The organism is Cryobacterium sp. AP27 (assembly GCF_056680495.1).
In genome coordinates this window covers 1,825,666-2,052,990 of the sequence record NZ_CM155285.1, presented here as the reverse complement: position 1 = coordinate 2,052,990, position 227,325 = coordinate 1,825,666, and the positions used below count along the sequence as shown (strand labels likewise).

216 protein-coding genes, 5 tRNA genes and 1 riboswitch (2 of these 222 cut by a window edge) are annotated in these 227,325 nt (G+C 67.0%); of the genes, 149 read left to right on the top strand and 72 right to left on the bottom strand.

Translation table 11 applies throughout. The annotated features are described in order from the left end of the window. The 4 genes in view from murA to AC1MB9_RS09790 are tightly spaced (at most 7 nt apart) and all read left to right on the top strand, a layout consistent with a single transcriptional unit that may run on beyond the window. Window positions 1-1,104, top strand: the 3' portion of a protein-coding gene (murA, locus tag AC1MB9_RS09805) for a UDP-N-acetylglucosamine 1-carboxyvinyltransferase (RefSeq protein ID WP_479964618.1). It extends 225 nt beyond the left edge of the window; only the last 1,104 of its 1,329 coding nucleotides appear in the window; its start codon lies beyond the left edge, outside the window; it ends in the stop codon at window positions 1,102-1,104. Window positions 1,105-1,111: 7 nt separating this feature from the next. After that, a complete protein-coding gene (locus AC1MB9_RS09800) occupies window positions 1,112-1,921 on the top strand; it encodes a lysophospholipid acyltransferase family protein (protein ID WP_479961774.1) in 810 nt (269 codons plus the stop codon). After that, entirely contained in the window at window positions 1,911-3,035 is a 1,125-nt protein-coding gene (locus AC1MB9_RS09795; RefSeq protein WP_479961773.1) for an NAD(P)H-dependent glycerol-3-phosphate dehydrogenase, read from the top strand. The genes AC1MB9_RS09800 and AC1MB9_RS09795 overlap by 11 nt, the downstream gene beginning before the upstream one ends. Further along, entirely contained in the window at window positions 2,938-4,038 is a 1,101-nt protein-coding gene (locus tag AC1MB9_RS09790; protein WP_479961772.1) for a D-alanine--D-alanine ligase family protein, read from the top strand. The genes AC1MB9_RS09795 and AC1MB9_RS09790 overlap by 98 nt, the downstream gene beginning before the upstream one ends. A gap of 24 nt (window positions 4,039-4,062) precedes the next feature. On the opposite strand, the gene AC1MB9_RS09785 is transcribed toward AC1MB9_RS09790, so the two are convergent. After that, window positions 4,063-4,716: an IMPACT family protein gene (locus AC1MB9_RS09785; protein ID WP_479961771.1), complete on the bottom strand. Its 654-nt coding sequence runs from the start codon at window positions 4,714-4,716 to the stop codon at window positions 4,063-4,065. A 133-nt stretch (window positions 4,717-4,849) separates the two neighbouring features. Further along, window positions 4,850-5,353 carry a DUF3515 family protein gene (locus tag AC1MB9_RS09780; protein ID WP_479961770.1) on the bottom strand — a complete coding sequence of 168 codons (504 nt, stop codon included), beginning with the start codon at window positions 5,351-5,353 and terminating at the stop codon, window positions 4,850-4,852. Window positions 5,354-5,377: 24 nt separating this feature from the next. On the opposite strand from AC1MB9_RS09780, the gene thiL reads away from it, so the two are divergent. Beyond that, window positions 5,378-6,385: a thiamine-phosphate kinase gene (gene thiL, locus AC1MB9_RS09775; protein ID WP_479961769.1), complete on the top strand. Its 1,008-nt coding sequence runs from the start codon at window positions 5,378-5,380 to the stop codon at window positions 6,383-6,385. 153 nt (window positions 6,386-6,538) lie between these two features. Beyond that, complete coding sequence (locus AC1MB9_RS09770) at window positions 6,539-8,017, top strand: DUF222 domain-containing protein (RefSeq protein WP_479961768.1); 1,479 nt, start codon at window positions 6,539-6,541, stop codon at window positions 8,015-8,017. Window positions 8,018-8,118: 101 nt separating this feature from the next. Here AC1MB9_RS09770 and rsmD read toward each other — a convergent pair whose 3' ends face one another. Beyond that, window positions 8,119-8,700 (bottom strand): 16S rRNA (guanine(966)-N(2))-methyltransferase RsmD, encoded by a 582-nt coding sequence (gene rsmD / locus AC1MB9_RS09765; RefSeq protein WP_479961767.1) that lies wholly within the window; start codon window positions 8,698-8,700, stop codon window positions 8,119-8,121. A 67-nt stretch (window positions 8,701-8,767) separates the two neighbouring features. Here rsmD and AC1MB9_RS09760 point away from each other — a divergent pair, with 67 nt between their 5' ends. The 9 genes from AC1MB9_RS09760 (at window position 8,768) to mutM (ending at window position 18,835) form a co-directional block, all read left to right on the top strand. Beyond that, window positions 8,768-10,966, top strand: a complete 2,199-nt coding sequence (locus AC1MB9_RS09760; RefSeq protein WP_479961766.1) for an ATP-dependent DNA helicase RecG — start codon at window positions 8,768-8,770, stop codon at window positions 10,964-10,966. 75 nt (window positions 10,967-11,041) lie between these two features. Next, a complete protein-coding gene (coaD, locus tag AC1MB9_RS09755; protein ID WP_479961765.1) occupies window positions 11,042-11,530 on the top strand; it encodes a pantetheine-phosphate adenylyltransferase in 489 nt (162 codons plus the stop codon). Continuing rightward, complete coding sequence (locus AC1MB9_RS09750) at window positions 11,527-12,606, top strand: AAA family ATPase (protein ID WP_479961764.1); 1,080 nt, start codon at window positions 11,527-11,529, stop codon at window positions 12,604-12,606. Before coaD ends, AC1MB9_RS09750 begins: the two co-directional genes overlap by 4 nt. A gap of 8 nt (window positions 12,607-12,614) precedes the next feature. Next, window positions 12,615-13,955, top strand: a complete 1,341-nt coding sequence (locus tag AC1MB9_RS09745; protein WP_479961763.1) for a DUF58 domain-containing protein — start codon at window positions 12,615-12,617, stop codon at window positions 13,953-13,955. Next, window positions 13,948-16,374 carry a transglutaminase TgpA family protein gene (locus AC1MB9_RS09740; RefSeq protein WP_479961762.1) on the top strand — a complete coding sequence of 809 codons (2,427 nt, stop codon included), beginning with the start codon at window positions 13,948-13,950 and terminating at the stop codon, window positions 16,372-16,374. Before AC1MB9_RS09745 ends, AC1MB9_RS09740 begins: the two co-directional genes overlap by 8 nt. 10 nt (window positions 16,375-16,384) lie before the next feature. Beyond that, window positions 16,385-16,957 (top strand): YceD family protein, encoded by a 573-nt coding sequence (locus AC1MB9_RS09735; protein ID WP_479961761.1) that lies wholly within the window; start codon window positions 16,385-16,387, stop codon window positions 16,955-16,957. A gap of 2 nt (window positions 16,958-16,959) precedes the next feature. After that, complete coding sequence (gene rpmF / locus AC1MB9_RS09730; protein ID WP_479961760.1) at window positions 16,960-17,163, top strand: 50S ribosomal protein L32; 204 nt, start codon at window positions 16,960-16,962, stop codon at window positions 17,161-17,163. Window positions 17,164-17,190: 27 nt separating this feature from the next. Then, window positions 17,191-17,883 (top strand): ribonuclease III, encoded by a 693-nt coding sequence (rnc, locus tag AC1MB9_RS09725; protein ID WP_479961759.1) that lies wholly within the window; start codon window positions 17,191-17,193, stop codon window positions 17,881-17,883. A 4-nt stretch (window positions 17,884-17,887) separates the two neighbouring features. Then, a complete protein-coding gene (gene mutM / locus AC1MB9_RS09720; protein ID WP_479961758.1) occupies window positions 17,888-18,835 on the top strand; it encodes a bifunctional DNA-formamidopyrimidine glycosylase/DNA-(apurinic or apyrimidinic site) lyase in 948 nt (315 codons plus the stop codon). On the opposite strand, the gene AC1MB9_RS09715 is transcribed toward mutM, so the two are convergent. Then, the gene (locus AC1MB9_RS09715; RefSeq protein WP_479961757.1) at window positions 18,830-19,912 is read right to left on the bottom strand and encodes a GNAT family N-acetyltransferase; all 1,083 of its coding nucleotides are present in this window, start codon (window positions 19,910-19,912) and stop codon (window positions 18,830-18,832) included. The genes mutM and AC1MB9_RS09715 overlap by 6 nt on opposite strands. A gap of 148 nt (window positions 19,913-20,060) precedes the next feature. Here AC1MB9_RS09715 and smc point away from each other — a divergent pair, with 148 nt between their 5' ends. Both smc and AC1MB9_RS09705 read left to right on the top strand, forming a co-directional pair. Further along, window positions 20,061-23,645, top strand: coding sequence for a chromosome segregation protein SMC (gene smc / locus AC1MB9_RS09710; protein WP_479961756.1), 3,585 nt, complete (start codon window positions 20,061-20,063; stop codon window positions 23,643-23,645). Between the two features lie 39 nt (window positions 23,646-23,684). After that, on the top strand, window positions 23,685-24,254 hold the full coding sequence (locus AC1MB9_RS09705; protein ID WP_479961755.1) for a HutD/Ves family protein: 570 nt from the start codon (window positions 23,685-23,687) through the stop codon (window positions 24,252-24,254). 31 nt (window positions 24,255-24,285) lie between these two features. On the opposite strand, the gene AC1MB9_RS09700 is transcribed toward AC1MB9_RS09705, so the two are convergent. The 11 genes from AC1MB9_RS09700 to AC1MB9_RS09650 form a co-directional block, all read right to left on the bottom strand. After that, on the bottom strand, window positions 24,286-25,260 hold the full coding sequence (locus tag AC1MB9_RS09700; protein ID WP_479961754.1) for an NAD(P)/FAD-dependent oxidoreductase: 975 nt from the start codon (window positions 25,258-25,260) through the stop codon (window positions 24,286-24,288). Beyond that, entirely contained in the window at window positions 25,253-25,582 is a 330-nt protein-coding gene (gene fdxA, locus AC1MB9_RS09695; RefSeq protein WP_479961753.1) for a ferredoxin, read from the bottom strand. Before fdxA ends, AC1MB9_RS09700 begins: the two co-directional genes overlap by 8 nt. Beyond that, entirely contained in the window at window positions 25,579-26,985 is a 1,407-nt protein-coding gene (locus tag AC1MB9_RS09690; protein ID WP_479964617.1) for an FAD-dependent oxidoreductase, read from the bottom strand. The genes fdxA and AC1MB9_RS09690 overlap by 4 nt, the downstream gene beginning before the upstream one ends. Window positions 26,986-27,035: 50 nt before the next feature. Then, window positions 27,036-27,977 (bottom strand): ABC transporter permease, encoded by a 942-nt coding sequence (locus AC1MB9_RS09685; protein ID WP_479961752.1) that lies wholly within the window; start codon window positions 27,975-27,977, stop codon window positions 27,036-27,038. Then, on the bottom strand, window positions 27,967-28,713 hold the full coding sequence (locus AC1MB9_RS09680; protein ID WP_479961751.1) for an ABC transporter ATP-binding protein: 747 nt from the start codon (window positions 28,711-28,713) through the stop codon (window positions 27,967-27,969). The genes AC1MB9_RS09685 and AC1MB9_RS09680 overlap by 11 nt, the downstream gene beginning before the upstream one ends. Further along, window positions 28,713-30,029: a sulfate adenylyltransferase subunit 1 gene (locus tag AC1MB9_RS09675; protein WP_479961750.1), complete on the bottom strand. Its 1,317-nt coding sequence runs from the start codon at window positions 30,027-30,029 to the stop codon at window positions 28,713-28,715. The genes AC1MB9_RS09680 and AC1MB9_RS09675 overlap by 1 nt, the downstream gene beginning before the upstream one ends. 104 nt (window positions 30,030-30,133) lie before the next feature. Next, complete coding sequence (locus tag AC1MB9_RS09670; protein ID WP_479961749.1) at window positions 30,134-31,189, bottom strand: ABC transporter substrate-binding protein; 1,056 nt, start codon at window positions 31,187-31,189, stop codon at window positions 30,134-30,136. Further along, a complete protein-coding gene (cysD, locus tag AC1MB9_RS09665) occupies window positions 31,189-32,154 on the bottom strand; it encodes a sulfate adenylyltransferase subunit CysD (protein ID WP_479961748.1) in 966 nt (321 codons plus the stop codon). The genes AC1MB9_RS09670 and cysD overlap by 1 nt, the downstream gene beginning before the upstream one ends. Then, on the bottom strand, window positions 32,151-32,933 hold the full coding sequence (locus AC1MB9_RS09660; RefSeq protein ID WP_479961747.1) for a phosphoadenylyl-sulfate reductase: 783 nt from the start codon (window positions 32,931-32,933) through the stop codon (window positions 32,151-32,153). Before AC1MB9_RS09660 ends, cysD begins: the two co-directional genes overlap by 4 nt. Continuing rightward, window positions 32,930-34,636: a nitrite/sulfite reductase gene (locus AC1MB9_RS09655; RefSeq protein ID WP_479961746.1), complete on the bottom strand. Its 1,707-nt coding sequence runs from the start codon at window positions 34,634-34,636 to the stop codon at window positions 32,930-32,932. The genes AC1MB9_RS09660 and AC1MB9_RS09655 overlap by 4 nt, the downstream gene beginning before the upstream one ends. Window positions 34,637-34,841: 205 nt before the next feature. Further along, window positions 34,842-35,561 carry a sirohydrochlorin chelatase gene (locus AC1MB9_RS09650; RefSeq protein WP_479961745.1) on the bottom strand — a complete coding sequence of 240 codons (720 nt, stop codon included), beginning with the start codon at window positions 35,559-35,561 and terminating at the stop codon, window positions 34,842-34,844. Window positions 35,562-35,639: 78 nt separating this feature from the next. Here AC1MB9_RS09650 and ftsY point away from each other — a divergent pair, with 78 nt between their 5' ends. Together ftsY and AC1MB9_RS09640 are read left to right on the top strand one after the other, a co-directional pair. Continuing rightward, complete coding sequence (gene ftsY / locus AC1MB9_RS09645; RefSeq protein WP_479961744.1) at window positions 35,640-36,515, top strand: signal recognition particle-docking protein FtsY; 876 nt, start codon at window positions 35,640-35,642, stop codon at window positions 36,513-36,515. 49 nt (window positions 36,516-36,564) lie between these two features. Beyond that, a complete protein-coding gene (locus AC1MB9_RS09640) occupies window positions 36,565-37,068 on the top strand; it encodes a DUF2004 domain-containing protein (RefSeq protein ID WP_479961743.1) in 504 nt (167 codons plus the stop codon). A 98-nt stretch (window positions 37,069-37,166) separates the two neighbouring features. Here AC1MB9_RS09640 and AC1MB9_RS09635 read toward each other — a convergent pair whose 3' ends face one another. Continuing rightward, the gene (locus AC1MB9_RS09635; protein ID WP_479961742.1) at window positions 37,167-37,478 is read right to left on the bottom strand and encodes a putative quinol monooxygenase; all 312 of its coding nucleotides are present in this window, start codon (window positions 37,476-37,478) and stop codon (window positions 37,167-37,169) included. 94 nt (window positions 37,479-37,572) lie between these two features. Between AC1MB9_RS09635 and ffh the strand changes: the two genes are divergently transcribed. The 3 genes from ffh (at window position 37,573) to AC1MB9_RS09620 (ending at window position 40,529) form a co-directional block, all read left to right on the top strand. Beyond that, on the top strand, window positions 37,573-39,162 hold the full coding sequence (ffh, locus tag AC1MB9_RS09630; RefSeq protein ID WP_479961741.1) for a signal recognition particle protein: 1,590 nt from the start codon (window positions 37,573-37,575) through the stop codon (window positions 39,160-39,162). A 66-nt stretch (window positions 39,163-39,228) separates the two neighbouring features. After that, window positions 39,229-39,711, top strand: a complete 483-nt coding sequence (locus AC1MB9_RS09625; RefSeq protein WP_479961740.1) for an META domain-containing protein — start codon at window positions 39,229-39,231, stop codon at window positions 39,709-39,711. Between the two features lie 8 nt (window positions 39,712-39,719). Then, window positions 39,720-40,529 carry an LLM class F420-dependent oxidoreductase gene (locus AC1MB9_RS09620; protein WP_479961739.1) on the top strand — a complete coding sequence of 270 codons (810 nt, stop codon included), beginning with the start codon at window positions 39,720-39,722 and terminating at the stop codon, window positions 40,527-40,529. A 159-nt stretch (window positions 40,530-40,688) separates the two neighbouring features. Here AC1MB9_RS09620 and AC1MB9_RS09615 read toward each other — a convergent pair whose 3' ends face one another. Next, a complete protein-coding gene (locus AC1MB9_RS09615) occupies window positions 40,689-41,822 on the bottom strand; it encodes a glutamate--cysteine ligase (protein WP_479961738.1) in 1,134 nt (377 codons plus the stop codon). Window positions 41,823-42,025: 203 nt separating this feature from the next. On the opposite strand from AC1MB9_RS09615, the gene rpsP reads away from it, so the two are divergent. The 3 genes from rpsP to rimM are packed head-to-tail and all read left to right on the top strand — an operon-like array spanning window position 42,026 to window position 43,350. After that, window positions 42,026-42,445: a 30S ribosomal protein S16 gene (rpsP, locus tag AC1MB9_RS09610; RefSeq protein WP_479961737.1), complete on the top strand. Its 420-nt coding sequence runs from the start codon at window positions 42,026-42,028 to the stop codon at window positions 42,443-42,445. Window positions 42,446-42,448: 3 nt separating this feature from the next. Next, a complete protein-coding gene (locus AC1MB9_RS09605; RefSeq protein ID WP_479961736.1) occupies window positions 42,449-42,685 on the top strand; it encodes an RNA-binding protein in 237 nt (78 codons plus the stop codon). A gap of 8 nt (window positions 42,686-42,693) precedes the next feature. After that, window positions 42,694-43,350, top strand: coding sequence for a ribosome maturation factor RimM (rimM, locus tag AC1MB9_RS09600; protein ID WP_479961735.1), 657 nt, complete (start codon window positions 42,694-42,696; stop codon window positions 43,348-43,350). Between the two features lie 76 nt (window positions 43,351-43,426). Here rimM and AC1MB9_RS09595 read toward each other — a convergent pair whose 3' ends face one another. The 3 genes from AC1MB9_RS09595 to nirB are packed head-to-tail and all read right to left on the bottom strand — an operon-like array spanning window position 43,427 to window position 48,009. Next, the gene (locus AC1MB9_RS09595) at window positions 43,427-44,608 is read right to left on the bottom strand and encodes a uroporphyrinogen-III synthase (RefSeq protein WP_479961734.1); all 1,182 of its coding nucleotides are present in this window, start codon (window positions 44,606-44,608) and stop codon (window positions 43,427-43,429) included. Further along, window positions 44,608-45,396: a uroporphyrinogen-III C-methyltransferase gene (gene cobA, locus AC1MB9_RS09590; RefSeq protein WP_479961733.1), complete on the bottom strand. Its 789-nt coding sequence runs from the start codon at window positions 45,394-45,396 to the stop codon at window positions 44,608-44,610. Before cobA ends, AC1MB9_RS09595 begins: the two co-directional genes overlap by 1 nt. Before the next feature lie 3 nt (window positions 45,397-45,399). Then, window positions 45,400-48,009, bottom strand: coding sequence for a nitrite reductase large subunit NirB (gene nirB, locus AC1MB9_RS09585; protein WP_479961732.1), 2,610 nt, complete (start codon window positions 48,007-48,009; stop codon window positions 45,400-45,402). 221 nt (window positions 48,010-48,230) lie between these two features. Here nirB and nirD point away from each other — a divergent pair, with 221 nt between their 5' ends. Then, on the top strand, window positions 48,231-48,593 hold the full coding sequence (gene nirD / locus AC1MB9_RS09580) for a nitrite reductase small subunit NirD (protein ID WP_479961731.1): 363 nt from the start codon (window positions 48,231-48,233) through the stop codon (window positions 48,591-48,593). 25 nt (window positions 48,594-48,618) lie between these two features. Beyond that, a complete protein-coding gene (trmD, locus tag AC1MB9_RS09575; protein WP_479961730.1) occupies window positions 48,619-49,353 on the top strand; it encodes a tRNA (guanosine(37)-N1)-methyltransferase TrmD in 735 nt (244 codons plus the stop codon). Window positions 49,354-49,375: 22 nt separating this feature from the next. On the opposite strand, the gene AC1MB9_RS09570 is transcribed toward trmD, so the two are convergent. The 4 genes from AC1MB9_RS09570 to AC1MB9_RS09555 form a co-directional block, all read right to left on the bottom strand. Continuing rightward, window positions 49,376-50,032 carry an amino acid ABC transporter permease gene (locus AC1MB9_RS09570; protein WP_479961729.1) on the bottom strand — a complete coding sequence of 219 codons (657 nt, stop codon included), beginning with the start codon at window positions 50,030-50,032 and terminating at the stop codon, window positions 49,376-49,378. Further along, on the bottom strand, window positions 50,029-50,661 hold the full coding sequence (locus tag AC1MB9_RS09565) for an amino acid ABC transporter permease (RefSeq protein WP_479964616.1): 633 nt from the start codon (window positions 50,659-50,661) through the stop codon (window positions 50,029-50,031). The genes AC1MB9_RS09570 and AC1MB9_RS09565 overlap by 4 nt, the downstream gene beginning before the upstream one ends. 9 nt (window positions 50,662-50,670) lie before the next feature. Next, window positions 50,671-51,444 carry an amino acid ABC transporter ATP-binding protein gene (locus AC1MB9_RS09560; RefSeq protein ID WP_479961728.1) on the bottom strand — a complete coding sequence of 258 codons (774 nt, stop codon included), beginning with the start codon at window positions 51,442-51,444 and terminating at the stop codon, window positions 50,671-50,673. Between the two features lie 139 nt (window positions 51,445-51,583). Further along, the gene (locus tag AC1MB9_RS09555) at window positions 51,584-52,432 is read right to left on the bottom strand and encodes a substrate-binding periplasmic protein (protein WP_479961727.1); all 849 of its coding nucleotides are present in this window, start codon (window positions 52,430-52,432) and stop codon (window positions 51,584-51,586) included. 213 nt (window positions 52,433-52,645) lie between these two features. On the opposite strand from AC1MB9_RS09555, the gene AC1MB9_RS09550 reads away from it, so the two are divergent. The 12 genes from AC1MB9_RS09550 (at window position 52,646) to AC1MB9_RS09495 (ending at window position 64,336) form a co-directional block, all read left to right on the top strand. After that, window positions 52,646-53,311 carry a GntR family transcriptional regulator gene (locus tag AC1MB9_RS09550; RefSeq protein ID WP_479961726.1) on the top strand — a complete coding sequence of 222 codons (666 nt, stop codon included), beginning with the start codon at window positions 52,646-52,648 and terminating at the stop codon, window positions 53,309-53,311. Between the two features lie 248 nt (window positions 53,312-53,559). Then, window positions 53,560-54,750: an NAD(P)/FAD-dependent oxidoreductase gene (locus AC1MB9_RS09545; protein WP_479961725.1), complete on the top strand. Its 1,191-nt coding sequence runs from the start codon at window positions 53,560-53,562 to the stop codon at window positions 54,748-54,750. A gap of 55 nt (window positions 54,751-54,805) precedes the next feature. Beyond that, window positions 54,806-56,206 carry a 2-oxoadipate dioxygenase/decarboxylase gene (hglS, locus tag AC1MB9_RS09540; protein WP_479961724.1) on the top strand — a complete coding sequence of 467 codons (1,401 nt, stop codon included), beginning with the start codon at window positions 54,806-54,808 and terminating at the stop codon, window positions 56,204-56,206. 52 nt (window positions 56,207-56,258) lie between these two features. Beyond that, window positions 56,259-57,788 (top strand): L-piperidine-6-carboxylate dehydrogenase, encoded by a 1,530-nt coding sequence (gene amaB, locus AC1MB9_RS09535; protein WP_479961723.1) that lies wholly within the window; start codon window positions 56,259-56,261, stop codon window positions 57,786-57,788. Between the two features lie 92 nt (window positions 57,789-57,880). Beyond that, the gene (locus AC1MB9_RS09530; protein ID WP_479961722.1) at window positions 57,881-59,020 is read left to right on the top strand and encodes a Glu/Leu/Phe/Val family dehydrogenase; all 1,140 of its coding nucleotides are present in this window, start codon (window positions 57,881-57,883) and stop codon (window positions 59,018-59,020) included. 132 nt (window positions 59,021-59,152) lie between these two features. Continuing rightward, entirely contained in the window at window positions 59,153-59,746 is a 594-nt protein-coding gene (locus AC1MB9_RS09525) for a short chain dehydrogenase (protein ID WP_479961721.1), read from the top strand. A 121-nt stretch (window positions 59,747-59,867) separates the two neighbouring features. Then, window positions 59,868-60,416, top strand: coding sequence for an MFS transporter (locus tag AC1MB9_RS09520; RefSeq protein WP_479961720.1), 549 nt, complete (start codon window positions 59,868-59,870; stop codon window positions 60,414-60,416). A gap of 198 nt (window positions 60,417-60,614) precedes the next feature. Continuing rightward, window positions 60,615-60,956, top strand: a complete 342-nt coding sequence (gene rplS, locus AC1MB9_RS09515) for a 50S ribosomal protein L19 (protein ID WP_479961719.1) — start codon at window positions 60,615-60,617, stop codon at window positions 60,954-60,956. 82 nt (window positions 60,957-61,038) lie between these two features. Further along, window positions 61,039-61,809, top strand: a complete 771-nt coding sequence (gene lepB / locus AC1MB9_RS09510; RefSeq protein WP_479961718.1) for a signal peptidase I — start codon at window positions 61,039-61,041, stop codon at window positions 61,807-61,809. Further along, the gene (locus tag AC1MB9_RS09505; protein WP_479961717.1) at window positions 61,809-62,453 is read left to right on the top strand and encodes a ribonuclease HII; all 645 of its coding nucleotides are present in this window, start codon (window positions 61,809-61,811) and stop codon (window positions 62,451-62,453) included. Before lepB ends, AC1MB9_RS09505 begins: the two co-directional genes overlap by 1 nt. Before the next feature lie 12 nt (window positions 62,454-62,465). Continuing rightward, window positions 62,466-62,789, top strand: coding sequence for a DUF2469 family protein (locus tag AC1MB9_RS09500; protein ID WP_479961716.1), 324 nt, complete (start codon window positions 62,466-62,468; stop codon window positions 62,787-62,789). Between the two features lie 74 nt (window positions 62,790-62,863). Then, entirely contained in the window at window positions 62,864-64,336 is a 1,473-nt protein-coding gene (locus tag AC1MB9_RS09495; protein WP_479961715.1) for a glyceraldehyde-3-phosphate dehydrogenase, read from the top strand. 49 nt (window positions 64,337-64,385) lie between these two features. On the opposite strand, the gene AC1MB9_RS09490 is transcribed toward AC1MB9_RS09495, so the two are convergent. Next, on the bottom strand, window positions 64,386-64,826 hold the full coding sequence (locus tag AC1MB9_RS09490) for a nitroreductase family deazaflavin-dependent oxidoreductase (protein WP_479961714.1): 441 nt from the start codon (window positions 64,824-64,826) through the stop codon (window positions 64,386-64,388). Between the two features lie 68 nt (window positions 64,827-64,894). Between AC1MB9_RS09490 and AC1MB9_RS09485 the strand changes: the two genes are divergently transcribed. From AC1MB9_RS09485 to AC1MB9_RS09455, 7 genes are all read left to right on the top strand, one after another. Next, window positions 64,895-66,028 (top strand): zinc-binding dehydrogenase, encoded by a 1,134-nt coding sequence (locus AC1MB9_RS09485; protein ID WP_479961713.1) that lies wholly within the window; start codon window positions 64,895-64,897, stop codon window positions 66,026-66,028. A 71-nt stretch (window positions 66,029-66,099) separates the two neighbouring features. Beyond that, window positions 66,100-66,780: an SGNH/GDSL hydrolase family protein gene (locus AC1MB9_RS09480; protein WP_479961712.1), complete on the top strand. Its 681-nt coding sequence runs from the start codon at window positions 66,100-66,102 to the stop codon at window positions 66,778-66,780. A 127-nt stretch (window positions 66,781-66,907) separates the two neighbouring features. Beyond that, the gene (locus AC1MB9_RS09475) at window positions 66,908-67,264 is read left to right on the top strand and encodes a YraN family protein (protein ID WP_134174314.1); all 357 of its coding nucleotides are present in this window, start codon (window positions 66,908-66,910) and stop codon (window positions 67,262-67,264) included. Beyond that, complete coding sequence (locus AC1MB9_RS09470) at window positions 67,264-68,799, top strand: YifB family Mg chelatase-like AAA ATPase (protein ID WP_479961711.1); 1,536 nt, start codon at window positions 67,264-67,266, stop codon at window positions 68,797-68,799. The genes AC1MB9_RS09475 and AC1MB9_RS09470 overlap by 1 nt, the downstream gene beginning before the upstream one ends. After that, on the top strand, window positions 68,796-70,124 hold the full coding sequence (gene dprA, locus AC1MB9_RS09465) for a DNA-processing protein DprA (RefSeq protein ID WP_479961710.1): 1,329 nt from the start codon (window positions 68,796-68,798) through the stop codon (window positions 70,122-70,124). The genes AC1MB9_RS09470 and dprA overlap by 4 nt, the downstream gene beginning before the upstream one ends. A gap of 77 nt (window positions 70,125-70,201) precedes the next feature. Further along, window positions 70,202-71,122, top strand: coding sequence for a metallophosphoesterase (locus AC1MB9_RS09460; protein ID WP_479961709.1), 921 nt, complete (start codon window positions 70,202-70,204; stop codon window positions 71,120-71,122). Between the two features lie 24 nt (window positions 71,123-71,146). Next, the gene (locus AC1MB9_RS09455; protein ID WP_479964615.1) at window positions 71,147-72,079 is read left to right on the top strand and encodes a tyrosine recombinase XerC; all 933 of its coding nucleotides are present in this window, start codon (window positions 71,147-71,149) and stop codon (window positions 72,077-72,079) included. Here AC1MB9_RS09455 and AC1MB9_RS09450 read toward each other — a convergent pair. Beyond that, window positions 72,052-72,573 carry a M23 family metallopeptidase gene (locus AC1MB9_RS09450; RefSeq protein WP_479961708.1) on the bottom strand — a complete coding sequence of 174 codons (522 nt, stop codon included), beginning with the start codon at window positions 72,571-72,573 and terminating at the stop codon, window positions 72,052-72,054. The two genes, AC1MB9_RS09455 and AC1MB9_RS09450, sit on opposite strands and share 28 nt — an antisense overlap. Before the next feature lie 341 nt (window positions 72,574-72,914). On the opposite strand from AC1MB9_RS09450, the gene rpsB reads away from it, so the two are divergent. The 9 genes from rpsB (at window position 72,915) to AC1MB9_RS09405 (ending at window position 79,645) form a co-directional block, all read left to right on the top strand. Then, window positions 72,915-73,880, top strand: coding sequence for a 30S ribosomal protein S2 (rpsB, locus tag AC1MB9_RS09445; protein ID WP_479961707.1), 966 nt, complete (start codon window positions 72,915-72,917; stop codon window positions 73,878-73,880). A gap of 10 nt (window positions 73,881-73,890) precedes the next feature. Beyond that, entirely contained in the window at window positions 73,891-74,718 is an 828-nt protein-coding gene (gene tsf, locus AC1MB9_RS09440) for a translation elongation factor Ts (protein WP_479961706.1), read from the top strand. A gap of 111 nt (window positions 74,719-74,829) precedes the next feature. After that, the gene (gene pyrH, locus AC1MB9_RS09435) at window positions 74,830-75,546 is read left to right on the top strand and encodes a UMP kinase (protein ID WP_479961705.1); all 717 of its coding nucleotides are present in this window, start codon (window positions 74,830-74,832) and stop codon (window positions 75,544-75,546) included. Window positions 75,547-75,577: 31 nt separating this feature from the next. Beyond that, window positions 75,578-76,132: a ribosome recycling factor gene (gene frr / locus AC1MB9_RS09430; RefSeq protein WP_479961704.1), complete on the top strand. Its 555-nt coding sequence runs from the start codon at window positions 75,578-75,580 to the stop codon at window positions 76,130-76,132. Window positions 76,133-76,144: 12 nt separating this feature from the next. After that, window positions 76,145-77,158 carry a phosphatidate cytidylyltransferase gene (locus AC1MB9_RS09425; RefSeq protein WP_479961703.1) on the top strand — a complete coding sequence of 338 codons (1,014 nt, stop codon included), beginning with the start codon at window positions 76,145-76,147 and terminating at the stop codon, window positions 77,156-77,158. Between the two features lie 44 nt (window positions 77,159-77,202). Beyond that, entirely contained in the window at window positions 77,203-77,751 is a 549-nt protein-coding gene (locus AC1MB9_RS09420; RefSeq protein WP_479961702.1) for a DivIVA domain-containing protein, read from the top strand. Window positions 77,752-77,891: 140 nt separating this feature from the next. Beyond that, a complete protein-coding gene (locus AC1MB9_RS09415; RefSeq protein ID WP_479961701.1) occupies window positions 77,892-78,503 on the top strand; it encodes an aggregation-promoting factor C-terminal-like domain-containing protein in 612 nt (203 codons plus the stop codon). Window positions 78,504-78,550: 47 nt separating this feature from the next. Next, window positions 78,551-78,850 (top strand): hypothetical protein, encoded by a 300-nt coding sequence (locus AC1MB9_RS09410; protein WP_479961700.1) that lies wholly within the window; start codon window positions 78,551-78,553, stop codon window positions 78,848-78,850. 27 nt (window positions 78,851-78,877) lie between these two features. Then, window positions 78,878-79,645, top strand: a complete 768-nt coding sequence (locus AC1MB9_RS09405) for an alpha/beta hydrolase (protein ID WP_479961699.1) — start codon at window positions 78,878-78,880, stop codon at window positions 79,643-79,645. 5 nt (window positions 79,646-79,650) lie between these two features. Here AC1MB9_RS09405 and AC1MB9_RS09400 read toward each other — a convergent pair whose 3' ends face one another. Further along, complete coding sequence (locus tag AC1MB9_RS09400) at window positions 79,651-80,700, bottom strand: AI-2E family transporter (RefSeq protein ID WP_479961698.1); 1,050 nt, start codon at window positions 80,698-80,700, stop codon at window positions 79,651-79,653. Window positions 80,701-80,735: 35 nt separating this feature from the next. Then, window positions 80,736-82,151, bottom strand: coding sequence for a coiled-coil domain-containing protein (locus AC1MB9_RS09395; RefSeq protein ID WP_479961697.1), 1,416 nt, complete (start codon window positions 82,149-82,151; stop codon window positions 80,736-80,738). 248 nt (window positions 82,152-82,399) lie between these two features. Here AC1MB9_RS09395 and AC1MB9_RS09390 point away from each other — a divergent pair, with 248 nt between their 5' ends. Continuing rightward, window positions 82,400-84,226, top strand: coding sequence for a DUF8094 domain-containing protein (locus tag AC1MB9_RS09390; RefSeq protein ID WP_479961696.1), 1,827 nt, complete (start codon window positions 82,400-82,402; stop codon window positions 84,224-84,226). Beyond that, on the top strand, window positions 84,223-85,191 hold the full coding sequence (locus AC1MB9_RS09385; RefSeq protein WP_479961695.1) for a tetratricopeptide repeat protein: 969 nt from the start codon (window positions 84,223-84,225) through the stop codon (window positions 85,189-85,191). The genes AC1MB9_RS09390 and AC1MB9_RS09385 overlap by 4 nt, the downstream gene beginning before the upstream one ends. 88 nt (window positions 85,192-85,279) lie before the next feature. Here AC1MB9_RS09385 and glgB read toward each other — a convergent pair whose 3' ends face one another. Together glgB and AC1MB9_RS09375 are read right to left on the bottom strand one after the other, a co-directional pair. Further along, a complete protein-coding gene (gene glgB, locus AC1MB9_RS09380) occupies window positions 85,280-87,559 on the bottom strand; it encodes a 1,4-alpha-glucan branching protein GlgB (RefSeq protein ID WP_479961694.1) in 2,280 nt (759 codons plus the stop codon). Next, window positions 87,556-89,520 (bottom strand): alpha-1,4-glucan--maltose-1-phosphate maltosyltransferase, encoded by a 1,965-nt coding sequence (locus AC1MB9_RS09375; protein ID WP_479964614.1) that lies wholly within the window; start codon window positions 89,518-89,520, stop codon window positions 87,556-87,558. Before AC1MB9_RS09375 ends, glgB begins: the two co-directional genes overlap by 4 nt. Window positions 89,521-89,705: 185 nt before the next feature. Between AC1MB9_RS09375 and glgP the strand changes: the two genes are divergently transcribed. Next, complete coding sequence (gene glgP / locus AC1MB9_RS09370) at window positions 89,706-92,291, top strand: alpha-glucan family phosphorylase (RefSeq protein WP_479961693.1); 2,586 nt, start codon at window positions 89,706-89,708, stop codon at window positions 92,289-92,291. Window positions 92,292-92,327: 36 nt separating this feature from the next. On the opposite strand, the gene glgX (AC1MB9_RS09365) is transcribed toward glgP, so the two are convergent. Then, window positions 92,328-94,421, bottom strand: a complete 2,094-nt coding sequence (gene glgX / locus AC1MB9_RS09365; protein WP_479961692.1) for a glycogen debranching protein GlgX — start codon at window positions 94,419-94,421, stop codon at window positions 92,328-92,330. A gap of 92 nt (window positions 94,422-94,513) precedes the next feature. Here glgX (AC1MB9_RS09365) and AC1MB9_RS09360 point away from each other — a divergent pair, with 92 nt between their 5' ends. From AC1MB9_RS09360 to AC1MB9_RS09285, 16 genes are all read left to right on the top strand, one after another. After that, window positions 94,514-95,701: a cysteine desulfurase family protein gene (locus AC1MB9_RS09360; RefSeq protein WP_479961691.1), complete on the top strand. Its 1,188-nt coding sequence runs from the start codon at window positions 94,514-94,516 to the stop codon at window positions 95,699-95,701. A 35-nt stretch (window positions 95,702-95,736) separates the two neighbouring features. Further along, on the top strand, window positions 95,737-96,912 hold the full coding sequence (gene mnmA / locus AC1MB9_RS09355; protein WP_479961690.1) for a tRNA 2-thiouridine(34) synthase MnmA: 1,176 nt from the start codon (window positions 95,737-95,739) through the stop codon (window positions 96,910-96,912). 24 nt (window positions 96,913-96,936) lie between these two features. Then, the gene (gene ligA, locus AC1MB9_RS09350; protein ID WP_479961689.1) at window positions 96,937-99,180 is read left to right on the top strand and encodes an NAD-dependent DNA ligase LigA; all 2,244 of its coding nucleotides are present in this window, start codon (window positions 96,937-96,939) and stop codon (window positions 99,178-99,180) included. 148 nt (window positions 99,181-99,328) lie between these two features. Then, window positions 99,329-100,696 carry an alpha/beta hydrolase gene (locus tag AC1MB9_RS09345; RefSeq protein WP_479961688.1) on the top strand — a complete coding sequence of 456 codons (1,368 nt, stop codon included), beginning with the start codon at window positions 99,329-99,331 and terminating at the stop codon, window positions 100,694-100,696. Between the two features lie 36 nt (window positions 100,697-100,732). Next, window positions 100,733-101,029 carry an Asp-tRNA(Asn)/Glu-tRNA(Gln) amidotransferase subunit GatC gene (gatC, locus tag AC1MB9_RS09340; RefSeq protein ID WP_479961687.1) on the top strand — a complete coding sequence of 99 codons (297 nt, stop codon included), beginning with the start codon at window positions 100,733-100,735 and terminating at the stop codon, window positions 101,027-101,029. 2 nt (window positions 101,030-101,031) lie between these two features. Beyond that, window positions 101,032-102,570, top strand: a complete 1,539-nt coding sequence (gene gatA / locus AC1MB9_RS09335) for an Asp-tRNA(Asn)/Glu-tRNA(Gln) amidotransferase subunit GatA (RefSeq protein WP_479961686.1) — start codon at window positions 101,032-101,034, stop codon at window positions 102,568-102,570. After that, window positions 102,570-104,090, top strand: coding sequence for an Asp-tRNA(Asn)/Glu-tRNA(Gln) amidotransferase subunit GatB (gene gatB / locus AC1MB9_RS09330; RefSeq protein ID WP_479961685.1), 1,521 nt, complete (start codon window positions 102,570-102,572; stop codon window positions 104,088-104,090). Before gatA ends, gatB begins: the two co-directional genes overlap by 1 nt. A gap of 9 nt (window positions 104,091-104,099) precedes the next feature. Next, window positions 104,100-104,390, top strand: a complete 291-nt coding sequence (locus AC1MB9_RS09325) for a hypothetical protein (protein ID WP_479961684.1) — start codon at window positions 104,100-104,102, stop codon at window positions 104,388-104,390. Beyond that, window positions 104,387-105,508: a VIT1/CCC1 transporter family protein gene (locus AC1MB9_RS09320; RefSeq protein WP_479961683.1), complete on the top strand. Its 1,122-nt coding sequence runs from the start codon at window positions 104,387-104,389 to the stop codon at window positions 105,506-105,508. The genes AC1MB9_RS09325 and AC1MB9_RS09320 overlap by 4 nt, the downstream gene beginning before the upstream one ends. Before the next feature lies 1 nt (window position 105,509). Continuing rightward, window positions 105,510-106,013 carry a dihydrofolate reductase gene (locus AC1MB9_RS09315; RefSeq protein WP_479961682.1) on the top strand — a complete coding sequence of 168 codons (504 nt, stop codon included), beginning with the start codon at window positions 105,510-105,512 and terminating at the stop codon, window positions 106,011-106,013. Window positions 106,014-106,022: 9 nt separating this feature from the next. Beyond that, window positions 106,023-107,255, top strand: a complete 1,233-nt coding sequence (dinB, locus tag AC1MB9_RS09310) for a DNA polymerase IV (RefSeq protein ID WP_479961681.1) — start codon at window positions 106,023-106,025, stop codon at window positions 107,253-107,255. A 9-nt stretch (window positions 107,256-107,264) separates the two neighbouring features. After that, on the top strand, window positions 107,265-107,585 hold the full coding sequence (locus AC1MB9_RS09305) for a hypothetical protein (RefSeq protein WP_479961680.1): 321 nt from the start codon (window positions 107,265-107,267) through the stop codon (window positions 107,583-107,585). A gap of 199 nt (window positions 107,586-107,784) precedes the next feature. Beyond that, window positions 107,785-107,893, top strand: a riboswitch (TPP riboswitch). Window positions 107,894-107,941: 48 nt separating this feature from the next. Then, window positions 107,942-108,595, top strand: a complete 654-nt coding sequence (locus AC1MB9_RS09300) for an ECF transporter S component (RefSeq protein WP_479961679.1) — start codon at window positions 107,942-107,944, stop codon at window positions 108,593-108,595. Between the two features lie 3 nt (window positions 108,596-108,598). Then, complete coding sequence (locus AC1MB9_RS09295; RefSeq protein WP_479961678.1) at window positions 108,599-110,122, top strand: ABC transporter ATP-binding protein; 1,524 nt, start codon at window positions 108,599-108,601, stop codon at window positions 110,120-110,122. Beyond that, window positions 110,119-110,910: an energy-coupling factor transporter transmembrane component T family protein gene (locus tag AC1MB9_RS09290; RefSeq protein WP_479961677.1), complete on the top strand. Its 792-nt coding sequence runs from the start codon at window positions 110,119-110,121 to the stop codon at window positions 110,908-110,910. Before AC1MB9_RS09295 ends, AC1MB9_RS09290 begins: the two co-directional genes overlap by 4 nt. After that, on the top strand, window positions 110,900-111,460 hold the full coding sequence (locus AC1MB9_RS09285) for a nucleoside/nucleotide kinase family protein (protein WP_479961676.1): 561 nt from the start codon (window positions 110,900-110,902) through the stop codon (window positions 111,458-111,460). The genes AC1MB9_RS09290 and AC1MB9_RS09285 overlap by 11 nt, the downstream gene beginning before the upstream one ends. 8 nt (window positions 111,461-111,468) lie before the next feature. Here the strand turns inward: AC1MB9_RS09285 and AC1MB9_RS09280 are convergent, their stop codons facing one another. The 4 genes from AC1MB9_RS09280 to orn form a co-directional block, all read right to left on the bottom strand. Beyond that, window positions 111,469-112,743, bottom strand: coding sequence for a D-alanyl-D-alanine carboxypeptidase family protein (locus AC1MB9_RS09280; RefSeq protein ID WP_479961675.1), 1,275 nt, complete (start codon window positions 112,741-112,743; stop codon window positions 111,469-111,471). Between the two features lie 24 nt (window positions 112,744-112,767). Further along, window positions 112,768-113,118 carry a metallopeptidase family protein gene (locus tag AC1MB9_RS09275; protein ID WP_479961674.1) on the bottom strand — a complete coding sequence of 117 codons (351 nt, stop codon included), beginning with the start codon at window positions 113,116-113,118 and terminating at the stop codon, window positions 112,768-112,770. Window positions 113,119-113,153: 35 nt separating this feature from the next. After that, window positions 113,154-113,229: transfer RNA gene (locus AC1MB9_RS09270), tRNA-His, on the bottom strand. Window positions 113,230-113,271: 42 nt separating this feature from the next. Next, window positions 113,272-113,895, bottom strand: a complete 624-nt coding sequence (gene orn, locus AC1MB9_RS09265; protein ID WP_479961673.1) for an oligoribonuclease — start codon at window positions 113,893-113,895, stop codon at window positions 113,272-113,274. A gap of 105 nt (window positions 113,896-114,000) precedes the next feature. On the opposite strand from orn, the gene AC1MB9_RS09260 reads away from it, so the two are divergent. Beyond that, window positions 114,001-114,261, top strand: coding sequence for a thioredoxin family protein (locus tag AC1MB9_RS09260; RefSeq protein ID WP_479961672.1), 261 nt, complete (start codon window positions 114,001-114,003; stop codon window positions 114,259-114,261). Here AC1MB9_RS09260 and AC1MB9_RS09255 read toward each other — a convergent pair. Further along, window positions 114,258-114,848, bottom strand: coding sequence for a TetR/AcrR family transcriptional regulator (locus tag AC1MB9_RS09255; RefSeq protein ID WP_479961671.1), 591 nt, complete (start codon window positions 114,846-114,848; stop codon window positions 114,258-114,260). The two genes, AC1MB9_RS09260 and AC1MB9_RS09255, sit on opposite strands and share 4 nt — an antisense overlap. A gap of 136 nt (window positions 114,849-114,984) precedes the next feature. Between AC1MB9_RS09255 and AC1MB9_RS09250 the strand changes: the two genes are divergently transcribed. Continuing rightward, window positions 114,985-115,060: transfer RNA gene (locus AC1MB9_RS09250), tRNA-Arg, on the top strand. 82 nt (window positions 115,061-115,142) lie between these two features. On the opposite strand, the gene AC1MB9_RS09245 is transcribed toward AC1MB9_RS09250, so the two are convergent. After that, window positions 115,143-116,639: an HNH endonuclease signature motif containing protein gene (locus tag AC1MB9_RS09245; RefSeq protein WP_479961670.1), complete on the bottom strand. Its 1,497-nt coding sequence runs from the start codon at window positions 116,637-116,639 to the stop codon at window positions 115,143-115,145. Window positions 116,640-116,812: 173 nt separating this feature from the next. Then, the gene (locus AC1MB9_RS09240) at window positions 116,813-117,022 is read right to left on the bottom strand and encodes a hypothetical protein (RefSeq protein WP_479961669.1); all 210 of its coding nucleotides are present in this window, start codon (window positions 117,020-117,022) and stop codon (window positions 116,813-116,815) included. 180 nt (window positions 117,023-117,202) lie between these two features. Here AC1MB9_RS09240 and AC1MB9_RS09235 point away from each other — a divergent pair, with 180 nt between their 5' ends. The 10 genes from AC1MB9_RS09235 to nadE all read left to right on the top strand — a co-directional run bounded on the left by AC1MB9_RS09235 (window position 117,203) and on the right by nadE (window position 127,985). Further along, the gene (locus AC1MB9_RS09235) at window positions 117,203-118,705 is read left to right on the top strand and encodes a CoA-acylating methylmalonate-semialdehyde dehydrogenase (protein ID WP_479961668.1); all 1,503 of its coding nucleotides are present in this window, start codon (window positions 117,203-117,205) and stop codon (window positions 118,703-118,705) included. Further along, on the top strand, window positions 118,705-119,847 hold the full coding sequence (locus AC1MB9_RS09230; RefSeq protein WP_479961667.1) for an acyl-CoA dehydrogenase family protein: 1,143 nt from the start codon (window positions 118,705-118,707) through the stop codon (window positions 119,845-119,847). The genes AC1MB9_RS09235 and AC1MB9_RS09230 overlap by 1 nt, the downstream gene beginning before the upstream one ends. After that, a complete protein-coding gene (locus tag AC1MB9_RS09225) occupies window positions 119,844-120,950 on the top strand; it encodes an enoyl-CoA hydratase/isomerase family protein (protein WP_479961666.1) in 1,107 nt (368 codons plus the stop codon). Before AC1MB9_RS09230 ends, AC1MB9_RS09225 begins: the two co-directional genes overlap by 4 nt. Continuing rightward, window positions 120,947-121,867: a 3-hydroxyisobutyrate dehydrogenase gene (mmsB, locus tag AC1MB9_RS09220; protein WP_479961665.1), complete on the top strand. Its 921-nt coding sequence runs from the start codon at window positions 120,947-120,949 to the stop codon at window positions 121,865-121,867. Before AC1MB9_RS09225 ends, mmsB begins: the two co-directional genes overlap by 4 nt. A 72-nt stretch (window positions 121,868-121,939) precedes the next feature. Then, entirely contained in the window at window positions 121,940-122,722 is a 783-nt protein-coding gene (locus AC1MB9_RS09215; RefSeq protein ID WP_479961664.1) for an electron transfer flavoprotein subunit beta/FixA family protein, read from the top strand. Window positions 122,723-122,737: 15 nt separating this feature from the next. After that, window positions 122,738-123,709, top strand: a complete 972-nt coding sequence (locus AC1MB9_RS09210) for an electron transfer flavoprotein subunit alpha/FixB family protein (protein ID WP_479961663.1) — start codon at window positions 122,738-122,740, stop codon at window positions 123,707-123,709. A gap of 114 nt (window positions 123,710-123,823) precedes the next feature. Continuing rightward, a complete protein-coding gene (locus AC1MB9_RS09205) occupies window positions 123,824-124,699 on the top strand; it encodes a cytochrome b/b6 domain-containing protein (RefSeq protein WP_479964613.1) in 876 nt (291 codons plus the stop codon). Window positions 124,700-124,739: 40 nt separating this feature from the next. Beyond that, a complete protein-coding gene (locus AC1MB9_RS09200) occupies window positions 124,740-125,276 on the top strand; it encodes a MarR family winged helix-turn-helix transcriptional regulator (protein WP_479964612.1) in 537 nt (178 codons plus the stop codon). A gap of 109 nt (window positions 125,277-125,385) precedes the next feature. Further along, entirely contained in the window at window positions 125,386-127,128 is a 1,743-nt protein-coding gene (locus AC1MB9_RS09195) for an AMP-binding protein (RefSeq protein ID WP_479961662.1), read from the top strand. A gap of 35 nt (window positions 127,129-127,163) precedes the next feature. After that, window positions 127,164-127,985: an ammonia-dependent NAD(+) synthetase gene (gene nadE / locus AC1MB9_RS09190; protein WP_479961661.1), complete on the top strand. Its 822-nt coding sequence runs from the start codon at window positions 127,164-127,166 to the stop codon at window positions 127,983-127,985. A gap of 100 nt (window positions 127,986-128,085) precedes the next feature. Here the strand turns inward: nadE and AC1MB9_RS09185 are convergent, their stop codons facing one another. Next, complete coding sequence (locus AC1MB9_RS09185; RefSeq protein ID WP_479961660.1) at window positions 128,086-128,886, bottom strand: hypothetical protein; 801 nt, start codon at window positions 128,884-128,886, stop codon at window positions 128,086-128,088. 71 nt (window positions 128,887-128,957) lie between these two features. Further along, window positions 128,958-129,182, bottom strand: a complete 225-nt coding sequence (locus AC1MB9_RS09180; RefSeq protein WP_479961659.1) for a DNA mismatch repair protein — start codon at window positions 129,180-129,182, stop codon at window positions 128,958-128,960. 76 nt (window positions 129,183-129,258) lie between these two features. Between AC1MB9_RS09180 and AC1MB9_RS09175 the strand changes: the two genes are divergently transcribed. Genes AC1MB9_RS09175 through AC1MB9_RS09165 form a run of 3 tightly spaced genes read left to right on the top strand, consistent with a single transcriptional unit; the run spans window position 129,259 to window position 131,593 of the window. After that, window positions 129,259-129,420 carry a DUF6993 domain-containing protein gene (locus tag AC1MB9_RS09175; protein WP_479961658.1) on the top strand — a complete coding sequence of 54 codons (162 nt, stop codon included), beginning with the start codon at window positions 129,259-129,261 and terminating at the stop codon, window positions 129,418-129,420. Between the two features lie 5 nt (window positions 129,421-129,425). Continuing rightward, entirely contained in the window at window positions 129,426-131,108 is a 1,683-nt protein-coding gene (gene ettA, locus AC1MB9_RS09170; protein WP_479961657.1) for an energy-dependent translational throttle protein EttA, read from the top strand. An 8-nt stretch (window positions 131,109-131,116) separates the two neighbouring features. Next, window positions 131,117-131,593: an acyl-CoA thioesterase gene (locus AC1MB9_RS09165; protein WP_479961656.1), complete on the top strand. Its 477-nt coding sequence runs from the start codon at window positions 131,117-131,119 to the stop codon at window positions 131,591-131,593. 47 nt (window positions 131,594-131,640) lie between these two features. On the opposite strand, the gene AC1MB9_RS09160 is transcribed toward AC1MB9_RS09165, so the two are convergent. Together AC1MB9_RS09160 and AC1MB9_RS09155 are read right to left on the bottom strand one after the other, a co-directional pair. Further along, window positions 131,641-132,078 carry a Rieske (2Fe-2S) protein gene (locus tag AC1MB9_RS09160; RefSeq protein ID WP_479961655.1) on the bottom strand — a complete coding sequence of 146 codons (438 nt, stop codon included), beginning with the start codon at window positions 132,076-132,078 and terminating at the stop codon, window positions 131,641-131,643. Between the two features lie 8 nt (window positions 132,079-132,086). Next, window positions 132,087-132,950 carry an acyl-CoA thioesterase gene (locus AC1MB9_RS09155; RefSeq protein WP_479964611.1) on the bottom strand — a complete coding sequence of 288 codons (864 nt, stop codon included), beginning with the start codon at window positions 132,948-132,950 and terminating at the stop codon, window positions 132,087-132,089. 81 nt (window positions 132,951-133,031) lie between these two features. On the opposite strand from AC1MB9_RS09155, the gene AC1MB9_RS09150 reads away from it, so the two are divergent. Further along, the gene (locus AC1MB9_RS09150) at window positions 133,032-133,691 is read left to right on the top strand and encodes a DUF8185 domain-containing protein (protein ID WP_479961654.1); all 660 of its coding nucleotides are present in this window, start codon (window positions 133,032-133,034) and stop codon (window positions 133,689-133,691) included. A 26-nt stretch (window positions 133,692-133,717) separates the two neighbouring features. Here AC1MB9_RS09150 and AC1MB9_RS09145 read toward each other — a convergent pair whose 3' ends face one another. Beyond that, window positions 133,718-135,313, bottom strand: a complete 1,596-nt coding sequence (locus tag AC1MB9_RS09145; protein ID WP_479961653.1) for a PucR family transcriptional regulator — start codon at window positions 135,311-135,313, stop codon at window positions 133,718-133,720. A gap of 145 nt (window positions 135,314-135,458) precedes the next feature. Here AC1MB9_RS09145 and gabT point away from each other — a divergent pair, with 145 nt between their 5' ends. Next, on the top strand, window positions 135,459-136,829 hold the full coding sequence (gabT, locus tag AC1MB9_RS09140; RefSeq protein WP_479961652.1) for a 4-aminobutyrate--2-oxoglutarate transaminase: 1,371 nt from the start codon (window positions 135,459-135,461) through the stop codon (window positions 136,827-136,829). A gap of 74 nt (window positions 136,830-136,903) precedes the next feature. Here gabT and AC1MB9_RS09135 read toward each other — a convergent pair whose 3' ends face one another. From AC1MB9_RS09135 to pepN, 3 genes are all read right to left on the bottom strand, one after another. Next, the gene (locus tag AC1MB9_RS09135) at window positions 136,904-137,338 is read right to left on the bottom strand and encodes a globin (protein WP_479961651.1); all 435 of its coding nucleotides are present in this window, start codon (window positions 137,336-137,338) and stop codon (window positions 136,904-136,906) included. Next, the gene (locus tag AC1MB9_RS09130; RefSeq protein WP_479961650.1) at window positions 137,328-138,479 is read right to left on the bottom strand and encodes a mechanosensitive ion channel family protein; all 1,152 of its coding nucleotides are present in this window, start codon (window positions 138,477-138,479) and stop codon (window positions 137,328-137,330) included. Before AC1MB9_RS09130 ends, AC1MB9_RS09135 begins: the two co-directional genes overlap by 11 nt. A gap of 145 nt (window positions 138,480-138,624) precedes the next feature. After that, complete coding sequence (gene pepN / locus AC1MB9_RS09125; protein ID WP_479964610.1) at window positions 138,625-141,171, bottom strand: aminopeptidase N; 2,547 nt, start codon at window positions 141,169-141,171, stop codon at window positions 138,625-138,627. 100 nt (window positions 141,172-141,271) lie between these two features. Here pepN and AC1MB9_RS09120 point away from each other — a divergent pair, with 100 nt between their 5' ends. The 3 genes from AC1MB9_RS09120 (at window position 141,272) to AC1MB9_RS09110 (ending at window position 144,908) form a co-directional block, all read left to right on the top strand. Continuing rightward, window positions 141,272-142,267 (top strand): DUF2332 domain-containing protein, encoded by a 996-nt coding sequence (locus tag AC1MB9_RS09120; protein ID WP_479961649.1) that lies wholly within the window; start codon window positions 141,272-141,274, stop codon window positions 142,265-142,267. Between the two features lie 120 nt (window positions 142,268-142,387). After that, window positions 142,388-144,376 carry a putative bifunctional diguanylate cyclase/phosphodiesterase gene (locus AC1MB9_RS09115; protein WP_479961648.1) on the top strand — a complete coding sequence of 663 codons (1,989 nt, stop codon included), beginning with the start codon at window positions 142,388-142,390 and terminating at the stop codon, window positions 144,374-144,376. Window positions 144,377-144,488: 112 nt separating this feature from the next. Continuing rightward, entirely contained in the window at window positions 144,489-144,908 is a 420-nt protein-coding gene (locus AC1MB9_RS09110) for a nitroreductase family deazaflavin-dependent oxidoreductase (protein WP_479961647.1), read from the top strand. A 12-nt stretch (window positions 144,909-144,920) separates the two neighbouring features. Here the strand turns inward: AC1MB9_RS09110 and AC1MB9_RS09105 are convergent, their stop codons facing one another. After that, window positions 144,921-146,408, bottom strand: a complete 1,488-nt coding sequence (locus tag AC1MB9_RS09105; protein ID WP_479964609.1) for an SDR family NAD(P)-dependent oxidoreductase — start codon at window positions 146,406-146,408, stop codon at window positions 144,921-144,923. Between the two features lie 158 nt (window positions 146,409-146,566). On the opposite strand from AC1MB9_RS09105, the gene AC1MB9_RS09100 reads away from it, so the two are divergent. The 5 genes from AC1MB9_RS09100 to AC1MB9_RS09080 are packed head-to-tail and all read left to right on the top strand — an operon-like array spanning window position 146,567 to window position 151,766. Next, the gene (locus AC1MB9_RS09100) at window positions 146,567-147,199 is read left to right on the top strand and encodes a mycothiol-dependent nitroreductase Rv2466c family protein (protein WP_479961646.1); all 633 of its coding nucleotides are present in this window, start codon (window positions 146,567-146,569) and stop codon (window positions 147,197-147,199) included. 9 nt (window positions 147,200-147,208) lie between these two features. Continuing rightward, window positions 147,209-147,697 carry a ribose-5-phosphate isomerase gene (locus AC1MB9_RS09095; RefSeq protein ID WP_479961645.1) on the top strand — a complete coding sequence of 163 codons (489 nt, stop codon included), beginning with the start codon at window positions 147,209-147,211 and terminating at the stop codon, window positions 147,695-147,697. A 2-nt stretch (window positions 147,698-147,699) separates the two neighbouring features. Next, window positions 147,700-148,701, top strand: coding sequence for an Fpg/Nei family DNA glycosylase (locus AC1MB9_RS09090; protein ID WP_479961644.1), 1,002 nt, complete (start codon window positions 147,700-147,702; stop codon window positions 148,699-148,701). Beyond that, window positions 148,689-150,179, top strand: coding sequence for an amidohydrolase (locus AC1MB9_RS09085; protein WP_479961643.1), 1,491 nt, complete (start codon window positions 148,689-148,691; stop codon window positions 150,177-150,179). Before AC1MB9_RS09090 ends, AC1MB9_RS09085 begins: the two co-directional genes overlap by 13 nt. Window positions 150,180-150,215: 36 nt before the next feature. Beyond that, a complete protein-coding gene (locus tag AC1MB9_RS09080; protein WP_479961642.1) occupies window positions 150,216-151,766 on the top strand; it encodes a multicopper oxidase family protein in 1,551 nt (516 codons plus the stop codon). A gap of 45 nt (window positions 151,767-151,811) precedes the next feature. Here the strand turns inward: AC1MB9_RS09080 and AC1MB9_RS09075 are convergent. After that, window positions 151,812-151,882, bottom strand: a tRNA-Gly gene (locus AC1MB9_RS09075). 167 nt (window positions 151,883-152,049) lie between these two features. Here AC1MB9_RS09075 and AC1MB9_RS09070 point away from each other — a divergent pair. From AC1MB9_RS09070 to clpX, 5 genes are all read left to right on the top strand, one after another. Further along, a tRNA-Pro gene (locus AC1MB9_RS09070) sits at window positions 152,050-152,124 on the top strand. Between the two features lie 43 nt (window positions 152,125-152,167). Continuing rightward, window positions 152,168-153,523 (top strand): trigger factor, encoded by a 1,356-nt coding sequence (gene tig, locus AC1MB9_RS09065; RefSeq protein WP_479961641.1) that lies wholly within the window; start codon window positions 152,168-152,170, stop codon window positions 153,521-153,523. A gap of 228 nt (window positions 153,524-153,751) precedes the next feature. After that, on the top strand, window positions 153,752-154,348 hold the full coding sequence (locus AC1MB9_RS09060; protein ID WP_479961640.1) for an ATP-dependent Clp protease proteolytic subunit: 597 nt from the start codon (window positions 153,752-153,754) through the stop codon (window positions 154,346-154,348). Between the two features lie 27 nt (window positions 154,349-154,375). Further along, window positions 154,376-155,059 (top strand): ATP-dependent Clp protease proteolytic subunit, encoded by a 684-nt coding sequence (locus AC1MB9_RS09055; RefSeq protein WP_479961639.1) that lies wholly within the window; start codon window positions 154,376-154,378, stop codon window positions 155,057-155,059. A 148-nt stretch (window positions 155,060-155,207) separates the two neighbouring features. Further along, on the top strand, window positions 155,208-156,488 hold the full coding sequence (clpX, locus tag AC1MB9_RS09050) for an ATP-dependent Clp protease ATP-binding subunit ClpX (RefSeq protein WP_479961638.1): 1,281 nt from the start codon (window positions 155,208-155,210) through the stop codon (window positions 156,486-156,488). 242 nt (window positions 156,489-156,730) lie between these two features. Here the strand turns inward: clpX and AC1MB9_RS09045 are convergent, their stop codons facing one another. Beyond that, window positions 156,731-156,889: a hypothetical protein gene (locus AC1MB9_RS09045; protein WP_479961637.1), complete on the bottom strand. Its 159-nt coding sequence runs from the start codon at window positions 156,887-156,889 to the stop codon at window positions 156,731-156,733. Between the two features lie 176 nt (window positions 156,890-157,065). On the opposite strand from AC1MB9_RS09045, the gene AC1MB9_RS09040 reads away from it, so the two are divergent. Next, entirely contained in the window at window positions 157,066-157,500 is a 435-nt protein-coding gene (locus tag AC1MB9_RS09040; protein WP_479961636.1) for a nuclear transport factor 2 family protein, read from the top strand. A 54-nt stretch (window positions 157,501-157,554) separates the two neighbouring features. Next, window positions 157,555-158,238 carry a CG0192-related protein gene (locus AC1MB9_RS09035; protein WP_479961635.1) on the top strand — a complete coding sequence of 228 codons (684 nt, stop codon included), beginning with the start codon at window positions 157,555-157,557 and terminating at the stop codon, window positions 158,236-158,238. Between the two features lie 240 nt (window positions 158,239-158,478). On the opposite strand, the gene AC1MB9_RS09030 is transcribed toward AC1MB9_RS09035, so the two are convergent. Together AC1MB9_RS09030 and AC1MB9_RS09025 are read right to left on the bottom strand one after the other, a co-directional pair. After that, entirely contained in the window at window positions 158,479-159,024 is a 546-nt protein-coding gene (locus tag AC1MB9_RS09030) for an HNH endonuclease signature motif containing protein (protein WP_479961634.1), read from the bottom strand. A 201-nt stretch (window positions 159,025-159,225) separates the two neighbouring features. Further along, window positions 159,226-161,298, bottom strand: a complete 2,073-nt coding sequence (locus AC1MB9_RS09025; RefSeq protein ID WP_479961633.1) for a M3 family metallopeptidase — start codon at window positions 161,296-161,298, stop codon at window positions 159,226-159,228. Window positions 161,299-161,339: 41 nt separating this feature from the next. On the opposite strand from AC1MB9_RS09025, the gene AC1MB9_RS09020 reads away from it, so the two are divergent. The 3 genes from AC1MB9_RS09020 to AC1MB9_RS09010 are packed head-to-tail and all read left to right on the top strand — an operon-like array spanning window position 161,340 to window position 164,843. Next, window positions 161,340-162,209, top strand: coding sequence for a methyltransferase domain-containing protein (locus AC1MB9_RS09020; protein ID WP_479961632.1), 870 nt, complete (start codon window positions 161,340-161,342; stop codon window positions 162,207-162,209). A 14-nt stretch (window positions 162,210-162,223) separates the two neighbouring features. After that, complete coding sequence (locus AC1MB9_RS09015) at window positions 162,224-163,624, top strand: class I adenylate-forming enzyme family protein (protein WP_479961631.1); 1,401 nt, start codon at window positions 162,224-162,226, stop codon at window positions 163,622-163,624. Beyond that, complete coding sequence (locus tag AC1MB9_RS09010) at window positions 163,605-164,843, top strand: thiolase family protein (RefSeq protein ID WP_479961630.1); 1,239 nt, start codon at window positions 163,605-163,607, stop codon at window positions 164,841-164,843. Before AC1MB9_RS09015 ends, AC1MB9_RS09010 begins: the two co-directional genes overlap by 20 nt. On the opposite strand, the gene AC1MB9_RS09005 is transcribed toward AC1MB9_RS09010, so the two are convergent. The 7 genes from AC1MB9_RS09005 to AC1MB9_RS08975 all read right to left on the bottom strand — a co-directional run bounded on the left by AC1MB9_RS09005 (window position 164,840) and on the right by AC1MB9_RS08975 (window position 173,625). After that, window positions 164,840-165,106 carry a hypothetical protein gene (locus AC1MB9_RS09005; RefSeq protein WP_479961629.1) on the bottom strand — a complete coding sequence of 89 codons (267 nt, stop codon included), beginning with the start codon at window positions 165,104-165,106 and terminating at the stop codon, window positions 164,840-164,842. The genes AC1MB9_RS09010 and AC1MB9_RS09005 overlap by 4 nt on opposite strands. 3 nt (window positions 165,107-165,109) lie before the next feature. Then, complete coding sequence (locus AC1MB9_RS09000) at window positions 165,110-165,556, bottom strand: GNAT family N-acetyltransferase (protein ID WP_479961628.1); 447 nt, start codon at window positions 165,554-165,556, stop codon at window positions 165,110-165,112. Between the two features lie 9 nt (window positions 165,557-165,565). Continuing rightward, window positions 165,566-168,163 carry a valine--tRNA ligase gene (gene valS, locus AC1MB9_RS08995; RefSeq protein WP_479961627.1) on the bottom strand — a complete coding sequence of 866 codons (2,598 nt, stop codon included), beginning with the start codon at window positions 168,161-168,163 and terminating at the stop codon, window positions 165,566-165,568. A 283-nt stretch (window positions 168,164-168,446) separates the two neighbouring features. After that, the gene (locus tag AC1MB9_RS08990) at window positions 168,447-170,117 is read right to left on the bottom strand and encodes a dipeptide ABC transporter ATP-binding protein (RefSeq protein ID WP_479961626.1); all 1,671 of its coding nucleotides are present in this window, start codon (window positions 170,115-170,117) and stop codon (window positions 168,447-168,449) included. A 5-nt stretch (window positions 170,118-170,122) separates the two neighbouring features. Further along, window positions 170,123-170,986, bottom strand: a complete 864-nt coding sequence (locus AC1MB9_RS08985) for an ABC transporter permease (RefSeq protein WP_479961625.1) — start codon at window positions 170,984-170,986, stop codon at window positions 170,123-170,125. Further along, the gene (locus AC1MB9_RS08980; RefSeq protein WP_479961624.1) at window positions 170,983-171,969 is read right to left on the bottom strand and encodes an ABC transporter permease; all 987 of its coding nucleotides are present in this window, start codon (window positions 171,967-171,969) and stop codon (window positions 170,983-170,985) included. Before AC1MB9_RS08980 ends, AC1MB9_RS08985 begins: the two co-directional genes overlap by 4 nt. 3 nt (window positions 171,970-171,972) lie before the next feature. Then, window positions 171,973-173,625, bottom strand: a complete 1,653-nt coding sequence (locus AC1MB9_RS08975; protein ID WP_479961623.1) for an ABC transporter substrate-binding protein — start codon at window positions 173,623-173,625, stop codon at window positions 171,973-171,975. A 425-nt stretch (window positions 173,626-174,050) separates the two neighbouring features. Here AC1MB9_RS08975 and ileS point away from each other — a divergent pair, with 425 nt between their 5' ends. Genes ileS through ndk form a run of 4 tightly spaced genes read left to right on the top strand, consistent with a single transcriptional unit; the run spans window position 174,051 to window position 179,785 of the window. Then, complete coding sequence (gene ileS, locus AC1MB9_RS08970; protein WP_479961622.1) at window positions 174,051-177,476, top strand: isoleucine--tRNA ligase; 3,426 nt, start codon at window positions 174,051-174,053, stop codon at window positions 177,474-177,476. Next, window positions 177,469-178,950: a bifunctional folylpolyglutamate synthase/dihydrofolate synthase gene (locus tag AC1MB9_RS08965; protein ID WP_479961621.1), complete on the top strand. Its 1,482-nt coding sequence runs from the start codon at window positions 177,469-177,471 to the stop codon at window positions 178,948-178,950. The genes ileS and AC1MB9_RS08965 overlap by 8 nt, the downstream gene beginning before the upstream one ends. Further along, a complete protein-coding gene (locus AC1MB9_RS08960; protein WP_479961620.1) occupies window positions 178,947-179,366 on the top strand; it encodes a DUF4233 domain-containing protein in 420 nt (139 codons plus the stop codon). Before AC1MB9_RS08965 ends, AC1MB9_RS08960 begins: the two co-directional genes overlap by 4 nt. Further along, the gene (gene ndk, locus AC1MB9_RS08955; protein WP_479961619.1) at window positions 179,363-179,785 is read left to right on the top strand and encodes a nucleoside-diphosphate kinase; all 423 of its coding nucleotides are present in this window, start codon (window positions 179,363-179,365) and stop codon (window positions 179,783-179,785) included. Before AC1MB9_RS08960 ends, ndk begins: the two co-directional genes overlap by 4 nt. An 88-nt stretch (window positions 179,786-179,873) precedes the next feature. Here ndk and AC1MB9_RS08950 read toward each other — a convergent pair whose 3' ends face one another. Then, on the bottom strand, window positions 179,874-180,473 hold the full coding sequence (locus AC1MB9_RS08950) for a vitamin K epoxide reductase family protein (protein WP_479961618.1): 600 nt from the start codon (window positions 180,471-180,473) through the stop codon (window positions 179,874-179,876). 285 nt (window positions 180,474-180,758) lie between these two features. Here AC1MB9_RS08950 and AC1MB9_RS08945 point away from each other — a divergent pair, with 285 nt between their 5' ends. Next, window positions 180,759-183,578, top strand: a complete 2,820-nt coding sequence (locus AC1MB9_RS08945; protein WP_479961617.1) for an Rne/Rng family ribonuclease — start codon at window positions 180,759-180,761, stop codon at window positions 183,576-183,578. A 111-nt stretch (window positions 183,579-183,689) separates the two neighbouring features. On the opposite strand, the gene AC1MB9_RS08940 is transcribed toward AC1MB9_RS08945, so the two are convergent. Next, window positions 183,690-183,962: a DUF4031 domain-containing protein gene (locus tag AC1MB9_RS08940; protein ID WP_479961616.1), complete on the bottom strand. Its 273-nt coding sequence runs from the start codon at window positions 183,960-183,962 to the stop codon at window positions 183,690-183,692. Window positions 183,963-184,223: 261 nt separating this feature from the next. Here AC1MB9_RS08940 and rplU point away from each other — a divergent pair, with 261 nt between their 5' ends. From rplU to treZ, 16 genes are all read left to right on the top strand, one after another. Then, the gene (rplU, locus tag AC1MB9_RS08935) at window positions 184,224-184,532 is read left to right on the top strand and encodes a 50S ribosomal protein L21 (protein WP_479961615.1); all 309 of its coding nucleotides are present in this window, start codon (window positions 184,224-184,226) and stop codon (window positions 184,530-184,532) included. 19 nt (window positions 184,533-184,551) lie between these two features. Further along, entirely contained in the window at window positions 184,552-184,809 is a 258-nt protein-coding gene (gene rpmA, locus AC1MB9_RS08930; RefSeq protein WP_479961614.1) for a 50S ribosomal protein L27, read from the top strand. 83 nt (window positions 184,810-184,892) lie between these two features. Further along, a complete protein-coding gene (obgE, locus tag AC1MB9_RS08925) occupies window positions 184,893-186,467 on the top strand; it encodes a GTPase ObgE (protein WP_479961613.1) in 1,575 nt (524 codons plus the stop codon). Window positions 186,468-186,469: 2 nt separating this feature from the next. Continuing rightward, on the top strand, window positions 186,470-187,276 hold the full coding sequence (gene proB, locus AC1MB9_RS08920; RefSeq protein WP_479961612.1) for a glutamate 5-kinase: 807 nt from the start codon (window positions 186,470-186,472) through the stop codon (window positions 187,274-187,276). Window positions 187,277-187,390: 114 nt separating this feature from the next. Then, a complete protein-coding gene (gene proB, locus AC1MB9_RS08915) occupies window positions 187,391-188,194 on the top strand; it encodes a glutamate 5-kinase (protein ID WP_479961611.1) in 804 nt (267 codons plus the stop codon). A 9-nt stretch (window positions 188,195-188,203) separates the two neighbouring features. Beyond that, the gene (locus AC1MB9_RS08910; RefSeq protein WP_479961610.1) at window positions 188,204-189,472 is read left to right on the top strand and encodes a glutamate-5-semialdehyde dehydrogenase; all 1,269 of its coding nucleotides are present in this window, start codon (window positions 188,204-188,206) and stop codon (window positions 189,470-189,472) included. Window positions 189,473-189,535: 63 nt separating this feature from the next. Continuing rightward, a complete protein-coding gene (locus AC1MB9_RS08905) occupies window positions 189,536-189,784 on the top strand; it encodes a hypothetical protein (protein ID WP_479961609.1) in 249 nt (82 codons plus the stop codon). 15 nt (window positions 189,785-189,799) lie between these two features. After that, the gene (nadD, locus tag AC1MB9_RS08900; protein ID WP_479961608.1) at window positions 189,800-190,405 is read left to right on the top strand and encodes a nicotinate-nucleotide adenylyltransferase; all 606 of its coding nucleotides are present in this window, start codon (window positions 189,800-189,802) and stop codon (window positions 190,403-190,405) included. After that, window positions 190,402-191,550, top strand: a complete 1,149-nt coding sequence (locus AC1MB9_RS08895) for a hypothetical protein (RefSeq protein WP_479961607.1) — start codon at window positions 190,402-190,404, stop codon at window positions 191,548-191,550. The genes nadD and AC1MB9_RS08895 overlap by 4 nt, the downstream gene beginning before the upstream one ends. Before the next feature lie 61 nt (window positions 191,551-191,611). Next, window positions 191,612-192,010, top strand: coding sequence for a ribosome silencing factor (gene rsfS, locus AC1MB9_RS08890; RefSeq protein WP_479961606.1), 399 nt, complete (start codon window positions 191,612-191,614; stop codon window positions 192,008-192,010). A 72-nt stretch (window positions 192,011-192,082) separates the two neighbouring features. Further along, window positions 192,083-192,159, top strand: a tRNA-Ala gene (locus tag AC1MB9_RS08885). An 88-nt stretch (window positions 192,160-192,247) separates the two neighbouring features. Beyond that, window positions 192,248-192,661, top strand: a complete 414-nt coding sequence (locus AC1MB9_RS08880; protein WP_479961605.1) for a YchJ family protein — start codon at window positions 192,248-192,250, stop codon at window positions 192,659-192,661. A 34-nt stretch (window positions 192,662-192,695) separates the two neighbouring features. Further along, a complete protein-coding gene (locus tag AC1MB9_RS08875; protein ID WP_479961604.1) occupies window positions 192,696-193,037 on the top strand; it encodes a TIGR02611 family protein in 342 nt (113 codons plus the stop codon). A 115-nt stretch (window positions 193,038-193,152) separates the two neighbouring features. Further along, window positions 193,153-195,372: a glycogen debranching protein GlgX gene (gene glgX, locus AC1MB9_RS08870; RefSeq protein WP_479961603.1), complete on the top strand. Its 2,220-nt coding sequence runs from the start codon at window positions 193,153-193,155 to the stop codon at window positions 195,370-195,372. Continuing rightward, a complete protein-coding gene (gene treY / locus AC1MB9_RS08865; protein WP_479961602.1) occupies window positions 195,372-197,684 on the top strand; it encodes a malto-oligosyltrehalose synthase in 2,313 nt (770 codons plus the stop codon). The genes glgX (AC1MB9_RS08870) and treY overlap by 1 nt, the downstream gene beginning before the upstream one ends. Further along, window positions 197,681-199,450, top strand: coding sequence for a malto-oligosyltrehalose trehalohydrolase (gene treZ / locus AC1MB9_RS08860; protein WP_479961601.1), 1,770 nt, complete (start codon window positions 197,681-197,683; stop codon window positions 199,448-199,450). Before treY ends, treZ begins: the two co-directional genes overlap by 4 nt. Window positions 199,451-199,457: 7 nt before the next feature. On the opposite strand, the gene AC1MB9_RS08855 is transcribed toward treZ, so the two are convergent. Together AC1MB9_RS08855 and AC1MB9_RS08850 are read right to left on the bottom strand one after the other, a co-directional pair. After that, window positions 199,458-200,099: a LysE family translocator gene (locus tag AC1MB9_RS08855; RefSeq protein WP_479964608.1), complete on the bottom strand. Its 642-nt coding sequence runs from the start codon at window positions 200,097-200,099 to the stop codon at window positions 199,458-199,460. Window positions 200,100-200,278: 179 nt separating this feature from the next. Then, window positions 200,279-201,100 carry an alpha/beta fold hydrolase gene (locus tag AC1MB9_RS08850; RefSeq protein ID WP_479961600.1) on the bottom strand — a complete coding sequence of 274 codons (822 nt, stop codon included), beginning with the start codon at window positions 201,098-201,100 and terminating at the stop codon, window positions 200,279-200,281. 313 nt (window positions 201,101-201,413) lie between these two features. Here AC1MB9_RS08850 and AC1MB9_RS08845 point away from each other — a divergent pair, with 313 nt between their 5' ends. The 11 genes from AC1MB9_RS08845 to AC1MB9_RS08795 all read left to right on the top strand — a co-directional run bounded on the left by AC1MB9_RS08845 (window position 201,414) and on the right by AC1MB9_RS08795 (window position 210,814). Further along, window positions 201,414-202,010 carry a hypothetical protein gene (locus AC1MB9_RS08845; protein ID WP_479961599.1) on the top strand — a complete coding sequence of 199 codons (597 nt, stop codon included), beginning with the start codon at window positions 201,414-201,416 and terminating at the stop codon, window positions 202,008-202,010. Window positions 202,011-202,083: 73 nt separating this feature from the next. Continuing rightward, window positions 202,084-202,299, top strand: a complete 216-nt coding sequence (locus AC1MB9_RS08840) for a PLDc N-terminal domain-containing protein (protein WP_479961598.1) — start codon at window positions 202,084-202,086, stop codon at window positions 202,297-202,299. 414 nt (window positions 202,300-202,713) lie between these two features. After that, entirely contained in the window at window positions 202,714-203,217 is a 504-nt protein-coding gene (locus tag AC1MB9_RS08835) for a hypothetical protein (RefSeq protein WP_479961597.1), read from the top strand. Window positions 203,218-203,385: 168 nt separating this feature from the next. Then, window positions 203,386-203,925 carry a VTC domain-containing protein gene (locus tag AC1MB9_RS08830; protein ID WP_479961596.1) on the top strand — a complete coding sequence of 180 codons (540 nt, stop codon included), beginning with the start codon at window positions 203,386-203,388 and terminating at the stop codon, window positions 203,923-203,925. Between the two features lie 12 nt (window positions 203,926-203,937). Further along, window positions 203,938-204,069 carry a hypothetical protein gene (locus AC1MB9_RS08825; RefSeq protein ID WP_479961595.1) on the top strand — a complete coding sequence of 44 codons (132 nt, stop codon included), beginning with the start codon at window positions 203,938-203,940 and terminating at the stop codon, window positions 204,067-204,069. After that, on the top strand, window positions 204,066-204,569 hold the full coding sequence (locus AC1MB9_RS08820; protein ID WP_479961594.1) for a hypothetical protein: 504 nt from the start codon (window positions 204,066-204,068) through the stop codon (window positions 204,567-204,569). The genes AC1MB9_RS08825 and AC1MB9_RS08820 overlap by 4 nt, the downstream gene beginning before the upstream one ends. 60 nt (window positions 204,570-204,629) lie before the next feature. Then, window positions 204,630-205,241: a hypothetical protein gene (locus tag AC1MB9_RS08815; RefSeq protein WP_479961593.1), complete on the top strand. Its 612-nt coding sequence runs from the start codon at window positions 204,630-204,632 to the stop codon at window positions 205,239-205,241. Then, window positions 205,228-206,013, top strand: a complete 786-nt coding sequence (locus AC1MB9_RS08810) for an enoyl-CoA hydratase/isomerase family protein (RefSeq protein WP_479961592.1) — start codon at window positions 205,228-205,230, stop codon at window positions 206,011-206,013. The genes AC1MB9_RS08815 and AC1MB9_RS08810 overlap by 14 nt, the downstream gene beginning before the upstream one ends. 341 nt (window positions 206,014-206,354) lie before the next feature. Continuing rightward, a complete protein-coding gene (locus AC1MB9_RS08805) occupies window positions 206,355-208,160 on the top strand; it encodes a GAF domain-containing sensor histidine kinase (protein WP_479961591.1) in 1,806 nt (601 codons plus the stop codon). Window positions 208,161-208,494: 334 nt separating this feature from the next. Continuing rightward, on the top strand, window positions 208,495-209,982 hold the full coding sequence (locus AC1MB9_RS08800; protein WP_479961590.1) for an HNH endonuclease signature motif containing protein: 1,488 nt from the start codon (window positions 208,495-208,497) through the stop codon (window positions 209,980-209,982). Window positions 209,983-210,106: 124 nt separating this feature from the next. After that, complete coding sequence (locus AC1MB9_RS08795) at window positions 210,107-210,814, top strand: M50 family metallopeptidase (protein WP_479961589.1); 708 nt, start codon at window positions 210,107-210,109, stop codon at window positions 210,812-210,814. An 11-nt stretch (window positions 210,815-210,825) separates the two neighbouring features. On the opposite strand, the gene AC1MB9_RS08790 is transcribed toward AC1MB9_RS08795, so the two are convergent. From AC1MB9_RS08790 to AC1MB9_RS08770, 5 genes are all read right to left on the bottom strand, one after another. Then, a complete protein-coding gene (locus AC1MB9_RS08790; protein ID WP_479961588.1) occupies window positions 210,826-212,289 on the bottom strand; it encodes a dihydrolipoamide acetyltransferase family protein in 1,464 nt (487 codons plus the stop codon). After that, window positions 212,289-213,299 (bottom strand): alpha-ketoacid dehydrogenase subunit beta, encoded by a 1,011-nt coding sequence (locus AC1MB9_RS08785; protein WP_479961587.1) that lies wholly within the window; start codon window positions 213,297-213,299, stop codon window positions 212,289-212,291. Before AC1MB9_RS08785 ends, AC1MB9_RS08790 begins: the two co-directional genes overlap by 1 nt. After that, on the bottom strand, window positions 213,296-214,447 hold the full coding sequence (gene pdhA / locus AC1MB9_RS08780; protein WP_479961586.1) for a pyruvate dehydrogenase (acetyl-transferring) E1 component subunit alpha: 1,152 nt from the start codon (window positions 214,445-214,447) through the stop codon (window positions 213,296-213,298). The genes AC1MB9_RS08785 and pdhA overlap by 4 nt, the downstream gene beginning before the upstream one ends. A gap of 111 nt (window positions 214,448-214,558) precedes the next feature. Further along, a complete protein-coding gene (locus AC1MB9_RS08775) occupies window positions 214,559-215,053 on the bottom strand; it encodes an Lrp/AsnC family transcriptional regulator (RefSeq protein WP_479961585.1) in 495 nt (164 codons plus the stop codon). Between the two features lie 30 nt (window positions 215,054-215,083). Continuing rightward, the gene (locus AC1MB9_RS08770; RefSeq protein WP_479961584.1) at window positions 215,084-215,884 is read right to left on the bottom strand and encodes an oxygenase MpaB family protein; all 801 of its coding nucleotides are present in this window, start codon (window positions 215,882-215,884) and stop codon (window positions 215,084-215,086) included. Between the two features lie 145 nt (window positions 215,885-216,029). Between AC1MB9_RS08770 and AC1MB9_RS08765 the strand changes: the two genes are divergently transcribed. From AC1MB9_RS08765 to AC1MB9_RS08755, 3 genes are all read left to right on the top strand, one after another. Then, window positions 216,030-216,590: a YceI family protein gene (locus AC1MB9_RS08765; protein ID WP_479961583.1), complete on the top strand. Its 561-nt coding sequence runs from the start codon at window positions 216,030-216,032 to the stop codon at window positions 216,588-216,590. Between the two features lie 170 nt (window positions 216,591-216,760). Continuing rightward, window positions 216,761-218,242 carry an amino acid ABC transporter substrate-binding protein/permease gene (locus tag AC1MB9_RS08760; protein ID WP_479961582.1) on the top strand — a complete coding sequence of 494 codons (1,482 nt, stop codon included), beginning with the start codon at window positions 216,761-216,763 and terminating at the stop codon, window positions 218,240-218,242. Further along, window positions 218,239-218,976 (top strand): amino acid ABC transporter ATP-binding protein, encoded by a 738-nt coding sequence (locus AC1MB9_RS08755; RefSeq protein ID WP_479961581.1) that lies wholly within the window; start codon window positions 218,239-218,241, stop codon window positions 218,974-218,976. Before AC1MB9_RS08760 ends, AC1MB9_RS08755 begins: the two co-directional genes overlap by 4 nt. A gap of 10 nt (window positions 218,977-218,986) precedes the next feature. Here AC1MB9_RS08755 and AC1MB9_RS08750 read toward each other — a convergent pair whose 3' ends face one another. The 4 genes from AC1MB9_RS08750 to sepH form a co-directional block, all read right to left on the bottom strand. Continuing rightward, window positions 218,987-220,024 carry an FUSC family protein gene (locus AC1MB9_RS08750; RefSeq protein ID WP_479961580.1) on the bottom strand — a complete coding sequence of 346 codons (1,038 nt, stop codon included), beginning with the start codon at window positions 220,022-220,024 and terminating at the stop codon, window positions 218,987-218,989. A gap of 31 nt (window positions 220,025-220,055) precedes the next feature. Further along, entirely contained in the window at window positions 220,056-221,204 is a 1,149-nt protein-coding gene (locus AC1MB9_RS08745) for a winged helix DNA-binding domain-containing protein (protein ID WP_479961579.1), read from the bottom strand. A 14-nt stretch (window positions 221,205-221,218) separates the two neighbouring features. After that, entirely contained in the window at window positions 221,219-221,545 is a 327-nt protein-coding gene (locus AC1MB9_RS08740) for a DUF6504 family protein (protein WP_479961578.1), read from the bottom strand. Window positions 221,546-221,624: 79 nt separating this feature from the next. Then, window positions 221,625-222,812 (bottom strand): septation protein SepH, encoded by a 1,188-nt coding sequence (gene sepH, locus AC1MB9_RS08735; protein ID WP_479961577.1) that lies wholly within the window; start codon window positions 222,810-222,812, stop codon window positions 221,625-221,627. Window positions 222,813-223,008: 196 nt separating this feature from the next. On the opposite strand from sepH, the gene AC1MB9_RS08730 reads away from it, so the two are divergent. Beyond that, window positions 223,009-223,302: a DUF4193 domain-containing protein gene (locus AC1MB9_RS08730; protein WP_479961576.1), complete on the top strand. Its 294-nt coding sequence runs from the start codon at window positions 223,009-223,011 to the stop codon at window positions 223,300-223,302. Here AC1MB9_RS08730 and AC1MB9_RS08725 read toward each other — a convergent pair. Continuing rightward, window positions 223,299-223,754 carry a DUF3093 domain-containing protein gene (locus tag AC1MB9_RS08725; RefSeq protein WP_479961575.1) on the bottom strand — a complete coding sequence of 152 codons (456 nt, stop codon included), beginning with the start codon at window positions 223,752-223,754 and terminating at the stop codon, window positions 223,299-223,301. The genes AC1MB9_RS08730 and AC1MB9_RS08725 overlap by 4 nt on opposite strands. A 38-nt stretch (window positions 223,755-223,792) precedes the next feature. Here AC1MB9_RS08725 and dut point away from each other — a divergent pair, with 38 nt between their 5' ends. The 4 genes from dut to acnA all read left to right on the top strand — a co-directional run. After that, a complete protein-coding gene (gene dut / locus AC1MB9_RS08720; RefSeq protein WP_479961574.1) occupies window positions 223,793-224,272 on the top strand; it encodes a dUTP diphosphatase in 480 nt (159 codons plus the stop codon). Beyond that, on the top strand, window positions 224,269-224,913 hold the full coding sequence (locus tag AC1MB9_RS08715; RefSeq protein WP_479961573.1) for a DUF3710 domain-containing protein: 645 nt from the start codon (window positions 224,269-224,271) through the stop codon (window positions 224,911-224,913). The genes dut and AC1MB9_RS08715 overlap by 4 nt, the downstream gene beginning before the upstream one ends. Window positions 224,914-224,927: 14 nt before the next feature. Further along, a complete protein-coding gene (locus AC1MB9_RS08710) occupies window positions 224,928-225,734 on the top strand; it encodes a DUF3159 domain-containing protein (RefSeq protein WP_479961572.1) in 807 nt (268 codons plus the stop codon). Between the two features lie 175 nt (window positions 225,735-225,909). Next, a protein-coding gene (gene acnA / locus AC1MB9_RS08705) for an aconitate hydratase AcnA (RefSeq protein WP_479961571.1) crosses the window boundary here: on the top strand, window positions 225,910-227,325 show its start. 1,419 nt of this gene lie beyond the right edge of the window; only the first 1,416 of its 2,835 coding nucleotides appear in the window; its start codon is at window positions 225,910-225,912; its stop codon lies off the right edge, out of view.

Below are 227,325 nucleotides of genomic sequence, written 5' to 3'. Positions count from 1 at the left end.
GACCTGATCCTCGACCCGGTCGACGTGGAAAGCGCGCACTTCGCCGCCATCGACGCCCACGCCGGTTCCTCCCGCATTCCGATTCTGTTCTGCGGACCGCTGCTGCACCGTCTGGGTGAGGCATTCATCCCCGACCTCGGTGGCTGCCGCATCGGCGACCGCCCGATCGACTTCCACCTCGACGTGCTGCGCACGTTCGGTGCCGTCGTGGAGAAGCAGCCCAACGGCATCCGCATGTCGGCGCCCAACGGGCTCAAGGGCGCCAAGGTCGAACTTCCTTACCCGAGCGTCGGCGCCACGGAGCAGGTGCTGCTCACCGCGGTGCGTGCCGAGGGCATCACCGAGCTCAAGAACGCCGCCATTGAGCCCGAGATCATGGATCTCATCCACATCTTGCAGAAGATGGGCGCCATCATCACGGTCGACACCGACCGGGTCATCCGCATCGAGGGTGTCGAACGGCTCGACGGGTTCACGCACCGTGCCCTGTTCGACCGCAACGAGGCCGCGAGCTGGGCCGCCGCGGCCCTGGCAACCGAGGGTGACATCTTCGTCGGCGGCGCCCGCCAGCCCGAGATGCTCACGTTTCTCAACGTGTTCCGCAAGGTCGGCGGTGCCTTCGACATTCACGACGATGGCATCCGCTTCTACCACCCGGGCGGAAACCTCAAGCCCGTCATCATCGAAACGGATGTTCACCCCGGCTTCATGACGGACTGGCAGCAGCCGCTCGTCATCGCTCTTACCAAGGCGCATGGCACGTCGATCGTGCACGAGACCGTGTACGAGCAGCGGTTCGGTTTCGTCGACGCGCTGCAGGACATGGGCGCCACGATCCAGATTCACCGCGAATGCCTCGGGGCGCACCCGTGCCGCTTCGGCCAGCGCAACTTCAACCACTCGGCCGTCATCACCGGCCCGACGAAGCTTCACGGCGCCGACATTGTGGTTCCCGACCTTCGCGGCGGCTTCAGCCACCTGATCGCGGCGCTCAGCGCCGACGGCACATCGACGGTCAGCAACGTGGGCATCATCAGCCGCGGGTACGAGAATTTCATCGCCAAGCTGCAGCTTTTGGGGGCGGACTTCGATCTCGAAGGATAATGGGTCTGTGCCAGACGACAACCCCGACCACAACCCAGCCGAGAAGAGAGCCGCAGTTTCACCGTCACCGAGTTTTTTCCGATCGGAAAAGAGCCGCCCCTCGGCGTTTTGGATCCTCGCCGGAATTCTGCTGCCCACGATGAACGCGGCCGCGCGCTTCAGAATCGTCGACGGCGATAAGTTCCCCCGCACCGGAGCGTTCGTGCTCGCGCCCAACCACTACAGCGAAATCGACCCCGTGGTCATGGGCGTTGTGTCGTGGAAGCTCGGACGCCAGCCTCGGTTCCTGGCGAAGGCATCCGTCTTCAACATCCCCATCGTGGGACGGATCCTGCGCAGCTCGGGCCAGATTCCCGTGCAGCGCGGCGGGTCGGTGCGCGGCAGCGAACCGGTCAAGGCCGCGCAGCGGCTCGTGGAACGCGGCCAGATGGTGGTCGTGTACCCCGAGGGCACGCTCACGCGTGACCCGGAGCTGTGGCCCATGCGCGGCAAAACCGGTGCTGTACGGATCGCCCTCGAGCAGGGCATCCCCATCGTGCCGGCCGCGCACTGGGGAACCCAGCATGTGATGGAGCGATACTCCAAGAAGATCAGCTTCTTTCCACGCAAGACCATCTCGGTGAAGATCGGCGACCCGGTCGACCTGAGCGCGTTCCGCGAACGCAGCCTCGACACGGCAACGCTCAACGAGGCCACGGCCGTGGTGATGAGCGCCATCACCGGTCTGCTCGAAGACCTGCGGAGTGAGAAGGCCCCGGTCAAGCGCTGGAACCCGGCCGAACACAATCAGAAAGAGACCGGCCGTTTTGAAGCCTAAGATTCTACCCGGCACCCGCGTTGCCGTACTCGGAGCGGGCAGCTGGGGCACCACCTTCGCGAAGATCCTCGCCGACGGCGGAGCCGATGTCGTGCTGTGGGCCCGCCGGCCCGAACTCGCGAAGGAGATTTCCGAGGCGCGTCGCAACAGCGACTACCTGGCCGGAATCAACCTCCCGATCGGGCTGCGCGCGACCTCCCGACTCGACCTGGCTCTCGCCGGCGCCGAGTACGTGTTCGTCTCGGTGCCAAGCCAGTCCCTGCGCGAGAACCTGATCCTCGCCGAGCCGTTCCTGGCGCCCACCGCCGTGATCGTGTCGCTCATGAAGGGCGTCGAACGCAGCACCGGCATGCGGATGAGTACGGTGATCGAGGAGGTGCTCCCGATCGCGCCGGAACGCATCGCCGTGATTTCCGGGCCGAACCTGGCCCTCGAAATCGCCAAGGAACAGCCGACCGGCGCCGTGGTGTCGTCGATCAGCCTCGAAACGGCGCAGGCCGTGGCGAAGCTCGCCACCAACAAGTATTTTCGTTCGTATGTGAACACCGACGTCATCGGCACCGAATTCGGCGGGGTGTTGAAGAATCTCATCGCCGTCGCCATCGGAATCGTCGACGGCGTCGGGTTCGGGGAGAACACCAAGGCCTCGATCATCACGAGAGGACTCGTGGAGATGACCGATTTCGCGGTGGCGTACGGCGCGCACCCGGAAACACTGTCCGGCCTGGCCGGGCTCGGTGACCTCATCGCCACCTGCCAGTCCCCGCTGTCGCGCAACAACACGGCCGGGCGGCTTCTGGGGCAGGGGTACAGCATCAACGATGTGGTCAAGCAGATGCAACAAACCACGGAGGGGCTCGCGTCGGTCAAACCGGTCCTGGAGCTCGCCGCGGCCAAGGGGGTCGCCATGCCGATCGTCGAACAGGTTCGCCAGGTGCTCGACGGCACGCTGAACCCGCGGGACATCGCCCCGCACCTCACCACAGATTCCAGCGAACCGCAGGGCGAAAGGACGAATGATGGACAAGCTCACGGTAGTGCTGCTCTTTGGGGGGCGTTCAAGCGAACATTCGATCAGCTGCGCAACGGCGGGCGGGGTCCTGGCAGCGATTGATCGCGATCGCTACCGTGTCATCCCCGTGGGCATCACGCGCGCGGGTGCCTTCGTTCTCGAAGAAGACGACCCGACGAGGTTCGTCCTCGACGGCTCGGCACTTCCCGAGGTCGTCGACAACGGCAGCCGGGTGCAGTGGCCGGACAGCACGAGCAGCCGGGAACTGACCGTCACGGATACCGACGGCTCACGCTCGCTCGGCACCATCGACCTGGTCTTCCCCATCATGCACGGACCGTTCGGTGAGGACGGCACCATCCAGGGCATGCTCGAACTCCTGGGCCTGCCCTATGTGGGCTCCGGCGTGCTGGCCTCGGCGCTCGGCATGGACAAGCACTTCACCAAGACCGTGTTTCAGCAGGCCTCCCTGCCGGTTGCACCATGGCGCACCATCACGGCTGACGATTGGGCCGACGCCCCCGGCATGGCTTACGCGGCGCTCGAAGAACTCGGCGCACCCGTGTTCGTCAAACCCGCCCGCGCCGGGTCAAGCGTGGGGGTCAGCCGGGTGTCCTCGGCCGAGCAACTCGCCGACGCGATGGCCGTTGGTCTCGCCGAAGACACCAAGGTGCTCATCGAGGCGGGCCTCAGCGGCCGCGAACTCGAGGTCGCGGTGCTGCAGGACCGACCGGGGGAACCGGCCAGGGCATCCGTCGCGGGAGAGGTGGTCGTGACCGGCCGCGACTTCTACGACTTCGAAGCCAAATACCTGGGCGCGGGGGGCGTCGAGCTCGTGTGCCCCGCCGTTCTCAGCCACGACGAACTCGCCGAGATGCAGCGGATGGCCATTCGCGCGTTCGACGCGATCGACGGCGCCGGACTCGCCCGGGTGGATTTCTTCCTCACGAGCGACGGCTGGGTGATCAATGAGATCAACACCATGCCCGGATTCACGCCGATCTCGATGTTTCCGAGCTGCTGGCTGGCAAGCGGCTACACCTACCCGCAGCTGATTGACGAGCTCATCGCCGTCGCTCTCGCGCACGACAGGCACGGCTCCTAAACGCCGCAACGCCGGCCGGGCCGACTACCGTTCGACGTCGACCCATTCGTGACCCTGCGTCTCCAGCTCGGCGCCTCCGGCCGTGACGGCGGCCACGATGGCGGCGAGCCGCGCGGAGTCGTCGTCGGCCAGATGCAGCACCGCCTCGGGCCCGTAATCGGTGCCGAGGACGAGGACCCCGCGTTGGCGCAGCTCGGCCTCGATGCGACCGGCATCCGCGTGGGACAGGGCGAGCGTGAACCGTTCCCGGCGTTCGCGTTCCACGACGAGGCCCAGAGCCTGGGCCTTGTCGATTGTGGTCAGAACGGCATCCGAGTAGGCGCGCGCGAGGCCGCCGGCGCCGAGAAGGGTGCCCCCGAAATAGCGCGTGACCACAGCCACGCAGTCGACGAAGCCGCGTCCGGACAGCGCCTCGAGCATGGGGCGACCCGCGGTTCCCGACGGCTCGCCGTCATCGTTGGAGCGGCGCACCTGGTCGGGCGAGCCGGTGGGTCCGAGCACGAATGCCGAGCAGTGATGGCGGGCGCCCCAGTGCTCCTTGCGTGCCCCGTCGATCGCCGCGCGCGCGGCATCTTCTGTCTCGGCTCTGACCAGGCGGCACAGAAATCTGGATCGCTTCACCTCGATCTCGGCGTCAACTCGGCTGCCGGCGCCGCCGTGCACAGTGAGATCGGGCATACGCCCAGTCTCCCGCATCCGCTCGAGGCGCGCGCACCCGGCAGGGCCGCGTGACCATAGGCGGCCCTCGGCCGGACGGTGCGTGCGGCCCGGACGGCTGGTCACGCAGGACGGCCGGCGACGCCGGCGTCCGCTACGGGGCTGTGGTCGGGGTGGGAACGGCCACATCTTCGGCGCCGACACATGCCGCCGTGGCCGCGATGCCGGAGACGGCGCTGGCCAGGTCGACGAGCGTGTTGGTGCCGCTGACGGCGGTCGAATCGATCACGACTTCCACGGCGGGGTCGCGGCCGTAGGTCGTGTACCGGTACCGGGGCGCGTCCGAGTCATCTTCGATCCAGTCGATGCCGTTGACGCTCAGGCAGGGCAGCGTTGTCGGCCCGGGAACCGGCACGCCACAGTGGAGCAGCACCGTTGCCGGGTCGCCCCAGGCGCCTGTTGCCTGCGCGTTCGTCTCGCGTTCGGGCTGATCGGATACCGCCTCCGGCAGGTGCACGATGACATCAGCGCAGGCCGGATTCGCGGCGTCGGCCGCCGGCTCCAGGGGAACGGCGGCCGCGCACCCGGCTAGCAGGAGCGTGCCGAGGACCAGGGTAGCGGCGGCGGCGGAGCGCACGGCCGTGGATCGGGGAATCATCACATTCAGGCTACCGTTTGAAGCATGATAATTGCTGCCGACGAGAGTGCACGTTCGACCGAGACGCTCAACGATGTGAGCGAGATCGCAGTGCTGGAGCGCATCTTTCCCCGGCTCCCCGCCTCCTCCGCCGAGCTGCTCGGCCCGGGAGATGATGCCGCGGTCGTCGCGGCCCCCGACGGCCGTTTCGTCGTGACGACGGACATGATGATCCAGGGCCCGGACTTTCGGCTCGCCTGGTCAACGCCTCGCGATCTCGGGTGGAAGGTGGCGGCCACGAACCTGTCCGATGTTGCGGCCATGGGCGCGCGACCGACCGCCCTCGTCGTGGCGATCGCCGCCCCGCCGTCGACGCCCGTCTCGGTGCTCGAGGGGATCGCCGACGGGCTGCGGGAATGCTGCGAGGCGCTCGCTCCCGGCTGCGGTGTCGTGGGCGGCGACCTGTCCGCCTCCGACGCCCTCACCCTCGCCGTGACGGCGTTCGGCGACCTGGAGGGGCGTGCGCCCGTCCGACGATCCGGCGCGCGCGTCGGCGATGTCGTGGCGCTGGCCGGACGACTGGGGGAGGCGGGGCTGGGCCTCGAGATCCTGTTTCGCTTCGGCGTGGACGATACCGGTGTTCCCGACGCCGACCGGGCCCGAGCAGCGAAGCTGCAATACCCCGAACAGATCGCCGCGCAGCTCACTCCCGTACCGCCGCTGGAATGCGGCCCCGCCGCGGCTCGCGCCGGGGCGACGGCGATGCTCGACGTCTCCGATGGCCTGGCGATCGATGCCGGCCGTATCGCTCGCGCGAGCAACGTCGGCATCGACTTTGCGTCCAGCGCCCTCGGTGCACGCGTGGAGGTTGCCCTCGGCGGAGGCGAAGACCACGGTCTGCTCGCGACGTTCCCCCCGCAGGTGAGCCTCCCCGACGGATTCCGCGCCCTCGGTTCCGTCACCGCGGCCGCGGGTGAGGTGCTGGTGGACGGCGAACCGCACACCCAGGGCGGGTGGGACCCCTACCGCGGCTGGGACGGCCAGGCCGGGTGACTCGCCGAACCCGGCCAGAACGATTGTGGCGTAGCCCCTGGCCGGGTGCGTATCGATGAGGCCGGGGCGTCCGTATGACTCTGATGCACCACCGAAGGCGAGCACATCCATCGGGCCCCGGCCAATGTCGGTGGCTGCTGTCACACTTGTTTCATGACCACCATTGACGGTGTTTTCGTTGGTTTGACCGGGTCGCTGGCCCGATCGAACATATCCGCGGCGTCGTTCGCGGAGCTCTCCGATGATCAGTCGGAGACCACCCATCGGGCCATCGCCCGGCTCTCCCGCGAGGTCGCCGCCTACCTCTCCCTGTCGGCGGCGAACGTCGCCGCCCGCTCCGACTGGCAGCTCGGCCGTGAGGGCCTTGCCCGCAAGAAGGGCTACCCCAGCGCAGAGGACTACGTTCAGTCCCTGGGCGGAGGGGGCGGCACCACGAAAGCCGACGCCCGCCGCCTGATCGAGGCCGGCACCATGGCCACCCAAGCCGAAACCGCCCGGGAACGCCAGAAGCAGGCCGATCTGCTGGCTCTCGCTCACCCTGAGGCCCCGCCACTCGAGGTGCATGTGCCGTGGTTCGCTCCGCTCGGCGCCGCCGTGACCGACGGAACCCTCAGCACCGAATCCGCGACGGCGATTCGTCGGGGCCTCGGTGAACCGGCGATCGGGGTGACCGAAGCGATGCTCGCCGACGCGGTCGTTGCCCTGATCGCCCAGTGCCGCACCGGGAACGCCGACCAGGCCGCGAAGGCCGCGCGGCAGTGCCGGGACTCGATTGATGCCGCGGGTGTCGCGTCCCGGGCCGACGCCATGCGCGCCCGGCAATACCTGCGGGTGTGGGACAAGCCCGACGGCATGTTGCACGGCACCTTCGAACTGGACCCGGAAAGCGGCGCCTATTTCAAGGACTTCCTGCTGCAGATGACCGGCCCCCGCACCGGCGGACCGAGGTTTGTGGAGAAGGGCGAGAAGGAACGCGCGCACCGCATCATCGACGACCCCCGCTCCACGGACCAGATTGCGGCCGAGGCACTGATCGAGGTGATCAAGGTCGCCGCGGCCGCCGACCCCGGCACCCTCTTCGGCCGCATTCGCCCGTCGGTGAAGCTCATTGTCACTGCGACAGACTCTCCGGCACCGACACCCTCGCGTGGTGCCTCGGGCCACCTGGATCTGACGGACGGGTTCATCGAAGGAACCCCGGACGCGATCCCAACGACCACCATCGACCGGTCGATCTGCAACGCCGGTTTCATCCCGGTGCTGTTCAGCAGGGCCGGCACCGTGCTCGACGTCGGACGGGAACAGCGGCTCTTCACGCAGGCGCAACGCGCGGCCCTGGCACTTCGACACGGCGGGTGCAGGTGGCCGGACTGTCACCGTCCACCCAGCCACTGCGAGGCCCATCACCTGCATGGGTGGAACGCTGAGGGCGGACTCACCAACCTCGATGACGGCATTCTGCTCTGCGCCCGAGACCACCTCCGGTTGCACAACGACGGGTGGGAGATCACCCGAATCGGCCCCGAGTATTGGCTGACCCCACCCGAGGCGGCCGACCCCACCCGCACGCCGATCCGGCTGGCCGGCAGGTCACCACTGACATCGGGGTCGCCGCTGCACCGACAGGCCTGAACCAGCACCAGACGCGGTCGTTGACCCGGTCTCCAGTTTGCTCGGTGCCTGGCGGCCGAATGCGCCCGGTTCCATCGCCGCGTGGCCACCTGCGCGGAGGGCTAGTCGTGGGCGGGCTCGATCGGGCCGGCGTACCAAACCGTGGTGTCGCCGTAGTCCTTGCGCCGCTCGAATTCGAGGCCGGGACCCCACTCGGGCTCGGGGGAGCGGGAGCTGCGTTCAACAATGACGAGCGCATCCTCCGACAGGAGCGGTGCGAGAGCGGACAGGTTGTGCGTGAGTTCGGTCTCGCCCAGGTCGTACGGCGGGTCGATGAACACCACGTCGAACCCGTCGGGCGTCGCGGCCAGAAAGGACTGCACGGACTGTGCGGCCACCTTGACCGTGAGATCAGTGCCCTTGGGTGCCGCGCGCTTGACCGCGTCGCTGTTCTTGCGGCACATTTGCGCGGCGCCGAAGCCGTTCTCCACGAGCGTCACCGCGCGAGCCCCGCGGCTGGCGGCCTCAAGGCCGAGGGCTCCCGACCCGGCGTACAGATCGGCCACGCGGGTGCCGGCCAGGGCATCGCGGGCGTCGAGGGCCGAGAAAATCGCCTCCCGAACGCGGTCGCTGGTGGGGCGCGTACCGGACTTGGGAACCGACAGGGTGAGGGAGCCGGCAAACCCGGAGATGATTCGCGTCATAATGCGCTAAGCCTACGTTGCACGTGCCGTCGAGGAGGCTGTCGGCGGTCACGCCTACGATTGAGTCATGACCGGATCGAGTGAGTCCACCTTCACCCTCGACACCTCTCTCGTGCTTGCCCTGGGCAAACCGACCGCCACCGCCCTCACCAAGGCCTTCGGCATGCTCACCGTGGCCGACCTGCTCGGGCACTACCCGCGTCGCTACGTGCACCGCGGTCAGGTCGACCCGGCCAGCGGGCTGTTGCCGCTGAACGAGTACGTCACCATCACCGCCGAAGTGGTCTCGTCCACGCAGAGCGAGATGAAGAACCGCAAGGGCTGGATCGTGTCCGTCAAGATTCGGAACGGTCAGGGAACGCTGTCGCTCACCTTTTTCGGCAAGACCCGAATGGACTGGCGCACCCGGGAGCTCGCCCCCGGCGTGAAGGGAATCTTCTCCGGCCGGGTCTCCGAATACAACGGCGCCCGGCAGCTCGCACACCCCGTGTACCGCACATTTGACGGTGAGCGTGAGGAAGCCGAAAAAGACCCGGAAAACCAGCGGCTGCAGCGACCACTCATCCCCATCTACGCCGCCACGGCCTCGGTCACCAGCCTCATCCTCGAGCGCTCCATCGACCTCGTGCTGCCGCACCTGGGCGATATCGACGACCCGGTGCCCGACGCGCTTCGGCTCCAACGCGGCCTGCTTGGTCACAAGCAGGCGCTGCAACTCATTCACCGCCCGGAGCTCCCCGAGGAGTGGCAGGCCGCCAGGGACACGCTGCGCTTCACCGAGGCGTGGGTACTTCAGGCGGCCCTCGCGCAGAAGCACACGAAAGCGCGAGAGCAGCACACCACCCCGCGACTACCGGCGCCGGGTGGTTTTCTGGAACGCTTCGACGCTTCGCTTCCGTTCGTGCTCAGCGTGGACCAGGAGATCGCGGCGGCCGAAATCGCCGTCGAGCTCTCCGACACGGCGCCGATGAACCGGCTGCTCCAGGGCGAGGTTGGATCCGGCAAGACGGTGGTTGCCCTGCGGGCGATGCTCGCCGTGGCCGAAAGTGGCGGCCAGGCCGCACTGCTCGCCCCCACCGAGGTGCTCGCCGGGCAACACCTTCGCTCCATCACGGCGATGCTCGGGCCCGAACTCGCTGCCGAGCTGATGCCGACGCTGCTCACGGGCAAGCTGCCGGTCGCCGAGAAACGCAAGGCGCTGCTTCGGGTGGTGTCCGGGCGCTCACGCATCGTCATCGGCACGCACGCGCTGCTGAGCGACAACGTCACTTTCTGTGACCTGGGCCTCGTCGTCATCGACGAGCAGCACCGCTTCGGCGTCGATCAGCGGGAAACCCTGCGGCTCAAGGGCAGCCTGCCGCCGCATGTTTTGGTGCTGACCGCCACACCCATTCCGCGCACCATTGCGATGACCGTCTTCGGCGACCTGGACGTGAGCGTCATCCGTATTCTGCCCACCGGGCGCCAGGGCATCACGACTGTTGTTGTGCCGCTCGCCGAGCACCCCGACTGGTTCTGGAACATTTGGAAGCGCATCGGAGAAGAACTGGCCCTCGGGCGTCAGGCTTTCGTGGTGTGCCCGGCCATCGCTCCGAAGGAGGTGGAGGAGGGAGCCGAGAGCGTTGCCCTTCCTCCGGAGGACGCGCCGAAGGCCCTCACCAATGTGGAGACCACGCTGGCCGGTCTGCGCGGCACCACCCTGCTGCGGGGCCACCGCATCGAGGCGCTGCACGGTCGCATGACGAGCGAGGAGAAGGACCAGACCATGCGCGCCTTCGCGGCCGGGGAGATCGACGTTCTCGTTGCCACGACCGTGATCGAAGTGGGTGTGGACGTGCCCAACGCCTCGGCGATGGTGGTGATGGACGCCGATCGATTCGGTGTGTCGCAATTGCACCAGCTGCGGGGGCGTGTGGGGCGCGGGGCGGTGCCGGGTCTCTGCCTGCTGGTGACCGACGCGGCCCTCGGCGGGGTGTCGCGGGAACGCGTGGACGCCGTGCAAAGCACCCTCGATGGCTTCGAACTGGCGGACCTGGACCTGCGGCTGCGGCAGGAGGGCGACGTGCTCGGCGACACCCAGTCCGGCGTGAACTCAAGTCTGCGGTTCCTGCGCGTCGCCGTCGACCGGGACATCATCGAGGCGGCCCGTGACGCTGCGTTCGAGCTCGTCCGCGGCGATCCCGAGCTGCGCACGCACCCCGCGCTGCGCGATGCCGTCGGCCGCCGCCTCGATGAGTCGGAACGCACCTGGCTGAGCAAGAGCTGAGGCTCCGGACGCTGTGATCGGCCTCCCTTCACGGCCCCGCTTACGGCCACCCTCGAGGGGCGCTAGGGTATTTATATGCGCAGGATCGCCGTCGTACCTGGTTCATTTGACCCCGTCACCCTTGGTCACCTGGATGTGATTGATCGCGCCGCCGGCCTCTTCGATGAACTCCACGTTCTCGTCGTGCACAATCCCGACAAATCGGCCTTGCTCCCCATCAGCCAGCGGGTCGCGCTGTTGGAGCAGGCGATCAAAGAAGCCGGGCTTCCCACCAACATCGTCGTCGCGTCGTGGAGCGTCGGCCTGCTCGTCGACTACTGCATGGATGTGGGGGCGAGCGTGCTCGTTAAGGGTGTGCGCTCCCAGATCGACGTGACCTACGAAACACCCATGGCGATCGTGAACCGCAACCTCGCTTCGGTGGAAACCGTGTTCCTGCTGCCCAACCCGGCCAACGCGTACGTCTCCAGTTCGCTTGTGCGCCAGGTGGCCGCCCTCGGCGGGGATGTCGCCCCTTATGTGCCCCGGGCCGTCGCCGACTACCTCCAAAAAGCCACCGTATGACCCCTTCCTCATCCCAGGTGCCCACCCCGACCGTCGCCGGATCGCGCGTCGTGGTGGGCCACGGTCGTGAGGAAATCGCATCCGCTCCCGAGGAGCCCCCGCTCTCGCTGCGCGAACTGCAGTCCGCGGGCGAAGCGATCAGGCGCAACGTGGAGCGCGTCATCGACGGTAAGAACGCCGCCGTGTTCACCGCGCTCACCGTTCTCCTCGCCGAGGGGCACCTGCTCATCGAGGATGTGCCCGGCGTCGGCAAGACCATGCTCGCCAAGGCGCTCGCCCGCTCCGTCGACTGCACGGTCAGCCGCATCCAGTTCACGCCGGACCTGCTGCCCTCCGATGTCACCGGCGTCTCCGTGTACAACCAGGCCGATCGCCACTTCGAATTCAAACCGGGGCCGGTCTTCGCCAACATCGTCATCGGTGACGAGATCAACCGGGCGAGCCCCAAGACACAGTCCGCTCTGCTGGAATGCATGGAGGAACGCCAGGTCACGGTCGATGGCACGACGTATCCGCTCGCGCTGCCCTTCACCGTGATGGCCACACAGAATCCCCTCGAAATGGAGGGCACCTACGCCCTCCCCGAGGCCCAACGGGACCGCTTCATGGCACGCATCTCCATGGGGTACCCCGACACGGAGTCCGAACTCGCGATGCTGGATTCCCGAGACACCAGCAGCCCGCTGACCCTCATCGGTGCCGTCGTCTCCGGAGCGGAACTCCGTGCCATGATGCACGCGGCGCGGGGCGTGTTCGCCTCGGCCGCAGTGAAGGAATACGCCGTGGGTATCGTTCGGGCCACTCGAGACGATCGGGACCTGCGGCTGGGAGCAAGCCCCCGGGCCACCCTTCAGCTTATTCGCGCCGCCAAGGCCCAGGCGGCACTGTTCGGGCGCGGCTATGTGCTTCCCGACGATGTCGACTCCCTGGCCGTGGCGGTGCTTGGCCATCGGCTCGTGCCCACGAGCCGTGCCCTCGGCCATCACCACCAGGACAGCGGGCCCCTCATCGAGGAGGTCATCCGCCGGATCCTGGCGGCGACCGTTGTGCCGGTCGGCACCCCCGAGCGTCCCTGACGGCCCGCATGCGCCAGTTCGTGCTTCCGTCCTGGTCCCCGCGGCTCACTCGCCGCGGGTGGATCTTTCTGGTGTTGGGCGCGGTGCTGGGGCTGTACGCGGTCCTGATCGACCAGCGTGACCTGCTTTTCATCGGCGCCCTGCTCGTGAGTGTTCCCGTGGTGGGACTGGGCTACGTGATGATTCGGCCGCGACAGGTGCAGGTCAGGCGCACCTTCCGCCCGCCGATCCTGCCGGCCGGCGGAGACACGGTCGTATCCTTGCGGCTGCGCAACCTGTCATTCCGGCCGCTGGACGGTGCAAGCTGGCGTGACCCGATACCGCCCGGCATGGGCATAACGGGCGTGCCCGCATCCACAGACCAGTTGCTCCCCGCCCTTGAACGGTATCGGCCGGGGCCGGAGACCGGGCCGGACAGCGTGCGGCTCGAATACGCGCTGACTCCCCGCCTCCGCGGCGTATACGCCTTCGGGCCGTTGCTGCTCGCTCGCAAGGACCCCTTCGGGCTCGCCGTGCGCGAACACCCCGCCGGCCATCGGAACGACCTCATCGTCACGCCGCGCGTGACCCCCCTGGAGACAAGGGGTGTCTCCGTCACCCGCAGTGACGGGTCGGTTCGGGATCTGCTTCGCTCGCTCAACCCGATGTCCGACGAACTCATCGCTCGCGAGTATCGGCCCGGCGATCCGCTCCGCCGCGTGAATTGGCCGGCCACCGCCCGCCACGGTGAAATCATGGTGCGTCAGGAAGAGCAGCGCAGCAACCCGGAGGCGCGCATCATCCTCGACACCACGCTCAACAACAACAGCGCGGCCGAACGCGCCAGACGCCTGGACCAGGCCTTCGAGCTTGCGATCGAGTTCGTCGCATCCATCGGGGTGTATCTGCTCGACGCCGGTCTCAAGGTGCAGCTCCTCGAGACCGGTCCCAGTCAACTCGTACCCGGATCCGGGCAAAACCTCGGGGGACTCGGCGGCGATGCTCCGCTCGTGTGCAGCGCACCGGGCGGGGACCGCGAACTGCTTGAGGGACTCGCGAATCTTGTGCCCGTTGCGCCGGCCGCCGACGCCGGTGCAGGGGTGGGCCTCAGCGGCTCCCTGCCGACCTTTGCGGTTATCGTCGCCCTGTCCGAAGCGGATGCCCTTGTCTTAGCCGGCATACGAGGCCGTTGCGAGCCGGCGGTCGCTTTTGTGCTCGACCCGGTGAGCGCCGTGGCCCGGGCCGTGCTGCGGGACGCCGGGTGGCGCTGCGTCGACTTGGGTGCCGCTCGGGACATCCCGTCCGCGTGGGCGAGCGGTCTGAGCGGCCGAGTCGACGCGGGGGAGACGTCGGGGGCCGACCGTGACTGACACAGGCAACGCGGCCGTCGTCGGTCGCGGGAGAATCCCGTTCCGCCGCGCGGCAGGTGAGATGCCCCGGGTTCGCGGAGACGCCAACTGGCCGATCGTGCTGACCCTGCTCGCCCTGCTGGTCGTGTCGTGCGGGGCGCTCGGGCCGCTGCTGCGGGGAACGGCCTGGTGGTGGGTGATGGTTGCCGTGGCGATCATCGTGCTTCTTTTGAGCGCCCTGCTCCCCACCCTGCGGATGCCTCGAACCATGGTGCCGCTCGGACTGCTCGGCGGTCTCCTGCTCACCCTCACACTGTTCTTCGGTGCGGGCACCGGACTGCTGTGGATCCTGCCGACGCCCGCGACCCTCGGCGTGTTCTCCGGGCTCGTGGCGACCGGGGTGGAGTCCATCGTGCAGCAGAGCGTGCCGGCCCAGGTGACCGACGGCATCCTCTTCCTGCTCGCCGCCGGCGCCGGCCTCATCGCCGTGCTGATGCACGCGCTGGCCGTGACGCTGCGCACCCCGGCGCTCGCCGGGGTGCCGGTGCTGGTGCCGCTGCTGGCTCCCGGCATGATCGACGCCGGCCCGCCCAACATCATGGCCCTCGTTCTGACATCCGCGGTGTACCTCGGTCTGCTCCGCGTGGACGTGCGGCAACGCCGAGCCGCCGCCACCACCAGTACCGCGGGCGGTGGCTTGGTCGCCCGGGTCTTCGTCTCACCCGGCCACCGGCGAGTCGTGCCGGTGTGGGGAACCCTGTCCGCGGGCGCCGTGACGCTTGCCGGCGCGCTGGTCCTCGGGGCGGCCGTGCCGTCCGTGACCGGCATCGAACCGCGCCCCGGCGTGAACTCGCTCCTCTTCGGAAGCGGGGTCAGCCCGATGATCAACCTCGGTCAGGACCTTCGACGCCCTGAACCCGGGCCCGTTCTGCACTACACGAGCACGGCCGAGAAGCGTTCGAACTTCACGCTGCTGACACTCGACTCCCTGATGGGAGACACGTGGACCGCGCGGATTGACGGAGTCCAGGGCGGCAACAGTGACAACAGCGTCGAGAACATCGACCGCCCCCACGGGTTGTCCGATGAGATCGAAACGACCCGCGCCGAGACATCCGTCGTCATCGACAGCGTCAACACGCGGTGGCTCCCGGTGCCGGCACGGACCGTGAAGGTGACCGGGCTCACCGGCGATTGGTATTGGGACACCCGCACGCGGGCTATCGCGACCACCGACTCGAGCACCCTCGGACAGAAATACATCGCCGAGGCCCTCGAGGTGCAACCGACCGCCGCACAGATGCGTCAGGCCGGCAGCGCCTTCTCGTCGGAGCTTGCTCGCAACCTGGACGTGCCGAGCGACATGCCCGTGATCATCGAGGAGCGGGCCAGAGAAGTGACCGCCGGGACCACATCGTCCTATGACGCCGCGGTGGCGCTGCAGAACTACCTCAACGGCGACACCTTCACCTACGACACGGAGGCGCCGGTCGAGGAGGGCTACGACGGAGGGGCGCTCGACGTGGTCGCGGTGTTCCTGGAAAAGAAGCGCGGGTACTGCGTGCACTTCGCCTCCGCGATGGCGAGCATGGCGCGTGCGCTGGAGATTCCCTCCCGGATCGCCCTCGGGTACCTCCCCGGAGTCGCCTCACAGGACCTCCAACAGGGACGCGGCCGCTACAACGTGGATTCACATGACCTGCACGCGTGGCCGGAACTGTACTTCACCGACGTGGGTTGGGTGCCGTTCGAGCCCACGCCGGGGCGTGGAACCGTGCCGAATTACGAAGAATCCGCCGCGACCGACGCGATTCCCGGCGCGACGAACGAAACCGTGCCGGTGCCATTGTCGCGAGATCAGATGGACCCCGGCTCCGTCGACGTGTCCATGTCCGGTTCAGAGTCCGTGTCGACGCTTACGACGAGCAACGTGGTGTTGCAGTTGGTGGCCGTCGCCCTCGGGCTCCTGCTGCTGCTTCTGGTGCCCGCCGGGGTGCGAGCGGCACAGCATCGGGCGCGTCGTCGTCGCATCCGTTCGGGCGCCCTCGCCCGCCGGCAAGCCCTGGAGACGGCGTGGGGAGAAGTCTGCGACACGGCCCTCGACCATGGGATCGAGGTCAGTGTGACGGAGACGCCCCGGACTCTCCGGGACCGTCTGTGCGCGACTCTGGGGGAGGAGGCCGTGGCGGCGGCGGTGCTGGCCCGTCTCTGTGAGGCCGTGGAACGCGCCCGGTACGACCGGGGGAGCGACACGGGGGGCCGGGATGAGCCCGGCACGGTGGGCGAGGCCGTCGTTCTCAGTCGGGAACTGGGCGAGCTCACCCGAATGATTCACGTGTCGGCCCGGCGCGGCGCCCGATGGCGTGCTGTTCTCCTGCCCCGATCGTTGTTTCTCGTGCTCGTGCTGCAATTGAACGGACGCTCGCTGCGGAACGCGTAGAATGGGGCTGGTGACCAAGTTCAAAAAAACGCCGTACACGGTAGATGTGCGAGACCTCATTAACCGCCCGGGCACCATGCACGAGCGTCATCTCGACATTGTCGTGCCCGAAGAACTCGGTGCCGGCCTCGTTTCGGTGAAAGCCGGCTCTGCTCTCGGCGCCGATCTTCGCCTCGAAGCCATGCACGAGGGCATTCTGGCGACGACCACCGTTGTCGTACCAGCCTCCGGCGAATGCGGACGATGCCTCACTGACATCGAATTCCGCGTCCGAGTCGAGTTTACGGAGCTTTTCGGTTATCCTCAGGAAGAAGCTTTTGAGTTTGAGGTTGTCGACGACCATATCGACATTGAATCTCTCGTCAGGGACGCAGTGGTTATGTCACTGCCGTTCCAGCCATTATGTCGGCGTGACTGCGCGGGTCTTGATAGTGAGACCGGCCAGCGCCTGACTGAACCACCGGAACTCGAACCGATAGAGGCGCCTGATCCCCGGTGGTCTGCGCTTGCGGGATTCCAGGCTTCCACAGACATCAGCACGGATGACGACATCCAGGCTGAAACGCATAGAGAAGAGAAGTAGTCATGGCAGTTCCGAAGCGCAAGATGTCGCGATCCAACACCCACTCCCGTCGTGCACAGTGGAAGGCCACCGCGCCGACCCTGGTGAAGACCATGGAAAACGGCAAGGTCACCTACAGCCTTCCCCACCGCGCAAAGGTCGTCACCGACTCCGCCGGAACCGCGCTGTTCATGGAGTACAAGGGCCGCAAGGTCGCCGACGTTTAAGTCGTTCCACCCGGACAGAGTCGAACAATGACGAATCCAGGAGCCGAGCGGTCGTCACTCGTGGCGACCCTCGGCGTAGAACTGCGTGCGGACCTGCTTGAGCTGGCGCTGACGCACCGCTCATTCGCGTACGAAAACGGTGCCATCCCCACCAATGAACGCCTGGAATTCCTGGGCGATTCCATTCTGGGGCAGGCGGTGACCGTGATGCTGTACCGAACCTACCCGCACCTCGACGAGGGAAACCTGGCCAAGCGCCGGGCCAGCCTCGTCTCGACGGTCGCCCTCGCAGAAATTGCCAGGGGTCTCGGGCTGGGCGAGTACGTGCGGCTCGGCAAGGGAGAAATCCTCACCGGCGGGCACGACAAGTCGTCGATTCTGGCCGACACGGTCGAGGCGCTCATCGGTGCCGTGTATCTCGATCGCGGCGGCGACGTGGCGACGGCTTTCGTGCTGCGTCTCATCGAACCGCTGCTGGCGAACCCCGACCACTTCGGTGCCTTGATGGACCCCAAGACGAGCCTGCAGGAACTTGCCGCGGCTCGTGGCGTCGGCGCGCCGTCGTACACGGTGACCGAAAGCGGTCCCGATCACGCGAAGGAATTCATCGCTCGCGTCGACCTGGGTGATGCTTTGTCCGCCCGGGGCACCGGTACGAGCAAGAAGTACGCCGAGATGGCCGCCGCGCGCGAGGCCGTCACCCTGCTCACCGCGCGCTGACGTCGTGCCGGAACTTCCCGAAGTCGAGGTGGTTCGGGCCGGTGTCGAACCGGCCGTGACCGGTGCCGTCGTCGCCGGAGTCGAGGTCTTTGACGCACGGTCCCTGCGCCGGCACGATCCGCGCCCCGGCTCGTTCACGGAGCAGCTCGTCGGCCGGCGTATCCTCGGCGCCGTGCGCCGAGGCAAATTCCTGTGGCTGCCGCTCGACAGCGGGCGCGCGCTCGTCGTGCATCTGGGAATGAGCGGGCAGGTGCTGCTGCGCACACCGGGCTCCATGGTCGACCGTCACCTGCGCATCCGTCTGTTCCTGGAATCGGTACCACCGCGGGTCGTGCCGCCCACAGCGGTTTCCGAGGGCGCGGCCGGTGAATTATGGTTCGACTTCGTCGACCAACGCATATTCGGCAGCCTCGTCGTCGACGCCATGGTTCCCACCGCGGACGGCGCCGCCGGGGGCTTCGCCGGCGCGGGGACCGGGCCGTGGACCGATCTGGTTCCCACTCAGGTGGCCCACATCGGCCGGGATCCGATCGATCCGGCCTTCTCCGACCAGGCCTTCATCGCCGGCCTCGCACGGAGGAAGACCGGGCTCAAGCGGGCGCTGCTGGACCAGACTCTCATCAGCGGAATCGGCAACATCTACGCCGACGAGGCCCTCTTCGCCGCTCGGCTGCACTACGACAGCCCGACCGCCTCGTTGTCTATCGTGCAGGCGACCGAGCTGCTGGCCGCACTACGCGCGATCCTGCACCGCGCCCTCGGTGAAGGCGGAACGAGTTTCGACGCGCAGTACGTGAACGTGAACGGGCAGTCCGGGTATTTTGCGCACAGCCTCGAGGTCTACGGTCGGCAGGGAACGCCGTGCTCCCGCTGCGGAACCACGCTGGTGCGGGAGTCGTTCATGAACCGCGGGTCGCACCTGTGCCCGAACTGCCAGGTGGTCGCGTCATAGTGTGACGCGCTTCCACGCGCCCTCGTAACCCAAGGGCGTGAAGCCGAGGGTCTCATTCACCGCCAGCATGTGTCGGTTCTCCTCGGCGTTGAACGTGATGACCGACGGATGCCCGGGGTACAGGCGGGCAAGATTCTGCAGGTTCGCGACCTTCAGCAGCATGCCCAGCCGATGCCCGCGATGTTCCCGCAGCACCAGAGTGTCTTCCTGGCCCACCGCGCGGTCGGGTTCGACCGGAACCGAGAGCTGGCTGAAACCGGCGAGTCGACCGGTGGGTTCATGCAGCGCGGCGGCGGTGAGCATGGTGCGCGGCCCGGCGGCCGACAGGTTCTCCAACGCGACCAGTCGCTCCTCGGACCAGATATCTTCGGGTTCCTCCAGCCCGGCGGTCGGGGCATCCGTGCTCATGCGCGTGTGCAGCAGCGCCATGTCGTGCTGCCAGGCCGTGGGGGTCTGCTCGGTCCACAGCTGCACCGTGTAATCGGGGCCGGCGTGCGCGGCCGCGTCCTCGGCGAGGTCGGTGAGCGCGCGGGCACTCACCGGCAGCGTGAGCCGGCTGGCGCGTTCGACCTGTTCGAGGGCGAAACCACGGCGCAACAGAAACTGCACCTCCGGGTTGTGCAGCGGAACCGACCCCAGGCGCGTCGGCGCGGTCAGCTTTTCGCCCGGCGCGTTTCGAGACACCGCATAGGTGACCTGCACGGAACGATGTTCGCCGCGGGCCATCGCGTCGAGGTGATTCACGAGTGCGGTGCCGATGCCGCGGCGCCGAAACGGCGGCAAGACCTGCACGGTGAACCACGAGAAGCGTTCCGCCGGGTCCGAGAGTGTCTCGTAGACGCCCCGCCCCACGACCCGCCCCTCAACCCGCACCACGAACAAGCGCATGGGATCGTGCGCCTGGTTGAGCCAGGCCGGCAGGTCTTCCTCGGCCGACGTTTTCAGGTCTGTTGTGCCGTACCCCTCCGCCTCGCTCACATTGCGCACCTCGGCGGCCGCCGCGAAATCGTCCCACCCCGCGTCCCCGGGGAACTTCGGAACGGGCACCTCGTCAATGGTCGGTCGAACGTCGCTCATGCCGCACAGAATAACCGGGCTCGACCCCGCCGTCGAGCCTCACGGCTTGTGTCGGTGGCGTCGAGTACCGTTTATACGGGACGCCCTGCTCACAGGCAGGGGCGGTACCGACAGCGTCAAGACACGACAAATCGCGGGAGGTGGAACGGTGTATCTGAAGAGTCTCACCCTCAAGGGCTTCAAGTCCTTCGCCCAGTCCACCACGTTCGCGTTTGAACCCGGCGTCACCTGTGTGGTCGGGCCCAACGGTTCGGGCAAGTCGAACGTCGTCGACGCCCTCGCCTGGGTCATGGGGGAGCAGGGCGTCAAAACGCTCCGCGGCGGCAAGATGGAAGACGTGATCTTCGCCGGCACGTCGACGCGCGGACCGCTCGGCCGCGCGGCCGTGATCCTCACGATCGACAACTCCGACGGCGCTCTGCCGATCGACTACTCCGAAGTGACCATTTCGCGCACCCTGTTTCGCAACGGCGCGAGCGAGTACGCGATCAACGGCCGCAACTGCCGCCTGCTCGACGTGCAGGAGCTGCTCAGCGACTCCGGGCTCGGCCGGGAGATGCACGTCATTGTGGGACAGGGGCAACTTGATGCCGTGCTGCGGGCGACCCCCGAGGAACGGCGCGGGTTCATCGAGGAGGCTGCGGGGATTCTGAAACACCGCCGCCGCAAAGAGAAGACCCTGCGCAAGCTTGACGCCATGCAGACCAACCTCACCCGGTTGAGCGACCTGGCCGGGGAAATTCGACGCCAGCTCAAACCACTCGGACGCCAGGCCGAAATCGCCCGCCAGGCACAATCCATTGCCGCGATCGTGCGCGACGCCCGGGCTCGCCTGCTCGCGGACGAGGTCGTCACGCTGCGCACCGCCCTCGACCAGCATGGGCGCACCGAAAAGGAACGCCACTCGGAACGCCTCGTTCTGCAGGAACAGCTCTCGCAGACCGGGAACCGGGTGCAACGACTCGAAGCCGCTCAGATCGGCGATGCCGTCGACCGGGCTCGCAGCACGAGTTTCGCACTTGAATCGGCGCAGGAACGCCTGCGCGGACTGTTCACCCTCGCCAACCAGCGGCTGGCCCTGCTCGGTTCACAGGGCGAAGTCGGCAGCACCACTCCCAGCGTCACTCCGCGTGACCTCGAGGCTGCGGCCGCCGACACCGTGCGCCTGCGCGGGAGGATCGAGACCGCGGATGCGGCATGGCTCGCGGCGAAGGCCGCCAGCGCACACGCTCGCGCCCGACTCGATGCCCTCGACGAGCACATCGCCGCCCAGGCTCTGCTCGTGTCGAGCCATGACCTTGAGGTGTCCCGGCGAGCCGGCAACACGGAGACCGCCGCCTCCCGGCTCACGGCGGTGCGCGGTGAGGTTCTGCGGCAAAACAACGCACTCGACGCCGCACGGGAACGCCGCGTGCAGGCCGAGGCGCAGCTGGCCGAACTCGGTGCCGCCGACGACGACGGTGCCTCGGACGACGCCGCCGCGGAGGGGAGCGCCGAGGCACTCGAACTCGCGCAGGGCGCGGTACAGGTCACCCAGGCGGAGGTGGAGCGGCTGCGCGCCGACCTGCACGGACACGAGCGGGAGCGCGACGCGCAGGAGGCTCGCCGGGACGCATTCACCCTGGCCCTCGACCAGACGGACGGGTCGTCGGCGCTTCTCGAGGCCGGCCTCCCGGGCATCCGCGGCCTGGTCGCCGAGCACGTTCGCGTGCAGCCGGGCTACGAGGCAGCCATTGCGGCCGCGCTCGGTTCGCTCACCGAGGCGGTGCTCGCGGACACGTGGGAAGCAGCCGTTGACGCCATCGCACTCGCGTCTACCCGGGAGCTCGGGCGGGTGGAGCTCATCGTGGCCGGTGCCCCCGGTGCCCCCGGTGCCCCCGGTGCCGATGGTGACCCCGGTGCCGACGGTGACGCCGAGCACCCGACCGCGCCGCCCGCCGACCACCCCGGGCTGGTCGCGGCCGCGGCTGTCGTCGACGCGCCGGCCGGCGTGCGGCGCCTGCTCGCCACCACCGTCATCGCCGACGACCTCGGCACGGCCCGAGGGGCCCGCGCGGCCCGGACAGAACCGGGTGCCCCCGAAATCACCGTGATCACGCGAGCGGGCGAGGTGCTGTCCGCCTGGGTTCTCCGCGGCGGAAGCGGCGCGGCGCGCAGCCGGATTGAACTGGTCGCCGATCGCGACACCGCCGCGGACAAACTCGACGCGGTGACGGCACACATTCCTCGGGTGACATTCGAACTCGCCGAGCAACGTACGCTCCTCAAGACCCGGCAAGACCAGGTGGCGGCCGCACGCGCCGCCCTGCGCACCCGCGAAACCGCCCAGGCCAAACACGCGGAACGAGTGAACCGGGCGACCGTGCAGGTTGAGGCGTCCCGGGCCGACTTCGATCGCTTGCATTCCGCCCGCGACGTCGCGTCCCGTTCCGTCGCCGCCGCCGAATCCGCCGCCGAGCATGCGGCGGCCGAACTCGCGACGGCGCAGGCCCGGCCCCGACCGGTGCTGGACGCATCGGCGCGGGATGCGCTCTATCGCGAACTCGAGGCCGCGCGTGAAACCGAGGTGGAGGCGCGCCTCACCGTGGACACGGCCCGGGAACGGGTGCGGTCGAGCGAGGCGCGGGCCGCTTCGCTCGCGCGCCAGTTCGACGCAGACCAGATCGCGGCCGAGGCCGCCGCGCGGCGCGCGGTGATCCGTCGACGCCAGCTGGATGCCGCGTCGGCCGTCGCCGCCGAACTGCCCGCCGTTCTCAGCGCCGTCGACCGCTCGGTCGACGAGTCCCGGCAACGACTCACCGCCGCGGAGGCCGAGCGCACCAGCCAGAGCACGGAGCTGTCTGCCCTGCGCCAGAGCGAGAACGCTCTGCGTGAGCGCCTTCAGTCCGTCACCGAGAACGTGCACGGCCTCGAACTGCAGATCTATGAGAAGAAGCTCCAACTCACCGGACTTCTGCAGCGGGCGGGAAGCGAGCTGGGTCTCGTCGAGTCGGTGCTGGTGGGCGAATACGGGCCGGCCGAGCTCATTCCGGCCGATGACGGCGAGGGCGACCCCGCGCCCTTCGACCGCGGCGAGCAGCAGACCCGGTTCGCGGCCGCCGAGCGCCGGCTCGGACAGCTGGGGCGCGTGAACCCCCTCGCCCTTGAGGAATTCGCCGCCCTCGAGCAACGGCATCGTTTTCTCACCGAGCAACTCACCGACCTCACCAACACGCGCACCGACCTGCTCACGATCATCGCGGAGATCGACGGAAAAATGGAGACCATCTTCGCCGATGCCTTCGAGGACACCAGGGCGGCCTTCGCAGAGGTGTTCCCGGTGCTCTTCCCCGGCGGCAGCGGCAGCATCTGGCTGACCGACCCGGACGCGCTGCTCACGACCGGAATCGAGGTGTCGGTGAAGCCCGCCGGCAAGAAGATCGAGCGGTTGTCGCTGCTCTCCGGCGGCGAGCGGTCGCTCGCCGCTGTCGCGCTGCTCATCGCGATCTTCAAGGCCAGGCCGAGCCCGTTCTACATCATGGACGAGGTGGAGGCGGCCCTCGACGACGCGAACCTGGGCCGCCTGCTCACCATCTTCGAAGACCTGCGTGAGAGCAGCCAGCTCATCGTCATCACGCATCAGAAACGCACGATGGAAATAGCGGATGCCCTCTACGGCGTCTCCATGCGCCAGGACGGCGTCTCGGCGGTCGTCGGCCAGCGCGTCGGGCGCGAAGCGGTCCCCGTCGCCTGATCTCGGCCGCCGCCAAGGCGCACGAAGTAGCGTGGCACCATGGACATCATTCGGTATCGCGACCTCTCATCCACGCCCTGGCGCAACGGGGGCGGCTCCACGCGTGAGGTCGCGTCGTTCCCGATCGGGGCGGACGACTTCGACTGGAGAGTCAGCATTGCCGAGGTGCGCGCGGCGGGTGACTTCTCGGTGTTCCCCGGCGCCGATCGAATCCTGACCCTCATCGAGGGAGAGCTTCTCGTTCTGACCGTCGACGGTGTCGAGCATGCCATGGAGAAGAACCGTCCGTTCCGGTTTTCCGGCGACAGCGCCACCAGCTGCGTGCTTCCCGTCGGGTCGGCAACGGCCCTGAACGTGATGGCGCGGCGAGGCACGGTCAAGGCGTACCTGTCAATCGTGGAACTGTCCAAGACACGCGCCCACCCCGTCTTCGACGACCAGTTCGGACTGCTGCTGCAGGGAAACGCGGTGGCGACGGCGGATGCGGCCGACGGCGTCGTGAGCGAGAAACTGGGAACGCTCGACACCGTGCGCGGAGGCGACCCCGCCCCCGAGGTGCTCGGCCGGGGATTCCTCGCCGTTGTCACCCTGGAATCCGAACCCGCCTGACCAGCCACACCCGCGCGCGGAATCGACCCGGTCAGCGCGAGGCGACGCCGAGCAGGTCGTGCGTGATGCTGGCCGCCGAGCGAGCGCCCGCTCCGGCCGCGATGATGAGCTGTTGCGGGCCGGGAGCCGTCACGTCCCCGGCCGCGTAAATGCCCGGCAGGCTCGTGCGGCCGTCTCGATCCGTGACGAGGTGGCCGGAGGCATCCATATCGGGATTCAGGTTCGCCAGAAAATCCACTATCGGGTGCCACACGGGACGCACGAAGCCTCCCGTCACGAGAACGCGGTCTCCGCCCTCGAGCCGCACCGCGGTGAGGCTTCCGCGATCACCCTCGAGTTCGTCGATCGCGCGTCGCTCCACCCGGATGCCGCGACGGCCGAGGTCAGTCTCCTCTGACGAAGTCAGGCGGGCGACGGCGTTCGTGAACACGGTCACCGCGGGACTCCACTGCGCCACGAGCAGCGCGCGCCGATACAGGTCATCGGTTTCGCCGATGAGCGCGAGCGGCCGGCTGCCCATTTCATACCCGTCGCAGGCGACGCAGCTGAACAGACTCATGCCGTAGAAACCGCGGATCCCGGGGACTCCCGGCAGGGTCTCCCGCAGCCCCGTTGCCACGAGAACCGAGCGGCTGTGCACGGTGCGTGACAGTGCGGGCGTACGGCCCGCGACTCGGGTGAGAAAACGTACAGCGGAGTGATCGACATCCGTTTCGGTCTCGACGGACGCAACGGAGGAGCGCCGCAGCACCTCGGCCTCCGGGTAGCGTTCCACCTCCTCGCGGGCGAGGCGACGCAGTTCGTGCGGGGGCACGCCGTCGCGGGTGAGAAAACCGTGCGACACCATCGTGGCAGCGTGCCGCGGGCGGTCACTGTCCACAACGAGAACCCGCATGCGAGCCCGGGTGAGGTTGAGGGCGGCCGACAACCCGGCCGGGCCGGCACCGATGACGACAACGTCGTACGGCTCGTCGGAGGCGCCGGCGTCGGCGCGCGCCTCACTCACCGGTTGCACCCTGGGGCGGGAGTGCGGAGATGACCGGGTGGTCCTTGGCGATTACGCCGACCTTGGCCGCGCCGCCGGGCGATCCCACGTCGTCGAAGAATTCGACGTTGGCCTTGTAGTAGCCGGCCCACTGCTCGGGGAGGTCGTCTTCGTAGTAGATGGCCTCGACCGGGCACACCGGTTCGCAGGCACCGCAATCGACGCATTCGTCGGGGTGGATGTAGAGCGAGCGTTCGCCCTCATAGATGCAGTCCACCGGGCATTCGTCGATGCAGGCACGGTCTTTCACATCGACGCACGGCAGCGCAATCACATACGTCACGAGAAGACCGCGGCATCGGCGCGGGCAATGTGCACCTGCTCCTCGCGTTCGACGACCTTCACACGGTCGCGCGCGGCCGCGTGATTGTCGCCGAGGGCCTTCTCGTGCGCGTCGAGGATGAGCCACCCCGGCCACGTTGTGACGGGCACGCCGCGCTCGGCGAGCAGGCGCAGGATCCCGTCGCCGTCCGTCTGGCCGGCCGGTTCCGCCAGAGCGGGGGCGTCCTCCATGAGCCGGGTGATGGTTTCCAGCGCATCGCCCTTGGTGTGGCCGATGAGACCGACCGGGCCGCGCTTGATCCATCCGGTGGCATAGAGGCCGGCCATCGGGGTGCCGTCCGCGTCCAGCACGCGCCCGCCGTCGTTCGGGATCACACCCCTGGCCTCGTCGAAGGGAAGCTCGGGCAGCGCGCTGCCCCGGTAGCCGACCGCGCGATACACCGCCTGCACCGGGTAATCCACGACAACGCCGGTGCCGCGCACGCCACCGTCGCCGGTGGGTTCCGTGCGTTCGAAGCGGATGCCCTCAACCCGACCGTCGCCGTACACCGCGAGCGGAGCCTGCAGGAAGTGCAGGTGCAGTCGACGCGAGGCGCCGGTCGGCTGCCGGGTGAGCCAGCTCTCGAGCGTGCGCGTCATCACCTTCACCTGGTTGTTCGTGGTGGCGAGCGCCCGGGTGTGCTCATCGAAGACGAAGTCCTCCTCGTAGACGATCACGTCGACGTCGGGTACCTGCGCGAGTTCGCGCAGTTCGATGGGGGTGAATTTCACCTGGGACGGTCCGCGACGCCCGAAGATGTGCACATCCGTCACCGGCGAACCGGCGAGACCGGCGTACACGTTGTCGGGAATGTCCGTGCTGAGCAGATCCTTCGGGTGCTTGGCGAGCACCCGGGCCACGTCGAGGGCCACATTGCCGTTGCCGATCACGGCCACGTCGGTGGCGTCGAGCGGCCAGCTGCGGGCCACGTCGGGGTGTCCGTCGTACCAGGACACGAAGTCGGCGGCACCGTAGGAGCCGGGCAGGTCGATGCCCGGCACGGTCAACGGGGCATCACGAATGGCGCCGGTGGCGAAGATCACGGCGTGGTACTGCTTGCGCAGGTCGTGGAGGGACACGTCGACGCCGTAGGTGACGTTGCCGATGAAGCGGATGCTGCCCGAGTCGAGCATTTCATGCAGGGACGTGACGATGCCCTTGATGCGTGGGTGGTCGGGCGCGACACCGTAGCGGATCAGGCCGTATGGGGCGGGAAGCGCGTCGAAGAGGTCGATGGCGACGGACCCGCCGGCATCGTGCACGGCCTTGTTGAGGATGTTGCCGGCGTAGATGCCGGCCGGGCCGGCGCCGATGATGGCGACGCGGAAACGGAGCGGGGAGGTTATGGGGGCGCTTTGCATGATGGCCTTTCAGGTGACGGCAGGAGGAGCGTGGGGGTGGGGCGCCCGGGGCGTCAGCGCTTCCCTGCGGGGGCGAGGCCGCGCCGGCGCAGCAGGTGACGCTCCAGCGGGGCGAAGAGCACGAGCTCTACGAGGATGCCGACGAACAGGATCACCACGATGGTCGCGAGTACGCCGGGCAGGTTGGCCAGTTCGCGGCTCTGGTCGAGCATCGAGCCGAGCCCGAACCCGAGCGTGCCGCCCGTGGCGATGATTTCGGCGGCCATGAGCGAGCGCCAGGCGAAGGCCCAGCCCTGTTTGAGGCCGGAGAAATACCCGGGCAGGGCCGCGGGAAGAATCACGAGCGTGGCCAGTTGCACGCGGTTCGCGCCGAGCACGGTGCCCACGCGGCGCAGCTGCGGCGGAACGTGATCGATCCCGGCGACCAGGCCGTTGGCGATCGACGGGACGGCGCCCATCAGCACCACGAAGTACACGGTGGCGTCGGTGAGACCGAACCAGATGATCGCTGCGGGAACCCAGGCGACGGAGGGCAACACCTGCAGTCCCGAGAGCAGCGGGCCCAGGGCGCGGCGCACCGGGCGGCATTCGGCCAGAAGCAGCCCGATGGGGGTGCCGATCGCGACCGCGATCAGGAACCCTATGCCGCCGCGTTCGAGGCTCGTCAGCACGGCGAGCTGCAGCCGCCCGTCCGCCCAAAAATCGCCGACCGATCCGAGCACGTCGAGGGGACCGGGAATGAGATCGGGTCGTGGCCGGGCGATGAGGATGTAGGCCTGCCAGGCCACGATGAGTCCGAGGATCAGCAGAACGGGGGGAAGCACACCGTCGACGGCCTGCCTGATGCGGCCGCGGGGCACGACGGGCACGGCCTGTAACGCGTCCAGCCCGGAGGTGAGACGGCGCTCGTCGGCGTCGGCGCGCTGCGCTCCCCCCGCAGAACTGCCGGCACCCTGCGTCGGCAGGGAGGGCGGGGCCTCTGTCTTAAGCGACATTGCGTCGAATCTCCTGTCGCAATTGGGTGGTGATCTCTTCCCCGAGGCGGGCGACGTCGGGGGATTCGATGCGGCGGTCGGCGCGGTCATCGATGTGCCATTCGTTCACGATGCGTCCGGGCCGGCTCGACATGAGCAGCACCCGCTGTCCGAGTCGGGCCGCCTCGCGCACGTTGTGCGTGACGAACACGATGGTGCGGCCGGTTTCGCGCCACACGCGTTCGAGTTCGTCGTGCAGCAGGTCGCGGGTGATGGCGTCGAGGGCGGCGAAGGGCTCGTCCATGAGCAGCACCTTGCGGTCCTGCGCGAGGGAGCGGGCGAGGGCCACCCGCTGGCGCATGCCGCCGGACAGCTCGTGCGGACGTTTGTGGCCGGCATCCGCGAGATTCACCAGGTCGAGCAGCTCGAGCGCGTCGCCCCTCCGGCGCTGTCGGGGCACGCCGCGCAGCTTGAGCGCGAGCTCCACATTGCGAGAGGCGGTGAGCCACGGGAACAGGGCGGACTCCTGGAACATCACGGCCGCGTTCCCGCTGTCGACCGTCACGGAGCCGGAGGTGGGACGTTCGAGCCCCGCGATGATGTCGAGCAGTGTGGATTTGCCGCACCCGGATGCCCCGAGCAGGCACACGAATTCGCCCGCCTCGATCGTGAGGTTGATGTCGTCCAGCACGAGCGGTGCGGTCGGGCCGAACCGTTTGCCGAGCGAGTCGATCCGGATGGCGGGGGGCGCGTTCATCAGGCCGCCGTCACAATTCCGGCGGCGAGGGTCGCGCCGTCCTGCGGGTGGATTACGAGGAACGCGCCGGAGCGACGGTTGACGGCGTAGTCCTCAATGGGAAGCTCGCTCGCCAGCCGCAGCACGGCGCGGCCGATGTCGTTGATCTCCAGGCCGTGATCCGCGTCTCCGGCCGATTCGAGGGCGAGCGTGTCCAGGTTCAGGCGCCCGGTGATCTCGGGAATCATCGCCTGCACGAGCGCCGTTCCGAATTTCACCAAGACGCGGGCTCCGGGGCGCAATGCTCTCGGGTCGAGCCAGAACAGGTCCGCGGTGATGTTGCGGCCGAGCGCGGGGAGCGTGTCGACCGCGGCGATGACGGCTCCGCGGGCCACATCGAGATCATCGTGCAGTCGCAGGGCCACCGATTGCGGGGCGAAGGCGACGTCGAGCTCGGTGCCGGCGAAATCGATGCCGGTCACGACGCTCGTGCCGCCGCCGGGAACCACGGTGACGGACTCGCCCACGCGAATCGTGCCGGAGGCGATCTGGCCGGCGTAGGCACGGTAGTCGCGGAACGAGTCGTCGACCCCGGGGGCGACGGCGCCCTGGGGACGCAACACGAGCTGCACCGGAAGGCGGAAGTCTTCCACCTCGCTCTCCACCTCGTCGGCGGCCGGCAGGGTTTCCAGCAGTTCGAGCAGGCTCGGCCCGGCGTACCAGGGCGTGCGCGCCGAACGATCCACGACGTTGTCGCCCTCGAGTGCGGACACCGGGATGACGTGCACGGCGGCGACGCCGAGTTCGCTCGTCACGGCGAGCACGGAGCGTTCCACCTCGCGGTATGCGGCCTCGTCATAGCCCAGCAGGTCGATCTTGTTCACGGCCACGATCACATGCGGTACTCGCAGCAGCGCCACCACGGAGAGGTGTCGGCGGGTCTGCTCGAGCACTCCCTTGCGGGCGTCGATGAGCATGATCACGGCATCCGCCGTGGTGGCGCCGGTCACCATGTTGCGCGTGTACTGCACGTGCCCGGGGCAGTCGGCCAGGATGAACGAACGGTCGGCGGTGGCGAAGTAGCGGTAGGCCACGTCGATGGTGATGCCCTGCTCGCGTTCGGCGCGCAGGCCGTCGGTGAGCAGCGCGAAGTCGATTCCGCCGGCGGTCCCGCCGAAGCCGCGCTCCGTGGAGGTGCGGGTGACGGCGTCGAGCTGATCGGCGAGGATCGCCTTCGAGTCGTGCAGCAACCGGCCGACGAGAGTGGATTTGCCGTCGTCCACGGAGCCGGCGGTGGCGAAGCGGAACAGCGTCGCGTCGGGAGTCTGGGTGGTCATGCGAAACCTCAAGCCTGTCGTGGAGGGGCGAGCCGTGGAGGGCGCCGCCGGGATTGTGGAGCTGTCGTGGGTGGGAGCCTGCGGCCCGGGCGACTGTGTCATCGTCATTGTTTGCCGAGCCCGCCGGCAGAGACGGGGGCGCCGCCGGCTTCGGCGATCACGGCGTTGAGCAGGCTCAGGTCGAAGAGTCCGTCGAGATCGCCGTCTTTTCCGATTCCGGCGGCCAGAGCGGCCCGGAGCGACATCGGGAATGTGGCGGCCAGCGGGTCGATGCTGAAGCGCACATGCTCGAGAGCCCGGTCGATCACCGGGTCGGGCAAGGCCTTACCGGTATCGGCGAGCAACTCCGCGTTGATCGCCGCGGCCGCCTCGGCGGGGTTGGCGTTCAACCAGGCCACGGATGCCGTGTGGCCGGCGAGCAGCGCGCTGACGGTCTCGGGGTGGTCGCGCAGAAAATCCTTGCGCACGAGCAGCACGGTGGTGGGGAAGTCCCCGTCGTCCCAGAGGCTCGCCTCGTCGACGAGAACGTGGGCTCCCGCTTCCAGCACGAGGCGGGACACCCACGGTTCGGGCAGCCAGGCTCCGTCGATTTTGCCGGCCTGGAACAGGGACAGCGTGACGGAACTGTCGGTGGGGGACACGTTCACGTCGCCCCCGCCGGTCGTGCTGGTCGTGTACCCCTCGTCTGCCAGCCAGGAACGCAGCGCCACGTCCTGCGTGTTGCCGAGCTGCGGGCTGGCGAGCGTGGCGCCGGAAAGGTCGTCCGCATTCGTGATGCCCTCCCGCACGACGAGGGCGGCGCCGCCGGTCGTGGCGCCGGCCACGATCGTCGCCGAGGCGCCCCGGCTCTGAATGAACGTGTTCACGGCGGGGCTCGGGCCGATGTAGGCGGCATCGATCGCGCCGGCGCTCAAAGCCTCCACCGCCGCGGGTCCGGCGCCGAAGATCTGGGTGGAGAGCGTCGTGTCCCCGAGGGCCTCGGTGAAGAAGTGCTTCTGCATTCCCACGAGGGCCGGCGCGTGGGTGACGTTGTCGAAGTAGCCCAGGCGCAGGTCCGCGGCCGGACCCGGCGCGGGGACCGGGGTCGCGGCGCATCCGCTGAGCAGCAGGGCGCTCGCGGCCAGCAGCCCGGCGGCGCGGCGGGTGATCGTCGGCGTCACTAGAAGTACCCTTCCTTTTTTCGGTCCTCCATGGCTGCCTCGGAGATGCGGTCGTCGGCGCGGGTGGCGCCGCGTTCCGTGATGGTGCTCACGGCGACCTCGCGCACCACGTCTCCCACGTGGGCGGCGTCGGAGTCGACGGCGCCGGTGCAGCTCATGTCGCCGACCGTGCGGTAGCGCACCGTGCGCCGCTCCACCGTTTCGGTGGGGCGGGGTTCGCTGACGGGACCGACCGCGCGCCACATGCCGTCGCGACGGTACACCTCACGTTCGTGGGCGTAGTACAGCGGCGGCAGGGCGATGTTCTCCCGCTCGATGTAGCGCCAGACGTTGAGCTCGGTCCAGTTGCTGATCGGGAACGCGCGCACGTGCTGGCCGACGGTGTGACGGCCGTTGTAGAGGTTCCACAGTTCGGGGCGCTGGTTGCGCGGGTCCCACTGGCCGAACTCGTCGCGCAGCGAGAGGATGCGTTCCTTCGCCCTGGCCTTGTCTTCGTCCCGGCGGGCACCGCCGAAGACGGCGTCGTGGCGACCGGCGGCGATGGCGTCGAGCAGCGGCAGCGTCTGCAGCGGGTTGCGGGTGCCGTCGGCGCGCTCGGCCAGCCGGCCGTCCGCAATGTAGGCCTCGACCCGGGCGACCTCGAGGCGTACGCCGAGACGTTCCACGGTGGCGTCGCGGAAGGCGAGCACCTCCGGAAAGTTGTGCCCGGTATCGACGTGCAGCAGCGAGAACGGCACCTTGCCGGGCCAGAACGCCTTCGCGGCGAGGTGCAGCACGACGACGGAGTCCTTGCCGCCCGAGAACAGCAGCACGGGGCGTTCGAACTCGGCGACGACCTCCCGGATGATGTGGATCGCCTCGCTCTCGAGCACGTCGAGTTCGGAGAGTCGGTGGGCGGATGCCGGCGGGGTCGCGTCGGGAGTCGGCGTGCCTGGCGTCTGAATGACGGTGGCTGAGGTGCTCATAGGTGGAGTCCGCATTCTGTCTTCTCGAGGGTGGCCCAGCGCCCGGAGCGCGGGTCGGCGCCAGCAGCGACGGGTTGGGTGCAGGGTGCGCAGCCGATGGACGGGTATCCCTGGGACAGGAGCACGTTCACCGGGACGCGGTGTTCGGCGGCGTAACCGAGAAGTTCGTCATAGGTCCACGCGGCGACGGGGTTCACCTTCACGAGGCCGTTGCGTTCGTCCCACGTGATCAGGGGCGTGCCGGCGCGGGTGGGCGCCTCGTCGCGGCGGACACCGGTGAACCAGAGTTCGTACCCGGCGAGCGTGCGCTGCAGCGGCTCGACCTTGCGCATGGCGCAGCAGAGGTTCGGGTCGCGGGCGAAGAGTTCCGCGCCGTGTTCGGCGTTCTGCTCGGGGACGGTGCTGAGCGGCAGCACATCCACGATCGTCACGTCGAGGGCCGCGTCGACCGCGTCGCGGGTGGCGTAGGTCTCACCGAAGTGGTACCCGGTGTCAAGGAACAGCACGTCGACGCCGGGGACCTGCACAGACACGAGCTGGGGGAGAACGGCGTCGGCCATGGAGCAGGCGACGGCGACGGAGTCGGCGCCGAAGTTGCGGGCGACCCAGGCGATGACCTCGGTGGCGCTCGCCTCGGTGCCGTCGGTGCGCGCCAGGTCAGCGGAACCCTGCTCGGCGAGGGCCTTCAGGAGCTCGGTCGATCGACGTTGCGGCAGCACGCGCGCGGGGGCGGGCGGCGGAGTGGATGCGGGGGTGTTGAGGTTCACGGCAGGGCTCATTTCAGGGCCTCCTCGTCGGCGCGGTGTGACCATTCGGCGAAGGTTTCGTCGGTGTCGCGGTCGGCGAGGAAGCGCAGCACGATGCGTTCGACGTAGTCGGCGAGATCGTCGGCCGTCACCTTGAGTCCGCGCACGGTGCGGCCGAGGCCCGCCTCTTCGCGCTCGGGGGAGGAGAGGCCGCCGCCGAGGTGCACCTGGAAGCCGGGGGTCTGGCCGCCGTTGCCGTCGGGGAGCAGCTGCCCCTTGAGGCCGATGTCCGCGGTCTGGATACGGGCGCAGGAGTTCGGGCATCCGTTCACGTGCAGGCTGATCGGCTGCGGCACGTCGATTCCGGCGAGCCGTGTCTCGAGCGAGGCGATGGCGTCCGTTGCGGTCTGCTTCGTCTCCACGATCGCGAGCTTGCAGAACTCGATGCCGGTGCAGGCGATCGTGGACCGGCGGAACAGGCTGGGCCGGGCGGCGAGGCCGAACTCGTCGAGGGCCGTGATGAGCGGCTCCACGTGCTCTTCGGCAACGTCGAGCAGCACGAGCTTCTGGTGCGGTGTCGTGCGCAGCCGGAAGGATCCGTGCTCTTCGAGCAGGTCGGCGAGGCCGGTGAGGAGTGGGCCGGCGACCCGGCCGACGAAGGGGGCGACACCGATGTAGAAGCGGCCGTCCTTCTGCTTGTGCACGCCGATGTGGTCGCCCTGGGCCGTGGGGCGCGGGGCGGCGGGACCGTCGGGCAGGGCGTACCCGAGGTATTCGTCTTCGAGCACGCGACGAAACTTCTCGGTTCCCCACTCGTTCAGCAGGAATTTGAGGCGGGCCTTGCCGCGCAGGCGGCGGTAGCCGTAGTCGCGGAAGATGGATACGACGCCGCGCCACACCTCCGTGACCTGCTCGGGTGCGACGAAGGTGCCCAGGCGTTCGGCGAGGCGGGGTGTGGTGGACAGGGCGCCGCCGACCCAGAGGTCGTAGCCCACGCCGAGCTCGGGGTGCTCGAGCGCGATGAGGCCGATGTCGTTGATTTCGTGCACGACGTCCTGGCTGGGGTGGCCGGTGATGGCGGTCTTGAACTTGCGCGGCAGGTTCGCGAACTCGTCGGTGCCGAGGAACTTGTGAGCCAGTTCGGCGATGGCGTCGGTCGGGTCGATGAGTTCGTCGGCGGCGATGCCGGCGACGGGGGAGCCGAGGAAGACGCGCGGCACATCGCCGCAGGCCTGGGTGGTCTCCAGTCCCACGGCTTCGAGGCGGCGCCAGATTTCGGGCATGTTTTCGACCTGGATCCAGTGGAACTGCACGTTCTGGCGGTCGGTGAGGTCGGCGGTGTCCCGGGCGAAGTCGCGGGAGATGTTGCCGATCACGCGCAGCTGGGCGGTGGTGAGCTGGCCGCCGTCGATGCGCACCCGCAGCATGAAGTATCGGTCTTCGAGTTCGTGCGGCTCGAGCGTCGCCGTCTTGCCGCCGTCGATGCCCGGTTTGCGCTGCGTGTACAGGCCCCACCAGCGGAACCGGCCGTGCAGGTCGGTGGGGTCGATGGAATCGAAGCCCTCTTTCGAGTAGATCCGTTCGATGCGTTCCCGCACGGCGATGCCGTTGTCGATCTGCTTCCACTCTTCGTTGCCGTTGAGCGGTGCGGTGCCGTCGATCTTCCACTGGCCGTTCGGGCGTGACGCCGGACGTGGTGCTCGTACCTTTTCGGTCTCGGTCACGTTCTGCGACACGGTGGCTCCTTTCGATGGGTGCCCCGACGTGCAGAATCTGTGCACAGAGCGCCCGGGTTGCGATAGATGAAAGCTACCGAGGCCGCCGCGCTCGCGCCACGCGTCCGGTCACGCCCGGTCACGCAAGGTAGTGCGGCGTCACACTCGGGCGTCGCGCGCCGGCCCGGCGTACGCTGGCGTCACGATCTCTGCGCGAAAAAGGTCTCTACAGCGCGGTTACCGCGTCCGTGTACCGGCTCGCGACCACGTCGACGAGCTGCACCGGCGCCGGACCGAGGGCCGACAACAGGGGCTGCGTCACGGCATCCGCCCCCGCCGCCTCGGCCAGCGACTGAAAGTAGCCGGGCGCGAGCAGGTAGCTGCTCACGACAATGCGCCGACCCGGATGTGCGGCGCGTGCCTCGGCGACGGCGTCGGGCAGCCGAGGACTCGCCGCCGAGAGAAAACCCACCGCCACGTCGCGGGCGAGCAGCGCCGCCAACTGCGCGCGCACGTCATGGCAGTCGGCCACGGCGCGAGCGTCACTGGAACCGGCCACGGCGAGAACGATCACGTCGTCGTCGGTGATGCCGGCCTCGCCGAGGCGCAGCCGCAGCAGGTCGATGAGGCGGGCATCCGGGCCGAGGGCAACGGTGAGCGTGACAGGCCGGTCGGTCTCCGCCTGCACGGCCTCGGTGAGGTCGACATGCACGTGGTAGCCGGCGGACAGGAGCAACGGTACGACGACGACCGCGCGGCCGGGTTCGATCGCGCCGAGGGTCGCGGCCGGGTCGGGCTGCTGCACGTCGACGTACCCGAGCCGCACGTCGAAGGCCGGGTGCGCGTCGGCGACGGCGCGCATGAGCAGGGCGGTGGCGGCCTGCCCCTCAGTCGACGAGGTGCCGTGGGCGAAACCGGCCAGCACGGGCGAATTCGAAATGGTCACGCCTCCATTGTGCCGGGTGACCGCCCCGTTTCGGGTGTCCTCGGTAACGCGAGGCCGTGCGCGCCGTAGGCTAGAGGCATGGCAGAACGCACCCCTTGGTCACTTTCCGGCGCTCTGCGCGGCATGTTCGCGAAGAAGACGATCGATGCCGAGACCTGGGATGACCTTGAAGACGCGCTGATCCAGGCCGATTTCGGCCCGGACGTCACCGAGGTGGTCGTCGCCGATCTGCGCGCCAAGGTCGCCAAGTACAACACGACCGACCCGAAAGACCTGCAGCGGATGCTCCGGGAAGGCATCGAGGAACGGCTCTCCCGTCTCGACTCCACCCTCACCCTCAGCGAACGCCCCGCGGTTGTTCTCGTCGTGGGCGTCAACGGCGTCGGCAAAACCACGACCATCGGCAAGTTCGCCAAATTTCTGAACACCTACGGGCGCAGCGTCGTCGTCGGCGCAGCGGACACGTTCCGCGCGGGTGCCGTCGATCAGCTGGCGACGTGGGCGGACCGTGCGGGGGCGCAGATCGTGCGGCCGCAAGCGGTGGGCCAGGACCCGGCATCCGTTGCCTTTCAAACGGTCGAGAAGGCCAAGAACGAAGGCATCGAGATCGTCATCATCGATACCGCCGGACGGTTGCACACCAAGGGCGGCCTCATGGATGAGCTCACCAAGATTCGCCGCGTCGTGGAGAAGCAGGCGCCGATCGCCGAGGTTCTGCTGGTTCTCGACGCGACGACGGGCCAGAACGGGCTCGCCCAGGCCGAGGCGTTCATCCAGCACGCCGGCGTGACCGGGCTCGTGCTCACCAAACTTGACGGTTCCGCTCGCGGCGGCTTCGTGCTTGCCGTGCAGGAGCGCACCGGGATCCCCATCAAACTCGTGGGGCAGGGTGAGGGCATCAACGACCTCACCGGATTCACTCCGCACGTTTTCGCCCAGAAACTCATCGGCTAGCGTGATGGCCCGGCCCCTGACCTTGCAGACAATCTAGAAAGCGGACGACATGACTATTGAGCACGATTTCTTCGGAATTCTCGGCAGCGACGATGCGGGCGAGGTGTACTGGTCGGAGACGGCCGAACTCGGCGACCAGGACATTGAGGTCGACCTCAGCTCGCCGACCGAGGACGACGTGGCGGCCGAGGCGCTCGACATCGCCGCCGCGATGATCAACAACATCGAGGACCTCGACTCCGCCGCGCGAGAGTCGCTCGTGGCGGAGCTCACCACGAAGGCCACGCCCACCTCCACCTACATCGACCAGCACGTCGACGAGATGGACCCGGAGGCGCTCGCCGACGCGATCATCTGGGACTCCGGTGACCAGCAGATCGACTTCCTGCGTTCGCTCCGCCTGCAGCGGGTGGGATTCCACCCGCACCACACCGGCACCGACGAGCACTTCGCGCTGCTGGAGTACTCGATCAGCCCCGATGACACCGACTCGCTGCTCATCGTGGCGATCGATGTCAACGGAGACACGGTGCAGATCGCGATCGAAAACTAGCCGGCACACCGCCGCTCACGAGGTCGTGCGCGGCAAACCTGCACCTGCGCCCGCGATACCGGCCGCGCCTGCAGTTTTGGCCCGCGTGACGCGCCGCGTTACTGGATGGTGCCTTTGGCCGGGTCGCCGAGGGGCACGTTGCCGGCGATCGTCACCTCGGGCGGGGCGGTGAGGGCGTCGCCCATGAGCCGGTTGAGCTCGGCTATCGCCTCACCGGCAGCGTGGGCGGCGAGATCGTCGGGTGTGCTCCACCGTTCCACCACGATCAGCCTGGTCTGATCGGTGTGCAGGGCGTAGAGCTCACAGCCCGCTTCCTCGTGCACGAGGGGCGACGCACCGGCGAATGCGTCGAGGGCGTCCTGAACGCGGCCGGCCTTGGGAACGAGGGTGGCGATAACGACAACCGACATGCAATCTCCTGACGTGTGCTGATCCCGGTGAGGGCTGCAATCAGCATGCCACGCTGATTTAGGAGGCCACTCCATCCCGTAAACTGAATGCATCATGGCTACTTTTGGAAACCTCTCAGATCGCCTGGCCGAGACGTTCAAGAATCTCCGCACCAAGGGCAAGCTCAGTGCCGCGGATGTTGACGGCACGGTTCGTGAAATTCGACGCGCGCTGCTCGACGCCGACGTTGCCCTCGAAGTCGTCAAGGACTTCACCGGACGCGTGCGTGAGCGCGCCCTCGGTGACGAGGTCAGCAAGGCGCTCAACCCGGCGCAGCAGGTCGTGCAGATCGTCAACGACGAACTGGTCACGATTCTCGGCGGCCAGCAGCGTCGCCTCGAATTCGCCAAGAAGCCGCCGACGATCATCATGCTCGCCGGCCTGCAGGGTGCGGGTAAGACCACCCTCGCCGGCAAGCTTGCGAAGTGGCTCGCCAAAGACGGGCACACCCCCGTTCTCGTCGCCGCCGACCTGCAGCGCCCCAACGCCGTCACCCAGCTCGAGGTCGTCGCGGGGCAGGCCGGAGTGGCCGTCTACGCGCCGCAGCCCGGCAACGGCGTCGGCGACCCGGTCAAGGTCGCCCGCGACGGCGTGAAGTTCGCCCAGCAGAAGCTGCACGACGTCGTCATCATCGACACGGCCGGACGCCTCGGAGTCGACGCCGAGCTGATGAAGCAGGCCGCAGACATCCGTCGCGCGACCGATCCCGACGAAGTGCTGTTTGTGATCGACGCCATGATCGGTCAGGACGCCGTCGCCACCGCGAAGGCCTTCCAGGACGGCGTGGACTTCACGGGCGTGGTGCTCACCAAGCTCGATGGCGATGCCCGCGGTGGTGCCGCTCTCTCGGTTGCGTCCCTCACCGGCCGACCGATCATGTTCGCGTCCACCGGCGAGGGCCTCGACGACTTCGAACCGTTCCACCCCGATCGCATGGCCGGCCGAATCCTCGACCTCGGTGACATCCTCACCCTGATCGAGCAGGCGCAGGGCGCATTTGACGAGGACGAGGCCCGCAAGGTCGCCGAGAAGTTCGCCACGGACACCTTCACCCTCGACGACTTCCTCAGCCAGATGCAGCAGCTGCGCAACATGGGCTCGATCAAGAAGATGATGAGCATGCTTCCCGGCGCCGGTGCCATGAAGCAGCAGCTCGATAATTTCGACGAGGGCGAGATCGTGCGCACCGAGGCGATCATTCAGTCGATGACCAAAATGGAGCGCACCATGCCCAAGCTCCTCAACGGGTCGCGGCGGATGCGTATCGCCAAGGGTTCCGGGTCCACCGTCACCGAGGTCAACCAGCTCGTTCAGCGCTTCGAGCAGGCCGCGAAGATGATGAAGACCGTGGCCAAGGGCGGAACGCCCAACATTCCCGGCATGGGACCGATTCCCGGCGCCGGGTACGGGGGCAAGCCCAAGGCGCAGCAGAAGAAAAAGGGCTCAAAGTCGGGAAACCCGGCCAAGCGCGCGGCCGAAAACGCCGCGATCGCCGCGGGCGAGAAACCTGCCGCACCCGGCTCGACGTCCGGCGGCTCCGGATTCGGCCTCGCCGGCGGCGCCACCGCGCAGCCGGGCAAGGGTAAGGCCGGCGGGCCGAGCGAAGAAGAAATGGCCGCCTTGCAGAAGATGCTCGGGCGCTAAACTCGCACCACGTCAGCTCTGCCCTACCAGGGAGGTCAGCTCATGCCCGTGCACTCGAGACTCACCATGACTGGGACGTCGCGACAACGTCGCGGCGTGGGCGGAACCTTCCTATTGGGCATGAGCCTGATCGCGTTCCTGGCGGCCTGTGCATCACCGACGTCCTCCGACGCGGGGCAGACTCCGACTCCCACGGCCCCGCAGAGCATTGTGGGCACCTGGGTCGTGAACCCCGACCAGACGCTGGCGACGACGCCGTTTCTCACGATCGCGGAAGACGGCACGTGGACCGGGTCCGACGGATGCAATGTGGTGCGCGGCACATGGGAGGTCGCCGCGGACGGCACCCTTGTGACAACATCCGGGCCGAGCACGCTGATCGGTTGCGACGGCAAACCGCTGCCGGCACTGTTCTCCAACGCCACGAGGGCCACCGTCGACGGTGACAGTCTCGTGCTGCAAGATGAGTCCGGCGAGGTTGCGACGCTCGTGGCCGGCCGGGAGCCCCTCAAACACGTCGTCACTCCCACCGATACACCGACAAACTAGGCGAGTTCATGACCCCCACAACACCACGTCCTGTGCGCCTCGGAGTGCAGATTGCTCCGCAGCACGCCACCTACTCGAAGATCCGCGACACGGTCGAAGCCGTCGAAGGACTCGGCGCCGATGTCGCCTTCAACTGGGACCATTTCTTCCCGCTGAGCGGCGACCGGGACGGCCTGCACTTCGAGTCGTGGACGATTCTCGCCGCCTGGGCGGAGCAGACGTCGACCATCGAGATCGGCGCGCTCGTGAACTGCAACAGCTACCGCAACGCGGACCTGCAGGCCGACATGGCCCGCACCATCGATCACATCAGCGGCGGACGTTTCCTGTTCGGCACCGGTGCCGGCTGGTTCGAGCGTGACTACGACGAGTACGGCTACGAGTTCGGCACCCCGGGCACCCGCCTCAATGCCCTCGACGACAGCCTCAACCGCATCGAGGCGCGCTGGGCGAAGATCAACCCGGCGCCCACCCGCCAGATTCCCGTGCTGATCGGGGGCGGTGGCGAGAGGAAGACCCTGCGCATCGTGGCCCAGCATGCGGACATCTGGCATTCCTTCGCCGATCCGACCGTGCTCGAGCACAAGCTCGGGGTGCTTGGCGAGTGGTGCGAGAAGGTCGGCCGCGACCTGTCGGAGATCGAGATCTCCACCGAGCTGCGCGGCCGCACGGTGGCGCAGGCCGAAGAGCTGTACGAGCTGGGTGCGCGCCTGTTCACGATCGGCGTCTCCGGTCCCGATTACGACCTCGCGCACGCCGTGGACTGGCTGGCCTGGCGCGACTCGAAGAACGCCCAGGCGCCCGCCACCCCGAGCTGACGCCGCGCTGGTCGAGGCGCGAGCCGACGCCGCGTTGGTCGAGGCGCGACGGAGGAGCGATCGAGGCCGCGTGAGGTGGTCCTCGGGCGTGGCTGGGCTGGGTGTCTCGCTTGGTCTCGATCGCTCGCGCCTCGACCGGCGGTTCCCCCGAGACGCGCCTCAGCGCAGGCCGTGCTCGAGTTCGCGGCTGAGCGCGGCCACGACGGCCGGCAGGCGGCCGCCGGCCTCCGCCGCCACACGGAGCTGGCGCTGATAACTGCCGCCGTTGTCGATGATCTCATGCAGATCCAGGAGCTCGCCCAGGCAGCCCAGACGCTCGGCGACGGGGGAGAGCGTGTCGATGAGGAGGCGCACGTCGTCGGTCACGAGCCGTTCGGCCCCGGCGGCGTCGAGGATGATCTCGGCGTCGAGCCCGTAGCGGGCGGCGCGCCACTTGTTTTCGCGCACGAACCACGGCTGCATGGTAGGTACCGTCTCGCCGGCGTCGAGCCTCGTCGACATCCACTCGACCAGGCACTGGATGAGGGCCGCGATCGCGCCGAGTTCCTGCGTCGTTGACACGCCGTCACAGACCCGCACCTCGATCGTGCCCCAGCGCGGAGCCGGTCGGATGTCCCAGCGCACCTCCGTGACGTCGTCGATGATTCCCGTCGTGGTCATGTCGTCGACGTAACTTTCCCAGGCCGCCCAGTCGGGCAGGTCCCATGGCAGGCCGGCGGTGGGCAGCTGCTGGAACATCTGCGCGCGGTTTGAGGCGAAACCGGTGTCCACGCCCGCCCAGTACGGGCTCGACGCGGCGAGGGCCTGCAGGTGCGGAATGTAGGTGAGCATGCCGTTGAGAATGGGCATGACCTTGTTCTTGTCTTCGATGCCCACGTGCACGTGAATGCCCCAGATCATCATGTTGCGCCCCCACCACTGCGTACGATCAATGAGCTTGTGGTACCGCGGCTTGTCGGTGATCGCCTGGTCGTACCATTGCCCGAACGGATGCGAACCACTGCAGATGAGGTCAACGCCGCGGGGAGCAACGACCGCGCGCACCTCGGCGACCTGGCCGGCCACATCCGCTACCGCGCCGCCGACGCTCTGGTGCACTCCCGACACGACCTCGATCGTGTTGAGCAGCAGCTCGCCGGTGATGGTCGGGTGCCGGGACCCGTCGGGGCGGCGCAGGGCGTCGAGCACGTCGTCGGCTATCGACACGAGGTCGCCCGTGGTGCGGTCGACGAGGGCAATCTCCCATTCGATGCCCACAGACGATCGGCCCGATCGGGCGAATTCAAGTGCCACTCTTGCTCCTTCAGACGCGCGCGAAATGTACCCGCCATCATACGATTATCACAAAGGGTAAAAGTCTGGCAGAATGATCAGTCGAGATCACTATGCCCCGCCCTCTATCCCGGTGTAGGAAGATCCTCTAGAAGCTTATGCCGAGTGTGCCCCCACGCTCACGGCCTCAGGTTCGCCAAACATCGAGATAACACTGGAGAATTGTGGCTGTCAAAATCCGTCTGAAGCGCATGGGCAAGATCCGTGCACCGTTTTACCGCATCGTCGTTGCCGACTCGCGCACCAAGCGCGATGGTCGTGTCATCGAAGAGATCGGCGTCTACCACCCCACGCAGGAGCCCTCGGTCATCGAGGTCAAGTCTGAGCGTGCACAGTACTGGCTGAGTGTCGGCGCACAGCCGACCGAGCAGGTTGCGGCCTTGCTTCGTCTCACCGGCGACTGGGGCATCTTCAAGGGTGACAAGGACGCCAAGAGCACCGTCAAGATCAAGGAGCCCAAGGCTGCCTTCGTCGCCGACGAGAAGAAGAAGCCCGTCCTGCGCCCCAAGGCCGAGAAGCCCGCGGTCAAGGCCGACGAGTCCACCGAGGCTGCCGCAGAGGCAACCGACGAGACCAAGGCGTAAATCTTGCTCGCTCCCGCACTTGAGCACCTCGTCAAGGGGATCGTTGATCACCCGGACGATGTGCACGTTGCTGAGAAGAACTCTCCCCGTGGTGAGGTTCTTGAGGTTCGTGTGAACCCCGAGGATCTCGGCCGGGTCATCGGCCGTGCGGGTCGCACGGCCAAGGCCCTGCGCACTCTCGTAGCTGCGCTGGCCGATGGCCGCCGCGTTCGCGTTGACGTCGTCGACACCGATTCCTAGGGTCTCCCATGAATTCGGTCGACGACAGTACGCAGACGCGCAACCAGCTTCGGGTGGGGCGACTCACGAAGGCCCACGGGCTCAAGGGAGCGATCAAGCTTGAACTGTTCACGGACGACCCGGGACGACGTTTCGTCCCGGGTGCTGTGTTCACCCTCCAGGTGCCCACCGGTACGCCGTGGCACGGGAAAACCCTTGAACTGGTCGAACTTCGCTGGTACAACCAGCAGGCCGTCGGTTTCTTCAAGGATGTTCCGGACCGCACCACCGCGGAGACCCTCGCCAAGGCGATTCTCTGGATCGAGTCCGACGCGGCTGAGCAGTCCGACGAAGAAGATGCCTGGTACGACCACCAGCTCATCGGCCTCGCCGTGATGCGCGACGATGTGAAGATCGGCACGATCTCCCGCCTTGAGCACATGCCCGCGCAGGACCTGCTCATCGTCAAGACCCCCACCGGCGACGTGATGATCCCCTTTGTGAAGGCGATCGTTCCCGCCGTCGATGTGAAGGCCGGAACCGTCACGATCACCCCGCCTCCCGGACTGCTCGAAGAGCTTCCCGAGCAGGCGGATGTTGCTCACACCGAGGCCGCACCGGAAACGGATGCCGACGCATCCGTCGACGAGCCGGCCTCTGATGAGCCGGAAGCCGAGAAAGACTGACCGGCACCGACCTGTCACCGATCGCCCATCCCCACCGGGGGTGGGCGTTTTGTGTATGCACCGCCACGCGGCGTCGCTACACGTTGAGTCGGTAGCCGCGCTTCACGACCGTGGCCACGAGCCCTGGAACGCCGAGCGTTTGGCGCAGGCGGCTGAGCGAGACCTCCATGGCATGGTCGTCGACCGGGCCGGGAAGCGCCAGGGTGAGATCGTCACGGGACACCACGGCGCCGCGCGCGGCAACGAGCGCACGCATGATGGCGAGGGCCGTCGGCGGCAGCTGCACCCGCTCGTCGCCGATCTCGATGACGCACCCGCGCAAGGCCAGCGGGCCGTGCTGCGTTTGCACCCGCAGGATCGCGTTCTGCTCCAGATGCTCGCAGACCAGCCGGATCAGGGCACCCATGCGAAAGCGCGTGGGCTGAATGGGAATGATTCCGGCGGCCTTCAGCGGGGCGGCCGTCACCGGGCCGACGGCGGCGGCGCACACCTGGCTTTGCAAAGCCAACACGAGTTGCGGGTACATGCTCATGCCCTCCGCGGCGCCGAACAGGGCGTGCACCGACGGTGCGCTCGTGAACGTGACGCAGTCCAATTGGCGGGCGCAGATGGCTTCGACGAGTTTGTAGACCCGATCGTCGGTGTCATCCACGGCGATCCAGCGGTACGGGGCGACGATCAGCACGTTCCGGTGCACGGCCCGGAGTCGGTCGAGTTGTTCCTCGTCGGTGAACCCGTGTACCTGAATCCCAATGGTGAGCCCGGCCGGGTAGTCCTCCAGAACCTTGGTGACCAGGGACGCGGTGGTCTCGGAATCGCTCATTCCCGCATCGTTGAGGCCCGCCGCGCGGATTCCTCCGCGTGCCTTGGGACCGCGGACGAGGATCTTCGTGTCGGAGAGTGCCTCGGTGAGGGCGTCGCCGAGCCCGTCGGCCTCCGCCACCTCGAACCAACGCCGCACGCCGTAGCCGGTCGTTGCGAGGAGCACGTCCGGCCGGGCCGCGATCATGGCCCGGGTGTCGCCCTGAAGCGGGCCGTCTTCCTGCGAGTGCGCAATCCGCAGCGTCGGCGCATGCACGACGCGGGCGCCGCGGCGTTCGAAGGCGTCGATCAGGTCGCTCGACCGGCGGTCGCTCGTGACGCCGATGCGGAAGCCCTCCAGCTGGGTGGGTTGAAAGGCGGCCGTCGACAGTTCGGGGGACTCCGCCGGTCCGGCCTTGTCGGAATGGTTCGGGGGCCCTGTGCGATCTGTAGGCATCAGGCCGCGAACTCGCCGGCCCGGCTGATCAGGTCTTCCGCGCTCGTGTCGCCCGTGAACGCGAGGCGCACAACCTCCCCGATCACGAGTACGGCGGGGGAGGTGACGCTCGCGCGTGCCGCCTCGCCGAGGATGGTTCCGAGGTTGGCGATGGTCGTGCGCTGGGTCGCGCTGAAGCCGCGCTCGATGATCGCGACCGGGAGGTCCGCGGTCATGCCGTGGCGCAGCAGACCCTGGGTCAGGGTGGGCAGCGTGCCGACGCCCATGAGCACCACGATGGTGCTGCCGAGGAGCACAAGGCCCTCAAGCTCGTTCTCGGTCAGTGGCGCGTGACCGGAGATCACCGTGAAGGCATGGCTCATGCCGCGATGGGTCAGGGGGATGCCGGCCGCTGCGGGGACCGCGATCGCGCTCGTGACGCCAGAGACGACGGTCACGGGGACGCCGTGGGAGTGGCAGGCGAGCACTTCTTCGCTGCCGCGGCCGAAAATGTACGGGTCGCCGCCCTTGAGCCGAACGACTCGGGAGCCGGCGAGGGCGTGGCTCACGATGAGCCTTTCGATGTCGCCCTGGGGGATGGCGTGGTTGCCCGGAAGCTTGCCCACGTCGATCAGGCGCGCGTTCGGTGCGAGCGCCCGGAGATCGTCGGTCGGTGCGAGACGGTCGTAGAGCACGACCTCCGCCTCGCGAAGCGCCTGCGCGGCGGCGAGGGTGAGCAGCCCGGCCGACCCCGGGCCGCCACCGACGAGGGTTACCCGTCCGGGCTGTCCTGACTCAGGGGCGTTCATCTTTTACTCTCCTCGGACTGGTATGCGGCTTCCACTGAGAATCACCGTACGTGAATCTGCTCGCTCTTCGGCAGTGGCAGGACGCATTTGGTCACGTTCGCTCACGAGGGCAAGGCTCGGGTCGGCCGTGGTGGGGGCGTTCACGAAGGAACGGAACCGGCGCAGCCGCTCCGGGTCCCCGAGCGTCGCGGCCCACTCGTCCTCATAGTTGTCGACGTGTGCGGCCATCGCCTCCTCCAGCTCGGCGGCGAGACCGAGGGAATCATTGATGACCACCTCGCGCACGTGCTCGAGTCCGCCGTCGAGCTCCTCCATCCACCTGGCCGTGCGCTGCATGCGATCCGCCGTGCGGATGTAATACATCATGTAACGGTCGATGTAGCTGATCAGTGTCCTCTCATCCAGGTCGGTGGCGAGCAGCTGGCCGTGGGAGGGCTGGAACCCGCCGTTGCCTCCCACGTACATGTTCCAACCGTTGTCGGATGCGATGATCCCGACGTCCTTGGCCCGCGCCTCCGCGCACTCCCTGGCACACCCCGAGACGCCGAACTTGAATTTGTGCGGGGCTCGCAGGCCCCGATAGCGCAGCTCCAACCGGATGGCGAGACCCACCGCATCCTGCACGCCGAAGCGACACCAGGTCGAGCCGACGCACGACTTCACGTTGCGGAGCGCCTTCCCATACGCCTGCCCCGATTCGAAGCCGGCGTCGACGAGAACTCTCCAAATGTCCGGCAGCTGTTCGAGGCGGGCGCCGAACAGGTCGATGCGCTGCCCGCCCGTGATTTTCGTGTACAGGTTGAAGTCCAGTGCGACCTGGGCGATCACGGCGAGCTTCGTCGGGGTGATCTCGCCGCCGGGGATGCGGGGGACCACCGAGTAGGTGCCGTCCTTCTGCATGTTGGCCATGGCCCGGTCGTTGGTGTCCTGCAGGGTCCCGCGGCCGGCGTCGAGAATGTAGGCCGTGTGCTGGCTGGCCAGGATTGACCCGACGGCCGGTTTGCACACGTCACAGCCGCGGCCCGTGCCGAACCGAGTGAAGATCTCCTCGCTCGAGGTGAGGCCGAGCACCCGCACGGATTCGAACAGTTCCTGCCGGCTCAGCTCGAAGTGCTCGCAGAGCGCGTGCGAGACGGTCTGGCCGGAGGCGATCAGCTCGGCCTCGAGCAGCTTTTTCACGAGGGGTACGCACGACCCGCACTGCGTTCCTGCCCTAGTGCAGGTCTTCAGCGCGCCGAGCTCGGTGCACGCATCGGTGTGCTCATCGCCCTGCACGGCGCCGCGCACGGTGCCGGCGGTCACCATGTTGCAGGAGCACACGAGGGCGTCGTCGGGGAGCTCGTCATCGGCCGGGGCCTCGGCGCCGGCGGCGGAGAGGTACGCGGCCGGTTCGCTGCCGAGTTCGCGGCCCACCAGGGGCCGCAGCAGGGAGTACGGGCCTGCGTCGCCCACGAAAATGCCGCCGAGGAGGGTTTTGGCGTCGTCGGTCACCACAAGTTTTTGGTACAGGCCGCGCGCCGGGTCGGCGTAGACGATTTCCAGTGCGCCCGGCGTCGTGCCGAGGGCATCGCCGAAGCTCGCCACGTCGACGCCGGAGAGCTTGAGCTTGGTGGCGTCGTCGACGGTCGTGAAGAGCGCCTCGCCGCCGAGCAGCCGGTCGGCGACCACCTCTGCCATGGCATTGGCCGGTGCCACGAGTCCCACGCACCGGTCGTTCCAGCTCGCCACCTCGCCGATCGCCCAGATCTTCGGGTCGCTCGTGCGGCAATCGTCGCCGATCGTGACGCCGCCGCGCGTGCCGACGCCGAGGCCCGAGGCGCGCGCCAGTTCGTCCCGCGGCGCGATGCCGATCGCGTAGATGACCATGTCCGCCGGGATCGTCGTGCCGTTGCCGAGCTGCAGGCCGGTGATGGCGGTGTCCTCGTCGTTCGTGAGCACGGTGCGCGCCCGGGTGCCGAGGTGCAGTTCGATGCCCTGGGCCACGATGAGGCGCCCGAGGGCCTGCCCGCCGCCCTCGTCAAGCTGCGCGGACATCAGCCAGCCGCCCGAGTGAACGATCGCCGATTCGGCGCCGAGCGCGTGCAGCCCCCCGGCCGCCTCCAGACCGAGCAGACCGCCGCCGGCCACGACCACCTTCGGCGCGCGGCCGAGCGACTCCCTGAGCGCGGCCAGTTCCGCGACGAGGGCATCGACGTCGTCGAGCGTGCGGTACACGCGAATGTGGGCGGAACCGGGCATGTCGGGCACCGGGGCGCTCGACCCGGTGGCCAGTACCAGTTCGTCGTAGCCGAAGACATGACCGGTCGACGTGGTCACCGTTTGCGCCGCACGGTCGATGATGTCGGCGCGCTCGCCGATACGCAAAGCGATGTGTTCGGCGTCCCAGACACCGCTCGGTTCGAGGGTGAGATCGACCGATCCGGCCAGCCGCCGGCTGAGCGCCACCCGGTCGTAGGGGAGGTGGGATTCCTCGGCCATCACCACCACCGAGAGGGCGTGCTCGGTGTCGCGAGAGTGCAGGGCATCGGTGAGGCGGTGCGCGGCCGGACCACCGCCGATCACGATCACGCGTCGCCGGGCTGTCTCGGGGGTGGGGTGAGTCGCAGAAGTCATCAGCATCCTTTCAGGGCTGATGCCGAGCGTATGGCGGGGCGGTTTCTCCGTCGTGTCGCCCGTGTATCCCGGAGAGAACGAAACCCCCACAGCATCCGTGCGTCGCTGTGAGGTGGGTTTCACTCCGGCGAAACAAACGGCGCTGCTGTCGGAAATACGCCCCGCGTAGCGTGAACGCCAACCCACCGCAGCAACCACGCACACTGACACTCGGGAGCGACATGACCCTCACCCTCACCCCCGCCGCGGCCGCGCCGAACGCTCCCGTCTGGGAACGTGCCTGCGCGGTGACCGATCTCGAACCGTCGTGGGGCGAAGCCGCACTCATGCGCATGAAGCAGATCGCGCTCTTCCTGCTGTCAACCTCCGAGGTGTACGCCGTCTGCCACCGCGACCCGCACACGGATGCCTATGTCATGGCCCGCGGAATCGTCGGCTCCCGCGGAGACCGGCCCACCATCGCGTCGCCGCTGCACAAGGAGGTGTACGACCTGGGCACGGGGGAATGCTTCACCGATTCGACCCTGTTCCTGCGCACCTTCCAGACGCGGATCGTCGGCGGATTCATCGAGGTCGCTGTGTAGGCATCCGCTCTTCTAGAATTTGAGTATGCGCATTGATATCGTCACCATTTTTCCGGAATTCTTCGATGTGCTCGACCTGTCGCTGCTCGGCAAGGCCCGCCAGTCCGGTTTGATCGAACTGGGCGTGCACAACCTGCGCGACCACACCCATGACCGACACCGCACCGTCGATGACACGCCGTACGGCGGCGGCGCCGGAATGGTCATGAAGCCTGAGCCGTGGGGTGACGCGCTCGACTCCATTCTCGGGGCGGCGCCCGCCGACGAGGAGCCTGGAGACGCGCACGGCCCCACCATCATCTTCCCGTCGCCGGCCGGTGAGCAGTTCACGCAGGCCACGGCCCGGGAGCTCGCCGAGGAGCCCCACCTCGTGTTCGGATGCGGGCGCTATGAGGGCATCGACCAGCGCGTCGTCGACCACTACGCCACCCGTGGGCGGGTGCGCCTGATCAGCCTCGGTGACTACGTACTCAACGGGGGAGAGGTCGCCGTGATGGCGATGATCGAAGCCGTCGGACGCCTGATTCCCGGTGTCGTCGGAAACCCGCAGAGCCTCGTGGAAGAATCCCACGAGGACGGCCTGTTGGAATACCCCAGCTACACCAAACCGAACGAGTGGCGCGGCCTGCCCGTACCCCCGGTTCTGTTGAGCGGCAATCACGCTGCGATCGCGGCCTGGCGACGTGAGCAGCAGCTGGAACGCACCCGGCGTGTGCGGCCCGACCTGCTCGTCGAGTCTGTGGACAGCTCCGCGTCGTAGCGACCGCTTTCTGCAATCGAAACTATAGGTGCTTGCTCATGGATCGTTCGAGCCACACGGACAGCCAGGTCGCCGGGATGGATATGGACGCGTAGAGCAGGCCGGCAGCGACAAAGACGGTCAGGTATTTGAAGGTGGAGGAACCGGTGGAATAGGCCTGGCTCATCAGCTCGGGAACAGCCACCGAGTAGGCCAGGGACGTGATCTGAAACAGCAACACGGCGAAGCCCATCAGGGACGGAAGTGCGATGCGCATCCCTTGCGGAATAATGACAAAACGCATCGTGTCCGCACGGCTCATGCCGAGCGCTTCTGACCCCTCGATTTCGCCTTCGGGTACGGCCTGCAGGCCTCCGCGGATGAGCTCCCCGGAGTACGCCGCCGTGGTCCAGGTGAGGGCCAGGCACGCGGAGGCAAGAGAGCTCAGGGTGATATTCGCGTTCGGCAGGCCGTAGTACATCAGCTGCAGCACGACCAGGGCGGGGGCGCCGCGGCCCACTTCGACGAAGAAGACCGACACGAAGCGGAAGAACCTGTTTTTTGCGGTGACGCCGAAGGCGAACACGAGGCCGATCGGCAGCCCGAACAACAGGCTGGCGGCCGTGAGCAGCAGACTGATGCGCAGGCCGCCCAGCAGGCCGGGCGCAAATGAGGCGAAATCCTCCAGGAACGTGTTCATCGCGTCACCGTCTTCCTCATGCGGATATCGATTTTGCGCGACAGCATTCCCAGCGGAACACTCAGCACGATGTACACGGCTGCGGCGACGAAGTAGACCGTGATGCTGCCGCCCGATTGTCGCGCGTAGTGATTGGACATGAACACGATTTCGGCCACGCCGATGGTCGAAGCGATCGAGGAGTCTTTGAGGAGACCGATGGCAAAGGTTGTATAGGCCGGGATTGCTGCTCGCCATGCCTGCGGGGAGACGATGCGCGACCAGACGGTGAAGGCGTCAAGTCCCAGCGCCGAGCTGGCTTCCCATTGGCCCGCATGCACAGCAGTGAGTGCCCCTCGAAAGATCTCCGCGAGGTAGGCAGCCGCAACGATACCCAGGCCCAGGACTCCGGCTTGCAGAGGGCTGAGGCGAATCGCGCCGACGGAGACTCCGTAATACAGGATGAAGAGCCAGACGACGGGTGGTATTCCTCGCAAAAGGTCGACGATGCCACGGCTCAGCAACCACACGATTCGACTCGAGCTCCTCAGCCCGGCAACGAGCGGGAGGGCCAGGACGGAGCCAAGCAGGAGCGCAAGGACCGTCACGAGAATGGTCAGCGGCAGGCCGATCAGAATGGCCAGCACCATGTCCACGGGTCACCGGTCCAGAACGGCCCGGAGGAACCGTCGGGTGCGATCGTGCTGTGGGTCCCGGAGAATTTCGCGGGGCGGGCCGCTCTCGATGATCCCGCCATCGGCCATCACGACGAGTTCGTCGGCGACGTTGGACGCGAAGGCCATTTCATGCGTCACAACGATCATGGTCATGCCTTCCGCCGCGAGTTCTTTCATCACCTCGAGCACTTCCACGCCGACCTCAGGGTCGAGCGACGAGGTGGGCTCGTCGAAGAGCATCACCCGCGGATCCAAGGCCAACGCCCGCGCGATGGCGATTCGTTGCTGTTGTCCGCCAGAGCACCGGGAGGGGTATTGATCGGCCTTGTCGGCCAGCCCCATTCGGGTCAGGAGCTCCATCGATTTGGCGTTCGCCTCATCCCGGGTCTTCTTCAGCACGCGTTCCTGGGGCAAGCTCACGTTCCGAAGCACGGTGAGGTGCGGAAACAGGTTGAAATGCTGGAAGACCATGCCCGCGCTGCGGCGAAGCGCCGCGAGATCCTTGGCACTCACCTGTTCGCCGGCGGTGAGATGGTGCCCGTCGATTTCTATTTCACCGCTGTCGGGCTGCTCGAGAAGGTTGAGACAGCGCAGCAGAGTGCTCTTGCCGGCTCCGCTGGGACCGATCATCGCCGTGACGGTCCCGGCCGGGATCGACAGGGAAACATCTCGAAGGACGACCGTATCCCCGTAGGCCTTGGCCAAACGGCGCACCTCGACGACCGGTTTCTGCACGGTGACCGGTGCCCGGTTCACGAGACGACCCGCTCGATCAGGGAAGGCGAGGCCTCCGTCGTGGGCCCCGCGGAGGTCGCGCGGAGGGAACTGATGGCGCTCATGGAACGGCCGGCCTTTCAAGGGGGAGAGGGAACGGGGGAGAGGGAAACCGGGGTGGCTACTGCACCAAACGCGGTTCTCCGGTTTCACCCGACGTCGCCGGAAGTCCGCTGGCCACGAGAATGGCTTCGATGGAGCCGTCCGTCTTCATGGTCGCGATGGACGCGTTGAGAGCATCCGTCAAGTCCGTGTTGTCCATCGTGTGCGGGAAGCCGATCTGCGCCGGTTCCTGCGAAGCAATGACTCGGCTGTCGGGGGCCACGCCCTTGACGACGGTGTCGGTCGCCCCGTCATACATGAGGGCCGCTGACCCGAACCCATCCAGACCCACCTGGATACGGCCGGCCGAGTAGTCGGCCTTCATCTCCACCGCGCTCGGGTAGATCGTGAGGTTGTCTCCCATCACGGTTTTCATGTCGGGCACCCAGAGGTAGCCGTCGACAGTCCCGACCTGCAGCGCTTCCATCGCAGCGATGTCTACGACGCCGTCGGCCGAGACGGACGCCATTTGGTCGGTATAGATGGGATCGGACAGGCTGACGATCGCGGCCCTGGCGGCTGTGCGGTAATAGCAGCCGATGGCCACATCGGCGCGGTCGCTTTGCACGGCGGGAATGGTGCCGGCATATGACGTGCTCTGGGTTGTCACGGTGAGGCAGTTGTTCTCCGCAAAAGCGTTCAGGATCTCGGCATCCACGCCGGACATCACACCATCGCTGGAGGACGAGAAGGGCGGAAATTCGGGTACCGCAACGGTCAGCGTTCCCGCCGTCACGGTGGAGAACTCTGATTCCGGAGTGCAACCCTCAGCGACGGCCGCCGGCCCGGCATCGGAAGAGCACCCCGCAAGAGCGGCGGCAAGAAAAGCGACCGAGGCGGCGGATGCAACTACTTTGTTCAGCTTCACGAGATCTCCTGGATAAACGAGTCGGGAACACACTGGGGTGTAATGTGTTATATATAACTGGTTGTCGATCACCAATGTGCACCGTTCCCGATGGTTTTGTCAAGAAGGATGTGAAGATTCTTCCGGCCGAATGTATGAGCCGGCTGCGGCGGTCAGGCTTGGTAACGTCGACATGTCCTGCTTCGTTGTTGTCGGCCTTCCCCAAGGAGAATCATGAGTGAATCACCGCCCCTGGCACGGGGGCTCTCCGGTGTCATACAGATTCGGGGGACACTGAAGGACGAGGCCATTTCGATCGTGCGACGTGCGCTCATGTCGGGGGAGATGGAGCCGGGGAAGATCTACTCCGCCAACTCGCTGGCCGTGCAATTGGGCGTTTCGAACAGTCCGGTCCGGGAGGCGATGATGGCCCTGAGCGAGAAGGGCCTTCTGGAAGTCGTGCGCAACCGGGGTTATCGCGTCGTCGAGATGACGACGCAGGATCAGCTCGAGGTCTATGACCTTCGCCTTCTCAATGAGGTACCGGCGATTGGCCGTACGGCAGAATTGGAGTTCTCGGAGCAGGACGTGGTGCGGTTGCGCGCGCTGGCGAACGCGGCCGTCACCCAGGCCGATCCCGACAACATGTTGGAGTTTCTCGAATCGGACCAGAGATTTCACCTCAGCCTCATCGAGATGCTGGGCAATCGCCGTCTGCTGGCCATCATCGAGAACCTTCGAGATCAGAGCCGCATCAATGACACCTACCGACTGCTGGAGCCGGGCCGGCTCCAGCACTGTGCGACCGAGAACGGTTTGATCCTCGAGGCGATTCTCGCCCACGATCGACCGCTCGCCGAGACTCTCATGACAGAACACCTCAACTACTCCAAACCCTGAGTGTGACGCGACAGCGGGGTCGGCGCGCAGCCGATCGGGGCGACAGCCTGCGCGCTGGGTCGCGCCTGGTGTGCCCGCGTGACCTCCCGATCATGCGCGTCTGAACGCCGTTCAGACGCGCATGATCGGTGCTTAGGCACTTTCGGAAACCCTCTGGTGCTTTCTGGTTGCATGTTATATATTATCGACAGCTAGAGAATTCTGCCCACGCACACCGCGTCGGGCACGGCACGGACGAAGGGGCGCACATGGAAAATCAGCTTGTTTCTCTCGGCCTTCCGGCGGGAACCCGTCAGCCCACTCGGGCCGACGTGGTGATCATCGGCGGTGGCATCATGGGTACGAGCATCGCCTTCCACCTCGCCGAGGCGGGCGTGAAGAACATCGTGCTCGTCGAGCGCTGCGAGTTGGGTACGGGCTCATCGGCGAAGCCCCTCGGTGGGGTGCGTGCCACGTTCTCCGACGCGGGCAACGTCATCCTCGGCAAGCGCAGCCTTGACGCCTACGTGGGATTTGCCGAACGGTTCGGCACAGACATAGGGCTTCAACAGGTGGGGTACCTCTTCCTGTGCCGCAGCGCTGCCGAAGTGGCTGACTGCGAACGAAGCACGGTGATTCAGAACGACCATGGCAGCAACAGCCGCATGATCTCGGCGGCGGAAGCCCGTGCGTATAATCCGCTCCTCTCTGAGGAGGCCCTGTTCGGTGCCTCGTTCTCGCCCCGGGACGGCTTCGCCGAACCGGCAAAGGTGGTCGAGGCATATGCCGAGGCCGCGATGCGACTGGGCGTGACGATGCTCAGCCACACGGAGGTGCTCAACGTCGAGCGCACGGGAGACCGAATCGTTTCCGTGGAAACGAACCGCGGAACCATCCGAACGGATGCCGTCATCTGCTGCGCCGGCGCCTGGTCGCGAGCCGTCGGCGACATGGTCGGCGTGACCCTGCCCGTGACGCCGGTACGACGCCAGATCGGCATGACCCGTCAATTCGTGAAGCCTCTGCCGACCCTGCCGTTCACCCTGGACCTGTCGACCACAATGTATTTTCACAACTACGGCAACGGACTGCTCCTCGGCATCTCCAACAGCGAACAGGAACCCGGTTTTGACCGCGACTTCTCCTACGAGTGGTTGCCGGAATTCAATGCCGCCGCCCGCATGTGCGCCCCTACGCTCGTGAATCCGGACTTGGAGTTCGGCTGGGCCGGCCTGTACGAAAACACCCCGGACCATAATGCCCTGATTGGTGCCTCCGACGAGGTGCCGGGCTTCTTCTATGCGACCGGCTTCTCCGGCCATGGCTTTCTGCAGGGCCCGGCGGTGGGGGAACTCATGCGGGATATCTTCCTGGATCAGGAGTCCTTCATGGACCCGAACGCGTTCAGCGCCGACCGGTTCGGCCTGGCCCGGCAGCTGCACGAAGTACACATCATCTGATGCACGCCAAATCCTGCCCGACTCGAACCCCGTTTGCACCGAAAGGACACGTGTCATGACCTTCCTGGAACCCTGGGAACTACGAGCAGAGTTCGCACGCCGGTTGTCGGAGCTCTACGGCCGTGAAGTGCCGGCCTACAACACGCTCGTCGCCGTCTCCGCCGACGTCAACCGAGATTTTCTGCGGGACCACGGCGCCGACGCCGAGAGGCTCGGCAGTATTTCACGGGTCACCGCCGAGCGCCATGGCGCGATTCGTCTCGGCTCGCCCCGTGAAATGCGACAGGTCACCCGCATTTTCGCGGCATTCGGCATGTACCCCGTCGGATTCTATGACCTGAGGGACGCGTCATCGAGCGCCGTTCCCGTGGTCTCCACTGCCTTCCGTCCCGTGGCGCCTGACGAGCTGGCGCGCAACCCCTTCCGGGTGTTCACCTCGATGCTGGCCGCCCAGGATCCGCGCTTCTTCACCGCGGAACTGCAGCGTCGGCTTGCCGAATTTTTGGATGCCCGGGAGCTGTTCAGCCCGCAGCTGCTCGCGCTCGCCGACACCGCCACGGCACAGGCCGGGTTGACGCAGGCGGATGCCGCGATGCTGCTCGACCTCGCCACGCAGGCGTTCTCGCTGTCGGCGGAACCCGTGGACTTCGAGTGGTATCAGACCCTCGAGGCCGTCTCGGCTGTCGCCGCAGACATCGGCGGCGTCACGAGCACGCACATCAATCACCTCACGCCCCGGGTGCTCGATATCGACGACCTGTACCGGCGCATGCAGGCGCTCGGCATTGAAATGATCAGCGAGATTCAGGGTCCGCCGTCGTGGGACGGTCCGGATGTGCTGCTCCGACAGACGTCGTTCCGGGCACTGGCGGAGAGCCGCAGCTTCCGGTATGCGGACGGGAGCGTGCGCGAGGGGCACCTGAGGGTGCGATTCGGTGAGGTGGAGGCGCGCGGCCTGGCGCTCACGCCGGCCGGTCGTGACCTCTACGACAGTCTGGTGGCCGAGGTCGATGTCTTGCTGGCCGCCGAGCCGGGGGCCGCCACCCGGGTGGAGGTCGCCCGTGAGGTATGGACTCGTGGCTTGCCGGCAACGGAGACGCAACTCGCCCTGCAAGGCCTGGCCTTCTTCACCTTCCGGTTGGATGATGCCGCACTGGTCGGTCATCCGCTTGCCTCGCCCGTGACTCTGGCAGAGCTGATCACGGCCGGCATCGCCGTTCCGCTACCGATCGTCTACGAAGATTTCCTGCCCCGGTCCGCGGCGGGGATCTTCCAGTCCAATCTCACGGATCAGGGCACGAAGGACGACGCGCAGACCGGCACCGACTTCGATATTGAGCGGATGTCCGAGATCGTCGGCACGACCGTGCTCGACCCGAGCACGCTCTACCGACACCAACAACAGGTGTCGCTCGATCGTTTGGCGGCCGACCTTCACGTTGTCATCGAAGTCTGATCTCATCCCCTCCTGTCCCTCCATCGCACCGATCAGCAAAGGAAACCTAGACATGTCACAGTCAACACTCCACCGATCAACCGTCGCCACCGCCGTCGAAACCGCCCTCGAGGCCTGCGGCGTTGACCTGGCCGCTCTGGGAGGATCGCATGAAGCGCGATCCTCCCTGACCGGCGAGGTGCTCGTGACCCTGCCCCGTGCCACGGAAGACGACATCAGCGCGGCCATCGGTGAGGCGCAGGAGGCCTTCCTGACCTGGCGTGATGTGCCGGCACCGGTACGCGGGAACCTGGTCAAGCGGTGGGCGGAACTGCTCCAACAGCACAAGACCGATCTCGCGACCATTGTCACGGCCGAGGCCGGCAAGGTCACCTCCGAGGCTCTCGGCGAGGTGCAGGAGATGATTGACATCTGCGACTTCGCGGTCGGCCAGTCCCGTCAGCTCTACGGCAAGACGATGCCGTCGGAACGTCCGGGGCACCGACTGATGGAAACCTGGCATCCGCTCGGCGTCGTCGGTGTCATCTCGGCCTTCAACTTCCCGGTGGCCGTGTACTCCTGGAACACGGCTCTCGCCCTGATCTGCGGTGACACGGTCGTGTGGAAGCCGTCGGGGATGACGACCCTCAGCGCCCTGGCCGCGCACACCCTGTTGGCCCGAGCGGTAGCGGATGTGGGCGCACCCGCGAACGTGCACAAACTTCTGATCACCGACCGAGAAGGTGGGGAACAGCTCGTCGACGATCCCCGTGTCGCCCTGATCTCCGCTACCGGGTCAGTGCGCATGGGGCGAGAGGTGGGGCCGCGGGTCGCACAGCGGTTCGGGCGTGCGCTCCTGGAGCTCGGCGGTAACAACGCCGCCATCGTCACCGAGTCGGCGGATCTCGACCTGGCCCTGCGCGGCATCGTGTTCGCGGCCGTCGGCACGGCCGGCCAGCGCTGCACCTCGATGCGTCGCCTGATCGTGCATGATTCCGTCGTTGACGCCCTCACGCAGAAGCTCGTCGCCGCCTACGGCACGCTGCGCATCGGGAGCCCTACCGCCGCACACACGCTCGTGGGGCCGATCATCAACGAAGCGAGCTTCGACGCAATGCAGGCGGCGCTCACGGCCGCCGAGCTGCAGGGCGGAACGGTTCTGTGCGGCGGTGCACGGGTGCTGCAGGAGGAGTTTCCGGGCGCTTACTACGTGGAACCCGCGATCGTGAGCATGCCGAGGCAGAGCGACATCGTTCAGAACGAAACCTTTGCCCCGATTCTGTATGTGATGACCTACACGGAATTCGATGAGGCCATCGCGCTGCAGAACGGGGTTCCCCAGGGGCTCTCATCGGCCATTTTCACCAATGATCTGATCGAGGCCGAGCACTTTCTCGCCGTGGGCGGGTCGGACTGCGGAATCGCCAACGTGAACATCGGCACGTCGGGTGCGGAGATCGGTGGCGCCTTCGGTGGCGAGAAGGAAACCGGTGGAGGCCGAGAGTCCGGTTCCGATTCGTGGAAGTCATACATGCGCCAGGCGACGAACACGATCAACTATTCCGGACTGCTTCCGCTCGCGCAGGGCGTGAAGTTCCTCTAAGCAGTGCCGCGGTGCCCGCCTCATACGAGGCGGGCATCGCAGATCCGTGCCCAGCTGTAGATCGGCCCCGCCGATACGAAGGAGAAAATGCCGTGTCCACAATCTTCGAGTCGATGGATGAGTGGGGCCCCGAGAAGGTCGTGGTGGTCAGTGATGCCAAGACCCGGATGAAGGGGGTGCTGGTCATCGACAACACGGCGCGTGGCATCGGAAAAGGCGGCACGCGGATGCAGCCGACGGTGAGCGTGGGGGACATCTCCCGCCTGGCCCGGGTGATGACATGGAAATGGGCAGCCGTGGATCTGTTCTTCGGCGGGGCCAAGGCGGGCATCCGTGCGGACCCGCATTCTCCCTATAAGGAGGAGATCCTGCGGTCCTTCGTGCGAGCGCTGCGCAATGAGGTCCCGCAGGAATACGTCTACGGCCTGGACATGGGGTTGACCGAGAACGACGCCGCCATCATCAACGATGAGCTGGGAGATCGCGGCGCTGCGGTCGGCACGCCGTTCGACCTCGGCGGTATTCCCTATGACCAGCTCGGCATCACCGGCTTTGGGGTGGCCGAGGTCGTCGATGAGGCGGCGGCGGCCGTCGGGCTCGCGGGTAAGCGTGTCGCGATTCAAGGCTTTGGGGCGGTGGGCCATGCCACCGCCGAACGTTTGCATCACCTCGGGTACTCGGTTGTGGCCATCAGCACGGCGCAGGGAGCCATCCACGACCCTGCCGGGCTGGACATTCCGGGCTTGCTGCGGCTGCGCGCCGAGGTGGGGGACGCTCTTGTGTCGAGCGTTCCGGAGTTGGCCATTGAGACCGGCACCGAACTCTTCGTGGATGCGGACATTGTGGTGCCGGCGGCGCTGCAGGACGTGTTGACGGAGGCGAACGTGTCGCGTGTTCGCGGCAGACTCCTGGTGGAGGGGGCAAACCTGCCCACGAGCGCGGGAGCGCAGAAGATGCTGCGCGAAGCCGGTGTCACGGTGGTGCCGGACTTCATCGCGAATGCCGGTGGTGTGGTCAGTGCGGCCTTCGCCATGGATGCTCGCTATTCCGCATTTCGGCCGCAGACCGAGCAGATCTTCACCTCCGTGTCGGCGAAGCTGCGAGCCAACACGATGTCCGTGTTGGAGGAGGCGAATCGCCGGGACCTCACAACACACGAGGCCGCGACGAGGTTGGCGCAGAGTCGAGTTCGGGCGGCGATGGAGCTGCGGGGCAAGGTCTTGCCTTTCTAATGTCGCTGCCCGAACATCAGCGGGTGACAAAGCCGGTGTGTGCCCGGGTACCCGGAATCGAGCGGCATCCGTCGCTCACGCCACAGACAGTGCGATTGAAAGTTTCGCGCTCCTACAGAGAAGAGCAATATTGTGAAGATAGTCGTCATCGGTGCCAGCGGCCACGTAGGTTCGGCCGTCGCGGAAGCCCTCAGCATCCGACACGAGGTGATCGCGGCATCCCGTGCCACCGAACCTGCGGTGGATGTGACGGACGAGGTCTCCATCGCGGGATTTCTGGATCGCGTCGGCGAGGTGGATGCGATCGTCTCCTGCGTCGGTTCCGTCCCGTTCAAGCCGCTCGGTGAATTGGGCCGTGACGACTACGCTTCCGCCTTCACCGGAAAGGTGCTCAGCCAACTTGACCTGGTGCGCCTGGGCGCGCCATCTGTGCGCGACGGCGGTTCGATTACTCTTACGTCCGGCATTCTGGCACGGGAGCCGATCGTTACCGGGGCCGCCGCAGCGATGGCGAACGGGGCGGTGGAATCCTTTGTGATCTCGGCGGCAACCGAGCTGCCGCGGGGTATCCGACTGAACATCGTGAGCCCCACTGTTCTCGTGGAGGCGACGGGCTACCACTCAACATTCCCGGGTTTCGTACCCGTGGCGGGTGCGATCGTCGCCCAGTCGTACGTGAAGTCCGTTGAAGGGGCGCAGACGGGGCAAATCTTCACAATCGACTAGGCCGCACGTCGCAGCGGGTGGGGAAGAGGACACGTTGCGGCGTCAGGGGGGCGCGCCACGGTGCCGTTAGCCCACAGCGAACGCCGGGCAATCACACAGTGCGCGCGGATAGTCTGGAGGCGTGTTCATACGCCGCACCTTCTTCCGTTGGCAGTTTCCTGCCGTTCTCGTTCTGCCGCTCTGGCTGCTGATCGGCTCGTCGATCTTCGGAACGGGCGGCTGGGCGGTGCTCGGCATCTTCTTCGGCGCCGTGCTGCTCGGCCTCGGCCTGCTCGTGGTGACCCTGCTCCTCTTTGCCCGCCGCGAGGTCCGCGAGGAGCGCGCCCTGTCGTGGATCGACGTGGGCGTGCTGGGCCTCTGGCATGCCCTGATCGTTGCACTAGGGCTTGCCTCCGACGCCACCGGCTGGTTGTCCGTGGTGGTCATCCTGGTCGGCGTCGGTGCGTTCTGGTACGCCGTGTGGGCCCTGTTCAGTGCCGCCCGCAAGCGCGTGCGGGCCATGCTGGACCTCATCGAGCAGACGGCGGCCGGCACCGCTCCGACCAGCCCGCTAGCGTCCCCGCCGACGAAACCCCGGACGGAACCCGGCACATCCACGGGCTCTCCCTTCGGCCGTAGCAACGACCCCGAGGTCATCGTGATCAAGGAACAGCCGCACGACGCTCCCTAGCCGGGCGGAACGCGCCCGGGATTTTTGCGGCAGGACCGGGAATGTGACAGAATAGGCGATTGTGCCGCGGCAAGTCTCTGCCACAGGGGAGCTGCTTCAAATCGGCACACATCTACCTACTGGTTGCAGGTGTTTCGCGTTACGCGTTCCCCGCACAACCCGTGTTCGACCTGTGGCGGATACAGAGAGCGACAAGCTATGCATATTCTCGACTTCGTGGATGCTCCTTCCCTGCGTAAGGACATCCCCGCGTTCCGCGCCGGCGACACCGTCAAGGTTCACGTAAACATCATTGAAGGCACCCGCTCTCGTGTCCAGGTCTTCCAGGGCATCGTCATCGGCCGCTCGGGCGAAGGCGTGCGCGAGACGTTCTGCGTTCGCAAGGTCAGCTTCCAGCGCGGCGTCGAGCGTACCTTCCCGGTGCACTCCCCGATCATCGACCACATCGAGGTCGTCACCCGCGGAGACGTCCGACGCGCGAAGCTGTACTTCCTGCGCGACCTGCGCGGCAAGAAGGCCAAGATCAAGGAAAAGCGCTAGTCATCACCGATTAGCCCGGGTTTCACCGGATTCTCTCCTGAGCTCCCGATCACGTAAACTGATCGGGAGCTCAGGCGGTTTAATGACAGAAGAAGCGGTACCCACGCGAAGCATTCGCCTGGGATCATCACACTCACATGCACATTCCGGACCGCGGAGAACCAGGAAGCACAGCGTCCTGCTTTTCATTCGGGACCTCATCATCATCTTTGTTGTTGCCCTTCTCATCTCCTTCCTGATCAAGACGTTTCTGGTCAGATCGTTCTACATCCCGTCCGGATCGATGGAAAACACGCTCCAGGTCTACGACCGGATCATCGTGAACCAGCTCGAGCCCCGGTTCATGCCCATCGAACGCGGCGACGTGATCGTGTTCCGCGACCCGGGCGGCTGGCTCCCGCCGCAGGAGGCCATTGAGCAGAACCCCCTCGTCGCGAGCGTGGACTGGGTCATGTCCGTGGTCGGACTCTCCGCTCCGGACAGCAACGATCACCTGATCAAGCGGGTCATCGGTCTGCCCGGCGATCATGTGGTCTGCTGCAACGCGCTCGGTCAGATGAGCGTCAACGACGTGCCCCTCTCCGAGCCGTATGTGTTCCTCCCGCCCGGTGAGACCATGGCCTCCAAAGATGACTTCGACGTCGTGATCCCCGCAGATTCCCTGTGGATGATGGGGGACAACCGTTACAACTCGAAAGACTCCCGGTACAACGGCGAAACCCCGGGCAAGGGATTCGTGCCGATCGACCACGTGGTCGGTCGTGCCCTCGTGATCAGCTGGCCCCTCGCCAGATGGTCGTGGCTCGACGACTACCCCGACACGTTCCGCGGCGTGAAAGACGCGGCACCGTAGTGGCCGTGTCTGACCCGGACCTCGATGTGGAACGATCCCTGCTGGCCAACGGAGCACGGTTCGTCATCGGCTGTGACGAGGTGGGCCGCGGCGCCCTGGCCGGACCCGTCGGCGTCGGATTCGTCGCCATCGATGCCGCCGTCACCCCCATTCCCGCCGGTTTGCGCGACTCCAAGATGCTGAGCCAGCCCAAACGCGAACTGCTCGCACCGCTCGCCGCCGCATGGGCGCAGTACTCGGCGGTCGGCCTTGCCTCTGCTCAGGAGATCGACGAACTCGGCATCATCGCCTGCCTCGGCCTGGCCGGCAAGCGTGCTCTGGCCGAGCTGCACGCCTCCGGGGTCGACATCACCGCCAGCGTCGTGCTCCTCGACGGCAGCGATGACTGGCTCAACAAGGCCCTCAAGACCCCGCTGACCGTGATGACGCGCATCAAGGCCGACCGGGACTGTGGATCCGTGGCCGCGGCATCCGTGATCGCCAAGGTGCACCGTGACCGCCTGATGATCGAGGCGGACGCCGTCTCTCCCGGCTACGGATGGGCGGGCAACAAGGGATACGGCAGCGCCGAGCACATGAACGCGATCGGCCGGCTCGGCGCGAGTGAACTGCACCGCAAATCATGGCTGAAGATCACGGCGTAGGATTGGGGCACCATGGAAGAAGACGAATTTGAGGACTACGACCGCGAGGTCGAGCTGGCCCTGTACCGGGAATATCGAGACGTGGTCGGCCAGTTCCAATACGTCATTGAAACGGAACGACGGTTCTACCTGGCCAATGACGTCGAATTGGTGCGCCGGGACACGGAACACGATTTCTACTTCGAACTGAACATGAAGGACGTGTGGGTGTGGGACGTCTACCGCTCCGACCGCTTCGTGAAATCAGTACGAGTACTCACATTCAAAGATGTCAACGTGGAAGAACTCGCGTCGAAGGAGTTTGAGCTGCCCAAGGAATTGGCGCTCGACGAGTAACGACGCACGAGCAAGAGTCACCCGACGCGGGCATCCCGCGCGGTGAAACCAACGAGGGTTTAGGAATACAGCGAGTGAATGAGTCAACAAATCGTGCCCGGCAAGTGTGGATCGGTCGGGAGGCGATCGCCGAGGCGATGATTCCCCTCATCGGCCGCTTGTATCGCGAGAATAACGTCGTCACAAGCGTGTTCGGTCGCGGCCTGATCAACAAATCGGTCATCGGCCTGCTCAAGGCTCACCGTTTCGCCCGTCATATCGCGGATGTCGAGCTTCCGCTCGAAGAGACCCTCCCGGTGCTGGAGACGCTGCTGCGCCTCAACCTCGGCGCGGCCTCGATCGACCTGGCCCGCCTCGCCATCGGTTACCGCAAGGATGCCGAGGAGCTCTCGCTCGAAGAGTACCTCCGCGCCGAGCTCGCCGGCATCGTCGACCAGCACGGCCTGGACGAACGCACCAGCACCGACGTTGTGCTCTACGGCTTCGGCCGCATCGGGCGTCTGCTCGCCCGGATCCTGATTGAGCACGCCGGCGGCGGCCAGGGCCTGCGCCTGCGCGCCATCGTCGTGCGCAAAGGCTCGGAAAATGACATCATCAAGCGCGCGAGCCTGCTGCGACGCGACTCCGTGCACGGTCCCTTCGAGGGAACCATCACCGTCGACGAGCGCAACAACACGATTCTCGCCAACGGAACGCTGATCCAGGTGATCTACTCGAGCGACCCGTCCACCGTGGATTACGAGTCCTACGGCATCCACAACGCGGTCGTCGTGGACAACACGGGTCGCTGGCGCGACGCGGACGGCCTGTCCCAACACCTCAAATGCCCCGGCGTCGCGCGGGTGCTGCTGACCGCTCCGGGCAAGGGCGCGCTGAAGAACATCGTGCACGGCATCAACCACGCCACGATCACCGACGATGACACGATCGTCACCGCGGCATCGTGCACCACGAACGCCATCGCCCCCGTGCTCAAGGCCATCAACGACCGCTTCGGCATCGTGGACGGTCACGTCGAAACCGTGCACTCGTTCACCAACGACCAGAACCTCATCGACAACTTCCACTCGGGGGATCGTCGCGGACGCTCGGCCGCCCTCAACATGGTGATCAGCGAAACGGGCGCGGCCAAGGCCGTCGCCAAGGCCCTGCCCGAGCTCGTCGGAAAACTCACCGGCAACGCCATCCGGGTGCCGACGCCCGACGTGTCCATGGCGATCCTGAACCTCAACCTGGAAACAGGCACCGACAAAGACGAGGTCAACACCTACCTGCGCACCATGTCGCTGCACTCCGACCTGCACAAGCAGATCGACTACATCGACTCACCCGAGGTGGTCTCCAGCGACTTCCTCGGATCGCGCCGCGCCGGCATCGTCGACGGTCTCGCGACCATCGCCAACGGCACCAAGGTGATCCTCTACGTCTGGTACGACAACGAATTCGGCTACAGCTGCCAGGTCATCCGCGTGCTCGAAGAAATGGCCGGCGTGCTGGCCCCGGCCTTCCCGAGCGCCATGGTCGAAGAGCTCGAAGCGGTTCTGTAACTCCGGAGGCACCGTCACCCCGGCGGCGCTGAGCCAGGGCGGCCCCGGGTCAGCGCGGCTCGCAGATGACGACGGGGATGTCCCTGCTCGTCTTCTGCTGGTACGCGCCATACCCGGAGTACTCGGCGACGATGCGGGGCCACAGCTCCGCCTTCTCCGCCGGGGTAGCCGTGCGCGCCCGCATCGGGAGGGTCGCGCCCCGCACAGTGAGCTCGACATCGGGCTGGTCCAGCAGATTGAGGTACCAGTTCGGATGCCGGTCGTCACCACCCTTGGACGCGACGAGAACATAACGCCCGTCGCCGTGCACCGGCGCGGTCAGCATCGTGGAGCGTCGCTGACCGCTCGACCGGCCCGTGGTGTGCAGTTCGACGGCCGGCATCGGACCGATCGTCCAACCCCAGCGACCGCCGGACAGGAACAGAATCGTGCGGTGCACACCGTTCATCGCGTGCATGCTCAGGTCCGTGACGGTGTGGCGAATGCTCATGCCCCGATCGTACGTGAGACGCCTGCTGCCCGGCCGCGAGCGCCGACTCAGACCGCTACGTTGGAACCATGACGACAGCAACGATGCTCAGCTCGATCCTCCGCGATGCCGGTTCGGACGCGCCGTACGCCGACAGCGCACCGCTCACCCTGGAAACCATTCCGGTACCCGAGCCACGCCGCGGCGAGCTGCTGGTGAAGATCGAACGCGCCAGCCTCTGCCACTCCGACCTGTCGGTGATCAATGGCTCCCGCATCCGCCCGCTGCCGATGGCACTCGGACACGAGGCCGCCGGAACCGTGAGTGCCATCGGTGCGGATGTCGATGATGTGCGCATCGGCGACCATGTCGTGCTCGTGTTCGTGCCGAGCTGCGGGGACTGCCGTGCCTGTCTCGCCGGCCGCCCGGCGCTCTGCCACCGCGGCGCCGAGGTGAACAACACCGGGGACCTGCTGCACGGCGACGCGGTGTTGCGGTCGGAGGCGGGGGAGCGGGTGAACCACCACCTCGGGGTCTCCGCCTTCTCCCAATACGCCGTCGTCGCACGCGAATCGGCCGTCGTGATCGCCGCCGACGTGCCGTTCGACGTGGCCGCCATGTTCGGCTGCGCGGCACTGACCGGCATCGGCGCCGTGCTCAACACCGGGCAGCTCGTGGCCGGCCAGTCTGTGATCGTCTTCGGGCTCGGCGCCGTCGGACTGATGGCCGTCATGGCCGCCGCCCAGGTGGCGGGCACGACCGTGATCGCCATCGACCCGCTCCCCGAGAAGCAGGCCCTCGCGCTGCGGTGTGGCGCGACGGCCGTCGGCGCGCCCGACCAGGCGGCCGCCCTCGTCACCGAGCACGCCGGCGACGGCGTCGACCTCGCGATCGAGGCCGTCGGCAACTCCCGCGTGATGGAGGCGTGCCTCGGTCTGCTGACCCGCGGCGGCGCGCTCGTCTCGGTGGGGTTGCCTCACCCCGACCAGACGATCACGACCTCGGCCCTGCAATTCGCGGGCACCGGCCGACGCCTGCTCGGCTGCTACATGGGTGATTCGGTACCCGACCGGGACATTCCGCGCTACCTCGACATGTGGCGGGCGGGAACGCTGCCGGTGGAGCTGCTGCACACCGACACGCGCCCAGTCAGCGAGCTCAATGAGAGCCTCGACGCTCTCGCCGAGGGCCGGGTCGTGCGCCGCCTCTTCACCCTGGACTGAGAGACGCCGGAGAACGGGCACTGGATGGCTGCCGCACCAATCGCTACCGCGCCGGGCGACGAACCCCTGACATGACCTCTCACCGCTTTTTGCGTTCCTGGCTCATCGCAAGTGTCGTCGGCGCGGCGGTGGTCGCGGTGATGGCCGCGTGCGCGCCCGCGCCCATTCCGGCGGTGCAGGCCTTCCCCGACGGGCCGACGGTCGCGTTCTACGGTGACTCCTACACCCGGGGGACGGGGGCCTCCGACCCGTCGAAACGCTGGTCGAGCCTGATCTCGACCGTACGCGGCTGGAACGAGGTGAACCCGAGCGTCAACGGCCTGGGCTTCATCAACAAGCGGTCAGGCGCGCCCGGGACCGGCCTCGTGCAGCAGGTGATCGACGCGAAACCGGACATCGTCATGGTGACGATGGGACTCAACGACAACTTTTCCATGCCGGGCAAGGCCGACGCGATCGAGGCGGCCATCACAACCGACCTCAGCACGCTCGCGACGGCCCTGCCCGAGGCGCGCATCGTCGTGGTGGAACCGTTCTGGTACACCGACGAACGGCCGAGTTCGGTGGCCACGATCATCGGCTGGGTGAGGGATGCGGCCGCGGGCGTCGGCGCGGACTACATCACGGGCGCGTCGCACTGGATAGACGGTCACCCGGAGTGGATGTCCGCCGATGGCCTGCATCCCAACGACGCCGGCTACGCGGCCATGGCCACGCGGATGGACGCCGAGCTGAGCGCCCTCGGGTTGTAGGGCTGCGGCCGTATCGCACGGTGCGGATGGTCCTCCCCAGCCGTTGACGCGCCGGGAATCCCACCGATGCCACCCGGGCGTGCCCGGTTCGCTTTCGCACCGGCCACTCTGGTGGCCGGAGGCACTCGTGGCACGCAAAGATCAACTCGGCAGGTACGGCGAAGACTGTGCGGCCGCGTACCTGGGCGCCGCAGGGTACCGCGTGATCGCACGCAACTGGCGGTGTCCCGACGGCGAGGTCGACCTGATCGTCGAACGCGACGAGCAGGTCGTCTTCGTGGAGGTGAAGACGCGCAGCAGCGCAAGCTTCGGGCATCCGTTTGAGGCGATCACCGCGAAGAAGCTCGCCCGAATGCGGCGGCTGGCGGGCCTGTGGTGCTCGCAGGCGGAGGTGTGGCCGAACCGCATCCGGGTGGACGCCGTCGCGGTGATTGCCGAACGGGGGCGGGAGCCCGTGATCGAGCACCTGCGGGGCGTGTTCTGATGTCGCTCGCGCGCACCCATGCGGTGGCCCTGCTCGGGCTCGCGGGTGCGATGGTTGAGGTCGAGGCCGACATTTCCGCGCAGCTTCCGGCGATGGTCCTGATCGGGCTGCCCGACGCCGCCCTGTCCCAGGCCACCCAGCGGGTGCGCGCGGCAGCGACGAACTCCGGGTGCCCGCTCACCAGCCACCGCCTCACCGTCGCGCTGTCCCCGGCCGCCCTGCCCAAACACGGCGCGGGATTCGACCTCGCCATCGCGGTCGCGTGTCTGGCGGCCGACGGCGTCGTGTCCGCTGAATCGGTGGGATCGGTCGTGCACTTCGGGGAACTGGCCCTCGACGGGCGCCTACGGCCGACCCCCGGAATCCTCCCCGGCGTCGCCGCCGCGGCGCGGTTCGGACACCAGACCGTCATGGTGCCCAAGGGCAACGCGGAGGAGGCCGCGCTGGTGCCCGGCGTACGGGTTGTCGGTGTGGCCTCGTTGCGGGACGCGGCGATCTGGCACGGCGCGGCCCTGACGGCCCGGCCGGTCGAGACAATCCGCCCGCCCGACGACCCGCCCCTGCCGGGGACAGAACTCGATTTGGCCGATGTGATCGGCAACGACGACGCCATCCTGGCCCTGCAGGTCGCTGCCGCGGGCGGTCACCACATTTTTCTGCTCGGCCCGCCGGGCGCAGGCAAGACGATGCTCGCCGCGCGTCTTCCCGGGCTGCTGCCCGACCTCGGCCCGGCCGCATCGTTGGAGGTCAGTTCCCTGCGCTCGCTCAGCGAACGGGGGCTCGGCGGGGCGTTGATCACCCGACCGCCGTTGGAGGCGCCCCACCACACCATCACGGCCGCGGCGATGGTGGGTGGCGGTGCCGGGCACATTCGACCGGGGGCCGCCGCGCGCGCCTCCAACGGCGTGCTGTTCCTCGACGAAGCCCCCGAGTTCGCCTCTCCTGTGCTCGACGCCCTGAGGCAGCCGCTCGAATCGGGAACGATCAGCATCCACCGCGCCAACGCCGTCGCGCACTTCCCGGCCAGGTTCCAACTCGTGCTGGCCGCCAATCCTTGCCCCTGTGGGCAATACGGTGCCGGCGACCTCGAATGCGCGTGTCCGCCCAACGCAAGACGCCGGTATCTGGCGCGCCTTTCCGGTCCGCTGCTCGACCGCATCGACATCCAGCTCGGCGTCAAACGCATCACAGCGGCCCAGCTGCGCCTGGCCACCGACGCGGTGCGCATCCCAAGCGCCGTGGCCCGCGGCCGGGTCGCCGACGCGCGCGGTGCGGCAGCCGACAGGCTCCGCGACACCCCGTGGCAGGTCAACTCCGAGGTCCCCGGGCCGTGGCTGCGTGGCCCGGGCACCCGACTCGATCTGCGCACCACGGCGGGGCTGGACCGGGCTCTCGAACGCGGCGGAATCACCATGCGCGGCTACGACCGCGTGTTGCGCGTCGCGTGGTCCATCGCCGATTTGGAAGGCGCGGCCCGCCCGGGCAGCGAACACGTGGGGCTCGCGCTCTACCTACGAAAGGGAATGACGCCATGAGCATCTTCGGATTGCCCGAGCAGCGGGTGCGGGCACTCGCCGAGACCGTGCACGGCGACGCCGGAACGAATGCCGGGACCGGGAGTGCACTGCACGGCAGCGCAGGGCACGACAGCGCAGCGCGAGACACCGAAGCGTTGAACTCCGAAGCTGATGACGGGTGGGCAGAGGTGTTCGCGCGTGCCGCCTGGACCGGGATCGCCGAACCCGGAGACGGCATCGCGGGACTTGTCGTCGGGGGCCTCGGAGCGAGCCTCGGCCTCACCGCCGTCGTCGAGGGCTGGGCGCCGGCGCGGCTGGCCGCGCTCCTGCGGGAGTCCGGCGTCGACGATTCCGACGACGAACTCGGTACGAGCCTTGAACAGGGTCTGTTCCGCTGGCGCCCGCGCCTCAACTCGGCGGACGTCGAGCGGTCCCTGCAACTGGCCGCGCGCGTCGGTGCCCGGCTGCTGCTGCCGCGCGACGAGCTGTGGCCGGTCGGGCTCAACGACCTGGGTGCGCATGCCCCGGTCGCGTTGTGGTGGCGGGGCACGTGGGCGGCCCTGGCCCGCCTCCCACACTCGATCGCCCTCGTCGGTGCCCGCGCGGCAACCGGGTACGGCGAGCACGTGGCGATGGAGGCGGCCGCCGGACTCGTCGACCGCGGCTTCGCCGTTGTGTCCGGCGCCGCCTACGGCATCGACGGGATGGCGCACCGGGCGGCTCTCGCGAGCGAGGGGATCACGGCGGCCTTTCTCGCCGGGGGAGTCGACCGGTTCTACCCGAGCGGGCACGACGCCCTGCTCACACGCATCGCCACCGACGGTGTGGTGCTCTCCGAACTCACCTGCGGTTCGGCACCCACAAAGTGGCGGTTTCTGCAACGCAACAGGCTGATTGCCGCGTCGAGCCTGGCCACGGTGGTACTGGAAGCCGGCTGGCGATCCGGGTCGCTCAATACTGCCGGGCACGCGGCCGCCCTCGGCCGTCCGCTCGGTGCCGTACCCGGGCCGGTCTCCTCGCCCACATCGGCCGGTTGTCACCGGCTGATTCGAGAATTCGATGCCGTGTGTGTCACGACGGCCGCCGAAATGGCCGAACTCGTGGGGGAAGCTTCGGTTCCGCTGGACCTCACCGGCCCCGACGGCGTCCCGGGCGACTCTGACGGGAGAACCAGCGACCAGGTGCGCGTGTTCGACGCCTTGAGCGGGCGGTCTCCGCGGGGACTGCCCGACATCGCGCGCCGGGCCGGGCTGTCGGTGACGGCCGTGCGCGCGGCGCTCGGCGCCCTCGATGTGGACGGCGCCGTCGGCGAACGGGAGACCGGCTGGGTGCGAGCGCACTGACTCCGCGCCATGCCGCCCGCCGCCGCCCTCATGTCGGTACCAGGCCGTAGTCTGGTCGAACCGACGAGAGGCACCCCATGTCAGGCATACAACTGGGCCAGTATCCGGCCGCGAGCCATCTCATTGCGCACCTGAGCGACACCCATTTTCTCGACGACGAGGCGCTGCTCTACGGCACCGTCGACACCGACAGCCGGGTGCACCGCGCCCTCGATCAAATCGACCGGTCGGGACGACACCCCGATGCGATCGTGATCACCGGTGATGTTGCCGACCGAGGCGAGGCCGGCGCGTACCGGCGGGTGCGCGACCTCGTCGAAGCCGCCGCAAGCGGCTGGGGGTCCGAGATCGTGTGGGTGATGGGTAACCATGACAAGCGTGATCTCTTCCGATCGGAGCTGCTGCGCAACGAGCCGGCCGACGCCGCCGCCCAGCATCCGGGCAGCCCGGTCGACCGGGTTGTCGACGTGAAGGGGCTGCGCATCATCTCCGTCGACACGAGCGTTCCGGGATACCACCACGGTGAGCTCTCGGATGCCCAGCTGTCATGGCTGGCCGAGGAACTGCGTGACCCCGCGCCGCACGGCACCCTGCTCGCCCTGCACCACCCGCCCATCCCGACGCCGCTCGCGCTGATGACCGTGCTCGAGCTGCGCGCGCAGTCCCGGCTGGCCGACGTGATCCGCGGCACCGACGTGCGGTCGATCCTCGGCGGGCACCTGCACTATTCCACCCACGGCCTGTTCGCCGGAATCCCCATCTCGGTCGCCGCGGCCCTGTGCTACACCATGGACTTGAGCGCCCCCGAGCGTGAACTGGTCGGGGTGAACGGCGCCCAGTCCCTGAACCTCGTGCACGTCTACGACGACCAGATCGTGCACTCCAACCTGACGATCGGACCCTTCGACACGGTGACGCGTTTCCCCGCCGCCTACCTCGACAGCATCGAGGCGATGGCGCCCGCGGAGCGCACCGAAACGTTCTCCCGGCAGGTCTGAGTGCACACCAACGACCCGTCACCGATGTCGCTCGAGGCGGCCATCGACCGCTTTCTGCTCTATCTCGCGGCGGAGCGCGGCTATTCGGAGCACACCGTGCGCGCCTACCGCACCGACCTGACGCAGCTTTCGGTCTTCGCCGCGACCAAGGCCGGCGGCGAAGCAGCCGACGTCACGCTCGAACTGCTGCGGGAATGGCTCTGGGCCGGCACGCAGGCGGGACTGGCGCGCGCCACCCTGGCCCGCCGGTCCGCATCGGCTCGAAGTTTCACGGCCTGGCTGTCACGCTCCGCCGACGACACGGCAGACCAGGGCGTGCGGCTGCGCTCACCCAAGCCCGGGCGAACGCTTCCGCGGGTGCTGAACCGCGGCCAGACGGACGAACTGCTGGCCCGGCTTGAGGAACGAGCCGGCGGGGGAGACGCCGTTGCCCTGCGGAACCTCGCCATCGTGGAACTTCTCTACGCCTCCGCCCTGCGCGTCTCCGAACTCGTCGGTCTCGACGTCTCCACCGTCGACCTCAACCGCCTGACGGTGCGGGTCACCGGCAAGGGCTCCAAGGAACGCGTCGTGCCGTTCGGCGTGCCCGCCCAACGTGCGGTGTTGCGCTACCTCGGTGAGGGCCGACCGGTCCTCGCCGCGGCGGCCCCCGCGGCCGCACCCGGCAGTCGCGATGCGGCGGATGCCCTCTTTCTCGGCACTCAGGGGCAACGGCTCGGCGTGCGCGGCGTATACCGCCTCGTCGCCGCCCTGCTCGGCGACATTCCCGGCAACGGGCCGGCGGGCCCGCACGCGCTGCGGCACACGGCCGCGACCCACCTCCTCGACGGAGGGGCTGATCTGCGCGCCGTGCAGGAATTGCTCGGCCACGTGAGCCTTGGCACCACACAGATCTACACGCATGTCTCGGCCGAGCGCCTCAAGCACAGCTACCGGCTGGCCCACCCTCGCGCCTGATTCGGCAGCAACACGGCCCGCGGCAGCCCGCCGAGAAACCGGAGCGGCGACACGTAGAGTCCGTGCTCACGCACGCCGAAGTGCAGGCAGCGCCTCGCGCAGTGGCCTCCGGCCGCCAGCATTCCCACCTGCTGCCCGGCAGCCACACGATCGCCCACCGTCACGACAGCATCGACCGGTTCCACGCTTGAGATCAGGTCGCCGGCGTGGGCGATGGACACCACGGGCCGGTCCGCGACGACTCCCGCGAACGAGACGACGCCGGCGCTCGGAGCGAAGACCGCCGCGCCACGTTCGGCGGGCACGTCGATTCCGCGATGACCGGCCACATACGGGGTGAGCGGTGCGATGAATCCGGCATCAATCGTGTGGGGCGGCGCGAGCGGCCAGGACCACGGCGTCGCCGCGGCGGTGGCGGACGCGAAGACGACCAGGACCAGCGGCGCCAGCAGCGCAATGCGAAACGACCGTGCTGTCCCCTTCCGAGTGAACATGGCCCCACTCTGCCCGGTTGCTCGGCCGGGCAGACGCCGGGTGCCGTGATCGGTGCCGTGCGGCCCCGGCGGCAGCGTGTGGAGGAGACGACATGTCGAGACGGATGCGCGCAACGCCGCGCAATCCGGTGATAAGCTACTCCAAGCAGCGCCTCGTGCGCTGACTACGCGTGCCCATCAGGCCGCCATGTCCCATCGGTCCCCGCATCTTCGAAAGCACCATCTTCGAGAGCAGGGGCGGGCGTGTGCCGGGCACCAGGAGCGAAGATCGACCGATCCTCGCACAAACCGATTGGCGTTTCGTGCACTCATGCACGCGCGCCGGACAAGGAGAACGGCTCATGGCCGTCGTAACCATTCGCCAGCTGCTCGACAGCGGCGTGCATTTCGGGCACCAGACCCGCCGTTGGAACCCGAAGATGAAGCGCTTCATCTTCACCGAGCGCTCCGGCATCTACATCATCGACCTGCAGCAGTCGCTCGGGTTCGTTGACAAGGCCTATGACTTCGTCAAGGAGACTGTCGCCCACGGCGGAACCGTCCTCTTCGTTGGCACCAAAAAGCAGGCGCAGGAGTCGATTCAGGAACAGGCGACGCGTGTCGGCCAGCCCTACGTCAACCAGCGCTGGCTCGGTGGCCTGCTCACCAACTTCCAGACCGTTTCCAAGCGTCTGGCCCGCATGAAAGAGCTCGAAGAGCTCGACTTCGAGGACACCGCCAAGAGCGGCTTCACGAAGAAGGAAATGCTCATCAAGAAGCGCGAGCTCGTCAAGCTGCACAAGAGCCTCGGCGGTATCCGCAACCTCACGAAGACGCCGTCGGCGCTGTGGGTTGTTGACACCAACAAGGAGCACCTTGCCATCGACGAGGCGCGCAAGCTTGGCATCCCCGTCATCGCGATCCTCGACACCAACTGCGACCCCGATGACGTTCAGTACCCGATCCCGGGCAACGACGACGCCATCCGCTCCGTCGGCCTGCTCACCCGCATCATCGCGGACGCAGCAGCCGAGGGCCTCATCCAGCGCCACGCCAAGCCGGAGGCCGAAGTTGAGCCCCTCGCCGCATGGGAAGCAGAACTCCTCACGGGTTCCGACGAGGCTGCTGTTGAGCCCGCCGCTGCCGAGGCCGTTGTTGTTGAGCCCGCCGCTGCCGCCGAGGCCGTCGTTGCTGAGCCCGTTGTAGCCGAGCCCGTGTCGGCCGAGCCCTCCGTCACCATCGCCGACGCCGTCGGCGACGCCGACGTTGCAGCCGCACTTGCCGCTGCCGCTGACGCTCCGGCCGAGTCCGCAGAAGAAACCAAGTAAGGAACCCGGTATGGCAAACTTCACACTCGAAGACGTCAAGGCTCTCCGCGAGAACCTCGGCACCGGAATGGTCGACACCAAGAACGCCCTCGTTGAAGCCGACGGCGACATGGAGAAGGCCATCGAGATCCTGCGTCTCAAGGGTGCAAAGGGCAACGCCAAGCGCGCTGACCGTTCCACCTCTGAGGGCCTCGTCGCCGCGAAGGAACTCGGAACCACCGCGTACATGATCGAGCTCGCGTGCGAGACCGACTTTGTCGCCAAGGGCGGCAAGTTCGTCGCCCTCGCCGAGAAGGTTCTCGACGCGATCGCAGCCGCCGGAGCGACCACGGTCGAAGCCGGCCTGGCCGCGACGAGCGGAACGCAGACCGTCGCGGACCTGATCGACGGTGAGGCAGCAATCATCGGCGAGAAGTTCGAACTTCGTCGCGTGGCTGCCGTTGACGGCGAGCAGTTCTCGATCTACCTGCACAAGACCAGCAAGGACCTGCCCCCGCAGGTCGGTGTGATCCTCGGATACGCCGGAGCAGACGCCGAGACCGCTCGCAGCATTGCGCAGCACATCTCGTTCGCCAACCCGGAATACCTCTCGAGCGACGATGTCCCCGCGGACGCCGTTGAGACCGAGCGCAAGATCGTGACCGAGATCTCGAAGAACGAAGGCAAGCCGGAGGCGGCACTGCCCAAGATCGTCGAGGGACGCGTCAAGGCCTACCTCAAGCAGGTCGCCCTGCTTGAGCAGGACTACGCAAAGGACAACAAGGTCTCGGTGAGCAAGGTTCTCACCGACGCCGGACTGACCGTTGCCGGCTTCGCCCGGTTCAAGGTCGGCGCGTAACAAATAACGAATGGAGATCGGATTGCGCAAGCGATCCGATCTCCATTGGTGTGTGTGCCCCAGGTACACCCGGTAGTTTTGAATGACATCGTACGAAAGGTCTCGCAGCACATGATTGACACGGGCAAGAAGCGCAGAGTTCTTCTCAAACTTTCCGGCGAGGCATTCGGCGGAGGCGCCGTCGGCGTCAACCCCGATGTCGTGAGCTCGCTTGCTCGGGAAATCGCCGAAGGCGCCAAGCAGGTGGAGGTGGCCATCGTTGTCGGTGGCGGCAACTTCTTTCGCGGTGCGGAGCTGTCGCAGCGCGGGATGGACCGCGAGCGTGCCGACTACATGGGCATGCTCGGCACCGTCATGAACGCGCTCGCGCTGCAGGACTTTCTGGAGCAGGCAGGGGCGGAGACACGTGTTCAGTCCGCGATCGCCATGACCCAGGTCGCCGAACCGTACATTCCCCGCCGTGCGGAGCGCCACCTGCAAAAGGGCCGCGTCGTGATCTTCGGCGCCGGCGCCGGACTCCCGTACTTCTCCACCGATACCGTCGCCGCCCAGCGGGCACTCGAGATCGCGGCCGATCTCGTGCTCGTGGCCAAGAACGGCGTCGACGGCGTGTACTCCGATGACCCCCGCACCAACCCCGATGCGCGCAAAATCGACCAGATCACGTACCAGGACGCCCTGCAGCGGGGCCTGAAGGTCGTCGACTCGACCGCGTTCAGCCTGTGCATGGACAACAACATGCCGATGCAGGTCTTCGGCATGGCGCCTGAAGGCAACGTGACGGCCGCGATTCTCGGCGCCGACCTCGGCACCCGCGTCTCCAACTAGAATTCTCATACCCACCGAAGAAGGAGTCACCGTGATCGCGGATGTTCTGTCCGATGCCACTGCACGTATGCAGAAGGCGCTTGAAGCAGCCAGAGACGACTTCGGGACCGTGCGCACCGGGCGCGCGAACCCGCAGATGTTCGCCAAGATTCTGGTGAACTACTACGGCACGGCAACGCCGCTCGAGCAGCTCGCGTCCCTGCAGAACCAGGAAGCACGCACGCTCCTGATCGCGCCATACGACAAGAGCGCCCTGCGCGACATCGAGATCGCCATTCGCGACACGCCCAACCTCGGCGCAAACGTCGGCAACGACGGTGTGACCATTCGGGCGACCCTGCCGGAACTCACCACCGAGCGCCGTAAAGAGTTCGTCAAGATCGTCAAGGCGAAGGCCGAGGATGCCCGCATCTCCGTGCGCAACATCCGCCGCAAGGCCAAGGACGAGCTCGAGGCGCTCAAAAGCGACGTCGGTGAAGATGAAGTCGGGCGCGCCGAGAAGGAGCTCGAACTGCTCACCAAGAGCCACGTCGACGGTATCGATGAGGCCTTCAAGCGCAAGGAAGCCGAACTCCTCGAGATCTAGGGGCGGGCTCATATGACGGATCAGCCGGACGACCAACGCCCGCCCAAACGCGGGCATGGCGTCAGCCGTGCCGAATTCAAGGCTCAGGTCAAGGCGACCAGGGGCGATTTTGAGCGACAGGTGCAGACGACTCGAGCCGACTTCGAACGCCAGGTGCAGGCGACGCGTGCGCAGCTGGATGCCACATCGGAGCGCATCGAGGCGCGCACCGGACGCAACCTGATCCTCGCGATCCTGATCGGGCTCGTGCTCGGCGGGGCGATGCTCGGCAGCCTGATCTTCATCAAGGATCTCTTCATGATCTTTGCGATCGTGATCATCGGGTTCACGTCCTTCGAACTCGCCCAGGCCCTGCGCCATGCGGGCCGGAACGTGCCGCGGATCCCCGTGGTGATCGCCGCCGTCGGCGTCGTGCCCGCCGCCTTCTACCTCGGTTACGAGGGTCAGTGGCTGGCCACGCTGGCCGGAATCCTGCTCATCGCGCTGTGGCGCCTGGCGCTGGCCATCCTGCCCGCGCACCGCGCCGCTGCGCGCGCTGTGCTCGGCGATATGGGCGCCGCCGTGCTCATTCAGGTGTACGTCGTCTTCCTCGCCTCCTTTGCCGTTCTGCTCGTGGCCCAACCCGAGGGACAGTGGTGGACCCTCGCCTTCCTGCTCCTCGTCATCACCGCCGACACCGGGGCCTACGCGAGCGGGCTCAACTTCGGCAAGCACCCGATGGCGCCGCTGATCAGCCCGAAAAAGACCTGGGAAGGCTTTCTGGGGGCGGCACTGGCGTGCATGATCGCCGGTGTGCTGCTCGCACAGTTCATGCTCGGGCAGCCGTGGTGGTTCGGACTGATCTTCGGCGCCGTCATCGTTCTCACGGCAACGTTCGGGGACCTCGCGGAATCACTCATCAAACGCGATCTCGGCATCAAAGACATGAGTTCCTGGTTGCCCGGCCACGGGGGATTCCTGGACCGGCTCGATTCGATTCTGCCGTCTGCCGGGGCCGCGTACGCCCTGTTCCTGATCTTCGCATGAGCCGCAGATTGTCGGCCACATGCTGAGTAGGGGAGAATGACGTCGTGAGCACTATATTTCCGCGTTCGGCCAAGAAGACCCTCGGTTACAGTCTTGTGCAGGTTGAAGATTTCCTTGCCTCCGCACGTGAGGCCTACGACGCGAACGATGGCGACGTCGCCCTCACCGCCGAAACCATTCGGCACACGGCCTTCGCCATGCAGAAGGGCGGCTACTCGCCCCAGCACGTGGATGCTGCGCTCGAGCGACTCGAAGACGCCTTCGCCGCCCGGGAGCGCGAGCGTGCGACCGGAACGCAGGCCGAGGAGGCCCGCAGCGAGGAGGCGCGCGCGCTCTCCACCGCGCTGCAGAACCGACTCAGCCGGCCCCGCGGGCACCGATTCTCCCGCACGAGTCTGTTGAGCGTTGGCTATCACCGCTCCGACGTCGATCGTTTCACCAACAAGGTCGTCAAGTACCTCCGGGACGGCATGCCGTTGAACGTCGATGAGGTGCGGACCGCTGTGTTCCGTCCGGAACGCGGGGGATACCGCGAGGCACAGGTGGATATTGTGCTCGACGGTGTCGTCGACGTGATGCTCTACCTGCGTTGACGTCCGCCTCGGAAGCACCGCCCGGTTAGGTCGATCACGACTCATGGGCTAAGGTCGGGAAACATATGGGCAGGCATCTGAGCGTCATCGAACCCGTCGCAGTCACGACTGGGACCGCGCATCGCAGAACCCGCAAGCCGGTGAAAGCGACGCACTTTCTCTTCGGATTCGTCGCCGCCTTCGCCTTCGTGCTCGTGACCGTCGTCGATCCGTACTCCGGCGCCACGGCATCCCCGTACTTCCAGGTGGCCGGCGACGCGGGAGACCGCTACGACGGTGATTCCACCCAGACGCTGGGCGCTTCCGGCGCCTACACGAACACGGTGACGCGCGACGGCTTCACCGTCACCGAGATCGTGAAGCCCGAACCGATCCCCGAACCGGTTGTCATCGCGTCCACGCCCACACAACGCACCGCCACCCCGGCGCCGGCAGCGGCCGTTCCCGATCCCGGTTCCGCGAAGGCCATCGCCTACGATGCCGTCGCAGCACGCGGCTGGGGCGAAGATCAGTACAGCTGCCTCGTCTCCCTGTGGCAGAAGGAGTCCGGCTGGCGCGTGAACGCCACCAACAGTTCCAGTGGCGCCTACGGCATCCCGCAGTCGCTCCCCGGCTCCAAAATGGGATCGGCCGGCGCGGACTGGGCAACGAACCCCGCAACGCAAATCAGCTGGGGCCTCGGCTACATCACCGACCGGTACGGCAGCCCGTGCGGCGCCTGGTCGAAGTCGCAGGCGTCCGGCTGGTACTGAGCCTCGACCGGCCGCACGGGGTGTGCGCGCCGCAATAGACTGAACCCATGGCCCGCAGCAACCGACCACGCGGTCGCAAACCCGTCACCCCCGACGAGGACGACAACGGTTTCAGCCATGTGCTCGAGGGCTGGCGCCGAAGCGAGACCCGCCGTGACGGCCTCTGGAACGTGCAGCCCATCCCGGCCAAACAGGCGCTCAAGGCCTACATCTGCCCCGGCTGCTCCCTCACTGTGGAACCCGGCGTCGCTCACATCGTGGCGTGGCGCGGCGACGGCGTGCTCGGCGACGCCGCCGACATCGCGAACCGGCGGCACTGGCACTCACACTGCTGGAGAATCAAGTAGACCATCACCGGCACAGGAGACATGCGCATGACTGATTCGCCCGCCGTACGCCCGCAGCACGACCACGACCCCATCGAGGTGCGCGGCGGCGTGGAACTGCCCGCCGTGCGCGAACACATCGAACTCACGACGGCTGACGGCCTCACGCTCGTCGGCGAACTGGCCGTGCCGACGAACCGGGCACCGGTCGCTACACTCGTCACGCTGCACCCGCTGCCCACCGCCGGCGGGTTCATGGACTCCCACATTCTGCGCAAGGCGGCGGGTCGGCTGCCGGCCCTCGCCGACCTCGCCGTTCTGCGCTTCAACACGCGCGGAACAACATCGCCGGCCGGAACAAGCGATGGAAGCTTTGACGACGGAATCGGCGAACGGGCCGACGTTGCCGCGGCCATGCGGTTCGTGGCCGAACGCGGCCTGCCCAATCCCTGGCTCGTCGGCTGGTCGTTCGGCACCGAACTCGCCCTCAAATACGGCCTGGAACACCCGATCCTGGGCGCCATCCTGTTGTCCCCGCCCCTGCACCGGGCGACGGATGCCGAACTGGCCGCGTGGGCAGACCAGGATCGTGTTCTCGTGGCCGTCATACCCGAACACGACGACTACCTGCAACCGGACGAGGCGCGCGAGCGCTTCGCCTCCGTGCCGGCGACGCGCTTCATCGCCGTGGACGGCGGCAAACACCTCTGGGTGGGGGAGAACATGACCCGCCGTGTTCTGGACGAAATCGTCGCCGTGGTCAATCCCGCGGCCCTGCCCCTCCCCACGGAGTGGAACGACCCGGGCGACGCCTGACGGGGCTACAGCTCGTTCTGGCGAGGAATGATGACCTGTTTGACGATGAGGATCGCTGACGCGGCCACCGGGATCGCGATCAGGGCGCCGAGAATACCGAGCAGGTTGCCGCCGGCCAGTGCGGCGATCACCACGACGGCGCCCGGAACCGACACGGCACGATTCATGATGTTCGGGCTCAGAACGTACGCCTCGACCTGCATGTAGATGAGGTAGTAGATGGCCGCCACAAACGCGGTCAGCGGCGAACTGCCGATGCCGGGAATCAGGCAGGTGGCGACAATGATGACGGATCCGGTCAGCGTGCCCACCAGGGGGACGAGCGAGAAAAGAAAAGCGATGAAGGACAGCAGCGCCGGGAACGGCGCGCCGATGATCGACAGGAAGATGAAGCTCAGCACGCCGTTGATCGCCGCGAGACCTGCCTGACCGACCACATACTTGCCCACCGAACGGGAAATCTGTTCGCTCAGGTCGGTGAAGCGGTCCCGCTTGGATGCGGGAACGAGCAGGTACATGGCACGTTTCATGCTCCCCAGCGAGGCCGTGAAGTAGAGGGTGAGAATCAGGATGATCAGTCCACCGAACAGACCGGCGACGAGGGCCAGGCCGGATTGCACGATCGTGTTCGTGATTTCTTTCAGGTTGCTCCCGAGGAAGTCCGTGATCGACTTCACGATGACCGGAACGTCGAGGGTCGGATAGTTGCGCTGCACATCCTCGATGAAGGACGACGTGTTCACCGCGGTAATGAGGTCGGGAATGATCTTCGACAACTTCGCGACCTGGTCGACGATGATCGGCACGATCGCGAAGATCACCCCGGTCATGACCCCGACGACCGCGCCGAGCACGGTCAGGATCGCCGCCCACCGCGGGAACCTCTTCTTTTCCAGCCACGACACGGCGGGGTCGAGGCCGAGAGCGAGAAAAAGAGCCGCTCCGATGTAGGTGATGATCGTCTGCAGGGTGATCACCGACGTGATGATCAGCAGGCCGAGGCCCACTCCCAACGTTCCGACGAGGCCGAAGCGAAATGCATTCTGAATCTTCACGCTGGGGCTCCCGCACCGTTGCTGATCGTTGCGACCTAGTTGTCGTCGCTGCTCACCCGCTCGGCTTCCGTGAGTACACCGCGCAGGCTCTCAAAGTATCCTGCAACGGAGTCGCGCTCAATTCTGATCTGGGCGAGTCGGTCTTCCGCATCCGACAGGAGGCGTTTCGCTCGCGCGTCCGCCTCAGCGACGACAGCGGCCGCCTTGTCCTTCGCGGTCTGCAGAACGAGCGCGGCCGCATCCTCCGACTCTGTCTGCAGCGTTCTGGCCGTCGCGCGGGCGCCGGTGTCCAGCTCGCTGTTCAGTGCGCGCAGTTCGGCCACCCGCGCCTCCGTTTCGGCCAGTTGGCTCTCGGCGGCGGCCTGGAAAGTGTCGGCCTGGGTGACAGCGGCCTCGTGACGTGTGAGGAGCTCCTGCTCGGCCTCATCGCGATCGTGGGTCAGCTCCACCTGGAGATCGGCGCGCGCCTGGGCGATTTCACGCGCGAGGGTCGCCGCTTCGGCCGTTGCCGTTTGTCGTGTCACGGCAAGCTCGCTCTCGAGCCGTGCGCGCGCGTCGGCGATCTCGGCCTGGAGCGCCGCACGATCCTCCGACTCCTGACGGGTGAAGTCCGCCCGCAACTGGTCGATTTCTCCGGTGAGAGCGGCTCGCGCCAGGTCGCTTTCCTGCGTCAGGGCGATGCGCGCACGTTCCGTTTCGTCGGCGAGGGCGATACGGGTTTCTTCGGTCTCTCGGGCGACGGTCGCGCGCTGCTCCGCGACCTCGAGCGCGACGGCCGCGCGGGCGGCCTCACTTTCGGCGGTGAGTCCCGCCGCGATCTCCTGGGCCGCTGTCGTTTCGCGGTGCGCGAGCATGCGCAGGTCGGCCGCCTCCCGTTCGACTTCGGCGCGGATGGCGGCGACCTCACGCTTGAGCGTGGACCGGGCCTCCGCACCTTCGGTGGCGGCGTCGCTGCGCAGGAGCGTGGCCTGGCTCTTCGCGTCCTCGGTCAGCTGGGCGTATTCGTCCTGGGCGCTGGCGACGATGTCGTCGGCCTGAACTCGCACGTCGTCGAGTACGCGGCGCGCCCGAACGTCGGCGTCGGACAGGGTACGGGCGGCCTGCTCGGCGGCTTCCCGGCGCAGGGTGTCGATCTCGATGGAGGTGGCGGTACGCAGCCGGGCAGCGTCATTGTCCGCCTGGGCGATGACGCGCGTGGACTGCTCTTCGGCCACGCGCAGCGTGTTCTCGAGTCTGGCGCCGAGGCCGGAGAAGGTGGGGCTGCCCACTTCTTCGATCACGGCGTTGAGCTCATCGATCTGAGCCGAGAGCCGGCGCACCTCTTTGCTCGACTCGGCGCTGTGGGTATTGGCTTTGATCAGGTCGCGGCGAAGCCCCTGAATGGCCTTGGCAACCTCGTCCTTGTCGTAGCCACGGAAGACCTGGGTGAAGTCAGATTCGTCGTTGGGCACGGTTCTCCTCAAAAGTCGGGCTTCAACGTGACTTACGTCGGGCGCGACGCAAGTCCATGAAACCGATCCAATTTTAGTCTGCCTCCATCGGGCTTCGGCTGCACAATCCGCGTTCAATCGCCGAAGTGACTATTAGGCACCTTTCAGGAGAACCCAGTATCGTTGAAACCCGTGTCTGTTGCCGTCGGACCCGACATTGGTGCGGGCATGCCCGACACTGACCGTTCGGCAACATAGAAGGGTGATACGTGCGTTTTGTTCTTGCCATCGTGGCCTTCGTTCTCGCGGCCGTAATGATTGTTTTCGGTATCGCGCAGCGAACAATTTTTCTTGAACCGTCGACGAGCTCGCTGACCGCCAGCACCGCCGGTACATCCGCGTACACCATCATTGATTCCTCCGCGCTGGCGGCTCTGCCCGGCAACCAGTCCATTCGCGTCAGTGGAGCGGAATCCACGTTCCTGGCCTACGGCCGCACCGCGGACGTCACGGCCTGGATCGGCGGCGACGCTCATGCCGTCGTGAGCCTTGACGACCAGACGCACGCGCTCACCGTCACCGAAGTCGAGGCCGTCGAGCCGGAGGCCGACACCCCGGCCGAGGAGGCGCTGCCGGCCGTCGACCCGGTCACGAACCCGGCCGGCTCTGACCTCTGGCTGCAGGAATTCTCGGGAGCGACTTTCCTGACCAAGAACCTCAACCTGCCCGCGGGCATGTCCGTCATCGTCGCCTCCGACGGTTCCGCCGCGGCCCCGTCCGAAATCAGGATGGCCTGGGCGGTCGACAACTCCACTCCGTGGGCCGGCCCCCTTCTGGTCGGCGGCGCCGGGCTGCTGCTCGTTGGTCTTGTTCTGTATGTCCTGGCGCTGCTGCACCTGCGTCGTTCGCGTCGTCCTCGCCGCAACGTGCCGCGCGGGCCCCGGATGCCGCGTCTCCCGCGCGCGCCGCGCCCGAAGGCGCTGAAGGCGGGGGACATCACCGGTTCCGGCGGTGCGAACTCGCGGTCCATGATCGCCGTGGTTCCGATGCTGCTCATTTCCGGGCTTGTCCTCAGCGGATGCTCCGCCGATTTCTGGCCGGCGGCGCCCCCGGCGACAACCGCCGGAGTGAGCCAAACGCCGACGCCCACCCCGACCCCCGAGTCGACCGACGGCACCGCGGCCGCGACGGAGGTTCCGCCGGCGGCGGCGACGGTGCCACAGATCGAGCGCGTCGTCACGAAGATCGCCGCGGTGGCCGCCGACGCGGATGCCAACCTGAACGCGGACGCGATTGCCACCCGGTTCACGGGAACGGCGCTGGAACTGCGCCTGAAGAACTACACCATGCGCGGCGTGGATCCCGAGATCGCGGCCCCGGCCGCCATCGGAACGCCGCCGCTGTCAGTGACGCTTCCGCAACAGTCCGATTCGTGGCCGCGGGTCGTGATGACCGTGCTGGAGCAGGACGACAAGACCATTCCGCCGACCACCCTCATCCTTCGGCAGGAAACGCCACGCGCGGACTACCTCGTGGAGTACGCGATCAGTCTTGAGGCGAAGGCGCAAGTTCCGCACGTGGCGCCGGCGTCCATTGGCGCTCCCGCCATCGCCCCCGACAACAAACTGCTGCTGCTTCCGCCCGATCAGGTCGCCGCGGCTTACGCCGACGTGCTGCTCCAGGGGGAGGCGAGCCCCTCGTGGCCGCTGTTCCAGACCGAGGGCGACGATTTTCTGGCCTCATTCGTGCAGAGCCGCGCCGACCACATTGCCCAACTGGCCGTGACGGCGACGCTGGCCTTCCAAACTGCGGCAGGTGATGGGCGCACGGTGGCCCTGGCCACCAACGATTCCGGCGCGATCGTCGCGGTCAACGTCAACGAAACGGAGGTCGCCACCGTGGTGAACGGGGAGGCCGTGGTGAACTTCAACGACGCCGGGAGCAAGGCCCTGTCCGGCGTCACGTCCTCGGCGAAGGGTATCCAGAAGGTGTTGAGCGACCAGCTGCTCTTCTACGTTCCCGCCGCCGGCTCGACCGACAAAATCACTCTCCTGGGGAGCACCCAGGGACTCATCTCAGCCTCGGAGCTTCCATGACAAATGCACCCCTGTCCGGATCGAACCTACGCGGAGCCGTCGACCTCTCGTCGCTCGTGAACAAACCGGCCGCCACCGGCCCGCAGGGGGCCGCCGCGGCCACGCCAGGCACCTCGGCGTCACCCGAGGGCACCGTCACCGTGCCGAGCCTTGTGGTCAATGGCACGGACGCGAACTTCGGGGAGATCCTCGAGCTGTCCAACACGGTTCCCGTGCTCGTGGACCTCTGGGCCGAGTGGTGCGAGCCGTGCAAGCAGCTGACACCCGTCCTGGAGAAGCTCGTCGCCGACTATGCCGGCAAGTTCGTGCTGGCCAAGGTTGACGTGGATTCCAACCCGCAACTGTCCACGGCCTTCCAGGCGCAATCCATTCCGACCGTGGCCGCCGTGATCAACGGTCAGCCCGTGCAGTTGTTCAACGGGGCGCTGCCCGAAGCTCAGATCCGAGAGGTGCTCGAGCGCGTGCTGGAACTCGCGGCGCAGCAGGGCGTCACCGGTACCGCGCAGACAACCGAGGTGGCACCCGAGGCCGAGGAGCCCGTAGAGGAACCGCTCCCGGCGCATCACCTGGAGGCGTACGAAGCCATCGAACGCGGCGACTTCGAGACGGCCAGGGCGGAGTACCGCATCGCACTCGCCCAGAACCCGAACGACACCATGGCGGTGGCCGGCCTGGCCCAGGCAAGCCTGCTCTTCCGCCTGCAGGGCAAGACCCTCGACGAGATCCGCGGGGCAGCGGCCGCCGCACCGCAGGACCTTGAGGCCCAGCTGCTCGTGGCCGACCTCGATCTGTCCGGCGGGCACGTCGATGACGCCTTCGACCGTCTGCTGACGCTCTTTCCCGCTCAGGACGCCGCCGGCCGCAACAGCATTCGGGAGCGCATCCTGGAGCTGTTCGAGGTCATCGGAAACGAAGACCCCCGCGTGGCCCCCACGCGCAAGCGACTCACCGCGCTGCTCTACTGACCCGAGTACGAACCGGACGCGCTGGGCGTCGACCCGCGTCAACCGGATACGGCCCCGCCCTGGCGGGGCCGTATCCGGTTGCGACCGACTAGCGGCGCAGCTTGAGCCAGAGGCCGGCGAGCGGCGGCAGCGTGACGAGAGCGGATGCCTCACGCCCGCCCCACGGCTGCCCGGTGGCCTCGACGCCGCCGAGGTTCCCGACGCCGGAGCCGCCGAAGTCCCCGGCATCCGTGTTGAGAATCTCCTCCCACTGTCCGGTGGCGGGCAGGCCCACGCGGTAGTCGGTGTGCGGTTGCCCGGAGAAGTTGAACAGGCAGGCGATCGGCTGGCCGTCGTGGTCCCAGCGCAGGAACGTCACGACGTTCTGCTGTGCCGCGTCGATGTCGAGCACTTCGAAGCCGCCCGGGTCGTTGTCGCGGGCCCACAGGCTGGCGTTGTCGCGGTACGCGCGGTTCAGGGAACCCACCAGGTTGAACAGCCCGCGGTGAGCGGGCTGGTCAAGCGTCCACCAGTCGAGGCCGCGCTCTTCGCTCCACTCGGATCGTTGTCCGAATTCCTGGCCCATGAACAACAGCTGCTTGCCGGGGTGCGCCCACATGAATGCCAGGTACACCCGCACGTTGGCGAGTTGCTGCCAGGAGTCACCGGGCATGCGGCTGATCAGCGAACCCTTTCCGTGCACGACCTCGTCATGGCTGATCGGGAGCAGGAAGTTCTCGCTGAACGCGTACACGAAGGAGAACGTGATGTCGTTGTGGTGGAAGGCGCGGTACATGGGGTCGACGTGCATGTACTCGAGCGAGTCGTGCATCCAGCCCATGTTCCACTTGAACCCGAAGCCGAGTCCGTTCTGCGATGTCGGCGCGGTGACCCCGCCCCAGTTCGTGGATTCCTCCGCGATCATGACGGCGCCGGGGTTGCGCTTGTAGGCCGTCGCCGTGATCTCCTGCAGCATGCTGATGGCTTCGAGGTTTTCGTTGCCGCCGTATTTGTTGGGCTCCCACTGGCCGTCCTCCCTCGAATAGTCGAGGTAGAGCATCGAGGCGACGGCGTCGACGCGGAGCGCGTCAATGTGGAACTCTTCGAGCCAGTACAGGGCGTTCGCCACGAGAAAGTTGCGCACCTGCGGGCGGCCGAAGTCGAAAACGTAGGTGCCCCAGTCCATCTGCTCGCCGCGACGCGGGTCGGCGTGCTCGTACAGCGCCTGGCCGTCGAAGCGGCCGAGGGCGAAGTCGTCTTTGGGGAAGTGCCCGGGAACCCAGTCCATGATCACGCCGATATCGGCCTGGTGCAGCCGGTCGATCAGGTACCGCAGGTCGTCGGGCGTGCCGTAGCGGCTCGTCGGCGCGTAGTACCCGGTGACCTGGTAACCCCAGGACCCGCCAAACGGATGCTCGGCGAGCGGCATGAATTCCACATGCGTATACGCGAGCTCGTTCAGGTACCCGATGAGCTCATCCGCAAGATCGCGGTAGCTGAGGCCCGGGCGCCAGGATCCGACATGCATCTCGTAGATGCTCATGGGTCGGTCGTGCGGGTCGGTGGCGGCGCGGGCGGTCATCCACGCGGCATCCGCCCATTCGTAGGCGGATGCGGTGATGACCGACGCCGTCATCGGGGGGACCTCGGCACGCCTGGCCATCGGGTCGGCCTTCTGCACCCAGCCGCCGGAGGTCGTGAGCAGTTCGAACTTGTAGTTGGAACCGACACCGAGACCGGGAATGAACAGTTCCCACACACCGGTGCTGCCCATGTTGCGCATCGTGTACGTCGCGCCGCCCCAGCCGTTGAAATCACCGATCACACGCACGGCACGGGCATTCGGAGCCCACACGGCGAAGGCGGTACCGGAGACGGACTCGTTCACACCGACGTGCTCCCGCTGATGGGCGCCCAGAACGTCCCAGAGACGTTCGTGGCGGCCCTCGCCGATGAGGTGGAGGTCGAGTTCACCGATGGTCGGAACAAAGCGGTAGGGGTCGTCGCTGATCCACGGCGCCGCTGAGGCGTAGCGCGCCTCGAGGGTATAGTCCTGGAATCCGACGGTGCTCACGCCCTGCCAGACGCCGTAGCCGACGTGGGCGAGTTCGACGTGGGCTCCGGTGGACAGGATCGCCACAACCTCCGTGGCGAGCGGGCGCAGCGCGCGGATGACGACGACGGGGTCGCTGACGCCGGCCTGCGCGATGGAATGCTGGCCGAGAACCTCATGGGGGTTGTAGTACGTGCCGGCCGCGATCGATTCGAGTACGTGGGTCGCCACGGGCTCCACGGTGGCGGCGGTCTTCTTCTTCGCTTTCTTCTTCGTCACGGCGGGCACGGCCGCTGGCGCTTTCGCGGTCGTCTTCTTCCGGGGATTTTCGGTCATGCGCTTGCCTTTCCTGGCGTCTGGCTCAACACCCGCAGGATGTGTACCGGTTCGGTGAATGCGTCGAGTCGAACGAAATTATCGGCGGACCAGGTCCAGATCGCGCCGGTGATGAGATCGCAGACCTCGAACGTTGTGCCCGGTTCCCGCCCGAATCGGGTCACGTCGAGGTGAACCATGCTCTGCCGCACGGAATGCGGGTCGACGTTCGCGACGACGATGATGGCGTCATCGGCCCCGGTTCCCGTCTCGGCGGCGGCGAGGTACTTGCTGAACACCAGAATGGAGTCGTCGTCACTCGAGTGGATGTCCAGGTTGCGCAGCTGTCGGAGCGCGGGGTGCTCCGACCGGATGCGGTTGAGCCGGGTGATGTACGGGGCCAGGGACGTGCCGCGCGCCGCGGCCTGCGCCCAGTCCCTCGGCCGGTACTCGTACTTCTCGCTGTCGATGCTCTCCTCGGCGCCGGACCTGGCCACATTCTCGAAGAGTTCGAAGCCGGCATAGACACCCCAGGTCGGGGCGGCCATGGCGGCGAGGGCCGCACGGATCTTGAACGCCGCGGGACCGCCGAATTGCAGGTACTCGGTGAGAATATCGGGCGTGTTGACGAACAGGTTCGGGCGCAGGAAGTCCGCCGTCTCTGTGGCGAGACCGGTGAAGAACTCCGCGAGTTCCGTCTTCGTGTTGCGCCAGGTGAAGTACGTGTACGACTGCTGGAAGCCGACCTTTCCCAACGCCTGCATGAGAGCGGGGCGGGTGAAGGCCTCCGCGAGGAAGACAACGTCCGGATGCTCGGCGTTGACCTCGCGGATCAACCACTCCCAGAAGTCGAGGGGTTTCGTGTGCGGGTTGTCGACGCGGAAGATGTTCACCCCGAGCCCGATCCAGTGCCGCAGTATGCGCAACGATTCGGCGCGGATGCCGTCGGGGTCGTTGTCGAAGTTGATCGGATAAATATCCTGATACTTCTTGGGCGGGTTCTCCGCGAAGGCGATCGTGCCGTCCGGCAGGGTGGTGAACCACTCCGGGTGCTCGGCCACCCAGGGATGATCGGGGGAGGCCTGCAGGGCGAAGTCGAGGGCCACCTCGAGCCCCAGCTTGCGGGCGCGGCCCACGAAGTACGTGAAGTCTTCGACCGTGCCGAGGTCGGGGTGGATCGCGTCGTGGCCGCCGTCGGCCGACCCGATCGCCCACGGTGACCCCGGGTCGTGCGGTCCGACGGTGAGCGAATTGTTGGGTCCCTTGCGGAACGCGGTGCCAATCGGATGGATCGGCGGCAGGTAGAGCACGTCGAAACCCATGGCGGCGACTCCCGGCAGGCGCTTCGCGGCCGTGCGGAACGTTCCGCTCTTCCACGAGCCGTTCGCGGCCTGCCTGGCGCCCTCGGAGCGGGGGAAGAACTCGTACCAGGAGCCGACGCCGGCGCGGGTGCGTTCCGCGATGACGCTGCGCTCCTCGGAGTACGAGTCCAGGCCGGCCAGCGGGCGAGCGCGAATGAACGCGAGAAGCTTGGGGTTGTCGACCGCGGCGAGCCGCACGGCGAGGGGCTTCGCCGTGTCGGCGAGAAGCTTCGCCGCGGCCTGAAACACGCGTCGTTCCGGCGCGGTACGGGCTGTGTCGGTGCCGGCGGCGCTCATCAGCTGAGCACCGATGGTGAACATCAGCTCGACGTCGACGCCCGCGGGAATTTTGATCCCGGCATTGTGCTGCCAGGTGGCGAAGTCGTCCGCATACGCGCGCACGCGGTAGGTCCATGTTCCCTGGCTCGTCACGGGAACCCGCACCTCCCACCGGTCGGTGCCGGCTGCGCCGAGAGCCATCGGATGCGCTGAGGAGGTGCCGTCGGGTGCGGTGAGCACCAGGGAGACCCCGATCAGGTCGTGCCCTTCACGGAACGCCGTGGCCGCAAACGGCACAACCTCACCCACGAAGGCCCTTGCGGGCCACAGATTGTCGTTCAACTGGGGCGAGAGATCGAGCACGGGAATTCGGCCGATGACGGTCTGCTCATCGCGCGTGCCCGATGTCGTCTGCGGAAGGTCTCTGGGTCCTGCTGTCTTAGCCACATCTTGACCGTAGCGTGAAAATTTGTCGTATGCGCGAGATCGGTTACACAACGACGCACTCCGCACCTAGGGTGTATCTCGTGAAGGCGATACGTAAATTTACCGTCCGTGCCGTACTACCCGAGGCGCTGGCCGCTCTGGAAGAGCTGGCCGGCAACCTGCGGTGGTCCTGGCATGAGCCCACCCGTCAACTTTTCGAGCACATTGCCCCGGAGCTGTGGCGCGAGATCGGCACGGATCCCGTGGCGCTGCTCGGCGCAGTGGACCCGGGTCGCCTCGACGAGCTCGCCGGCACGCCCGAGTATGTCGCTCGGGTCAACGCCATGCGGGTGGACCTGCGTAATTACCTCGAGAAGCCGCGCTGGTACCAGTCGCTGAAGGGGCCGAAGCCGGCCGCCATCGCGTATTTCTCACCGGAGTTCGGCATTGCCGCCGCCCTGCCGCAGTACTCCGGCGGGCTCGGTATCCTCGCCGGCGACCACCTGAAGAGCGCGTCCGACCTGGGTGTTCCCCTCGTGGGGGTGGGCTTGTTCTACCGCGCGGGTTACTTCAGCCAGGCCATTTCTCCCGACGGCTGGCAGATGGAAAGCTACCCGCTGCTCGATCCCGATGGGCTTCCGCTGTCGGTGCTGCGCCGCGCCGACGGTTCCGCCGTGCAGGTGTCCCTCGCCCTGCCCGACGATCGCACGCTGCACGCCCGTGTCTGGCAGGCGCGCGTCGGCCGCATCCGTCTGCTGCTGCTGGACACCGACATTCCGCAGAACCCCGACGACCTGCGCCTCGTGACGGACCGGCTGTACGGCGGCGGGGGAGAGCACCGTCTGTTGCAGGAGCTGTTGCTGGGTATCGGCGGCGCGCGGGCCGTCAAACTGTGGAGCACGATCAGCGGGCACCCGGAACCCGAGGTGTTCCACACCAACGAGGGACACGCCGGATTCCTCGGCTTCGAGCGGATCTCGAGCCTCATCGGCGAGGGGCTGAGTTTCCCGGAGGCCCTGCAGGTGGCGCGCGCCGGAACCGTGTTCACCACGCACACGCCCGTGGCCGCCGGTATCGACCGGTTCGAGCGGCAGCTGGTGCGTCGCTACTTCGAAACGGATCTGCTGCCCGGCGTGTCGGTCGATGACCTGTTGAACCTCGGCGCCGAGAGCTATGACGGCGGATCACCCGACGTCTTCAACATGGCAATCATGGGTCTGCGCCTCGGTCAGCACGCCAATGGTGTGTCGAAGCTGCACGGCGAGGTGAGCCGGCGCATGTTCAACGGGCTCTGGCCCGGGTTCGACGCGACGGAGGTGCCGATCGCCTCCATCACCAACGGTGTGCACGCGCCCAGCTGGACGGACCCCACGCTCCTCTCCCTCGCCGAGAACCGCCTCGGAACGAGCGACACCACGGCCGCCGACTGGCTGTCTCCGGAGGTCACCGACCAGGACCTGTGGTCGGTGCGCGGCCAGATGCGCCTGCAATTCGTGGAGGACGCCCGTCGGCGCCTGACCAGCGCATGGCTGGACCAGAATCCGGGCGGCCTGCCGCCGGCGTGGATCGGCCGGGTCTTCGACCCCAACGTGCTCACGATCGGCTTCGCTCGCCGAGTGCCGACGTACAAGCGACTCACCCTCATGCTGCACGATCCGGAGCGACTGCGGGCGCTGCTGCTCGACCCCGAACGGCCGATCCAAATCGTCATCGCCGGCAAATCACACCCCGCCGACGAGGAGGGCAAACGTCTGATCCAGAAGATCGTGCAATTCGCCGCCGACCCGGAGCTGCGCACCCGCATCGCCTTCCTGCCCGACTACAACATCGGCATGGCCCAGCTGATGTACCCCGGAACCGACGTCTGGTTGAACAACCCGCTGCGCCCGCTGGAGGCCTGCGGTACATCGGGCATGAAGGCGGCGCTCAACGGGGCCCTCAACCTGTCGATTCTGGACGGCTGGTGGCCCGAATACTACGACGGCAAGAACGGCTGGGCCATTCCCTCCGCGGACTCCGCCGACGACTCGGCCGAGCGTGACCGGCTCGAGGCGGAGGCGCTCTACGACCTGATCGAACACCACGTCGCCCCCACGTTCTACGAACGCAACGGCGACAACGTGCCGGAACGCTGGGTGGGCAACATCCGTCACACTCTCGCCACCCTGTCGCCCGAGCTCAGCGCGGACCGGATGGTGCGCCAGTACGTGGAGCGCATGTACCGCCCGGCGAGCCGCTACGAGCGGCTGCTCTCCGCCAACAATTACCGGGCCGCGCGGGAGCTGGCGGCGTGGAAGGCAAAGCTGGTCTCGAAGTGGAGTGGCGTCGCCGTGACCCACGTGGAATCCGGCGGAATACTCGCCGTGCCCCAGGTCGGCGATGCCCTGCACCTGAGGGCGCACGTACACCTGAATGGGCTGCTGACCTCCGACGTCACCGTTGAGGTGGTGTACGGCCGCAGCTCCGGCGCCGACGACCTCAAGGACACCGCGAGCCAGGCGCTCGCGCCCGCCGCGGCATCCGAGTCGGCCGACGTTCCGGGAACGCCCTTTGGCGTGCCCACCCTGTTCACCGGAAAGGTGCAGCTTGATCGCGCCGGTGCCTTCGGCTACACGGTTCGGGTGGTGCCGCGTAACGCGCTGCTCGTCAGTGCGGCCGAGATGGGTCTCGTCGCCGTCGCGACCTGACCGTCGGCACCCGACACCCGGAACCCCGGGTGTCGGTCAGGACGTGCCCGTCGCGGCCTTCTTCGCGCCGGACGCGGGAACGCCGGCATGCGCCCGCAGGAGCTGCATCGACGCGCCCGCCATCACCAGCGGCGAGCCCGGTTCGTGCTCGATCACGGCGTCGCGCAGATCGTCATGGCTGGAATCCCACAGGAGCGTGTACGAGTCCACCCCCGGGTGGGCGGGAAGCGTCACGGTCGCTTGCTGCTCCCGAGCATGCACCACGAGCAGGATGCGGTTGGACGCCTCGTGTTCGGGAGTGCTTGCCGCCATGTACTGCAGGGTGCGGGCCTCCGGAGAGTTCCAGTCGTCGTCCGACATGGACTGACCGTCGCTGTTGTACCAGTCGAGCTGGCTCGCGCTCAGCGTCGTCTCGCCGAACCGGCCGAATTTCACGGGCCGAAGCGCCGGGTTCTCACGCCGCAGCTGAAGCAGGCGCCGACTCACGCGATGCAGGTCCTGCTGCCAGTCGTCGAAGTCCCAGTTCAACCAGGTGAGCTCGCTGTCCTGGCAATAAGCGTTGTTGTTCCCGCGCTGGCTGCGCCCGAACTCGTCACCGGCGGTGATCAGGGGGATGCCGGCGGACAGCAGGAGCGTGCCGAGCAGGTTCCGCATGGCCTTGCGGCGCGCGGCGAGGATCACCACGTCGCGGGTGGGGCCCTCGACGCCGTGGTTGAAGGAATTGTTGTTGCCGGTGCCGTCGCGGTTGGACTCCCCGTTGCCGAGGTTGTGCTTGGTGTCGTAGGCCGTGAGGTCGGCGAGCGTGAAACCGTCGTGCGCGGTGATGAAGTTGAGGGAGGCGAGCGGTCCGCGGTCCGTCGCGAAGGTGTTGCTTGACCCCGCGACACGCGTGGCGAAGCGTCCGATCCCGCTTCCGGCGCTGCCGGACTGCCGCAGGCTGCGTATGTCGCTCAGCCAGAAGTCACGCATGCGGTCACGGTAGCGGTCGTTCCATTCCGACCAGCCGGACGCGAAATTGCCCGTTTGCCACCCGCCCTGGCCCACGTCCCACGGTTCGGCAATGAGCTTGGCCCCCGCCAGCTCCGGGTCATCCCGAATGCCGGTGAGCAACGGGTGCTCGGGGTCGTACACGACGTCCTCGTCGCGGCCCAGGGTCACCGCGAGGTCGAAGCGGAACCCGTCGATCTGCACCTCGTTGGCCCAATACCGCAGGGAATCCATCACCAGACGCCGGGGGACTTCGTGGCCGAAGTTCACGGTGTTTCCGCACCCGGTCACATCGATGTACTGGCCGGATTCGGTCTGGCGATAGTACGTGGAGTTGTCGATGCCGCGCAGGCTCGTCACCGGCCCGTTGGGGCCCTCCTCCGCCGTGTGGTTGTAGACGACGTCCATGATCACTTCGAGGCCGGCCTCATGCAAGCGTTTGACCATGTCCTTGAACTCTCGCAGCACGGCCTCCGGGCCGCCGGATTGCGCGGCCTGGGTGGCGTAGTCGGCGTGCGGGGAGAAGAAGTTGAGCGTGTTGTAGCCCCAGTAGTTGATCAGCCCCTGCTTGATCAGGCGTTGCTCGGAGACGAAGGACTGCACGGGCAGCAGCTCGACACTCGTGACCCCGAGGTCGGTGAGGTACGCGATCGTGGATTCGTGCGCGAGGCCCGCATACGTGCCGCGGAGGGCCGCCGGAATCTTCTTGTTCAGCCGGCTGATGCCCCGAACGTGCGTCTCGTACACCACCGTGTGGTCCAGGGGCACGGCGGGCTTGGTCACGCCGCCCCAGTCGAAACGGTCGTCGACGACGGACGACTGCCAGGTGTCGGCACCGACGCGCACCAGGCCGCGTGAGTAGGGTTCGAGCAGGGTTGTTTCCGGGTGAAACGAATTTCGAGGGCCGACGGGACCGGATACGCGAATGCCGTAGCGGCGACCGCTCGACAGGGTGCGGGATTTCACGGACCACACGTTGTGGTCGTCCCGGCTCATCGGGATGCTTCTGATGATCCAGTTCGGGTCGGTGTCGTCGAAAATGCACAGTTCCATGGCATCCGCTTCCGCGGACCATACGCGCAATTCGCCGCCATTGGATGAAATTCGTACGCCGAGATTGCGCAGCGGATCGGCGTGAGTCATGCAATCAAGAGTAATCAGTGCGGACGGGGTGCTCCAACCACAGCCGGAACTAGAGTTGACAGGCTGGGACACCAGTAGAAAAGAGGGACCAGATGGTCGTCTACCTCGATCACGCGGCCACGACGCCCGTGCTTCCCGCCGCTATCACCGCCTACGCCGAGACCATGGCCGTCGTCGGCAACCCCGCATCCGTGCACAGCCAGGGCCAGAACGCCAAGCGCATGCTGGAGGAGGCCCGCGAACACATCGCCGCGAGCGTGCACTGCGACCCGATCGAGGTCGTGTTCACCGGCAGCGGCACCGAGGCGATCAACCTCGCGATCAAAGGCCTGTTCTGGGCTCGAGCGCCCAGGCGACGCATCCTGGTCGCCGAAGGCGAACACCACGCGACCCTCGACAGCGTGGAATGGCTCGCCGAGCACGACGACGCGGTAGTGGAGTGGATTCCGCTCGACACGCTCGGGCGTATCGACGTCGCGACCCTCGACGCGGCCATCGCGTCCAACCCGGCGGATGTGGCGCTCGTCACGGTGATCGCCGCCAACAACGAGGTCGGCACGGTGCAACCGCTCACCGAGATCGCGGCGCTCGCCGCCGCCCACGGCATCCCCGTGCACGTGGACGCCGTCTCGGCCTACGGCTACCTGCCCGTCGACTTTTCGGCGCTGAGCCGCGCCGGGGTGAGCGCCGTGAGCCTGTCCGCGCACAAGATCGGCGGACCGGTGGGCGTCGGAGCGTTGATCCTCGGTCGCCGCACCGTGGTCGTTCCGCTGCTGCACGGCGGCGGACAGCAGCGCAAGGTGCGCAGCGGCACCCAGGATGTGGCGGCCGCGGTTTCGTTTGCGGTCGCGGCATCCGCCTTCGGCGCCGGCCGGTCGGACGAGCACGCCAGGCTTTCCGGCCTGCGGGACCGGGTGATTGACGGCGTTCGGCGGATCGCCCCCGCCGCCATTCTCAACGGCGACCCCGATCCGGCCGGGCGCCTGCCCGGCAACGCTCACTTCAGCTTCCCCGGTTGTGAAGGCGATTCCCTGCTGTTTCTGCTCGATGTGGCCGGCGTTTCCGTGTCGACCGGGTCTGCCTGTCAGGCGGGCGTTCCGGAGCCGTCGCATGTGCTGCGGGCGATGGGACGCTCGGAGCTCGAATCCCGTGGTGCGCTGCGCATCACGCTCGGTCACACGAGCACGGAGGCGGACGTTGACGCCCTGCTTGCCGCCCTCCCCGCCGCCCACGCGCAGGCCGTGCGGGCCGGAATGTCGGATCGGGTGACGAGAGGATAGTCACCCCGGCCGTCAGCAGCGACTACACTTGTCCGGTGAAGGTTTTAGCAGCAATGAGTGGCGGTGTTGATTCCGCCGTGGCCGCAGCCCGTGCGGTCGAGGCGGGACACGAGGTCGTCGGCGTGCATTTGGCGCTCAGTCGAATGCCGGGAACTCTGCGCACCGGAAGTCGTGGCTGCTGTACGGTCGAGGACTCGATGGACGCCCAGCGTGCCTGCAACATCATCGGCATCCCGTACTACGTGTGGGACTTCTCCGAGCGCTTCAAGCTCGACGTCGTCGATGACTTCATCGCCGAGTACGCGGCCGGACGCACCCCGAACCCGTGCATGCGCTGCAACGAGAAGATCAAGTTCGCCGCCCTGCTCGAAAAGGCCATCGACCTCGGCTTCGACGCCGTGGTGACCGGCCATTACGCCAGCATCGTGACGGACGCCGACGGCAACAAGGAGCTGCACCGCGCCGCGGCCTGGGCCAAGGACCAGTCCTACGTGCTCGGCGTGCTCACCGCCGACCAGATCAACCATTCCCTGTTCCCGCTCGGTGAGACACCGTCCAAGGCCGAGGTTCGCGCGGAGGCCGCCGAACGCGGTTTCTCCGTGGCCGACAAGCCGGATTCCTACGACATCTGCTTCATCCCCGACGGTGACACGCGGGGCTGGCTGGGGGAGCGGGTCGCCCCGGAAACGGGCGACATCCTCGACCGCGAAGGCCAGAAACTCGGCGAGCATGCGGGTGCGGTGGCCTTCACCGTGGGACAGCGCAAGGGACTCTCCATCGGCACCCCGGCCTCTGACGGCAAGCCCCGGTTCGTGCTTGAGGTGCGCCCGATCTCCAACACCGTCGTCGTCGGGCCCAAGGAGGCGCTCGCGGTCAAGGAAATCGCCGGAGACTCCTACACCTGGGCCGGGCTCGCCCCCGCCACCCCGGAGATCGCCTTCGACTGCCACGTGCAGATCCGCGCGCACGCCGACCCGGAGCCGGCCGTCGCGCAGCTCGTGCACGGCGCAGACCGGGTGGAACTGAAGATCACTCCCGTCGAGCCCCTCACCGGCGTCGCCCCCGGACAGACCGCCGTGCTCTACCTGGGCACCCGGGTTCTCGGCCAGTGCACGATCGACCGCACGGTCAGCGCCGTTCCGGTCGGAGCCGCCGCGGACGCTCCCGCCGCGGACCCTGCCACGCCGGCAGCGCCAACGCTTGACGCGTGAGCCGAACCGTGGCGCAATTGACGAATGAGTGAAACCGCCCCCGACGATTCGCTGTCGGATGCCGCCGCCACGGCCGCCACCCTGACCGAGCGAATCCTCGCCGCGCGGGACGCCTACTACGACCGGAACGAACCCGTCATCGCCGATGCCGAGTACGACGATCTCGTGCGGCGACTCGAAGAACTCGAGCGGCTCTTTCCCGAGTTGCAGAGCCAGGACAGCCCCACCCAAACCGTCGGCGGGCGCGCCGAAACCACGCTCTTCGACCCGGTGCAGCACGCCGAACGCATGCTCAGCCTCGACAACGTGTTCTCGATCGACGAGTTCCTCGACTGGGCCGCGAAGGTCGAACGCGATTCGGGTCGATCCGTGCACTACCTGTGCGAGCTCAAAATCGACGGCCTGGCGATCAACCTGCGCTACGAGAATGGAGTGCTCGTCACAGCTGCCACCCGCGGCGACGGTGTGGTCGGGGAGGACGTGACCGAGAATATCGACTTCGTGCCCGGAATCCCGCGCCGACTGACCGGCACCGGGCATCCTCCCCTCATGGAGGTGCGCGGGGAGGTGTTCTTCCCGGTCGAATCCTTCGCCGAGCTCAATGCTGCCCAGGTCACGTCGGGTGAGCGCCCGTTCGCCAATGCCAGGAACGCCGCGAGCGGCTCCCTGCGCCAGAAGGCATCCACGAAGACGCCCGCCCAGCTGGTCCTGATGAAGGCCCGGCTCGGCCGACTGCGCATGCTCGTGCACGGCATCGGCGCCTGGGAACACCCGGCCGCCACGTCCCAATCCGAGGTGTACGCGGTCCTGGACGCTTGGGGCCTGCCCACCAGCGAGTATTTCCGGGTTACGCCGAACCGGGAAGAGGCCGCAGAGTTCATCGAGTATTACGGCGAGCACCGGGGCCGGGTGTCCCACGAAATCGACGGCATCGTGATCAAGATCGACGAGCTGGACCTGCACGCCGAACTCGGCGCGACCAACCGGGCACCGCGATGGGCCATCGCCTACAAATACCCTCCGGAGCAGGTCAACACCAAGCTGCGCGACATCGTCGTCAGCGTGGGACGCACGGGACGCGCCACACCCTTCGCGGTAATGGACAAGGTGCGCGTGGCCGGGTCAGAGGTTCGGCAGGCCACCCTGCACAACCAGGATGTGGTCAAGGCCAAGGGGGTCCTGATCGGGGACACGATCGTGCTCCGCAAGGCGGGCGATGTGATCCCCGAGGTGCTCGGCCCCGTCGTGGAGCTGCGCGACGGTACCGAACGCGAGTTCGTGATGCCGACGAACTGCCCGGAGTGCGGCACGCCGCTCGCTCCGGCCAAAGAGGGCGATATCGACCTGCGCTGCCCGAACGCCCGCAGCTGCCCGGCTCAGGTGCGTGGCCGCGTCGAACACATCGGTTCCCGCGGCGGCCTCGACATTGAGGTGCTCGGCGAGGTCGCCGCGGCCGCGCTGACCCAGCCCACCGTTCCGGCGCAGCCGCCCCTTCCCACCGAGGCCGGCCTGTTCGATCTGCAACTGAGCGACCTCCTCCCCATCCAGGTCACCGTCCGCGACGCCGAAACCGGTCTGCCCCGGGAAGACGCGGACGGCAGCGACAAGTTGCGCATGCCCTTCAGCCGAAACCTGACGGCCGCCGAGAGAAAGAACGGCCTCACCGGACTGCAACCGTCCGCGAGCGCCACGAAACTGCTCGCCGAAATCGACCGGGCGAAAACCAAGCCGCTCTGGCGCATCCTCGTGTCGCTGAACATCCGCCATGTCGGACCGGTCGCCGCTCGGGCCCTGGCCGATCACTTCGGTTCCCTCGACGCGATTCGGGAGAGTGCGGCCGCGGACCTCGCGATCGTCGACGGCGTCGGCGGCATCATTGCCGACGCGGTGGTCGACTGGTTCCAGGTGGATTGGCACCGGGACATCGTGGATGCCTGGGCCAGGGCCGGCGTGCAATTCACCACACCCGGACATCCCGGACCGGGCGGCGCATCGGCCGCCGGCGGTGTCTTGTCCGGCCTGACCGTCGTGGCCACCGGTTCCCTCGACGGGTACACCCGGGACGGAGCCCAGGAGGCGATCATCGCCGCGGGCGGCAAGTCCGCGTCCAGCGTCTCCAAGAACACGGACTTCGTTGCCGCCGGACCGGGGGCCGGATCCAAGCTGGCCAAGGCGGAAACCCTCGGGATTCGTATCCTCGACGCCGACGAATTCAAGATTCTGGTCGAACAGGGGCCGAACGCACTGTCGGAACCAATACCGTCCTAGCCTCGCATTCTAAGGGCCGTCCGCGCCAATTGGGCTGGCTGGGCTTCTTTTTTCGTCCGTGTCGCCGATATGCTGATCTGGATATATATGTGCGCGCCGTGCGCGCACCCGGCAGCGGCACAGGCGAGGGGACGAAGCGCTGTACGACATGGTGGCAGTACTCATCTCGCTTGCCTTGGGGGGCCCGTTCGAGAGTGCCGCCGCGCCGGAGGCCGTGCAGGTCGTTCGCGTCGACACCGCCGCCGGTCACCTGCCCGCCCAGGCGCTCAGCGCCGAACCATGGATCGGTCCCCGGTCGGAACCGGTGTGGCTGCAACTGTCATCGTCGGCGGGCTCCTCCGTCGACATCGACGGCACGGCGCGCGCCGGCCGCAGTACGCGCGGGATGGTCGTGCTCGACGGGATTGCACGCCTGACCCCCACCGAACTGCGCACGTTCGCTTCCGTCAACCCCACCGCCATCGACACGATCCTCGCCGCACCTCCGGCCGCGACCGACGTCACTCGCTGGTGGACGCAGCTCGACGACACGTCACGCCACGACCTTCAGGGCGATCTTCCCCGCCTGGTGGGCAACCTCGACGGCATCCCGCTCGTGGACCGAGGTCAGGCCAACGCGCGGTACCTCGGGGAGGCGGTGGCGAAAGCCACGGCACAGCTCACCGGCGCATCCGGCCGAACCATGTCTCCGTCCGTGACCCGGGAACTGTCGGTCATGAAGCAGGTTCAGCGGGCCTTGGTGCATCCGTGTCAGTCGCCGACCCGAACCCTGGTGCTCCTGGACCTCACGGACGGCGGTCGGGCCGCGATCGCGCTGGGAAACCCCGACACCGCCGACTACGTCAGCTACCTGGTGCCTGGGATGAACTACGGCGTACAGGAACAGCTCGTCAACTGGTCCGACACGGCCGACGCCCTCTACGCCGAACAGGTCAGCGTGCTGCGAGAGCAGGCGATCACCTCCCGTACGGCAATTCCCAGTGTCGCCACGATCGCGTGGATCGGATACGAAACGCCGAGCGTCTTCAACGTCGGCGGCCTCGACCGAGCCGAGGCCGGCGCCGACTTCCTCGTGGACTCCTGGCAGGGTATACGCTCCACCCGGGCCGAACACGAACCGTTCCTGTCCGTCTTCGCTCACTCCTACGGCACCCTGGTCTCCCTCGAGGCGCTCGCCCGCGGCTCCGTGCAGGTCGACGCCCTCGTTCTGGTCGGCTCGCCCGGCAGCGCCATCCAATCGATCGACCGGCTCAACGTGGCCGACGGCAACGTCTACGTGGGGGAGGCCGACTGGGACCCGGCCGTGAACAGCGGATTCTTCGGCAGCGACCCCGGAAGTGCGTCGTACGGAGCCCACACGCTCGGCGTGGACGGCGGCGTCGACCGGCAAAACGGTCGAAAACTCAACAAATCGTGGGGCCACAACGACTATTTCACCCGGGGAAGCGAGTCGCTGCACAACATGGCGGTGATCGGAACGGACCAGGCGGCACTCGTCACCAACGCCTCCGAATAGAATTAGGCATCCACGTCTACAAAAAATCGGAGTTCCATGTCTGAAATCACGGCCGAGCAGGTTGCCCACTTGGCAAGCCTTGCCCGGATCGACCTCAGCCCCGAGGAGATCACGAATCTCACCCACGACCTGGGCCAGATCGTCGACTCGGTCGCGAAGGTGTCACAGGTCGCCACGGCCGAGATTCCCGCAACGAGTCACCCCCTCCCGCTGACCAACGTCTTCCGCCCCGACGTCGTCGTTGCATCCCTCACGGTTGAGCAGGCACTCTCTGGTGCCCCCGACCGTGACGGCGACAAGTTTCGCGTTCCCGCAATCCTGGACGGAGAATAACCATGACAGATCTGACCAGGCTCTCGGCCGCCACCCTCAGCACGCTGCTCACCGACGGTGCCGTCAGCGCCGTTGAGGCCACCCGCGCGCACCTCGACCGCATCAGCGACGTCGACACCGACCTGCACGCCTTCCTGCATGTCTCCGGGCCGGCCGCGCTCGCCACCGCTGCCCGCATCGACGCGCAGCGCGCGGCCGGGGACACTCTCGGTCCGCTCGCCGGTGTGCCGATCGCGATCAAGGATGTGCTCGCCACCCACGACATGCCGACGACCGCCGGGTCGAAGATTCTCGAGGGCTGGGTGCCGCCCTACGACGCCACCGTCGTCGCGCGCCTGCGCGCCGCGGGCCTCGTGCCCCTCGGCAAGACCAACATGGACGAATTCGCGATGGGGTCCTCCACCGAACACTCCGCCTACGGCCCGACCCGCAACCCCTGGGACCGCGACCGCATCCCCGGCGGATCCGGTGGCGGCTCGGCCGCCGCGGTGAGCGCGTTCGAAGCGCCGCTCGCCCTCGGAAGCGACACCGGCGGATCGATCCGCCAGCCCGCCGCCGTGACCGGTTCCGTCGGAGTCAAGCCCACCTACGGCGGAGTGTCCCGCTACGGCGCCGTCGCGCTCGCGTCATCCCTCGACCAGGTCGGCCCCGTCTCCCGCACCGTCTACGACGCGGCGCTGCTGCACGACGTGATCGGCGGGCACGACCCGCTCGATTCCACCTCGCTCACCGACTCCTGGCCGTCCATGGCCGCCGCCGCGCGAGCGGGTCTGGCCGACGGCGCCCTCAAGGGCGTGCGCGTCGGCGTGATCAAGGAACTGTCGGGTTCCGGCTTCCAGGCCGGCGTCACGCAGCGGTTCACGGAAACGCTCGCGCTCCTCGCGGCCGCCGGCGCGGAAATCGTGGAGGTGTCTGCTCCGAACTTCGAGTACGCCGTGGCCGCGTACTACCTGATTCTTCCGGCGGAAGCGTCCAGCAACCTCGCGCGCTTCGACTCCGTGCGTTTCGGAATCCGGGTGAACCCGAACGAGGGATCGCTCACCAGCGAACGCGTGATGGCGGCCACCCGCGAGGCCGGCTTCGGCCCCGAGGTGAAGCGCCGCATCATCCTCGGCACCTACGCGCTCAGCACCGGCTACTACGACGCCTATTACGGCAGCGCGCAGAAGGTGCGTACGCTCATCCAGCGGGACTTCGACGCCGCCTTCGCGCAGGTCGACGTGCTCGTTTCCCCGAGCGCTCCGACCACCGCGTTCAAGTTCGGTGAGAAGCTCGAAGACCCGATGGCGATGTACCTGAATGACGTGACGACGATTCCGGCGAACCTGGCCGGCGTGCCGGGAATGAGCCTGCCCATCGGCCTCGCGCCGGAAGACGGCCTGCCGGTCGGGTTGCAGATCATGGCCCCCGCGAAGGCGGATGCCCGCCTCTACACCGTCGGTTCGGCCATCGAACAACTGCTTGAAGCCGGCTGGGGTCACACCATGCTCGACCAGGCACCGGAGCTCACGCTCGCCACCAGCACCAAGGGAGCTCTCTAATGGCGAAAGCCGAATTGATGGACTACGACAAGGCCCTCGAACTGTTCGAGCCGGTGCTCGGCTTCGAGGTGCACGTGGAGCTCAACACCAAGACCAAGATGTTCTGCGGCTGCGCGAACGAATTCGGGTCCGGCGCCAACACCAACACCTGCCCCACCTGCCTCGGACTGCCGGGTGGCCTGCCGCAGGTCAACCAGAAGGCGATCGAGTCCAGCATCCGTCTGGGCCTCGCGCTCGGCTGTGAGATCGCCGAGCACTCTCGGTTCGCACGCAAGAACTACTTCTACCCCGACACGGCGAAGAACTTCCAGACCAGCCAGTACGACGACCCGATCTGCCACGACGGGTCGATCACCATCGAGCTCGAAAGCGGACGCCTCGTCACCGTGGACATCGAACGCGCCCACATGGAAGACGACGCCGGCAAACTCACCCACAAGGGAGGCTCGACCGGCCGCATCCAGGGCGCCGACTACTCCCTCGTCGACTACAACCGTGGCGGCGTGCCGCTCGTCGAGATCGTGACGCAGATGATCGAGGGCGCCGAACACGACGCCCCCGAAATCGGCAAGACCTACGTCGCCGCCATCCGCGAAATCGTCAAGGCCCTCGGCGTCTCAAACGCCCGCATGGAAGAGGGAAACGTGCGCTGCGACGCGAACGTCTCCCTGCGTCCCCGCGGCTCCGACGTGCTCGGCACCCGCACCGAAACGAAGAACGTCAACTCGCTCCGCTCGGTCGAACGTGCGGTGCGCTACGAGATCCAGCGTCAGGCCGCGGTACTTTCCAGCGGCGGCACCATCACCCAGGAGACGCGTCACTGGCACGAAGACACCGGTGTCACGTCGGCCGGCCGCCCCAAGAGCGACGCCGACGACTACCGGTACTTCCCGGAGCCCGACCTCGTGCCCATGGCGCCCTCACGCGAATGGGTCGAAGAGTTGCGACTGACCCTTCCGGAACCTCCCGCCGCGCGGCGCAAGCGCCTGCAGGCCGCCTGGGCCTTCACCAACCTCGAGTTCCAGGACGTCGTCAACTCCGACCTGCTCGACGCCGTCGAAGCCACGGTCGCCGCCGGGGCATCCGCCCAGGCGTCACGCAAATGGTGGACCGGGGAGGTGGCCCGCCTCGCGAACGTCGCCGGTGTGGCCGCCGACTCGCTCGTGCAGCCCGAACAGCTCGCGGCGCTCATCACGCTCGTGGAGGCCGGAACCCTCACCGACCGCCTGGCGCGCCAGGTGCTCGAGGGCATGATCGCCGGAGAGGGAACGCCGGAGGAGGTCGTTGCCGCCCGCGGACTCGCCGTCGTCTCCGACGACGGGGCCCTCATTGCCGCCATCGACGCCGCACTCCAGGGGCAGCCGGACGTGCTGGCCAAGATCCGCGACGGCAAGGTGCAAGCGGCCGGCGCCGTCATCGGTGCGGTCATGAAGGCCATGCGCGGCCAGGCCGACGCCGCCCGCGTGCGCGAGCTTGTGCTCGAACGCGCCGCGGCCGTTGAGCCGGGCGCCGCCGACTAGGACAAGAAGATGTGGAAGAAACGCGACCCAGAGGCGACCGGCGGCAACTTCGGTGTCGGTGTGCAGGTCATCGTGCGCCTCGATCGCGAGCGATTTCCTGACTCCCTCACCGAGGACCCGATCGGCGTCATCGTCGCGCCCGGGGAGTTGACCGGCTCCTCGTTCTACGTCCCGACGACCGCGCGCGAGGCGGTGTGGCTGGTGGCGTTCGAGGATCCGTTCTACGGACTGGACGGCTCGGGGCCGCACGAGTCGGCGAAGGTACCGGAGAGCCGACTGGTCGCGGCACCCGAAGCATGAGCGACGCGCCCACCTTCGGCGAACCCGCGCCCAGCACACGGACTCCCGCCGACATCCGTCGCTGGCGTCAGTACCTGGCCGACGAGCTGGCGGAGGCCGCGGTGTACCGCGACCTCGCGGCACGCCGAACCGGGGAGGAACGCGCGATCCTGTTGAGCCTCGCCGAAGCCGAAGGGCGGCACGAAGCGCACTGGCGCAGGCTGCTGGGCGAGCATGTGGGGCCGGCGCGTCGCGGCGCCCCGCGCACGCGGCTGCTCGGCTTTCTGGCGCGCCGCTTCGGGTCCGTGTTCGTGCTCGCTCTCGCCCAGCGCGCGGAGTCCCGCTCGCCGTACGACAAGGACCACGACGCCACGAGCGCCATGGCCGCCGATGAGCGCATCCACGAGGAGGTCGTTCGCGGTCTCGCCGCGCGCGGCCGCAAGCGCCTGTCGGGCAGCTTCCGCGCCGCGGTGTTCGGGATTAACGACGGACTCGTGAGCAACCTCGCCCTCGTGCTCGGCATCGGAGCAACGGGGGTTCCCGCCGCGACGATTCTGTTCACGGGTCTCGCCGGGCTGCTGGCCGGTGCGCTGTCCATGGGCGCCGGCGAGTACGTGTCGGTACGCTCTCAGCGCGAGCTGCTGGAGGCCTCGAGCCCCACCCTCACGACGAAAAACGTTCTGACGCACCTCGACGCCGCCGCGAACGAGCTGACCCTCGTGTACCGGGCGCGGGGCATGTCACCCGAGAAGGCGGAACTGCACGCGCGCCAGGTGCTGAGCACCGCCGACGTCGCTACGAATCCCGCGGAGGACGCGGACACGCGCTCCGTGATGCCGGTCATCGATGAGCACGAGAGCATCGGGACGGGTCTCGGCGCCGCCGTGTCGAGTTTCTGTTTCTTCGCCTCCGGAGCTCTGCTTCCCGTGCTTCCGTACCTCTTCGGGATGACCGGCCTGGCCGCCGTCATCGTGGCCGCCGTGCTCGTGGGTCTGGCCCTGCTCGCGACCGGCGCGGTCGTCGGGCTGCTCTCCGGCGGCCCGCCACTGCGGCGCGCGCTGCGTCAGCTTTTCATCGGACTGGCCGCCGCCGGCGTCACCTACGCGCTCGGTTTGGCGTTCGGCACAACGGTTGGGTAGCGTGCTGACGCTCGTGTGGGCGCAAAGCCGCAACGGCACCATCGGCCGCGACGGCACGTTGCCGTGGCACGTGCCCGAGGACCTCGCGCACTTCGCGCACCTCACGCGCGGCGGAAACGTGCTGATGGGACGAAGAACGTGGGACTCGCTGCCGGCACCGTTTCGCCCGCTGCCCGATCGACGCAACATCGTGCTCACCCGCCAACCCGGGTGGACCGCGCCCGGAGCATACGTCGCCCACACGCTCGACGAAGCCGCGACTCTGACCGCCGGCGGGGACCTGTGGGTGATCGGCGGGCGGCGGATTTTCGATCAGTTTCTGCAGCGCGCCGACCGGCTCGAGGTGACCGAGATCAATGCCGACGTGCACGGTGACACCCTCGCGCCTCCGCTCGACATGCGTTGGCGTGTCGACGGCTCCGATCCCGTCATCGGCTGGCACACCTCCCGCACCGGGCTCGAGTATCGTTTTCTGCGCTACACCCCGGCCGCGCACCCGGACTAGAGTTTTTGCATGGGTAAGCAGGATGGCAGCGGGCGTCAGGTCACGACCGCGCCCATCGACGACTCCACGGCCACCATCCTGCACATTGACCTCGATGCCTTTTTCGTGTCGGTTGAGCTCCTCGACCACCCGGAATACGCCGACCGGCCGGTGATTGTGGGGCACCGTTCCGGTCGCTCCGTCGTGACCGCAGCGAACTACATCGCCCGACGCTTCGGGGTGAACTCCGCCATGCCGATGGCGCTCGCGCTGCGCAAATGCCCGCAGGCCGTGGTGCTGGAGCCGCACATGAGCGCCTACAAGCACTACTCCGACCGGGTGATGAGCATCTTCGATGACATCACCCCGCTCGTCGAGCGTCTCGGCATCGACGAAGCGTTCCTCGACGTGGCCGGTGCGCGCCGGCTGCACGGGTCGCCGGCCGTGATCGGCGAGTTGATCCGCGCCCGCGTGTTCGCCGAGACCGGCCTGGTGTGTTCGGTCGGTGCCGCACACACCAAATTCATCGCCAAACTCGCCTCCGGGCTGGCCAAACCCAACGGGCTCCTCGTCGTACCCGTCGACGCCACACTTGACGTTCTCCATCCGTTGCCCGTGAAGGCGATGTGGGGCGTCGGCGCCACGACCGAGGAGGCTCTCGTGCGTCTCGGACTGCGTACGATCGGCGACATCGCCCACACGCCGCTGCCCGTGCTCCAGCGTGCCCTCGGAGAAGCGTCCGGCAGCAAACTCCACGAGCTGTCGTGGGGGAGGGACCCGCGCTCGGTCACAACCGAACGCGAAGAGAAAAGCATCGGCCACGAGCAGACCTTCGAGTACGACGTGACGGACGCCGCGGTGCTGCGCAGCGAACTCCTGCGGCTCGCCGACGCGGTAGCCGTGCGCCTGCGGCGGGGCGGCCTGGTCGGGCGGCGGGTCGTGCTGAAACTGCGCTACCGGGACTTCAGCACCGTCACGAGGTCGCGCACGCTCGCCGAGCCGAGCAATGTGGGGCGCCGCATTTATGAGGAGGCCGTGGCCGCCTTCGAGGTGCTCGCGGCATCCGGCATCCGGGTGCGGCTGATCGGCGTGCGGATGGAGCAGCTCTCGCCGGCGGACAGCCAGGGCCTCGCGTTGTGGGACCCGGACGAGGACTGGCGGGGCGCCGAGCTCGCGGTGGACACCGTGACGGCGCGGTTTGGGCGCGGCATGGTTCAACCGGCGTCTCATATTGCGCCGAGCAGGGAACCGAACCCGGGGTAACCTGTTGGCATGACTAGCCTCCCGGAAAAGCTCGCAGAACTGTCCCGTACCGCCGGCGTGAAGTCCGCCTATGGCGAACCGATCCAGATCGACGGGGTCACGCTCGTGCCTGTGGCGATCGTGCAGTACGGATTCGGCGGCGGTGACGCGGGCGAGCAGGGATCCGGAGGTGGTGGCGGCGGCGGCGCGCTGCCGATCGGCGCCTACGTCAAATCCGCCGGAACGGTGCGATTCGAGCCGAACGTCATTGCGCTGCTGACCGTCGCCATTCCGTTCATCTGCGTCACCGGCCACGCACTCAACCGCATCATCCGCGCCCTGAAGAAGTAGCGCGGCCACGGCCGCGGCCGCGGCGGCGAAGCCACCGCGGCCAGTGCCAGGTGCCACGCACCGGGAGGCCGCGCGCGATGCGCCGTCGCCGAATCAGCGACGCACGCAGCAACACCAGCATGAGCATCGCTGCGACGAACACAACCAGCATGCTCAAAACCAAAACCCCATTCCGTGAGTCTAGGCGGCAGGTTAGACTGGGCGTGAACACGGGAGTCCGGTCAACCGGGCTGAGAGGAAGCTGTAGAGCTTCGACCGTCGAACCTGATCCGGATCATGCCGGCGCAGGGAGACTTCTCGTACCCGTGCCCCACTGAGTCATCCATCGATGATTCATCCTCGGAAAGGGCACGACAATGCACGCACCATCAGCAACCTTCGGCACGACATCATCGACAGCGGCCACCCGCCGCAACTATCGCTGGCGGGTCGTGGACATCGTCGTCGCGAGCGTCATCGGCGTCGCGAGCGGCGTCATCTTCTGGGCGTGGGGCTTGGCCTGGTCACCGCTCAGCAGCCTGCTGGCCTTCGCTCCCGGCCTCGGCGGTCTGCTCGCCGGCGGGTGGCTCTTCGCCGGGGTTCTCGGCGGACTGATCATCCGCAAGCCCGGCGCGGCCCTGTACACCGAGGTCATCGCGGCGGTCGTGTCGATGCTCATCGGAACCCAGTGGGGCTTCGCCACGCTGATCTGGGGCGTGCTGCAGGGACTCGGCGCGGAGATCGTGCTCGCCCTGTTCTTCTACGCCAACTACCGACTGAGCGTCGCCCTGCTCGCCGGTGCCGGGGCCGGCCTCGCCGTCGCACTCCTGGACACGACCATCAGCTACGCGGCGCTCGACCTCGGATTCAAGACCGCGTACTTCGTCACGGCAATCCTCTCCGGCATCGTGCTCGCCGGCCTGCTCTCCTGGCTGGCCGTGCGCGGGCTGGCCCGAACCGGGGCCCTGAACCGTTTCGCCAGCGGCCGCGAGGCGATGCGTCCCGCAGGCGCAGCACCGGCCGCCCGGTAGCCGATGTCGGCCACCACATCGAGCACCACCCCGGTCAGGCCCGCCCGCATCACCGCCCGCGGCTGGGGATGGCGTCACGCCGGCCGGGCCCGCCCCGCGGTGTCCGCTCTCGATCTCGACATCGCACCGGGGGAGCGCGTGCTGCTGCTGGGACCGAGCGGGGCGGGCAAGAGCACGCTCATGCATGCCCTGGCCGGCGTGCTCGGCGACGAGGAAGACGGGGATTCCGCCGGTGAGCTGCTCGTCGACGGTCGGCGGGCAGCGGATGCCCGCGGTCGAGTCGGTCTCGTGCTGCAGGATCCCGACTCGCAAGTGGTGCTCGCTCGAATCGGCGACGATGTCGCCTTCGGGTGCGAGAACCTGGCCGTTCCGCGTGCCGAGATCTGGCCGCGCGTGCGAGCGGCCCTCTCGGACGTCGGACTCACCCTGCCGCTCGACCACCCCACCTCGACGCTGAGCGGGGGCCAAAAGCAACGTCTGGCCCTTGCCGGCGTGCTCGCCATGGCACCCGGGCTGCTGCTGCTCGACGAGCCGACCGCCAACCTCGACCCGCACGGCGTGGTCGAGGTGCGGGACGCGGTCGTCCGCGGACTGGATCGTTCCGGCGCAACGCTGGTCGTGATCGAGCATCGCGTTGCCGTGTGGCAGCACGTCGTGGACCGGGTGATCGTTCTCGATCCGGCCGGCGGTGTCATGGCCGACGGCCCCACCGAGGACGTGCTCGCCCGCGAGGGTGACCGGCTGTCGAAGGCCGGCGTCTGGGTGCCCCAGGCGGCGCTTCGCGCCCCGACCCGCCTGCCGCGTTCCGCGGTACCGCCGGAACGCCTGCTGCGCGCCGACACGCTCTCCGTGGGCCGGGTTCCCTTCGCCCGTCGCGCCGCCGACGTCGTCGCCCGCGACCTCAGCCTGGACATTCACGAGGGCCTCGCGACGGCCGTCACCGGCCCGAACGGCGCGGGCAAATCCACGCTCGCGCTCACCCTCGCCGGGCTCCTCGCGCCCGCCGGCGGCACCCTCACCGCCGCACCCGCACTCGCGAACGGCATCGGCGATCGACCGGTGCGCTGGCGCTCCCGCGAGCTGCTGACCCGCATCGGCACGGTCTTCCAGGACCCGGAGCATCAGTTCCTCGCGGCAACGGTGCGCGACGACCTGATGATCGGACCGCGCGCCCTGCGCCTGAGCGGGCCGGAACAGAGCGCTCGGGTCGACGAACTGCTGCAGCGGCTGCGTCTCGACCACCTCGCCGACGCGAATCCGTTCACCCTGTCCGGCGGAGAGAAGCGCCGCCTGTCGGTTGCGACCGTGCTGGCCACCCGACCGCGCCTGCTGGTGCTCGACGAGCCCACGTTCGGTCAGGACTCCCGCACCTGGCAGGAACTCGTGCTTCTGCTGGCCGAATTACTCGACGAGGGCACGGCCCTCGTCGCCGTCACCCACGACCAAAATTTCGTCGACACCCTCGCCGACGTGACCGTCGTGCTGCCCGGAACGCTCACCGCCGGGTCGCTGGTCGACGCCTCATGAGCCTGATGACCCCCACGATCCGGCCGAGCGTGGTCGCCCGGCTGAACCCGGTGGCGAAGCTCGCCGTCGCCCTGATCGTGAGTTGCTCGCTCCTGTTGTCGATCGACTGGATCTCCGCAGGAGTGGCGCTGCTGCTCGAGGGGGTGCTATTGCTTTGGTGCGGGCTCAGCGCTCGGCAGTTCTGGCTGCGCACGGCACCGCTCTGGATGGCGGCGCCGCTCGCGGCCATCACCACCGTGATGTACGGCCAGGATTCCGGCGCCACGCTCTGGCACCTCGGCTTCGTCAGCGTGACCGAGGGATCGGTGGCATTGGGGTTGGCGATCGGTCTGCGGGTGCTCGCCATCGGACTTCCCGGTATTGTGCTTCTCGCCACGACGGACCCGACGGACCTCGCCGACGGTCTGGCACAGGTGCTTCGCCTTCCCGCCCGTTTCGTGCTCGGGGGACTGGCCGGGTTGCGGCTCGTGGGAATGTTCATTGACGACTGGCATTCGCTGACGCGCGCGCGGCGCGCGCGCGGCGTGGGTGACGGTGGCGGGCTGGGCGGTGCCGCGCGACGTTTCGTGGGGCCGGCCTTCGCCCTGCTGGTGATTTCGGTGCGTCGGGGGAGCAAGCTGGCCACCGCCATGGAGGCGCGCGGATTCGGGTCGGACGAACCCCGCACCTGGGCACGACTGTCGGTGTTCGGAGCCCGCGACGTCGTTCTCGTTGCCATGGGCTGCGCCATCGCGGGTATCGCCATCGGCGTGGCCGTGTGGGCCGGAACGTGGACCTTTGTCCTCTGACTCGGCGGCGACGGCACTGCTGGCTCCGGTGCTCGCGGCGCTGCGCGGGGCGCCGAAGACCGCGGTCGTGTTGATCGACGGCCCCAGCGGTGCGGGCAAAAGCACTCTCGCGGATGCGCTCCGGCTCGCGTGGCCCGGCGGCCGGGGGCCGACGCTCGTGCGACTCGACGACATTTATCCGGGATGGGGCGGGCTCGACGCCGCCAGCGCGCACCTCGCCGACCGAGTGCTGCGGCCGCGCCACGAGGGGCGTCCCGCCGCGTGGCAGGGTTACGACTGGGCGCGGGAGCAACGGGCGGGGTGGACCCCTGTTCCCGCCGACCGTCCGCTCATCGTGGAGGGGTGCGGCACGCTCGCGGCGGCCCATGTGGCGCTGAGCGACATTCGCGTGTGGATCGGCGCGGACGATGCCGTGCGCAAGGCCCGTGCCCTCGCCAGGGACGGCGACCTGTTCCGGGAGCACTGGGATGAGTGGCAGCGGCAGTGGGAGGCCTATTGCACGCGGGAGTCCCCGGAGCGCTCGGCGGGCATCCGCCTCGCTGCCCGATGACGGGGATGTTACCTGGAATCGAGGAGCGCGGTGATGAGGGGCACCGGGTGCAGCAGGCGCCAGCCCGCGCCCGGGGCGGAGATGGTGCGGTCGAGTTTGAGCGTGGACGAGGCCTCGCCCGCCGTGCTGTCTACCGTCACGCGGCCGATGATGGTTCCGGCCCGGCCCGTTGTCACCGGGTCGAGGTCGATCGACGGTTCCACGGGCGGGGCGGCCTGCCACGCGAAGGTGTTCCTGGTGAGGCCGACGGTGGCGGACGAGGTCGCGCCCCATGCCGTGTTCAACCGCACGTAGGGGTCGCCCTGGTTCAGAATGGGCAGCTCGGTCACCCCGTCGGTCGCGCTCGTCATGAGTGCGGCGAGGTCGGCGTCGAGGGTGGTGTAGTCGGGTTCGCCCACAATGGCGCCGGCGAAGACAAATGTCTGGTCGCCGCTCTCCACCCTCGCGGTGAACAGAAAGCACACCCCGGCAGCGTCGGTGTAGCTGCGGGAGATGCCGGTGATGCCGAGTTCGGGAAGGTATGCGGTTGTGTTGTCGATGCCTCGACGGTCGGCGAGAGCGGATGCCGGACTCGCCAGGATCGCCGCGATCACCGGGTCGCCGGCGGCGAGCCCGGCCAGTGCGGCGAGGTCGGTTCCCGTGCCCGCGCTCGCGTCGTGCAGGCCGGTGGCGTCGACGACGGCGGTGTGGTCGAAGCCCTGCTTGGCCAGCCAGGCGTTGGCCGCCTCGACGTAGGCATCAACGGACCCGAATGCCCAGCGTGCGATGGTGTCGGCGTGGTTGTTGCTGGAGCCGAGCAGCATGGCCTGCAGGAGTTCCTGCTCGCTCCAGACCTCGCCCGCGAACACCGTCACGGCGCGTGACCCCTGTGCGGTGTAGTCGAGGTAGCTCTGGTAGTCGGCCGTGCTGAGGGTTACGGCGGGACCGGGTTGCCCCACCTCGACGGGTTTGGCGTCCAGCACGACCAGGGCCGTGATGACCTTCGCGATGGCGGCGAGGGGCAGTGGTGTGGTGCTGCCGGCTGCGGCCATGGGGGTGAGGGGCACGGTCGGCGCCACGATGGCTCCGGAGTCGTCAACCGTCAGCGCGGTCACGGCGCTGGAGCCGGCAGCGGGCAGCACCGGGGGGCTCACGGTCGCGGCCGAGGCCGGGGGAGGGAGCAGCGTGGTGGTCGCGGTAGGCAGGGGACCCAGCAGTGTGAGCGGGCCGTAGACGCCGATGGCGAGAATGGCCACGGTTCCCACCATCACACCGATGAAACGGCCGGGGCGGAATCTGCTCATGCACCAAGGGTAACCCGCGGGCGGCTACGCCCAGCCGAGCTCGTGCAGCCTGTCGTCGTCAATCCCGTAGAAGTGGGCGATCTCGTGAACGAGGGTGATGTGCACCTGGTCGCGCAGTTCGTCCTGATCGGCGCAGATGGCGAGGAGCGGTTCGCGGTACAGCACTATGCGGTCGGGCATCTCGCCGAAACCGTACTGGCCGCGCTCGGTGAGGGCGACGCCGTCATAGAGTCCGAGCACATCGAGTGTGCCGTCTTCGGGCCGGTCCTCGACGACGAAGATGACGTTGTCGAGGCCGTCGACCATGTCATCGGGGAGCAGGTCGAGCTCGTCGACGACGAGACGTTCGAATTCGGACTCGTCGAGGTGCAGCATCCGCGGGGATACCGGTCATGAGGACCGAAACTACATGGGGTGAGTAACGGGGATTGAACCCGCGACCTCCTAGACCACAACCAGGCGCTCTGCCAACTGAGCTATACCCACCATGCGTCCCTCACTCTTGCGAGCAAGGGCAACTCATGAAGTCTATAACACCGCGGGACCGAAGTTCGACACGACGTCGTCAGATTGTGTTTTTGCCTCGTCGCTCGTGGGCCCGGGGTCGGACACGAAGACGGTCTGGCGGTAATACGCGAGTTCCCGAATCGATTCGAGAATGTCGGCGAGGGCGCGGTGGCCGCCGTCCTTGGCCGGGGCGTTGAAATACACGCGCGGGTACCAGCGGCGGGCGAGCTCCTTGATGGAAGAGACATCCACGTTGCGGTAGTGCAGGTGCTTGTCCAGACGCGGCATGTACCGGGTGAGGAACGCGCGGTCGGTGCCGATGGAGTTTCCGGCGAGCGGAGCCTTCTGGTCCTCGGGTATGAACTTGAGGATGTACTCAATCACCTGAAACTCGGCCTCGGCGGCGCTGACGCCGTTCGGGATCTCGGTGAGCAGCCCCGAGGTCGTGTGCATGTTGCGCACGAAGTCGCCCATGTTTTCGAGCGCCGAGGCGTCGGGTTTGATGATGATGTCGAGCCCCGGGTCGATCACGTTGAGGTCGTAGTCGGTGATGACCACCGCGATCTCCACTAGTTCGTCTTTGTCCAGGTCGAGACCGGTCATTTCACAGTCGATCCAGACGAGCCGGTCCTTGCTTTTTATCATGGGGCAAGTCTAACTGTGAGCGGTTCCGCGCTTGATTCGCACAGGCGCCCGGGGGCCGCAAACGGTAAACTGAAGTCGACGATTTCCGCTCACGAAAGAGACTCGATGCAATTCACCCTCTATTCCGCCGCATTCTGCGAGCCCTGCGCTCAGACCAGGGCCGTATTGAAGGAGGCGCTGCGTCTCATTCCCACTGCCAGCCTGGTGGAATTGGATGTTGCGGCGCACGGCGAAGAGGCGGAGGCCAACTTCATTCGCAACACTCCCACGGTGGTCATTGCGAAAGAAGACGGCACCGAGGTGTATCGGGCCCACGGGGTGCCGTCCCTCGACCAGGTTCTCGTGGGGGCCGCCAAGGCTCTTTAGTCGGGGGCGGGAACCGACACGAGGGCGCGGATGGTCGATCCGACTGACGACGTCGCTTCCGTCTCGGGCAGCCGTCCGGCGCGGATCTCGGTCGACGCGCCGTGCAGAATCGAGAAAAAGCACGCGGTGAGCCACACGGAAGACTGGTCTGTTCTGAAGGATCCGTCCTTCTGACCGCGTTCGATAAGACCACGCACTCGCAGCATCGTCTGGTCGTGATGATCGCGGATCCTGTCGATGCCGAGTTCCTGTTCGGCGGCACCGACCAGGCCATGGACGCGTTCGATGATTCGCCACGACGACGTTACGAGCAGATCGAGCGCGGCGAATGGAGCCCCGTCGAGGGTGAGGCCGCTGAGCCGCTCGTTCACCTCACGCATGGTGACTTCCACGATCGCCTCGACGAGGTCTCTGCGGGAGGAAAAATGGCCGTACAGCGTCACCCGGCCGACACCTGCGAACTGGGCGATTTCGGCCATGCTCGCCCGGGGGTTTGCGGCCAGGCACGTCACGGCAGCGTCCATGATCGCTGCACGATTGCGTTGAGCATCGGCTCGAAGGTTGCGTTCTGCCGGTTCTGCGGTCATGGTCACAACCATATCTCAAACGGTGATGTACGGATTATTCCGGGGTGACGAGCCTGCGCGTCGGAGGGCCTGGCGACCCGGGACACCGACGATGTCCGGGTCTCTGGGGTACTCCGGTAGAATCGACAAGCCACCTGCCCCCGTAGCTCAGTGGATAGAGCAGCGGCCTTCTAATCCGCTTGTCGTAGGTTCGATTCCTACCGGGGGCACCAGAATTCCGGGCATGCGCACATGGCCACGCACCCGAGAGCCTCACCGGCGGTCCTCTCCAGGCCGATCAGTGCCGCAGGGCGTTCATCGAGCACCGTGCCGGAGCGGTGACCGTGGCTTCAGCGGTGGCGTGCCGACCAGCCGAATGGGCGTGCGGGTCGGGTCGGCGGCCAATGGTGGGATCAACCAGTGCTCCAAGCCGCTACCGGTGCCGATGCGGGTGATCTGCCACCCGTCGTTATGCAGGCGGAGGTGGTCGCGGGCGCAGAGCAGGATGCCATCGTCGAGGTCGGTGAGTCCGCCGCCGTCCGCCCAACCGTGCAGGTGATGCGCTTCGCAGTGGCTGGGCGGGCGGTGACAGTCGGGCCAGAGACACCCGCCATCTCGAAGGGCGAGGGCCGCGCGTTGCGCCTGCGTGAAGAGGCGCTGTTCCCTGCCTACATCCAGCACGGTGCCGTCCCGACTGAACAACACGGGGATGAAGCCGGCGGTGCAGATCGACCGGTCGATGGTGGTCGTCGGGACCGCGTCCGGGGTTCCTTCGATGAATCCGTCTGTCAGAACCAGTTCGCTCGAGGTACCCCGCGAGGGTGTCGGTGCTGGAGTGCCTGTTGCAGTGACGACGAGCTTCACCGACGGGCGGATTCGGCCGAAGAGGGTGCCGGGGTCGGCGGCCGCGGCGACCTTGATCACTTCGATGAGTGCCTCGGCGGCGATCTGGTCCGTGGAGCGTGGGTCGTCGATGATGCGCTGCGCGCGTTCCTTCTCGCCCTTCTCCACAAACCGGGGGCCGCCGGTGCGGGGTCCGGTGGTCTGCAGCAGGAAGTCCGTGAAGTAGGCGCCGTTCTCCGGGTCCAGTTCGAAGGAGCCGTGCAGCATCCCGTCGGGTTTGTCCCACACCCGCAGGTATTGCCGGGCGCGCATGGCGTCGGCGCGGGAGGCGACACCGGCGGCATCGATGGAGTCCCGGCACTGGCGGGCCGCCTTCGCCGCCTGGTCCGCATTACCGGAGCGGCACGTCTCGATGAGGCCGACGACGGCGTCGGTGAGCATCGCCTCCGTCACCCCGATCGCCGGTTGTCCGAGGCCCCGGCGGATCGCGGTCGCGCACTCGGTGCTGAGGGTTCCGTCGCTGACGGCGGTGCCGAGCGGTGCGAACCAGGGCACGTGCACGTCGACCGGCGGCGCGTCCGGGTGTTCAACAGCCTGAGCCTCGGCCTGCTTCTGGCGGGCCCGGGCGGTTTCGGCTTCGGTGGCCATGGTGCCGGCCTCGATCAGGCGGCGAGTATCCGCTTTCGTAGTGCCGCCGCCACCGCCCAGGGACTGCACGTAGTCCTCGGGACTGGGGTAACCCTTCTTCCGGGCGAGGCCCTCGCGGCCGAGCTGCCAGTCGGAGCGGGCGGCGACGTTCGCCGCCGACAGCGCTAGGTACGTGGCGACCTCGCGGGAGAGCCGGGCAACGGCCCGGTGGGTGTTCTCCGACTCATCGTCGGAGAGCTCCGCGAACGACGCCGCGGATATACCCGACCGGGCCAGGGACCCGGTCAGTTCAACGAAAACACCGTCAATGGTGGTTGTCATGAGATAAGTGTGACAGCGACCACTGACACTGAGGAGCTCCGGGAAGCCATCGAACTCCAGCGTCGCATGGACCCGTCCCGCGCCCGTCGAACTGTGCGTCAACCGCCGCCTCGGCCGATGCGTGCCGCGTGTGCGGCCGCGGGCCTCGGAATCATTGTTCCGATAGGCGGGCCCTACTGGCGGGCGTTGAGCAGGTGGATCACGAATCCGACAACAAGCTGAAAGCCGATTCCGGTCAACAGGCGTGACTTGGCCTTCTTGCCCGTCTTCGCCGTCGCGTTCGCCGGGCCGACCGCCTTGCCGAGCAGGCCCTTGAGCCAGCGCGGTGCCTCGGGCAGCGTGTAGCGGTCCATGCCGGGCGGGTCATCGTCGCGGTCGTTCATGCGTGCGCGTCCGTTCTGTCGAGAAACCCTTACTCGACGGTACCGCGAGAAGCGTCGCTGGGGAAGATGGCGTGCGAACGCGGCGTGGCAAGAACATGCAAGTCATAGTAATTAGTTGCACTTCCTAGTATATTGGCCTCATGCGCTCACCAGGGTGGTGGCATGAAGGGTAGGAACTCAATGGTTCGCGAATTGACGCATTTCATCGGTGGCCAACATGTCGCCGGAACATCCGGACGGTTCAGCGACGTTTTCGATCCGAACACCGGATCGGTGCAGGCCAGGGTGCCGCTCGCCGGCAACGCGGAAATCGACGCGGCCATCATCAACGCCGAAGAAGCCCAGGTGGCCTGGGGTGCGTGGAACCCGCAGCGCCGTGCGCGCGTCCTCTTGAAGTTTCTTGACCTGGTGGCCAAGGACATGGATTCCCTCGCCCGTCTGCTCTCCTCCGAGCACGGCAAGACCGTCGCCGACGCGCGGGGCGACATTCAGCGTGGCGTGGAGGTCATCGAGTTCGCCGTTGGAGCACCGCACCTGCTCAAGGGTGAATACACCGAGGGCGCCGGCACCGGAATCGACGTCTACTCGATGCGCCAACCGCTCGGCGTGGTCGCGGGCATCACCCCCTTCAACTTTCCGGCGATGATCCCGCTCTGGAAAATGGGCCCGGCGCTCGCGGCAGGCAACTCTTTCATTCTCAAGCCCTCCGAACGCGATCCCTCCGTTCCCTTGCGCATCGCCGAGCTGTTCCTCGAAGCGGGACTGCCCGCCGGCGTTCTCAATGTGGTCAACGGTGACAAAGAAGCAGTGGATGCCCTGCTCATCGACGAGCGGGTCAAGGCCATCGGCTTCGTGGGGTCAACCCCGATCGCGCAGTACATTTACCAGACCGCCGCGGCGCACGGAAAACGAGCCCAGTGCTTCGGCGGTGCCAAGAACCACATGATCGTGATGCCCGACGCCGACCTCGACCAGGTTGCCGACGCCCTCATCGGTGCCGGCTACGGCTCGGCGGGGGAGCGGTGCATGGCGATCTCCGTCGCGGTTCCCGTGGGCAAGGAGACCGGGGATGCACTCGCCGCCAAGCTCACCGAACGGGTGAAGGCGCTGACCATCGGTCATTCGCTCGATGAATCGGCGGACTATGGACCCTTGATCAACCGGGACGCGGTGACCCGGGTGTCCGCGGCGATCCAGGCCGGCATCGACGCGGGCGCCGAGCTGATCGCCGACGGCCGCGGCCACGAGGTCGCCGGCTACGAGTCCGGATTCTTCCTCGGCCCGACCCTGTTCGACCACGTCACGACCGACATGGAGCTGTATCAGGAGGAGGTCTTCGGCCCGGTGCTCATCGTCACCCGAGCCGACACCTATGAGGATGCGCTCGCGCTGGCATCCGACCACAAGTACGGAAACGGAGTGTCGATTTTCACCCGCGACGGCGACACCGCCCGTGACTTCAGCGCCCGCGTGCAGGTGGGTATGGTGGGTGTCAACGTGCCCATTCCGGTGCCGATCGCGTACCACACCTTCGGCGGCTGGAAGAAGTCGGGATTCGGTGACCTCAACCAGCACGGCCCCGACGCGTTCCGGTTCTACACCAAGACCAAGACGGTCACATCGCGCTGGCCGTCCGGAATCAAAGAGGGAGCGAGCTTCGTTATGCCGCTGATGCACGAGTGATGTCCACTCTCACAGAAGAACAACAGGCCATCGTCGAGGCGGTTCGAGACTTCTCCCGGTCGGAGCTGGCCCCGCACGCCGTCGAATGGGACCAGAACAAGCATTTCCCGGTCGACGTGCTGCGCCAGGCCGGTGAAATCGGACTCGGCGGCATCTACGCGCAGGACGACGTGGGCGGATCGGGGCTGAGCCGCAGCGACGCCGTGCTCATTTTCGAGGAACTCGCCAAGGGTGACACCACGATTGCCGCCTACATCTCCATTCACAACATGGTGGTGTGGATGATCGACAGCTTCGGCACCGACGAGCAGCGGCACCAGTGGGTCCCGCGACTCGCCACCATGGAGCACCTCGGTAGCTACTGCCTGACCGAGCCGGACGCCGGTTCGGACGCGGCCGCACTCACCACGTCCGCTGTGCGGGACGGGGACGACTTCGTACTCAACGGGGTCAAGCAGTTCATCTCGGGCGCCGGCACGTCGGCCGTGTACGTCGTGATGGCTCGAACCGGCGCTGCCGGGCCGAAAGGCATCAGCGCGATCATTGTGCCGGCGGATGTCGATGGCCTCTCTTTCGGACCCAACGAGAAAAAGATGGGCTGGAACGCACAACCGACCCGGCAGGTGATCCTCGACAACGTTCGGGTGCCGGTCGCAAACCTGTTGGGCCAGGAGGGCGGCGGATTCACGATCGCCATGAAGGGCCTCAACGGCGGTCGAGTGAACATGGGCGCCTGCTCCCTCGGCGGCGCCCAGTGGGCGCTCGACCAGACCGTGCGCTACGTGAAGGAACGCAAGGCCTTCGGAAAACTGCTCGCCGAGCAGCAGTCTCTCGTCTTCACCCTCGCCGACATGGAAACGGAGCTGCAGGCCGCCCGTGGCCTGCTGCAGCGCGCGGCGCTCGCCATCGACGATGACGACTCGGATGCCGCGTCACTGTGCGCCATGGCGAAGCGCTTCGCGACGGACGCGGCGTTCACGACGGCGAACTCGGCGCTGCAACTTCACGGCGGTTACGGGTACCTGTCCGAATACGGGATCGAAAAGGTCGTCCGCGACCTCCGTGTGCACCAGATCCTCGAGGGGACCAACGAGATCATGCGCCTCATCGTGGGCCGAGCACTCCTGGAGGGACCCGCATGAGCGACGCGCCGATGCCGGAGCCCGAGGTGCTCGTCACCCGTGAGGGACGGCTGGGACACCTGACCCTGAACCGGCCGCGAGCCATCAACGCCCTGACCCACCCCATGGTGACGCTGATGCAGTCCGCCCTCGACGAGTGGACGCATGACGACGCGGTGCAGACGGTGCTGCTGACCGGAAGCGGAGACCGCGGGCTCTGCGCCGGCGGCGACATCGTGTCGCTCTACCGCGATGCGGTCTCCGGTGACGGGCAGGAATCGGCCCGGTTCTGGGCCGACGAATACCGGCTCAATGCCACGATCAGCACCTACCCCAAGCCATACGTTGCCCTGATGGACGGCGTCGTGCTCGGTGGAGGTGTCGGTGTGTCTGCCCACGCGTCGCACCGGATCGTGACCGAACGATCGAAGATCGGTATGCCGGAGACGGCGATTGGATTCGTACCCGACGTCGGCGGCAGCTGGCTGCTCTCCCACGCCCCGGGGGAGCTCGGCACCTACCTCGCCCTGACCGCGAGAATGGTGGGCGCCGGGGACGCGATCGCACTCGGCCTCGCCGACACCTTCGTCCAGTCGCGCCGTATCCCCGAACTGATCGCGCTGCTCGCCACGACGCCGGCCGACGACGCGATCGCTCTGGTCAGCGAACCCGCCCCGGCGTCGCCGTTGCTCGCCGATCGGGCTTGGATCGACGCGGCTTTCGCCGGGGACGATGTCGGCCGGATCCTCGAGCGGCTGAGCGTCGCACCGACCGATACCGCCCGGGACACGCTCGACCTCGTCGCGGCGAAATCACCGACGGCGCTCGCCGTGACCCTGGCCGCCCTGCGGCGGGCGGCGCACCTCGACTGCCTCGAGGACGCGCTGCGGCAGGAGTACCGGGTGTCGGTTCGCGCGTTCTTCGCGCCGGACTTCGCCGAGGGGGTGCGAGCGCAGGTGATCGACAAAGACCGCACGCCCCGGTGGAACCCGGCGACCCTCGACGAGGTCGACGCCGACTCCATCGCCGCCTTCTTCGACCCGCTCGGCGATGCCGAGCTGAACCTCCCCGACCGCTCCGGCTCGCTGCCGCTACAACGACGTAGAGAAGAGACCCCGAAATGACCACCTCGATCGCATTCCTCGGACTGGGCCACATGGGTGGCCCCATGGCCGCCAACCTCGTCACCGCCGGCTACACGGTGACCGCCTTCGATCTCATGCCCGCAGCCGTGAGCTCGGCTCGGGAGGCGGGTATCACGGTGGCCGACACCGCAGCTGATGCCGTGGCATCCGCCGACATCGTCATCACCATGCTGCCCGCCGGTCGCCACGTCATCGCCGCCTATACGGGCACCGTCGAGGAACCGGGCCTGCTTGCCGTCGCACGGCCCGGCACGCTGTTCATCGATTCCTCGACCATCGCCGTCGATGATGCCAGAGCGGCGCACGACCTCGCGGTCGCTGCGGGCCACCACCATATGGATGCACCGGTCTCCGGCGGCGTCGTCGGCGCGGTGGCCGGCACGCTCGCCTTCATGGTGGGCGGCTCCGACGAGGACTTCGCGACGGCACTGCCCGTGCTCGAGGTGATGGGCAAGCGCATCGTGCATTGCGGCGGATCCGGCCTGGGGCAGGCCGCCAAGGTGTGCAACAACATGATTCTCGGCGTCTCGATGATCGCGGTGAGCGAGGCGTTCGTGCTCGGCGAGAAACTCGGCCTGAGTCACCAGGCGCTCTTCGATGTGGCGTCGAACGCCTCAGGGCAATGCTGGGCGCTCACGACGAACTGCCCGGTGCCCGGCCCGGTGGAGACGAGTCCAGCCAATCGCGACTTCACCCCCGGTTTCGCCGGCGCGCTGATGGCCAAGGACCTGGGGCTCGCCGAAGAGGCGCTCGCGTCCACGGGCGTGCAGGCCCAGATGGGGTCACTGGCGAGCGCGATCTACCAGCGCTTCGCCGAGGGCGAGGGTGCAACAACCGATTTCTCCGGGATCATCAACGACATCCGGGACCGCAGCTCGGCTGCGGGCACCGCCTGAGTTATCGCGGTTCCTAGTATTTAGTAGCACTTCCTTGTACATTTGGCAGGGTCGAGACCCGAGGAGCGTCGCATGAAAATCGTTGTACTGGTGAAGCAGGTCCCCGACACCTGGGGCGAGCGCCAACTGAATCCCGACACGGGACGGGTGGATCGCGACGCGACCGACCGCGTGATCGATGAGATCGGCGAGCGGGCGCTCGAGGTGGCCCTCACCTATCGCGACGCCCACAAGGGCACCGAGGTCGTGGTGCTCTCCATGGGCCCCGCCTCCGTCACGGCGGCCCTGCGCAAATCGCTCTCCATGGGCGCCGACTCCGCCATCCATGTGCTCGACGACGCACTCGTCGGCGCCGATGTCGGCTGGACCGCGAGGGTGCTGGCCGCCGCGATCACCCGCGCCGGATGCGATCTGGTCGTGGGCGGAAACGAATCCACCGATGGGCGCGGCGGCGTCATTCCCGCCATGATCGCCGAGCACCTCGGCCAGCCGCACCTCGGCTACCTCAACACCGTTGAACTGACCGATGCGCAGGTCGCCGGCGAGCGCACGACGGAATCCGGTCTGGTGCGGGCGCACTGCCCCCTGCCCGCCGTCATCTCGGTCACCGAGTCCCTTCCCGAGGCCCGGTTTCCCAACTTCAAGGGCATCCTCACGGCCAAGAAGAAGCCGCTCGAGGTGCTGTCGTTGGCGGACCTGGGCCTCGACCCTGCCTCCGCGTTCGACGGCCAGGCACGGTCCCGCGTCGTGACCACCAGCCCCCGGCCGGCGCGCAGCGCGGGAACCATCACGGTTGACACGGGCAACGCCGCCGTGGAACTGGCCGACTTTCTTGTCGCCGAACGTCTGATCTAGTCGAAGGAACCGCACATGACGAATATCCTGACTCTCATCGACCTGTCGGCCACCGGCGCCATTGAGAATACGGCCGCCGGCCTTCTCGCCGCGGCCGGGCAGCTCGGCACCCCGGTCGCCGTCGTCGCCGTCGCCCCGGGAGACGGAGACGACCTGACCGAAAGCCTCGGCCGCCTCGGCGCCGAAGCGGTCTATCTCGCCGAAAGCGACGAACGCGGGACCGTGTTTCTCGGAGCCGAAACGGAGGCCCTGACGGCCGCGGCGGCCGTGTACTCACCCGTGGCCGTTCTGCTCGCCGGCACGGCGGACGGCCGCGAGGTTGCCGGACGCGTGGCCGTGCGCCTCGGCGCGGGTCTCATCGTCGACGCCGTCGGCCTGCGCACCGCTGACGGGGCGATCCTTGCCGAGCATTCCGTTTTCGGCGGCGCCTACACGGTCGAGTCCACCGTGGACGGAGGACCGGCCGTGATCACGGTGCGCCCCGGCGCGAGCGATGACGAGGCCACGCCGGTCAGTCCCACCGTGACCCGCGCAAGCGTGTCGGTGACGGCCTCCCGCTACGCGAGAATTGACGGCATCGAGAACACGGGAGCGGTGTCCGCCCGTCCCGAACTCAGCGGCGCTACGACGGTCGTGTCCGGCGGGCGAGGCCTCGGCTCCAAGGAAAACTTCGCCCTCGTCGAGCAGCTCGCCGATGCTCTCGGGGCGGCCGTCGGCGCGTCCCGTGCGGCCGTGGACGCCGGCTACGTCGCGCACTCGGCCCAGGTCGGCCAAACCGGTGTCACCGTGTCACCCCAGCTGTATATCGCACTCGGCATCTCGGGTGCCATCCAGCATCGGGCGGGCATGCAAACGGCGAAGACGATTGTCGCGATCAACAAAGACCCGGATGCGCCTATCTTCGACGTAGCAGATTTCGGCATCGTCGGCGACGTCTTCACCGTCGTGCCGCAACTCATCGATGCCCTCCGCGACCGCGCCAAGTAGCGCGTCCGGCGTCGCTGCGCCACACCGTGAACGATCGATTCGAAAGGCCCTGGTCCCGTGACCCGCTCTCCCGCACCCGTTGCGACCCGCAAAAAGTGGTCCAAACTCCTGTGGATGATCCCGGCCGCCGTCGCGGCGCTTGTGCTCGTCGTACTCGCGGCCCAGTGGGCCCGGGACCTGGCCCCTGTGCGCGCGTTCCTGGAGCGCTATCCGGGGGAGTCCGAGTTGCCTGCGGATGCTCCGGTGGGGTTTCCCGCCTGGCTCGCCTGGCAGCACTTCCTCAGCTCATTCCTTCTCCTGCTGATCATTCGCACCGGGTGGACGGTGCGCACCAACAAACGCCCGCCGGCGCACTGGACCCGCAACAACTCGGGACTGCTGCGCACCAGGAACCCGCCGACACGCATCAGCCTGGACCTGTGGCTTCACCTCAGCCTCGACGTGCTCTGGGTGCTCAACGGGCTCCTGTTCTACGTGCTCATCTTCGCCACCGGCCAGTGGCTGCGGCTCGTGCCGATTCACTGGGACGTGTTCCCGAATGCCCTGTCGGCGGCGCTCCAATACGCATCGCTGCGCTGGCCGACCGAAGACGGCTGGGTCAACTACAACAGCCTGCAGCTGCTCGCCTACTTCACCGTGGTCTTCATCGCCGCACCGCTGGCCATTGTCAGCGGGCTGCGCATGTCCGGCGCGTGGCCACGCGGAGCCACCCGGGTGAATGCGATCTACCCCATGAAGCTGGCGCGGGCCGTGCACCTGCCCGTCATGATCTTCTTCGTCGGCTTCATCGTCGTGCACGTGACCCTGGTTCTGGCCACCGGCGCCCTGCGCAATCTCAACCACATGTATGCGGTGCGGAGCGATGACTCGTGGGTGGGCTTCTGGATCTTCGTCGCGTCGCTCGTGGTTATGGTCGTCGCCTGGGTTGGTCTCCGACCGGTGGTGCTGCGCCCGATCGCGGCGCTGACCGGCTCCGTCACCCGGCGCTAGCCCGCATGCACGGTACCGTTTAGGAATAGTGAAAGGACTGCTGGTGACATCTCTACCGATGGATCCCATCGCGGAGGCCCGGCGTCAATGGCTTGCGCACGGCTGGGACGACGCCGCCGACGGCATGGCCGCGGTAACGAGCATCATGAGGGCGCAGCAGCTGATGCTCGCCCGGGTGCAATCAAGCCTGAAACCCTTCGGGCTCTCCTTCGCGCGTTTTGAGCTGCTCGCCCTGCTGGCGTTCAGCCGGGGCGGCGCGCTGCCCATGGCGAGCGCCAGCGCGCGCCTGCAGGTTCACCCCACCAGTGTCACGAACACCGTCGATCGGCTCGAGCGTGACGGCCTCGTGCGGCGCGAACCACACCCCACCGACGGTCGCGCGACCCTCGTGGTGCTCACGGAATCCGGACGGACGCTATCGTCGGAGACCTCGGCTCGGCTGAACGCCGAAGTGTTTTCGCAGCCGGGCCTGTCATCCGACGACGTCACCGGTCTCGTGCGCATTCTGGCGCGCCTGCGCCGTGATGCGGGGGATTTCAGCGATCCGACACCGAACCCGACCCCGCTCTCCGACTGACCCAAAAATACTAGGAAGCCCTAGTTATTTCTCGACCTCGCCCGCTAGATTGGGCACTGCGGCAATGCTGCCGCACAATCTGCATGTGTTTCCCAGGAGTTGAAAACGGATGACCAACCTCACGCCCCGCACGTCGACAACCAGCACGGCAAACTTTCGAGCGGCCAGAGACCAGCTCATCGGGCTGCGCGACGACCACGGCCGAGCGGCGACGGAGTTCGTGTGGCCCGACGTCGGCCAGGCGTTCAACTGGGCGACGGACTGGTTCGACGTCATCGCGGAGGACAACGACAAGATCGCGCTGTGGATCGTCGAGGAAGACGGCAGCGAACAGAAGATCAGCTTCGCCGACATGGCCCGTCGCTCCGATCAGGTGGCCACCTGGATGCGTCACCAGGGCGTGCGGCGGGGCGATCACGTCATGCTGATGCTCGGCAACCAGGTGGAGCTCTGGGAGGCCATGCTCGCGATCATGAAGCTGGGGGCGGTCATCCTGCCCACGTCCACCGTGCTCGGCACGGCCGACCTCGCCGACCGCGTCGCCCGGGCCAACGTGAACCATGTGCTGGCCAATATCGGTGACACCGAGAAGTTCGCGCAGATCCGCGGCGACTACTCACGCATCTGCATCGGCGGCGAGACGGCCGGATGGGCGCGCTATTCCGAGGCGTATGCGTCGCAGGCGGAGCCATTGCCGACCGTTGTCGACTCCGGGGACCCCTCGCTGATCTACTTCACGTCGGGCACCACAAACAAGCCCAAGATGGTGCTGCACACCCAGACGTCCTACCCGGTGGGACACCTCACCACCATGTACTGGCTCGGTCTCCGCCCCGACGACGTGCATCTCGCCATCAGTTCCCCCGGCTGGGGCAAGCACGCGTGGAGCAGCTTCTTCTCACCCTGGATCGCCGAGGCCACCGTCTTCGTCTACAACTACGCGAAGTTCAGCCCGAAGGCGCTCCTGGCGCAGCTGGATCGCGCCGAGGTCACATCATTCTGCGCCCCGCCCACGGTGTGGCGCATGCTGATCCAGTCCGACCTCGGGGTCCGGCCACAGAGCCTGCGCGAGCTCCTCTCCGCCGGGGAGCCGCTCAACCCCGAAGTGATCAAGCAGGTGCAGCTCTCCTGGGACCTCACCATTCGCGACGGTTACGGGCAAACCGAGACCACCGCCATTGTGGGTCACGGCCCCGGTTCCACGATGAAGCACGGTTCGATGGGTCTTCCCCTGCCCGGCGTTGTCATTGCCCTGATCGATCCCATCACCGGGGCGCTCACCGACGAGGGCGAAATCTGCCTCGACCTGGCACACACCCCCGTGAACCTGATGGCGAGATACCACGACGACATCGAACGCAGCGCCGACGCGATTCGCGACGGGTTCTTTCACACGGGCGATGTCGCTCGACGAGACCCCGACGGCTGTCTCACCTTCATCGGACGCACCGACGACGTCTTCAAATCCTCCGACTACAAGGTGTCCCCGTTCGAGGTCGAGAGCGCGCTGCTCGAACACCCCGCCGTGGCCGAGGCGGCGGTGGTGCCTGCCCCGGACGCGACCCGGCTGAACATCCCCAAGGCCTACATCGCGCTTGCCGCCGGGTGGGAAACCAACGCCGACACGGCCCTGGCCGTTCTGCGGCACGCGCGCCTGAACCTGCCGCCCTACATGCGTGTGCGCCGGGTAGAGTTCCGCGAGCTGCCCAAGACCAGCTCGGGAAAGATCCGCCGGGTGGAGCTGCGCCTGCGTGAGGAAGCGGCGGCTGCGGCGGGCACGAAGCTCTCCGAGGAATGGCGCGACGACGAATTTCCCGAGTTGAAAAGCCAGGACGTGTCCGAGGCCCGCTGAGTCCGCAGACCGCGCGGCCGTTGGTAGATTGAGGCATGCGAGAACTTCAGGCGCGAATCATCGCGGACCTCAACGTGTCATCTACCATCGACCCGGCCGGTGAAGTGCGCCGCCGTGTCACCTTTCTCAAGGACTACCTGCGCAGTAGCGGCGCGACCGGATTCGTGCTCGGTATCAGCGGGGGCCAGGACTCCTCGCTCGCCGGGCGCCTGTGCTCCCTGGCCGTCGCCGAACTCGCGGCCGACGGACAGGATGCCACCTTCATGGCCGTTCGTCTGCCCTACGCGGTGCAGCACGATGAAGAGGACGCCCAACTGGCGCTCGACTTCATCGTTCCCGACGAGCTCGTCACCTTCAACATCGAGCAGCCGGTGGTGGGCTTCCAGGAGCAGTTTGCCCAGAGCACCGGAACCACCATGTCCGACTTCACCAAGGGCAACGTCAAGGCCAGAGCCCGCATGATCGCCCAATTCGCCCTGGCCGGTCAGCGCGGCTTTCTCGTGGTCGGCACGGACCATGCGGCGGAAGCCGTCACCGGTTTCTTCACCAAATACGGCGACGGCGGCACCGACGTTTTGCCGCTGACCGGGTTGAACAAACGCCAGGGCCGCGCCCTGCTCATCGAGCTCGGCGCACCGGAACGGCTTCACCTCAAGCTGCCGACCGCAGACCTGCTCGATCACAATCCCGGCCAGACCGATGAAGCGAACCTCGGCCTGAGCTACGAGAACATCGACGACTACCTGGAAGGCAAGCCGGTGCCCGAGGATGTCGCCGACGCCATCGAGCTGCGTTATCGGTCGACCGTGCACAAGCGCCGGGTTCCCCCGTCACTCTTCGACGACTGGTGGCGTTAGCCACCCGCCGCTGATGCTCGCCTGAGCGGCGGGCACAGAACAGGCCCGACCACCGGTGGAAACCAGCGATCGGGCCTGTTGTGATCGAACGGCGCTCGCCTTACGCCGTTGGTGCCTGCGGCGACGAGGACGCGGCGGAGCGGTTGAGCGTGTCGGGGGAGCGAACCGCGAGGGCGTCGACATCATCGAGCAGGCGCTGGGTGTCGACAGAGGCGGAGGCGGGGGCGTACGGAGCGGGAGCCGCGCCGGTGTTCAGCGGCGTCGCGGTGATGGGGCCGTAGCCCTCCGCACCCGAGGTGCTCGCGGTGCTCGTTGCACCGGCGGTGCGGCCGGCGCCGTACTGGTCGTGGTGCTGCTGAGCAACCCACGCGTCCTGCTCGGCCAGCAGGCTCTTGTCGGATTGGGAGTTCTGCATGACCCAGCGGTCCAGATCGCCCTGGAAGATCTTGCGTGCTCGCGCCGGACGCTTCTGCCAGTCGATCAGGCGGTCGCGAAACTCAAGCAGAGCCGGCTCAAGCTGGTACCCGAAGGTGGCAGAGGTGCGCTTGAGTTCGGCGAGCTGGTGGGCCGACCAGTTGGCGGCGACACCGGAACCCTTCACCGGCAGCAGTCGCACCTGAATGTCCGCCTGTCCCACGGCCCGGTCGCTCATGACCTGCTCCTGCGGGGTCAGCGAATTCCAGACGGATGCCTCCGTCGCGGCATCCACCAGGGTGGCGATGGCAGCCGTGCGGATCTCTCGATCACGCTGGTCAATCAGGCGGCGAATCGTCGCGCGAAAGATCAACGCGGTGATCACACTTGCGAGGACGATCGCGATAATGAAGAGCACCGCGCTGAAAACGACGGGCTCGGTGCTGGCGGCCGTAAGCCAAGATACAAAGTTATTCCACAGGTCCATGAGCCGCACTTTACCGGTGAGAATCAACGAAACTGTGCAACCGTTCGGCGTGCCTTCGTGATTTCATCGAATCAGCGAAAACAGTCCGTCGCATCGTCCAGGCGGCAGAATGAGCCGAGGTTCACCATTCGGGAGGCGAAGACGAGGCGACGGGCACAAAACCGGTCGCCGTCGGCATCCGTTTGCCGCTCGATGTGACCCAGAACGGCGCCCGAGCGATTCAAAACCCGCCAGAGCCCGGTTCGCACCGGTACCAGGGACAGGGTGGCGGTGCGGGGAGAAATCTGTTCGATCATGTCTGCCTCCGGGCTGGTCGGCCGTGCGTCTTCTTCGAGGCTAAGGAGACCCGCCGACACTCGGTGACCGCAGAAGGTGAATCTCACAGTCAATTCCATCGAGTTCCCGGTGACATTGGATGTGGAATGCCTGATCGGGCCGTATGGAACGGCGTCCGGCGGCTATCACAGCACGGTCGCGCACGTTCCGGACGCCGGAACGTGTCTTCTCGGCGTCACGCGCCAAATAGACTGGTGAGCACTATGGCCGAATTTATTTACTCAATGGTCCGCGCTCGCAAGGCGATCGGAGAGAAGCTTATTCTCGACGACGTCACCATGTCGTTCTTCCCTGGCGCCAAGATTGGCGTTGTGGGTCCGAACGGGGCCGGAAAATCCACCATCCTCAAAATCATGGCGGGTCTCGACACCCCCAGCAACGGCGAGGCTCGACTCTCTCCCGGGTACAGCGTGGGCATCCTCATGCAGGAACCACGCCTCGACGAGACAAAGACCGTGCTCGAGAACGTGCAGGAGGGTGTCGGTCCGATCAAGGCGAAGATCGACCGCTTCAACGAGATCAGCCTCGCGCTCGGTGAACCCGACGCCGATTTCGACAGCCTGCTCGAAGAGATGGGCCACCTGCAGGAGGCCATCGACGCAGCCGACGCATGGGACCTCGACTCCCAGTTGGAGCAGGCGATGGACGCCCTCCGCACGCCGCCGGGCGACTATTCCGTGGCCAACCTCTCCGGAGGCGAGAAGCGCCGCGTGGCGCTGTGCAAGCTTCTGCTGCAGAAGCCCGACCTGCTACTCCTCGACGAACCGACCAACCACCTCGACGCCGAAAGCGTGCTGTGGCTCGAGCAGCACCTCGCCCAGTACCCCGGTGCCGTGCTCGCCGTCACTCACGACCGGTACTTCCTGGACCACGTAGCCGAGTGGATCGCCGAAATCGACCGCGGTCACCTGTACCCCTACGAGGGCAACTACTCGACCTACCTCGAGAAGAAGCAGGAACGTCTGGCCGTGCAGGGCAAGAAAGACGCCAAGCTGTCGCGTCGCCTCGCCGATGAACTCGAATGGGTGCGCTCCAACGCCAAGGGCCGCCAGGTCAAGTCGAAGGCGCGTCTGGCCCGCTACGAGGAGATGGCTGCCGCGGCCGAAAGCACGCGCAAGCTCGACTTCGAAGAAATCCAGATCCCCGTGGGCCCGCGCCTCGGCGCCCAGGTCATCGACGCGAAGAAGCTGAAGAAGGGTTTCGGCGAGCGTGTGCTCATCGACGGACTGTCCTTCACCCTCCCGCGCAACGGCATCGTCGGCATCATCGGCCCCAACGGTGTCGGTAAGACGACCCTGTTCAAGACCATCGTCGGTAAGGAACCGCTCGACGCCGGCGAACTGAAGATCGGTGAAACGGTCAACATCTCCTACGTCGATCAGGACCGCGGCGGCATCGACCCGGAGAAGACGCTGTGGGAGGTCGTATCCGACGGCCAGGACTACATCCAGGTCGGAAAGACCGAGATTCCCTCGCGCGCCTACGTCTCCACGTTCGGCTTTAAGGGCCCCGACCAGCAGAAGAAGGCCGGTGTGCTCTCCGGTGGTGAGCGCAACCGCCTCAACCTCGCGCTCACCTTGAAGCAGGGCGGCAACCTGCTGCTGCTCGACGAGCCCACTAACGACCTCGACGTCGAAACCCTGGGTTCGCTCGAGAACGCCCTGCTGGAATTCCCGGGTTGCGCTGTGGTCATCACACACGACCGGTGGTTCCTCGACCGTGTGGCAACGCACATCCTCTCCTACGAGGGGACAGAGGACGACCCGGGCAGCTGGTACTGGTTCGAGGGAAACTTCGAGTCCTACGAGCAGAACAAGATTGAGCGTCTCGGCGCGGACGCGGCCAAGCCGCACCGTTCCGCCTACCGCAAGCTCACCCGCGACTAGGGCTGGCGATGAAGCTGCACGTACCGATTCGGCTGCGCTGGTCGGACCTGGATGCCTACGGTCACGTCAACAACGCGGAGATGCTGCGCCTGCTCGAAGAGGCACGCATCATCGCGTTCTGGGTGAACGATGACACCGGTTCGACCGCCGTCGGCGCGAGTACGGCGGTGTTGGACGGGCGCCCCGGCGCGGCTACGCTCACCCTGATCGCGCGTCAGGAGATCGAGTACCTGGCGCCGGTTCCGTACCTGCGCGACCCGATCGATGTGCGGCTGTGGATCGGCAAGCTCGGGGGAGCGAGCCTCGACGTGTGCTACGAGGTGTGGGGCCCCGCGGGAGTCGGCGAGGAGAAGCTGTACGCGCGGGCCAACACCACGATTGTTCTGGTGGATGCCGCCAGCGAGCGCCCGCGGCGCATCAACGATGTCGAGCGCACCGCCTGGACGCCGTACCTCGACGAGCCGATCGTCTTCGCCCGCCGCTGAGCGCCCGGCCGGGAGACGAATCCCGGGCCGCGCACCGAGCGCGAGCGCTATGCCGTCATAACAGATGTGCCGTTCACGGTGACCGCGACGGACGGCAGGGCCCGGGCGGCCGGTCCCTCGATCACCTCGCCGGTTTCCGCGTTGAAACGTGACCCGTGGCAGGGGCACGCGAGTTCCTTCGCCTTCGGGGCCACGATGCAGCCTTGGTGCGTGCACACCGCGCTGAACGCGGTGACGGTGCCCGATTCGGGCTGCGAGAGCACGATCTGTTCGCCGGCCACGTCGACGACGATGGACCCGCCCACCGGGATGTCGGCCAGCGTGGCGATTTCGGTCGGCGTGTCATTGCCGGCGGGAGCGGAACCGGTGCCGGTGCTGCACCCGACCAGGCCGACGGTCGCGGCCGCCGCGGCGCCCGCACCGCCCCAGACGATCACGGTACGACGGCTCAGGCCGCGCGGGTCCAGGTTCGTTGCGGGGCTCATGATGGGTGTCACTCCTCGTTTTTTGGAACTCGAATCATGCCCTCCTGGGCCACGGTCGCCAGGAGCACTCCCTCGCGGCTGAAGATGCTGCCGGTGGAAAGCCCCCGCCCGCCCTGGGCGGAGGGGGAGTCCTGCACGTACAACATCCATTCGTCGACCCGGCCGAATCGGTGCCACCACATGGCATGGTCGAGGCTGGCCACCTTGAGCCCGGGCGTCGACCATGGGGTGCCGTGGCGACGCAGCACCGGTTCCATGATGGAGTAGTCGCTCGCGTACGCCAGGGCAGCGCGGTGCAGATCGGGGTCGTCGGGCAGGGGCCCGAGGGACTTCATCCACACGGCCTGCTTGGCGGTGTGCGCTCCGTCCACGGCGAGGTAGATCGGCGATGGCACGTGCCGCATATCGAACGGGCGTTCGCTGGCCCAGTAGCGGGCCACGGAATGATCCACCTGGGCGAGGCTGTCCGCGGCGGTCGGGAGAGATTCGGGGTCCGGCAGGTCGGTCGGCATGTCGATGTGGTGTTCCAGCCCCTCGTCGTCGTCCTGGAACGATGCGATCATCGACAGGATCGGCAGCCCATTCTGGTAGCACTGGGTGCGGCGGGTCGAGAAGGACCGCCCGTCGTGCACGCGCTCCACGGAGAAGGTGATGGGGTGATTCACGTCGCCGGGACGCAGAAAGTACCCGTGCATGGAGTGCACGTGCCGGTCGTCGGGAACGGTGCGCATGGCCGCCACGAGCGACTGGGCGAGAACCTGGCCTCCGAACACGCGGCCGAGCGGCATCCATTGCGAGGGTCCGGTGAAGATGTCCTCGCTGGTGCGGGCACCGGTGTCGGTGAGGTCGAGGGCGGCCAGCAGGCCTTCCATGGGCTTGTGCAAGGGGGCCTCCTCAGGCGTACGCCGCGAGGCGGTATGAAAGGAATGGGTACCTTGATAGTTTAGAAGCAGATGAGCCAGTCATTTTCTCTTTCAGATTCCCTGTCCCTTGGTGACCTCCAGGTCTACCTCGCCCGTGCCGCCCGTGTTCAGAGCGGCAGCGTGCACCTGATCGCGTCCGGCAGCGTGCTTGCCGTGTACACCGGCATCCTGTACCCGCGGGGTTTGCTGGACCGCAGCACCACCGTGCTGGGGCTGCGCACCTTCGCCCTCACGGAGCCCGGCGACTTCGACCGCGTGGTGCCGGTTCGCGGCCTGCTCGAACGGATAGCCCGCCTCGAATCAGACGGCCTCACCTCCGACGTGCCCGTGGTCGTGCCGCTGCCGATCGAGTCCGGAACCGCGACCTGGGCCGGTATCTCCCCGCCCACGAGTGGCTGGCTGGCGACCGGCGAGGCGGATGCCCAGGTGTTGCGTGCCGCCGCGCACGCCGGAATCGAGGAGGTCGCGGCTGCCCTTCCCACGGGTACCGGTGAGCAGATCGTGGAGCGGGTGCGTTCGGAGATCTGGGGTCGCCCGATCGACGGCGTCGACGATGTCCCGGCGGGAGCTGCATTCGCGGCGTTCAGCCTGGGCTTCCTCGGTGACGAACCGGTGCGCGTATTGGAAGCGGGGCCGTGGATCCGACTGACCACGAGTCGCGGCCACGTGCTCGTGCGCCGCAAGCGCTAACGGGCGCGGCCGGGCAGCCCACAGCTCTACGAAGACGGCAGGGCCGGTGCCGCCGGCATGCCCTGCGTGGCCAGCAGGGCCGCCCACACGTCCGCGCGCGCATGGAACGTGCCCAGGTCGCGGCCGAGCAGCTGCTCCGCCTGTGTGATCCGGTTGCGCACGGTGTGACGGTGCACCCCCAGCGCGGACGCGGCGGGACCGAACTGACCGTTGCATTCGAGCCACGTGCGCAGCGTCGCCAGCACCGCGGTGCCGTGCTCGGCGTCATGGGCGGACAGCGGTTGCAGGGTTGCGCGGCCGACTTCCGAGGCGTTCGTCGTGGCCAGGAAGGCCAGCACGCCCTGACGGGAGATCACGTCGAAGGCCGTGACGCCCGGCGCACCCTCGTGGGAGCGGTCCAGGGCCTGGTGAGCCTGAGCGAGCGCCCGCGGCAGTGACCGGCAATCCACCGGGTCGGACAGTCCCACATGCAGGCCGAACCCGACGAGGTCATCGAGGAGGGGCCCGGCGCTGGAGTCGACGCAGGCCACAACCCTCGTGCCCAGACGCGCGTAGAACAGGTTCCCGCCGCCTTCCTCCGCCCGGAGCTCCAGAAATTCGGTGATCGTGTCCAGCCGTTCCGCGGCCGGGTCGGTCACGGCGATCCGTACCGGTTCTCGGGGGAAGGCGCCCCAGAGCTCGGTCGCGATCCCGCGGACAAGGTCGATCTGGCCGCCCAGCAGGGCCTGCAAGAGTCCGGAACGGAGTCGGTCGCGGGCGTGGCCGAGGGCGCTGTTCTGCTCCAGGGAGAGACCGGCGAGCGCGATCACGCTCGTCACCACCTCCTGGCTGGCCGGGTCGAGCTCGGTTCGTCCGCCGAGCGCGAGCACCCCGCGCAGCTGATCCCGCCGTCCCAGGGTCTGCAGGTTGAGCGTCTCGCCGGCGACGCTGACGGTGAGGCTCGCGCGCTGCCCGCGGCGGAGCATCTGCGCGGCCTCGCGCCGAGCGTGGTCCAGGGATTGCCGGGATGCGGAGCTGGAGGCGTCTCGGGGAAAGACCCGGTCGAGTGCCCCGCGGGGATCGAACAGGGCGACCCAGTGTCCGAGTTGGCGCGACAGCTCGCTCAGGGTGGCGCTGAGGCCGTCCGGGCGCAACGCGGCGAGTGAGATGGCGCGTTGGGCGGCGAGCGTCCAGGTGTCCCTGGCGAAGCGGAGCTCGGCGACCAGTTCTCCGGCGGCACGGGCCACGGCGATGAACGGCGTGCCGTAGGGGACCTCGACCAGGGGGATGCCCCGGGCCGCGCAGGCCGCGACGAGCGCGTCCGGCGTGCCGTCGCGTACGACCTCGGTGCCGAAGCCGAGGCAGGCAATGCCGAGGTCGGCCAGTCGGTTCACGTATTCCGGGTAGAAGGCATCCGTCACCGGGTCGAGGCCGAATTGACGCCCGGTCGTGAGCAACATCTGTCCGGCGGAGAGGAACGGGGTCGGGTCGGACAGGTCGGAGCTGTGCACCCAGTCTACGGGCCGGTCCAGCGCCCCGGCCGGGAGGTCGGCCTCTGCGATCAGCAGGCGCAGGTGCAGGCTGGGGTCGGCCAGCAATCGGTGCAGCGGGGGCAGCAGCGGCGGGGCCACGGATGACGTCATGCCTCGATTGTACAGATTGGCTAAGCAGAGATCACTCGATGTACAAAGTGGCACGGCGGGGTGGGGGCTTCGCTGCTTAGCATTACGCAATTGGCATTGTCGACGGAGCGCGGCGATGCACCTGTAGCGCAGAACTGGAGCAGCCATGACCCTCGTCGAAACCCCCACCGCGTGCACCGTGCCGCTCGGCGGCCCGAGTCTTCCGCAGGAACGCCGCCTGGTGACGAGCATCCCGGGCCCGAAGTCGCAGGCCCTGCAGGCGCGCAAGGCGCAGGCGGTCTCGGCCGGCGTGGGAGTCACGCTGCCCGTCTATGTGGTTGCGGCCGGCGGCGGCGTGGTCGTCGACGCCGACGACAACTCGCTCATCGACCTCGGCTCGGGCATCGCGGTCACCGGGGTGGGTAACAGCGCGCCCCGCGTCGTCGCGGCCGTCGCGGCCCAGCTCGCGCAGTTCACGCACACCTGCTTCACCGTTGCCCCGTACGACTCGTACATCGAGGTCGCCGAGGCCCTCAACCGGATCACGCCCGGCGATCACGAGAAGCGCACCGTGCTGTTCAACTCCGGTGCCGAGGCTGTGGAGAACGCCGTCAAGATCGCCAGGCACTTCACGCGCAAGCAGGCGGTCGTCGCCTTCGACCACGCGTACCACGGCCGTACCAACCTCACCATGGGACTGACGGCGAAGAACCAGCCGTACAAGAACGGATTCGGCCCCTTCGCGCCGGAGGTCTACCGCGCGCCCATGTCCTACCCGCTGCGCGACGGCGGCTTGGACGGCGTCGTCGCGGCCCAGCGCGCCATCCTGCAGATCGAGAAGCAGATCGGTGCCGACACGATCGCCGCCGTCATCATCGAACCCATCCAGGGGGAGGGCGGGTTCATCGTGCCCGCCCCCGGATACCTGCCCACCCTGCTCGCCTGGTGCCGGGACAACAACGTGGTGTTCATCGCCGACGAGATTCAGACCGGTTTCGCCCGCACCGGCCACATGTTCGCAAGCGAGCACGAGGGGATCGTTCCCGACCTGATCTGCACCGCCAAGGGCATCGCCGGCGGGCTGCCGCTGTCCGCGGTCACCGGCCGGGCCGACATCATGGATTCCCCGCGCGCGGGCGGCCTCGGCGGCACCTACGGAGGTAATCCGCTCGCGTGCGCCGCAGCGCTGGCCACCATCGAAACGTACGAGGCCGACAACCTGGTGGACCGCGCCACCGACATCGGCCGGCTCATGGGCGATCACCTGGGCGCGCTCGCCGCCACCGACCCGCGCATTGCGGAGGTACGCGGACGCGGTGCCATGATCGCGATCGAGCTCGTCGACGCGGCCACCGACGAGCCCGACGCCGCCCTCACCGCTCGAGTGATCGCCGCCGCCCACGCGGAGGGCGTGATCCTGCTCGGCTGCGGCACCTACGGCAACGTGATCCGCTTTCTGCCGCCGCTGAGCATTCCCGACGATCTGCTGGTCGAAGGCCTGCGGGTGGTCGGAGAGGTGCTCTCCCGCGAGAGCTGACCGGCGGTACCGCCACAGACGACTGGCGTTCATGATCCCGTCGGGGATGATGAACGCCAGTCGTGCGTGCGAACCTATTCGTCGAAGGTATTGACCATGGCGTGCGCCGCACGGTCCAGGTAGTCCCAGAGGGTTTCACGCTGCAGAGGCGGAAGATCGCACAGGTCAACGGCGACCTTCATGTGACCCAGCCACCGGTCACGGGCATCCGGGTTCACCTTGAACCCGTGATGGCGCTGGCGCAGCCGCGGGTGTCCACGCTGCTCGCTGTACGTGCCGGGGCCGCCCCAGAACTGCTCCAGAAACATCACGAGGCGTTCCTCGGCCGGGCCGAGGTCTTCCTCAGGGTACATCGGCTTCAACACCGGGTCCGTGGCCACGCCGCGATAGAACTCGTGCACGAGCTTTTCGAAGAAGGCACGTCCGCCGACCTGGTCGTAGAAGGTCGGAATCACCGCCGCACCGTTTTCACCATTGCGGAGGTGTACGCCGGCTGGTTCATTCGTCATCGCGGATCTCCGGGTCGGGGGCGGTGTGCGCGGTCGGGAGGGGCTTCTCCGGCGCCTTCACGGGCGCCGCGTCGGCCTTCGTCTTCGGCTTGCGCGGTGCGCGCGGCGGGCGCTTCACCGCAACGGGTGCCGTGCGTGCGTCGGCGACGGCGTCGGGCACGGCCGCGGCCGCTTCCTCCGCGGCGTCGACCGTCGTCACCTCGATGGCTTCGGTATTGCCGAGGGTGCCGTCCTGTCCGGTCATCACCACGCTGTTCAGCGGGGTGAGTGACACGCCCATGCCGTCGAGCGCCTTCTTCAGGTGCAGGCGCAGGTCGCGGGCGAAGTCCCACTTGACCGCAACGCGTGTCTTGACGACGAGCCTGGTCACCAACGCCTCCGCGGTGATGGATTCGAGGCCCCAGATTTCCGGCTTCTCCAACATGAAGGCGCGCCACTTGCGGCTCGAGGCGAGCGCGGTGGCGACGCGCAGGAGCTCGGCCTGCACAGCCTCCACGTTGGACGAGTACGGAATGGCGAGGTCGATGATGACCCGGGCCCAGCCCTGGGACATGTTTCCCACGCGCAGGATCTCACCGTTGCGCACGAACCACAGCGTGCCGTCGATGTCGCGAACCTGCGTGATGCGAATGCCGACGTTCTCGACCACTCCGGAGGCGAATCCGACGTCAACAATGTCGCCGACGCCGATCTGGTCTTCCACGACCATGAATAGGCCGTTCAGGATGTCCTTGACGATGTTCTGCGCGCCGAAACCCAGACCGGCACCGATCGCCGCCGTGAGCAGCGCGAACGAACCGAGTATGTTCTGGTTCAACGTCTGCACGATCATCAGCGTGGCCGTGATCAGAATAAACACGTTGACAATGTTGGCGAGCACCGAGCCCAGGGTGCGAGAGCGCTGCACCACCCGCACCGCTGCCAGCGGAGACACGCTCAGTGCCTGAGTGTCCTCAACCTTTTGCGTCTTCTTGACGCCGGAGACGATCTGGCTCACGACGCGGCGAATGACGAATTGCAGCACCCACCGGACGGCGAAGGCGAGGACGATGATGGTCACGATTATCGCCATCTTCTGCCAGGCGGTGGTCCAGGCTTCCGAGGCAAAGAAGTTGGCCACGACGGCCCAAAAGTTTTCCATATTGATTACAGTCTACGCAGCCGACCAAGCACCAACCTGAACGCTGCGCAGCTTGGACCCCCACCCCGCATTTACGACAGAGACGACGAAGAGTGACCGGAACGCGTCAACTCTCCGTCGTCTTCGAACGGTTCGAGCGGTGGGGTTACCGGGCGTCGCGGGCCTGCACGGCGAGCGAGCGCTCCACACCGGCCAGGTTTTCCACCACGAGGCGGCGCAGGGCGGCCGGCTCGGCGTTGGCGTCAAGCCAGGCGTGCGTCGCATCGGCGAGGGCCTGGCTGTTCAGCGGCGACGGGTAGAGGCCGATGACGAGCTTCTCCCCAATGGAGAAGCTGCGTGCCTCCCACACGGACTGCAGCATGCCGAAGTACGTCGCCATGAAGGGCTCGAGCAGCGCCGAGTCGTTCACGCGCAGGAATCCGGCGGCCGTGGTGCGCACGATCGTCGTCGCTGCCGTGTCCACATCGATCAGCGAGGACCAGGCGGCGAGTTTTGCGTCCGCGGTGGGGATCGCCGCCCGGGCGAGAGCGGCGGACTGGGCGCCGGTGGCCGTATTGTCGTCGGTGAGCGCCGCATCGACCTCTGCCGCGGTCGCCCGGCCGCCGGCCACGAGGGCGGTGAGCAGCTCCCATGACAGGTCGGTGTCGATGGCGAGTTCCGGCAGCGTTTCGCTGCCGGAACGCAGGCCCGCGATGTGCTCGAGCTGCTGATCGGTTCGGGCGATGGCCGCAAAGAATTTCACGAACTGGAATTGGGCGTCGCTTCCGGCCGCGGCTCCTTCCGCGAGCGCCCACAGGGCGTCGGCGACCTCGGTCACGACGGTGGCGCGGTGCGCCTCGGCCACATAGGAGGACGCGGTCAGCACAAGCTGGCCCAGAACGGTGCGCAGCGTCGTCGACTCGGTTTCCGTGGCGACGTTGTTGAGGACCAGACGTACGAAGTCGCGTGCGCTGGTCTCGGCGTCGCGGGTGGAGTCCCAGACCGAGCCCCACACGATGGCGCGGGCGAGGGGGTTGTCGATCGCGGCGAGGTGCTGAAGCGCCACGGCCTGGGAGGCCTCGTCGAGGCGCACCTTGGCGTAGCTGAGATCGTCGTCGTTGAGCAGAACCAGGTCGGGGCGCGCCTTCCCGACGAGCTCGGCGACATCCGTTCGTTCACCGTCAACGTCGAGCTCTATCCGGTCGGTGCGCACGAGCTTGGCCGATGCATCGAAGTTGTAGAAGCCGATCGCGAGTCGGTGCGGGCGAATCGTCGGGTAGTCGGCCGCGGCGGTCTGCAGCACAGCGAAGCTCGTGATCGTTCCCGCCGCATCCACGGCGATCTCCGGGCGCAGGGTGTTGACCCCCGCGGTCTCCAACCACAGCTGGGCCCACTCGGTGAGGTCGCGGCCGCTGGAGGCTTCCAGCTCGACGAGCAGGTCGCGCAGCTCGGTGTTGCCCCACTGGTGCTTCTGGAAATAAGACCCCACGCCGGCGAAGAAGGCGTCGATTCCCACCCACGCGGCGAGCTGCTTGAGCACCGAACCACCCTTGGCGTAGGTGATGCCGTCGAAGTTGACCAGCACGTCGTCGAGGTCGCGGATCGTGGCGACCACGGGGTGCGTCGAGGGCAGCTGGTCCTGCTTGTAGGCCCAGCTTTTCTCCATCACGGCGAAGGTGGTCCAGGCCTCGTGCCATTCGGTCGCCTCGGCGGTGGCGATCGTCGACGCCCACTCGGCGAAGCTCTCGTTGAGCCACAGGTCATTCCACCAGGTCATCGTGACGAGGTCGCCGAACCACATGTGGGCGAGCTCGTGCAGGATCGTGACCACGCGACGTTCCTTGATGGCGTCGGTGACCTTGGACCGGAAGATGTACGACTCGGTGAAGGTGACGGCGCCGGCGTTTTCCATGGCGCCGGCGTTGAACTCCGGAACGAAGAGCTGATCGTACTTGTCGAACGGGTACGGGAAACCGAACTTCTCCTCGAAGTACGCGAAGCCCTGCACCGTCTTCTCGAAGATGTAGTCGGCATCCAGGTACTCGGACAGGCTCTTCCGGCTGAAGATTCCGAGGGGGATGGTTCGACCGTCGCTCGAGGTGAGTTCGCTGCGCACGACGGCGTACGGTCCGGCGACGAGGGCGGTGATGTAGCTCGACATGATGTGCGTGGGCTCGAACGCCCAGGTGGCGGTGCCGGGTGCGGCCGGTGTGGGCTCCGGGGTGGTGGAGTTGGACACGACCTGCCAGGCCTCCGGTGCGGTGACGGTGAACGCGAAGCTGGCCTTGAGGTTCGGCTGCTCAAAGACGGCGAACATCCGACGCGAGTCGGGGACCTCGAACTGGCTGTACAGGTAGACCTCGTTGTCGACCGGGTCGACGAAGCGGTGCAGGCCCTCGCCGGTGTTGGTGTAGACGGCGTCGGCGACGACGGTGAGCTCGTTCTCGGCGGCGAGATCGTCGAGCTGAATGCGGATGCCGTCGCTGACGACGGCCGGGTCAAGATCCACGCCGTTGAGTGTGACGCTGTGCACCGTACGCGTGATGGCATCAATGAAGGTGGAGGCGCCCTCGGTGGCCGCGAACGTGACCGTGGTGGTGCTGGAAAACAGCTCCGGGCCGGTGGTGAGGTCGAGGGTCACGTCGTACGTGTGGACGCTGACGAGCGCGGCGCGCTCCTGAGCTTCGACGCGGGTGAGGTTTTCTCCAGGCAACGGGTTCTCCAATTCGGTTTCACGACTAGTGAGCATGCGGCAGCGCTTCTGGCGCAATTTGCACATGTTTATCCAGAGTATCCGTGATTACTGTGGGGGCATGAGAAGGAGCACCGATCCGCGGGCGTCCACACCCGATCGTTACCGTGACTTCGCCGAGGTTGAGGCGAGAGGCCTCAGCGCCTGTTATGAGGAATGGGCCGCCGGCGTCGCCCGCGATCCCACGGTGCTGGCATTGATCGACCGGCTTCCCGCTGCGAAACGGCAGCCGAACCTGGTCTTCAGCGCGGCGCGGTTCTGCGGCGCGCACGCGGGCCCCTACTCCGAGTTTGCGCGGTGGCTGCCCGCCCACTGGTCGGAGGTGGAGGCCGTCTGCCTCACCCATGCCACCCAGACCAATGAGGCCGGGCGCTGCGCGGCGCTGCTTCCGGCCCTTGCGTCGCTCGGCGGACCGCTCGCGCTCATCGAAGTGGGGGCATCCGCCGGACTCTGTCTGCACCCCGACCGGTACAGCTACCGCTACATCACCGCGGGCAGAGCCGACCGGATGCTGCACCCGGCCGCCGGACCGAGCCCTGTCGTACTGGACTGTGCCGTTTCCGGCCCGGTGCCGATTCCCGAGCAACTGCCGGAGGTGGTGTGGCGCGCGGGCATCGACCTGAACCCGCTCGACGTGACGTCGCCCTCCGATGTGGACTGGCTCGACGCGTTGATCTGGCCGGAGCACGATGACCGTCGCGCTCGACTGCGGGCCGCCGTTGACGTGGCCCGGCGGCAGCCGGTGGAGATCGTGCGCGGCGACCTCAACGCCGAGCTCGCGGCGCTCGTGGCGCGCGCCCCGACCGGGGCGACGGTCGTGGTGTTCCACACCGCGGTGCTGGCCTACCTCACCGAGACCGATCGGGAGCGATTCGCCGCGCAACTGGCCCGGTTGCCGGTGCGCTGGCTTGCGAACGAGGGACAGGGCGTTGTTCCGGGGGTGCTGGAGCGGCTCGCGATGATGCCGCCGGAATCATCCGCCTTCGTCCTCGCTCTGGACGGCGAGCCGATCGCCCTGACCCAGCCGCATGGCCGGTCACTGCAGTGGAACGCGTGATCGTGGAGCGGGAGGCCCTGCCCCTAGACTCGAGTAAGACGGTGGGGTATCACGGGGGCGTCGCGCGCAGTCTCAGGTCCCGGCCCGCACTTTCCGGCTCGTGCGATTCGAGAGGCACCCATGTATCCGCTCAGTGCACGCGCTGCTGTTTTTCCGCCGGAGTCAGACGTATCGGAGGCTCTGCTGGCCCGCGCCCACGCGGCCACCTCCCAGATCTCCCTCATCACCGACGCTGAGCAGAACATTCTGCACGCCAGTGAACGGTTCACGGAGATCACGGGCTACATCAGGGAGGAACTCCTCGGCAGGAACTGCCGTTTGTTGCAGGGGCCCGGCTCCGACCCCTCGGTCGTTGCCCTCATCCGCTCGACGCTGTCCGCGGGCCAGGACTTCCACGGTGACATTCTCAACTACCGCAAAGACCAGACCCCCTTTTGGAACGGGCTGACGGTCAGTGCCCTGCGCGACGACGCAGGCACCATCACCCATTTCGTGAGTGTGCAACGAGACATCAACACGCGGGTGGCGCTGCAGGAAGAGCTCCGGGTTCGCGCTCTGCTCGACCCGATCACCGGGCTGGCAAACCGTCGTGCTCTGAATGAGTACTTCGCCGTCCCGCGCGACCGGCGGGGTGTGGCGGTGGCCGTCATCGATGTGGACGATTTTCGCCTGGTCAATACTTGCTTCGGCCGCGACGGTGGGGATGACGTGTTGCGAGAACTGGGCAGCCGCCTGGCCGGGCTTGTGCGCGACGGGGACTTCCTGGCGTGCGCCGGAGGCGACGAGTTCATCATGGTCTTCGAGAGCATCGACGAGGCGCAGTTGCGCCTGGCCGTCGAGGGCCTGCACGCGGCCGTCGAGACATCGTTCACCATCGACGATGCGACGGCCACCGTGGGGATGAGCCTCGGCGTTGCCCTGTGGACCGGCGCCGACGCCGACCCACGATCGCTGCTCCCGGCGGCCGACCGTGCTCTTCAGCGCGTGAAGGCGGAGACGAGAACACCAGCACAGTGGTGGGAACTCGACCGGCCCCGGGAGACCGACGCGCGCCTGGTGGCCAACCCGACCGCGCGGGCAGCGTTGGCCGCGCCCGTGCGGCACTCCGAACAATCCCACCGCGACGCGCTCTTCTCCGGCGGACTGAGCATGTTCATGCAGCCCATCATGGACCTGCGGACCGGAACGATCAGCCGGGTCGAGGCCCTCGCGCGGCTTATCCTGCCGGACGGCAGCATTGTGCCACCCGACAGGTTCCTCTCGGCGCTGACCGACGCCGACCTGGACGAGCTGTTCCGTCTCGGCCTGACCGAATCCCTGGACCATCTGGCCCGGTGGGACACAGTCGGATTCGGCGTGGATCTCTCCGTCAACGTGTCTCCTTCGACCCTGCGCAACCCGGAATGCGTCGGGTGGATCGAGACCGCGCTGCTCAGGTGCGGCATCGCACCACACCGCCTCGGGTTGGAGCTCTTGGAGACTCAGGACCTGACGCGGGACGCCGTGGCGCAGCGGGCGGCTATCAACGCGCTTCGGGCTCTGGGCGTCACGTTAGCCCTGGATGACCTCGGTTCCGGCCACAGCACGCTCCAACGGCTATCCGAGCTTCCATTCGACTCCATCAAGCTGGACCGAGGCCTGCTGGCGGACATCCTCACCAAACCGGTCGAGACACTCAGTTTCATTGCCACGCTCACCCAGATGGGACGAGACTTCGGTGTGAGTGTGGTGGTCGAAGGGCTGGAGAATCTCGCGCTGAGCGAGGCCGCGACCGTCCTGGGGGCCCCGTTTGGGCAGGGCTACTATTTCTCCCGGCCGATGCCGGCCGGTGACGTGCCGGCCTGGGCACGAGACTTCGAGATCCCGGTGCAGATCGAGAGCTGCCAGACTGCTCTCGGCGCGCTGGCATACCACTGGCAGTTCCAGCGGTGGGGATCACCGCATCCTCTGGCGGAAGCGGAGTGCCCGCTGACCTCCTTCCTGCACCAGTACGCTCCACACAGCGATTGCCGTCAGTGGCACACGCTGCAGCACGACGCGGAACCCGACCATGCGCCGTCCAGCAGCCGACTGGGCGAATGGCTGGTCGGCCTCGTCCGCGCCGAGTAGCTGCGATCGTCTCGCGAAGGCGACCGCGTCGGTGCTTGTCGTGTGAGCACAGTGCACCACGACATCTTCGTCCGCCCGGCGTAGGCTCGAAATTGAGGGAAGGGCCAACGTCATGTCGAACGCGACTCCGAGCAACTGGAACGACAAGATCATTGCGGAATTCCGGGCGAACGCCGGCCGAGTCGGCGGCAATTTCGAGGGTGCACCGCTGCTGCTGCTGCACTCCGTGGGCGCGAAGTCCGGCGCCGAGCGGGTGACCCCCATGATGTATCGCGCCGTCGGTGAGGCCTTCGCGGTCTTCGCCTCCAAGGCGGGCGCCCCGACGAGCCCGGCCTGGTTCCACAACCTCGTGGCCACGCCGGACGCGACGATCGAGGTGGGCACGGAAACCCTGGCCGTTCAAGCACGCGTCGCATCAGGCGAGGAGCGTTCCAGTATTTGGGAACAACAGAAGGCGGCCTACCCCGGTTTCGCCGACTATGAGAAGAAGACGAGCCGCGAAATCCCGGTTGTCATACTCGAGCGACGGTGATCCGGCGCTGATCTACCAGGTGCCGGGCTTGTAGTCCTTGAGGAAGACACCGCACAGGTCTTCGCCGGCCTCGCCGCGCACGATCGGGTCATACACCCGCGCGGCGCCGTCCACCAGGTCGAGGGGAGCATGGAAGCCCTCCTCGGCGAGACGAATCTTCGTGGGGTGCGGCCGTTCGTCCGTGATCCACCCGGTGTCCACACTCGTCATGAGAATGCCGTCGTCGAGCATCTCCTTCGCGCTCGTGCGGGTGAGCATGTTGAGTGCGGCCTTGGCCATGTTGGTGTGCGGGTGCCCCGGACCCTTGTACCCACGGCCGAACACGCCCTCCATTGCCGACACATTCACGATGTAGGTGCGCCGGGCCGTGGATGCCGTGAGCGAGGTTCGCAGGCGGCTCACGAGCAGGAACGGCGCGGTCGTGTTGCACAACTGCACCTCCAGCATCTCCAGCGGGTCGACGTCCTGCACGTTGGCCGTCCAGCTGTTCACCTCGTGCAGGTCGGGGACGAGCCCGCCGGCGTCGATGGCCGTGCCGGCCGCGTGCTGCTCGAGAGAAGAGGACCCCGGGGCCAGGGCGAGCCTGGTGAGGTCCTCCGCGGTGAGTGCGCCGGAACCTGCAGCCGCGGCGAGCAGCGGGTGCCCGGATACGGATGCCGCGAGCGCGAGCGGGTGGGCGTCATTCGTATGGCCGAAGGAGACGATCTCGGGCAGGGGGCCGTCGGGCAGCGGAGAGTCCTCGGCCTCCACCAGCGGCGAGTATGAGCCCTTGGAACGGCGCACGGTCTGTGCGGCGTTGTTGATCAGAATGTCGAGGGGGCCGGCCGCGGCCACCGAATCGGCGAGCGCGATCACTTGGGCCGGATCACGCAGGTCGATGCCCACGATGCGCAAGCGGTGCAGCCAGTCGCCGGCATCCGGCATGGCGGCGAAACGACGCACGGCGTCCCGCGGGAAACGCGTGGTCACCGTCGTGTGTGCGCCGTCACGCAGCAGCCGCAACGCGATGTACATGCCGATCTTGGCGCGGCCGCCGGTGAGCAGGGCGCGTTTGCCGGTGAGGTCGGTGCGGGCGTCGCGCTTGGCGTGACTCATCACCGCGCAGCTCGGGCACAGCTGGTGGTAGAGGGCGTCGACGAGGGTGTACTTCTGCTTGCAGATGTAGCAGGCACGCGGCACGAGCAGTTCACCGGCCGAGGCGGCGGAGGTTCCCAGTGAGAGCTGGTCGCCGCGCGTCTCGTCGTCGATGCGGGTGCGGGCGCCCGTGGCGGTCGCCGCGATCACTTCACGGTCGGCGTCTTTGATCGCCGCGCGCTTTTCGCCGCGCCGAGCCATCTTCACCGACTTGAACATCTTCGCGGTGGCCTGGCGCACGGTGACGAAGTCGGGATCTTCCGGGTCGATGTCGCTCAGCGACGCGAGCACGCGCAGCGTCGTGGCCATTTCGACCGGGTCGATGCCCGCCGGCTCGAACTCGGGCGAGTCTGCGGGCGCAGTCATGGTGTCTGCGGCGGGTTCAGGCTCGGTGATCATCAGACAATTCTATGTCGGCGACGCTCGGTCGCGCGCAGCTGACCTGCCCACGGGCCCCAAGGGGTCCGCCCTCCGCGGTCGGGCACGGTCCGAAGGAGAGCGGCCGACGAATATAAGGTGAAGCCATGACTGATTCCGTGAAATTCTGGTTCGACCCCGCGTGCCCCTGGGCCTGGATGACCTCCCGCTGGGTGGATGAGGTGGCGCGCCTGCGTGGCCTCGACGTCGACTGGCGCGTCATGAGTCTCGCCGTGTTGAACGAAAACAACGACATCAGCGAGGGATACGGCGCGTTCCTGCCTCGCGCGCTCAAATACACCCGGCTGGCGCAGGCCACGCAGGAGCTGCACGGCCAGGTCATGGTGAAGGCGCTGTATGACGCGCTCGGAGCCGAAATTCATATCGGCGGCAACACGAACGCCGACGAGGTCATCGCCCTCGCGCTCGCCGCGGTCGGCCTGCCCGCCGGCTTCTCGGCCTACGCCGACAGCGACGAGTACGACACCCAGATGCGCGCGAGCCACTTCGACGGCATCAACCGCGTGGGCCAGGACGTCGGCACGCCCGTCATCGCCATCAACGATGTGGCATTTTTCGGCCCGGTCGTCTCGCCGGCGCCCATGGGTGATCAGGCCCTCGCCCTCTGGGACGGAGTGGTCGCCGCCGCCAGTTACGACGGCTTTTTCGAACTCAAGCGCAGCCGCACGAGAGAGCCTATTTTCGACGTGTCGCCCTCCGCGGTCACCGCGGCTAAATAGACTGCTCATATGCGCATCCACATCGCCACGGACCACGCCGGTCTCGACCTCAGCCATCACCTGATCAAGTACCTGCGTGGCCGCGGCCATGAGGTGATCGACCACGGCCCCACCGCCTACGACCCCCTCGACGACTACCCGGCCTTCTGCATCAATGCAACGCAGGCCACGGTCAACGATCGCGAGCGGGGGATCGACGCCCTCGGCGTGGTCTTCGGCGGGTCGGGCAACGGCGAGCAGATGGCCGCCAACAAGGTGACCGGCGCGCGCGCCGCCCTCGTCTGGAATCTCAGCACGGCGAGACTCGCTCGTGAGCACAACGATGCCAACGTCATTTCGATCGGGGCACGCGAGCACACCATCGAGGAAGCCACCGCGTTCATCGACGCGTTCATCGCCGAGCCGTACTCCGATGAGGAACGTCATACCCGCCGCATTCGGCAGCTGGCCGAATACGAGACCACCGGCGACATCGCCGGCAAGGGTGTCGTTCAGTAACCGTGCCCGAGGGTCATTCCGTTCACCGCATCACGCGGCAGTTCCAACGCAACTTTCTTGGGCGCGCCGTGCGCTTCTCGTCACCGCAGGGCCGCTTTGTCGAAGGCGCCGCGGTGCTGGATGGTCGCATCATGACGGATGCTCGCGCCGTGGGAAAGCAGATGTTCCTCGAGTTCGACCACGAACTGTGGTTGAGGATCCACCTCGGCCTGTACGGGGCGTGGGATTTCTCCGGAAATCTGCTCCTCGACGCCACGATCGCCTCGGCGAACGGACGGATGGGGCAGACGAACCAGCACGGCACCGAGCTCGATTCCGCGGCGGACGGCGCTGTTCTGGACAGTGCCGGGGAGAATTCCCTGCACAGCATCGGCGCGCCCCGGCGTACCCGCGTGCGCATGTCGGAGCAGGAGAAGGAACTCAACCAGCTGGAGGTGTTTCCGCCGGAGCCGATCGGACAGGTGCGCGTGCGCCTGTTGACGGAGACGGTCTGCGCCGACCTGCGCGGGCCCACCGCCTGCGAGGTGCTGGATGCGGCCGAGGCCGCGGTGGCCGTGGCGCGACTCGGCCCCGATCCGGAGGTCGACAACAGCCTGGAGGCGGAAAACCGTTTCACCGGCGTGATCCGCCGCAAACCGACCAGCATCGGCAAGCTGCTCATGGACCAGTCGGTGGTCAGCGGAATCGGCAACGTGTACCGGGCGGAACTTCTGTTCCGGGCCGGCATCAACCCGCACGCCCCCGGCAACTCCCTGAGCGACGAAACGGTGCGGGCGCTCTGGCACGACTGGGCTCACCTGCTGCACATCGGCGTGGAAACCGGGCAGATGATGACCATGGACGACCTCGACCGGGCCGACTTCGTGCTCGCGATGCGCAACCGCGCCGACCGGCACTGGGTCTACAAGCGTGACGGCCTGCCGTGCCGGGTGTGCGGCACCCACATCGTGATTGAAGAGATGGCTGCACGCAAGCTGTATTGGTGCCCGTCATGCCAGGCCTGAGCGTGCTGCTGCGCAACGCCCGGCTGCCGGGCAGTGACGACATCGTGGATGTCGAGGTCGAAGGCGGCAGCATCCGTCGCATCGGCCCCCGGCAGCCTCGCTCCTCGGCGGAACAAACCGTCGATCTGGGGGAGCGGTGGCTGATTCCCGGCCTGTGGGATAACCATGTGCATTTCAGCCAGTGGGCCCAGGCGTCACGCCGCCTCGACGTGTCGGCGGCCGGCAGCGCGGCGGAGGCCGCGACCCTCGTCGCCGCCGGTGTTGATCGGGCGCGGGCGGGGGAGGCGGTCATCGGATTCGGCTACCGGGATGCCCTGTGGCCCGACGTGCCCACCCGCACGGTGCTCGATAAGGTGTCGCCCGGAGTGTCCGTGGTGCTGGTCAGTGGGGACCTGCACAGCTGCTGGCTGAACTCCGCCGCGCTGACCGAGCATGGCCTGCCGGGGCACCCGACCGGGCTGCTGCGAGAAGAGGAAGCGTTCGCCGTGGAGGGCGCGATCGACACGGTGCACGACGCCGTACTCGACGCCTGGGCCCTCGATGCCGCCCGGCAGGCCGCGAGCCGGGGAGTGGTGGGGATCGTCGACCTGGAAATGGCGTGGAATCTCGACGTCTGGCAGCGGCGCATCGCGGCCGGCGACGACCTGCTCCGGGTGGAGTTCGGCGTGTACAGCGAGCACCTGGCGCGCGCGGTCGACCGCGGACTGCGCTCCGGCGCGGCCATCCCCGGCACTGGGGGGCTCCTGACCGTCGGTCCGTTCAAGGTCATCACGGACGGATCCCTCAACACCCGCACCGCCCTGTGCTTCGCGGAATATCCCGGCATGGAAGGTCGCGAGCACTCATCCGGGGTGCTGAACGTTCCGGCCGATGACCTGCTGAAGCGGATGCGGCAGGCCGCGCAGGCGGGACTCCGCCCGGCCGTGCACGCGATTGGCGACCACGCCAACCGCCTCGCCCTGGACGCGTTCGAGCAGCTGGCGGCCGAGGGGCTGTCGACTCGGGGCAGTATTGAGCACGCGCAACTGCTCACCGCCAGCGACGTGCGCCGCTTCGCGCCGCTCGGTGTGGTCGCCAGCGTGCAACCGGAGCATGCCCTCGACGATCGCGACGTGGCCGACCGATTCTGGGAGGGCCGGACCGAGCGGGCGTTCGTGCTCGGGGATCTGCTCGCCGCGGGGGCCACGCTCGCCTTCGGCTCCGACGCGCCTGTCGCCCCCCTCGACCCGTGGGTGACCATGGCGGCCGCTGTGGGGCGCACCAAAGACGGTCGGGCGCCCTGGAATCCCGGGCAGGCCGTCTCCCGGCAGGCCGCGCTCGCCGCGTCGACGCGCGGCCGACACCGCATCACGGTCGGAGACGTCGCCGACCTCGCCGTGTGCGAGATCGACCCGTTCGTGGCATCCGTCGATGACCTGCGACGGATGCCGGTGGCCGCGACACTGCTCGCCGGCCGGTTCACGCACAACACCCTGTAGCCCATGCAGCACAGGAGATCAGAAAGCCGGCACGACATGAACGAGCTCAGCTCCGCCCCGCCACGCGCTTCGGGGGTGCGACGGCCGATCGCCACCCGGATCACCGTGGCTCTGGCCGCCGTCGCCTCGATGGCGATCGCCTTCGCGGGCTGCTCGGGCGATCCGGGCGCGGGGACCATCGATACCGTCGGCACGGTGGACTTCTCGAATCCGTTGCTCATCCCGCCGGTGGCCCCGTCGGTTGAGCTCGGCGACGGCTCCAGATCGTACGATCTCACGGCCGAGGCCGGCACGACCCAGTTCACGCCGGGGGTCGAGACCGACACCTGGGGGTACGACCAGAGTTTTCTCGGCCCCACCCTCCTGATGGAGCGTGGCGAGCATGTGCAGGTGAACGTGACGAACGATCTCGCCGAAGCCACTACCGTGCACTGGCACGGCATGGATCTGCCGGCCCGGATGGACGGCGGTCCGCACCAGCTTCTGGCGCCGGGTGCGAGCTGGAGCCCGGACTGGACCGTCGACCAGCCCGCCACCACGCTGTGGTACCACCCGCACGTGAGCGGGCAGACCGAGCACCAGGTGGAGATGGGGCTCGCGGGCATGATCATCGTCCGCGACGATGCGGAACGTGCGCTCAACCTGCCGCGCACGTACGGCGTCGACGACATTCCGGTCATGGTGCAGGACCGCCGGTTCGACGAGAACGGGCAGATGACCACCGATGTGCGCGGCTACATCGGCCCGATCGGCGACCGGGTACTGGTGAATGGCACGGTCGGGCCGTTCCTCGACGTGACCACGGATGTTGTGCGCTTGCGTCTGCTGAATGCCTCGGCGTCACGGGTGTATAACTTTGCGTTTGCGGACGAGCGCTCCTTCGACCTGATCGGCACCGACGGGGGGCTCCTGGCCGCCCCCGCACCGATGACCGGGATCCGCCTGTCACCGGGGGAGCGTGCCGAGGTGCTCGTCAGGATGGTGGCGGGGGAGACGGTGGACCTGCGGTCGACACCGCCGGAGCTCGGGCTGACGAACGGCGTCAGTGAGAAGAACGCCGGGGAGGACACCCTGGACGTGCTTCAGTTGCGGGCCGCCGACACCCTCACGGCGCAGGGAGAGGTGCCGGCGGCGCTCGTTCCTATGGTGCCCCTGTCCGCGGGCGACGCCAGCCAGACGCGCTCATTCGTGCTCAACGGCTACAACATCAACAACCGACTCATGGATATGGGACGCATCGACGAGACCGTCACGGCCAACGCCACCGAGGTGTGGACCGTCGAAAACACCATGCCGATGCCGCACAACTTTCACGTGCATGCCGTGCAATTCCAGGTGCTGCGCGTGGGTACCGGGCCGCCGCCGGCGGAACTCGCGGGGTGGAAGGACACCGTCTACCTCGAGCCGGGCGTGCGGTACGAGCTCATCATGCAGTTCGGGACCTCGACCGATCCCGACCATCCCTACATGTATCACTGTCATCTACTCGCCCATGAGGATGCCGGAATGATGGGGCAGTTCGTTGTGGTGAAGCCCGGTGAGTCGGCGGGAACACCGCCGACCGACCCGAGCGCGCAGGCGGAATAAATAAAGGACCGCAGCCCATGGGCTGCGGTCCTTCTCGTGATGCGGAGGGGATGACGGGAATCGAACCCGCGCCATCAGTTTGGAAAACTGAGGCTCTACCATTGAGCTACATCCCCAGGCCCATTTGTTGGGCACTCGAATATCGTAGTACAGGAATCAGGGTGCCGAGTGCCAGTTCCGGAGCTCGTTGCCATATTGCGTGCATTAGACTGACGGAGGTCAATCCGCTGGGCGTTGCTGCTGCATGCGCCAGGCGGTTGTCCAAGACGGGTTGAATCCGATCCGGGGCGTAGCTCAGTTTGGTCAGAGTGTCCGGTTTGGGGCCGGAAAGTCGCAGGTTCGAATCCTGTCGCCCCGACATTACCCGCAGCACACCGTTTCAATACACAGGAGAGTCCCGAGTGAAGTCCACGGTCGAAAAACTGAGCCCCACGCGCGCCAAGCTCACCATCGCGGTAAGCCCCGACGAGCTGAAGCCAGCCATCACCCACGCCTACGGGCACATTGCCGAGGACATCAACATCCCCGGTTTCCGCAAGGGCAAAGTACCGCCGCCCATCATCGACCAGCGCGTTGGCAAGTCGGCCGTGCTGGAGCACGCCGTCAACGAGGGTCTCGACGGTTTCTACCGCGCGGCCGTCGAAGAGCACAAGCTTCGCCCGCTCGGTCGCCCCGAGGCCGACATCGTCGCATGGCCGAGCGACAAGGACTTCTCCGGAGACCTTGAGCTCGCCATCGAGGTTGACGTTCGCCCCGAGATCGAGATCCCGTCCTACAAGGGACTCAAGCTGACCGTTGACGCCGTCGACATCACCGACGACGAGGTTGCCGAAGAACTCGACAAGCTGCGCGCCCGTTTCGGCACGCTCATCACGGTCGACCGCCCCGCCAAGACGGGCGACTTCGCCCAGATCGATCTGGTCGCCGCCATTGACGGTGTCGAGGTCGACACCGCGGCAGGCATCTCCTACGAGGTCGGCTCCGGCGACCTCATCAACGGCATCGACGAGGCGCTTGACTCGCTCACCGCCGGCGAGACCACCACGTTCAACTCCGACCTGATGGGTGGAGAGCACGAGGGCGAGACCGCCGAGATCACCATCACCGTCATCGCGGTCAAGGAGCGCGAGCTTCCCGCCGCCGACGACGACTTCGCTCAGATCGCCAGCGAGTTCGACACGATGGCCGAGCTGACCGAGAGCCTTAAGACTCAGGTCGAGAAGTCCAAGGTGTTCGGGCAGGGCGGCCAGGCGCGCGAGCGTCTGATCGACACGCTGCTGGCATCCGTTGAGGTTCCCCTTCCCACCGCGATCATCGAGGACGAGGTGAACCGTCACCTCGAGGGCGAAAGCCGCCTCGAAGACGACACTCACCGCGCTGAGGTCACCGAGGCGAGCGAGAAGACGTTCCGTCAGCAGATTCTGCTCGACACGATCGCCGAGGCCGAGCAGGTCAAGGTCAGCCAGGACGAGCTCACGCAGTACCTGATTCAGGGCGCCAGCCAGTACGGTATGGACCCGAGCGAGTTCGTGCAGACGCTCAACACCAACGGTCAGATCCCGTCGATGGTGGCCGAGGTCGCCCGCAACAAGGCACTCGCCATTGCGCTCGGCCAGGCCGAGGTCGTCGACTCCAACGGCAAGCCCGTTGACCTCGCCGAGTTCACCGCGCCGGTCATCGGTGCCGCTGACGACGCCGAGCCGACGGATGTCGCGGCCGAGGCCGTTGACGCCCCCGCCGAGGACGACGCCAAGTAACACCGCTCCACCAGCTTCACCGCGCGATTGCGCACCGGAAGGGCCGGATGTCGACAGACATCCGGCCCTTTCGGCGTTCACCGCGCCCGATCAGAGCGAAAAAGCCCCCAGATCGGGTCGACGGCTCCCGGGGGAGGCCACGCGCAATCTGCCGAGGGCGAACACGGTCATTTTGCCGTGGCCGCTCGGATACATTTATGAGGAAGCGACAACGAAACGGAGCACGATATGGCCGACCCGACACCCAACACCGGTGTTTTTGACCGACTGCTGAAGGACCGCATCATCTGGCTCGGATCAGAGGTTCGGGACGAAAATGCCAACGAGATCTGCGCCAAGATCTTGCTGCTTGCGGCCGAGGACTCGAAGCGCGACATCTTCCTCTACATCAACTCTCCCGGCGGTTCCATCACGGCCGGCATGGCGATCTACGACACCATGCAGTTCGTCCCGAACGACATCGTGACCGTCGGCATCGGCATGGCCGCATCGATGGGGCAGTTCCTGCTCACGAGCGGCACCAAGGGCAAGCGCTACATCACCCCCAACGCCCGCGTGCTGCTGCACCAGCCGTCCGGTGGATTCGGCGGCACGGCCGCCGACATCCAGACCCAGGCCCGGCTCATCCTCGACATGAAGCAGCGTCTGTCGGAGATCACGGCCGCCCAGACGGGCAAGACCGCCGAGCAGATCAATGCCGACGGCGATCGTGACAACTGGTTCAGTGCCCAGGAAGCCGTCGAGTACGGCTTCGTCGACCACCTCCGCGCATCCGCTTCGGATGTCACGGGCGGCGGCGGAACAGCCACCGAAACGACCAAGTAGTCCGCCGAAGCGAACAGGAAAGAAACTATGACTATCCCCACATTCGGTGGAACCGCCTCCAGCTCGATGGGTGTCTCGACCAACAGCATGCCCGAATCGCGTTATATCCTCCCCACCTTCGAGGAGCGCACGGCCTACGGCTACAAGCGCCAGGACCCGTACGCCAAGCTCTTCGAGGACCGGATCGTTTTCCTCGGCGTGCAGGTTGACGATGCATCCGCTGATGACGTCATGGCCCAGCTTCTCGTTCTCGAAAGCCAGGACCCTGACCGCGACATCACGATGTACATCAACTCTCCCGGTGGATCCTTCACCGCGATGACGGCGATCTACGACACGATGCAGTACATCCGTCCGCAAGTCATGACGGTCTGCCTCGGCCAGGCGGCGTCGGCCGCGGCAGTGCTGCTCGCCGGCGGTGCCCCGGGCAAGCGCCTCGCCCTGCCGAACGCCCGCATCCTCATCCACCAGCCTTCGGTCGGCGGACAGGGTGGCGGCCAGGCGTCTGACATCGAGATCCAGGCGGCCGAGATCCTGCGCATGCGCGTCTGGCTGGAGGAGACCCTGTCTCACCACTCCAACCGGTCCGTGGAACAGATCAACAAGGACATCGATCGCGACAAGATCATGAGCGCGGCGGATGCGCTGGAGTACGGCCTGATCGACCAGGTCCTGACCAGCCGCAAGAACGTCCCGATGCTGGTCAAGTAACCGCCGGGTTACGGTACACGCACAACATATGCGGGCGGCGCGTCTCCTTCGGGGGCGCGCCGTTTCGCATGTGTCGGCTTGCGCGCAAGTGTCGCAGGCACAGGCTAGGCTCGATTGCAGAGATACCGATGGTGGAGGAGGCTGACCGATGGCCCGTATAGGCGAAAGCGCCGACCTGCTCAAATGCTCCTTCTGCGGAAAGAGCCAGAAGCAGGTACAACAGCTCATAGCGGGTCCCGGCGTGTACATTTGCGACGAATGCGTCGAACTGTGCAACGAGATCATTGAGGAACGCCTCGCCGAAGCCGGTGCCGAAGAAGGCACGAGCGAATTCGATCTTCCCAAGCCGAAGGAGATCTTCGGCTTTCTTGAGGAATACGTCATCGGTCAGGAACCGGCCAAGCGTGCCCTCGCCGTTGCCGTCTACAACCACTACAAGCGCGTTCGGTCCCGCGCCACCCTCGCCGCCGCGGATGCGATTCACGACGACGTCGAAATCGCCAAGTCCAACATCCTGCTGATCGGCCCCACCGGCTGCGGCAAGACGTACCTGGCCCAGACCCTCGCCAAGAAGCTCAACGTTCCCTTCGCCGTCGCGGATGCCACCGCCCTCACCGAAGCCGGTTACGTCGGTGAAGACGTCGAGAACATTCTGCTGAAGCTGATCCAGGCGGCGGACTACGACGTGAAACGCGCCGAGACCGGCATCATCTACATCGACGAGATCGACAAGATCGCCCGCAAGGCGGAGAACCCCTCGATCACCCGCGACGTTTCCGGTGAGGGCGTGCAGCAGGCGCTGCTGAAAATCCTCGAAGGCACCGTCGCATCCGTTCCGCCGCAGGGCGGCCGCAAGCACCCGCACCAGGAATTCATTCAGGTCGACACCACGAACGTGCTGTTCATCGTCGCGGGCGCCTTCGCCGGCCTCGAGGACATCATCTCGAACCGTGCCGGCAAGAAGGGCATCGGCTTCGGTGCCCCGCTGCACGTCAAGGGTGACGACATCAACCTCTTCAGCGAGGTACTGCCGGAAGACCTGCACAAGTTCGGTCTGATCCCCGAATTCATCGGCCGGCTGCCGGTCGTGACAACCGTCACCCAGCTCGATCAGGTGGCGTTGATGCAGATCCTGACCGTGCCGAGGAACGCCCTCGTGAGGCAGTACCAGCGCATGTTCCAGCTCGATGGGGTTGAGCTGGAATTCGAACAACCCGCCCTGGAAGCCATCGCCGACCTCGCCGTACTGCGCAAGACCGGTGCCCGTGGTCTGCGGGCCATCCTGGAAGAGGTGCTCGGACCGATCATGTTCGAGGTGCCGTCGAGCGAAGACGTGGCCAGGGTCATCATCACCCGGGACACCGTGTTGAACAACGCCGCGCCCACCATGGTGCTGCACTCGGAGCTGCACGAAGACAAGTCCGCGTAGCGCGACGACGTCCGTGTGCCGGGGCGGCTGCCACACCCGCCGGCACTGCGCGTGCTCGCGGCGTGCCTGCAGGGCAGTCTCGCCTTTCACCGGTGCTTCGAGAACCATTGGTTCAGGCGCCGACGCGATGTCGGGCGTCGTTGTCAGTTCCGCGAGGATCGTCGACAGTGTGCTGAGGCAGCAGAATCCGGGTAGGTACCGGACTGCATCCCGCCTCAGATTCGCGGTCAATCACGGCTGCGTTAGTCCATCGCGGGCGGCGGCACCTCGCCGGTGTACAGGCCGTAGGTCGTTGTTGCGGCAGCGTTCGCGACGTCGGGATCGGCGCCACCCGCGACGTGCGCTCTGGCCCACGCATCGGCCGAGCCGCGCAGGAAGGACTTGCCCTCATCAGTCGCCAACCAGGCCTGGCCCTCCTCGGGCGAGATGCCCGCTGAACCGCCGCGGCGGAGGTAACGCGAGTGCCATGCTGAAAGAGCTCGGCGATAGCAATCTTCCTGTGGTGACGCTGTTTCCTTCCATCGGGAGGAGGAGCAGAATGTGCGTAATCGAGTATCAACGTCCACTGGGAGGGCGAATGAGCGACCTTGATGTGCGCGAACTATTTCTCCGGGCAATCACAGACAACGATTCGGCTGCGATGCGCGAGGGCCTCAAGCGTTTGCTCGGCCTCACAGGGGAGGGACTCTCACCCGACGCTGAGTATCTGCTACGTGACGAAGCCTACGTGATGGAGATGCCGCAGTCGGGCGAGCGCATCCGTGGACGTGAGGCCATGCGGGCAATGCAGGAGGCCTTTCCGGTGCCCCCTACGATCACCCTGCGCCGTGTCGTGGGGTCAGGGCAAATCTGGGTCGTCGAGGGGACGAATGACTACGCCGGAGACGTGTGGCATGTAGTGGTCATCCTGGAGTTCGCTGCAGACGGGTCGATCATTCGCGACACACGCTATTACACGCAAAAGTCGGAGGCACCCGGCTGGCGGGCTGAATGGGTGGAGCCCCTCGACTAGGCATACTGGACCGTCCCGGGTTTTTTATGCTGGAGGACCCCTAGAATCGGCCATATGGCACTCCTGTACAAGGCCGAGCTGCGGCCGTCAAAGATCGAGCTCATCAAAGGGTGGATGCCGACCCAGCCGTGGTTTGACGGTAAGGCGGGCTCAAGCTTGGCGAGCGTTGGCTCATTCCGCTTCGATGATCCCGATGGCGAGGTTGGCATCGAAACAATACTCGTCAGGGTCGAAGAAGGGCCTGTCCTGCAGGTCCCCCTGACCTACCGTGGCGCGCCGCTCGCGGGCGGCGACACCTGGCTGATCGGCACCATGCAGCATTCAGTTCTAGGCCGACGATGGGTGTATGACGCTACGGGTGATCCCGCCTATCTGCTGGCGGTTGCAACGGCCGCACTCACGGGTGGCCGCCAAGCCGAGCAATTCATCGACATTGACGGGGTGAGAGTCCTCCGAGAACCGACAGCCGACGTCGCTGGCAGCGGCAAGACCGACGGGCCCGTCCCGTCACTACCATCGGCCGGCACGGTGTCCACACGGCACGAGTTCGGCGCTACCGTCATAGAAACGGGCGCCCTGCGAATCGTCGTGGCCCGGCGTCTGGCCGCTCACGGGCCCCAGCCGCACGGCTCGAACTTGCTCGACCCTGTGAACAACCATGGGAAAGCGCAGATACTCACCGGCACGTGGAGAGACCAGCCGAATCCGCAGACGCTCGTTCAGGCCGAGGCACTCTGATCGCATGCAGCGAAAGTGGATATTTCCCTCCGCACGGGCATGATGACCGAATCTGGCGCGCTGTCCGTCGACGGTTTAGACGCACGTAACTCCATCACCCTCACGGGCCGTTCCACCTGGCCGAGCGCCGGCCTATATTGAATCCACTGGACTGAGGAGCGGCGACCCTGGCTTTAGTGGCGATGCGCTGACCAGCCGGATGGGCGTGCGGGTCAGGTCGGCGACCGATGGTGGGATCAGTCAGTAGTCCATGCCGGTACCGGTGCCGGTTCGAGTGATCTGCCACCCGTCGTTGTGCAGGCGAAGGTGGTCGCGGGCGCAGAGTAGGATGCCGTCGTCGAGGTCGGTGCGGCCGCCGCCATCCGCCCAACCGTGGATGTGGTGGGCTTCGCAGTGGCTGGGTGGTCGGTGCCAGTCGGGCCAGATACACCCGCCGTCCCGGAGCGCGAGTGCCGCGCGTTGCGACGCCGAAAAGAGTCTCTGTTCACGTCCCACGTCGAGCACGGTGCCGTCCCTGCAGATCGACCGGTCGATCGTGGTGGTCGCGACGGCATCCGGGGTTCCTTCGATGAACCCGGTGCGGAGGGTCTGGCCCGATGCGGGACCGGATAGGGGTTCCTCGGTCACCATGAGCTTCACCGAGGGGCGAATCCGGCCGAAGAGGGTTCCGGGGTCGGCGGCGGCCGCGACCTTGATCACTTCGATGAGTGCCTCGGCGGCGATCTGGTCCGTGGAGCGTGGGTCGTCGATGATGCGCCTGGCGCGTTCCTTCTCGCCCTTCTCCACGAACCGGGGGCCGGTGATCTGCAGCAGGAAGTCCTTGAAGTAGGCGCCGTTCTCTCCGCGAATGACGCCGCGGATATACCCGACCGGGCCAGGGACCCGGTCAGATCAACGAAAACACCGTCAATGGTGGTCATGAAACAAGTGTGACAGGCACCACCGACACTGGGCCGTGGCGGATGGCCACCCTATTTCGTCTTGGAGTCAGTGACCGATCGAGCGGGGCGGGTCCTCGTTGAGTCCGCGGCGCTTGAGCAGAGGCTCGATGCTCGCCGGGCGGCCGCGCCAATCAACGTAGGCCTCCAGCGGGTCCTTGCTGCCGCCCACGCCGAGTACCAGGCGGCGGAAGCGGTCACCGTTGGTGCGGGTGAGTCCACCATTCTCCGTGAACCACTCACCGGCGTCGGCATCGAGCACCTCGCTCCAAATGTAGGCGTAATAGCCGGCGTCGTATCCGCCGGCGAAGGTGTGCGCGAAGTAGGTGCTGGAATACCGGGTGGGTACGACGGGATTGTCGAGACCGACGGCCACCAGGGCCGCGGCTTCGAACTCGGATACGTCCGTGACCACCGTGTCGGCATCAATGCGGTGCCATGCCTGGTCGAGCAGAGCCGCGGCGAGGTATTCGCTCGTGGAGAAGCCTTCGTTGAAGGTCGCGGATGCCTGAATGCGGTCGACGAGGTGAGAGGGCATGGACTCACCGGTCTCGTGGTGCCGGGCGAAGTTCGCGAGAACCTCCGGCCACAGCATCCACATTTCGTTCACCTGACTCGGAAATTCGACGAAGTCCCGGTACACGTTGGTGCCGGAGAACTTGGGGTAGGTCACCTGAGCGAGGAGACCGTGCAGGGCGTGACCGAATTCGTGGAAGAGCGTCACGACCTGGTCGAAGCTCAGGAGGGTGGCTGCCCCCGGCGACGGCTTCGCGATGTTGAGGTTGTTGCACACGACCGTGGGCGTTTTACGGAGCGTCGATTGCGAGATGAGCGGGTTCATCCATGCCCCGCCGCGCTTCGAATCGCGAGTGTAGAAGTCGCCGATGTACAGTCCCGCGGGAGACCCGTCTTCATTCGTGACCTCGAAGACGCGGCACTCCGCGTGCCACCCGCTGAGATCCGGCCGCTCGGTGAAGCTCACACCGTAGAGCTTCCGGGCGGCGAAGAACACCCCGTCGCGCAGCACCGTCTCCAACTCGAAATAGGGGCGCATGGCGGCGGTGCCCACGTCGAATTTCTGCTTGCGCACCGCCTCCGTGTAAAAGGCCCAGTCCCAGGCGGCCAGTTCGAACGTCGCGCCGCTCCTGGCGACGGCCGCCTGCAGGTCCGCCTGTTCGACGTGGGCGTTCCGGGCGGCGGCGGGCGCCAACCGGCCGAGCATGTCCGCAACGGCCTCCGGCGTCTTCGCTGTCTCGTCCGCTGTGACGTACGCCGCGTGGCTGGAAAAGCCGAGCAGGCGCGCTCGCAACGCGCGCACGTGCGTGATCTCGATGACGAGCGCGCGGTTGTCGTTGACGCCGCCACGCATGCCGCGGGCCCGGGACGCGGCCAGTAGACGTTCGCGTACGTCCCGGTTGGTCAGATCCGCGAGGTAGGGGTGTGAGGTGGGGAGCACCAGGGTGAGCAGGTACTGGCCCGGGAGCCCGCGATCCGTGGCCGCCTGCGCTGCCGCCGAGATGTCACCGGACGCGAGCCCGTCAAGTTCGGCGAGGGTGTCCACGACGACGGCGAGGTCATTGGTGTCCGCCAGCAGGTTCTTCTCGAATCGGGTGGTGAGGGTGGACAGCCGTTTGTTGTACTCCCGCAACACCGCCTTGTCGTCGCGGGAGAGGCCGGCGCCGGCGAGGGTGAATTCCGTGAAGTACCGCTCCACGAGGTACTCGGCCTCCGCGTCGAGGCCCAACGAACCGCGCTGCTCGTGCAGGGCGCTGATCCGCGCGTAGAGCGCCGGGTCGAGACTGATCGCGTCACCGTGGGCCGCGAGACGCGGGGCGAGTTCTTCCTCGAGCGTATGGGTGAAATCGCTCGAGTCGGAGGAGCTCTGGTTGAAGAACACGGCAGCGACGCGGCCCAGGAGCGCTCCGCTGCGCTCCAGCGGCAGCATCGTATTGTCGAACGTCGCCTCGGACGTGTTCGCGGTGATTGCCGCGATCTCGGCGAGCTGCTCGGTGAAGCCGCGTTCAAACGCCGGGCGATAGTGCGCCTCCACGATCTCGAGAAAGGGCGGCAGCTGGTACGGCAAAGCACTTGCAACGAAGAAGGGGTTTACCGTTTCAACCATGTCTCCACCCTAGTTGGGCCGTTCCGTCCTAGGCTCGGGTCATGGCCCACCCAGATTTGTTCGCCGGTCCCGAATTCGATGACCCGGAGGTTGCCCCTCGCGAGGCGGTGCCTCGGGATGCCTACACGCACGGACACCACGAGAGCGTGCTGCGCTCCCACACCTGGCGCACTGTCGACAACTCGGCGGCCTACCTCGCACCCGAGCTGACTCCCGGGCTCACATTGCTGGACGTGGGCTGCGGCCCGGGAACGATCACCGTCGACCTCGCGCGCCGGCTCTCACCGGGCAGCGTCCTCGGAATCGACGCCTCGGAACAGATCGTCGCCTATGCCGAGGGCCTCGCCCTCGATGAGGCGGTGCACAACGCCAGTTTTCGGGTGGGAGACGTGTACGCCCTCGAATTCGCGGACGCCTCGTTCGACATTGTCCATGCGCATCAGGTGCTGCAGCACCTCGCCGATCCGGTGGCGGCCATGCGCGAGATCAGGCGCGTGCTGAGGCCCGGCGGGCTCTTCGCCGCCCGGGACGTGGACTACGGCGCCGTCGCCATCTATCCCGCGCTGCCGGGGCTCGAAAAATGGATGGAAACGTACCGCGACGTTCATTTCTGGAACGGGGGCAACCCGGATGCCGGCCGGCACCTCAAGGCGTGGGCGAGAGCGGCCGGGTTCGGCCGAGTGGCCGCGAGCGCCTCCATCTGGTGCTTCGCCACGGATGCCGAACGAGAGTGGTGGGGGGAATCCTGGGCCGTTCGCGCCACCGAATCGTCGTTTGCCGCGCACGCCATCGAATCCGGTGTCGCCGACCTGTCGGCGCTGCACGACATCGCGGCCGCGTGGCGCACCTGGGTACAGGACCCCGACGGTTGGTTCGCGATGCCGCACGGCGAAATACTCGCTCGAGACTGAGGCCGCTCACCCGCATGCCATTTCTGAACCACCTGCGCCGCTGGTCCGACGAGCAACCGGGGGAGACCGCGCTCGAGGTCGGCACCGACATGCTCAGCTACGCCGACCTGTACGGCAGCGCCGCGGCGCTGCTGCCCGAGACGGGTGTCCTGTCCACGATCGCGCTGCCCAACGGCGCGGAGTTCGCCAGGCGGCTGGCGGCCGGCGTGTCCGGCGACCGCCGCTGCGCGGTACTCGACCCGCGCTGGCCGGTGGCGCAGACGCTCGCCGTGCGGGAACGGCTCCAGGCCCTGGAATCCACGGCTCAGGTTCCGCCCGACGTCACGCGGCTCGCGGACGGGCCGGGCGATTCGGTCTTCCTGTATGGGTTCACGTCGGGAACGACATCGGTGCCGAAGGCTTTCCGGCGTACCCGCGGGTCGTGGCCGCTGCAGGTCAGCGTCGACCGGTTCGGCCTGTCCCGGCACGACCGCACGCTCATTCCCGGGGCGTTCTGCACCGGCCTGAGCCTGTATGCGCTCGCGGAATCGCTGCATGCGGGAGCCGCCGTGCTCACGATGCCCCGGTTCGATGTCGGAGACGCACTGGCGAGCATCCGCCATCGCGGTGTCACCCGGATCGTCGCGGTGCCGTCGGCGCTGCGGCTCATCGCCGCTCGGGGACTGGCGACGGCGGTGGGCGGGGCAGCGGTCACGAGCATCGTGAGCGGTGGTGCCCGGCTGGACGCCGACACCCGGCGGCTTCTGACGCGCTGGGCCCCCGCGGCCACGATCCACGAGTACTTCGGGGCCGCCGAGCTGAGCTTCGTGTCGTCATCGAGCCAGCTCCCGGGAACCGCCCACTGCGACGCAACGTCAACCGGCGTGGGCAGCGCGTTCCCCGGCGTCATCGTCGCCGTGCGCGACCCCGCCGGGCGTGACTGTGCTGCGGGGGAGCCCGGCACCATCGTCGTGCGCAGCGCCCTGGTGTGCGACGGGTACGCCTGGGGTGACGACGGGCAGGCGTTCCGCCGCGAGGGCGAGTGGAGCACCGTCGGCGACCAGGGCATGCTCGACGCCGACGGTACCCTGCACTACCTCGCGCGGGCCGCCGACATGATCGTCACGGGCGGGCACAACGTGTACCCGCACGAAGTCGAGGCGGTGCTTGAGTCCGTGAGCGGCGTCGACGCCGTCGTGGTGACCGGGCGGCCGGATGCCGCGCGCGGCTCCCGCGTGATCGCCGCCGTTCTCGGTGGCCCCGCACTGCGGGTGGCATCATTGCGCGCCGCCGCCGCTGGGCTGGCCGAGTCGAAGCGACCCCGGGAGTACGTTCGCCTGACCGAATTCCCGGTGACCCCGGCGGGCAAGATCAGCCGTCGCCTGCTCGGCCAGTGGATTGATGAGGGAGACCCCCGTGCCCAGCGACTCGACTGACGACGACCGTGAGCCCGTGCTCATACTCGCTCGCCGCACGCCCTTCACCCGCAAACACGGTGCCCTCGCGTCCGTGACCGCAGACGGTCTCCTGGCGCCCGTGCTCGCCGCGGTGGTCGCCGAATCCGGCATCAATCCGGCGAGCATCGACGACGTCATCATCGGCAATGCGGTCGGGGCGGGCGGCAACGTCGCCCGGCTCGCGGCGCTCCAGGCCGGGCTGCCGGTGACGGTGCCCGCGCAAACGATCGACCGTCAGTGCGGCTCGGGTCTGGAAGCCATCGTACTCGCCTGCCGGCTCATCGCGGCCGGCGCCGGCACGGCGTACCTCGCCGGCGGCGTCGACAGCACGAGCACCGCTCCGCTGCGTGCCCACCGGCTCACGTCCCGACCCGGCGCCCCCGATTTCTTCGACCGGGTGCGTTTCGCCCCCGACACGCTCGGCGATCCGGACATGGGCGTGTCGGCCGACGCCGTCGCCGAGAGGTGCGGCATCTCCCGGGCCCGTCAGGACGCCTTCGCGCTGCGCAGTCACGAGCGTGCCGTGCGCGCCACGGATGCCGGCGAGTTCGTCGAGGAGATCGTTCCGTTGACCACCCCCGCGGGGATCACCGTCTCCGCGGACCAGGGAGCGCGACGCACCATGTCGCCCTCGTTCCTGGCGCGGTTCGGGCCGGCGTTCTCAGCGCACGGCACCGTCACGGCCGGCAATTCCTGCGCCGACGCAGACGGGGCCGTCGTCGTTCTGGTCACCAATCGCACCACCGCCGCGGGGCTCGGCGCCGTGCGGATGCTGCGATTCGTCGACGCCGTCTCGGTCGGCACCGACCCGAACTACCTGGGTCTGGCCGGAGGAGAGGCCGCGCGCCTCCTCCTTGGCCGTCGAGGTGTCTTGCCGACCGCACTCGCCAACGTGGAATTCACGGAGGCGTTTGCGGCGCAGGCACTCGCCGCACTTGATGTCATGGAGGTGCCGGAAGAGTACGCCAATCGGCAGGGAGGGGCGATCGCCTTCGGGCATCCGTTCGGCGCCTCGGGCGCCTTGCTGGCGCTGCGACTCCTTCACCCGGCGCACGAGGAAAGGGACGGCGGGCTGTCGCTCGCGGCGCTCAGCATCGCGGGCGGCCTGGGAACGGCCGCCCTCTGGGAACGCATCGACGAACGCCGGGCCACAGGCACGGGCGCAGGCGCCGACACGGTCACCGGCACCGACGGTTAGATCCAGTCTTCGTCGTCCTCCACAGCCGTCGCCGGCTGGGTGATCGTCGCGCTGTCTTCGACGGCGTCGTAGTTGATGACGGTGCCGTCATCGAGCTCAATGACGGGTTTGCCTTCCAGCCAGGTCAACGTCCAACGCCAGGACGACGTGTCCGTGTCGAGCCCGGCGAGGTCGCCCTCAACCGCCTGGACAGCGATCACAACGACCTCGGGCAGGCCGCTAGGAAGGGGCGCGCCGAGCGCCCAGCGTGTTCCGAGCTGCATGGCCTAGACCTCGATCTCGTAGGTGACCCAGTCGGTGCGCGTGCCGACCTGGTCGTACAAGATCTGCGCGGTCGCGTTGTCGGCCGCCGTGATCAGGCGGATGCGGGCCATGCCCCTGTCCTTCGCATGCTGCTTCACGAAATCCATGATGGCCCGTCCGATGCCGGCACCGCGGTGGTCGGGTGCCACGAACAGGTCGTCCAGATACAGGCCGACGGTCGCGCTGAGGGTCTGCGGAACGGCACGGAAATGCGCCAGTCCCACGAACGTGCCGTCATCGTCGATCGCGACGGCCCCGGTCAGCGGGTGGTTCTTGTCAATGATCCAGCTCCACACCTGCAGAGCCTTCCCATCGGTGAGCTCACTCCCGTAAAACTCGCTGTAGCCCTCGAACAGGCCCAGCCATGAAAAGAAATCCTTGTCGCCCAAGGGGCGTACCTGTACTGACATCCGGTGCTCCTAACTTTCCGACACGGTGGCGAACACAATGTCAGTCACGGCCATTTCGCTGCCCTCAACAAAAACCAGTTCATCGATCCGACCCACTGCTTTGAGATCAGCGGCGGCCAGCTCAAGCAGGCCGACCTCCGGTGCCGTTCCTCTTATTACAGCAGATGAGATGATCGTTTTCGGGGAGGCTTTGGCATCGGTCTTGCCGCGCCGGATGCCGGTGAGGGCTCGGCTGGCCAGATCGAGGAGCGCAATGTTGCCGCGAGGCGACACGGCGTCCTCCGAAATGAGCTCCGAAACGATCGGCCACGGGGCACGATGAATGGATTCTTCGTTCGACCACGACCACGCTTCCTCGGTCGCGAACGGCACGAAGGGAGCGAACAGGCGAAGCAGCGTCGAGAGCGCGGTGCGAAGCGCCGCGACAGCGGAATCCTTGGCCGGGCCCGGCTCACCGTAGGCGCGTTCCTTCACGAGTTCCAGGTAGTCGTCGCAGAAGGTCCAGAAGAAGCTCTCGGTCACCTCGAGGGCGCGTGCGTGATCGTAGTTCTCGAACGCCTTCGTCGCCTGACCCACCACGAGGGCGAGGCCGGCGAGCATGCTCTGGTCCAGGGGTTCCGACACCGGGGCGTCGGCCTCACCGTCGAAGGCGAGAATGAACTTGCTGGCGTTGAGAATTTTGATCGCGAGGCGACGGCCGATCTTGATCTGCGTCGGGTTCTGCGGGTCGAAGGCCGCATCGGTTCCGAGGCGGGACGAGGCGGCCCAGTAGCGCACCGCATCCGAGCCGTGCTTCACGAGCATGTCGGCGGGGGTGACGACGTTGCCCTTCGACTTGGACATCTTTTTGCGGTCGGGGTCGACGATGAACCCGGACAGTGCCGCGTGCTGCCAGGGCGACGTTCCGTGCTGCTGTTCGGCGCGCAGCAGCGTACTGAACAGCCAGGTGCGGATGATGTCCTGGCCCTGCGGGCGCAGCGAGTACGGGAAGACCAGGTCGAAGAGTTCGGGGTCGCGCTCCCAACCGCCGGCGAGCTGCGGGGTGAGGGATGATGTGGCCCAGGTGTCCATCACGTCCACCTCGCCGACGAAACCGCCGGCCTGGCCGCGCTGGTCTTCGGTGTAGCCGGGAGCGGCGTCGGACGTGGGATCCACGGGGAGCATGTCGCGCGTCGCGACCACCGGGGCGTCGAAGATCGGGTTCGCGTCGGCGTCGAGCGGGTACCAGACAGGCAGGGGAACACCGAAGAACCGCTGGCGAGAAATGAGCCAGTCGCCGGTGAGGCCGTTGACCCAGTTCTCGTAGCGTACCTTCATGAATTCCGGGTGCCACTGCAGGTCGGAACCGTGCTTGAGCAGGCGCGCGCGCAGCTCCTCGTCGCGGGCACCGTTGCGGATGTACCACTGGCGAGTGGAGACGATTTCAAGGGGCTTGTCGCCCTTTTCGAAGAACTTCACGGCGTGCACGATGGGCTTGGGGTCGCCGACCAGCTCACCGCTCTCGCGCAGCAGGGTGACCGTGGCGGCCTTGGCGCCGAAGACGGTCTTGCCGGCGAGCTGCGCGTACGCGGCAATGCCGGCCTCGGACGTGATCACGTCGGGGGCGTCGGCGATGATGCGGCCGTCGAAGCCCATGATGGCTCGGTTGGGCAGGTCGAGTTCGCGCCACCAGATGACGTCGGTGAGGTCACCAAACGTGCAGATCATCGCGATTCCGCTGCCCTTGTCCTTCTGGGCGAGGTGGTGGGCGAGGATGGGCACCTCAACGTCGAAGAGCGGGGTGCGTACCGTCGTGCCGAATAGGTGCGCGTAACGCTCGTCGTCGGGGTGGGCGACGAGGGCGACGCACGCCGGCAGCAGCTCGGGCCGGGTGGTCTCGATGTCGATGACCTCCCCATCCGGCTGGTGGAAGGACACGCGGTGATAGGCGGCCGGCTGGTCTTTGTCTTCGAGTTCGGCCTGCGCGACGGCGGTGCGGAACGTGACATCCCACAGGGTGGGCGCCATGGCCTGGTAGGCCTCGCCGCGGTCGATGTTTCCGAGGAAGGCGAGCTGTGACGTGAACAGCGCCTCGTGCCCGATCGTGCGGTACGTCTGGTTCCAGTCGACGCTCAGACCGAGGGTGCGCCACAGTTCTTCGAACTGCTTCTCGTCCTCCTCGGTCAAAACCTCGCAGAGCTCGATGAAGTTGCGTCGGCCGATCGGCTGCTGGTCGGCGGCCTTGATGCTCTTGCCGTCTCCGCCCTGGAAGGGCGGCACAAAATCGTCGACGTACGGGAGGGTGGGGTCGCAGCGTACGCCGTAGTAGTTCTGTACCCGACGTTCGGTGGGGAGGCCGTTGTCGTCCCAGCCCATCGGGTAGAACACGTTCTTGCCGCGCATGCGCTGGAACCGTGCCACGACGTCCGTGTGCGTGTACGAGAACACGTGACCGATGTGCAGCGATCCGGAGGCGGTGGGCGGGGGAGTGTCGATCGAGTAGATCGAGTCCCTGGTCGCGATCTCACGGTCAAAACGGTAGGTGCCGAGGGCGTCCCACCGGCTCTCCCATTTGGCTTCGAGGCCTTCGAGTGCGGGCTTCTCGGGGACGCGGTCGGCGTGGGTCATAACTCTCCGGTTCAGTATATGCGGCACCGTGTCTTTGGTGAGGTGCCTGAATGTGCCCCTTCAATCTACCGGATGCCCCGTTGGGAGCGATATTCCTGCTGAATCCCCGAACGAAAAGACCCCGGCACCTTTTTCCTGGGGGGAGGGTCAAGGGGCCGGGGCCGTCGTTCGGAGTGGGGGAACTCCAATAACAACGGTAGAGGACATCGGCTGACAGGAGGCTGGAAATGGGGCGCAATTTCACACCCAGTGCGAGTGACACGCCAGACGCATGCCGTGCGGCCTACTCCAGCGTCAGCGTCGGAACGGCAGCCAGCAATTGCCGGGTGTAGGCCTGCGTCGGCGCTCGGAACACCTGACCGGCGGCATCCGTTTCGACAATGCGGCCGTGCTGCATCACGGCAACATGGTCGCTGATGTGCTGGATCACGCCGAGGTCGTGGGAGATGAAGATCATGCTCAGGGCGAGTTCCCGCTGCAATTCGTCGAGCAGGTCGAGAACCTGCGCCTGCACGCTCACGTCGAGGGAGGACACGGGTTCGTCGCAGATCAGGATCTGAGGCCGTCCGGCCAGGGCGCGGGCGATACCCACGCGTTGGCGCTGGCCGCCGGAGAGTTGCAGCGGGCGTCGTTCGTGCACGGTGCGCTCCAGGCCGACGCTGTCCAGCAGCTCGAGCACCCGGGGATGCGGCGTACCGCGTCTACGATGCCCCTCACCGGCGGCATCGCGCAGAATCCGGCCGACCGAGTGCCGGGGATCGAAGGAGCCGAGCGCATCCTGGTAGACAGCGCCGACGGTTGCCCGCCGCGGCCGTCGCTGCGCCTCGCTCAGGGTGCTCCACGCCTCGCCCAGCACCTCGACGCGTCCCTCGTCGGCGGTGGTCAGCGCGAGCAGCAGGCGCGCGGTCGTTGTCTTGCCCGACCCGGACTCGCCCACGATCCCGAGGGTGGTGCCCTGCTCGAGACGGAACGAGACGTCGTCGACGGCGTTGACCCGGCTTCCGTCCGGGCGGGTGAAGGCTTTCACGAGGCCGCGGGCCTCCAGCGCGATCCGGGGTGCGCCCGGAGCGTCGGGGGCACGACGTTCCCGGGTGCGCACGGTGTCGCCGTGCGCGGCGCGGTCTGCCGCGGTCGCCGGCGGCGCCAGGCGGGTGCCGCGCGGCTTGTCGCCGGGAACGGCGGCGATCATCCGCCGGGTGTACGGATGCTGCGGGCGGCGCAGCACGTCCCGGGTCGGCCCGGTTTCGATCAGTTCGCCGTCCCGCATCACGGCAACACGGTCGGCGATCCGGCTCACGACGGCGAGGTCGTGGCTGATCAGCAACACGGCCGTTCCTCGGCGTTTGATGTCGTCGAGCAGTTCGAGCACCTGGGCCTGCACGGTCACATCGAGTGCCGTTGTGGGTTCGTCGGCGATGAGCAGCGGAGGGTTCAGCGCGAGAGCCGCCGCGATGAGCGCGCGTTGTCGTTCACCGCCGGAAAGCTCCCCCGAGCGTTGCCGTACGCGCAGGCCGGGTTCGGGCAGCCCAACGGACTCGAGCAGTTCGATCACACGCCGACGGCGGGCGGTGGCCCCCATGCCGGTGTGCAGCCGCAGGGAATCCCCGATCTCCCGGCCGATGGGGCGCAGCGGGTCCAGGGAGACCAGGGCATCCTGCAACACGAGCCCCACGTCGCGTCCACGCCGTTTCCGCCAGGCAGCGGGGGAGAGGCCGAGCACGGAGCGGCCTCCGAGCGCGATCTCGTCGGCACGCACCGCCGCGTTCGCTCCGGCCAGGCCCAGGAGGGTGCGCGCCGTCACCGACTTTCCCGAACCGGATTCGCCGACGATGGCGAGGCATTCACCGGCGGCCAGCTGGAACGAGACGGACGTGACGACCTGGGCCGTGCCGAACGACACGCTGAGGTTGCGGACGGAGAGGGGGAGCGGCGACGCCGCGTCGGGGGGAGTCATCGCGGTCATGCGTGACGCAACCGTCGTTCGATGCTGCGGCCGAGCACCGTGGCGGTGACGGCGGTCAGCACGATGAACAATCCCGGGAAGAAGCTCATCCACCAGGCGGACGTGATGTAGGTGCGGCCCGCCGACAGCATGGCGCCCCACTCGGCGGCCGGCGGCGCGGCGCCGAGGCCGAGATAGCTGAGGGTCGCCGCCCAGACGATGGCCTGCCCGATGCCCAGAGTGCCAAGCACGAGCAGGGGCGTAAGGGTGTTCGGCAGGATATGGCGGGTCAGGATGCCGGCGCGGCCGAGCCCCTGCACGGTGGCCGCCTCGACGAAGGCCGAGGAGCGAACGCTCAGCACCTGGGCGCGGATGATGCGGGCATAACCCGGGGCCGTTGACAGGCCGACGGCGATCGTCGCGGTGGCGATGCCGGGACCGAAAATAAGAATGAACACCAGGGCAAGGAGCAACCCGGGAAAGGCGAACAGCACCTCGAGTAGACGGTTCACGGCGAAATCAACGGCACGGCCGAGCGTTCCGGCCAGCACACCGAGCAGGAGCCCCAGTCCCAGACCGATGGCCGTGGCGGCCGCACCGATCAGGAGGGAATTGCCGGTGCCGTGCACCACGCGGGTGTAGATGTCCCGGCCCGACTCATCGGTCCCGAAGCCGTGCGCGACCGACGGGGCCGTGAACGCGGACAGCGGGTCGATCGCGAGCGGGTCACCGGGCGCCACAAGCTGCGGTGCGATCGCGGCGGTGAGGAGGAACAGGCCCAGCAGGGCCGTGATCAGTTCCGTTGCACTCACGCGGCGGACGGCTCCGCCGAGGGCCCCCGGGGACGAGGCGACGTGGGCGCGAATCTCGAGTTCGCTCATGCCAGACGCAACCGGGGGTCAACGATTCGGGCGGCGACATCGGTGAGAACGGTCATCAGAATGTAGGCGAGCGACACGATCAGGACCACTCCGACGACGACCGGAACATCGCGCACGGTCACCGCGGTCAGCAGAGTCCGGCCGAGACCCGGCCGGGCGAAGATCGTTTCTACGACGACCGCCCCGCTGATGAGAGAGCCGAAGGCCCACCCGGAGAGGTTGACCGCCGGCAACGCGGCGTGACGCAGTGCGTGAATCCAGCGCACCCCGCGTTCGCTTTCCCCGCGGGCCCTCGCCGACAGCACGAACGGGGATTCCAGCGCGGTGAGCAGGGATTCCCGCATCAGCTGGCCCAGAAAGCCGGCGAGGGGAACGGCGAGGGTCACAACGGGCAGAACGAGTCCGGCCGGTCCGGAGGTGCTGATGGGCGGCAGAACGCCCCACCAAATGCTGAACACCACGATCAGCGACGTCGCGAGCCAGAAATGCGGCAGCGCCGCCGCGACGATTTCTAGTCCGGAGCCGATCCGGCGAGCGACGCCGCCGCCGCGCGTCGACCAGGTGGCGAGGCCGAGCGCCAGCAGCCACGCGAGGGCGAGCGCGAGCACCGCCAGGAGCAGTGTTCCGCCGATCTGACTCATCACCAGCGGTCCCACGTCCATGTTGAGCGCGTAGGAGCGGCCGAGGTCACCGGTGGCCAACCGGCCCAGCTGTGCGAGGTACTGCACGAGAAGCGGCTGGTCGAGGCCGTATTCGGCGCGAACCGCGGCAAGTGCCGCGGCGGATGCCTGCGAGCCTGGTCCGCCGAGAATCGCCTGCGCCGGGTCTCCGGGGATCAGGCGCACGGCGAAGAAGGTGAGTGTCGCCACGAGCCAGAGCACCCCGACCGCACCGAGCACACGCATGACCAGGCGCGCCGAGGGGGAGCGCGCCGGTACGCGGTGGGTGATGCGAGAGTCATCGGGCGCCGTGCGGCGGGGCATCGGTTACCGGTTCAGCCAGGCGTCGTAGAACGTGGGCGTCGACACGGTCGGCAGGGCGCGCGCGCCCTGCACGGCGGAACCGAGCAGGAAATGATTCTGCTGGTCATACAGGGGAAGAATGTAGTAGCCGCTGAGGATGAGGTCCTGGGCCTCGGTGTACAGCGACTCGCGCTCGCCTTCGTCTGACACCTGGGCCGCCTCGGTGAGGAGCTCGTCGATCCGAGGATCGTTGACCTGGGCATGGTTGGCGAAGTAGCCGCTCGGCGCCGGGACGATCCCCGCGGAGTCGTAGAGGATGCGCAGAACATCCGGGCCGACCTTGGTGTACGGGGCGCTCACGGCGTCATATTCATTGGCGCCGAGGGCGCCGTACCAGCTCGACAGGTCCATCGGGGTCAGCAGCACGTCGAAACCGGTCTCCTTGGCCGTCGCCTGGATTTGCTCGAACAGGGACTGCTCCGCGGGAATCGACTGGTTGGTGCTCACCGGGAACACCACAGACAGGCGAACCCCGTCCTTGACCCGGTACCCGTCGGAGTCCCTGGTGGTCCATCCGGCCTCGTCGAGGAGGTCATTGGCGGTCGCCGGGTCATACTCAAACAGGTCGGGGCGTTGCACGGCCATCGGTTCGACGCTCGACAGCGCGGAGGTGGAGCGTTCGGCGGTGCCCAGGAACAGACCGGACACGGCGTCGTCAACGTTGGCCGAGCGCACGAAGGCCTCGCGCACCAGCGGATCGTTGAACGGGGCCTTGCCGGAATTGAGCTCGATGCGGTTGGACGCGCCGGGGCGCGGGGCGTCGAGGTGCGCGGTCGTGTCGGTCTCCTCGGCCTGCGCAATCGTGTCGGGCTGGGCATTATCGATCACATCGACCTCACCGGCCTGCAGGGCGGCGTACCGGGATGCGGAATCCGGGATGAACCGCCACACGATCGAGTCGAGGTAGGCCGGTCCCGTATTGCGGGCGTCGCCGGGCGGGGAGGAATAGTCGTCGTTGCGCACGAGCATGATCGCGTTCTGTTTCACCCAGCTCTCCACCTGGAACGGGCCGGTGCCGATGGGTGCGGCGCAGTTGTCGTCCTGACTGCGCGCCAGGCCGGCGGGAGACTCGATGGCCAGCCACGGCTGCGACAGGGATTCGAGCAGCGCGCTGTCGGGTTCGCTCAGCACGAAGCGCACCACGTTCTCGGACACCGCCTCAGTCGACGCGACCTTGCCGAGCGCGAGGTAACCGGTGGAGGAACCCGTCTCCGGATCCTGCAGATGCGCGACGTTGGCCTGCACAGCCGCCGCATCCAGGGGCGTGCCGTCGGTGAACGACACTCCCTCCTTGAGCGTGAAGTCCCAGGACAATCCGTCGGCGCTCGGCTCCCACGAGTCCGCAAGCCAGGGAATGATCTCGCCCGACGAATCACGCGAAACGAGAGCTTCGAGGAACTGCCCGCTGACGAGCGCCTGAGGATAGTTGCCGCCGACGTGGGGGTCGAGGCATGTCGGCTCGGCATCGCCGGACGCGTAGGTGAGGGTGCCGCCGCGCACCGGATCTCCCACGGGCGAGGGCGCCGTGGTGCCGGAGCATGCGGACAGGAGGAGCCCCGCGGCGGCCACCGGGGCCACAACTCGAAGGGTGCGCCGGAGCGGACTGGGAAGAAGCATGTCGTCTCTTTCATCAGCCTGTCCGGCCGAGACAGGCGGTTTGCCAACGTTCACGGTGCGACAGTGGCCTCATCCATAGTAGGTCAAACCGGTTGAGGGGAGTTCTGAGCCACGGGGGCTGGATCCGACGCCGAAGACCGCGCGCTCACGTAGTGCGATCGGCGCCTGTCGTCGGCTAGAATCGGGGGAGAACGACTGTGATCCGGCCATCACCGGTGAGTCTTCGGCAGAACAGCAAGCGTCTTCGGACGGGCGCCCATTAGAGCCGAACGGGTCGGGCCCGTCACAGCCTATGAAGAAGCGGTCACTCCTGCAGGGGCATTCCTGATCGGGCGGTGGCAAGCGAGGTGGTACCGCGGCGACTCCCCACAGAATCGTTCGTCCTCGTGGCAACGGCCCAGTGCCCGTCCACCAGGAGAAAAACTTTGTATCCCAAGGCTCACACGTCCGGCCAGCAGGCCTCCGGCGCCGCCGCGTCAACCGGTGCCGCCGCCTCGCCCGGAGCAGGGGTTGTCCCGTCGCCGAGCTTTCCCGCGCTGGAGACCGAGGTGCTCGCATTCTGGAAGCACGATGGCACCTTCCAGGCGTCCATCGACAACCGGGAAAATGCCGAGGAGTGGGTCTTCTACGATGGCCCGCCCTTCGCCAACGGACTGCCGCACTACGGGCACCTGCTCACCGGATACGCGAAAGACCTCTTCCCGCGCTTTCAGACCATGCGCGGCAAACAGGTGCACCGCCGCTTCGGTTGGGACACGCACGGGCTCCCGGCCGAGCTGGAGGCCGAGCGCAAGCTCGGAATCACCGACAAGAGCGAGATCGAGAAGATGGGCCTCCAGGCGTTCAACGCCGTCGCGAGGGACTCCGTCCTGGAATACACCAAGGACTGGGAGGAATACGTCACCCGGCAGGCGCGGTGGGTGGACTTCGAGAACGACTACAAGACCCTCGACATCACCTACATGGAGTCGGTGATCTGGGCGTTCAAGCAGCTGCACACCAAGGGACTCGCCTACGAGGGCTACCGGGTACTGCCGTACTGCTGGCGCGACCAGACCCCGCTGTCCAACCACGAGCTGCGCATGGACGACGACGTCTACAAGATGCGTCAGGACCAGACGGTCACCGTCACGTTCCCGCTGGTCGGGGCCAAGGCCGAGAGCCTCGGGCTCACCGCCGTGCGGGCGCTCGCCTGGACCACCACGCCGTGGACGCTTCCGACGAACCTCGCCCTCGCGGTGGGCCCGGAGATCGTCTACGCCGTCGTTCCGGCCGGACCGAACGGAACCCCCGATGCCACCGTGCGCCGCGAAGAGATCCCGTCTGAGCGTTCCATTCCAGCGGAGGTGCTCGGCGCCGAATACCTGATCGCGATCGACCTCGTCGGCAACTACGCCAAAGACCTCGGGTACGAAAGCGCGGAAGACGCCGTCGCCGCGATTTCACGCACGGTCGGTGGGCGTGAACTGGAAGGCGTCTCCTACGACCGCCTCTTCGACTACTACGCCGACGAAAGCATCTGGGGCACGCAGAACGCGTGGCGTTTCGTGCTCGCCGACTACGTCACGACCTCTGACGGCACCGGCATCGTGCACCAGGCTCCCGCCTACGGCGAGGAGGACCAGACGATCTGCCAGGCCTACGGCATCCCCGTCATCCTCTCCCTCGACGACGGCGGAAAGTTCCTCCCGGAGATCACGGAGGTCGCCGGGCAACTGTGGAGCGACGCGAACAAGCCGCTCACCCAGCTGATCAAGGCCGAAGGCCGCCTGGTGCGCCAGGCCAGCTACGAGCACTCCTACCCGCACTGCTGGCGCTGCCGCAACCCGCTGATCTACAAGGCGGTATCGAGCTGGTTCGTGCGCGTCACGGATTTCCGTGACCGCATGGTCGACCTCAACCAGGACATCAACTGGGTGCCGGAGAACGTGAAGGACGGTCAGTTCGGCAAGTGGATCGGCAACGCCCGGGACTGGTCGATCAGCCGCAACCGGTACTGGGGTTCGCCCATCCCGGTGTGGAAGAGCGACAATCCCGACTACCCGCGGGTCGACGTGTACGGCTCGCTCGACGAGCTCGCGGCAGACTTCGGGGTGCGCCCCACCGACCTGCACCGCCCCTACATCGACGCCCTCACCCGGCCCAATCCCGACGACCCCACTGGGCAGTCGACGATGCGCCGCATCACGGACGTTCTCGACGTGTGGTTCGACTCCGGGTCGATGCCCTTCGCCCAGGTGCACTACCCCTTCGAGAACCGCGAATGGTTCGACAGCCACAACCCGTCCGACTTCATCGTGGAGTACATCGGGCAGACGCGCGGCTGGTTCTACCTGCTGCACGTGCTGTCCACCGCCCTCTTCGACCGACCCGCCTTCAAGAACGTCGTCAGCCACGGCATTGTGCTCGGCAACGACGGGCAGAAGATGTCCAAGTCGCTGCGCAACTACCCCGACGTGAACGAGGTCTTCGACCGTGACGGCTCCGACGCCATGCGCTGGTTCCTCATGAGCTCCCCGGTCCTGCGTGGCGGCAACCTGATCGTCACGGAGGAGGGCATCCGCGAGGCCGCCCGCCAGGTGATGCTGCCGCTGTGGAGCACCTGGTATTTCTTCTCGCTCTACGCCAACGCCGCTAGCGACGAGGGTTATGACGCCCAGTGGCGCACGGACTCCACCGACGTGCTCGACCGCTATCTGCTGGCCAAGACGCGTGACCTCATCCTCGGCGTCGCCGCCGACCTGGAAGCCTTCGACAGCACCGTGGCCACCGCCCGGGTTCGGGATTTCACGGATGTGCTCACCAACTGGTACGTGCGCCGGTCCCGTGACCGTTTCTGGGGCGGCACCGAGAACACGGAGGCCTTCGACACCCTCTACACCGTGCTGGAAACGGTGTGCCGGGTCGCCGCGCCCCTGCTGCCGCTCGTCACCGAACGCATCTGGCAGGGACTGACCGGAGGGCGCAGCGTGCACCTCACCGACTGGCCCGACGCAGAGGTCTTCCCCGCCGACGACGCGCTCGTCGTCGCCATGGACCAGGTGCGCCTGATCAGCTCCACCGTGCTGTCGCTGCGTAAGCAGGCGTCCCTGCGGGTGCGGCTTCCGCTGGCGAACCTCACCGTGGTGACCTCGCTGACGTCGGCCCTGACCGATTTCGAGGGCATCCTGCGCAGCGAACTCAATGTGAAGACGGTCAGCATCGTGGAGCTGAAGGACGACAGTGCCACCGCCTACGGCGTGACCAGTCGCCTCGTCGTCAACGCCCGTGCGGCGGGACCGCGGCTGGGCAAGCGCGTGCAGCAGGTCATTCAGGCCGCGCGCGCCGGCGACTGGAGCGAGAGCGACGGCATCGTCACCGCAGGCGGCATCGAGCTTGCCGCGGGCGAGTTCGAACTGTCGCTGCAGGCCGGTGAGGCCGGCGACACGGGAACGGCCCTCGCGCTGCTCCCCGCCGGCGGCTTTGTGCTGCTGGACACGAACACCACCGCCGAACTCGAGGCCGAGGGCTTCGCCCGCGACCTGATCCGGGCGGTGCAGGACACCCGCAAATCCGCCGGTTTCGACGTGAGTGACCGCATCCGTCTCAACCTCGTCTTCCTCAGTGAGGATGACGCGGACGTCTTCGACCGTGCAGCGAACGTCGATGTGGCCGGAGACACCCTCGCCACCGCGTTCGCCACCCACCGCCCGTCCGAGGGCGAGCTTCCCGGCACGCTTCCCTCCGAGTGGCTCCCAGGGCTCATCGGTGCTCCGGTGGAGCACTACGTACGGTTCGAAGCCGCCCACTATGTCAACCACGGACCACTTCTGGTGGCCGTAGCAAGAGTGAACGGAGTCGACAATGTCTGACCTGAATGAACCGAACGACTTCGATGACCTGAGCGCGCTCGGCGAAACCGACGACACCGACGAGCCCGGCGAGCTTCGCGAGCCCACCGAACAGTCCGAGATCAACGAACCCACCGAGCCCAGCGAGGAAACGCGGGAAGCCGGCGACGCCGTTTTCGCTGCGCTGCTCACACGTCTGGGCGAGTCGACGCCGCGCCCGCGGCTCGAACCCACACGGCGGGCCATGGACCTGCTGGGGGACCCGCAGCGCACCTACCCGATCATTCACATTGCCGGAACGAACGGCAAGACAAGCACGAGCCGGATCGCCGAGAGCATCCTGCGTGCCTACGGACTCCGCACCGGCCTCATGACGAGCCCGCACCTCGTACGCCTCAACGAACGAATCGTGATCGACGGCGAACCGATCAGCGATGAGCTGCTCGCCAGCAACTGGAACGACATTCAGCCCTACCTCGCCATGATCGACGCAGAGCTCGAGAAGGAGGGAGAAGGAGCCCTCACCTTCTTTGAGGCCCTGACCGTGCTCGCCTTCGCGTGCTTCGCCGACGCCCCGGTCGATGTAGCCGTCGTTGAAGTGGGCATGGGCGGGGAGTGGGACTCCACGAACGTCGCCGACGGACAGGTGGCCGTGTTCACGCCGATCGCCCTCGACCACACGCAGCGGCTCGGCAGCACCGTCGCCGAAATCGCGCGCACCAAGTCCGGCGTCATCAAACCGGCCGCCGCCGTGGTGTCAGCGGCGCAGGGCGCAGAGGCCGGCGCGGAAATCGAACGTGCCGCGGAGCTGCGCGAATCGACCCTCGCGGTTGAGGGCGACGCCTTCGAACTGCTGGAGAGCAAGGTCGCCGTCGGCGGCCAACTCATTTCGGTGCGAGGAATCGCCGGAACCTACACCGAACTCTTCCTGCCCCTCTACGGAACCCACCAGGCGCAGAACGCGGCTCTCGCCATTGCCGCCGTGGAATCCTTCCTCGGCGGCGGCAGCCAGGCCCTCGTGGGTGACCTGCTCGCCGAGGGACTCGGCACCGCGACATCACCCGGGCGGCTGCAGCTCGTGGGCGTGGAACCGACCGTGTTCATCGACGCCGCACACAACCCGCACGGCGCCGCAGCCCTCGCCGCGGCGCTCGACGACTACTTCGACTTCGAGGAAATCGTCGCCGTCGTGGGGATTCTCGGCGACAAGGACGCGGCGGGCATCATCGACGCCCTCGCACCACGGGTGGCGCGCTTCCACGTGACCCAGTCGCACTCCGAGCGTGCGCTGGACGTTGATTCCCTGGCCGACATGATCGCCGAACGCACGAGCGAAGACACCACGTTCCGCTTCGGCAGCACCGCCGAGGCCCTCGAGGATGCCAGGGCCTGGGCGGGCGAGAAGCCCAAGCGCGCCGTCATCGTCACCGGTTCGATCAGTCTCGTCGGTGAGGCCCTCACCCTCGCCGACACCGGCGAATGGATGAAACCGTGACAACGCCCCCCGACCCCTCGGAGCCCGCCGACGCGGCGAATCTCCCGGAAGGCCACGGGCCGCGCCGGGGACCCGCCTCCGGCCCGCGATCCGTCAAACGTAGCCTCGCATCGATCGTGCTCGGATTCGAGAGCATCGTGGTGTTCCTCGCCGCGCTCGTGACCTTTGGTCTCGGGTCGCTGCCACCCCTCATCGCGCTGGGTGGGGGAGCCGTTCTGGGAGTGGCCACGATCGCACTCATCGGGCTCCTGCGCTTCAGCTGGTCCTACCCGGTCGGCTGGGCGCTGCAGGTCATCATCATCGCCACCGGATTCATCACCCCCGCCATGTTTTTCGTGGGCGCACTCTTCGCCGCCATGTGGACGTACTGCATGATCAACGGCACTCGCATCGACAATCAGAAGGAAACATCATGAACACTCCGATCGAAGAAACCCTCGTCCTGGTCAAGCCCGACGGCGTCGCCCGCAACCTCACGGGTGAGATCCTGCGCCGCATCGAGGCCAAGGGTTACTCTCTGGTAGACATCAAGCTCGTGCAGGCCGACCGCGACCTGCTCGCCGCCCACTACGCCGAGCACGAGGGCAAGCCCTTCTACCAGCCGCTCGTCGAGTTCATGGAGAGCGGCCCGATCGTCGCCTTCCGTATCGCCGGGAACCGTGCCATCGAGGGATTCCGCTCCCTCGCCGGCACCACCGACCCCACGACCGCCGCACCGGGAACGATCCGCGGCGACCTGGGCCGCGACTGGGGCGTCAAGGTTCAGCAGAACCTCGTGCACGGGTCTGACTCGCCCGAGTCGGCCGCGCGCGAGCTCGCTCTCTGGTTCAACTAAGCCGCACATTCCACCGCCGCCCCGCCGCGAGATCCGAAATCGGACGTCACGGCGGGGCGGCGTTGTGCGCGGCGCCCCCGCGGTGCGGCTAAAGGCGGTTGAGTACATCCATGTTCACCTGGGCAACGACGGCGAAAATGATGTAACAGGCGATGGTGATCACGAACAACCACGAATACGCGCCCGCCGCCATTCGTCGGACGGATGCCGAAGCGGGAATGTGACCGAGCTTGAGGTTGTAGAGGGTCACCGCGAGAAACGCGGGAATCGTCACCGCCCAGGTGACCATGCACCACGGGCACAACACGTCGAGCACGAAGATGCTCTCGAAAATCAACCAGATGACGAACGCCATCGCACCGGCCACGCCCACGTTCAGGCCGAGCCAGAACCACCGGCCGAATCGTGCGCCTGCCAGGATCGCCATTCCGATCGTGATGACGACGCTCCAGGCCGCCAGTCCGATCAGCGGGTTGGGAAATCCGAACAATGACCCCTGCCAGGAGGCGAGATTCGTGCTGCACCCGATCAGGACGCTGAAATTGCACGACAGCTGCGCGTTGGGATCCTCCAACATGTGCACCTTGTCGAGCGTGAGCGCGAAAGCGGCCGCGAAACCGATGGCGCCGGCGATGACGAGAAAGATGGCCAGCCCCGTGGGGCGTTGAAGGGGCTGGGTCGCTGACACCCTCGGATTATGTCACGCGCGCTCGCACGTTTCCGGTGCGAATGCATGCGATAATCGGACCTAGTCGTTGAGCCGCGCTCAAGCAGACGCAGATGAAGCTTTTTGGGGACAGCAATAATTCCCGCATGCAGTGGTCGCACGACCAAAAGTATTAGCAATCAGAGCCAAGAGCCGGTTGCGCACGTAAAAACATTCGCGGGAAAGTCGCGCAGGCGACCTTCTCGCACGACAGAGTAACCGAGTGGGTGGCGCGGTCGCCTACACCGGTCAAGGAGCACACCAGTAATGGTGGAAGACAACGAAAACAAGAAACGCCGGGGCTTTTTCGGCTCCCGCCGCACCACGCGAAAGTCGACGACGATTCCCGAGGCCCCAGCGGAGCCTTCGTCGACCGAGCCGGTGCCTGAGACCACGGCGTCCACCCACACACTTCAGAACGTGACCGAGCGCAAGCCCGTCACCGATCCCGCAACCGAGCAGGCACCGGCAACGGTGCCGAGCCAGCCAACGGTGCAGAAACAGGACACGACAGTGACCACGACTACGAATACATCGCCGCCCACGGACGACGAGCCCGGCAGCGACCTGCCGGGCGCCGACCTGCAGGCGACCGACGCGGCGCCGGAGCCCGCCGAACCTGCCGCGCCGGTCGCCGCCGCGCGTCGTCCCTCGACATCACTGCTCTTCCAGGCACCCGAGATCCTCCCATATGTGCCTCGCGCCGGCAGCCAGAAAGACGACCGCACCGAGCGCGCCAACGCGGGCCTCGACCGCAACAACGGCAGCCACGACGATGAAGATTTCGAGGAAGCCACCACGGTTCGTCGACGCGCGCGTCGTCGCACCGGCGACGAGGGGCGCTCCGGCCCCGACGACCCCGCCAATACCGTCGTCAAGGTTCGTGCCCCGCGCGAACCGGAGCTCATCACCGAGCCGCAACGCATCAAGGGCTCGACCCGCCTCGAGGCCAAGAAGCAGCGCCGCCGGGACGGTCGCGATGCCGGACGACGCCGCCCGGTCATCACCGAGGCCGAGTTCCTCGCCCGCCGCGAATCCGTCGACCGGCTCATGGTGGTTCGCGCCAAGCACAACAAGATCCAGATCGGCGTACTGGAGGACGGCGTGCTCGTGGAGCACTACGTCGCGAAAAACCAGGATGCCTCCCTCATCGGCAACGTGTACCTCGGTCGCGTTCAGAACGTGCTGCCCAGCATGGAAGCGGCCTTCGTCGATATCGGGCGCGGACGCAACGCCGTGCTGTATTCCGGTGAGGTCGACTGGGACGCCGCCGCCGAGAATTCGGGAACGAGCAACCAGCCGCGTCGCATCGAACTGGCGCTCAAACCCGGTGACAAGGTTCTCGTGCAGGTCACGAAGGATCCGATCGGTCACAAGGGCGCCCGGCTCACCAGCCAGGTCTCGCTGCCCGGTCGCTACCTCGTATATGTGCCGAACGGCTCCATGAACGGCATCAGCCGCAAGCTTCCGGACACGGAACGCGCGCGACTCAAGAAGATCCTCAAGGAGGTTCTGCCCGAGAACGTCGGCGTCATCGTGCGCACAGCGGCCGAGGGCGCCACCGACGAGCAGCTGACCGTTGACGTCAATCGACTCACGGCGCAGTGGGCATCCATTTCCAAACTCGTGGAAACGGCACAGGCCCCCGCCGAACTGCACAGCGAACCCGACCTGCTGATCAAAATCGTTCGTGACGTCTTCAACGAGGACTTCGCGCGCCTGGTCGTGTCCGGCGACGAATCCCGCCAGACCATCGAGAACTACCTCTCCCAGGTTGCCCCCGACCTGGTCGCGCGGATCGAGAATTACACGAGCGAAACGGATGCCTTCGACGAGCACCGCATCTCGGAGCAGGTTGAGAAGGCCCTCGACCGCAAGGTATGGCTGCCGTCCGGCGGCTCGCTCGTCATCGACCGCACCGAGGCCATGACGGTCGTCGACGTCAACACCGGCAAGTTCGTGGGTTCCGGGGGCAATCTCGAGGAGACGGTCACCAAGAACAACCTCGAGGCCGCGGAAGAAATCGTTCGTCAGCTGCGCCTGCGCGACATCGGCGGAATCATCGTCGTCGACTTCATCGACATGGTGCTCGAATCCAACCGCGACCTCGTCTCCCGTCGCCTGATCGAGTGCCTCAGCCGCGACCGAACCAAGCACCAGGTCGCCGAGGTCACGTCGCTCGGCCTCGTACAGATGACCCGCAAGAAGCTCGGACTCGGCCTGCTCGAGTCCTTCAGCGAAAACTGTGAGGCCTGCGCCGGACGCGGCATCATCGTGCACCACGACCCTGTCACCAAGCACCGCCAGACGGCGCAGCCCCCGCAGGAACGTCGCCCGCGCGCCCGCTCGGGCAACGGCTCGGGTGGCACACCCCCGAGCGGTGGCGGCAACAACGGCGCAAGCGGCACTGGCGGATCGAAAGACCCATCGGCAACGGATGCTCCCAAGACGGGCAACGGCACACACGGAATCACCGAGGACGCCAAGAACGCCCTCGCACTGATTGCCGCGCGCACCATCACCCGCACGGGCTCGATTCCGATCGTCAGCGATGCGGTGAAGGCCGAAGCGCTGGCCGTGGTATCGGCGGAGGCCGCGGCGGACCCGTCGGCGCACGCTGCTCCCCAAGGCAACGCTCCCCAAGGCAGCGCTCCCGAAAGCAACGCGACATCCGTTGCGGACGCGTCGGCAGACCCGGTTCGCACCGAAGAGCCCGTGCGCACCGAACAGCCGGAGCGCACCGAAAAGCCGGAGCGCAGCGAGTCGCGCAACCGACGCAGCCGATCCTCGCGCGCCCAATCGGCGCCCACGGAGGCGCCGCGCACGGAGATGCCGTCTGCGGCCGCGGAAGCGAGCGCTGCCGGATCCGAGTCCCTCGCGATTCTGGACATCCCCGTGACCAAGTCCACGAGCAGCAAGCGTCGGGCCAGCAAACAGGTCACCGACCAGATGCTCGACTCCGTTCTCGAGTCCCTTCCCGAGCCGAAGCAGCCCGGCCAGGGGCGGGCGCGCAGCCGGCGGGTGACGACGGCCGGCGGGTCCACCGCCCAGCCGATCATTGTTGCCGTGCCGGACGAGCAGAACTAGCACGACCGACTCCCTGGAGTCATTATCGCGGGGGTACCGGGCGAAAGCCCGGTACCCCTGTTTCGTGCGTCGGCGCGGCGCGCACAGACCCCGCCCCGCGACTCGGGCCGGTCAGAGTCCGCGGCGCTGTCGCATGGTCACGCGCAGGCCGCTGGCGCGCAACTGCGTCACCAGCTGCCTGTAGGTCACCGGTTGCGCCCCTGCGGCCACCAGAGCCTCGTAGCTGGCCGCCGGCACGTCATAGTGATCGAGGTCGAAGGCGCGCGCAGGTACCTGCTGAGCGGCCGCGAAGGCGTGCAATTCGGCGAGCGACACGGTGCTCACGAGGTGGGACCACAACGTTCCGTGCGCGGGCCAGCTAGGCTGGTCTATAAGTACGGCCATGGTGCAAGATTACGAGGCGTTCCTGAACGACTCGCCGGGGCCGCAGTTTGACCGCGGGTGATGGATCAGGTAAAGTCATCCCTTGGTGTGCGATGAATTTTTAGCGCGATCACCAAGGTTTTCTGATGTGACGAGTCGATTCGACTCGTTCATGACAGCAAATTTCCAAGCCTGATATTTTCAGGCAGTATTTTCCAGTAATTGCCCTTTCCGGTGATTAGGAACCGGGGCCTTCGGGCCTCCCAGAGATTGGTACGTAAAGTGGTTTACGCAGTTGTGCGCGCCGGAGGGCGGCAGGAGAAGGTACAGGTCGGTACCATCGTCACGATGGACCGAATCAAGGCCGACAAGGACGGCAACGTCGAGCTGGCCGCTGTGCTCCTCGTCGATGGCGACAAGATCACCTCTGACGGTGCGTCGCTGGCCAAGGTCAAGGTGACTGCCGAGGTTCTGAAAGACCTCCGTGGCCCGAAGATTTCCATTCAGAAGTTCAAGAACAAGACCGGCTACAAGGTTCGTCAGGGGCACCGTCAGGAGCTCACTCGCGTCCAGGTCACCGGCATCGCCTAAGGCCTGAGGAGAAGAACAGATGGCACACAAAAAAGGTGCGAGTTCCACTCGCAACGGTCGCGACTCCAATGCTCAGCGCCTCGGCGTGAAGCGCTTCGGTGGGCAGGTTGTCGGAGCGGGCGAGATCATCGTTCGTCAGCGCGGCACCCACTTCCACCCCGGCATCAACGTCGGTCGCGGCGGAGACGACACGCTCTTCGCCCTCGAAGGCGGCTCGGTTCAGTTCGGAGCCAAGGGTGGCCGCAAGGTCATCAACATCGTGGCGGTTGCCGAGTAGGCATCAGCTTTGAACGTAAGGGCGGGCCTCGGTCCGCCTTTACGCGTTTCTAGACATAAATTTTCGCCTGAGAGGGGCACTTCATGGCCACATTCGTTGACCACGTCACGCTGCATTTGCGAGCGGGTAACGGAGGAAACGGGTGTGTCTCTGTAAAGCGTGAGAAGTTCAAGCCGCTCGCCGGCCCGGATGGCGGCAACGGCGGAAGCGGTGGAGACCTCGTTCTCGTCGCCGATCCCGGAACGACCACGCTCCTGGCATATCACCGTTCACCCCACCGCAGCTCCGACAATGGCGGACCCGGCATGGGTGACCACCGCAACGGTCACAATGGCGATCTGCGCGAACTCATGGTTCCGATCGGCACCGTGGTCAAGGATGCCGAGGGCAACGAGCTCCTCGACATGAACGAGCCCGGCCTGCGCCTCGTCGTCGGCCCCGGAGGACAGGGCGGACTCGGCAACGCCGCGCTCGCCTCCACCAAGCGCAAGGCCCCCGGCTTCGCCCTGCTCGGCACCCTCGGCTTCGAAGGCAGCGTCTACCTCGAGCTCAAGACGGTGGCCGATGTGGCGCTCGTCGGATACCCGTCCGCGGGAAAATCGAGCCTGATCGCCGCGATGTCCGCCGCCAAGCCGAAGATCGCTGACTACCCCTTCACCACCCTGCACCCGAACCTCGGCGTCGTCGAGTCGGGAGAGTCGCGCTACACGATGGCCGACGTCCCCGGTCTGATCGAGGGCGCCAGCGAGGGCAAGGGCCTCGGCCTCGAATTCCTTCGCCACGTGGAGCGCTGTACCGCGCTTCTGCACGTGCTCGACTGCGCCACGCTCGAGCCCGGGCGCGACCCGATCAGCGACCTCGACATCATTCTCGGTGAACTCTCCGCGTACCCGGTGCCGGAGGGGCAGAAGCCGCTCCTGGAGCGCACGCAGCTCGTCGCCCTGAACAAGATCGACGTTCCGGAGGGCCGCGAGCTCTCCGCCTTCGTGAAGGCCGACCTCGAAGCCCGCGGCTATCGCGTTTTCGAGATCTCCACCGTCACCCACGAGGGGTTGCGACAGCTGAGCTATGCCCTGGCCGAGATCGTCGAGAAGGGCCGGGTCGAGACCGCCCTGGCCGAGGCCAAGAAGCCGCGCATCGTCATCCGCCCGAAGGCCGTCGACGACGGCGGCTTCGTGGTGCGGGTCGAGGGCGGATCCTTCGGCAACATCTACCGGATTCTCGGGGCGAAGCCGGAACGCTGGATTCAGCAGACCGACTTCACCAACGATGAGGCCATCGGCTTCCTGGCCGACCGCCTTGCGAAACTCGGTGTCGAAAACGAGCTGTACAAGGCGGGCGCGATCGCCGGGTCCACGGTCATCATCGGACCGGGCCACGGAGTGGTGTTCGACTGGGAGCCCACGCTCACCTCGACCGCGGAGCTCATCGCCGCCCCGCGCGGTACCGACACCCGGATCGACGATTCCACCCGACGCACGAGCAGCCAACGTCGTGAAGAATACTTCGGCCGAATGGACGCCAAGGCCTCCGCTCGCGCGGAAATGATCCGCGAGCGTGAAGCCGGCATGTGGCGCAGCGGTGAAGAGGAACAGAACGAAGATGTGCGCGCAAGCGGCAAGAATTCAGAAGACGACGGCACAACGAAAGAGGATTAGCAGTGATTGGCTTAAAGCGCGACCAGGTAGCTTCCGCAAAGAGAATTGTGGTCAAGGTTGGATCGTCATCGATTAGCGGTGACAACTCCGACCAAATCACTCCACTCGTGGACGCACTGGCAGAGGCCTACGGCCGAGGAACTGAAGTGGTTCTCATCTCGTCGGGAGCGGTGGCAACCGGAATGCCCTTCCTCGACCTGGACGAGCGTCCCGGTGACGTGGCCACGCAGCAGGCAGCAGCCGCCGTCGGCCAGAACGTGTTGATCTTCCGTTACCAGGAAAGCCTCGACCGGTACGAGATCGCCGCCGGAACGGTGTTGCTGACGGAAGGCGACCTGCTCAACGAGCCGCACCGCAGCAACACCCGCCGGGCGCTCAACCGCCTGCTCGACCTGCGGATTCTTCCCGTGGTCAACGAGAACGACACGGTTGCGGTGTACGGACTGCGTTTCGGCAGCAACGACCGCCTCGCGGCCCTCGTCGCCACCCTGATCAGCGCCGACCTGCTGATCATGCTCAGCGACGTCGACGCCCTGTACACGAAACCGCCGCACCTCCCGGGAGCAGAGAAGCTCGAAGTGATTGCGGCGGACGACCCGCTCACCGATTTCGAGTTCTCGTCCAGCGGAGCCACCGGCGTCGGCACCGGCGGTGCCAGCACCAAGGTGGTGGCTGCGCGTCTGGCGACCAAGGCCGGAACCGCCGTACTCGTGACATCGACGGAGCTGGCCGCTGCGGCGCTGCGCGGCGAACCCGTGGGAACCTGGTTCGAGCCCGTCGAGGGCGAAGACGAGCGAGCACTGCTCTAATCCTCCGCATCACCGGCGAAGCGCCCACCCGACTCCTCGGGTGGGCGCTTCCGTTGTAAGCTGCCCGAGGCCGTCCCAACACTGTGTTCGGGCGCCGGGGAAGGCCCAACTGCCGTGAATTCGCTCTCTCGCGACCAGATCGCGTCCGCTGCCCGCATCGTGGTCAAGGTGGGCTCATCATCGATCAGTGGCAGGAACGCCGATCGCATCGGACCCCTGGTGGATGCCCTCGCCGCGGCACATGCGCGCGGCACCGAAGTCATTCTCGTGTCGTCCGGGGCCATCGCCACCGGAATGCCCTACCTTCGGCTGGACGACCACCCCAGTGACCTGGCCACCCAGCAAGCCGCCGCCTCTGTGGGCCAGAGCCTGCTGATTTCCCGATATCAGACCAGCCTCGACCGCTACGACATTGTGGCCGGCCAGGTGCTGTTGACCGCCGGCGACCTGGAGAACGCGACGCCCCGCAGCAATGCCCAGCGGGCCATGGACCGCCTCTTGGACCTGCGGATCCTGCCGATCGTGAACGAGAACGACACCGTAGCGACCCACGAGATCCGATTCGGCGACAACGACCGGCTCGCCGCCCTGGTGGCGACGCTGTGCGGCGCCGACCTGCTGCTGCTGCTGAGCGACGTGGATGCGCTCTATACGATGCCGCCGGAGCGTGCGGGGGCCGAGCCCATCTCCTTCGTGGCACCCGGCGATCTGATGGCCGGAATGGAATTCGGTTCGACATCGGTCAACAGCGTGGGCACCGGGGGAGCGAGCACCAAGGTGACCGCCGCGCGCCTCGCTGCGGCGAGCGGAACCGGAGTGCTCGTCACCGCGACGTCACTGGCCACGGAAGCCCTGCGCGGAGACCCGGTGGGCACCTGGTTCGAACCCGGGGCACCGCCGCATCGCCGACTTTGGTAAACTAGGCACATGTTGCAGCCTGTACTTCCCGATGTCCAGCTCACGCCCACTCTCGAAGACGCCCGCACGGCGTCCATTGCCCTCGCTTCGGCGCCGACCGCGTTGAAGAACGCGGCGCTCGGTGCGATTGCCGACCGGCTCCGCGACAGCGTTGACACCATCCTCACCGCGAACCGTGCCGACCTGGCCGCCGGCGAGACGAACGGCCTCACGACCGGTCTGCTTGACCGCCTCGCCCTGAACGAAGACCGCGTTGCCGCCCTGGCCGACGCCGTGCGCCAGATCGCTCTCCTGACCGACCCGGTCGGCGAGGTCGTTCGCGGCAGCACCCTCCCCAACGCCATCAAGCTCAGCCAGGTGCGTGTGCCGTTCGGTGTGGTCGGCGTCATCTACGAGGCCCGTCCCAACGTGACGGTCGACCTTGCCGCCCTCGCCCTGAAGAGCGGCAACGCCGTTGTGCTGCGCGGCGGCTCGGCCGCAGAGAACACCAACCGTGTGCTCGTCGAGCTGGTCCAGGACGCCATCGAGTCCGTCGGTCTGCCCCGCGAAGCGGTGCAGACGATCGACCCGTTCGGTCGTGCCGGCGCCACCGAGCTGATGAAGGCGCGTGGCTATGTGGACGTGCTCATTCCTCGCGGCAGCGCCAACCTGATCCGCACCATCGTCACCGAGGCCAACGTCCCCGTGATTGAAACGGGTTCCGGCCTGGTGCACGTGTTCCTCGACGAGAGCGCCAACGAGCAGTGGGCGATCGACATCGTGCACAATTCCAAGGTGCACCGACCGAGCGTGTGCAACGCCCTCGAGACCCTGCTCGTGCACCGTTCCGCGGCCGCTCGGGTGCTTCCCGGTGTGCTGGACAAGCTCACAGACGCCGGTGTCACCATTCACGCTGACGCTCGCGTGCGCGCCCTCTACCCGTCTGCCGTCGCGGCTACCGAGGAGGACTGGAGCACCGAGTACATGAGCCTCGACCTGTCGGTGGCCATTGTGGATTCCCTCGATGAGGCGATCGCCCACATTCGCCGCTACTCCAGCGGGCACACCGAATCCATCATCACGAACGACCTCGGCAACGCCGAACGCTTCCTCAACGAGGTGGATTCGGCATCCGTCATGGTGAACGCGTCGACGCGCTTCACCGACGGCGCCGAATTCGGCTTCGGCGCCGAGGTGGGAATCTCCACGCAGAAGCTGCACGCACGCGGACCGATGGGCCTCCCGGAGCTCACCAGTACCAAGTGGATCCTGCGCGGATCAGGACAGGTGCGCGCCTAGCCCGCACTAGACTGATCCCGGTGGCGCAAGCCCCACCTTTTTTGTGTGTGAAATGGAGAACCCATGTCGTTTGTGACCGCTGTGCTAACTAGTCCTCTTCTGGCGACCGCTGCCGCGGCCGAGGCCGAGGTCGAACACGCTGCCGTGGCGTTGCCGCTGCCTCTCTGGGGCTACCCGGCTGTGGCCTTCGTGCTCTTCGTCGCCCTGGGCGTCGTGCTGTGGAGCTTCCGCGACGTCGCCAATCGGCACAGCGTCAAGGCCAAGGCCTTCGCCGCCGCAAACGGCGGCGTTGCCGGGCACAGCGGCCACTAGCCGAATCGGCACCGCGTGAGTAGACCCGGGACCGAGCGTCGCCTGCGCATCGGCGTCATGGGCGGTACCTTCGATCCGATTCACCACGGGCACCTGGTGGCCGCGAGCGAAGTGGCACAAAGTTTTGACCTCGACGAGGTCATCTTTGTGCCCACCGGCGAGCCCTGGCAGAAGTCCGACGTGACGTCGAGCGAACATCGGTACCTGATGACCGTGATCGCCACGGCGTCCAACCCGCAGTTCACGGTCAGCCGGGTGGACATCAACCGGGACGGTCCGACGTACACCATCGACACCCTGCGTGATCTGCATGACGAACGCCCGGATGCCGAGCTGTTCTTCATCACCGGAGCCGACGCCATCAGCCAGATTCTCGGCTGGAAAGACGTGCGGGAACTGTGGGAGCTGGCGCACTTCGTGGCTGTGAGTCGTCCGGGACATGAGTTGAGCGTTTCGGGTTTACCCAACCAGGACGTAAGCTTGTTGGAGGTCCCGGCTCTGGCCATTTCGTCCACCGACTGCCGGGCACGGGTCAATCGGGGCTTCCCGGTCTGGTATCTGGTCCCCGATGGGGTCGTCCAGTACATCTCAAAGCACCATCTGTATCGGAGCGTGGTATGACGTTGGGCAACAGCCAGCCGCCACTGACCCGACGGCAAGCCCGCGAAGCGGCCTCGGCCCTGCAACGGCAGTCCGACGCCGAACAACCCGACGCCGACACGACGCCCTCAGAATCGGTTGAGTCCGCGCCCGTCGAGCCCGCTCAGTCGAGTGCGGCCCCCGCCGCCGATTCGCCGACCGGCCGCAAGCCCCGCGCGGGGCAGAAGCGCCGCGGGCCGTCCTCGAAGGCTGCCCCCGCCGCTGATGCCTCCCGCCCATCGGACGCGACGGCGGGTGACGCCGCGGAATCCGGCCAGGTTCGGCCCGCTGCCATTCAGCCGGACGCTGCCCCGCCGATGACCTCCTTCGCGCCCCGGGCGAGTGGTTCCGGGGCGGCATCCGCTGCACCGAAACCGTCACAAGACGTCACCGGTCGCACCCTCACCCGCCGCGAGCTGCGGGCGCTCAACGCCGCAGAGGCAGCCGATGCGCTCGAGTTCGAGTCGGAAGCCGCCGAAGACAAGATCGTTCCGGCCGAACCCGTGCGGGAGCCCGACACCGCCGTCTCCAAGCCGACCGCGTCCAAGCCGGCCGCCACCGAGGCTGCCTCGTCGGGGGCCGTCGACGAGAGTCCCGACGCGGAACCGGCGACCGACGCCACCGTGCGGCACGCCCCGGTGGCGCACTGGTCCGTGGACACCGGCGACGACGAAACGCCCGAATCGTCGTCCACGCAGTCGCTCGATGACCTCATGTCCCTGGGCATGGGCGCCGGCGGAAGCCCGACAACGTCCAATGCTCTGATCCTGCCGCTGATTCCCAACCAGGGCACGACCTCGGGGCCGCTCTCCAATACGGGTGAAATCCTCATCACGGGCTCCTTTGATCTGCCGAGGAGCCTCGGCGAAACCGGTCAGCACCCGAACCACTTCGATTCCGCCGACGTTGACCAGATGATCGACCAACTCGACGACGGCAGCCAGACCGAGAATGCTCCGGTCAGCGCCAGCCGCGCCGTGAGTACCCACGCGTCCACGCGTAACGTGATGACCCCGCCGAAAAAGGCCGGGGTGACGCTCCCCGTTGTGCTCGTGGTTTCCACCGCAGCCCTGGCCGTGAGCGTGTCCGCGCTCCTGTTCGTCGGCCACCTCCTCCAAATTTTCTAGCCCACTTCTGTTCATACCGATTTCTGTACATCAAGACGTCTCAAATTCAAGGATCTATTCAATGACCGCAACTGCCCACTCTCGCGAACTCCTCAAGGTGGCCGTCGCCGCTGCCGAGTCGAAGGCCGGTGAAGACCTGATTGCGCTGGACGTCTCCAACCCGCTTCCGCTCGCCGACATCTTCCTGATCATCACGGGGCGTTCAGAGCGCAACGTGATCGCGATCGCCGGCGAGATCGAAGACCAGCTGATCGAAGCCGGACACAAGCCGCTCCGCCGTGAAGGCCGCGCCGCCGGCCGTTGGGCTCTCGTTGACTTCGGGGACCTCGTCGTACACGTCTTCCACGAGGAGGAGCGCGAGTACTACGCACTCGAGCGCCTGTGGAAAGATTGCCCTGTCATTCCCCTCGAGCTCGCATCAGCCGGCGCCACAGACGTCGTTGCAGACGTCGCCGAGTAGCCTGGTTTCGCATCTGCTGTTTTATGCAGTAGTCTAAACAAGTTGTTTCGGGGGAATCCGAAACAACAAAATGGGTCCGTGGCGCAGCCCGGTAGCGCACCTGCATGGCATGCAGGGGGTCAGGGGTTCGAATCCCCTCGGATCCACCAAAACACAGAAAACCCCGACCTGGTCGGGGTTTTCTGTGTTTAATCGTTCTCTTTTCCGTGAAACTTTTTTGGGATGGATGCTCGAAACGTGACGTCTTCTGTGTTGCCAGGCAATCGGTGCCCGTGCCTCAGCGGTGAGAGCTATCCGGAGTGCTGCAACCGGTACCACCGGGGAGACGCGCTCGCCCCCACGGCCGAACAACTCATGCGCTCGCGCTACTCGGCTTTCGCCGTCGGTGACGCCGCCTACCTGCTCGCGACCTGGCATCCGCGTACCCGGCAGGCGTCCCTCGAGCTGGACGCAGGACTGGTGTGGACCCGCCTCGTCATCGAGCGCACGAGCGGCGGGGGACCGTTCGACCGCGAGGGTCTGGTGGAGTTCACGGCTCACTATCGCAGCGACGACGGTCGCGGCCGTCAGCACGAGACGAGCCGATTCGAGCGGGTCGAACAGGTTTGGTATTACGTCGACGGTCTCGCCTCAATCGGCAGAATATTTTAACCAAATTCCCAGCCATCCGTCGTATGTTGTGGGGATGACAGACACGCTGACCCGCGACATCGAAGCGGGCAGTGCGCTCAATCATCCGGTACGGGCCTTCCTGCGCCGGTGTCGGGCGTGGGTGGAGCGCCACCCCCGAGTGCGGTGGGCCTATCGTTTCACTCTGGGGCTGATCGGGACCCTCGTCGTGTGCATCGGGGTGCTGCTGATTCCTCTGCCCGGACCGGGCTGGCTGATTGTCTTCTTTGGTATCGCCATCCTCGGCACCGAGTTCCCGTCCGCCAGACGGGTGTCTGCCTTCCTCAAGCGCGTCCTCTCCCGCGCCATGGCGGCCTGGACGGCACGACGAGCCGCTCGCCGCCCCACCGCCGGCTAGGTCCCGCCCGAGTGGTGCCCGGGCTCGCCATCGGGATTTTCTATGCCAAATCATCGACTAACGTACTCATGGGCACCAGTGTGCCCCTAGTCCGATCTCCATTTCGAGGAGTCTCATGGAAACCTGGCCCGGAACCGCCTATCCCCTTGGTGCAACGTTCGACGGGAGCGGCACCAACTTCGCCCTGTTCAGCGAAGCCGCCACTCGCGTTGAGCTGTGCCTCTTCGACGACGACGGCGTAGAAACCCGCGTGGAGACGCGCGTCGAAGTTCGCGAGTCGTCCGCCTTCATCTGGCACTGCTACCTGCCCCTCGTGCAGCCCGGTCAGCTCTACGGCTACCGCGTGTACGGCGACGGCGACTCCACCGCAGGCAATCGCGCCAACCCCAACAAGTTACTGCTCGATCCCTACGCCAAGGCGACCTATGGTGCCATCGACTGGGACGAGTCGCTGTTCTCGTACCACTTCGGTGACCCGGACTCCCGCAACGACGCCGACTCGGCGCAACACATGATGCTCGGCGTGGTCGTGAATCCGTTCTTCGACTGGGCGGGCGACCGCCCGCTGCGCACGCCCTACAGCGAGACGCTCATCTACGAGGCGCATGTGAAGGGCCTCACCCAGTTGCAGGAGGCCGTACCGGAATCCCAGCGGGGCACCTACGCGGGCGTCGCGCATCCCTCGGTCATCGACCACCTGCAGAAGCTCGGCGTCACCGCGGTCGAACTCATGCCGGTACACCAGTTCGTGAACGACAGCACCCTGATGGAGAAGGGCCTCAACAACTACTGGGGCTACAACACCATCGGCTTCTTCGCACCGCACAACACGTACTCGTCTACGGGTGATTTGGGACAGCAGGTGCAGGAGTTCAAGGGCATGGTGCGCAGCCTGCACGCGGCCGGCATCGAGGTCATTCTCGACGTGGTGTACAACCACACTGCGGAGGGGAACCACCTCGGACCGACGCTCTCGTTCAAGGGCATCGACAACGAGGCCTACTACCGGCTCATGGACGACGACAAGCGTTACTACATGGACTACACCGGCACCGGTAACACCCTCAACGTGCGTCACCCGCACGTGCTGCAGCTCATCATGGACTCGCTGCGCTATTGGGCCATTGAAATGCACGTCGACGGCTTTCGTTTCGACCTGGCCTCGGCCCTGGCCCGTGACCTGTACGACGTCGACAAGCTGTCGACCTTCTTCGAGCTCGTGCAGCAAGACCCGATCGTGTCGCAGGTGAAGCTCATTGCCGAGCCGTGGGATGTGGGCCCCGGCGGCTATCAGGTGGGAAACTTCCCCTCACAGTGGTCCGAGTGGAACGGCAAGTACCGCGACACCGTGCGGGACTTCTGGCGCGGCGAACCGCAGACCCTGGGTGACTTCGCGAGCCGCATCGCGGGTTCGTCCGACCTGTACGAGCACTCCGGACGCCGTCCCGTCGCGTCGGTCAACTTCGTCACCGCTCACGACGGTTTCACGCTCTCCGACCTCGTCTCCTACAACGAGAAGCACAACGAGGCCAACGGCGAAGACAACCAGGACGGCGAATCACACAACCGTTCGTGGAACTCCGGCGAGGAGGGCCCGACGAACGATCCCGCCATTCGCGCGCTGCGCGCCAGGCAGCACCGCAACTTCCTCGCCACACTTCTGCTCTCGCAGGGCGTGCCTATGCTGCTGCACGGCGACGAGCTCGGCCGCACACAGAACGGCAACAACAACACCTACGCCCAGGACTCGGAGATCTCCTGGCTGCACTGGGAAGACGCCGACCAGCCGCTGATCGAATTCACGGCGGCCATCTCGCGCCTGCGCCGCGATCACCCCACGTTCCGACGCAGTCGATTCTTCGACAGCAGCTCGGGAAAACGCGCCGAGGGGGAGGCCCTGCCCGACATCGTGTGGCTCGCCGCCGACGGCCGGGAGATGGAGTCCGAGGACTGGGATTCAACGGACACGCGCTTCGTCGCCAAGTTCCTCAACGGGGACGGCATCCGGGAACGTGACTCTCGCGGGGTGGACATCATCGATGTGAACTTCATCCTCTGCTTCAACGCCAGCGCCGAGGACGTGGACTTCACGCTCCCCGACGAGGAATACGGGGCAGAGTGGGAAATCGTGGTTGACACCGGTGGCGAGGGCGCCGATCGGGTTCCCCGTTCCGCCGGGGCAATCCAGACGATCATGTCCCGGTCGATGGTGGTCATGCGGGCCTACGCACCGCCCGTCGCGGAACCCGATCACTCGGTGGCGGCGTCCCTGGCCGGCCTCACCGGCGCGATCACTCTCCCGGGACCGGCGGCGCGCCAGCACGGGGCGCTCTGATGCGCGTGCCGGTGTCGACCTATCGGTTGCAGATTCGTGCGGCATTCGACCTGGATGCCGCGGCGGGGATTCTCGACTACGTCTCGCTGCTCGGCGCCGACTGGCTGTACCTGTCCCCGTTGCTCACGGCCGAGGCCGGCTCGGACCACGGCTACGACGTGATCGATCATGCCCGCATTGACCCGACACGCGGGGGAGCAGCCGGTCTCGACCGGTTGGCCGCCGCCAGCGCCGCGGCCGGCCGCGGCCTGCTCGTGGATATCGTGCCCAACCACATGGGCGTCGCGACCCCGGCGCACAACTCGTGGTGGTGGGACCTGCTCCGGCACGGGAAAACCTCCCGCTACGCCGAGGCCTTCGACGTGGACTGGGCCACCGGCAACGGCAAGATCCGGCTCCCGGTGCTCGGCGATGCGCCCGACGAACTCGATCAGCTCCGGATCGTCGGCGACGAACTGCACTACTGGGACCACCGTTTTCCCCTTGCCGTCGGCAGCGCCGACGACGGGGCATCCGTCGCGACCGTCTACGATCGGCAGCACTATGAACTTATGAACTGGCGGCGCGCCGATTCCGAGCTGAACTATCGGCGTTTCTTCGGCGTGAACACCCTCGCCGGGCTGCGCGTCGAGGTGCCGTGGGTCTTCGACGAATCACACGCCGAGATTGTGCGCTGGGTTCGCGAGGGACTCGTACAGGGACTGCGGGTGGATCATCCGGACGGCCTGGCCGACCCGGGAGGCTACCTCGACCGGTTGCGGGACGCGACGGACGGCGCGTATGTGCTCGTTGAGAAAATCCTCGAGGGGCCGGAACAGCTTCCGACCAACTGGTCCACCGCCGGAACCTCCGGCTACGATGCCCTGGCCGACTTCGACCGGGTGCTTGTCGAGCCGGGCGCCGAGCCTGCCCTTGACGCGCTGGAGGCCCGGTTGCAGGGTCGGGACATGGTCTCCTGGACCGAACTGGTGCACAGCAACAAGCGCATGATCGCCGACGGGATGCTGCGCTCCGAGGTGCTGCGGCTGTCCCGGCTCGCCTGCGTGACCCCGGTGTCCGATGCGGTGACCGTCGATGCCATCGCCGAACTGCTCGCCTGCTTCCCGGTGTACCGCTCCTACGTGCCGGTCGGTGCCTCGTACGTGCGCGAGGCGGCCCACGCCGCCGCCCGGCGCCGCCCGGACCTTCGGAACGAGATCGACCGCCTGGTGCCGTTGCTGCTCGACCCCGAGCATCCGTTTGTCGTGCGGTTCCAGCAGACGTCCGGCATGGTGATGGCCAAGGGCGTGGAAGACACCTCGTATTACCAGTTCAGCCGTTTGACCTCGCTCAACGAGGTCGGCGCCGATCCGGGGGAGTTCTCCATCTCCGCGGAGGAATTTCATCGTCGGCAGCAGCTGCGACAGGCGGCCCTGCCGTCGTCGATGACGACCCTGTCCACGCACGACACCAAACGCGGCGAAGACGTACGGGCGCGCATCAACGTGCTCGCCGAGATCCCGGAGGAATGGGCACGTGCCCTCGACGAGTTCAGGGCCGCCGCGCCGCTGGGCGACGCTCCCTTCGAGAATCTGCTCTGGCAGGCCGTCGTCGGAGCCTGGCCGCTGTCGCCCGAGCGTCTCGGCGCGTACGCCGAGAAGGCATCCCGCGAGGCCGGCACCTCCACCACCTGGACCGCGCCCAACGCGGCCTTCGAGGCGGACCTCGGTCGACTCGTCTCGGCGACGAACGATGACGGCGCACTGCGCACCCTGATCACCGCGTTCGTCGCACGCGTGCGCGGCGCCGGGTGGAGCAATTCGCTCTCGGCGAAGCTGTTGCAGCTCACCGCGCCGGGGGTGCCCGACGTGTACCAGGGCAGCGAGCTGTGGGAGACGTCGCTGGTCGACCCGGACAACCGCCGGGTCGTCGACTTCGACCGGCGCCGCGAGTACCTCAGCCGTGTCGACGACGGATGGCTCCCGCCCGTTGACGAGACCGGCGCCGCCAAGCTGCTCGTCACGACGCGGGCCCTGCGCCTGCGCCGCGACCGACCGGAGCTGTTCACCCGCTACGCGCCCGTCACCGCCCTCGGAGCCGGAGCACGCCACGTGCTCGCTTTCGACCGCGGCGGCGCGGTGACGGTCGCCACGCGGCTTCCCGTGGCCCTCGCGGCCGGGGGCGGCTGGGGAGAGACAACGCTCGTGCTCCCCGCGCGACCCTACCGGAACGTACTGACCGGCGAACGCGTCGCCGGCGGGGAGCTCCGGGTCGCCGATCTGCTCGCCCGCTACTCGGTCGCCCTGCTCGTCGCCGAAGGGGCTCATTCATGACGATGACCGACCGATTTGCCGTCTGGGCGCCACGCGCCGCGACGGTTCACCTCGTGCTGACCGACGCGGCGGAGCCGACCGAACACGAGATGTGGCGCGGTGACGACGACTGGTGGCGTCCCGCGGTCGGGGTCGGGGCGAGTGCCGCGCCCGACGTCGAATACGGCTTTCGCGTGGACGGGGACGGTCCGTTCCCGGATCCACGCTCCCGCCGCCAGCCGCAGGGCGTGCATGGGCCCTCGCAACTGTTCGACGCCGGCGACCACGTGTGGGCGGACACCGCCTGGACCGGCCGACAGCTCGCCGGGAGCATGATCTACGAAATGCACCTGGGCACCTTCACCCCGGAGGGCACGCTCGACGCGGCCATCGACCGACTCCCGCACCTCAGGTCGATCGGGGTGGACTTCGTGGAGCTTCTCCCGGTCAATGCCTTCAACGGAACGCACAACTGGGGCTACGACGGCGTGCTCTGGTATGCCGTGCACGAGGGTTACGGAGGCCCGGCCGCGTACCAGCGCTTCGTCGATGCCTGCCACCTGGCCAACATCGGCGTGATTCAAGACGTCGTCTACAACCACCTGGGCCCGAGCGGAAACTACCTGCCGCAATACGGTCCGTACCTGGGCGACGCCGCCGGCAACACCTGGGGCGACTCACTCAACCTCGACGGGCACGACTCTGAGCCGGTGCGCCGCTACATCCTCGACAACGCGCTCATGTGGCTCGGGGACTACCACGTGGACGGTCTGCGCATCGATGCCGTGCATGCCCTGCGCGATGACCGGGCCATTCACCTGCTTGAGGAACTCGCGGTGGAGGTCGACGTGCTGAGCGCTTCGACGCGGCGCCCCCTCACCCTGATCGCCGAATCCGACCTGAACGACCCGCGGCTCATCACGCCACGCGAGGCCAACGGCTACGGTCTCGACGCGCAGTGGAGTGACGATTTCCATCACGCCGTGCACGTGGCGCTGACCGGCGAAACCACCGGCTACTACGCCGACTTCGAACCGCTCAGCGCCCTCGCCAAGGTGCTCGCCGTCGGGTTCATGCACGACGGCACCTTCTCCAGCTTTCGCGATCGAAACCACGGTCGCCGCGTCGACACCGAGCACATGCCCACGTCCCGGCTCGTCGTCGCGTCCCAGAATCACGACCAGATCGGCAACCGCGCCATCGGCGACCGGCTCACCGCGCAACTGGATGCCGGTCAGCTGGCGATCGCGGCCGCCCTGACCCTGCTCGGCCCGTACACACCGATGCTGTTCATGGGCGAAGAGTGGGGTGCGAGCACGCCCTGGCAGTTCTTCACCTCCCACCCCGAACCCGAGCTCGGCGAGGCGACGGCCACCGGTCGGATCGCGGAATTCGCGCGCATGGGATGGGACCCCTCTGTTGTTCCCGACCCTCAGGACCCGGCGACGTTCGAGCGGTCCAGGCTGGACTGGGCCGAAATAGACCAGCCGCAGCATGCCCGCATTCTCGCGTTCTATCGGGAGCTCGCCACACTGCGCCGGGCGAATCCCGACGTGACCGATCCGCGCTTCGCGAGCACGAGCGTTGACTACTCCGAGGCCGATGCCTGGCTTCGGCTGCGTCGCGGTGAGACGCAGATTCTGGTCAACTTCGGCTCCGAGGCGCGGTCGCTCCCGGCGGGGGCCGGCGCGGTGTTTCTCGCGTTCTCCACCGACGGTCATCCGGTGGTGCGCAGGAACGAGGACTCGATCGGGCTCGCACCCCACGCTGTCGTTGTGTTGCGCTGACTCCGCGTCAGCCGCTGGCGCCTGACGCGATGACTCCCACGCCCAGCACGGCCATGATGGCGCTGCTCGCGTGTTCCACCGTGGCATTGACCTTGGGCTTGCGCAGCCACGTCATGGCCTTGGCCGCAACGACGGCGACGACCGCCAGGTAGACGAAGGCGATGACGGATTCCACCATGCCGAGGATCAGGGCCGTTCTCAGGGTGTCGCCACCGTGCGGAATGAACTGCGGCACGATGGCGAGATAGAACAGGCCCACCTTGGGATTGAGAATGGTGGACAGCGCCCCGGCGCCGAACCCGGCAAGTCGCGTGTAGAGCAAGGGTGCGGCCTCGCCGACGCCGGCCAGTGCCGTCTTCGCGGCTCGGCGACTGCGCACGAAGGAGGAAACGCCGAGGTACAGCAGGTACAGTCCGCCGGCGATTTTCAGCCAGCGGAAGACCTCCACGGACTGTTCCATGATGGCCGCCAGCCCGAGGCCCACCAACACCGCCCACACGAGGGACGCTCCGGCGGAACCCACGGCCGCCGCGACACCGGCACTCGCGCGGTTCAGGGCAATGCGCAGCACCAGGAAGGTGTCGGGGCCCGGTGTCACCGAGAGCAGCAGGCACAGGCCGGCGAAGGCGGCGAGCGAGGCGATGGTCATAGGTACCATCATCGCTCATCCGCCGCCCGCGGCGTCCGCCGCTAGTTGTCACCGGTGAGGAAGGCCGCGATGGTGTCGGATGGGAACAGCCAGTGCAGCAAGCGCGGCCATTCGTCGGCTATGAGCCGTGCAAGCATCCGTTGGGTGGCGGCCGAGGGCTGCCGCCCGGGACGCGCGGTCTACGACGCGATGAAATTGAGGATGTCGGCATTCAGGGCTGCCCGGTAGTCACCGTAGATTCCGTGCGGGGCGCCCGGGTAGACCTTGAGCGTGCCGTGCCTGACCAGCTCGGCGGTCTTCAGCGCGGCCGCACCGATCGGAACGATCTGGTCGTCGTCGCCGTGTGCGATGAAGATCGGCACGTCGAGGGCCTTGAGATCCTCGGTGAAGTCGGTCTCCGAGAACGCCTTGACGCAGTCGTAGGCGGCGGCGAGGTTCACCAGCATGCCCTGGCGCCAGAAATCGTCCTTGGCGCCCTGCGACACCGACGAGCCGTCCCGGTTGGCGCCGAAGAACGGCTCCGCGAGGTCGCGGTAGAACTGCGAGGCATCCTTCAGCACACCGGCGCGAATGCCGTCGAAGGCCTCGATCGGTGTGCCTTCCGGGTTGCTGTCCGACTTCACCATCACCGGCGGCACGGCCCCGGCCGTGATGACCTTCACCACCCGGCCGACACCGTGTTGGGCGGCGTACCGCACGACCTCGCCGCCCCCGGTGGAGTGACCGATCACGACCAAGTCGTGCAGGTCGAGGGCGTCGACGAGCTCGGCCAGGTCGCGGGCGTAGGTGTCCATGTCGTTGCCCGTGTATGTCTTCGACGAGCGGCCGTGGCCGCGCCGGTCGTGCGCGATGGCGCGGTAGCCGGCATCCGCCAGCAGCTTCAGCTCGACCTGCCAGGCATCCGAACTCAGCGGCCAGCCATGGCTGAAGAGCACGGGCTGGCCGGTGCCCTGCTCGGTGTAGTAGATCTCGGTGCCATCGGTTGTGGTGATGTAGGGCATGCTCGGAACTCCGTTTCTCGTGGGTGATCTGGGCCGATCCGGCAGCGGCCGCCGATGTAGATGATGCCCCGAGACGGCGCGCACCGCAACGCCGACGCCGGTCGTCATCGACCAGGACGGCGCCGGCGACACCGGGGGAGTCGGACGACGGTGCGGGCCGCACTGATGCCGTCGAAACGTCAGCCATGACACGTCGGGAGACCCCTGCCGCACCATCCGATTTCCGTCATGGGCGCGGGATTTCACGCGACCACCAACATTCTGCCTTCGTGTGTGCGCGCGGGGCTGGACATCGAGGCGATTGCCACCCGTGATGCGCAACGCATCCGCGGATGCCCTCCGAAGCGTCGGATCAACTGGGAAGGCCTACGACAGCGCGGCGGCGCTCCTGGCGGATGCCGACCTGGCCTCGGTGGCCGTGATCGCCCAGGTGCGCTGGCTGTTCGGCGAGGTCACCGCGTTCCTGGTCGCCTCAAACAGCCAGGGCGCCCACGTGGCGCTCGCCGTCATGCTCACCTTCGAGTCCGGCGTGGTCGGCACCCTGGGGCTATCCGGGCTGCCCGGCTATTCGAGCACGACCGAACAGCTGCGGGTCTCCGGCGACGACGGTGATGCGATCGTGGATGAGCTCGTGCGCCTGAGCGTGCACCGCACCGAGACGGCCGGCCGGATTGGAAGACCCTGGCGAAGCACACCCCGGTCTTCACCGCGCCCGAGAGCGCCATGTCGGGCACGGACCGCGACCTCTACTTGCGCGGGTTCGTGGGAGAGATGGCCCACTTCGCGGAGGCGGTGGCTGCGGGCACCGTGCCCCGGAGCAGCGGGCGCGACAACGTGCGAACCATGGCGCTCTGCGACCGGATCATTGCGGGTGCCTGACGTCCCGTCTCACGCGGTAGTGCGCAAGTAGTGGACCGGTGCCATGATTCAACTACCGTGCGCCGCCAGTCGAGGCAGACGCGCGCCGACGACGGGAGAATGACATGGCATCACGAAAGTGGAGCGACATGACCGGGCCGCAGAAGTTCGGTGTGATCGCCGGGGGCATCGTGCAGTTCACCCTCGCCGGTCTCGCGTGGAGCGATCTGGCCCACCGACCGGCGAAAAAGGTCAACGGGCCCAAGGGAGTCTGGGGCGCCGTGATCGCCATCAACTACGCCGGTCCCATCGCGTATTTCATCGCCGGACGCAAGGACTGATCGGCGGGCTCGCCGCGCAGATCCCCGCCCGGCGATCGGTCGGTCCCGCCGGTCTCCGGGACCGACCGTGGCCACGATGCAGACGTCCCGGCCCTGGTGGCTGCTCAGCGGTCCCGGGCGCCCATCAGGCCCTGCCGCTTTGGGCATGGACATCCAAGCCAATGAAATTACGATCGATAGTCAAACGGGGCCTCCAAAGTTCAACTGTGGATAGGTCACCCCGTCGAGGCTGGTAACCCACGTCTACGTGAACGGAGGCCCCAGCCTCAGAGCTGAGCGCCCTCATATCGTCACATCCGTGTGCCGCGATCCGTGGCCGCCGGAATGAGGGCGTCGGCACCCGTGCGCCGTATTGTGGAGCACCGGGTGAGCTGATGCTGAGCCCGGCATTCTCGAAGGAACAGGGGCCAGTACATGAAAAACGTCGCATGGGTGATCGCGGGGATCGCGGCCGGAATCATCTTCGTCTTCGGCGTCGGAATCCTGACCATTGAGAGGATAGGCCTCAAGGGCGGCGCCGTTTTCGACCTTCGCAATGAGCTCGTGGCCGTCACAGACCCCGGACCGGGACTCCTCCAGCTGCTGGCGATCGCGGTGGGGAGCGCCCTCGTGACCGGTGTGCTCACCGTCGGCATGGGACGTCGCTCGCGGCTTGCACGACTCCTGGTTCGCGGGAGTTTCGCGGCAACGACGACCCTGCTGATCGCCACATCGCTGAGCCTGCTTGCGGGTGGCTACACGCAGAACGGTCTTACGACGGGCATCACGCCCGGGTGGAACGGCTGGATCGAAGAGGGTGGGAGCAATTCCGTGGTGCACCTGGTGCTGCTTGTCGTGGTCGCTGTCATGTGGATGCACCGGGAGACGGTGCCAGGCTCGACGACGGCCGAGACCGAGGCGGCCGAGGACGCGGCGTGAGCCGACTCGTGCGTGGCGCTTAACCGCGTCATAGCTCGCTCATAGGGTCGTCGGGCTGGATGGACATTGTTGCGCTACCGACTATTCATTTGGAGGGCACCCTGCTGCAGGCGACGATCATCCTGATCACTCTTTTCATCCGGCTGCGGTCGAGCGAGATCGAACAGCATGAGGTGGCCTACTACTTCGCGGCTCGGGCGATGCGCCACGGTGCTCGCCGCTGCGCCGCTGGACGAGAGCCTCGCCGGCCTCGGCACGATCGGCCTGGAGGAGCTCACCGAACGAGCCGGACTGCTCACCCGCATCGACCGCAAGTACGTACTCCCGCGAAACGAACTCGACGCGGTCCTGGGCGACCTCGATCCCGGCGTGCGCGTTCTCGACATCGACGGGGTGCGGTCGTCGGCCTATGAATCCGTGTACTTCGACACCCCGGAGCTCACGAGCTTCCTGATGGCGGCGCATCCCCGCCGGCGGCGGTTCAAGATCCGCACCCGCACCTACGTCGATTCCGCGCAGCGCTACCTCAAGCCGCCGGTGACCGTGCTGATCTCGGGAGCCTCCGGAGGGGGCGGGGGAGCGCTGGTGCAGATCGCGCGCGCGGTGCAACGGTGTGAACGTCAACGTGCGCCGTGGGCGAGGTGGTCGTTGTGGATGCGGCAAGCCCCGGTACCGACTTGTCTGCGAAGATGGAGCAACCAGTTGTGAAAGGTCGGCACCATGGTCATCTCTGTTGCAGCGACGTCGAGTGTCGATGCGATCGCCGGCGACCTGCGCGCCCGCCCGTTCTCCGTCGACTCCGGACCCGAAGCTCGCGTGCCGGAGCTTGGCCCGACCGGTGTTGCGCCATGAGCACGAATGACTTTCTCGCCCCGGGCACCCGCGCGGCATTCACTGCGGTGAGCGAACTCACCGCGGTCAGCGGAGCGGATGGGGCAGAGACGGAACCGCTGGCCCGCCTTCAGGCGGTACGCACTCTGCTGCACGAACTCGAGGCCGATCCCGTGAGGCTCACGGCCGTGCGGGCAGCCCTTGACGACGGGGCCACCTGGGAACAGATCGCGGAGGCCGCCGGGCTCAAGCCCGCCGCAGCCCGGTGGCGCTGGTCCGGAACCGACGCGGAGATCGCGGCTCGCGCGCTGGCCGGCCGTAAACGGTCCGTGCGCCCCAGCAGCGTGCCCACCGACCTCCCCGGGCTTTCGGTCGCTGAGGCCGCCGCGCAGCTGGGAGTGAGCGCGCAGGCCGTGTACCTCCAGGTCTCTCGGGGAAAGTTGACGAGCAAAACCGTGCAGCTCGACGACGGTCGAAGCTACAAACGGGTCTTCCCGAACGACGCCGAACCCCCTTCTTGACCGAATTTCACCGTCGCACCACAATGGGGCGACACCACCACACGGATGACGGAGTCTTACATGAGTGATTTGCCCCCGGCCACGCCCACGCACCCCGGCGCCGGTTCATCGGTCCCCGGCGCCGCATCCGCACGGGATGTGGGCACCGAGGCGGAGACGAGGGTGCTCACCCTCGACCAATCGGCGTCTGCACCGGGAAGCGCGACACCCTCGGCGCCCGCCCCGGTCCCGCCGCCCGTGCCGCCGGCAGACCCGCCGCCCGCCGCGTCGACGCCCAGGCCACGCTCATCCTCGGTCAAGGCGCCGCAGAACATGGCCCTCGTCGTGCTCGTCGGCATGGTTTCCCTGGCGATCGCCTTCATCGTGATGATCGTAGTGAGTGTCACCTCCGAGAGCATTAATGCGCTCGCCGTGATTGCCACACCGATCGCGTCGATGGTTGCGGCGTACTACGGGATCACGCTGAGCATTCAGCAGGTGAGGAACGAGCGCGAGGAGAAGGAAAGAGCCCTGGAGAGAGCGGATGCCGCCGATGCCGCCCGCCGCGAGATCGAGGTCTGGTCCGCACAGATGGAATCCGCCCTGCGCGTGGCCATGGTCAAGCTGGGCGCCGCCCGGGTGAGCACGGACGAGGTCACGAAGGCAGCAGGTACACCCGATGACTTCTTCTAAGCCGGAGGCCGGTGCCGAGCCCACGAACACCGTGCCCACCACTCTGCTGATCGAACGTGGTCCCGACCGGATGCATGTACAGCTGCACCGCCCGGAGGTGCGCAATGCGATCGACCAGACCATGATCGATGAACTGCACGCCGTATGTGAGGAACTGGAGCGGGAGCCCCGCACCCTCATCCTCTCCGGCAGCAACGGCGTCTTCGCGTCGGGTGCCGACATCGCCCAGCTGCGCGAGCGGCGCGCCGCCGACGCACTGCAGGGAATCAACTCCGGATTGTTCTCCCGCATCGCGCGGCTGCCGATGCCGGTTATCGCCGCCCTCGACGGCTGGGCGCTGGGCGGGGGAGCGGAACTCGCCTATGCCGCCGACTTCCGCATCGCCTCCACGTCGGTGCGCCTCGGCAATCCGGAGACCGCGCTCGGCATTCTGCCGGCGGCCGGGGCGCTCTGGCGGCTCGCGCAGCTCGTGGGTGAGCCCGTGGCGAAGCAGATCATCCTGGCCGGCCGCATCCTCACCGCAGGGGAGGCGCTCGCCGTGCACCTGGTGACGGAAGTACACGACCCGGCCGATCTTCTGGCCGCCGCACATGCCCTGGCCGATCGCATCGGCGCGCAGGATCCGCTCGCCACCCGCCTGGCCAAGCAGGTGTTCCATGCGCCACTGGACGCGCATCCGCTCGTCGACAACGAGGCGCAGGCCATCCTGTTTGAGTCGCCGGAGAAATTCGCCCGAATGGATGCGTTCCTCGCACGCAAGAAGCGGTCCTGATCGACGCCAGATGACCTTTGGCCCTACTGCGGCCGTCTCGGGGGCGGGACTGTTAAGTCACAACCCCGAGAAAGGTGTTCACATGACCTTGACGTGCCCCTACTGCCGTTCCCAGGCACGGCTGAGTCCCAACCCGGCGCATGAGCGGCGCTCTTCGCTTCCGGTGTACCTGTTCGTGTGCACCGGGTGTGACCACACGTCCGTGAGCCGGGTTCCGCTGCTTCGGTGAGCTGAGACTGGTCGCCGATACGTATCCGTGAAAGAGTGAAGGCACGAGATAGCAGGCCAGAGTACCGATGCGTGGGCGCCGGGCGTAGCCAGACGACGATCGGAACTTTGCCATGGTGGACCAGCCGGTCGATGAGCTCCACGGAGCCCCCCTCCAACCCGCCGGAACCCGGATCGAGGATCTGCTGCGCGAATTCGTCGCGCGGGCGGACGAACTGCTGCTCACCCAGGAACGCATTCGCGGCCTCGTCGGGGCCGTCGTGTCGATAGCAGAGGACCTGAGCCTCGAGGCCGTGCTCAAACGCGTGGTTGAATCCGCCTGCCGGTTGCTGCGCGCGCAATACGGCGCGCTCGGCGTGATCGGTGACGACCAGCAGCTCACCCATTTCGTCACGGTCGGTTTCGACGAGGAGACGATCGACAAGATCGGTCCGCTGCCCGTGGGCAAGGGTGTGCTCGGACTGCTTATCCAGGAGCCCCACCCGATTCGGCTGCACGACCTGGGGCAGCATCCCTCCGCCGCCGGGTTTCCCGAGAACCATCCGCCCATGGTCTCGTTCCTGGGCGTGCCGGTGCGGGTGCGTGACACCATCTTCGGCAATCTGTACCTCACCGAGAAGGAAGGCGGGGGCGATTTCACCCCCGAAGATCAAGAACTCGCCGTGGCGCTCGCCGCGGCCGCGGGCGTGGCCATCGAGAACGCCCGCCTGTTCGAGGAGGCCCGACTCCGCGGGGCCTGGCTCGAGGCCTGTGCCGACATGGCCAAGGATCTCCTCCGGTCCTTCGACGACGAGGGCGAGAGCGGATTGGACACGGTTGCCACGCGCGCCATGGCCGAAGCCGACGCGGCACTCGCGCTGGTCTGCCTGCCCACCGATGAAACCGACACGGTGTTCTGTGCGGCCGGGGCCGGTGCGGGAGCGCCGGCGCTCGTCGGTCGCAGCGTTCTCATGTCCGTGCCTGCGCTTGACCGGGTTCGCCGCACCGGGCAGTCGATGGTGCTTCCCGAGCTGTCCCAGGTGATCGACCCGGTGATCGCGGCCGAGACGGACGCCTGTCCGGAACTCGGCCACACCCTGCTCGTTGCCCTGGGCCCGCCCGGTGTGGGGCAGGGGGTGCTCCTGCTGGCCCGCCCAGCCGGCGCCGCCCCGTTCAGTGCCACCGACGTGGAGATGAGCGCCGTCTTCGGCTCCTACGTGGCGCTCGGCCTCGAGCTGGCCAACGTGCACCGGATGCGCGAACAGCAGGCCGTCTTCGGAGACCGGGACCGCATCGCCCGTGACCTGCACGACCTCGTCATCCAGCGGCTCTTCGCCGCCGGCCTCAGCATGCAGAGCCTTCGGCGCTTCACGGACGACCCGGTGGCGCTCGAACGCATCGCCGCCGTCACCGTGGAACTGGACAGCACCATCCACGAGCTTCGGGACACCATCTACTCGCTGCGGGGGGTGTCGAAGGACTCGGCCACCATGAGCAGCAAGATTCTTGCCGTGATTTCGGACGGTACCCAGTCCCTGGCGTTCGCGCCCAACATCGAATTGTCCGGACCCATCGACGCTGACCTGGGGGAGTCCCTCACCGAGAACCTGTTGGCGGTCATCACGGAGGCGCTCAGCAACGTCACCCGGCATGCGGCGGCAACGTCCATCAAAATCACCGTCAACGCCGAGCACGGACGCATCCGCCTGCTCATCGTCGACAACGGGCAGGGCTTCACCGAGAACAGGCGCTCGAGCGGTCTCGAAAACCTGCGGCAGCGGGCGCGCCTGTGCGGTGGACGCTTCGAGGTGACCAGTGAGCCCGGGGCGGGCACCCAACTGTCGTGGTCCGCGCCGGTGCCGATCGTGACCAACCCGTCACGACCCGGGCCGTCGCCGCGCGGGCTGCAGCGCGGGTTCGGAACCGAAGCCGCAACGTAGGCGTACCGGCCCATAGCGTCGGTGCCGCGACCAGCGACGCGGGGCCCTTCCGCTCCGGTCGGGCTCGCAATGATTTCCCAGGGGCGCCCACACGTCGGTCGAGCCGTCGCCCCGCGCTGGTCGAGCTTGTCGAGACCCCGCGTTCCGATCTCGTCACGCCCCCACACGAGTGGACCCGGAGGCCCGCCCTCGAATCAGAACCTCGCGTCCCGGGATCGGCCGGCGGCTGACGGGTGAAAACAGGCGCCGGGACAACTGAAAACAGATTCGAGACTTCAAAAGAATACTGTGAGTAAATCTCGCCTAAACGTTCGAATCGGGGTAAAATGGGGGTATGTTCACGACGGTGAAGTCCGGAGCTGAGATGGTCGCCCTGCTGGCGCAGGCCGACGAACTCGTCACGAATGCTCTGGCCGGGGTGCAGTTCGCGCTCCTCGACGACGAGGCGGCGCTGGCCGTGTTGGGGGCGTTGGAGGCGGTGGGGCGTCGGGTGGACGGTGGCCGGATCGGGTCCGCGGCGAATGTTGCGTGCCGCGCGGATGCGGGCTTGGGGCATGAGTCGTTGGCGTGGAAGAACGGGTGCCGGGGAAAGTTCGAACTGATCACCGGCGTGACGCGTATTTCCAGCAGCGAGGCGAAGCGGCGGATGCGGCTCGGCGGTTTGATCGCCGGTACCGCGAGCGCGTCGAGTGGGTTGCTGGGGCAGAGCGTTCCGGTGCGGCACCCCGCCGTCGCCGACGGTCTCGCCTCCGGCCAGCTCGGGGTGGATGCGGCGGAAGCCATCGTGACGGTGCTGGAGCAGATCGGCTCCCGCGTGGCGGTGGACGACCTGGACCGGGCCGAACGAGCCCTCGTCGCCTCGGCGACCGGGGCGATCACCGCGGAGACCGCGGGGCTTCCCGGGGCGGGGATCGCGTTCGGCGCCGACCTGATCCGCGCCCAAGCGCACCAGTGGGAGGCGGTCCTTGACCCGGACGGCGCCGCCCCGAGTGATGACGAGCACGCGGCGACAAGCACGGTGGGGTTCGGGGTGCTGCGTAACGGCCTCTACCCGCTGCACGGCGCGGTGACGCCGGACCTTCTCGGGGTGATGAACGGTGTCTTCGCCACGTTCCTCTCCGCCCACGCGGCCCCGGCGTTCCCGTCGGCGGAGGAGCAGGCGCTTATGGAGGCCGGCGAAGTCATACCGGGGGCCGAGGCGGTGGCCGTGGATGACCGCACGGGAGGGGAGAAACGCGCCGACATCCTCCGAGCCGTGTTCGAGACGACAGCGCGGGACCCGAAAACGCCCACTATGGGTGGTGCCGCTCCCGTGGTGATGGTGCATGTGAACGCCCGCGACCTGAAGACCGGCCGCGGCGTCGGCTGGATCGACGGCGTCGACGCCCCGATCAGCCTCCGCACCGTGCACCAACGCCTCTGCAACGGCGGATATCAGCAGGTGGTCATCGGCGACGACGGACAGGTGCTGCACCTCGGCAGCAAAGAACGGTTCTTCAGCCCGGCGCAGCGCCGGGCGATCGCCGCCCGCGACGGCGGCTGCGTCATCCCCGGCTGCACCGTCCCCGCCGCCTGGTGCGAAGTTCACCACGTGATCCCGTGGCAATCCCACGGCGCGACCGACGTGGAGAACGGGGTGCTGCTGTGCTGGTTTCATCACCACAGCATCGACACCAACGGGTGGAACATCCGCATGGTCAACGGGCGCCCGCACCTGCGCGGACCCGTACTCTTCGACCCCACAAGAACCTGGCGGCCCGCGGCCGCCCACCGCGCCAACACGCCCAGCACCGACCCACCCTGGAGCAGATCCAGGCAATAGCGTCCCGACCGGGATGCAGAGCGTCGAGGTGGTCGACTGCGGCACACGCGTCGAACGCGTCACCGGTGTGAGGACTCGATGCACCTGGAATCGGCCGCGAGGCCGCTCACCTAGTCTGGGAAGCATGGACGTACTGCGCGGAATCTGGGAAAACATGATCCAACCGCATGCCCCCCTTCCGGTCCAGGCGGCGTGGCTGACCATTGTGGCTGCGCTGCTTCTCGTGCTGGTCCCGATGGTCTGGCGCGTCACCCGGCACGGCATCACCATCGTGCACGAGGGCGGGCACGGAGTGGCGGCAACGCTGAGCGGGCGGCGGCTGAGCGGCATCCGCCTGCACAGCGACACCTCGGGACTCACCGTGAGTCGCGGGCGTCCCCGCGGCCCGGGCATGGTGTTCACGCTCGTCGCCGGCTACACCGCGCCCGCGGTGCTCGGGCTGGGAGCCGCGTGGCTTCTCGGCCTCGGGTACGACGTGGGGCTGCTGTGGCTGCTGCTCGTGGCGCTCGTGCTGCTGCTGGTACAGATTCGCAACTGGTTCGGACTGTGGTCGGTGCTCGTCGCGGGCACCGCCATCTTCGCCGTGTCCTGGTTCGGCTCACCACTCGTGCAAAGCGTCTTCGCCCTCGCCCTCACGGCGTTCCTGCTCCTGGGCGCGCTGCGCACCGTGCTGGAGCTGCAGCAGTCCCGCTCGCGCGGCTCGGCCGGCTCCTCGGACGCCGATCAGCTCGCTCGGCTCACACACGTGCCCGGCATCTTCTGGGTGGGTGTCTTCCTCGCCGTCGACCTCACGTGTTTCGCCGTCGCCGGGCGCTTCCTCGGCCTGCTCTGAGGCCGAGGAACCTACAGTTCCGCGAGCAGCGACACCGGATTTTCGATGCACCGAGCCACGAAGGTGAGGAAACCGGCAGCGGTGCCGCCGTCGCACACCCGATGGTCGAAGACCATCGAGAGCTCCACCACGGTGCGCACCGCCAGCTCGTGATTGACGACCCACGGGCGCTCGATCATGCGGCCGATGCCGAGGATCGCCGCTTCCGGGTGATTGATGATGGCGGCGGAGCCGTCAACACCGAGTGAACCGAAATTGTTGAGCGTGAACGTTCCGTCGCGAAGTGCCGTTGGTGCGAATGTGCCGTCGGCGGCATGCTCCACGAGGCCGGCGATGGAATCACGCAACTGACGGGTGGTCATCGCGTGCGCGCCGTGAATCACGGGGACCATGAGTCCACGCGACGTCTGCGCGGCGATTCCGAGGTTGATGGCACCGTGCTGCAGGATCTCCTGGCTCGCCGTGTCAACCGACGAATTCAGCTCGGGGAACTGGCGCAGACCGGCGACGACGAACCGGGCGATCAGCGCGGTGACGCTGAACCGTTCCCCGGTGGCGGCGAGCAGGCGATCGCGAGCCACGAAGAGCTCGGTGGCATCGACATCCAGCCAGATCGTGGCCTCGGGGATCTCCCGGCGGGACGTGGCCAGTCGCTGCGCAACAACCTTGCGCAGACCCACGATGGGAATGCGCACACTTTCGGCGGTCGTCGCCGGAGCCGGTGCGGATGCGACGGGCCGGGGCTCCGTTTCGGCCTCGACCATCGGCAGCGAGGTCTCGGACCGGCGCGCGTCGCTCAGGAACGACTCCACGTCGGAGCGCACCACGAGCCCGTCCTTCCCGGTGCCGAGCAGCTGGCTGGCCTCGAACCCGTTCTCACGGGCCATACGACGCACGAGCGGCGACACCACGGGGGAGCGACGATCCGCGTCGAGTGCCTGTACGGCGGGCGCCGAGGCGGCCGGTGCAGGTACGGGTTCGGGTGCAGGTGTGGGCGCTGCTGTGGGTGCGGATACGGATGCTTGTGCGGCTCGTGCCGGCGACGCCTGTCCGAATCGACCCTGCGCGGGACGGCGAGCCGGCCGTGTGCTCACGGTAGTTCCGTAGCCGATCAGAACGGCGCCGGAGACGTCGGCGGCCGGCGGCTCCGCCGGCGCTGCCTCAGCCGGAGCTGCCGTCGCTGCCGGGGCGTTTGCCGCCGGAGTCGGAGCGGACTCGGTGCCCGCGGCATCCGTCGCGGCGTCGGCGACGGTGAGGAGAACCTGGCCGGCGTGAATCGTCTGGCCCGGTTCGCCGAAGACCTTCTCGACGACGCCGCCGAACGGCGACGGCAGTTCCACGATCGACTTGGCGGACTCCACCTCGACGACGGGCTGGTCGATGGCGATGGTGTCGCCGGGAGCCACGAGCCAGGAGACGATTTCGGCCTCGGTGAGGCCCTCGCCGAGGTCGGGGAGCAGAAAATCGTTGCGCATCAGTTCCATTCCCAACGTGAGATCGCGGCGAGGATGCGGTCCGGCGTCGGCAGGAAATACTCCTCGAGCTTGGGTGAGGGGTAGGGGATGTCGAATCCGGTGATGCGCAGAATAGGCGCGGCAAGATAGAAGAAGTTGCGTTCCGTCAGTCGCGCCGCCACCTCTGCTCCGTACCCGCCGAACTGTGCCGCCTCGTGGATGACGGCGACCCGGCTGGTCTTTCGCAGCGAGGCGCTCACCGTTGCGTCGTCGAACGGAGACAGGCTTCGCAGATCGATGACCTCGATGGACAGCCCCTCCTTGGCCCCGAGCTCGGCCGTCGCGAGGGCGGTCTTCACCGTGGGGCCGTAGCCGAGAAGGGTCACGTCGGTGCCTTCGCGCAGAACCACGGCGCTCGTCATCGGGGCGGTCTGCACCGGGAGGGTCAGCTCGGCCTTGCTCCAGTAGCGGCTCTTCGGCTCCATGAAGATCACCGGGTCGTCGCTGGCAATGGCCTCGCGCAGCATCGAGTAGGCGTCGGCCGGGTTCGAGGGGGACACCACGGTGAGACCCGGCGTCGCCGTCCAATACGCCTCCGACGAATCCGAGTGATGCTCGACGCCACCGATGTCGCCGGCGTAGGGAATGCGAATCACGATCGGCAACTGGATCTTGCCCCGGGTGCGATTACGCATTTTCGCGACGTGCGACACGATCTGTTGAAAGGCCGGGTAGCTGAATGCATCGAACTGCATCTCCACCACCGGGCGCATGCCGTACATGGCCATGCCGATCGCCGTTCCCACGATGCCGGACTCGGCCAGCGGGGAGTCGCTCACCCGGGTCTCGCCGAACTCGGCATAGAGGCCGTCGGTCACGCGAAAGACACCGCCGAGTGGTCCGACGTCTTCACCGAACAGAACCACGGTCGGGTCGTCGGTCATGGCGTCGCGAATGGCGGCATTGAGGGCGGATGCCATGCTGAGGGTTTCGGGTGCGCGGTGCGCGATGCCCGGAATTGTCTGGCTCATCGGTGGGTGCCCGTCTCTGCGGCTGTTTCGGCGGCCTGGTTGGCGTTGTCCTCGGCGAGTTCGGCGGCCAGAGCCTCCCGCTGCTCGGCGAGAGCGGGTCGGGCGTTGGCGTACACGTGCTCAAACAGCTCGAGCGGATCGACAACGGCCTTGATGGTCATGCACTCACGGGTCGCAGCCGCCGTGTCCTCGGCCTCCTGCGTGATCGACGCTCGTTCGGTGTCGGAGAGGGCGCCCTCGGACACGAGGAATTTCTCCAGGCGTTCGATCGGGTCGCGCCCGCGCCACACGTCGACATCGGCGGCGTTGCGGTAGCGGGTGGGGTCATCCGAGTTGGTGTGAGCTTCGATGCGATAGGTGAGGCCCTCGATGAGCGTGGGGCCCTCGCCGGCGCGGGCCCGGTCGACGGCGGCCGACGTGACGGCGAACATGGCGGCGACGTCGTTGCCGTCAACGAAATATCCGGGCATGCCATAGCCGATCGCCTTGTCGGCGATCGTGCGGCAGGCCATCTGCTTGTCGAGCGGAACGCTGATGGCGAACTGGTTATTCTGCACGAGAAAGACCACGGGGGCCTGCCACACGGCGGCGAAGTTGAACGCCTCGTGGGCGTCGCCCTCGCTGGTGGCGCCGTCGCCCAGCAGAGTGAGGGCCACGGTGCTGTCGCGCTTGAGCTTCGCGGCCGTGGCGAGGCCCACGGCATGCAGGGCCTGCGTGGCCAGCGGCGTGGCCTGCGGGGCGATGCAGTGCTTGTTGTAGTCGTAGCCGCTGTGCCAGTCGCCGCGGAACGACGCGAGAATGTCTTCGGGCTTCACACCGCGGGTGAGCAGGGCGATGCTGTCGCGATAGGTGGGGAACAACCAGTCGCCGGAGTCCAGCGATGCGACGGCGGCAATCTCGCACGCCTCCTGGCCGAGCGCCGACGGGTAGGTGGCGAGGCGCCCCTGGCGGGTGAGCGCCGTCACCTGCACGTCGAATCGACGGGCGATAACCATGCGCCGATACAGGCTCAGCAGCGTCGCTGTGTCCGGCAGGGTGAAGCCGCCGGTCTGACTTTCATCGACGGCGTGCCCGGCATCGTCAATCAACCGGAGGGGTGGTGGGGCCAGCACGGTGGGGATGCGCGTGCTCTCGACTTTGAGGCTCATGAGGCAATGGTGCGCCCTGTTTTCCGTCCCTGTCGCCTCGAAACGACAGTTGTGAACGATTGGCCTGATACACGTGAATGGCACGCCATTCGGTCTGTCAGTATGGTGCTTTTAGCGCCAAACGTCCGGCACGGTTCCGGGTTGCCGGCCCACGATCTCCTCCAGAATGAGGTGCGATCTGGTGGAGACGACACCGGGCATGCTGTGGATATCACGCAGGATCGCCTGGCTCAACAGCTCGTGAGACGGGGCGTTGACCGTGAGGATGATGTCGATGTCACCGCTGACGGCCTGCGCCTTCTCCACATACGGCAGGGCTGCGAGCCTCGTGGCGATATCGCCCCAGGACACGTCGCCGATTTTCACGACGACCAGGGCCGACACGTGCAGGCCGAGCGACTTGGGATCCGTTTGCGCGCCGAAGCCGGTGATGACCCCGCGGCTGACGAGCCGCTGCACCCGGGTGTGGGCGGCGGTGCGGGAGATGTGCACCTGAACGGCGAGGGCGCGCATGGACAGTCGCGCGTCACGGCTGAGTTCGGCCACAATCTGCCGGTCGATGCTGTCGAGTTCGGAGGGGGCGTCGGATGCCGATTGTTGCGTCATTGAAAACCTCGGAGTTGAGAGAACGCCAGTCTATCGAGACTCGCGGGTTGCCGCCGGTGTGGCCAGTGACGCTCGCAAAACGCGCAGATAGTGGTCTTTCGGCCAGTGACGGATGCGACGCGGCAACGGCGGGTACAACACCCGCGTCACACGGATCACGCGGTCGAATCGGCGTTGCCGCGCCGGGGACCACGGCAGCTCGAACATGTCCCGCACGTGCGGGGGCAGCAAGCCGGCCGTCACCAGGCGGCCGAGGGGAAGGCCGAGGCGCATCCAGAACGGGCCGGTGCGCGTGTGGAGCAGCTCGTACGCCACGGCGCGCGTCGCCGCATCCGTCTTCAGGGCCGCCAGACGTTCGGCCCAATAGCGGCGAAAGGCACCGCGATCCGCGGGCCACAGTGCGACCGGTACCTGCAGTGCCGCGCCGAGCTTGCGATAGTCATCGTAGAACCTGTCGGCCTCGGCGTCACCGAGGGGGCCGTAGATGAGCTCGTGCATCGTCAGGGCAGAGTCATACAGGGTCGCGGCGACCCACAGTTGCAGTGCGGGAGAGAACGCGCTGTAGGCGGGCGTGTGCGCTGATCCGGGTGACCGAACGGGAACGTGCGCATGGTTGACCCGCATGGTCGCCGCGGCCGCCTCCTCGGGCGTGCCGAAGGTCACCGCATACACAAAACTCAGCGTGTTGTTCAGTCGTTCCTGCGGTCGTCCGGCAAAATCACTGTGATCGGCGACGCCGTGGCCGATGGCCGGTTCGGCCAGTTGCAGCAGGATGCTGCGGCCCCCCGCCGCGATGAGCACGGCGTTGCCGGCAATGTCATTCATCGTCATGGGCAGAGTGTATTGCCCGCTGGGTGTGAGACTCTGGGAAGACGGCGAAGAAGTATTTCGTCGTACGGGGAATAGACCCGGGATCTATGCGCTTGCATATATCTGAGGGCGACACATCATGCGCCCGCAATTTTAAGGAGAACGCATGAGCGACACGGCAATCACCGACATCCCCGGATACAAGACCGGAACCTGGACCATCGACAAGACCCACAGTGCCGTCGGGTTCAGCATCCGCCACATCATGATCAGCAAGGTCAAGGGCACCTTCGAGGACTTCGACGCCACCTTCGTCACCGGTGAGAACCCGCTTGACAGCACCGTGACCGCGACGGCCCAGGTCGCCTCGATCAACACCAACGAGGCCAACCGCGACGGCCACCTCCGCACCGGCGACTTCTTCGACGCCGAGACGTACCCCACGATCGGCTTCGCCTCCACCGGAATGCGCGCGGTCAAGGGCGACTTCCTCGTCGACGGAGACCTCACCATCAAGGGCGTCACGAAGCCCGTCACGTTCGAATTCGAATTCGGCGGCTTCGGCGGAGACCCCTACGGCAACTACAAGTTCGGCGCAACGGCCACCACCCAGGTCAACCGCGAAGACTTCGGCCTCTCCTACAACGCGGCACTCGAGACCGGCGGCGTGCTGCTCGGCGACAAGGTCACGATCACGCTTGAGCTGCAGGCCGCGCTCAACGCGTAATTTCATCCTGTAGAGGAGGGGGCTCGCTTCGGCGGGCCCCCTTTTTTGCCGTCCCGACGGCTTCCCCCGTGCCGTGGCGGCCGAAGAGTTCACGCAGGGTAGGCTTTTTCGGGGTCTGAAAGCCCGAACACACAGCGGTGAGTGCCGCGTCAGAGAACGGGTTTACAGTCTTGCGCAATAAATTCAGGTCCAGGCCGGGCATCCTCACAATTGCCCTCACCGCAGCGCTGGCTCTTCTCGGCGGATCCGCCGGTGCCGGAGCCGCCGCGGCCAGTGAAACATCCGCGAACGTCGCACCGCACACCGACATCACCGGCGAAACCTTCGTCATCGCCACCGACACGACCTTCGCACCGTTCGAGTACCGCAAGGACGGCGAGCTGACCGGAATCGACATGGACCTCATCCGTGCCGTTGCCGAGCGCGAGGGTTTCACCGTGGAGATCAAGTCCCTCGGTTTCGACGCGGCCCTTCAGGCCCTGCAGTCCAACCAGGTCGCCGGCGTGATCGCCGGAATGTCGATCACCGACGAGCGCAAGCAGATCTTCGACTTCTCCGACCCGTACTTCGACTCGGGCGTGCAGATGGCCGTGGCCGAGGGCGACAACGCCATCACGGGCTACACGGATCTTCGCGGCGAGACCGTCGTGGCCAAACGCGGCAGCGAGGGGGAGACATTCGCCAACTCGATCAAGGACGAATACGGCTTCACGGTCAAGGCCCTGGCAGATTCGGCGACGATGTACGACGACGTCAAGGCCGGCAACTCGGTAGCCGTATTCGACGACTATCCGGTTCTCGCCTACGGAATCAACCAGAACAACGGCCTCAAGTCGGTCACCGACAAGGAGCGGGGCAGTTCCTACGGCTTCGCCGTCAACAAGGGGCAGAATGCCGAGCTGCTCGCCGCGTTCAACACGGGACTTGCCGAACTGAAGGCGGACGGCGAGTACCAGGCGATTCTCGACACGTACCTCTTGGACCCCGCCGCCGCATCGGACACCGGGTTCTTCGGGCTCCTGGCGAACAGCATGCCGGCGCTTATGAAAGGCCTGGGGCTCACCCTGCTCGCCACGGGGCTCTCCATTCTCATCGCCCTGGTGCTCGGTATCGTGCTCGGATTCTTCAAGGTGTCCCCGTTCATCGTGTTGCGTGCCATCGCCACGACCTACGTCAGCATTTTCCGCGGCACCCCGCTCCTCGTTCAGGCCTTCTTCTTCTACTTCGGCCTGCCGCAGCTGACCGGGCAATCCATCGACGTGCTCACCGCCGGCGTTCTGACCCTGAGCCTGAACGCCGGTGCCTACATGACGGAAATCGTGCGTGGCGGCATCCAGTCGGTTGACTCCGGGCAGACCGAAGCCGGTCGCAGCCTCGGGCTCGGCTACGTCACGACCATGCGCCGCGTCGTGCTGCCGCAGGCCGTGAAGATCATGACCCCGTCGTTCATCAACCAGTTCGTGATGACTCTCAAGGACACGTCCCTGCTCGCCGTCATCGGCTTCGCGGAACTCACCTACCAGGGCCAGCAGATCTACGCCGCCAACTTCCGCACCGGAGAAACACTTCTCATCGTCGCGGCCCTGTACTTCGTGGTCATCACTCTGCTCACGACTCTCTCCAACAAGCTCGACAAGAGGTTCAACAAATGAGCAACGCCAGCAAGATCAGTGTCCGCGCGCTCCGCAAGTCCTTCGGCTCCAACGAAGTGCTCAAGGGACTCGACGTCGAGATCGCCGAGGGGGAAGTCGTCTGCGTGATCGGCCCCTCCGGTTCGGGAAAGTCCACGTTCCTGCGCTGCCTGAACAAACTCGATGAGATCACGGCCGGCACCGTCATCGTCGACGGGTTCGACCTCACCGACAAGAACGTGAACCTCAACACGGTGCGCCAGCACATCGGAATGGTCTTCCAGCACTTCAATCTTTTTCCGCACATGACCGTTCTGCAGAACATCATGCTCGCGCCTGTTGAGTTGAAGAAGGGCAGCCGACAGGAGGCACGGGCCACGGCCGAGAAGCTTCTGGACCGAGTGGGGCTCGCCGACAAGGCCCAGGCGCGCCCGGCACAGCTGTCCGGCGGTCAGAAGCAGCGGGTCGCGATTGCCCGCTCGCTCGCGGTCAACCCCGACATCATGCTTTTCGACGAAGCCACGAGTGCCCTCGACCCGGAGATGGTCGGCGAGGTGCTCCAGGTCATCCGCGACCTGGCGAAAGAGGGAATGACCATGGTTGTCGTCACGCACGAAATGGGCTTCGCCCGGGAGGTGGCCGATCGGGTCATCTTCATGGCCGAGGGCGTCATCGTTGAGGAGGGCACCCCCGAGGAGCTCTTCGGCAACCCGCAGCAGACGCGCACCCAGGATTTCCTGTCCAAGGTGCTGTAGACGACCGGAGCTAGTCGCCCACGATTTCTTCACGCACGCGGCGCAGGTCTTCCATCAGCGACCCGATCAGAATCCAGTGGTCCGGGTGCGGAGTCACAATGTGCAGCGGTGACGTGAGGGCCAACACTTCAGGGGCCGGTGCTTCCGGCACGGCGTCGGTGCTGCCCTCCTCCCGGGCCAGCAATCGCAGGTCATGCGCCGCTCGGGTCAACTCCTCGGAGAAGGCCTGAAGGCTCGGCTCGTACTGCAGGGAATCATCGTAATGATCGTGCAGGGCCCTCGTCATGCCGATGGCGCGTGTCACGAGCGTGGGAAGGCGCTGCGTCATTTCGTGGTCGGCGTCGAGCGCTTTACGCAGCTTGGTCTTGCGCGGGTTGAGCATGAGACTCTCCTCGGCCTGCAGGATCGCCTTGTCCGCCGATTCCAGCATGGGTCGCAACAGGCGGGCCTGGATCATCAGTTCCATGAGATCTGCCGGCCGCTGTGGCGTGACGAGGGCCCGCGCTATCCGGTCGAACGTCTCCGCGACCTCGCGCGCGAGCAGGCCGACCGCTTCAGTCGCCGGCCTGATCATCACCGGAGGAACGACGACCGCGTTGATCAGGAGGGCGATCCCGGCGCCGATGAAGGTCTCGTAGATACGATCGAGGGCGTACCCGGGGGTTGTGGCGCCGAGGGCGAGCACGAGCATGGCGCTGATCGGAATCTGACTGGCCGCCACCGGGGACAGCCGCAGGGCCCAGGCGACGGTGATGCTCAAAACCACGGTCGCGAGCACGACCCAACTCGTCTGGCCGAGAAAGTAGCCGATGCTCGAGGCGATGATGACGCCGCCGATGACACCCGCCGTGCGCTCGATAGCCCGGCCCAGCGTCTGGTTCACGCTGGGTTGCACGACGAGAAGGGCAGCGATGGCGGCAAAGATCGGCAGGTCGCTCGGCAGCAGAAGCTGGGAGATCAGCCAGGCCAGGGCGACGGCGACCGACATTTTCACCGTCTGCAGAAACGGTAGTCGTCGGGAGATCCGCAGGTTCGTCGTAATTCGCACTCTCTAGGCTAACCCGCTCCCGGCAGGTACGTCAGGACGTGCCCGCGTCGGGAATCTCCAGTGTCGCGTTTGTGTCGAGAAATCGCCCATAGTCGCCCGTGCTCCGCCGCAGGGCAGACCATTGACGTCCGGCGAGGGGACCGAATGGCTCGGGTGTGACCCGGAGGGACCGAACCGTCGTCTTCTTGCGCCACGTGCCGACGATGCGACCGTCGACGACGACGAGCGGCCGGAAAATGCCGTTCTTCCCCGGAACGACCCGCTGTTCGTGCGCTCCGTCAATGACCGCACTCCGGTCGCGGTACGCAAGGAAGTACTCATCGAAACCGGGAAGCAGCAGAGCGGCCGTTCGTTGGCGCAACGGAGCCTCCGTGTCCGCCGCGGCCGGAAGAAAATAGCTGACACCGTCGACGCTGAATTCGGTCAGGTCGGGTCGGGACACGGCCAGCCCGATGCGCGCATCCGTCAACGTCAGCTGCGACCACCCGGCGAAGTCCGCGAGAGTTGCCGGACCATGGCCGGCAAAGTACCGCAGGGCGAATTCCCCGAGGGCCTCATCGCCATCGAGCGCTCGGGCATCGCGAACCCATTCATCAAGGAGCACAAGCACCTGCTGGGTACCGACCTGGCGTCCCCAACAGAGCGTGCCCGTCAGCGCGAGATACCAGATGATGTGGTAGCCGCGCTGTCCTCCCGTCTGGATGCCTCGGCGCTCCAACGCCGACAGAAAATCGGTACGGCTGAGCTCACCCCCGCCCACGAGCCTTTCCAGGGCAATGGCACGCGCGGATTCCAAAATGTCCTGGGTCACACCGAGCTGCGCCTGTCGCGTCTTCGCCCCGGCAACCTGCCGCGGGGCGCTGAGGCGGAGCATCCAGTGCAGGTCCTGCGCCGGCACGATATGCAGGGTTCCGCGCATGGGCCACGAGCGCACGATCAATCCGGCGTTGAGTGCCTGCTGCACATGCACCGCTGTCGTGCCGGGGGAGCGTACGCCCAATGCCCACTGGGCGGCCGGATAATCCTGGGCCTGCACGGCCAGCAGCCGTTCAGCGGCCGCAACCGCACCGGTCACGGTTCCTGCCTCGTCCCCTCCCGGCATGGCCGCCAGCCCTTGGCTGTGCAGGCGCAACCGCCGCACATCGCGCGGTGTCGCCGTGGCGGGTGTCGGCGAAGTCATGGGCGTTCGCCTCGCTAGTCGAAGATACGAACGAGTAGCCAGGGGTGGCCGTCGTGCTGCGACGGGGAATCGGGCGGTGTCACGGCGCTGGTGTCCTGGCTCACATCGAAGACGTGTGTTTCACCGTCGAGTGCCGTAGCCTGGAAGCGCCAACCGGCGATATCGAGCGGAGCATGCCCGATTCCGTAGCTGTACGCCGCGAACGGCTTCCACCAGTCAGATGTTCCGACAAGGGCCGTCGGAGTGTCTGACACAAGAAACCCACGGGAGCGCCAGACGAGGCGCACGGGAGACCCGGCCTCGCTCGTCCACACCGTGACGGGTTCATTGACCGGAGGCATCGTGCACCACCTCGACTCAGTTCATAGAACGAATGTTCCATAAATGACTATACCGCGCCGGCGGCACCGGGTCTAGGCGTCAGGCGAGGTCGTCATCCGTGCGGGCACCGAAGACAATTTCATCCCAGCTTGGCATCGAGGCGCGTCCACGCTTCGCGGTGGTGCCTGCGGTGCGGCCCGCGGCGCGAGCGGCCTGCGTGGCCCAAATGTTCGGGGCGGCCGTTGTCCTGGCGGCGGGATCCTTCGCGTCCGCGGCAGACTCGGAGTCGGGTCGGGCCGTGGCGGCGGCGTCGTCCTCAGGCCCCGACGGTGCATGATTGTCGGTCTCCGGGTGGGCCGCGGCCGGGGACTCGGTGCGGCGACGCGCGTCTGACGCATCCGGGGCGGGCGGTGACTGGTGCTGGCCGGACGCGTCGCCGAAGCTCGCGGCCTCACGCTCGCCACGGCGGCGGCGCAGGGAATCCAGCAGATCTGCGGTGTCACTCATGCTGACAGAGGGCTCGGCCGCGCGTTTGATGGCGGCCTTGAAGACCGCGTCTGACGTACCGAGCGTTCGCGAGTACGGGATGGGCTCAATCGGTGCGGTGTCGCTCAGAATTTCGTCCGCGAGCGACTCCTTGAAGGTGAACGCACCGCTGTCGAACCGGGAAACATCGGAATTGCTGGTCTCCGAACCCACGGCACGCAGGCGAGGAATAAGCGAGCCTTTCAGCTCGCCCTGTTGGGACAGGGCAATGGCTTCGTTGCCGATGGGGGAGAGGGCGTTCTTCTTCGGCTCGAAGCCCCAGCGGGCGTCGTGGTCAATGTCGTCGGCCGTGAAGGAGAGCTTGATGATCCAGCCCGCGCCTGGCTCTTTCCAGCTGGCCCAGCGCTCGTTGGTCGCGCCGAGGGACGTGAGACGATCACGAATGACACCGCCGAAGTTGGCGTCTTCACCGACCGGTTCGGGGTCTATCGCGGTGTGTACTGGCACGCTCAACGCACACGAGATCATGTACTCGCGTTCCGCCACGACGGGGCCTTCAAAGCGTCGAACGTAGTCCAGAGGCGCTCCCGTGACGGCGGCAACATCTTCCGCGGACATGCCGGAGCGAATGTGCGCCTGCACCTCACGTGGTGACGGTTTGGGCGCCTCGGACGCCTCCGTCTGATTTTGACGCAATTTGGAGTGGAGAACCTCGTCGATGGCGATCCTAAATCGATCGCCATCTTCTGACGCTGCAAGCAGCGCACCGTTCTCTACTCCGATGACCTTCAATTCCTGCATGGCGCAAGCCCTCTCGCGAATACCGTTAGCTGCAAGAATCGCATGGCTTCTTCCCTTTACACGGGAATACACCGGGCGTGCCGCAAGTTGATGCCAGTGCCGACCGAGAAGGCGGCGGGCGAGTTGCTATTTCCCTTGGATTGTTGCAAACTATGCCCGCCGATTTCGTTTATCGGCGTTACTGAAATGGATGGGCATGGCAACCGATTACGACGCACCGCGGAAGACTGAAGACGACTCAGAGTCGATCGAGGCCCTCAAAGAACGCGTGCCCGACAAGATGTCAGGAAGCGTCGACAACGACGACTCCGACAACCCGGGTGGGTTCGACCTCCCCGGTGCAGATTTGTCCGACCTGGACCTCGATGTCGTCGTTCTGCCTCCGCAGGCCGACGAATTCACGTGCGTTGAGTGCTTCCTTGTGAAGCACCGCTCGCAGGCCGGTCGCGACACCAAGCTGGGCACCGTCTGCCTGGAGTGCGACTCCTAAGACCCCACGGCGGGCCGTCGTGATTGATTGATCGCGGCGGCCAGCTTCTGTGGGTGGCGGCTCGAGACGAGCCAGTACGGCGCAGGGTCTGTCGCATCGACGATGGGGATCTTCACCACCGGGTCGATCCAACCCCGGATCAGCATCCACGCCCGAACATCGAGGCGTGGTCCGCGTTCCTGACGCGCTTCGGGCCCGCTGAACGCGAGAACCTCCCCGACCAGGTCAACGGAAATTGTGGCCGGTCCCGCCGTGATGAGCCCGTTCTCCACCTTGACCACGGGCGAGGCGAGCACCAGAAGTGTGACGCAACCACCGTAGAGAACCGCAGCGGTGACGAAACCCGCCTCCAGGTTGATCGGCGCGAGCACCAGGATACTGGCCGGTATCACCAGGGCGGTGACGATGAAGGACCACGCTGAGGCCCAGAGCTTTTCACGGTATTGAGGCATGTCTCTATTCGATCAGAGATCTGGACTACCCTCGACACGTGACACAAAGCGTCGAAGTACTGATAACAGCGTCCGTCCTCCCGAAATACGCCCATCCGGGCGATGCCGGTGCGGATCTCCACTCGGCCGAAGCCCTCACCCTGGCCCCCGGTTCCCGCGCCCTCGTTTCCACCGGGGTCAGCATTGCGCTGCCCGATGGGTTCGCCGCGTTCGTCGTGCCGCGCAGCGGGCTCGCGGTCAAGCACGGCATCACCGTCGTGAACTCGCCGGGTACCGTGGATGCCGGCTACCGCGGTGAAATCAAGGTGACCCTGCTCAACACCGATACCAGCGAGCCGTTCTCCATCGCCATCGGCGATCGGATCGCGCAGCTCATCGTGATGCCGGTCGCGCACGCCACATTCATTCCCGTTGACCGTCTTCCCGGTAGTCAGCGCGGAGAGGGCGGTTTCGGTTCCACCGGCGTTTCGACGCGAGAACCAGCGCTCGACACCCCCCAGACAGGAGAAGCTCGATGAGCGACATCGCTAGCCCGGACGCGTTTCCGGAAACCCAGACCAAGTCCGCTCCCGAAGATCGCGAGACGGAGGGTCCGTTCGACGAGGCCGAGGCCAACCCCGTTCGCCCGTATGTCGACCTCGGCGGCATCAAGATTCTTCCCCGCGAGGGACTGCACCTCCGCCTCGAAATTGAGGAAGGCAGCAAGCGCGTTGTCGCCATCGGTCTGGACTATGCCGGGTCGACGCTGCAGGTGCAGCCCTTCGCCGCTCCGCGGTCCAGCGGCCTCTGGCACGAAATCCGTGATCAGATTGCCGACCAGATCGGCAAGCAGGGCGGAACGACGACACCGCGCGAGGGACCGTTCGGCGCGGAGCTGGTCGCGGAGATTCCCGTTGCCGCCGGACAGGACGCCTCCGGTCGGCCCACGGCGGGCAGCACCCGTCTGGCACGTTTCATCGGCGTCGACGGTCCGCGCTGGTTCCTGCGCGGCGTGATCGCCGGCGAGGGCGCCATCAATCCGGACGCCGCGGAACAGGTTGAAGACCTGTTCCGGAGCATCGTGGTCGTGCGTGGCTCCACCCCCATGCCGCCCCGCGACCTCATTCCCCTGCGGATGCCGGCGACGTCGAACGGCGCGGCGAACCCCACCGACTCCTGACCGGAAACAGCACCATGACCAACCAGCCCGATCCCGCCTCTCGGTCCGATTCCGAAGCATTCCAGGCCACCCCAGGCGAGTCCGAGGAAGCCCAGCCCTCCGTCTCGGGCGCCGTCGCCGACGGCATGGCCGCGGCAGCGCGTCGGGCCGGGTTCGGTTCGGTTGCCGAGGGGGAGGCGATCAACGGCAAGGCGCTCATGGTCGCGATGGGCGGCATCCGTGGGCTGTTTGAGGCGGTGCTGCCCGGCCTCGTGTTCCTGGTGACCTACACCCTCACCATTGACCCCGGCCAGGCTCCCGCGAGCGACCCGATACGCACGCTGCTTCCTGCTCTGATCGCGCCGCTCGTTCTCGGCCTCCTTTTTGTCGGGCTGCGCGCGATCACGCGGCAGACCATGACCCCGGCGATCGGCGGGCTCGTCGGTACCGGCCTGAGCGTCGCGCTCGCGCTGTTTTCCGGCAAGGCCTCCGACTTCTTCCTCGTGGGCCTCTATACCAATGCCGGATACGGCGCGGCCCTGCTCCTCTCGGTTCTGGTCGGCTGGCCTCTCATCGGACTGGCCGTGGGCTTTCTCATGGGAGACGGAGTCAATTGGCGCACGGATCCGTCCAAGCGTCGGGTCCTGACCATTCTCACCCTGTGCTGGGCCGGGCTGTTCCTCGCCCGGCTTGCCGTGCAGCTCCCGCTGTATCTGGCCGACAACGTGGAATTACTCGCGACCACAAAGCTGCTGATGGGGCTTCCTCTCTATGCGCCGCTTCTGGTCGTGTCCTGGCTCATGGTTCGCTCGGTATATCGCAATTCCGCTCGCCCGGACTGACGCGCGCCCTGCTATAGTTATCTCGACGTCAAGATAGTTTCTTGATGGAACGGGTCGGCTCCACCAGCTGCTGGTTAGGCTTGCCTTGCTGGCACGATGGTGTGTCTGGCCACAAGGATTGAGCATTGAGGATTGCCGTCGGTACCCCGTCGGCTCCCACGAAGGAGAGGGCATCGTGTCTGCGGTAAACAGTTTTGGAGCAAAAGACACCCTACGCGTCGGTTCGACGGACTATGAAGTCTTTCGGGTCGACAAGGTCGCTGGCTACGAGAAGCTGCCATACAGTCTGAAGGTGCTGCTGGAGAATCTTCTCCGCACCGAAGACGGCGCCAATATCACCGCGGAGCACATTCGTGCCCTCGGCGAGTGGGTGCCGACGAGCGAGCCCGCGACGGAGATCCAGTTCACGCCGGGCCGCGTGGTCATGCAGGACTTCACCGGCGTCCCCTGCATCGTCGACCTCGCCACCATGCGCGAGGCCGTCGCCGAACTCGGCGGCGACCCGAACAAGATCAACCCGCTCGCACCCGCCGAGCTCGTCATCGACCACTCGGTCATCGCCGACCTCTTCGGCAGTGACAACGCCCTCGAGCGCAACGTCGAGATCGAGTACCAGCGCAACGGCGAGCGCTACCAGTTCCTTCGCTGGGGCCAGACAGCATTCGACGACTTCAAGGTCGTCCCCCCGGGAACCGGCATCGTGCACCAGGTCAACATTGAGTACCTGGCGCGCGTCACCATGACCCGTGAGGTCAACGGCGTGCTGCAGGCCTACCCCGACACCTGCGTCGGAACCGACTCGCACACCACCATGGTCAACGGTCTTGGCGTGCTCGGCTGGGGCGTCGGCGGCATCGAGGCCGAGGCGGCCATGCTCGGTCAGCCCGTCTCCATGCTCATCCCCAAGGTCGTCGGCTTCAAGCTCAAGGGTTCCATCCCGAGCGGCGTCACGGCAACGGATGTCGTGCTCACCATCACGCAGATGCTCCGCAAGCACGGCGTCGTCGGCAAGTTCGTCGAGTTCTACGGAGAGGGCGTCGCCCAGGTTCCGCTCGCCAACCGCGCCACCATCGGCAACATGAGCCCCGAGTTCGGCTCCACCGCCGCGATGTTCCCGATCGATGAGGTCACCCTCGGTTACCTGCGCCTCACCGGACGCAGCGACGAGCAGGTCGCGCTGGTCGAGGCCTACGCGAAGCTGCAGGGGCTGTGGCACGACGCCGACAAGGAACCGACCTTCAGCGAATACCTGGAGATCGACCTCGGCACCGTTGTTCCCTCGATCGCCGGACCGAAGCGCCCGCAGGACCGGGTTGAACTCAGCTCGGCGAAGGCCCAGTTCGAAATCGACCTGCAGAGCTATGCCACGCAGGACCTCGACCGGGTTGACGAGGCCGTCGATGGAACGTTCCCCGCGTCTGACCCCATCGGCTTCACCGCCGAGGACGAAAAGTTCTCCGAGCACGTCGCTCACACCCACGTGAGCCACGCTCCCGAGAGTGTGTCCCGGCCGATCCCGATCACCACGCCCGACGGCGCAAGCTACACGCTTGACCACGGAGCCGTGGCCGTCGCCGCGATCACGTCGTGC

Excerpts from the sequence above, each read along its gene's own strand:
- AC1MB9_RS09790 (WP_479961772.1), top strand. The coding sequence starts at position 2,938 with ATGATGGACAAGCTCACGGTAGTGCTGCTCTTTGGGGGGCGTTCAAGC.
- AC1MB9_RS09785 (WP_479961771.1), bottom strand. The coding sequence starts at position 4,716 with ATGCCCGATCTCACTGTGCACGGCGGCGCCGGCAGCCGAGTTGACGCC.
- AC1MB9_RS09780 (WP_479961770.1), bottom strand. The coding sequence starts at position 5,353 with ATGATTCCCCGATCCACGGCCGTGCGCTCCGCCGCCGCCGCTACCCTG.
- thiL (WP_479961769.1), top strand. The coding sequence starts at position 5,378 with ATGATAATTGCTGCCGACGAGAGTGCACGTTCGACCGAGACGCTCAAC.
- AC1MB9_RS09770 (WP_479961768.1), top strand. The coding sequence starts at position 6,539 with ATGACCACCATTGACGGTGTTTTCGTTGGTTTGACCGGGTCGCTGGCC.
- rsmD (WP_479961767.1), bottom strand. The coding sequence starts at position 8,700 with ATGACGCGAATCATCTCCGGGTTTGCCGGCTCCCTCACCCTGTCGGTT.
- AC1MB9_RS09760 (WP_479961766.1), top strand. The coding sequence starts at position 8,768 with ATGACCGGATCGAGTGAGTCCACCTTCACCCTCGACACCTCTCTCGTG.
- coaD (WP_479961765.1), top strand. The coding sequence starts at position 11,042 with ATGCGCAGGATCGCCGTCGTACCTGGTTCATTTGACCCCGTCACCCTT.
- AC1MB9_RS09750 (WP_479961764.1), top strand. The coding sequence starts at position 11,527 with ATGACCCCTTCCTCATCCCAGGTGCCCACCCCGACCGTCGCCGGATCG.
- AC1MB9_RS09745 (WP_479961763.1), top strand. The coding sequence starts at position 12,615 with ATGCGCCAGTTCGTGCTTCCGTCCTGGTCCCCGCGGCTCACTCGCCGC.
- rpmF (WP_479961760.1), top strand. The coding sequence starts at position 16,960 with ATGGCAGTTCCGAAGCGCAAGATGTCGCGATCCAACACCCACTCCCGT.
- rnc (WP_479961759.1), top strand. The coding sequence starts at position 17,191 with ATGACGAATCCAGGAGCCGAGCGGTCGTCACTCGTGGCGACCCTCGGC.
- AC1MB9_RS09715 (WP_479961757.1), bottom strand. The coding sequence starts at position 19,912 with ATGAGCGACGTTCGACCGACCATTGACGAGGTGCCCGTTCCGAAGTTC.
- AC1MB9_RS09705 (WP_479961755.1), top strand. The coding sequence starts at position 23,685 with ATGGACATCATTCGGTATCGCGACCTCTCATCCACGCCCTGGCGCAAC.
- AC1MB9_RS09685 (WP_479961752.1), bottom strand. The coding sequence starts at position 27,977 with ATGTCGCTTAAGACAGAGGCCCCGCCCTCCCTGCCGACGCAGGGTGCC.
- AC1MB9_RS09680 (WP_479961751.1), bottom strand. The coding sequence starts at position 28,713 with ATGAACGCGCCCCCCGCCATCCGGATCGACTCGCTCGGCAAACGGTTC.
- AC1MB9_RS09675 (WP_479961750.1), bottom strand. The coding sequence starts at position 30,029 with ATGACCACCCAGACTCCCGACGCGACGCTGTTCCGCTTCGCCACCGCC.
- cysD (WP_479961748.1), bottom strand. The coding sequence starts at position 32,154 with ATGAGCACCTCAGCCACCGTCATTCAGACGCCAGGCACGCCGACTCCC.
- AC1MB9_RS09660 (WP_479961747.1), bottom strand. The coding sequence starts at position 32,933 with ATGAGCCCTGCCGTGAACCTCAACACCCCCGCATCCACTCCGCCGCCC.
- ftsY (WP_479961744.1), top strand. The coding sequence starts at position 35,640 with ATGGCAGAACGCACCCCTTGGTCACTTTCCGGCGCTCTGCGCGGCATG.
- AC1MB9_RS09640 (WP_479961743.1), top strand. The coding sequence starts at position 36,565 with ATGACTATTGAGCACGATTTCTTCGGAATTCTCGGCAGCGACGATGCG.
- AC1MB9_RS09635 (WP_479961742.1), bottom strand. The coding sequence starts at position 37,478 with ATGTCGGTTGTCGTTATCGCCACCCTCGTTCCCAAGGCCGGCCGCGTT.
- ffh (WP_479961741.1), top strand. The coding sequence starts at position 37,573 with ATGGCTACTTTTGGAAACCTCTCAGATCGCCTGGCCGAGACGTTCAAG.
- AC1MB9_RS09625 (WP_479961740.1), top strand. The coding sequence starts at position 39,229 with ATGACTGGGACGTCGCGACAACGTCGCGGCGTGGGCGGAACCTTCCTA.
- AC1MB9_RS09620 (WP_479961739.1), top strand. The coding sequence starts at position 39,720 with ATGACCCCCACAACACCACGTCCTGTGCGCCTCGGAGTGCAGATTGCT.
- rimM (WP_479961735.1), top strand. The coding sequence starts at position 42,694 with ATGAATTCGGTCGACGACAGTACGCAGACGCGCAACCAGCTTCGGGTG.
- AC1MB9_RS09595 (WP_479961734.1), bottom strand. The coding sequence starts at position 44,608 with ATGCCTACAGATCGCACAGGGCCCCCGAACCATTCCGACAAGGCCGGA.
- cobA (WP_479961733.1), bottom strand. The coding sequence starts at position 45,396 with ATGAACGCCCCTGAGTCAGGACAGCCCGGACGGGTAACCCTCGTCGGT.
- nirB (WP_479961732.1), bottom strand. The coding sequence starts at position 48,009 with ATGACTTCTGCGACTCACCCCACCCCCGAGACAGCCCGGCGACGCGTG.
- nirD (WP_479961731.1), top strand. The coding sequence starts at position 48,231 with ATGACCCTCACCCTCACCCCCGCCGCGGCCGCGCCGAACGCTCCCGTC.
- trmD (WP_479961730.1), top strand. The coding sequence starts at position 48,619 with ATGCGCATTGATATCGTCACCATTTTTCCGGAATTCTTCGATGTGCTC.
- AC1MB9_RS09570 (WP_479961729.1), bottom strand. The coding sequence starts at position 50,032 with ATGAACACGTTCCTGGAGGATTTCGCCTCATTTGCGCCCGGCCTGCTG.
- AC1MB9_RS09565 (WP_479964616.1), bottom strand. The coding sequence starts at position 50,661 with ATGGTGCTGGCCATTCTGATCGGCCTGCCGCTGACCATTCTCGTGACG.
- AC1MB9_RS09550 (WP_479961726.1), top strand. The coding sequence starts at position 52,646 with ATGAGTGAATCACCGCCCCTGGCACGGGGGCTCTCCGGTGTCATACAG.
- AC1MB9_RS09545 (WP_479961725.1), top strand. The coding sequence starts at position 53,560 with ATGGAAAATCAGCTTGTTTCTCTCGGCCTTCCGGCGGGAACCCGTCAG.
- hglS (WP_479961724.1), top strand. The coding sequence starts at position 54,806 with ATGACCTTCCTGGAACCCTGGGAACTACGAGCAGAGTTCGCACGCCGG.
- amaB (WP_479961723.1), top strand. The coding sequence starts at position 56,259 with ATGTCACAGTCAACACTCCACCGATCAACCGTCGCCACCGCCGTCGAA.
- rplS (WP_479961719.1), top strand. The coding sequence starts at position 60,615 with ATGCATATTCTCGACTTCGTGGATGCTCCTTCCCTGCGTAAGGACATC.
- lepB (WP_479961718.1), top strand. The coding sequence starts at position 61,039 with ATGACAGAAGAAGCGGTACCCACGCGAAGCATTCGCCTGGGATCATCA.
- AC1MB9_RS09500 (WP_479961716.1), top strand. The coding sequence starts at position 62,466 with ATGGAAGAAGACGAATTTGAGGACTACGACCGCGAGGTCGAGCTGGCC.
- AC1MB9_RS09490 (WP_479961714.1), bottom strand. The coding sequence starts at position 64,826 with ATGAGCATTCGCCACACCGTCACGGACCTGAGCATGCACGCGATGAAC.
- AC1MB9_RS09485 (WP_479961713.1), top strand. The coding sequence starts at position 64,895 with ATGACGACAGCAACGATGCTCAGCTCGATCCTCCGCGATGCCGGTTCG.
- AC1MB9_RS09480 (WP_479961712.1), top strand. The coding sequence starts at position 66,100 with ATGACCTCTCACCGCTTTTTGCGTTCCTGGCTCATCGCAAGTGTCGTC.
- AC1MB9_RS09470 (WP_479961711.1), top strand. The coding sequence starts at position 67,264 with ATGTCGCTCGCGCGCACCCATGCGGTGGCCCTGCTCGGGCTCGCGGGT.
- dprA (WP_479961710.1), top strand. The coding sequence starts at position 68,796 with ATGAGCATCTTCGGATTGCCCGAGCAGCGGGTGCGGGCACTCGCCGAG.
- AC1MB9_RS09460 (WP_479961709.1), top strand. The coding sequence starts at position 70,202 with ATGTCAGGCATACAACTGGGCCAGTATCCGGCCGCGAGCCATCTCATT.
- AC1MB9_RS09455 (WP_479964615.1), top strand. The coding sequence starts at position 71,147 with ATGTCGCTCGAGGCGGCCATCGACCGCTTTCTGCTCTATCTCGCGGCG.
- AC1MB9_RS09450 (WP_479961708.1), bottom strand. The coding sequence starts at position 72,573 with ATGTTCACTCGGAAGGGGACAGCACGGTCGTTTCGCATTGCGCTGCTG.
- rpsB (WP_479961707.1), top strand. The coding sequence starts at position 72,915 with ATGGCCGTCGTAACCATTCGCCAGCTGCTCGACAGCGGCGTGCATTTC.
- tsf (WP_479961706.1), top strand. The coding sequence starts at position 73,891 with ATGGCAAACTTCACACTCGAAGACGTCAAGGCTCTCCGCGAGAACCTC.
- pyrH (WP_479961705.1), top strand. The coding sequence starts at position 74,830 with ATGATTGACACGGGCAAGAAGCGCAGAGTTCTTCTCAAACTTTCCGGC.
- AC1MB9_RS09425 (WP_479961703.1), top strand. The coding sequence starts at position 76,145 with ATGACGGATCAGCCGGACGACCAACGCCCGCCCAAACGCGGGCATGGC.
- AC1MB9_RS09410 (WP_479961700.1), top strand. The coding sequence starts at position 78,551 with ATGGCCCGCAGCAACCGACCACGCGGTCGCAAACCCGTCACCCCCGAC.
- AC1MB9_RS09405 (WP_479961699.1), top strand. The coding sequence starts at position 78,878 with ATGACTGATTCGCCCGCCGTACGCCCGCAGCACGACCACGACCCCATC.
- AC1MB9_RS09385 (WP_479961695.1), top strand. The coding sequence starts at position 84,223 with ATGACAAATGCACCCCTGTCCGGATCGAACCTACGCGGAGCCGTCGAC.
- glgB (WP_479961694.1), bottom strand. The coding sequence starts at position 87,559 with ATGACCGAAAATCCCCGGAAGAAGACGACCGCGAAAGCGCCAGCGGCC.
- glgX (WP_479961692.1), bottom strand. The coding sequence starts at position 94,421 with ATGACTCACGCCGATCCGCTGCGCAATCTCGGCGTACGAATTTCATCC.
- AC1MB9_RS09360 (WP_479961691.1), top strand. The coding sequence starts at position 94,514 with ATGGTCGTCTACCTCGATCACGCGGCCACGACGCCCGTGCTTCCCGCC.
- ligA (WP_479961689.1), top strand. The coding sequence starts at position 96,937 with ATGAGTGAAACCGCCCCCGACGATTCGCTGTCGGATGCCGCCGCCACG.
- AC1MB9_RS09345 (WP_479961688.1), top strand. The coding sequence starts at position 99,329 with ATGGTGGCAGTACTCATCTCGCTTGCCTTGGGGGGCCCGTTCGAGAGT.
- gatC (WP_479961687.1), top strand. The coding sequence starts at position 100,733 with ATGTCTGAAATCACGGCCGAGCAGGTTGCCCACTTGGCAAGCCTTGCC.
- gatA (WP_479961686.1), top strand. The coding sequence starts at position 101,032 with ATGACAGATCTGACCAGGCTCTCGGCCGCCACCCTCAGCACGCTGCTC.
- gatB (WP_479961685.1), top strand. The coding sequence starts at position 102,570 with ATGGCGAAAGCCGAATTGATGGACTACGACAAGGCCCTCGAACTGTTC.
- AC1MB9_RS09325 (WP_479961684.1), top strand. The coding sequence starts at position 104,100 with ATGTGGAAGAAACGCGACCCAGAGGCGACCGGCGGCAACTTCGGTGTC.
- AC1MB9_RS09320 (WP_479961683.1), top strand. The coding sequence starts at position 104,387 with ATGAGCGACGCGCCCACCTTCGGCGAACCCGCGCCCAGCACACGGACT.
- dinB (WP_479961681.1), top strand. The coding sequence starts at position 106,023 with ATGGGTAAGCAGGATGGCAGCGGGCGTCAGGTCACGACCGCGCCCATC.
- AC1MB9_RS09305 (WP_479961680.1), top strand. The coding sequence starts at position 107,265 with ATGACTAGCCTCCCGGAAAAGCTCGCAGAACTGTCCCGTACCGCCGGC.
- AC1MB9_RS09300 (WP_479961679.1), top strand. The coding sequence starts at position 107,942 with ATGCACGCACCATCAGCAACCTTCGGCACGACATCATCGACAGCGGCC.
- AC1MB9_RS09295 (WP_479961678.1), top strand. The coding sequence starts at position 108,599 with ATGTCGGCCACCACATCGAGCACCACCCCGGTCAGGCCCGCCCGCATC.
- AC1MB9_RS09290 (WP_479961677.1), top strand. The coding sequence starts at position 110,119 with ATGAGCCTGATGACCCCCACGATCCGGCCGAGCGTGGTCGCCCGGCTG.
- AC1MB9_RS09280 (WP_479961675.1), bottom strand. The coding sequence starts at position 112,743 with ATGAGCAGATTCCGCCCCGGCCGTTTCATCGGTGTGATGGTGGGAACC.
- AC1MB9_RS09275 (WP_479961674.1), bottom strand. The coding sequence starts at position 113,118 with ATGCTGCACCTCGACGAGTCCGAATTCGAACGTCTCGTCGTCGACGAG.
- orn (WP_479961673.1), bottom strand. The coding sequence starts at position 113,895 with ATGATAAAAAGCAAGGACCGGCTCGTCTGGATCGACTGTGAAATGACC.
- AC1MB9_RS09260 (WP_479961672.1), top strand. The coding sequence starts at position 114,001 with ATGCAATTCACCCTCTATTCCGCCGCATTCTGCGAGCCCTGCGCTCAG.
- AC1MB9_RS09255 (WP_479961671.1), bottom strand. The coding sequence starts at position 114,848 with ATGACCGCAGAACCGGCAGAACGCAACCTTCGAGCCGATGCTCAACGC.
- AC1MB9_RS09245 (WP_479961670.1), bottom strand. The coding sequence starts at position 116,639 with ATGACAACCACCATTGACGGTGTTTTCGTTGAACTGACCGGGTCCCTG.
- AC1MB9_RS09240 (WP_479961669.1), bottom strand. The coding sequence starts at position 117,022 with ATGAACGACCGCGACGATGACCCGCCCGGCATGGACCGCTACACGCTG.
- AC1MB9_RS09235 (WP_479961668.1), top strand. The coding sequence starts at position 117,203 with ATGGTTCGCGAATTGACGCATTTCATCGGTGGCCAACATGTCGCCGGA.
- AC1MB9_RS09230 (WP_479961667.1), top strand. The coding sequence starts at position 118,705 with ATGTCCACTCTCACAGAAGAACAACAGGCCATCGTCGAGGCGGTTCGA.
- AC1MB9_RS09225 (WP_479961666.1), top strand. The coding sequence starts at position 119,844 with ATGAGCGACGCGCCGATGCCGGAGCCCGAGGTGCTCGTCACCCGTGAG.
- mmsB (WP_479961665.1), top strand. The coding sequence starts at position 120,947 with ATGACCACCTCGATCGCATTCCTCGGACTGGGCCACATGGGTGGCCCC.
- AC1MB9_RS09215 (WP_479961664.1), top strand. The coding sequence starts at position 121,940 with ATGAAAATCGTTGTACTGGTGAAGCAGGTCCCCGACACCTGGGGCGAG.
- AC1MB9_RS09210 (WP_479961663.1), top strand. The coding sequence starts at position 122,738 with ATGACGAATATCCTGACTCTCATCGACCTGTCGGCCACCGGCGCCATT.
- AC1MB9_RS09205 (WP_479964613.1), top strand. The coding sequence starts at position 123,824 with ATGATCCCGGCCGCCGTCGCGGCGCTTGTGCTCGTCGTACTCGCGGCC.
- AC1MB9_RS09195 (WP_479961662.1), top strand. The coding sequence starts at position 125,386 with ATGACCAACCTCACGCCCCGCACGTCGACAACCAGCACGGCAAACTTT.
- nadE (WP_479961661.1), top strand. The coding sequence starts at position 127,164 with ATGCGAGAACTTCAGGCGCGAATCATCGCGGACCTCAACGTGTCATCT.
- AC1MB9_RS09185 (WP_479961660.1), bottom strand. The coding sequence starts at position 128,886 with ATGGACCTGTGGAATAACTTTGTATCTTGGCTTACGGCCGCCAGCACC.
- AC1MB9_RS09180 (WP_479961659.1), bottom strand. The coding sequence starts at position 129,182 with ATGATCGAACAGATTTCTCCCCGCACCGCCACCCTGTCCCTGGTACCG.
- ettA (WP_479961657.1), top strand. The coding sequence starts at position 129,426 with ATGGCCGAATTTATTTACTCAATGGTCCGCGCTCGCAAGGCGATCGGA.
- AC1MB9_RS09165 (WP_479961656.1), top strand. The coding sequence starts at position 131,117 with ATGAAGCTGCACGTACCGATTCGGCTGCGCTGGTCGGACCTGGATGCC.
- AC1MB9_RS09160 (WP_479961655.1), bottom strand. The coding sequence starts at position 132,078 with ATGAGCCCCGCAACGAACCTGGACCCGCGCGGCCTGAGCCGTCGTACC.
- AC1MB9_RS09155 (WP_479964611.1), bottom strand. The coding sequence starts at position 132,950 with ATGGAAGGCCTGCTGGCCGCCCTCGACCTCACCGACACCGGTGCCCGC.
- AC1MB9_RS09150 (WP_479961654.1), top strand. The coding sequence starts at position 133,032 with ATGAGCCAGTCATTTTCTCTTTCAGATTCCCTGTCCCTTGGTGACCTC.
- AC1MB9_RS09145 (WP_479961653.1), bottom strand. The coding sequence starts at position 135,313 with ATGACGTCATCCGTGGCCCCGCCGCTGCTGCCCCCGCTGCACCGATTG.
- gabT (WP_479961652.1), top strand. The coding sequence starts at position 135,459 with ATGACCCTCGTCGAAACCCCCACCGCGTGCACCGTGCCGCTCGGCGGC.
- AC1MB9_RS09135 (WP_479961651.1), bottom strand. The coding sequence starts at position 137,338 with ATGACGAATGAACCAGCCGGCGTACACCTCCGCAATGGTGAAAACGGT.
- AC1MB9_RS09130 (WP_479961650.1), bottom strand. The coding sequence starts at position 138,479 with ATGGAAAACTTTTGGGCCGTCGTGGCCAACTTCTTTGCCTCGGAAGCC.
- AC1MB9_RS09120 (WP_479961649.1), top strand. The coding sequence starts at position 141,272 with ATGAGAAGGAGCACCGATCCGCGGGCGTCCACACCCGATCGTTACCGT.
- AC1MB9_RS09115 (WP_479961648.1), top strand. The coding sequence starts at position 142,388 with ATGTATCCGCTCAGTGCACGCGCTGCTGTTTTTCCGCCGGAGTCAGAC.
- AC1MB9_RS09110 (WP_479961647.1), top strand. The coding sequence starts at position 144,489 with ATGTCGAACGCGACTCCGAGCAACTGGAACGACAAGATCATTGCGGAA.
- AC1MB9_RS09105 (WP_479964609.1), bottom strand. The coding sequence starts at position 146,408 with ATGACTGCGCCCGCAGACTCGCCCGAGTTCGAGCCGGCGGGCATCGAC.
- AC1MB9_RS09100 (WP_479961646.1), top strand. The coding sequence starts at position 146,567 with ATGACTGATTCCGTGAAATTCTGGTTCGACCCCGCGTGCCCCTGGGCC.
- AC1MB9_RS09095 (WP_479961645.1), top strand. The coding sequence starts at position 147,209 with ATGCGCATCCACATCGCCACGGACCACGCCGGTCTCGACCTCAGCCAT.
- AC1MB9_RS09085 (WP_479961643.1), top strand. The coding sequence starts at position 148,689 with ATGCCAGGCCTGAGCGTGCTGCTGCGCAACGCCCGGCTGCCGGGCAGT.
- AC1MB9_RS09080 (WP_479961642.1), top strand. The coding sequence starts at position 150,216 with ATGAACGAGCTCAGCTCCGCCCCGCCACGCGCTTCGGGGGTGCGACGG.
- AC1MB9_RS09060 (WP_479961640.1), top strand. The coding sequence starts at position 153,752 with ATGGCCGACCCGACACCCAACACCGGTGTTTTTGACCGACTGCTGAAG.
- AC1MB9_RS09055 (WP_479961639.1), top strand. The coding sequence starts at position 154,376 with ATGACTATCCCCACATTCGGTGGAACCGCCTCCAGCTCGATGGGTGTC.
- clpX (WP_479961638.1), top strand. The coding sequence starts at position 155,208 with ATGGCCCGTATAGGCGAAAGCGCCGACCTGCTCAAATGCTCCTTCTGC.
- AC1MB9_RS09040 (WP_479961636.1), top strand. The coding sequence starts at position 157,066 with ATGAGCGACCTTGATGTGCGCGAACTATTTCTCCGGGCAATCACAGAC.
- AC1MB9_RS09035 (WP_479961635.1), top strand. The coding sequence starts at position 157,555 with ATGGCACTCCTGTACAAGGCCGAGCTGCGGCCGTCAAAGATCGAGCTC.
- AC1MB9_RS09025 (WP_479961633.1), bottom strand. The coding sequence starts at position 161,298 with ATGGTTGAAACGGTAAACCCCTTCTTCGTTGCAAGTGCTTTGCCGTAC.
- AC1MB9_RS09020 (WP_479961632.1), top strand. The coding sequence starts at position 161,340 with ATGGCCCACCCAGATTTGTTCGCCGGTCCCGAATTCGATGACCCGGAG.
- AC1MB9_RS09015 (WP_479961631.1), top strand. The coding sequence starts at position 162,224 with ATGCCATTTCTGAACCACCTGCGCCGCTGGTCCGACGAGCAACCGGGG.
- AC1MB9_RS09005 (WP_479961629.1), bottom strand. The coding sequence starts at position 165,106 with ATGCAGCTCGGAACACGCTGGGCGCTCGGCGCGCCCCTTCCTAGCGGC.
- AC1MB9_RS09000 (WP_479961628.1), bottom strand. The coding sequence starts at position 165,556 with ATGTCAGTACAGGTACGCCCCTTGGGCGACAAGGATTTCTTTTCATGG.
- valS (WP_479961627.1), bottom strand. The coding sequence starts at position 168,163 with ATGACCCACGCCGACCGCGTCCCCGAGAAGCCCGCACTCGAAGGCCTC.
- AC1MB9_RS08990 (WP_479961626.1), bottom strand. The coding sequence starts at position 170,117 with ATGACTCCCCCCGACGCGGCGTCGCCGCTCCCCCTCTCCGTCCGCAAC.
- AC1MB9_RS08985 (WP_479961625.1), bottom strand. The coding sequence starts at position 170,986 with ATGAGCGAACTCGAGATTCGCGCCCACGTCGCCTCGTCCCCGGGGGCC.
- AC1MB9_RS08980 (WP_479961624.1), bottom strand. The coding sequence starts at position 171,969 with ATGCCCCGCCGCACGGCGCCCGATGACTCTCGCATCACCCACCGCGTA.
- AC1MB9_RS08975 (WP_479961623.1), bottom strand. The coding sequence starts at position 173,625 with ATGCTTCTTCCCAGTCCGCTCCGGCGCACCCTTCGAGTTGTGGCCCCG.
- AC1MB9_RS08965 (WP_479961621.1), top strand. The coding sequence starts at position 177,469 with ATGTCTGACCTGAATGAACCGAACGACTTCGATGACCTGAGCGCGCTC.
- ndk (WP_479961619.1), top strand. The coding sequence starts at position 179,363 with ATGAACACTCCGATCGAAGAAACCCTCGTCCTGGTCAAGCCCGACGGC.
- AC1MB9_RS08945 (WP_479961617.1), top strand. The coding sequence starts at position 180,759 with ATGGTGGAAGACAACGAAAACAAGAAACGCCGGGGCTTTTTCGGCTCC.
- AC1MB9_RS08940 (WP_479961616.1), bottom strand. The coding sequence starts at position 183,962 with ATGGCCGTACTTATAGACCAGCCTAGCTGGCCCGCGCACGGAACGTTG.
- rpmA (WP_479961614.1), top strand. The coding sequence starts at position 184,552 with ATGGCACACAAAAAAGGTGCGAGTTCCACTCGCAACGGTCGCGACTCC.
- obgE (WP_479961613.1), top strand. The coding sequence starts at position 184,893 with ATGGCCACATTCGTTGACCACGTCACGCTGCATTTGCGAGCGGGTAAC.
- AC1MB9_RS08910 (WP_479961610.1), top strand. The coding sequence starts at position 188,204 with ATGTTGCAGCCTGTACTTCCCGATGTCCAGCTCACGCCCACTCTCGAA.
- AC1MB9_RS08905 (WP_479961609.1), top strand. The coding sequence starts at position 189,536 with ATGTCGTTTGTGACCGCTGTGCTAACTAGTCCTCTTCTGGCGACCGCT.
- AC1MB9_RS08895 (WP_479961607.1), top strand. The coding sequence starts at position 190,402 with ATGACGTTGGGCAACAGCCAGCCGCCACTGACCCGACGGCAAGCCCGC.
- rsfS (WP_479961606.1), top strand. The coding sequence starts at position 191,612 with ATGACCGCAACTGCCCACTCTCGCGAACTCCTCAAGGTGGCCGTCGCC.
- AC1MB9_RS08875 (WP_479961604.1), top strand. The coding sequence starts at position 192,696 with ATGACAGACACGCTGACCCGCGACATCGAAGCGGGCAGTGCGCTCAAT.
- glgX (WP_479961603.1), top strand. The coding sequence starts at position 193,153 with ATGGAAACCTGGCCCGGAACCGCCTATCCCCTTGGTGCAACGTTCGAC.
- treY (WP_479961602.1), top strand. The coding sequence starts at position 195,372 with ATGCGCGTGCCGGTGTCGACCTATCGGTTGCAGATTCGTGCGGCATTC.
- treZ (WP_479961601.1), top strand. The coding sequence starts at position 197,681 with ATGACGATGACCGACCGATTTGCCGTCTGGGCGCCACGCGCCGCGACG.
- AC1MB9_RS08855 (WP_479964608.1), bottom strand. The coding sequence starts at position 200,099 with ATGACCATCGCCTCGCTCGCCGCCTTCGCCGGCCTGTGCCTGCTGCTC.
- AC1MB9_RS08850 (WP_479961600.1), bottom strand. The coding sequence starts at position 201,100 with ATGCCCTACATCACCACAACCGATGGCACCGAGATCTACTACACCGAG.
- AC1MB9_RS08845 (WP_479961599.1), top strand. The coding sequence starts at position 201,414 with ATGCGCAACGCATCCGCGGATGCCCTCCGAAGCGTCGGATCAACTGGG.
- AC1MB9_RS08840 (WP_479961598.1), top strand. The coding sequence starts at position 202,084 with ATGGCATCACGAAAGTGGAGCGACATGACCGGGCCGCAGAAGTTCGGT.
- AC1MB9_RS08835 (WP_479961597.1), top strand. The coding sequence starts at position 202,714 with ATGAAAAACGTCGCATGGGTGATCGCGGGGATCGCGGCCGGAATCATC.
- AC1MB9_RS08830 (WP_479961596.1), top strand. The coding sequence starts at position 203,386 with ATGAGGTGGCCTACTACTTCGCGGCTCGGGCGATGCGCCACGGTGCTC.
- AC1MB9_RS08825 (WP_479961595.1), top strand. The coding sequence starts at position 203,938 with ATGGTCATCTCTGTTGCAGCGACGTCGAGTGTCGATGCGATCGCCGGC.
- AC1MB9_RS08820 (WP_479961594.1), top strand. The coding sequence starts at position 204,066 with ATGAGCACGAATGACTTTCTCGCCCCGGGCACCCGCGCGGCATTCACT.
- AC1MB9_RS08815 (WP_479961593.1), top strand. The coding sequence starts at position 204,630 with ATGAGTGATTTGCCCCCGGCCACGCCCACGCACCCCGGCGCCGGTTCA.
- AC1MB9_RS08810 (WP_479961592.1), top strand. The coding sequence starts at position 205,228 with ATGACTTCTTCTAAGCCGGAGGCCGGTGCCGAGCCCACGAACACCGTG.
- AC1MB9_RS08805 (WP_479961591.1), top strand. The coding sequence starts at position 206,355 with ATGGTGGACCAGCCGGTCGATGAGCTCCACGGAGCCCCCCTCCAACCC.
- AC1MB9_RS08800 (WP_479961590.1), top strand. The coding sequence starts at position 208,495 with ATGTTCACGACGGTGAAGTCCGGAGCTGAGATGGTCGCCCTGCTGGCG.
- AC1MB9_RS08795 (WP_479961589.1), top strand. The coding sequence starts at position 210,107 with ATGGACGTACTGCGCGGAATCTGGGAAAACATGATCCAACCGCATGCC.
- AC1MB9_RS08790 (WP_479961588.1), bottom strand. The coding sequence starts at position 212,289 with ATGCGCAACGATTTTCTGCTCCCCGACCTCGGCGAGGGCCTCACCGAG.
- AC1MB9_RS08785 (WP_479961587.1), bottom strand. The coding sequence starts at position 213,299 with ATGAGCCAGACAATTCCGGGCATCGCGCACCGCGCACCCGAAACCCTC.
- pdhA (WP_479961586.1), bottom strand. The coding sequence starts at position 214,447 with ATGAGCCTCAAAGTCGAGAGCACGCGCATCCCCACCGTGCTGGCCCCA.
- AC1MB9_RS08775 (WP_479961585.1), bottom strand. The coding sequence starts at position 215,053 with ATGACGCAACAATCGGCATCCGACGCCCCCTCCGAACTCGACAGCATC.
- AC1MB9_RS08770 (WP_479961584.1), bottom strand. The coding sequence starts at position 215,884 with ATGACGATGAATGACATTGCCGGCAACGCCGTGCTCATCGCGGCGGGG.
- AC1MB9_RS08765 (WP_479961583.1), top strand. The coding sequence starts at position 216,030 with ATGAGCGACACGGCAATCACCGACATCCCCGGATACAAGACCGGAACC.
- AC1MB9_RS08755 (WP_479961581.1), top strand. The coding sequence starts at position 218,239 with ATGAGCAACGCCAGCAAGATCAGTGTCCGCGCGCTCCGCAAGTCCTTC.
- AC1MB9_RS08745 (WP_479961579.1), bottom strand. The coding sequence starts at position 221,204 with ATGACTTCGCCGACACCCGCCACGGCGACACCGCGCGATGTGCGGCGG.
- AC1MB9_RS08740 (WP_479961578.1), bottom strand. The coding sequence starts at position 221,545 with ATGCCTCCGGTCAATGAACCCGTCACGGTGTGGACGAGCGAGGCCGGG.
- sepH (WP_479961577.1), bottom strand. The coding sequence starts at position 222,812 with ATGCAGGAATTGAAGGTCATCGGAGTAGAGAACGGTGCGCTGCTTGCA.
- AC1MB9_RS08730 (WP_479961576.1), top strand. The coding sequence starts at position 223,009 with ATGGCAACCGATTACGACGCACCGCGGAAGACTGAAGACGACTCAGAG.
- AC1MB9_RS08725 (WP_479961575.1), bottom strand. The coding sequence starts at position 223,754 with ATGCCTCAATACCGTGAAAAGCTCTGGGCCTCAGCGTGGTCCTTCATC.
- AC1MB9_RS08715 (WP_479961573.1), top strand. The coding sequence starts at position 224,269 with ATGAGCGACATCGCTAGCCCGGACGCGTTTCCGGAAACCCAGACCAAG.
- AC1MB9_RS08710 (WP_479961572.1), top strand. The coding sequence starts at position 224,928 with ATGACCAACCAGCCCGATCCCGCCTCTCGGTCCGATTCCGAAGCATTC.